Raw genomic sequence first — 230,686 nt, forward strand, 5'->3', positions numbered from 1 at the left:
ATGGGTGGGAATATGGCAAATATTTTTGAAAACATTCAGAATGAAAATGTAATATTTAAGGATAAAAAGCCTTTGGATCATAGGTTTTTACCTGAAAGATTATTACACAGGGAAGAACAGGTAACGCAAATAGCGAGATATTGGGTTGATGCTTTAAATGATGTAACTCCATCAAACATTACGATTTATGGTAAAACCGGTACTGGTAAAACTGCTGCTGCAAAATTCGCTCGGTCTCAACTTTTGGAGTTTTCAGCAGATCAAGATGTTTTTATTAAAATTGAATATATAAGATGTACTGATTATACTACTGAATATCAGGTAATAGCTCAATTGTGTCAAAAGCTTGGACGTGATGTTCCGCACAGGGGATGGACTAAAGCTGAAGTTGTCAATACTTTCAGAGATATATTCAGGACAAATGCGTTTGGAAAAAAACTTATTTTAATTGTTATTTTAGATGAAATTGATATTTTGCTTAATAAAGATGGAGATGGAATATTATATACATTAACAAGGACAGACAATGTTTCAATTTTATCTATCAGTAACTTTTTGGATTTCAAAGGACTAATCAAATCAAGGGTTACCAGTAGTTTAAATGATAAGGAAATTGTATTTCCTCCTTATGGAGCTAACCAATTGACAGATATTTTAAATGAAAGGGCAAATATGGCCTTCAATGAAGGTGTCGTTGAAAGTGATGTGATTCCATTGTGCTCTGCAATGGCTGCCAAGGAAGAAGGTGATGCTAGATTTGCTTTAGATTTATTAAAAACTTCAGGTTTCATAGCTGAAGAGGAAGGATCAAATACTATTAAAAGTGAACATGTCAGAATGGCTAAAGACAGAATAGAACATGATAAATTTGTTGACGTCGTAAAGACTCTTCCAACTCAACAGCAAAGGGTTTTAGAAGCTATTTTAAGATTAACTAATGATAATGAAGAAATCACTTCAGGTAAATTATATGAAGCTTATAGTGAAGTATCTAAAAAAGATGCTGTTACTTACAGAAGAATATTTGATTTTATCAATGAACTAGAAATGTTAGGTATCATTTCCACAAACACCATTTCTCGTGGTCGTGGAAAAGGAAGAACTAACATTATTAAACTTCAATGTGATGAAGATTTGCTTGAATCAAGTTTATATTCATCTATTTAGGGTTGTTTTTAATTAATGTTTTTAAAATTGCCATTCTTACTGGAACGGCATTGGCTGCCTGGGTGAAATACTTATTATATTTGGTATCATCCACATCACCATCTATTTCATCGATTCTAGGTAAAGGATGCATTACAATCAGGTCTTTACCTTCCAGCATTTTTTTGTTAATAATATAAGCACCTTTGATTTCTAAATAATCATCAATATCTGCAAAACGCTCTTTTTGAATTCTTGTAACATATAAAACATTTACTTTATCGATGACATCTGAAATATTGGATGTTTCAGTGTAAGACATTCCTGCTTTGTCTAAGTCATGAAGTATTTCTTGAGGCATTTTCAATTTATCCGGTGATACGAAGTAAAGTTCAACGTTATCATATAATGTCAGAGCATTTGCTAGGGAGTGAACTGTACGTCCATATTTTAAATCACCAATTAATGCAATTTTTATGTTGTCAATATGTCCAATTTCTTTTTTAATTGTGTACAAGTCAAGCAATGTTTGTGTTGGATGTTGACCAGCACCATCACCAGCATTAATTACAGGAACATCTACAATATCTGATATGAATTTTGAAACTCCTTCCATTTCATGTCTTATTACCAATGCATCACAGTATCCTTCAAACATTTTTGCGGTGTCTGCTATACTTTCACCTTTGGATACACTTGAAGAACCTGTGTTTTCAAAACCAATACATTCACCACTCAAACGTTTCATTGATGTTTCAAATGACATTTTTGTTCTTGTTGATGGTTCAAAAAACATTAATCCTAATATTTTTCCTTTTAATTCTTCTGAAATTTCTCTGGATTTAGCAATATCCTCTAATTTTGATGCTTCGTCTATAATATAATCAATATCTGATTTATTTAAATCTTTAATTGATATTATGTTTTTCAATTCAAAAATTTTAATCAACCCTTTTTTCAATTAAATTATTAATGTTATTTGCAAATTCTTCTATTTTATGTTTATTTAAAATAGGTACATTATCATTTTTTTCGATAATTTTTTTTGATTTTCTTCTTTGAATGTAATTTCCTATATCTGTATTTATTTCATATCCGAAGTTTGAATACACAAATGAGGATTCTATGATTTCCTGTGAAAATACTTTGTCCAAATTTGTCATCATATCTAAATTTTCATCACTATTCACATATAATGCATGAGGTTTTTCAATGAGTGTTTTGATATTTCTTGAAACATATCTTTTGAACGATCCTTGAACCTTTCCATTATACGTTGATGCCCCTAATATAATAAAGTTATATTTTAAAAGGCATATATCCTTGACATTTTCAATAGAAATCAACACTACCTCTGATTTAATTAATTCTTTTAATATTTTGGCGGATTTTTTTGTATCATCAATTAATGTTGAATAAATTATTGCAGTTTTCATATTATTCTTTCAATAGGTACAACAAGAATGTCTTTTGCACCAGCATTCCTCAAATCATTTACAAGTTCAAAAACTTGATCTTCATCAATAACAGCTTGTATTGCAACGGTTTTTTCTTTAGATAAAACTTCAGATATAGTAGGACCATCCATAGCTGGCATAAGTTTTCTTACTTCATCTAAATCCTTGCTTTTCACATTCATCATTATAAGTTTTTTACCATAGGCATCAATTACTCCTTTGATGCTTCTATTAACAGCTTCAACTAATGTTTTTTTATTTTCTAATGATTTTTCATTTGTTATTAATACAATTGTACTTTCCAATATTGTATCAATGATTTTCAAATGATTCATTTTTAATGTAGTTCCTGTACTTGTTAAATCAGTAATTAAATCTGCTACGCCAATAAATGGTGCGATTTCTGTAGATCCACTTAATTTAACAATTTTTGGATTTAAATCATGATTTTTCAGATATTTTCTTGTTAATGTAGGAAATTCTGTTGCTATTACCATATCAGATGTTAAATCATCAATTGAGTTAATTTCTGAATCTTCAGGTGAAGCTAAAACAAGTTTTGTTTGTCCAAATTTTAAATCTAACAGCTGAACAACTTCACTTTCACTTTCTTTTATCAGGTCAATACCACTTATTCCCATATCAACAATTCCATCAGATACAAATTCAGGAATATCTGATGCCCTTGCAAACATTATATCAATATTTTTATTATGAGTTTTTGATATTAATTGTCGATTATTGTTATCTTTTAAACCTAATCCTGCTTTTTCTAAAATATCTATAGATGGATTGCTAATTCTTCCTTTTGATGGAACAGCTATTTTTAATTTCATCTCAACACCAATTTTTCTTTATATATATTTTTAACATTATGTGTTTAAAATACTTTTTTTTATTATTTTTTTAGGCATTCCTTAATAATTCCAAAATATTTAAATATATATTGTTTATATAAAGATATTTAGCTTATGATTAATTGAATTTTAATCATAAGAATTGATTGAATTTTAGTGAGGTGAAAAATATGGCAGAAATACCAAAAGCTCCTATTGCTAGAATCATTAAGGATACTGGTGCTGAAAGAGTAAGTGAAGATGCAAAAGTTGAATTAGCTGAAGCATTAGAAGAAATTGCACGTAACATTGCTATTAAAGCAAATGAAGCTGCAAGATTAGCTAAACGTAAAACTATTAAAGCTGAAGATATTAAATTCGCAGTCAATGAATTAGACTTATAATTTTTTTTATAAGTCATACTTTTTTTATTTTTAGGTGTTATTATGGCAGATAATACGATTTTAATTAAAAATGCAGTTATTTTGGATCCTAATACGGATTATGATGAGAAAAAGGATTTATTAATTAATAATGATTTAATTTCAGAAATTTCAGATAATATTTCTGATGAAAATGTTGACAAAGTAATAGATGCAACAGGTAAAATTTTACTTCCGGGTTTTATTAATACACATACACATTTATCCATGACATTGTTTAGAGGATTAGCTGATGACCTGGCTTTAGATGAATGGTTAAATGATAATATATGGCCTATGGAAGCAAATCTTAACGGTAATTATTGTTATATAGGAGCTCTTTTAGGAGCTGTTGAACTAATCAAATCAGGTACTACAACATTCTCTGATATGTATTTTTATATGGAAGATGTTGCAAAAGCAGTTGAAGAATCAGGTATTAGAGCTGTATTGTCATATGGAATGATTGATTTCGGTGATGAGGAAAAAAGAAAAGCTGAAATTGAAAAGAACATGGCTCTATTTAAAAATTGTCATGATGCTGCTGACGGAAGAATTAAAGTATTTTTCGGACCCCATTCTCCATATACCGCTTCAGAAGAATTGTTAAGAGAAGTCCGCAAATTGGCTGATGAGAATGACATGAAAATTCATATTCATGTAAGTGAAACTCAAAAGGAAATTAATGATGTTTCCAGTGAAAAAGGATTAAGGCCATTCGAATACTTGGATTCTATAGGATTTTTAGGTCCTGATGTTTTATGTGCACATTGTGTATGGTTAAATGACAATGAAATTGATATAATTAAGAAAAATGATGTTAAAATTTCACATAATCCTTGCAGTAACATGAAATTGGCATCAGGTATTGCACCTGTATCAAAATTACTAGAAAATGATATATGTGTTTCTATTGGAACTGATGGAGCATCATCCAACAACAATTTGGATTTAATCGAAGAATTAAAAACTGCCAGCTTGCTTCAAAAGGTTTCAACTCTTGACCCTAAGGTTTTAACATCAGATGAGGCTATTGCTATCGGAACAATCAATGGTGCAAAGGCTCTCGGTTTGGAGGATGAAATTGGATCAATCGAAGTCGGCAAAAAAGCAGATTTAATATTAATTGATACAAATAATGCTAATATGATTCCAGACAGTTCTAATTTAAGTTCCAATATTATTTACTCTGCAAACGGATCTAATGTAGATACTACTATTTGTAATGGTCAAATATTGATGGAAAATAAGAAATTAACTACATTGGATGAGCAGGAAATTTATGATAAAGCTAGAAAAGCAATTGAAGAACTCAAGGCTCTTTTATAAAAAAAGATGATTATTGAAGCTATCTAGCTTCAAATTTAATTTTATTTTTGTTTAAAACAATACTTCTTTTCCATGCATCATTACTTTCAGGGAAATCGCTTCTGTAGTGAGCTCCTCTACTTTCACGACGTAATATTGCGGATTTAACAACTAAAATACAGATTTCAACCATATTTATTACTTCTAAAGCTGTTAACAATTCATTATTATACTGACTTTTATCAGATACATCAAGTTTATCCAAATCTTTCTGCATTTCTTGAAGTTGTTTAAGTGCTTCATTCAATTTTTTCTCTTCACGCACAATAGATACTTTTTCCCACATTAGTTTTTTGATGTTTTCTTTAAATTCATTAGCTTTAATGGAACCTGGCTTTATTAACCCTTCAATTCTTTCTTTTTCGGCCAAAACCATTTCATCATTGGTTTTTATTTCTGTTTCTTTCGCGATTTTGGCCGCATTTTCACCAGCTATTTTTCCGAATACTTGGGTGTCTGCAAGTGCGTTCCCGCCTAGACGATTAGCTCCGTGAACTCCACCGCAAACTTCTCCGCAAGCAAACAAATTAGGAAGTGAAGTTGAAGCATCAGTATTTATTTTGATACCGCCCATAAAGTGATGTGCTGTTGGAGCAACTTCAATTGGTTCGTTTTTAATGTCAACACCAACATTTTCAAATTGCAGAACCATGGTTTCCAGTTTTTCATCAATAACATCATCGTCAAGATGTGAAATGTCAAGATAGACTCCTCCGTGTTCGCTTCCTCTTCCTTCAATAATTTCCTGATAGATTGATCTTGCTACAACGTCACGTGTTGACAGTTCCATTTTTTCAGGTGAATATCTTGCCATGAAACGTTCGCCATCTTTATTTAATAGCTTACCCCCTTCAGCCCTTACTGCTTCTGTTACTAATACTCCTTTTTTGGATTCAGGGGTAACCATTCCTGTTGGGTGGAATTGAACCTGTTCCATATCAATTAGGTTTGCACCAGCTCTATATGCTATTGCAAAACCATCTCCATTTTTTTGAAAGGTATTGGAAGTTACAGGGTATAGTTGTCCGGCTCCGCCACTTGCAAAAATTACGGCTTTTGATTGGAAGTATATAATGCTGGAATCCTTTAAGTCAAATCCGGTTGCTCCTATTACTTGAACGCCCTCCTGAATAAGGGAAGTTATCATTACTTCTTCAATGCATTCTATATCTCTACTAATTATCTCTTCTTTTAAAGCATTTAAAAGTTCAGCACCAGTACGGTCTCCCTGAAAGCAAGTTCTTCTGTATGTCTGACCGCCAAATGGCCTTTGATTTATTTCACCGTTTTCCTGTCTGTCAAATAATGCACCGTAGTTTTCCAAATCAATTAATCTTTTAGGGGATTCATTTACTAAAATATCGACTAGCTTTTTATCATTTAGAAAACTTCCACCTTTTAAAGTGTCTTTAATATGTGCTTCTATTGAGTCGTCTTTATCAACAGCTTTGAAAACAGCATTATATCCACCTTCAGCCATTCCGGTACAACCGGATCTAAAGGATAATCCTTTTGACACAATTGTTGCTTTAAGACCAGCATCATCAACTTCAATAGCTGCTCTTGAACCAGCACCACCTGATCCTATTATTAACACATCTGTTTTAATAGTTTTAACTTCCATTTTAATACCTTTCATAATCTTTATTGGTATTACTTTTAATTTTTATAATTAATATAAATATGTTAAAAAATATAATTAGACATAAGAGGTTATTTGATGAAACTTAGGGGAGAAGTTACAACTGGTTTGGGAAAAGCTGCTTTTTTTCTATCTCAGGATTTTTACGTTAATAATTTTATAAAAAATTGTGGTTTTAAGCCTTATCCTGGAACATTGAATATTCTAGTCCCTGAAAATCATTTAGAGCAAATCAACGAAATTAAAGATAATTGTAATGATATCATTAAACCTGATGAAGGGTTTGGTGCTGTAAAATACATTGAAGCTATTTTGAATGATGATGTTAATGGGGCTATCGTTTTTCCGGCAAAAACAGAACATACTGAAAATTATTTGGAATTCATTGCTGAAATAAAATTAAGAGATGCACTTAATTTAAAAGACGGTGATATTGTAAGTATTGAGTTTTGATACCACAAAGTATTTTATATATAATTGATATATTATTTTAATACGTTCTCAGGGGCGGAGTGAAATTCTCCACCGGTGGTGATTTTAATATAATAAGTCCACGAGCACGAGGTTAATGTGTTGATTTGGTGAAATTCCAAAACCGACGGTGACAGTCCGGATGAAAGAGAATAAGTAGATTATTTTTTTTAAAAACCCTGGTTCTAGTACACAAGGAGACATTACTATGAATCAAGAAACTGATTTAGAAAAAGGATTTGAAGCCTTAAGACAAGGTAAATTTATTTTAGTATATGATAATGATGACAGAGAAGGCGAAATCGATATGATTATCGCTTCTGAATTTGTAACTCCAAAATCTATTGCTACAATGAGAAATGATGCTGGAGGATTAATCTGTAATTGTATTAGCTCTAAATTTTGTGATGAAATCAATTTACCGTTTATGGTCGACATTATGGCAGCAGCTACTGAAAAATATCCTAATTTAGCTGAACTTGCTCCTAATGATATTCCATACGATGAAAGATCATCCTTTTCAATTTGGGTAAATCACAGAAAATCATTCACTGGTGTAACAGACCATGACAGAGCAATGACCATTAGCGAAATGGCTAAAATGTTTAAAGATGGAAAATTCGATGAATTCGGTAAAACATTTAGATCTCCAGGACATGTCTGTCTTTTAAGAGGAGCAGTTGACACTGTTAAAAACAGAAGAGGACACACAGAAATTGGTCTTGCAATGTGTGAAATGGCTGGTGTTACTCCTGTTTGTGTCGTTTGTGAAATGATGGATGGTGAAACCGGTCAGGCAACATCATTTGATGATGCTAAAAAATATGCTGAAGAAAATGATTTGGTTCTCCTTAGAGGAAACGACATCATTAAAAAATATTTAGAAGAATACTAACTATACATGTTAGTATTATCCATTCTTTTATTTTGAATGTAGTTGATTATAAATTGGGTAATCTGTTGTATTTTGTATGAGTTATAAATGCTGAATGCAACGTATTTACCATCATGCATACTTATTTTTAAACCGTCGCGTATCTCTTTTGTAGGCTCTATTCCAGATATCTTATCCCATCTAACCCTTAGGGTTTTGCTTTTTAAAGCTTTTTCAAAGTGGATTCCATCATCCAGGATTTTAACTTTTTTTACAACACGGCGATTTTTATCAGACCCAATCTGAATATCTCCGTTTTCGTCAAAAACATAATCCGGAATCAAACAGTTGGCTTTCCATCCTTGACGAATTTTTCTTGCAACCTGATGTCTGTCTTTTTTGGTTAGTTTAACTCCCTGTTCTGGGCTTAAGTTAAGTGCCATTATATCACCTTATTTTTTATTTCTTCAAATGGAATTATACGATTAAATTTAACTTCCTGTGCCATTTTAGCTATTTTATCAATGTCTAGAGATTCCTCTACCAAGTCAAGAGCAGCTTTTGTAAACAAATCATACCTGATTTCTATTTCAGGTGTAAAGCCTCTTGTCTCTAGTTTTAGTTTTCCGACACTCAATACCTCATCGACATTGGAATTATTTTTAATATACGGAACTACATTTTCAAATATGCTTTCATTATATACTTTATTCAATAAGATTCCCTTAACATCCACATTGAATTTGCTTAACATGTTTGCATGCGCTACCAAATCAACAGCGGCAGATTCGATTCCTCCCTTATTAACTCCTGATATTAATAGCATTGGAATATTTGATGACATTGCTATTTCAGCTGCAGAAAATGGGACTTTTTCATTTAATAAACCTGTAAATACACTCATTACTCCTTCAATCAATACAATGTCATAATCAGATGAATTCAATTTAGCTACTGTAGATTCGATGTCACTCCAGCCTAAATGACCAATCTTTATTGAACTGAAATCATTCATATAGTCTTTTGTCAAATACAATCCAGGTATAATGTCGCGAACGTCAGGCCCTACTTTCAGTAGTGCAACTTTATATCCCCTTTTTCTTAACGCACCTGCTAAGCCTGTTAAGATAAACGTTTTCCCGGAATCTGATCCGTTACTTCCAATCATTAGGAATTTAGGTTTTTCGTTAGCTTTTCTTTGAGGTATTTTTATGCCTGTGCCGATTCCGATTTCAGATTGAATATGTTCTTTAACTTTTTTATTTCTATTGTAAATGTCTTCTATATCATCTGCATCTATTTGATTGAGCAAATTTTTGACCAAAACTGGATTTTCGTCAAGTATGTTATGAATCATAGTTCCAATGACATTTCCATCATCATTGCATGCTCCGGAAAATATGTTGTAATCTCCTGATTTGTTTGTATCGCCATAATTCATTCTTTGGACTTTAGAATAGAACAGCGGTTTAGCATCTCCAACAACCTTTCCATAGGTGTGTGTATGAAAACCGTTAACGTCTTCATTTTGATTTTTTGTTAAAAATGAATTGTCATAAACCTTTGCCACTACCCTATCGCTTGTAATTAACGGTGAAAATTCAACATCAATTAATCCAAGACCTTCTTTAACAATAGGGACTTCTGACTTTCTTCCGATATCTATCTGGTTTGAAAGCAGTTGAAATCCTGCACATATTCCAATAATAGGTTTTCCCATTTTTGCCATTCTTAGGATTTCCTTGTTTAAATCCATATTGATGTCATTTGATTCGATTAATGTTCCTCCAGGTATAATTAATGCATCAAGTTCTTCACTTACTTTATTTCCATTAACTAAACCATTTTCCTTAACAATATCTGTTGGTAAATTTCCAAATTGCTCAAAACCAGGAACAGCACCTTTTACATAAGCAAGTCCAATTTTTGTCATAAAATAACCTCAAATAGTGATATGATTTTTATAATTTTTAAAGTTTATTTAGACATGCATTTCAAGTGTAAAATTCATTGATGAAATAAAATTGTTTTCTTTTAATTTACTGGTTAATAAAAAAATAAAGTGGTTAGGGATTTAAAACCCTTAATTTTGAGTATTTTCAAATACAGCCATAGCTTTAACGATTTTTTCATCATCTAATGGTTTAGCTTGTATTTGGAGACCTACTGGAATGTCGTTAACAGTACCTGCCGGTATACTTGCTGCAGGAATTCCTGCAAGGTTAGCAATAACAGTCAATACATCATATGCATACATTTCCATTGGGTCTAATTTTTCACCGATTTCGTGTGGAAGTTTTGGCACGGTAGGACCTACAATCAAGTCAACATTTTCAAGCATTGCATTGATTTCATCACGAATAAGAGACCTTGCTTTAAGTGCTTTTTTGTAGTATTTTCCACTGAATTCAGCTTGTGCAATGTGGGAACCGATTTTAATTCTTCTTAAAACTTCATCTCCACAAACTTCCTCTATTCTGTAACCGTAATCTCTTCCGTCATATTTTCTTGTAGCTGAGAAGAACTCAACATAGTTAATTAAGTAATATGTAGGTAAACATAAGTCTAAGTGATCAAAAGATACTTCTACAAGTTCAGCACCTGCATCAACCAATTTGTTAATAGCCTTATTAACGGTTTTATTGATTTCTTCATCGGTCACTTCAATGAAATCTTTACAAATAGCTATTTTCATGCCTTCAAGGGATTTGTCTTCTAAACATTCTGTGAAGTCAGGTTTATCCCAGTCTATGGTTGTACATTCGGTTTCATCATAATCAACGATAGTATTTAATGCAAGAGCTATACCGCTGACATCACGTGCAAATGGACCGATTTGGTCTAAACTCATGGATAAGTCAAGTAAACCTTGTCTTGAAACGGCACCATATGTTGGTTTAAATCCGATTACACCACAATGGGAAGCCGGGTTTCTTATGGATCCACCAGTATCTGAACCTAATGCAATATCACACATTTCAGCCGCAACAACTGCTGCACTACCACCTGATGAACCACCAGGAATTCTGCCTAATGCATTAGGGTTTTGAGTTGGTCCATAATAAGAAGTTTCAGTTGAACTACCAGCTGCAAATTCATCCATGTTTGCAATTCCAATAATTATTCCATCTTCTGCTAATATATAATCGACTACAGTTGCATTGTAACTTCCTAAATAATTTTCCAATGTTTTTGAAGCTGCAGAAATAATCAAGTCTTCTACATTAATATTTGCCTTAATACCAAATACCAAACCTGCTAAGCTTCCAACTTCTTCTCCATTAGCTATTTTAGCATCAATTTCTTCTGCTTGTTTTAATGCATTTTCTTCGTTTAATTCAATAAAAGCATTAATGGAGTCATTTTTTTCTTTAATAACTTTAAGGAAGTTTTCAACATTTTCCTTAGCGGTTAATTCTCCACTTTTGATGGAATTTAATTTTTCAATAACATTCATTAAAACACCTTAGATAAATATAATAAATATAAATATATTTTTCAATATTTATATAACTTGTTTTTTTAAATATGTTATTTTTATTTTCATTGTTATCACTTATAACTTATAACTGATAATTTAATTCAATTTTTAATTATAACTTATAACTTATAACTACAAACTTTTATATATTAACAAAAATTTATTATTAAATATGAAAAAGGCTGTTGTATTTGATAATTCAGGAACATTGATTGAGCGGTATCGAGTTATTAAGGATGTTATTTCAGGGAATTTATTTACAGATATTAATTCTCTTGATTTAATTGATCAAACGGATTCTCTTGCATTGGTAGTCCTTCAGTATAATACTAATAAATTGATGGATTTAGATTCTAATACATTACTTTCAGATGTAATAAAGGAATATGATATAGATTTTGATGTAAGCTTCACCAATTTTGAAACCACAAAAGAGGATGTCAAGGAAATATTATACAATGAAAACTCAGCAATAATATCAGACATCACAGACGGATTTCCAATATTGAGAGAGAAGGTTCCACACATGCAACTGTGCAACGGATCTGCTGTAATTTTGGATATGGATGTTGGAATAATTGCATATACTATTACCTCTGCAGGCAAATTATTTGACGGAGTAATTGACACGGTAAGTGAATTAAAGTCTCAAGGCTGTGAAATCGTATTGGCATCAGGCGACAGAAAAGGAGCAATTAACAGATTGGCTGATATGATAGGTGTAAAAAAGGAAAATGCTCATGGCAGTATATCCACTCGAGGAAAATGTGAAATCGTTAAATCACTTCAAGATGATGGATATAAGGTAATGATGGTTGGTGATGGTTTAAATGATGTTTTAGCATTCAAACAAGCTGATGTTAGTGTTTTAACAATTGAACAGCAAGAGGAAGTATCTCCTAAACTTATGGATAAGACTGATTATATCGTTGAAAGCATAAAAGAAGTTAAGGAAATTGATTTTTAAATATACTTTTCAATAACCTTTTTGCTTTTTAAAACATTATTAAAGTCATTCAGCTCAATGATTCCTCTTTTGACTTTTTTAAGTAATTCCAAATCAAGTGTTCCATCACCTAAAGGAACATGCTGGTCTTTGATACCATCATTGTCATTCAAATGACAGTAGGTAATGTCTTTTAATTCCAATAATTCTTCGTTGTTTTTAGTTGTATTCCCATGACCTAAGTCAATTGTTATTCCACAACCGCATTCACTTTTAAACATTTCCAGTTCTTCTATTGTATTTCCGAGAAACACTGGTCTTATTGGCATATTTTCAACAGAGATAATTACGTTTTCAGCATAATCGACTAATTCTGATATGCTTTGGCATGCATATTCTAAAGCCTGTTTTCTAAGTGGAGGGTCGTTTCGCCCAATTTTTCCTGCATGGACAGTAATTGCATGTGCATTGATGCTTTCAGCATAATCTATACATTCCTTCATTTGCTTTACACTTTCAGCTTTAATGCCTTCGTTCAAGCTAGCTATGTTTATGTCCACTGTTGGAGCATGAATTGATACTTCAAGTCCACTGTCTTTATAAGCTATTGTATTGTCTTTTAAAAAGAATGGTGATTCCCCAAGAATTTCTATCATTTCAAAGTCATGGTCATGGGCTGCCTTGATTATTTTGTAGTTATCGTCCATAAACATGCACAATGTTGTAAATCCGACTTTCATATTTATATATTATGTTATGATATATAATAAATGTTGATATATGTCAAAATTTTACATATGTGATACAATGAAAGAACTAAATGAAAGTCATATTAAAATTTTAAAACATTTTTCCAATGGTTTGACTCATAATCTAATTCTATGGATTATTTCAAAGGAATCAATTCATGGATATGGAATCATGAAAAGATTAGATGAGTTTTTTGATTTTTCAAATGAAAATTGTGAGCTTAAAGCTACATCTAGTAAAGTATACCCTATTTTAAGAAAAATGGAGGATAAGGGTCTTATCAGAGGAGAATGGCAAATTGTCAATAATAAGCGGGTAAAGTTTTACTCTATAACTGAAGACGGTGAAATTGTTCTAAACCACATTAAAAATAATATGAAACGTGTTTTGGAAAATCCGTCATGGTTAGATTACCTTGAAGATATGACTGGAAGAGAAATTTCGAGGGAGAATTAAAATGACAAACGCAATTGAAACTAAAAATCTCACGAAAGTTTATAAAAATTTCACTGCGGTCAATTCCTTAAATCTAGAAATTCCTGAAAAAAGTATCTTTGGGATGCTGGGTCCTAATGGTGCTGGAAAAACAACAACAATTAAAATGTTAACTTGTTTAATCCAACCGACATCCGGTAAGGCTACAGTTGGTGGCTATGATGTCCAAAAGAATCCTGATGAAGTTAGAAGGCTTTTGGGAATGGTTCCTCAGCAAGTCAGTTTATACAAGGATTTAACGGTTATGGAAAACTCTCAACTATGCGCCGATTACTATGGAATAAACCCTAATGAACGTGATTCTCGTATTGAGGATTTGATGGAACTTGTTGATATTAAATATGCAAGGGACAAACGAATATCTCAGTTATCTGGAGGCCAAAAGCAAAAAGCTTCTCTTGTAGCCAGCTTAGTTCACAGGCCTGAAATTTTATTTTTGGACGAGCCTACAATAGGACTTGATCCAACAACTAAAAGAACTTTGTGGGATTTGATTCGTGAATTGAATGATAACGGCCATACAATTATCCTGTGTTCTCATGACATGCATGAGGTAGACATGCTGTGTGATAATGTGGGAATAATTAACACAGGAAATCTTGTTGCTTATGATACGCCACAAGGTCTTAAAGATTCACTTTTAGAGTCAAATAAAAAAGAGATATCTGATACATTATCTCAAATTTCATCTGAAAGCAATGTTACAACATCAACAAAAGAGGATGTTGAAAACTTATCTTTAAGAAAGATGTCTTTTTTACTTGAAAGCAATGATCAAGCTATTATCAACGCTTTGAAATCTAACGAATCTGTTAAAAGTATTGAGATAGCACATAATGGTCGTGTAAATCTAAGGGTTGACTATTTTGATGATAATGCGATAAATAGTGTATTGAATAGTGTAATGTCTTCTAATGGTGTAATCAAATCTATTTCTACTGAGGAACCGTCTCTAGAAGATGTTTTCATTAAATCTACTTCCGAGGTGAATGAAGATGATCGAGCTTAAGAAATTCGGATGGATGATTAGAAAAGAATTAATCTCTCTTAAAAGACATCCTGCTCGTCTGGTTTCTATTTTAGCATTTCCAATAATCATGATTTTACTTTTTGGATATGGTATGGGTGGAGATTTAACGGATTTGCCAATAGTTGTTGTTAGTCAATCCAGCGGAGACTTGACAGATTTAACTTTGGACACTATTAAATCAACTGATACATATAAGGTTGTTAAAGTTATGGATGACCAGGATAAAGCGGAAAAAATGGTTGATAATGGAGAGGTCAAGGCTGCCATTATAATGCCTAAGGATTATGATGACGATAACTCGTCGAACCAAAAATCAGTAACGCTTTATTTGGATTCATCAGACCAGATGGCATCACAGATTCTGGATTCATCAACCCAGGCAATATTTTCCAAATTATCTAACATGGTTGCTGCAGGCTCTGTAACATCAGTTAGTCAAAATTCTACATCAAGCCCTTCAGTTTCACATCAGTTAAATAATTTTAAAGATGATATAGGTCTTCATATTAACAGAATTTATGGAAATATTAAATATATCGACTTTTTGGTCCCAGCTATTTTGGGAATGACCATAATGTTTAGTTGTATGATGGGTATGGGTGCCACTATTGCTGGTGAAAGGGAAACAGGTGAACTTGCACGTTTATTCATGACACCGACTTCTGTTTCAACGGTTATTGGTGGAAAAATTGCATCAAAGTTACTCATTGAACTTGTTCGGGCACTGATTTTGATATTTATGGCTATACTGCTTTTCAATGTCAGCATTAAGGGAGGAGTTCTGGCCACATTCATTGTTTTGGTCTTTGGAGCATTATGCTTTGTTGGCTTTGGTATAATGCTTTCTTCCAGAACCCAAACTCAAGAGGATTATGCTCAAATAGTTATGCCGTTTTCAATGCCGATGATGTTTGTTTCTGGGGTATTTTATCCAATTGAAACCATGCCGTGGATTTTACAGAAATTAGCTTATATTTTTCCATTAACATATTTGAATGATGCTATGCGTGGTGTCATGCTTAAAGGACAAACTTTAGGTGATGTCTGGTTAGATTTAGCTATTCTTGTAGGATACACAATCGTATTCTTTATAATTGGTGTTAAAAGATTTAATAGGGATGTTTAGGAGGTTTTATATGTATAAAAAATTATGTTTAGCTATTGTTGTTCTATTGATGTGTTTAACTCCAATTGCAGCAAACGATTGGATTTCTTTTGGCTATGATTATACGCATCATGCATTTGTAACAGATGAGTCTGATTTCGTCACAAATTTATGGACCTTTAACTTCGGTTCACCAATTTTTTCATCTCCTGCAATATCAAATGAATACCTATACTTATCTTCAAGTAATGGTCAATTAAAATCAATAGATATGGAAGAAGGTAGAGAAAATTGGAGCTTTGATTTAAAATCTGATACTAATGCATCACCAATTGTTAGTAATGGTACTTTGTATATAGGTAGTGAGGATTCTTTTAGTGCAATTGATGTAGATAGCCATAAGCTAATATGGGAACATTCAACCTCCGCACCTATTTCCTCATCAGCATATCTTTATGAGAATATAGTCTATGTCGGATGTGATGATGGTCATTTATATGGATTTGATAATGATACCGGTGATGTAAAATTTGATGTTGACTTGGATGGAAAACTGCAATCTTCACCTATTGTTGTTAATGATACAGTTTATATAGGTTCAAGCAATGGAAAGTTATACGCTGTTGGCGTTGATTCTAAAAACGTGGATTGGGAATATACAACTGGTGATTCAGTATATTCATCTCCGGCATATGGTGATGAAAAAATATTTATTGGTTCTACTGACGGCAATTTATATGCAATAAATGAAAGCAATGGATCTTTAGTTTGGAAGGCAGACTTAAACAATAAAGTCTTTAGCTCTCCAACTATTGATGAACATGACAATAATGTTTTTATAGGATCTGATGAAGGAAATTTAACATGTCTTGATATTCGTGACGGAACTGTTAAATGGAGTCATTCCGTAGGTTCTCCTGTTCAATCAACTCCGGCACTGAAAGAAAATTTGGTTGCATTTACAAGCAATGGCGGTAGTGCTTATGTTTTAAATAAATATACGGGACTTGAAGAATTCAGTTATAATCCAGGAACTATTTTATTTAACTCTCCAATCACATCTTCACCTGTAATTAATGGAAATAGTTTATTCATATCAGGAAATGATGGATATGTATATTCTTTAAATATAGATAAGCATGAAGTTCCAGCTTCAGTATTTCTGTATTATTCAATAGCTGTTTTATGTATAATACTTGTTGTTGCAATTGTGGTAATAAAAAAATTTAGAAAATAATTAGGCATTAGTCTAATTATATTTTATTTTTTTAAAATCTTTTTAAAAAATGCTTATCTGTGATATATACTATCTTTTTTGATTAAATTAATTATACGATAAGTATTTAATTAAATAAAATTAATTATATAAATATACCTAATGGAGATTTTTTAGATGTATGATATCGATACCTTAAATAAGAAATATATGAATCTTTCTGATGAGATTTATATTTTTGATACAACTTTAAGGGATGGAGAGCAGACACCTGGTGTTGCTCTTACAGTAGATGAAAAGATTCAAATCGCTCAAAAACTCAATAACTTGGGTGTAGATAAAATTGAAGCCGGTTTTCCAGCTGCTTCTTTGGGTGAATTCGAAGCTACCAAAGAGATTAAATCTTTGGATTTTGATTCAACTGTTGTAGGATTGGCACGTTCTGTCAAAAGTGACATTGATTCAGTATTGGATGCTGATTTAGATTATATTCATACTTTTATTGGAACATCTCCGTTGCATAGAGACTATAAATTAAAAATGTCTAAAGAAACTATTATTTCAACTGCGGTAGGTGCTGTTGAATATGCTAAGGATCATGGTTTGACTGTAGAATTTTCTGCTGAAGATGCTACTAGAACAGAAAAGGACTTTTTATTTGAATTTTTCAATGAAGTTATTGATGCCGGTGCAGATTTTATTGATATTCCTGATACTGTGGGTATTTTAACACCAATTTTCACCAAGGAATTAATAACTTATGCAAAAAGTAATTTCAGTTGTCCTATAAGTGTTCATTTTCACAATGATTTTGGTTTAGCTACCGCAAATACTCTAACAGCAATTGAATGTGGCGCTAATCAGGCTCATGTAACAGTAAATGGTATTGGTGAGCGTACTGGAAACACATCACTAGAAGAACTTGTTATTATTCTTTATTCTGCTTATGGAATAGATTTAAAAATCAATAACTCACAATTATATAGTCTATCTGATTTTGTCGGTAGATTGACTGGTATTAAAATGCCAGTAAATAAACCAATTGTTGGGGATAATGCATTTGCCCACGAATCAGGTATTCATGTTCATGGTATTTTAAATAATTCATCTACTTATGAACCCATTTCACCAGAATTAGTGGGTCATTCAAGAAAAATTATTTTAGGAAAGCATACGGGTGCAAATGCTTTAAAATCTAAATTACATGATTATCACATAGAATTAAATGATGAACAATTTGAAAAGGTTTTTTCTCAAATTAAATCTTTAGGTGATAAAGGTAAGTGTGTTACTGATGACGATTTGAAAGCTATTGCTTTAACTGAATTAAGTTCCGCTCGTGAAACTCCTATTAAATTAAAAGGATTGGGATTATTATCTGGTGCAATTGTTTCTCCAACTGCCACCGTTAAATTAGAAATTAATGGTGTAGAAAAAGAAACTTCCAATACGGGAGTTGGGCCTGTTGATGCAGCTTTAAATGCAATTCGTGAACTGATTCAAGATACAATGCATATTGAACTTGAAGAATATAATCTTGAAGCTATTAACGGTGGTACTGATGCTTTGGCTGATGTATTTGTAATATCTTCAGATAATGAAGGAAATAAATCAACTGGCAGGGCTATTGACGATGATATTGTAATGGCCAGTATATTGGCTGTTTTAGACTCAATCAACAAATTATTATTAATGAAAAAAACTGAGGAAGAATTAAATTTATAAATTTATTAACATTAGGAGCATAAAAACATGGAAGAAAATACAATTTTCATTGGAAATAAACCAGTAATGAATTACGTTTTGGCTGTTGTAACACAATTCAACGAATATGACTCTGTAACTCTAAGGGCTAGAGGAAAAGCTATTAGCCGTGCAGTCGACACTGCTGAAATTGTAAGAAACAGTTTTGTTCAGGAAGCTGATGTTGCTGATATTCAAATTTCAACAGAAGAAGTTGAAAACTACAATAATGAAAAAACTAATGTTTCCATTATTGAAATCAGATTAGTAAAATAGTTAATCAAACTTTTTCAATACTTTATATTCAAATAGGTATTTTGATAGTTTGATGTTGGAAGTGCCTTTTCCAAAGGCTTCTACTTTTCCCTTTTTTATTGATTTTAAAACGCTGTCTATGTCCTTTTCACAATCTATTTTTGAATAGCAGTCACCTACGAACTTAAAGTAATGTGCATCGCTTGCACCAAGTGAAGGTAAATTTTCATTTTTTGATAGATTTTTTGCTTTATTATTGCAATATCCTACTATAAATCTCGCATTTTTTGTTTCTATTGCATCAATTTTTAAATCTTTATAATCCGCTTTGCACAATAGGCCATGCCTGTAAAAACAGTATGGATGAGGTATTATTGCAAGCGCACTCTGGTCATGAATCAGGTCTATAGTTTCTGCTGCAGGAAGGTCCCTATCGATTTTTTCTTCACATCCAAATCCTAAAATATGTCCTTCAATGGAAGATATCTCAATTGATGGAATTACAAGCAAATCATCTTTTTTTGTTAATCTTCTTGCTTCTTTAGATCCATCGACAGTATTATGATCGCTTATTGCAATTATATCAATATTTCTGCTTTTAGCTACTTTAAAAATATCTTTCAATTTGGATTTAGAGTCCGGTGAATATTCGCTGTGAATATGTGAATCCATCTTATACATTGTATGCCTCAAGAGTTTTTATTAAACCTACAGTTCCTGTCATCATCACATCCCCTCCTGGGCATGCATGATGCCAGTCTAGATTTGTCTTTTCGATTAGTTCACGTTTTGGGCCACTTACTATGATTTTTTCTATTTTTGAAATTGGATTTATTACATGTGCACCGTGGCCGTGATCGTTATAGACTTCTTCGTTTGTTATCACTCCATCCGCTAGGCGTTTTAGATAATTTTCCAGGCTTTCATGTGTTAGGGATGATGTGTGATGTTCAAATATTCCTTGAATTTTACCGTTTTCTATTGATGCTGCTGTAGTGTGGCCATTACCTATATCAATAGCAATAAAACTGTTTAATGTGGATGCTATTTCATCGTAGCACATTCCAGCTATTGATGCAAATTTTGTGTCCATTAATAAAGGCTGAATGTCTATTCCTTCGCTTGCTATTGATCTTTCCACTGCTTTCATTCTTGTGTAGTAATCTGGAACATTTCCTTTAAATGCAAATTCTTCTGGTTTTATAGGTTTTTCTAGTTTTTGACGGAATTTTTCAAATCTAAAATCTCTGTCTCCCATGTTTTCATTGTATCCATGGTCTTGTACGGCTATTGCAATTTCATCAAAATCGAATTCCAAATCATATCCAAGAAGGAATTTTGATAATTTTGTAATGTTGATATCTCCAAGTGTAATTTTACTGTAATCCTTATATTCTTTTTCAGGAGAAGCTATTTCTATTCCTAATGCTTCAACTTGTGATATTTTATCTCTTATTGTTTTTGCGGGAGTTTCTTCCATTACAACATTATATCCTTTTTCCATATGTTCCTGTAATGTTTTTTTGATTTTTCCTCCACCCATTATTTCACCGTCAAAGTAAATATTGTTTTCAATTTCCCTTATTTTTTGAGAAATCAATAAATGTGGGGACGGTAGAACTAGTTTAATGGAGTTTTCAAGTTCTTTTTCATCATCATATATCATGATATCTTGGGTTCCGGTACCTACATCAATAGCTAAAATTCTCATGATGACTTTTTTATTTTTCATTTTATTAATATATTAATAGTACAATTATGTACAACAAAGTTTTAAATAGTACATTATAATAATATATTATCATGAATTATAAGATTACTTTAGATTCTGATGAAGTGCCAAAGCAATGGTATAATATTCTTGCTGATTTACCTACTCCACTTCCGGAACCAAAAAACAGTGAGGGAAAAAATCAAATTGCAGATTTGCAAAAAGCTTTTACCAAAGCAGGATTAGAACAAGAATTTGCAACTGACAGATATATTAAAATTCCTCAGGAAGTACGTGAACTTTATATGCAAATGGGAAGGCCTTCTCCTTTATATAGGGCCACTAGGCTTGAAAAATTCTTAAATACTCCCGCTAAAATTTATTACAAAAGAGAGGATACTTCTCCTACTGGATCACATAAATTGAATTCAGCCATTCCACAAGCATATTTTGCTAAAAAAGAAGGTGTTGAAAGATTAACTACTGAAACTGGTGCAGGTCAATGGGGAACTGCTTTATCATTAGCTTGTAATATGCTTGATATTGAATGTACTGTTTATATGGTTAAAGTCTCATTTAACCAAAAGCCTGACAGGAAAAACATTATGAACATCTATAATGGTAATGTCTTTGCTTCACCAAGTGAAAATACTGAAATTGGTCGACAAATCTTAAAAGAAAATCCAGATCATCCTGGATCTTTAGGTGTAGCTATTTCTGAAGCTATGGAAGAAGCACTTCTTAATGAAAATGTTAAATATTCCTTGGGCAGTGTTTTAAATCATGTAATGTTACACCAAACTATCATTGGTCAGGAATTAAAAGCACAGCTTGAAAAAGCTGAAGAAGAGCCTGATGTAATGATTGCTTGTGCTGGTGGTGGAAGTAATTTAGCTGGATCTTTGTTCCCATTCATTAAAGATAAAATAGATGGTAACTCTGATACAGAGTTTATTGCTGTTGAACCTAGTGCTTGTCCTACTTTAACTGAAGGTAGCTATGACTATGACTTTGGCGATGTTAATGGCTTTACTCCAATGCTTAAGATGTTTACTCTTGGTCATGACTTTGTAGCTCCATCTGTTCATGCTGGAGGATTAAGATATCATGGTATGTCTCCTATAGTTTCACTTTTAACTAAAGAAGGCTACATTTCCCCTAGGGCAGTCCATCAAAAAGATGTATTTGATGCAGGAATTACCTTTGCTCGCTGTGAAGGAATTGTTCCAGCACCTGAAACTACTCATGCTATTAGGGCTACAATTGATGAAGCACTTAAATGTAAACAGACTGGTGAAGAAAAAACTATTGTCATGAACTTTTCAGGTCATGGAATGTTAGACTTAAAAGGATATGCTTCATACTTTGAAGGTACAATGCAAAATGCAAAATAGAGTGATTTTCACTCTTTTATTTTTTTACTTTTTTTGTTATAAGTAATAACTTATAACTTATAACTATTATTTTTTCTCTAACTTATCACTTATAACTAATAACTTATTTGTGAAAACAAATACTTTATAAGGTTGAAGTTATAAAATATAACTTAATAGTTAAAACTTAAAAATTTTAACTTATTTGTAATAACTTAAATGTTAAAAGTTATTTCATATAACTTATTCATGTTAACTTAAAATTTATCACTTTTAAGTTTGAAGGTTTAACTTATACAATATAAGTTATTTCTTCTTCCTTAGAAGTTAAAACTTAAAAATTCGAAGTTATTCATGTTAACTTATAATTTATCTCATTTAAGTTATCAGGTGTAAGTTTTTTCTTATGCCTTTTAACTTAAAAGTCAAATTAACTTATAATTTATCTCAGTTAAAGGGTGTAACTTTTCAGTTATACCTTTTAACGAAAACTTATGTTAACTTATAATTTATCTCATTTAAGTTAGAAGGTGTGATGTTTTAGTTATACCTTTTAACTTAAAATCGTTAATTAGGAGAATTATTGATGAGTGAAGTAATAGCAGTAATGAATCAAAAGGGTGGATGTGGAAAAACAACTACTGTAGTTAATACCGCAACATCTTTAGCTGTGATGGGAAAATCAGTTTTAGTAGTGGATATGGATCCTCAAGCAAATGCAACAACCAGTTTTGGTATTGATAAAAATGAGTTAGAAAATACAATTTATGATGCAATCATAGGGGATATTAATGTTAAAAAAGCTACAATTCCTACATTTATAAAAAACTTATTCATTATACCTAGCAACATCTCATTAAGTGGTGCTGGTGTTGAGCTATCTCAAAAAGAAAATTATCATATTATCTTAAAAGAAACACTTAATGATGTAATGCCGTTATTTGACTACATATTCATTGATTTACCTCCTTCATTAGGTGTTTTAACTGTTAATGCATTAGTCGCCTCAGATAGTGTATTGATTCCTATTCAAGCCGAATATTATGCACTTGAAGGGGTTGCTGATTTAATTAATACTATTAAACTTGTAGAACAAAGACTTAAAAGTCCTACTCCAATTAAAGGTATTTTACTTACTTTATATGATAAAAGAACAAGATTGAGTAGGGATGTTCACAAAGAACTTAAAAATTACTTTGGTAAAAGCAATCTGTTGTTTAAAACTATTATACCAAGAAATATCAGATTGGCTGAAGCACCAAGTTTTGGAAAACCATGTTTAATATATGATCCAGAAAGTACTGGAACTAAAGCTTATTTAAAATTAGCAAAAGAAATTTTAGAAAGAGACGGAAGTGATTAAAATGGCTCGTGGGCTTGGTAAAGGATTAAATTCTTTAATACCTGAGATTTATGATGAGGATTTTGACAGTAATTCTGCTCAATCATTAGAGGATATTTTGAATGAACAATCTAGTGAAGAATCTACTGTTGAAGAAAAAAATGAAGAAATCTTGGATGAAAATTCTGAAGAAAAAATAAGTGAAGATTCAGATGATTTAGAAGAAATAAGTGAAGATACTGTTGATGAAGAAGAATCTGATGTAGAGGATGTTGTTGATGATGATAGACAGGAAGACGAAGAAGAACATAAATCAGAAGAAACGACAAATGAAGAAATCCAAGAAGAAAGCCCTTTGGATATTAGAGAATCCGAAGATGTATCTGGCGATGAAAGCGATAAAGACAGTTTACCAAATCCACAAGAAATCAAAAGACAGGAAAATATAGCTGAAGTATTGGGCATTGTTGATAAAAATCCAAGGATTACTTTATGGTCATCAAGATCTGCTGCAGTATTCAGGTATTTAAGAAAAACAGAGCCAGAATTTAGTATTAGTCGTGAAGCATCAATATTGATTGATGAAGCCGTATCTAAAAAATATCCTGAAATTTGGGATTTGTTTGAAGATTTAAAATAGTTATTGAAAATTCTCTAATAAACTTTGATAAGCCCCGTCTATTTTAATATACTTTTCAGCCCTATCTACAACCACACCTAATTTTTTTAATTCATTTTTGTTTTTGAAAGGTATTTTTTTTCTAATAGAAATTATTTTTCTAGCAGATTTTATACCGATACCAGGTACTCGTATCAATTCAACAAATGGTGCTGAGTTAATTTCTACAGGAAATATATTCATATTTTCTGCAGCTAAAATCTTAGGATCTTGAGTTAATGACAATTGATTATTTTCATTAAATACAAGTTCATTAAGTTTAAAATGATAATCATTCAATAAACTATCGGCGTTATATAATTTTGCAGTTCTATTTGTACTGCAAGCTTCTTTATTTTCGAAATCTGTCTCTTGTATTGGTGAGAATGCGGAGAAATATGTACGTTTTAATTTGGTTTTATTGTATATCTTTTCCATTCTATGTAAAATTTCCCTATCACTTTCATCATTCGCACCGACAATCAATTGTGTTGTATGGGTAGAGTTTGGATATGTTGTACTTTTACCATGTAAACTGTCAATCCAGTGCAATCTTTTTAATATATCCTTATTATAATCTTTTGTAGATGACAGTTCGGCAAGACCTGATGGTGTAGCAGCTTCAATATTAATACTGACTCTATTAGCAAGTGCCATAGCTCTTTTAATAGAATCTTTGGAAGCTCCCGGAACAATTTTTAAATGTATATAATCATCATATCCATAAACTTTTCTTAAGATTCTAATAGTTTCTATTGTTTTTTCCATTGTGATATCTTCATCTCTATCAACACCTGAACTTAAAAACAAACCGTTTACAATTCCTCTATTATAATAATTAAGAAATGCCTTTGCTAGTTCTTCAGGTGCAAGTTCAAGTCTTGTAAAATTTCTTTTGGACTGGTTAATGCAGTACTTGCAGTCATTTTTACACTTATTAGTTAAAAGTGTTTTGAAAAGTGGAATTTTACAACCATTATGTCCTGTTGCTTCATAAATTCCAGGTAAATTAACTTGAGAGCTCTTGTTATGATTTACATAATCACATAAATCATACTGCGCAGAATCAGTTAATATTTTCATCTTCTCTAAAGTACTCATAGTATAATATTTATATTTTATAGTATATTTAATTTATATATGATTTTTTTATATGTTTCAATTTAAAATATTATTTCTAATGGCTTTAATTTTAATTCCATCCTTACTTTTGATGTTTTTTACATATATTATAGATTTTTTTTTCTAAGATTTTTTCTGTTTGTTCGTTTTCTGTCAAACAATTTTTTTTATTCTTGAATCCTATTTTATATAACTTTGTTATAATTTTATCATGTTTATTTTTTTAAATTTTCTAAACAGTCCTATAAAAACTATCAAATAGATATACAATGATTAATTTCTTTGAAATTCATGCTTTGACTGTATACCTTTATATATGATGAAAAATAACATAACTGTGGCTATTGAAAATATGATAGCTAAGTTTAGGAAAAAAATTATTATACTAATATATTTACTTTGGTGATTTTGATGATAAAAAAATTCATGATTATTATATTATTTGCATTTTTCATGATCTCAGCAGTTTCTGCTAGTGAGATTGATGAAGCAGTATTTAGTGATCATGCTGAAGTTAAAATTCAAGAGTTCGCTAAAGTTAACCAAATTGATGTTGGAGAAGAAATTACAGTTGATGACATTGTTGAAGATGATGTTGTCATTGGGGAGGATAATCATGCTCCAACCAAATATAATCAAGAGTATAATGATTGTATAATTAATAATCCTGAAAGTTATAACGAAATTGAAAATAATCAATATAATTATACTAATATTAAGGCTTTGATAGTTGAAACTTGGGATAATGATACGAATTTAGATTTACATGATTCAATTGTTTCTGTTCATATTTTTAATGATTTCTTAGATAATTTTGAAGTTATTTGTTGTATGAAACTTGATTCAAGTTTTAAAATTATTCATTTTAGTCATGATTTATCTAACTTTAAAAATGAAATCAATAAGTTTAAGGTATTGACTCATGAAGATCTCATATTTTATAATAATTATTATAATGTATTGACTTCTGATGTTGAAAAATGTATTATTTCATCAAGTGATAAATTACATACTAAATTTGCATTTTCAATTGATAATTCTGTCGTTGGTGGTGCAGATAGTTTTATTTATAATATTTTAAATTCTAATTTTTCAAACTTTAACTCATTTTCATTGTCTTTTTTTCAAACATTTTCTAATTTTGCGATAATTTTTAATACTAATTATTATGAATACTTTTTTTCCGAGTAAAGCATGGTGTAATTATGAACAAAAAGATTTTATATGGATTAATATTATTAATAACTTTATCATTAAGCTTAGGAGTTGTTTCTGCAAGTGATAACTTTGCAAATGAAACTATTGGCGTAAGTTTAGAAACTCCCGCTAATGATATTCAATTAGAGGCAAGTGGATTTAATCATGCTTCTGAAATTCAGGGAATTGAAAATACAAATTCAAATTCTTCAAATTCTAATCTATTGGGAGTTTCCAATGAGGATGTTTTAGGTAAAACTATAACTCCGAGTGGAACTACTTTCAAAGATATTCGTGATGCAATAGGTAATTCAACTGACGGAGACATTATTGATTTGGGCGGTCTTACTTACACTGGACTTTCAAATAAAAACCTTGATTCTCAGGGTAAAAATATCACAATACAAAATGGAATCATCGATGGATCAATGCTTAATAATACCGATCAGGTTGATTATTCGAAAATTACCCTTAAAAATATGCATTTTAAAAATTTTAATTATTATATGCCTGGTCAAACACCAAGAATATTTGCATTTTCAAATTCTATTTTAGAAAATGTGAAGTTTTCTAATTGTACTCAATATAATTTTAAAGGATTTTTTGCAAGTTTCAACTTGGTAAATGCTACAAACATGTCATTTGATGGCATTACTTCCGGAACTTGTGTTGCAGATATAAAAAGGTCTACTTTTATTAATGTTAACTTTACTAATTCAAGGGTTACAAATGATACAAAAGAACATGATATTGGACAGTTCACTGTAATGGGTGACAGTACTCTTATTGATTGTAATTTTATTAACACCACTTCCCAGCAGCATGCCGGTGCAATTTGTATGGGAAAAGGAATGAATATTGTAAAAAACACTAACTTTATTAACTGTACTGCATGGGTTGGTGGAGCAATTTATGCACATGGTGACTTTAGCGAAAATAAAAAATTTTTAATTGAAAATTGTACCTTTATTAACTGTTCAGCAGAAGAAGAGGGTGGTGCATTAGGTCTTTCTCACAATAACATGGAGGTTAAAGATTGTAAATTCATAAACAACACCGCTACCAAAGGTGCAGGTATTATGATTGGTGGTATTTACTATCCTGATGCCATTGATGGTGATAATACTCATGGACATAACATAACTATTGATAACTGTTATTTTGAAAACAATATTGCAAGTCTAGAAGGTGGGGCTGTGCACATCAGTGGAGATAACAACACTGTTACCAATTCACAATTCTATTACAATGAAGCTCCTGAAGGCGGTGCTGTACATATCACCGGTGACAATGCAACCGTTATTGATTCTGTCTTTGATGATAACTTAGCACTTGATGGAAAAGGTGCTGCTGTTTATGTAGAAGGAAATTATTCTTCTATAGATAACTCTACTTTCACCAATCACGAATCTGAAAGAGGAACTGTTTATATTATAGGAAACTACTTTAACTGTACTGACTCTGAGTTCATTAACAACACTGCAACCCGTGGTGGTGCTGGATTGTATATGGATGGAGACTATTCTTATGTAAATAATAACTTATTTAATAACAATAATGCTACTGTTCATGGTGGTGCAATTCATACTCACGGCAGCTATATTCAAATCTTGAATTCAGACTTTATTTCAAACCATGCGATTCCTAATCCTGCAGATATTGATCAAGGTTTAGGTGGAGCAATTTATATTAGGGGAGATAATAATAGGATTGCTTTTTCTCATTTCAATTTAAACACTGCTCGTAATGGTTCTGCTGTTTACAATAGGGGAAATAACTTGTCTTTTGAAGATGATGATTTTGAAGAAAATCAGGCATGGAGTTATTTATTACCTACTACCGCAAACCCTGAATTAAGCTATTACAGTGAAACTAACACTGTTAAAGTTGAAATTATTTACATTGGTGGAGATAACATTATCAATGCGATTCACAATGATGGTTCTCCGAAAAATGTGTTTTTTTATAATGTAACCTATGACCATTCCACAGGTAAAAAAACAACCACTGCTGATGAAATTCATCCTAGGGATGGAGTAGAAAACAGTGAAGACGGTAAATGGTTATATCAAGATTCTCGTGAAGATTTACAAACTGTAAATGTTGACATTGTTAACAAAGAGACTGGTGAAGTTGTATACAAAAATCATGACTCCAATTTGTTAGGCTATTCAGTCTATGGTGATACTGGTTCTAAAACTGGTCTTTATGGTAATATTACTGTCTATTTGACTGGTTTAAATCCGGGTAATTACACTGTAAATGCTCTACACCCAGAAGATTTATTATATAAAGAAATTTCTAATTCAACTAAATTCGAAATTATTCCTCTTGCTGATTTAGCAATTGTTAAAGAGGTTTCAAATAAGACTCCTAACTTTGGCGATATAATTACATGGACCCTTAAAGTTACAAACAATGGTCCTAACGATGCAACTGGTGTTTATGTAACTGATTCATTACCTGCTGGATTGATATATCTTGACAGTGACGGTAATTATGACGTGAATACTCATACTTGGACTATAGGTGATTTGGCTGTTGGCAGCACTGTTGTCTTAAATATCAGAACAATTGTAAATATTTCGAATACTACTATTTTGAATGTTGCTGTTGTTGATTCATCTACTTATGACCCTAATAAAACTAATAATGAGGCTAACAATACTACTAAAGCAAATCCTTCTGCTGATTTGAGTGTCGTTAAATTAGTTTCAGATAAAATTATTATTAATGGTGATACTATAACCTGGACTATTATAGTTACTAATAATGGTCCTGATACTGCAGTCAATGCAAAAGCATATGATGTATTGCCTAAAGACTTAATATTTGTAGAATCTGATGGTAATTATGATGCTAATACTCATATTTGGACTATAGGTGATTTAACAAAAGGAGCTTCTGCAACTTTAAAAATCAAAACAATAGTTAACACTACCAATACAAAGATTGTCAACAATGTTCATGTAAACAGTTCTACTCCAGAATCAAATGAATCAAACAACAATGCTTCTAATGATACTGAAGTACTTGTGCCTGGTTTAAATGTGAAAAAAATTACTTTGGATAAGTTAGTTACAGTCGGTAATCAGGTTAAATTTGAAATTGTTGTCACAAATACTGGTAAAACAACTTTAAATAATGTGTTTGTTGAAGAGTCTTCCTATGATGGTTTAACCTTTGATCATGCTCAACATCAAGATCATTGGGTTCAAAGTATTGTAAATGGTAAGAACAGATGGACTTTAAACACATCTTTAGTACCTGAAGAAGTTGCTGGTTTAATAGTTGTATTTAACACTACAAATGTCGGTAACTTTACTAATGTTGTTGTTTCTGGTTCTGATGAGACTGAAAACAAGACTACTAATAATACTACTAAAGTCGTAGAAGGTAAATTGGATGTTAAAAAGATTACTATTAACCCTGTTGTTTTAGTCGGTGACCAAGTCACTTTTGAAATCATTGTTAAAAATATTGGGGAAGTTACATTAAGCAATGTGTTTGTTGAAGAGTCATCCTATGATGGTTTAACATATGATTCATTTGTTAAAAATGGATATTGGACTAATTCTGTTGTAAATGGTAAAAACAGATGGACCTTAAATACTAACTTAGCTCCAAATGAAGCTATTGGATTATTTGTAGTATTTAACACTACTAAAACTGGTAACTTTACTAATGTTGTTGTTGCTGGTTCTGATGAGACTGAAAACAAGACTACTAATAATACTACTAAAGTTGTAGGCGGTAAATTTGATGTTCAAAAAATCACTTTAACTCCTATTGTGCATGTCGGAAACCAAACTTCATTTGAAATCATTGTTAGAAACACTGGTGAAGTTGTTTTGCATGATGTGGTTTTAGAAGAAACTTCATATGACGGTTTAATTTATGATTCATTTGTCAATACTCCTTTATGGACTCATTCAGTTGCAAACGGTAAACATATTTGGACTTTAAACAAAGCATTAAATGTTGATGAAGTCGCTACCTTAATTGTTAACTTTAATACTATTGAAGTTGGTAACTTTACCAATATCGTAACTGTAAATTCCAATGAAACTGGAAATAAAATTGCAAACAATACTACAACTGTTTACAATCAAACTACTCCGGATCCTCAATCCAATAGGACTAAAGAACCTAACATATCTATTCAAAAAATTGCTTTAGATAAAGTTGTAATTATTGGAAATCAGGCAATATTTGAAATTATTGTTACTAATACTGGAAATGTAGTATTGCATGATGTAACTGTTACTGAAGACTCATTCACTGGTTTAATTTATGATTCTTGGTATGATAGCACTGGGTTATGGCAAGAAGACGGAAGATTAAAATGGATTATGAAGTCTCCATTATACACTGGTGAAATTGTTTCATTCTACGTAGTATTCAACACTACCACTACTGGAAGATTCACTAATGTTGTCTCTGTTGATTCCAATGAAACCAACAAAAAATCTGCTAATGATACTGTTGAAGTAATTAAACCTGATTTCGCGGTTGAAAAAATTTCTATTAACAGATCAGTTTTAGTAGGCGAACAAGTAATGTTTGAAATCGTTGTTCATAATTTAGGACAAGTTGACTTAACTAATGTTGTTGTTCGTGAAGATATATTTACTGGTTTAGTCTATGATTCATTCATTGATCATTCAGGTTTATGGGCTAAAAACGGTGATTTGTCATGGAATTTAACTACTCCTTTACGTGCTGGTGAATATGAAGAATTCTTCGTAGTATTCAATACAACCAATGCAGGTAATTTTGTTAATGTTGTTGTTGCAGATTCAAATGAAATTCCAAACAAAACAGACAACGATACCGTTGAAGTATTGAATCCTTCTTTAGATGTTCAAAAAATTACTATTAACAGAACTGTTAATGTCGGCGAACAGGTAATGTTTGAAATCGTTGTCCACAATACTGGAAAGGTTATCTTAAATGATGTGACTGTCAGTGAAAATTCATTTTACGGCTTAACATATGACTCTTTCATTGACTATTATGATGTATGGACTAAAAACAGTGACTTGTCATGGACATTAAACGCTCCATTGTATGCTGGTGAGTATTTAAGCTTATTTGTAGTATTCAACACTACCAAAGCAGGTACATTCACTAATGTTGTTTCAGCTTCAAGTGACAAGACAAAAGATAAACCTGCCGAAAACACTACAACTGTAACAGAAAATCCTAAAACTCCAATGGCTGATTTAGCTATTGCTAAAGTAATCTATTCTCAAGAGGGCAATAAAATAATCTGGGGAATTTATGTCGTAAACCAAGGTCCGGATAAAGCAGTAAATACAAGAGTTACCGATGTATTGCCGAAAACATTAAAATATGTTAATTCAGTAGTATCAAAAGGAACTTATGACTTAAACACAGGAGTATGGTTTATTGGTGATATGGAAAACGGTGAAGAAGCAACAATGATAATTGAAACAATCGCTTTAACAACTGGTTTAATTACCAACGAAGCAAATGTAACCAGTGACACTTTCGATCCAGACATGAGCAACAACTATGACAATGAATCTGTAACAGTTAACGATGTACCTGAAACTCCTCAACAGCCTAAAGAAAATGTTGGGCCAGTTCATGTAACTCCAGCTACAGGTAATCCATTAGTTATGGTATTACTTGCATTGATTGCTTTGGGAACTGGTGCTTTGAGAAGAAGAAAATAAACATTTATGGGGAATGTATTTTCCCTACTTTTTTTTATTTTAAATTTTCGATTAGATTATATAAATTTATATAATTTAAAAATCTATTTTATACTATCTATTGAATAGTTTGTAATTATCTTTCTATTAAATAGTATATGTTTTCGCTTTATATTACAATGACTTAAATCGAATTAAAATAACAAAAATTATAGTTTTGTCTATAATTATATTGGATATTATGTTAATTGTATTATCCACGAAACGCATAGTATCATTAGAATAAGGGTAAATAAATCATTTATAATCTTTTATGATCGTATTAACGGTTAAATTTGGTTTTATGTTGGTTATAATTTATAATCTTATAATTAATGATTATTTATTCTTTTTATTAATGGTATTGAATAACTAATTTTATTTTACAATAGATTTTTCTAATTGATATTTTTTATACTCTTATTTTCTTATCAAATAGATTTAAAAGTGTTATTTTCTATTAGGAACGCTAATTTAATATAATGTTTATATATGAGGAAAAATTAAGTAATAATTGTTATTTTAATTTCGATTTGACTAATGTTTATTGTATTATAACAGCCGATAATAATTAGTTTACTATTTTTTTAAAAGGTAATATGGACTGTCAAGCACATAACTTTAAAATTAAATTTTATTGTTATTGAGTGGATTGAGACAAGATTGTATTAGTAATTTTATGCAGTTTTTTATTCATAAATTTAAACTGCAATTCAATATTTCTATTATCATATTGTCCATATCAAAAAATATCTTTGGTGAGATTTAATGAATAAAATAATGAAAATCATTATTGCATGTTTGATGTTAATAATTATTTTCTCTATAGGATCGGTTTCTGCAGAAGAAATCGTTGACAGCGATTTCACTGATGTTTCGCAGATATCAGGTGAAGTTGCTACTGTGGAGGATAATCAGATTATAAATGATGTCAATCAGGAAATTGTTTATTCCAATTACAGTAATAATGAAAAAAGTCAGGTTCCTATTTCAAGTGGTGAAGTAGGTGAAAATCTAAGAGAAAATCTATTGGGATTAAGTTTGGATGAAGAGAATGCTCTTCAATATGGAGATATAATAACTTTCAGCGGAGATCATTTCAGAGACCTTCGTGATGCTATAGAGAAAGCTGAAGACGGAGACACTATCGATTTAGAGGGAAAAACTATTATTGCAGATTCTATGGGTGGTAATTCAAGATTAACTACTCATAAGCATTTGACCTTTATTAATGGTGTTATAAATTCAGCTAATGTAACCACTATTTCTGCCGGAATGCGTAGTGAATTTTATAACTGTATTTTTGAAAATGTGACTTTTATCAATTATAGGGAAGCTTATACATATGGAATGATTATATCCGATTGTGAATTAAGGCATGTTACTTTTCAAAATTTCACCGTCGATGTAGCCGGATTTGTAGTAAGAAGATGTAATTTAACTGATGTTAATTTTACTGAATGTCATTCTTTGCTGGAAGAAGATGAAGATGATTATGAAACTGGTGCTATGATAGTAGCATATAATTCTAACTTTGATAACTGTAACTTTGTAAACTGTACTACTAACAGACACTCCGGTGCGATTTGTATTGCTGGAGAAAATGGTAATGCTGTAAATATTACGAATTCTAATTTTATTAATTGTAGAGCAGGTATTGGTGGAGCAATCTATGTTCATGGTAATGAAGCTATTAATGAAAATTTCCACAGTAACATTATAAACTGTACATTCATCAATAATACTGCAACTGAAAGAGGGGGAGCTATAGGTTCCAGTCAAAATTATTTGGTTGTTGAAAATTGTCTATTTGAGAATAACACTGCAAAGCGGGGATCAGCTTATATGCTTGCAGGTATTGATCATGGTCTGGATGGAATTCCCGAAGGTCATTATAATTCAATAATCAATAGTACCTTTAAAAACAATGTCGGTACCGAAGAGGGTGGAGCAGTCCACATCACAGGTAATAATAACAAAGCAATAAACTGTACTTTTTTGGATAATTATGCAACCGAAGGAAATGGTTCAGCTATTTATGTTCATGGTAATAATTCATCAGTCATTGATTCAGAATTCTATCATCATGAATGTTCAAGAGGTACTGTTTATATTATAGGTGACAATACAATAATAGATAATTCAATATTTGAAAATAATACTGCATCAAGAGGTGGAGCAGGTGTTTATGTTGATGGAAATAATACTTTAATCAGTAATTCTATTTTTAACAACAATAGTGCTGTTTACCATGGGGGTGCTCTTCATTCTCATGGGGATAATCTTACAATAACAAATTCTAACTTTACTTCAAATACAGCTATTGCCTCTACAGATGACATTGAGCAGGGTTTAGGTGGTGCTATTTTTATTAAAGGAGATAATTCAGATATTTCATTTTCATTTTTTGAAAACAATGTTGCACGTAACGGGTCAGCGATATATAACAGGGGACAAAACTTAACAATTGAAGATGACACATTCATTGAAAATCAGGCATGGAGTTATCTTATCACTGGAATAACAAATGATAAACGTTTCTATTATGACCCTGAAGCTAATGTAACTATTGATGTTACTCATATGGGTGGAGACAATATTATCAATGCTATCTATAATGACGGAAGTCCGAATAATATTTTCTTTAAAAATGTGACCTATGAACTTTCTCTTAATAACAGAACTAATTCAGGGCCTGATTTAGTTAATCCGGTTGATGGTGTTGAAAAAAGTGAAGGCGGTACTCTTGTTTATCAGGATTCTCGTGAAGACAATCAAAACATTACAATTGTCGTTACTCATATGGAAAGCGGAAAGGTTGTAATCAATGTTACTTCCAAAACAGGTATTTTAGGTAATTTAACTGTCTCTAAAAAAGGTCTTCTTCCGGGAAATTACTCTGTAAATGTCACTCACATTGAAGACGGATTGTATAAATTTATTACAAATATGACTTACTTTGAAATTTTGCCGGTGGCTGATTTGGCTGTTGAAAAATTGGTTTCAAATAAAACATGTAATCTGGGTGATGAAATTATCTGGACTATTAAGGTTACAAATAATGGTCCAAATAATGTAACTGATGCTTATGTGATTGATAAGCTGCCTGATGGATTAATATTCAATGGTGCTGATGGTAAATATGATGAAACTACTGGAAGATGGGACATTGGTACATTAAATGTTGATGATGTTAAAATTTTAGCAATTAAAACTATAGTAAATATTACTAATACCACTTTTGTGAATGTTGCAACCATAAACAGCAGCACTTATGATCCAAATCAAACAAATAATGTCGCTAACAACACTACAAAATCTAATTCCATTGCTGATTTAAGTGTAGTCAAATTAGTTTCCCAAAAGATATCTGTTATTGGAGATACAATTACCTGGACTATTAAGGTTACTAACAATGGCCCAGATACTGCTGTAAATGCATATGCAATTGATGTTCTTCCTTCAGATATAGCATATGTAAGTGATGATTCAAACGGTAAATATAATTCAAATAATGGAAGATGGGATATTGGTAATTTAAAAAAAGGAGATTCAGCCACTTTAAACATTGTAACAAAAATCACTAATGACATGACCACTGTTGTCAATAATGTTTTTGTAAACTCCAGCACTCCCGATTCCAACATGACCAATAATAATGCTTCAAACGATACAAGAGTTCTTGAATCCAATTTCATTGTTGAAAAAAATACAATTACTCCTATAGTATCTGTAGGCGAACAGGTAAAATTCCAAATTGTGGTTAGAAACACAGGTTTAACTAATTTAACAAATGTATTCGTGGAAGAATATTCTTATGATGGTTTAGAATTTGATCATGCCTTAAATCAGTCTCTTTGGACTCATTCAATTGTGGATGGAAAGAATAGATGGACTTTAAAAGACATATTGTGCATTAACCAGGTTACATTATTGACTGTAGTCTTTAATACTACAAAAGTTGGTAATTTCACTAATGTTGTTGTTGCTGGTTCTGATGAGACTGAAAACAAGACTACTAATAATACTACTAAAGTCGTAGAAGGTAAATTGGATGTTAAAAAGATTACTATTAACCCTGTTGTTTTAGTCGGTGACCAAGTTACCTTTGAAATTCTTGTTAAAAACATTGGAGAAGTTACTTTAAGTAATGTATTTGTTGAAGAGTCATCTTACACTGGTTTAACATATGATTCATTTGTTAAAAATGGATATTGGACTAATTCTGTTGTAAATGGTAAAAACAGATGGACCTTAAATACTAACTTAGCTCCAAATGAAGCTATTGGATTATTTGTAGTATTTAACACTACTAAAACTGGTAACTTTACTAATGTTGTTGTTGCTGGTTCTGATGAGACTGAAAACAAGACTACTAATAATACTACTAAAGTTGTAGGCGGTAAATTTGATGTTCAAAAAATCACTTTAACTCCTATGGTGCATGTCGGAAACCAAACTTCATTTGAAATCATTGTTAGAAACACTGGTGAAGTTGTTTTGCATGATGTGGTTTTAGAAGAAACTTCATACAATGGGTTAATTTATGATTCATTTGTAAATACTCCTTTATGGACTCATTCTGTTGTTAATAATAAACATATATGGACTTTAAACAAAGCATTGAATCTTAATGAAGTAGCTACTTTAATTGTTAACTTCAATACTACTGGAGTTGGTAACTTTACTAATGTAGTAACTGTAAATTCCAATGAAACCGGCAATAAAGTTGCAAACAATACTACAACTGTTTACAATCAAACTACTCCGGATCCTGAATCCAATAAGACTAAAAACCCAAACATCGAAATTGTAAAGGTTGCTTTGGATAAAGTTGTAATCATTGGTAATCAGGCTGTATTTGAAATCGTTGTTACCAATACTGGAAATGTAGTATTGCACGATGTAACTGTAAGTGAAGATTCGTTTACTGGTTTAGTATATGACAGATGGTATGATTACAGCGGATTATGGAATGAAAATGGACAATTAAAATGGATAATGAACTCTCCATTATACACTGGTGAAATTGTTTCATTCTACGTAGTATTCAACACTACCACTACTGGAAGATTCACTAATGTTGTCTCTGTTGATTCCAATGAAACCAACAAAAAATCTGCTAATGATACTGTTGAAGTAATTAAACCTGATTTCGCGGTTGAAAAAATTTCTATTAACAGATCAGTTTTAGTTGGCGAACAGGTGATGTTTGAAATCGTTGTTCACAACTTAGGACAAGTAGATTTAACTAATGTTGTTGTTCGTGAAGATATATTTACTGGTTTAGTCTATGATTCATTCATTGATCATTCAGGTTTATGGGCTAAAAACGGTGATTTGTCATGGAATTTAACTACTCCTTTACGTGCTGGTGAATATGAAGGATTCTTTGTAGTATTTAATACTACTGCTGCAGGTAATTTTGTTAATGTTGTTGTTGCTGATTCAAATGAAATTCCAAACAAAACAGACAACGATACCGTTGAAGTATTGAATCCTTCTTTGGATGTTCAAAAAATTACTATTAACAGAACTGTTAATGTCGGCGAACAGGTAATGTTTGAAATCGTTGTCCACAATACTGGAAAGGTTATCTTAAATGATGTGACTGTCAGTGAAAATTCATTTGATGGATTAACTTATGATTCATTTATTGATTACTATGGTGTATGGACTAAAAACGGTGATTTGTCATGGACTTTAAATGCTCCATTATATGCTGGTGAGTATTTAAGCTTATTTGTAGTATTCAACACTACCAAAGCAGGTACATTCACTAATGTTGTTTCAGCTTCAAGTGATAAAACAAAAGATAAACCTGCTCAAAACACTACTACAGTAATAGAAAATCCTAAAACTCCAATGGCTGACTTGGCTATCGCTAAAGTAGTTTATGCAACCGATGGAAATAAAGTAACCTGGGGTCTTTATGTTGTAAATAATGGTCCAGATAAAGCAGTAAATGCAAGAGTTATTGATGTATTACCAAAAACTTTACAATACATTAGCTCAGTTGTATCAAAAGGATATTATGATGTAAACACTGGCTTATGGTTTATTGGTGATATGGAAAACGGTGAAGAAGCAACAATGATAATTGAAACAATCGCTTTAACAACTGGTAAAATCACAAACGAAGCTAATGTAACCAGTGACACATTAGATCCTGACATGAGCAACAACTACGACAATGAAACCGTTGTTATTAATGAGGTACCTGAAACTCCTAAACAACCTAAAGTTGAGCCAGTTAATGCAACTCCAGCCACAGGTAATCCATTAATCATGATTTTACTAGCATTAATTGCTTTAGGAATTGGAACTATAAGAAGAAAATGATAATTTACTGGGAAAAATTAATTTCCCAGCATTTTTTATTTTTACATGTAGATAATCTATTTCAATATAACTAAGTTTTTAATTCTACTTTTATTATATGGTAGTTACTTTTAATAATTTTAAAGATTTTCTTTATACTATTAAAATAATTCATCGTTTATTCAATTAGGGTGATGGTAATTTTTTTGAAAAAATATAATGTAAAAGAAATTTAATTTAAAATTTCTTTCATGTGCTCAACACGCTTGTCTACTAAAGCTTTTGTTCCTACATCGCTTCTGTGGTATACATTACCTTTAACATGTTCACATGCTTTTTCAGCTATTTTTTCGGCTTCAGTAATGCTTTCACCACTAGCGACTATACCGAGAGCTCTGGAACCTGATAGGCGAATTCCATCTTCTTCAAGACTGACTGCAGCATAAAATACTTTTGCGCCCATACCTTCAATAGCTTCTTCGTCAACTTCAATGACTTCACCTGCATGTTCTGTTTCTGGGTATCCGTCAGGTACGATGTATTTGCACACGCTTGCCTTATCTTCAAATTCCACTTCACCTAAGGTGCCGTCAACAATGTCTTTACAAACATCAACCAATGGAGTTTTAAGTAAAGGTAATACATTCATAGCTTCCGGATCTCCAAATCTTGCATTGTATTCAATCAAACGTGGACCGTCAGCAGTTAACATAAATTGGCCATATAAGATACCTTTGTATGGTTCAGCTTCTTCAGCTATAGCCTTAATAGTATCTTTCATTATTTTTACTGCACTATCATAATCATCCTGGGTTAAAAATGGTAGGAGTCCGTTTGAATCTGAGTATGAACCCATTCCTCCGGTAATTGCACCTTTGTCTCCTTCAAATGCATGAGGATGGTCTTGTGCTGCAGGCATTGGGGCCAAGTGTTGGCCATCACAGAATGCCTGTATGGTAAACTCTTCACCGATTACTCTTTCTTCAATAATTACCTGTGCAAATCCACCCATTGCATTGTCAATAACTTCTTTTGAATATTCTTTTGCTTCATTGTTATCTTTGAGGTGGTCTCCAACGATTTTAACTCCTTTTCCACCGGTCAATCCTACAGGCTTGACTACAACATCACGGTCAAAATCGTCTAAAAATGCACTTAAATCATCGTAATTATCGAATACTCTGTAGATTAAAGATCCGTCAATTTCATAGTCTTCAAATAATTTTCTCATGAATGACTTATCGGTTTCGATTCTTGCCGCACTTTTGCAAGGTCCTACACATTTGATTCCATTCTTTTCAAGTTCATCAACGATTCCTTTTTCAAGAGGAGCTTCCGGACCGATAAATGCAATTTCAATATCGTTTTCTTTAGCGAATTGAGCTACTTTTTCAACTTCTCCCTCATCGCCTTGCTTAAACTCTGCAATTTTACTCATTCCAGGGTTTACTTTACTCATATAACAGTATAACTCAACATCATCCTTTAAAGCATCTGCTATGGCATGCTCACGAGCACCTGTTCCAACAACTAAGACTTTCATAATAAAATTCTCCTTATTTATAGACTATATTTTTAAAAATATTTAAATACTAACACTTGCATATACAAGAGTATAATTGCATATGCAAGAGAGGTAGATTATGGAAAAAAATTCTAATATTGAAATGATTACAGGTGATCCTAAAAAGGCAATTAACAAACTATCACTTCCAATTATTGCCAGCATGTTTTTGATTTTTGCAAACAACATTATTGACAGTATTTGGGTTGCAGGTCTTGGGCCTGAACCTTTGGCCGCACTGGGTTACATTACACCCCTATTCATGATTCTTGTCGGGTTTGGAAATGGTATCGGTGCCGGTGGTAATTCATTGATTTCACGTTACATTGGTGCTGAAGACAGGCATTCAGCAAATAACGCGGCAATACATAACCTGATTTTGAGTGTCATAATATCTATCATAATTTCTATTGTATTCATTTTTTCAATGAAACCGCTGCTCATGATGATGGGTGCTGAGAGCGTAATCGGTTATGCTACAGAGTATGGTTTCATTATATTCGTATGGACATTTGCACTGTTGATGCCACCTATTGTCGGTGGAGCATTCAGGGCAGAAGGAGATATTAAAAGGGCTACAATACCAATAGCTTTAGCAGCTATTATCAACATGGTTTTAGACCCTATTTTCATTTATACATTTAATATGGGGATTGCTGGAGCCGCTTGGGCAACTGCTCTTGGACCGTTCATAAGTCTTCTTTTGATGTTCTACTGGATATTTGTCAAAAGGGATACCTATCTATCGTATAATTTAAAAGACTTTACAAATGACTTTTCAATGTATAAGGATATTTTGGTTGTAGGTATTCCTGCCAGTTTGGAACAGTTGGTGCTTTCCATCTTGACGATATTTGTAAATTATATGCTTACTATCGTATCAGGGTCTGTTGCTGTGGCGGTATATACTGCAGGATGGAGAATAATCAACATCGGTATGCTTCCTGCAATCGGTGTTGGAACAGCAGCAATTTCTGTTGCGGGCGTTGCATTCGGTGCTAAAAAATATGAAAACCTGAGGGTAACTGCAAGATATGCCGTAAAGGTTGCTTTGATTGCATCAATTATTGTGTGTATAATCCTTAATGTGTTCGCAAATCAGATTGCTTTCATATTTTCTTACTCTGAAAACAGTGCACAGCTGGCTCCAGCTATTGCCGGGTTCCTGCAGATTATGTGTCTATTTATATTATATGTACCCTTTGGGGCAAGTGCAGGTAATGTATTTCAGGGTGTCGGTAAAGGAACAATATCATTTCTTTTAACTACATTTCGGGAATTTATCTTGGTTTTAATATTTGCATATCTTTTAGGCTTTGTCTTTAATATGGGAGAGTTTGGAATATACTGTGGAATGCTTTTAGGTGGTGGAATAGGTTCTTTGATATGTTATGCATGCATTGAACTGTACATTAATAGATTGATTAGGAGGAGTGATGCTAATGGAATTTAGTAGAGATTTGCCGACGACTCCATATATTTCTTTGATATACAGATTTCATGCTAAATTTTTAAACAATAAGGTTAAGGATGTTAATATAACTTATGGACTTTATCCTTTTTTAATTGAAATTTATAAGCATGATGGTATAAGTCAGGAAGATTTGGCTAATCTGTTTTATTTAAATGAAAGCACTGTTACTAGAAATCTAAATAAACTTGAAAAAAGAGGATTCATTAAAAGAACACGTGAAAAAGAAAAAATCATATCTCTAACTGATGATGGTGTAGCAATTGCCAAAAAAGTTATGGATTATGATGAAAAATGGGATGATTTGATTAAAAAAGACTTATCTGAAGATGAATATATAAATTTTAAAAAGACTTTAATTAAGGTTTGTGAGGCAATAATATGAATCAAACTATTGAGGATTTAATATCAAGAAGAAGCATACGAAAATTCAAGGATGAACAGATATCTGATGAAGATTTAAATACAATTTTGGAAGCAGGTACTTATGCTCCTACTGGACGCGGTGCACAAAGTCCAAAAATTGTTGTTATTCAAAATCCCGAAACCATTAAAGAATTTTCAGCATGGAACAGAAGTTTCTTTCCAATGGAAGTTCCTGATGATGTAGATCCGTTTTACGGTGGAAAAACTTTGCTGATTGTATTGGCAGACAGTAAACTTCCAACATATGTTGAGGATGGAGCCAGCGTATTGGCTGTATTGGTCAATGCAGCTCATGCAGTTGGTGTTGGGTCATGCTGGATTCATCGTGCAAGGGATGAATTCGCATCTGCCAAAGGAAAATCTTTGTTAAAAGAATGGGGAATTCCAGAAAGCTATGAAGGAATAGGGCATGTTGTATTAGGTTATCCTGATATGGAAATGCCCAAACCGGCTCCAAGAAAGCCTGATTATATTGTTTTTGTAGATTAATTTTTAATCTACAATATATTTTTTTTCAATTATTCCACTATTTTTATTTGGTATTTTCCAGATTTTGTTTGTATTTATTAGAACAAAATTATTATAACTTTGTTATATTTTGAAGATGTCTATTTTTTTAAATTTTTCTAAACAGTTCGACAATAAAATTATCAAATAGATACTTTTTGGTTAATTTATAAGAAATTTATAGTAAAAATGTATACATTTATATATGATGAAAATTAACTATATCTTAAGCTATAAAAATAATATTTCTAATAGCTTGATGGAAAAAATTTCTATAATATATATTGACTTTGGTGATTTCGATGATAAAAAAATTCATGATTATTATATTATTTGCATTTTTCATGATTTCTGCAGTTTCTGCTAGTGAAATTAATGAAACGGCAATTAATGATCTTGCTGAATCTCAAATTCATGAATTCATTGAAGTTAATCAGATTGATATTGGGGAGGAAATAACAATTGATGATATCGTTGAAAAAGATGTTGTCATTGGGGAGGAAAATATTGCTCCAATGAAATCTAATTATGAATATAATGATTCTTATATAATTAACAGTCATGAAAATTATAACGAAATTGAAAATAATCAATATAATAATTCCTATATTGATGCTTTGATTAACGAAAATTTGGATAATGTTACTGTTTTGGAATTAAATAATTCAATAGTTGTTCCTGTCTATATAAGTGATAATATGTTTATGAATCACTTTATTAGTTGTATGGAACTTAACTCAATTTTTGAGACCATTGATTTTGGTGAAGGTTTATCAAAATTCAAAGATGAAATTGATAAGTTTAAAGTATTGACTCATGACGATCTTATATTTTATAATGAATATTATCATATATTGACTCATGATGTTGAAAAAAACATAGTATTATCAGATGATAAACTCCACACTAAATTCATGTTTTCTATAGATAATTCAATCGTGGGTAGTGCAGATTGTTTTATTTATGGTATTTCAAATTCTATTTTTTCAAACTTTAACTCATTTTCATTGTCTTCGTTTCAAACATTTTCTAATTTTGTGCAAATTTTTATAAATATTAATTATTATGAACATGCCTTTTTTCCAAGTAAAACAATCGAATGAATAAAAAAGAGATAATTTTTTAAATATTTTATTAATAAGAAGTTTTAACGTATTAAAATTATTAATTTGACATATCAGGTGATATTTAGTTAAAAGGAAAATTTTATATTTAATCAAATGGTGTAATTATGAACAAGAATATATTTATTTATTTATTATTTGTGCTAGTAATTTTGTCTGCTGCAGTAGGTGCAGTCAGCGCTAGCGAAAACATAACCGAACCTGCACTTTTAAGTGTTGGAGAAGGTTATATTGCTCAAGATGATACTTTAAGCTCATCGATCGAAAGTGTAGACAACAATGAGGAAGTTTTATCCTTATCAAATGAAGAAATTATAGAAGATGATAATGGAACCTTGGCACTATCCAATGAAAAAAGTGTCGAAGATGATAATGAGGCTTTGAGCTTATCTGATGAAGATAATGCTGAAGTTTTACAGTATGGAGAACGTGTGTATACAAAAGAGAAGGGAGCAGATCATGTTCAGTTATCTAATGGATATACAGGATATTGTATAGAAAGGGAAATGACTTTTCCACAAAAAGATACTGAGTATTATACAGCTCCAATAAATACTATAACTCATATTAAAAGACAGGGCGAACGTATTGATAATAAGCTAAGATTGGCTGTTGTCTATTATGGAGACAAGCCAGGATTTGATGAAAAAATCCGTACTAATTATGCATTAAGCTTTTCTCGTACTCAACACTTAATTTGGTATTTAAGTCAATTTGACGATTATAAACCATATGCTTTCAACAATTTGGATCCGCAATTAAAGGATGCCTATGACGATGTTATCAATAAGCATAATAGTGGACAATACTGGATAAATGAGGATTCACATACCTTTAATAATGGTACACATGAAATAACTTATGATTTCTTATATCTCAAATCCACTAGTACCTATCAGTCATTATTTGCCTATAAGAAAACCATAAAAGAAATTCCTCAAACTCCTGAAATCCCTAAACATCCGGGCATGATAGTTGATAAGAAGTCTTTAACACCTAACGTTAAAGTTGGTGAGCAGACTAAGTTCTTGATTACTGTCACAAACACTGGTGATGTTGATTTGAGTAATGTCTTTGTTGAGGAGCAAATTCCTAACGGTTTGACCTATGCTGATTATGAAGATAAATCATCTTGGAGAAAGGACGGTAATACTTTCTATTATAATAATGTTTTAGGTGTTGGTAAATCTGCTAGCTTTACTATTGCATTCAATACTCATATTAATGGTACTTTTGTCAACTGTGTAGTTGCAGGTTCTGATGAAACTGATAATAAGACTACCGAAAACAAGACTACTGTTAAAAAGCCAGGTATGGATGTAAATAAAAAGTCTTTAACTCCTAATGTTAAAGCTGGTGAGCAGACCAAGTTCTTGATTACTGTCTGGAATACTGGTGAGTTGGATTTAGGTAATGTTTTTGTTAAAGAGAACATGCCTGCTGATTTGGAGTATGCTGATTATACTAACAAGAATCTTTGGAGAAAAGAAGGTGACATTTTCTATTATAATAATGTCTTGAGAGTTGGTGAGTCTGCTGATTTCACAATTATTTTCAATACTAACAAGACTGGTAGCTTTACCAATGTTGTTGTTGCAGGATCCAATGAAACTGAAAACAAAACAACTGAAAACAAGACTACTGTTAAAAAGCCAGATATGAAAGTTGAAAAGATTACCCTTGATTCTCTTGTTGTTGTGGGTGAACAGGTAACCTTTGAAATTGTAGTCAGCAATACCGGTCAAACAGATTTATCCAATGTATTCGTTGAAGAATCACAGTATGACGGATTAACATTTGACCATGCAGTGCCAAACAGACACTGGAGTGAATCCGTTGTTAACGGTAAGCACAGATGGACTTTAAATTCCAATTTGCTTGTTGGGGAAAGAATTGCTCTTAACGTAGTCTTCAATACAACCAGAACTGGTACATTTACCAATGTTGTTGTTGCAGGTTCTGATGATACAGAAAATAAGACTACTGAAAACAAAACCAAGGTTATTGAGCCTAAATTGGACGTCGAGAAAATTACTTTAACTCCAATGGTACATGTCGGTGATAATACCTCATTTGAAATTGTTGTTAGAAACAGTGGTGACGTAATATTAACTAATGTATATGTGGAAGAAACTTCATATGAAGGTTTAACCTATGATTCATTTGTAAGAAACAGTGAATGGACTTATTCAACCGTAAACGGCAAACACAGATGGACCTTAAACAAAGAATTACATCCACATGAAGTTTCACAGTTCATTGTCATATTCAAAACAACTGAAGTTGGTACTTTCACTAATGTAGTAACTGCAGGATCAGACAACACTACTGAAAAACCTGCTAGAAACACTACTATTGTTTACAATGAAACTCCTGAAGACCCAATGTCTAACTCAACTAGAAATCCTGATTTGAGCATTGAAAAAATCGCTATAGAAAAACTTTTAACTGTTGGGCAAAAAGCACAATTCGAAATCGTTGTTCATAATACTGGTAATGTTGCATTATCTAAAGTAACTGTATATGAAGAATCATATACTGGTTTAACTTATGATTCATGGAATGATAACTCTGGAATGTGGTCTAAAAACAGTGATTTGAGCTGGACTTATAATGGTGTATTCTATCCTGGAGAATATGCAACATTCTTTGTAACATTCAATACAGCTAATCCTGGAGACTTTACCAATGTTGTATCTGTTGACTCAAATGAAACTCCTAAAAAACGTGCAAACGATAATGTTGTTGTCATTGAACCTTCATTAAGTGTTGAAAAAATCACACTTAATAATACTGTCAATTTAGGCGAGCAAGTAACATTTGAGATTATTGTTCATAATACTGGAAGCACTGTTTTGACTAATGTTGTTGTAAGAGAAGATCAGTTTGAAGGTTTAAAATATAATTCATATGTTGATTATACAGGAAATTGGAAATACAATGGAGATTTAACCTGGACTTTAAACACTCCGTTGAAACCTGATGAATATTCCGGATTCTTTGTAGTATTTGACACTACCAGAGCCGGTGACTTTGTAAATATTGTTGTTGCAAAATCTAATGAAGTTCCAAAAACTCCTGCTCGCAATACTACTAAAGTTATAACTCCAGAAAATCCTGTTCCTGAGACTCCAGAAAATCCTATTCCTGAGACTCCTAGTGAACCTAGTGTTCCTGTGACTCCGGAGAATCCTGTTCCTGAGACTCCTAGTGAACCTAGTGTTCCTGTGACTCCGGAGAATCCTGTTCCTGAGACTCCTAGTGAGCCAAGTGTTCCTGTGACTCCGGAGAATCCTGTCTCTGAAACTCCTAGTGAGCCAGATAAACCTGCAACTCCGAAAACTAAAGCACAAAGCAAAGAATTGCCTGCAACAGGTAATCCATTAGTCATGGTATTGCTTGCATTAATCGCTTTAGGAGCTGCAGGATTGAGAAGAAAAGACTAAACATTAATGGGAATATTTATTTTCCCATTCTTTTTTTTCATGAATTAATCATTAATTATTCATGAATAGACTATTTTTAATATATTGTATATTTTTTGTCAAGAATTTTATTTGCTATATTTTATTTTATCAAGTTTTTGTTTGTATTTATTCGAACAAAAATATTATAACAGAGTTATAATTTAATAATGTCTATTTTTTTAAAAATTCATTTAAAAATTGATAATATTTTATATCAAATAGACATATAAAGCATATTTTTTCATGATTTTTTTATTATTTTGTATATATTTATATATGATGAAATTTATTATAATAATTAAGCTATAAAAAATAGCTTGATTTGAAAAAAGTATTATACTAATATATAACAAAATGGTGATTTTGATGGTTAACTATAAAATAAAATATATGATTATGATTGTGTTAGCAATTTTCATGATCCAGGCGGTTTCTGCTAGTGGGATTAATGAAACAGTTAATACAGATATGCATGAAATCATAATAGATGAAGTTACCATTGAAGAAACCACTCAAATTACTACGATAAATGAAAGATCTATGGATGATATTGATGAATGCGAAAATACTTTTAATAAAGTAACTTCGGAATATATTCGTCCAGAATCTAATAATTCAAGTATAAATTCTTTTGAAAAATCTTTTGAAGTTGAAATTTCAAGTAATCATTATGATGAAACTTATTTTGATTATGTATTGAATGATTCATTGAGTATTGATTTGGATTCAGATTTAAATGTCACAACACCTACATCTATTTATATGGATTTTGATTTCAATAATGAATTTGAAGTTTTAATTTGTATAAAACTTGGTTATATTTTTGAATCTTACGATTTTGGCCGTTGTGTGTTTAAAGTTTATGAATTTAAGAAATCTGATATTTTAATTCATGATATTCTAGCATTTTATAATAATTATTGTCATGTTTTGACTCATGCTGTTAATAAAGACGTTGTCTTAAGCAAGGATAAATTAAATAGTAAATTTGCATATTGTATTGATAATTCAATTGTAGGTATTTCTAATGATTTATCTAACACTGTTCTTAATTCTAATTTTTCAATCTTAAGCTTTACTTATTGTATTTTTCTTATAAATTCACATTCGAATACTTTTTCACAATATTTAACAAATGATATGTATATGTCTTTTTTCACAATTTAACAATCGAATGAATGAGGTATGTTAATTTATATTTAATTTAATTATGCAAAATATTCACAAATTAGTTAATAACAATCGAATGAGAGATATGTTCTTTTATAATTTAATTATTTTTGTATCGAAAAAAAAATAATCAATTTACATATCAGGTGATATTTAGTTAAAAAAGTATATTTTTAAAATAGGGGATATTATGAACAAAAAATCGATTTTTTATGGATTAATTTTATTACTCACTTTATCATTAACGTTGGGTGTAGTTTCTGCAAGTGATAATTTTGCAAATGAAACTGTTGGTGTAAGTTTAGAAACTCATGTTAATGATGTTCAATTAGAAGTGAACAATGAAGAAGTATCGAAAATGGATTCTGATACTTTATCGGACACAAAAAAAGAAAATGTATCAGAAATGGATTCTGATACTTTGTTGGAATCAAAAAATGAAGATGTTGTTTTAGAAAATGATGAATCAATTTTAGGATTAAAAAATTCATTATCTTTAAATGATGAACTTTTAAAGTATGGTGAAATTGTAACCACTCAGACTCCAGGTCCGGATAATGTCCTTATGAGTAATGGATATACCGCTTATTGTGTTAATACAATACGTGACCCTCCGGGTGTTGGTGCTAGATATTCTGTTCAGCCAACTAGTATTGTATATCATAGTTGGAATAATAAACCTGTTTCCAATTTAGTTAAATTGGCTATAGTTTACTATGCTGATAATCCGGCTTTTCATGATAAGATTTCTATTGGATCTGGACAAAATAGATATTCTTCACGATTGCAACATTTAATTTGGTATTTTGCGGGTTATATTGATAGTGGTAATTATGATAATTCTGTGTATTTGAATGAGTTATATAATAAAGATAGGAATTATTTGTATTCTGCATATTTTGATATTTTCAATAGAAACAAAAATGGTGAAATGATTCCTGATCATTATACTTTCAGGTATAATAGTACTCATAATGTAACATATGATTTTGTTGCTTTTCAATCGTCATCTGATTATCAAAATCTTTTAGGTTATAAGAAGTTTTACACTACATTGCCAACTTCTTATGAAATTCAAAAAGTCACTCTCACACCAAAAGTCCTATTAAATGATAAGGTTATTTTTGAATTAATATATAAAAATACTGGCGACATTGATTTGGACAATGTATTCATCGTTGAAGAAAATTGGGATGACGGTTTGGAATATGATTCATTTATTGACTATGGAAATATTTGGATACATTCAATCAATAATGAAGGAAAACATGTGTGGACTTTAAAAGAAAAATTACCTGCATATACTTCTAAAAGTTTGCATGTTATTTTTAATACTTTAAAAGTTGGTAATTTTACTAATTACATCTCTTCCGGAGATAAAACAACCAATAATACTACTACTGTTTACAATCCGGGAATGAAAGTAACCAAGAAATCTTTGACTCCTAGCGTTAAGGTGGGTGAGCAGACTTTATTCCTGATTACAGTAGAAAACACTGGCCGTATTGATTTGGGTAATGTGTTTGTTGAGGAGCAAATCCCTGATGGTTTAACTTATGCTGATTACCATGATAAGTCATTATGGAGAAAAGACGGCAATACTTTCTATTATAATAATGTTTTGAAAGTTGGCGAGTCTGCTAATTTCACAATCATTTTCAATACTCATATTAATGGTACTTTTGTTAACTGTGTTGTTGCCGGTTCTAATGAAACTGAAAATAAGACTACTAACAACACTACTACTGTTAAAAAGCCGGGTATGGACGTTAATAAGAAGTCATTAACTCCTCGTGTGAAATCTGGTGAACAGACTAAGTTCCTGATTACTGTTTGGAATACTGGTGAAATAGATTTAGGCAATGTTTTCGTTAAAGAAACTATGCCTGCTGATTTGGAATATGCTGATTATACCAATAAGAATCTTTGGAGAAAAGATGGAGATATCTTCTATTACAATAATATTTTAAAAGTGGGAGAATCTGCTAATTTTACAATCATTTTTAATACTAATAAGACTGGTAGCTTTACTAATTGTGTAGTTGCTGGATCTAATGAAACTGAAAATAAAACTACTGAAAATAATACTACTGTCTACAAACCAGGTATGGAAGTTACTAAAATTAGTTTAACTCCTAACGTTAAAGTAGGCGAACAAACATTGTTCATGATTATCGTTAAAAACACTGGCGATGTTGATTTAGGCAATGTGTTTGTTGAAGAGCAAATCCCTGATGGTTTAACATTCGCAGATTATAATGATAAAACAAAATGGGGAAGAAATGGAAACATATACACTTATTTAAGTGATTTAAAAGTTGGTGAATCTGCTAACTTTACTATTGCGTTTAATACTCATGTTAATGGTACTTTTGTTAACTGTGTAGTTGCTGGTTCTAATGAAACAGACAATAAGACCACTAATAATACTACTACTGTTAAAAAGCCAAACATGGAAGTAACTAAAAAGTCTTTAACTCCTAGCGTAAATGTCGGAGAGCAGACTTTGTTCTTGATTACTGTAAGAAATACTGGTGAAATCGATTTGGGTAATGTGTTTGTTGAAGAGCAAATTCCTGACGGTTTGACTTACGCTGATTACACTGATAAGACTCAATGGAGAAAAGTTGGTAATATATTCTATTACAATAATATTTTGAAAGTTGGTGAATCTGCTAACTTTACTATTGCGTTTAATACTCATGTTAATGGTACTTTTGTTAACTGTGTAGTTGCTGGTTCTAATGAAACTGAAAATAAGACTACTAACAACACCACTACTGTTAAAAAGCCAAATATGGATGTTAAAAAGATTAGTGAAACTCAGCATGTTTATGTTGGAGATAAAGCAATATTCACTATTGTTGTTACAAACACCGGTGAATTGGATTTAACTAATGTATTTGTTAAAGAACAAATCCCTGATGGATTAACCTACCTTTCATTTAATGGTAGAAACTGGAATAAGGTTGGTGATGTTTTTAACTATAATGGTATATTAGCTCCAGGTGCAGACGCTTCATTTAACATTGCATTCAATACAACCAGAACTGGTACTTTTACTAATGTTGTTGTTGCAGGTTCTGATAAAACTGAAAATAAGACTACTAACAATACTACTACTGTATATAAGCCTGATTTGAAGGTTGAAAAAATCACTATCGACCCTATTGTTGTTGTAGGCGATCAGGTAAGATTTGAAATTGTAGTTAGCAATATTGGTCAAAAAGCTTTATCTAATGTGTTCATAGAAGAATCACAGTATGATGGCTTAACATTTGACCATGCAATAATTAATGGTCACTGGAGTGAATCTGTTGTTAACGGTAAGCACATATGGACTTTAAATTCCAATTTGCTTGTTGGTGAAAAAATCGCTCTTAATGTGGTCTTCAACACTACCAGAACAGGTACATTTACCAATGTTGTTGTGGCTGGTTCTAATGAGACTGAAAACAAGACCACAGAAAACAAGACTAAAGTTGTAGAGCCAAAATTGGACGTTCAAAAGATTACTTTAACTCCGATGGTTCATGTCGGTGATAAAACTTCATTTGAAATTGTTGTAAGAAATACTGGCGATGTAAAGTTAACTAATGTATATGTGGAAGAAACCTCATATGCTGGTTTAACCTATGATTCTTTTGTCAAAAACTCTGAATGGACTTATTCAACTGTAAACGGTAAGCACAGATGGACATTAAATAAAGTGTTGTATCCTCATGAAGTTTCACAGTTCATTGTCGTATTCAACACTACTGAAGTTGGTACATTTACAAATGTTGTAACTGCAGGATCAGATAACACTCCTGAAAAACCTGCTGAGAATACAACAATCGTATATAACGAAACTCCAGAAGATCCAATGTCCAATTCAACTAGAAATCCGGATTTGTCTATTGAAAAAGTAGCTTTAGATAAACTTTTAGTTGTTGGCCAAAAAGCTCAATTTGAAATCATCGTTCAAAATACTGGAAACGTTGCTTTATCAAAAGTTACTGTTTATGAAGAATCATTTGATGGTTTAACTTATGATTCATGGGAAGACTTCTCTGGCATGTGGAGTAAAAACAGTGATTTAAGCTGGACTTACAATGATATTTTATATCCGGGAGAATATGCATCATTCTTTGTAACATTCAATACAAATAGAATAGGTGATTTCAATAATATTGTATCTGTTGACTCAAATGAAACTTCTAAAAAACGTGCAAACGATAATGTTATTGTTATTGCCTCTTCATTGAGTGTTGAAAAAATTACTCTTAATAAAACAGTTAATTTGGGCGAACAAGTAACATTTGAGATTATTGTTCATAATACAGGCAGCACGGATTTAACTAATGTTGTTGTAAGAGAAGACCAATTTGAAGGTTTAAAATATAGTTCATTTGTAGATTATACTGGAAATTGGAAGTACAACGGTGATTTAACCTGGACTTTAACAAATCCATTGAAAGCGGGTGAATACTCCGGATTCTTTGTAGTATTTGATACTACTCGTGCCGGTGACTTTGTAAACGTTGTTGTTGCAAAATCTAATGAGGTTCCAGAAACTCCTGCTCACAACAACACAAAAGTTATAACTCCTGAAAACCCGTCTTACAACCCTTCAATGACTGTTGACAAATACACTATCAACAGAACTGTTTATTTGGGTGAACAGACCATGTTTGAAATTGTTGTAAGAAACACTGGTGACGTTGACTTGAAAGATGTATTTGTAATTGAAGCATACTTCGACCAAGGTTTAACTTACAGTTCATTCTATCCAACAAAAGGCATATGGACTCATATAATTAATAATCAAAATTTCGATCAATTTAATTTAAGAGGAACATTGAGAGTTGGAGAATCTGCAAGTTTTATTGTAGTATTTGATACTTCAAGTGAAGGCTTAAAAACTAACATCGTTACGGCTGGATATGACAACACTGTTTATGTGAATTCATATAATGAAACTGAAGTAATTTATAAGCATGTTCCTGAAATTCCACTCATTGAAATTCCTGAGGAACCTGGTAAACCAGTAAACAATGAAACTCCTGATGAGCCAGCTAAACCGGTTACTCCAGAACCACAAAACAACGAATTGCCTGCAACCGGTAATCCATTAGTCATGGTATTGCTTGCATTAATCGCTTTAGGGGCTGCAGGATTGAGAAGAAAAGACTAAGCATTAATTGGGAAAATTTAATTTCCCATTCTTTTTTATTTTAATATGTGTATGTAATCATACATTTTAATCAAAAATCATAAGGATGTTATTATTTTTAAAAGTATCTTTGATTTAAAATGATGTTGGTTTGCTTAATGCATATTTAATTAATCATATAATTAACTAAATTGTATTTTTAGAAAAAAGGAAAATTTAAGATGAGCATAAACTCATCTACATTTTTTCGGGAGCAGGTACTCCTAGGATATTTAAAGCGTTTTTGATTGTTGTTTTTGATTTGTCAACTAGAATCAATCTTGTATCTTCAACATCAGATCCGATTACCTGTTCTGATTTGTAGAATTTATTGAATGATCCTGCTAAATCCTGACAGTATTGTGTGATGTTGTGAACTCTTTTCTTGTTAGCACAGTCTTCAACAACCTGTGGGAATTTAGCTATTAGTCTTACTAAATCCTGTTCAGTTTCATTAGGAACCCAATTTTCATCAATTTCAAGTGAAGAAATGTCTTTTCCTGATTTGTTTAATAATTTGCAAGCTCTTGCATGTGCATATTGTATTGAAGCGCAGCCTCTCTCAAAGCTTAATGCCTCATCCCATTTGAATGTCAGGTGTTTTTCCGGGGATAGCTTTGCAATGAAGAATCTGATAGCTCCAATTCCGATTTTTTCAGCCATTGGTGCAATTTCTGCATCTGTCAAATCAGGATTTCTGGATTTGATTTCTTTTGTTGCTCTTAAAATTGCTTCATCAACTAAATCGTCAACTGATACGAATTTTCCTTTTCTGGTTGACATGGATCCTTCAGGTAGTGTAATGAATTCATAAAATATTACTTCAGGAGCCTTTTCCTTTAATATTTCTTCAAAAATCACTTTCATCTGTTTTGAAGATAGTTTGTGGTCTGAACCTAATATGTCTAATACCACATCACCTAATGTTGCCTTATATCTGTGATATGCCAAATCTCTTGTTGAGTAAAGTGAAGTACCGTTTGATCTTCTTAAAACGAATTCCTTTTCAATATTGTAGAATTTCAAATCGATGTAGTCAACATCTTCATGGGATACGAATCCCTCTTTTTCAAAGTAGTTGACAAGGTCACTTACTTCTCCGTTTCTGATGAAAGTTCCTTCCCATACAAAGTCGTCATGATGTATGTTCATTCTGTGAAGTGTGTCCTTTATTCCTGAAACGCAGCTTTCCACAACATGTTCAAAGGTTTTATTCAATTCCTCATCTTCACCCTTTTCGTATTTTTGAATGAGTTCGCTTACTTTTGTATTGGCCGCTTCGTTTTCATCAACTTCCTTATTTGCTAAGAAGTATAGTTTACCGATTTTTTCATCTATCTTTTCTCCTTCCTGGTCTTCGATTTTCAGACCCATTTCAGTTATACCATAAACGATTATTGCAATTTGGCGCCCCATGTCATTTACATAGTATTGGGTTTCAACTTCACGTCCTGCCAGTTTCAATAGTCTTGCAAGTGAATCTCCAAAGATTGAGTTACGAACATGTCCGATATGCAATGGTCCGTTAGGATTTGCGGAGGTATGTTCCAATATAATCTTTTCATCAACTTTATCCAATTTACCGTAACTGTCATCTACCTTTTCAAGTAACAATTTTGAGAATTTTGAATAGTCAATAAAGAAGTTAACATAAGGGCCGAAGTTTTGAACTTTTTCAAATATGTCCGGAACTTCAATTTTAGAGACCAGATCTTCAGCAACAAGATTAGGAGCAGTTTTTAATTTTTTTGTAAGTGCAAAAGCTATTGTACTAGCTAAATCTCCTAATTTTGGGTCTGGTGGAAATTCCAAACGGAAATTTCTATCTATATCTTCATCATATTGATCTAATGCCTTGTTTAAAGCATCAATTGCTTGTTTTTCAATTTCAAAATACATTTATTCACCTTTAAATAATTATAATCCTCTTAACCACAATGAAATGTTACCAATCCATGGAATTACGATAGGCTTATCTCCCCATTTAAGCACTCTTGACTCGATTTGGTCTGAAGTTACATAGTATGGGTCTGACCGGTTGTTATTGTCTCCTTTTATCTCATACATCGTCGTTCCATTTATCTCTTTTATATCAATGATTCTGTGAATGACCGGCTGGTTAAACCATTTTGCATCATAAACAACAATATCTCCTTTTTCAACACTTTTTCGGTCGAATTCATGCAATCCAAGGAAATCTGCCTTTTCTATTACTACTATATCTCCTCTATAGAATACAGGCTCCATACTTCCTGAAACAACGACATTCAAGTGTTGGGCGGCGATTAAAACAATTGCAAGAATTATGATGTATGATGCAATCTCTTTGTAATCTACCATTTTAACACCTTAATATTTATTTTTCTTGTTGAATGCCACAGCCAGTGCAATTTCAATTGCATCGGAGGTGTCCTGCAAATCTGCCATGCTGTGTGCACTTGAAATAAAGTTACATTCAAATTGGCTAGGTGGTATGAACACGCCTTCTTTTAATAAAGCTCTAAAGTATCTTAAAAAGCTTTCAGTATCAGACTTTTGAGCGTCAGCATAATTATAAACTTCAGCAGGATTCAAATAAATCTGAAACATTGATGCAAGTCCTACACATTGAATATTGTATTGCTCATCATCGATTATTGATTCAATGTTTCCTCTCAGGAAATTTCCTTTCCTTTCTAAGTCTTTATAGAATTTATCATCCAATTGTGATAGTGTAGATAATCCTGCTTGGACAGAAATTGGGTTACCACTAAACGTTCCTGCTTGATAAACCGGTCCTTGCGGAGCTATCAATTCCATAATTTCTCTTTTACCACAGAAAGCGCCCATTGGAAGACCTCCACCGACAATTTTTCCCAATGTTGTCAAATCTGGAGTGACTCCATAATATTGCTGAGCACCACCTCTGGAAGCTCTAAAACCGGTAATAACTTCATCAAATATTAATATTATATCATTTTCTTCAGTTATTTTACGTACAAACTCTAAAAATCCAGGTTTTGGTTCAATACATCCAACATTACCCATAACCACTTCCATTATCAGGCATGCAATGTTTTCACCTTCCTTTTCAATCATTTCACTTAAGGCTTCCTCATCATTAAATGGAACTGATAATGTATTTTTTGTTGTGTCTGTTGGAATACCGGCGGAATCAGGCAAGCATGCTGCACCGGATCCTCCTTTAACCAAAACATAATCGTGAGCTCCGTGATATGCTCCTTCAAACTTGATGATTTTGTCGCGACCTGTAAAGCCACGGGCTAATCTTATTGCACTCATGGTAGCTTCGGTTCCGCTGTTACAGAATCTGACCATTTCAGCACAAGGTATCCTGTCAACAACTTCGCGGGCAAGTTTAATTTCATTTTCAGTCGGAGCACCGTATGCCGTACCGATAGTTAACTGATTGGAAACTTCACGTACAACTTTAGGGTTTGCATGTCCAAGTATTAACGGACCGTAAGCCAGACAGTGGTCAATATACGTATTTTCTTCACTATCTGTTATCTTACAACCACCAGCACTCTTAACAAAAAATGGATAAGGCTTGAATGCACGTACCGGTGAATTAACTCCTCCTGGGAAGTATTTTTTAGATTCATTAAATAATTCTTCAGTCATTTTATCACTTATAAATGTTGGATTAATGAGTTTACACAAGCAACTGCTATAGGTGTTCCACCTTTAGGGCCTTCGGTAATGACATTAGGGATATTTGAATTTCTTAAAGCTTCTTTAGAATCAGCAGCTCCAACAAATCCGACAGGAACTCCAACTATTGCTTTAAGATTAATTTCACCTTTTTCATATAAATCCATTGCTTCAAAAACAGCTGTTGGAGCATTTCCGGAAACGACAATACCTTCAAAGTCATTTTCGCTGGCATATCTGATTGCTGCAGCAGCCCTGGTTATTTGATGCTCTTTAGCTATTTTCTTAACTTCTTCATTTTTGATATAACATTCAACTTCACCATCATAACGGGTTATTCCATATTTAACCATGTTAATGTCAGTTAAAATTGTTTCGTTATTTCTCAATGACTTCATCGCAACATCAACAAAATCATCGCTTATATGAACAAGCTTTGCATATTCTGGGTCTGCAGTTGAGTGAACGATACGCTCAACGATGTCTTTTTCAGCAGGTTTCAAATCTTTAATTTCATCACCAATAAGGCCTCGGATAATCTCTCTACTTTTAGTAGCGATATCATAACCTTGTTTAGTTGATGCACCCATAAACATTTGGTCTGTCATATTATAATTATATGTAAAAAAATAGTTAAAATATTTTAGTATTTTACTTATTTAATGAAAAATTCTAACCCAATCATAAAAGAAGTAAAATTCTTTTTAGTTAAATCTGAGTATTTTATATACTTTTTTACTAATTACCAATCATGTTAACTATTAAAAATGATTTAAAAATATATTTGAACTCAATGATGAATACTTTTAGAATTGATGAGAGAGGTGCTTTTCTGCTGTCCTTTGAATTGAAGCTGAAAGACCAGGAATTTTTGAACTATTGTCATCTCGATATGGATTTATGATTTTTAAATGCCTTGAGAGAATATCTTTTAATGATATTTGTTTTATTTTTAAATATTATTTTTCACTCACAGATTTTCCAGCTAAAAAACCTGTTGAAAATGCTATTTTTAGATTGTATCCCCCTGTAGGTCCATCCAAGTCAAGCACTTCTCCTGCAAAATAAAGATTAGGTGTCGTTTTTGATTCCATGCTTTTTGGATTGATGTTTTTCAGGTCAATTCCACCAACAGTAACCTTAGCCAAATCCTTGTTGAAGTCAACAATTTCAAATGTAAACCTTTTGAGACTCTCAACTAATCTGTTTTTACTTTTCTTATTTATTCTGCTTAATTGGGTATCAGAAGCTATATTTGTCTTTTTTAAAAAGTATTCAATGAATGCGTTTGTCAAATAATCTTTTAGATAATTTTTGATTTGAGTTTTTCCCCTGTTTTGAAAATCCTTATTGAATGTATCTTTCAAATAATCTCTTGAATAGTCAGGAACTAAATCAATAGCTATTTCACATGACAAATCATACTCATCATCTAAAATATCATAATCAAGATCTTTTGATATTTTGCTGCTTAAATCAATGATTCCGGGGCCTGTCAATCCAACATGGCTAATAAGCACATTACCTTTAACTTTTGATTTTTTATATGAACATTCAACATTTTCAAGGGTAATGCCAGCTATTGAGCTTAAGTCCTCTTTTGTTATTAATGGTGAAAGACCATATTTTATTTTAGTTACTGGCATATCGGTTAAAGAATAGTTATTGGAATTACATCCGGTTTGAGGGTATGTTACTCCACCCGTGGCTATTATTATTTTTTTAGCTTTGATTTCATCGTTTATAATAAAATTATCTGAAATTTTTTTAACTTCATAATTATATAGGATTTCAACATCGTTTAAATGCCTTTCGAGTCCGTTTAAAACGTCAATTGATTTTTCACTTTCGGGAAACATTCTATTGTTATCCTCTTCAATAAAGTCAAAATCAAAAAGATTAAACAAATCCTCATTAGTGAAGGTATAAAAAGAGTGTTTTAAGAAATTTCTTTCATCAAAAAAAGTTAATAGCTTTTTAAGTGGCTTATTGTTTGTAATATTGCATCTTCCCCCACCGGTCAAAAGCAATTTAACACCAAGTGAGGAGTTTTTTTCAAGCAATATTACTTTTAAGTCCTTTGAACAAGCAATTGCTGCAGTTATTCCAGCAGGACCGCCACCTATAATAGCTATATCATATTCCATTTTTATCTATGGAGTTAATCTGTGTCTGTCTCTTGGGAAGAGTACACATTCACGAATGTTTTCAGATCCTGTAAGTACCATAGTCAATCTGTCAGCACCTACACCCCATCCTGCATGAGGAGGCATTCCGTATTCGAATGCTTTTAGGTAGCTTCCAAATCCGTCAGGGTTCAAATCTCTTTCCTCAATTTGTTTTACAAGTAAATCGTACTGGTGTACACGAGTAGCTCCAGAGGATAATTCCAGGTTATTATACATTAAGTCGAATGCATGTGCATATTTTTCGTCATCTTCAAATGGCATTACATAAAATGGCTTTATTGCGGAAGGCCATTTGGTCAAAAAGTAGAATCCTCCCATGGTATCACCTAATGCTTTTTCAGCGTCACGGGACAAGTCTTCTCCCCAATCCATTTCAACACCTTTTGAGTTGATGATGTCAACCGCTTCATCGTAAGTTACTTTAGGGAATTCTCCATCAGCTTCAGGCAATTCATGACCTAAGATTTCCAATTCTTCTGAACAGTTTTCATTAATATCGCTTATGACTTTAACAAGCATGTCGTTTAATACTTTCATCATGTCCTCATCATCCATAAATGAAGCTTCTGCATCAATGGAAACAGCTTCATTCAAGTGTCTTAAGGTATCATGCTCTTCTGCTCTGAAAATCTGGCCGATTTCAAATACTTTATCCATTCCACTACCCATCATCATTTGTTTGTATAACTGTGGTGATTGACCGAGGAATGCTTCTTTTTCAAAGTAGGTAATAGGGAATAATTCTGTTCCACCTTCAGTAGCTGATGCTACAAGTTTTGGAGTATTAATTTCATAAAATCCGTTTTCATAAAAGAAATCTCTGATGGTGTGGAACATTTGTCCTTTAATTTTAAATATTGCGGACACGTTTTCTTTTCTTAAATCCAAGAATCTTGAATTGAGTCTGGTATCAATTTCAGCTTTTACCTTTTCTGTTGGATCCATTGGTAAAGGCTGGTTAGATAAGTTTAGCATTTTAATTTCTTTAGGAATTATTTCAACACCGTTAGGTGCTTTTCCAGCTTCCTGAACAGTACCTTTAACTGCCACAACAGATTCTTTTCTGAAAGCTCTTAACTCTTCTAATATTTCAGCATCCACTTTTTTGGAAGGTGCTGTGATTTGTACTCTACCGGTTACATCACGGATTATTACAAAGATGATTCCACCTAAGTCACGGATTTCATGAACCCATCCCATGATTGTAACATCTTCTCCAGCGATTTCTGGAGTTGTATCTTTAGCGTAATTAGTTCTTCTCCAATCATTTAATAAACCTTGCAATTAATTCACCTCAGGTTATAAAAATAAATTTTCAATATGTATTTAAATATATAATTAATCTTTAATAAAACTATGTTAAAAATATGATTTTTTCAATATGTAATGTTAAAGAATTAAAAAAATAAAAAGAGGAAATATTATTTAAAAGTATTTATCCACATCAATATATTTCAAAACAATATTTCTTAAGAATTTATTTGCCAATAAAGCAAATATCAAGCCTAAAACTGTGAATATTATAATTTCATATCCGGAAAATAATTGGTAGCTGAACTGGAGTCCTGATGAAATTTCCACACATGTATTTGACAGCAATCCAAATACAAATCCTATTATTATTCCAGTAAGGCCTGAGTTGAGGATGTCTTCGAAAAATGATGCGAAAAATCCGACACCAATAAATAAAGCTATTATCAATGCGATAGGATATCCAATTGTTCCCTGACCGGTTAAGCCAATAATTAATGAAAGTATTATTCCTAAAACAAATGAAACTATAAATCCTAAGATTGATACAATTATTAGCTTTTTGAAATTGATACTTTCAATTATTCCATTTGATGAATTTATATCAGCGTTTATTGCTTTTCCACAGTTGGAACAGAATACTGCATCATCTTCGTCCAATATATCATTACAATGTGGGCAACGTTTAATCTCTTCAGATGTTTCTTTTTCAGTTATTTCATCTTTATCATATTCTTTAGTTTCTTCAGTTTTTTCTTCTTCATCTGATGCTTTTTCATCTTCGTTTTTTGCTTCTATCTTATATCCGCATTCTGAACAAAAAACAGACTCTGGATCAAGCTGAGCTGCACAGTTTGGGCAAATAACTTTTTTTTCTAATTTTTCACCACAGTTTGGGCAAAAATTTGAAGATGATTCTTCACCACAGTTTGGACATTTAACCATATTTAAAAACACCTGTCTGTATTAATTTTCGTATTACTATAAAATTTTATATAATATTAAATATAAATTTTTATGTGTATAAATTATATATATTTTAGGTGATTTTTCTTATGAAAATAAATTCTCAAATAATATTTCTCATAGCTATCGTTGGAATTATCGCCGCAGGAGTTGTAGGTGCTACTTTATTAAACAACGGTTCTATGAAACAGGTAGACTTCGATGGTATAAAGGTTAATGTACCGTCTGATTCAAATTTTGTAAAAACGGCTGATGGTTATGCTGATTCTAAATACGGTATTACTATCCACACATTTAAGAATAATGATTCAATGGTTAACTTTTTAAAAGGCGTTACTGGAGCATCCGTAATATCTCTTAAAAATCAACCGCCACAATCTGTTGCATTTGTACAGGGAGATAATACTAATATTCTACTTACAAATGGTGCAGAAGGTATTTCCATTGGAGCAAAAGACCAGAGTTTAGTCACTGACATGTCAAACAGTGTTGTTTTCTCAAACCACCAAAAAAGTGTAAAACCTAAAGTTGCTGTTCCGGGTATTGCTCCGCCGCCTCATTTAGAGTTTAATTTTGATTTTGATAAGATTAATGCTTTAGTGCTTCAAGTTAATAATGAGATATTTAATATGGCGATACTTCAACAGAACATTAATACTACTATCAATGATTATAATGCTGCTGCAAATAACAATACTTTAGACCAATATACTGCTAATGAATTTGTGCAGAATCCAACCACTGGTAGTGCTGTTGTTAATAATAATGCTCAGCAACAGAACACTTCACTTATGGATAATCCTCAAGCTAGTACTTTACTACAATCCGCAGGTTCCGATTCTCAAGTATCAAGCGATTCTTCTAGTGCTTCTTCTAGTGCTTCTCAAGATTCATCAGTTCAATCCAGTTCCAATGGCGCTGTTTCTGCTCCTAGTTCCACCCCTACATCTGCCGGTGATAGTTCTTCATCATCCGATAATCAACAACTAGAAAAATTATCTGTAGATGATATTTATGCTTTTGCTATGCAAAAATATCCTGGAAAAACAATTGATAAAAAGGATATTAAAGATAAAGGTGATTATTATACTGTAGTAGTTAAGGATCCTTCTGGTGGAAGTCAAAAAGTTAAATTTAATGCATTCACTGGAGAATATGAAGGAAAAGTATCATCTTAAAGAGGTATTTTGATGTTTTGTCCTAAATGTGGTGAAGAAATAAAAGACGGTTCAAAGTTCTGTAAACATTGTGGAAGTGAAATTAAAAAAAATAATAATGCAAATTCAACTACAACCACTGTTACTAAACAACCTAACAATGATGATAGAAATAAAAAGATTATCATTGGTGTTTTAGTTGCAGCTATCGTAATTTTAGCGGTAGTATTTGTTGGATTTGGAACTGGCCTGTTCAATGGTGATTCAGGCAATGCTAATGCTAATGCTCAACCGCAGCAGTCAAATGTTCAAAATTCAAAATCTGTTTCCATGAATAGCTTTCCTGTAAGCGAAGCTCCGGCTTTAGCTCAGGCTATTAAAAATTCTGGCGGTAACTTCCCGGTTAGCTTCCAGTCACTTTCCCTATCAAAAGCGCAATGTTTGTATGTTTTATCCAAATCAATTACTTCCATTGCGAATGGACATCCTGATGCTACAATATCTATAGGTCAGTATTCATATGCTCCACATCCTAGCGGAAATGATAATTCACAGACGATTGCCCGTGAAAATTATGTGGACATGTGTAAAAGATTCTCATCATGGATGGAAAGCAATAATGCCGCTCCGAATTATGTCGGTGTTTTCACAGGTGGAGTACCTGACATTTCTCCTACAAAAATGTTGGACATCTGTGTGAGTATTCTAATAGATTATGGAAACACTCATAATTTGCCGGCTTCCGTAAAACTTTAAGTGATTTTATATCACTTTTTTTTCTATTTTTTAAATTTTAAGAGGTTAATCCTCTTTGAATTTATTTTTGTCTAAAGTCTTTACAACACGTGCTGGTGTTCCAACTGCAACTGCATAATCAGGTACATCTTTTGTAACAATTGCTCCTGCACCTACAATTGCATATTTTCCTACTGTAATTCCAGGTAATATGCTCACACCAGCTCCAATCCAAGCTCCTTTTTTGATTAAAATCGGTTTGCAGATTAGGATTTGTCTGTCATATTCATCATGGTTGTTTGAAAGCAGTTGAACATTTCCCGCAATCATTACATCGTCTTCTATTGTTATTCCACCTCTGGCCATTAAAAGACTGTTTGAATTAATGAAAACATTGTTTCCGATTTTTATATGATCAAATGCAGCTCCAGCTATTGGTGCTATAATGGAGCTGTTTTCACCTAAATTGTCTCCCAACAATTCTTTTAAAAGAGAATTATATTCTTCACTGTTTGGTAATGTGTGGTTTAGTTTGAATACTATTTCTGCCATTTTTTCTGCTTCTATTAATTCCTGTTCTGTCATTTCGCGCATATCTACTAGTTCTTCCATTTTGTTAACTCCTTCATTACATTTTCATGTTTTCATGTTACATTTAATACTATATTTCAGGTGTGAATTATATTTACTTATTTATTTATATGAAATGTTTTCTAAAATTATTTATATTAGGTTTTTAAAATATTAGGTATGGAGGAATTTTAGTGAGTCATTTGTCTAATGAAAAAATAACATCAAAAATATATAAAGGGTTTCAAACAGTAATTCCAAGTAAAATTCGTAAAGAATTGGATATTACTATCGAAGATACTTTAAATTGGAAAATTGATGGTGATTTAATGATAATTGAAATTGTAAGGCAAAAACCTTTAAGGGATTTAGAAAAATTTTCAATATATGCTAATGAAGAAATAGATTCTGTAGAATTAAAAAAGAAATCAGGACGTGGAGAATTCTAATGATATTTGTTGATACAAGTTTTTTACTTTCTCTTTTGCTAAAATCTGATGTCAATCATTATAAGGCATTAAAATTAAGCGACACTATTAATGAAAATAAAATGATAAACTCCACTGTTTTGACTGAAACATTAAATGCTTTTAATGGTGTTGGAGGAAAAACTGGAGTTTCATTGTATGATAATTTTAAGGAAATGTTTGATATAGATTTTTTGACTTTACAAGATTATGATGATGCAATGGACATATATTTGGCTTATGATTCGTCAATCAATTTTTCTGATTGTACAATTTTAAAAACTATGCAGAAATTTAATCTTAGTAAAATAGCAACTTTTGATTCAGATTTTAAAAAAATAAAGGGATTAGATATTATTTGTTAAAAAGATAAGAAGATAGAAATTATTTTTCTAATCTTCTTTTGAATGAATCTGAATGTGCGAAAAATCCTTCGTATTCAGCTATTGGAACTGAAGTTTTGGATAATTGCTCTAAACCTTCTTTTGTAATTCTTTGAACTGTAGGCTTTTTGATGAATGCCTCGGTTGAAAGGCCAGAATACATCTTTGCCCCACCTCCGGTTGGCAATACGTGATTTGTTCCGGATCCATAATCTCCTGCTGCTACCGGAGAGTATTTTCCTAAAAATATTGAACCGGCATTTTTGATTTGTGATAATGTTTTATCATCGTCTTTTGTGGATATGATTAAATGTTCGGGAGCATATTCATTTGTAACATGAATCGCATCTTCAAATGTAGCAGTGATAATAATTTTTCCACTTTTAGACAATGACTCTTCAATGATTTCACGTCTTGGAGCAATTTCTGTTAATTTCAAAACATATTCGTAAGTTTCGTTAGCCAAATCTTCATCATCTGTTACCAAAAAGCATGATGCATTAGGATCATGCTCTGCCTGAGCTAAAATGTCTGTTGCCAAAAATTCTGCCTCAGCACTTTCATCTGCTAGAATCAATACTTCAGATGGGCCTGCCGGAAACTCAATATCGACTTGTCCATAAACCAGTTTTTTTGCCGCAGTAACGAAAATGTTTCCCGGTCCAACTATTTTTTCAACTTTAGGAATGGATTCAGTTCCATAAGCTAGTGCTCCAATTGCCTGTGCTCCGCCTACCTTATAGATTTCATCAGCACCTGCAATATCTGCTGCAACAAGAATTGCATCAAGGATTTTGCCGTCCTTTTGTGGTGGTGTTACACAGACTACCTTCTCGACACCAGCGATTTTTGCCGGAATAACAGTCATCAATATTGAAGAAGGATAAGCAGCTCTTCCTCCGGGGATATAACATCCTGCAGAATTTATGGGCCTTACGATTTGGCCTGCAACAATTCCAGGGTTTACTTCAATTTCCCATTCTTGAGGAATTTGTTTTTTGTGGAATTTTTCAATGTTTTGTGCGGCCTGCTTTAATGCAGTTAATAAAAAGTCATCCAAAGTGTCGTATGCCTCTTTGATTTCATCTTCGCTTACTTTCAATTCATCTACTAAAACGCCATCAAACTTTTCAGTATATGATTTTACTGCATCGTCCCCATTATCCTTAACATTGTTTAGAATGTCAGATACAGTATCCAAGACATTATTGACATCCTGCTCGGATCTTTTTATTGTTTCTGCCAAGTCAATTTCTTCATATTTTAATATATCCATCATTACACTACCTTAAAATAGCACCGCTGTCTGCAGATTGAACTAATTTCTGATATAATTTTAACCAGCCGTCAACATCGCTTTCAGGATGCTTTACAGATTTTAATCTTTCAGCTATTTCTTCATCTGTCAGTTCTACATTAATGGACCTGTTGTTGATGTCAATTTCAATTATATCTCCGTTTTGAACAGCTGCAATAGGTCCTGATGCCATAGCTTCAGGTGAAACATGTCCTATACATGGTCCACGTGTTCCTCCTGAGAATCTTCCGTCGGTAATAAGGCCGACATCTTTTATTCCCATTCCTGCAAGAGCTGAAGTTGAATTTAACATTTCTCTCATTCCCGGACCACCTTTCGGTCCTTCGTAGATGATAACAACAATATCTCTTTCTTCGATTTCATGGTTGAATATTGCTTCGGTTACTTCATCTTCTGATTTGTATACTTTTGCAGGCCCTCTGAGGTGCATTAATTCTTCTGCAACAGCTCCTTTTTTAACAACACTACCGTTTGGAGCAATATTTCCTTTAAGAATTGCTATTCCACCATCTTCATGAACAGGATTGTCTAGTGTGTGAATAACATCAGTATTTTTGTTTTCTACATTTTCAAGGTTTTCTTCAATAGTTTTTCCGGTAACTGTCATTGGTGAAGTATTGATTTTATCACCTAAAGTTTTTAAAACAGCAGGAATTCCACCAGCCAAATGCAAATCCATCATTGTATCTTCACCAGCGGGAGAAATCAATGCAATGTGTGGGACTTCACGGCTGATTTTATCGAATAATTCCAAATCAACATCAACGCCATCAACTTCATATGCAATAGCTGGGATGTGTAAAGCGGTATTTGATGAACCTCCTAATGCCATATCTATTGCAATTGCATTGTTGAATGCATCTTGTGTTAAAATATCTGATGGTTTTATGTCCTTTTCAACAAGTTCAATAATTTGTTTTCCTGATTCGAAGGCCATTTGATTATTTTCTTCTGTATCTGCATGTGTTGTAGCACATAATGGAAGAGATAGACCTAATGTTTCTGTAATACATGCCATTGTATTTGCGGTGAATAATCCTGAACAGCTTCCAGGTCCTGGACAGGCACATTTTTCCATTTCATAAACTTCCTCTTCAGAGATTTTTCCTGCAGAATGCTCACCGACAGCTTCAAATACTGTAATCAAATCGGCATTTTTTCCTTTATAGTTACCTGCAGCCATAGGTCCACCAGTAACTACTATGCTTGGAATATCTACGCGACATGCTCCCATAATCATTCCTGGCACGACTTTATCACAGCTTGGAATCAATACTAATCCATCAAAGGCATGTCCTTTTGTCATACTTTCAACGGTAGCAGCTATAATCTCTCTTGAAGGGAGTGAGTATTTCATTCCTTCATGGTTCATACTGATTCCATCACAAATAGCCATTGTATCAAATTCAAAGGGAATACCTCCAGCAGCTATAATTCCTTCTTTAACAAATTCAACTAAATCTCTAAGGTGAACATGACCCGGAACGATATCTGTAAAACTGTTAGCTATTCCAATGAATGGTTTTTTAAAGTCATCATCATCTAGTCCACAAGCCCTTAAAAGAGACCTGTGTGGTGCTCTTTTAATTCCTTTTTTAATATTATCACTTTTCATTTAATCGCCTACTGAACTATTATTATGTTTTTTTATATAATTAAATCATTAGTTTTTTTAATTATATTTTATATAAATTTATGTAAAAGGTGATTTTATTACAGATAATGATTATGATTTTTCTAAGGATTTAATTGATGATGGTGAATATGAGGAACTCTTAAGGTTGAGGGCGGAAATCCATGAAAAAATTGAAAGCTACAATCATAATGCTACTCCAGAAGAGCTTGAAAGAATCAAAAAAATAAAGCAAAAAGTCATTAATAACCATCATTTTTCTGAAAAATTCAATAAAAGTCCAGAAAATATGAATAAAAAACAGTTAAATAAACATAATAAATATTATAACTATTTAAATAATATTCTATCTATTTTTCAAAAAAATGTGGATATTGATCCTGGGCGTCTGATTGGATTGACAGATGGTATATTTGGTATGGTAATGACATTACTTATTTTTGGTATGGCATTGCCTGAAATGGAATTATTGTCCTCTGGAGATTTTTATAATTTTATTGTTTCTTCAATTCCTACAATAGGTGTAACTCTGGTCAGTTTTGTTTTATTAGCTTCATTTTGGATTTATCATCATGAATTCATAAAAATTAATAATCTTAATGTACCATATTTATGGCTAAATATGTTCTTCCTAGCATCCATATCATTTGTTCCATTCACCACGTCAGTTGTCGGTAATTATTCCCAATTTTTCCTGGCAAATGTAGTATTTGGATTAAATATTTTCTTGACAAATTTATTCTTTGTATTAATGTTTTTATATGCTGATAAGATGCATTTTCTTGAGGATAAATTATCACGTGAAGAAAAAAAGTATACTTATAATACTTTTTTAATAATTATGGGTTTGACTGTTGTCATTAATCTTTTGGATTTCAATTTTTCCAGAAATTTCATTTATCTGTTCTTTTTGGTTCCTGTAATATCAACTATTAGAGATATCATGTTTAGAATGAAAACATAACATTTAATATATATAAATAATAAATATTTTATTTTATTAGGGGGATTATAATGGATAGTTTATTATCTATTTGTGATATTAAAGAGGATGTATCTTATATTATTGATTTAGCTATTAAAATAAAATCTGGAGAAACTGAAGAAAAGCCATTGGCAGGCAAGACTTTAGCAATGATTTTTCAAAAGTCTTCCACAAGAACCAGAGTTTCATTTGATGTTGGAATGTATCAATTAGGAGGAAGAGGAATTTTTCTATCTTCCAGTGATCTGCAAATGGGCAGGGGAGAGCCTATTTCAGATACTGCACGTGTCTTAAGCCGTTTTGTTGACGGAATAATGATTAGGGCTATTGAACATGATGATGTGATTGAACTCGCTAAATACTCTGATGTACCAGTAATAAGTGGATTGACTAATTTAGAACATCCTTGTCAGGTTTTAGCAGATGCATTGACAATTAAAGAACATTTTGGTTCATTTGAAAATAAAAAAATATGTTTTGTCGGTGATGGAAACAATGTATGTAATTCCCTTTTATTAATTGCTCCTCTTTTAGGTATGGATATTTCTGTTGCCTGTCCTGAAGGTTATGAACCAAATGAAAAAATTTTAAAGATAGCCAATGAATTTGCAAAAGAAAATAGCACTGAAATAACTGTTTCTGATGATATAAATGTCGCCCTAGATAATGTTGATGTAGTTTATACTGATGTTTGGGTAAGTATGGGTGATGAAGATGAAAAAGCTCAAAGAGAAAAAGATTTAGCTCCTTACCAAGTTAATCAGAAACTAATGGATATAGCTAATGATGATGCTATATTCATGCATTGTTTGCCTGCAATCAGGGGTCAGGAAGTTTCAGCAGAAGTAATTGACGGACCACAGTCAGTTATTTATGATGAAGCTGAAAATAGGCTCCATGCACAAAAAGCTGTTTTATATTATTATCTAAAAGACTAATGGCCAAAAATTGCAAATATTATAAATATAAATATTAAACAGATACAACAGCCCCATAATTTACTGTTATCATTATTATTGTTTGCGGTGGTTGATGAATTCGTATTGACTGTTGTTCTATGAACTGGACCTTGGTCGGTTTCAACTGTGACTTTTTTAGCTGTTGTCTGTTCTTTTTTAGGTTCTTCATAAACTAGATTAATACCACATTTTCTACAGAATTTGCTTCCATCAGGATTTTCTTCACCACATTCCGGACAAAATTTCATAAGTACACACCTATTATATAATAAAAAGTTTTCACGACTATTTTCATAAATATTATTAAACCAATTCCACCAACCAATCCGGTTAAAAATCTTAGATTATTATTGCTTTGTCTTAGTTCCATTAGCTGAGTAAGTCCGTCGATTGCAGCAGGAATCATTAATATTATTGATATTATTAATAGATTAATTGTATAATTTATGGGATAAAATAAATTATAAATTAAAAATACTGCTAAACCGGTATAAAATCCTGTACATCTCGCACAAACTGGAAACTGATGATTTTTATAAAAAAATGATCTTTCCGGTATTCTATGACATAGAAGTTTAGAGTATTTCATAATAATCTAAGTTAGTTAATTGTGTTTATGTTATTGACTTTTAAACTATATTAACTTTTTTAAATATATCATAGTATAGGTGATTATTATTTCAAAGCAAGATTCTTTACCTGTGTATGGTGTCGGTCCATATTTAATCGCACCAATGTTTGTTGTTTCAATTATGGGAGTAATACTGTCTTATTACAATATGATTCCTGTCTATAAGATAGATTCAATGTATTGGCTATTTGTTGGACTTGCGGTTGTTTTAATTTTAGATGCTGCTTTCTTATGGTTAGCTGCTGTTCGAATGTCTGATATTAGTAAAAGAATTGAAAATGGAGAATTGGTTAGTGATGGTGTTTACGCACTTGTTCGCCATCCGATATACTCCGCATGGCTACAGATATCTATTGCAATAATATTATTTTCACAAAATATTTACTTATTTATCCTGCCGATTATATTTTGGATTATATTGTCAATTGCATTGGCCAAAACTGAAGAAAAATGGTTAATAGAAAAATTTGGGGATGATTATGTTTCATATGCTAAAACTACAAATAGATTTATTCCTTTTTCTAGACTAAGATAACTTATATATATTCAACTATACAAAAATTAAACCATAATAAAAGATTTGAAAAAAGGTTTTAAAATGAGAGGCGGAGAAGCGATAATTGAATCCCTTAAAAAGATGGGAGTAGAAACAATATTTGGTTATCCTGGTGGACAGACCATACCTTTCTATGATATGTTATATGATGCAGATATAAACCATATCCTAGTTAGACATGAACAAGCAGCAGCTCACGCAGCCGATGGATTTGCAAGAGCTTCAGGTAAAGTTGGTGTGTGTTTGGCTACTTCCGGACCGGGTGCAACTAACTTAGTTACTGGAATTGCTACTTCTTTTATGGATTCTTCTCCTATTGTAGCTATAACAGGACAAGTTCCAACTCATTTAATAGGAAATGATGCATTTCAGGAAGCAGATATTATGGGTATTACTATGCCTATTGTTAAACATAGTTATCAACCTAAAAATCCTAATTTAATCCCTTCAATAATTAAAACTAGTTTTGATATAGCTACCAGTGGAAGACCAGGACCAGTTTTAATTGATGTTCCAAAAGAAGTGCAGGAAGGAGAACTCACAGAATTTAATGATGATTTGATTCAAACGCCAGGATATAATCCTACATTAAAAGGAAATCCCAGACAAATTAAGAAAGCCTGTGAATTGATTAAGCAAGCTAAAAGACCATTGATTCTTGTTGGTGCTGGTGTTATTTTGGCTAATGCCACTGAAGAGTTAAACGAATTTGCACATTTAATCAATGCACCAGTCATGACTTCACTTTTAGGTAAAGGAGCTATTGATGAATATGATGAATTGGCATTAGGTATGCTTGGTATGCATGGAAGGAAAGTTTCAAACGATTCCATTAACGAATGTGATTTGCTGATAGCTATTGGTGTTAGATTTTCTGATAGGACTACTGGAAGACTGGACAGTTTTGTTCCGGACAGTAAAGTTATTCATATAGATATAGACCCTGCAGAAATCGGTAAAAATGTTGATGTGGATTTACCTATTGTAGGGGATGCTAAAAATATTTTAAGTTCATTGAATGATTTATTTAAAGGTTATAAAGTAACCAATGATGTTAATTCATGGACAGATAAAATTAAGCAAAGAAAAATTGATTTATTGCCAAGAGTTACTTATGATGATGTACCACTTAAGCCTCAAACTGTTATTAAGGAAATCAGTGAAGTTTTAACTGCTGATTCTATTTTAACAACTGATGTCGGTCAAAATCAAATGTGGGCAGCTCATTTTTACAACACTCAAAAACCACGCAAGTTCATCTCTTCAGGGGGTCTTGGAACTATGGGATTCGGTTTCCCATCAGCTATTGGTGCTAAGGTAGCATGCCCTGAAGATCCTGTTGTCAGTATTAATGGTGACGGTGGATTTTTAATGGTTTGTCAGGAATTAGCTACTGTTTATGATTATGATTTGCCTGTTATTGCAATGGTTTTAGAAAACAGAACTTTAGGAATGGTATATCAATGGCAAAGTTTATTGTATGATGGAAGACATTCACAGACTGAATTTAAGGATAGTCCTGACTTTGTTAAATTGGCGGAAAGTTTTGGAATAAATGCAGTCAAAGTTGAAAAGCCAGGTGAAACCAAAGAAGCTTTAAAGACTGCAATTAAAGATAATGAAGCTATTTTGATCGATGTTATTATAGATTCTGAGGAAGCTCTTCCAATGTTGCCTCCAGGAGCAGGCATTAATGAAATGATTGGTGAATATAAACTTGAAAAAGATGTGATTTAGATGGATGTAAAATATCATGTTATAAGCACGCTTGTAGAAAATAAACCTGGAGTCTTACAGAAAGTGGCTGGATTATTCACAAGAAGGGACTTTAATATTGACAGTATTACAGTAGGTGAGTCTGAAGTGAACGGACTTGCAAGAATGGTTATTACTGTAAAAGCTGATGAAAAAATATTGGAGCAAGTTACAAAGCAATTAAATAAGTTAGTTGATGTCGTCAAGATTAAAGATATTTCTAAAAATGCAGTTAAAAGGGAATTGTGTCTTATAAAAGTCAATATTCCTAATGAAAAATCTAGAGCAGAAATTATGCAATATGCTAATATTTTCAGAGCAAAAATTGTTGATGTGACAGAGGAAACATTAATAATTGAAATTACTGGAGATATGGAGAAAATAAATGCATTTATATCTTTATTAAAAGGTTATGGAATCAAAAAGATTTCAAGAACTGGTCTTACCGCTATGGCAAGGGGAGTTTAAAATGACTATATTAGAAAATGTTTTAAAGGACAATAAGGAATTTGTGGAAAACTTTGAAGGCGAAGAAATGTCTCACCATGCAGCTAAAAAATTAGCTATTTTAACTTGTATGGATTGTAGATTAATCGACTTTTTTGAACCTGCTTTAGGTTTAAAAAGGGGTGATGCTAAAATCGTTAGAAATGCAGGTAACTCCATTGTTGGAGAAGATGCAATCAGATCAATAGGTGCAGCTTTATACAATCTTGGAGCTGAAGAAGTGATGGTCGTTGGTCACACTGAATGTGGTATGGCTGGTGCTGATGCTGAAGCTTTAAAAGAAAAAATGCTTCAAAGAGGCATTAAAGAGGAAGACATTGCTCAATATGATTTGGCTGAATGGATTGGTGGATTTGAATCAGAAGAACAAAACGTTATAGATGTTGTTGAAAAAATCAAAAATCATCCATTAATTCCAGATGTACCTGTACACGGTCTTATAATTGATATTGTAACTGGTGAGTTAAAAGTCTTAGTAGATGGTTACTAAATCATCTATTTTTCTATTTTTTTTAAAATGATTAATTCAACGTACTATTCATCACCAATTGGAGAAATTCTGCTTGTTTCTAAAGATAATAATTTAATTGGAGCCTGGTTTGAAGGACAAAAGCATTTTTTATCCACCATTAATGAAGAGTTAATGGAAAATGAAGATGAAATCCTATTTAAAGCTAAAAGTTGGCTTTCCAGATATTTCAGTGGTGAAAAACCTAATATCAATGAACTTGATTTGAAACCTGAAGGCACTGACTTTAGATGTGATGTATGGCATATTCTCTGTGAGATTCCTTATGGTGAAACTGTTACATATAAAGAAATTGCAGATAAAATTGCTCAAAAAAGAGGAATCGATAAAATGTCTGCCCAAGCAGTTGGTGGAGCAGTTGGACATAATCCAATTTCAATTATAATTCCCTGCCATAGGGTTGTTGGAAGTGATGGAAGCTTAACTGGTTATGCTGGGGGATTGGATAAGAAAATATTTCTTCTAAAGCATGAAAATCCGGAATTTTAGTGTTTATTTTCTAATTTTTTATCTGATCTGTATAATATGTAATTTAAAATTAGTATAATTATTGAAAATAGAATGATATAAAATATTCCATTTAACATTAAATTATATTTTACACCATTAAAAGTTAAAGAAATCACATCATTTGATGAAAATAAGTCATATTTGAATATGAACGGTACCAGAGCGATAAAGACAATATCAAATATGAGAATATATGCTGCTACAAGAAGAAATCTTTTATAATTATTTTGAACCACCTTTTCTTCAACAAGCACATTTACTCCATATATTACTGAAAAATAAAGTCCAAACAAACAGCTGACATATATTATCTCTTTAAGTCCATGTATCTGTAAAAAATAACATATTACATATGTAATTATTAAAGATGATATGAAAGTTATTACTAGGTATCGTGTAATTCCCCTGTTCATTTAAATCCCAGTTTAGTTGTTATCATTAAATTTATTATTCAAGTTATATAAAATTTAAAAAAATAAAATATTTCACAATTTTGTGAAATATTATAAATTGTGCTTTGAATAGGTAGCACAAAAAATAGCTAATAAAATGATTATTGCAATTGCAGTATAAACAATATTAAAAGGATTACCACTGAAAGTTATTGAATTAGGGATATTCTCCTTTAAATTACTAACGACAGTTGTATTATTATTGCTGTCTGTTTTATTTGTTGTTGTATTTGTTGAATTAATAAATTCACTTATAAATCTATTAATAATGTTTTTACCAACAATCTTGTGGTAATTATTTTGTGGAGGGAAATACTTTTCATATAATCCCATTTTATATGCTATATGGTCTCCCTGTTTTTTAATATCATTGGATACATGCAATTCAGAGTCATATGCCAGTGCATATGAGCAGATATCAGTATTGTCCGTGCTGCTTACCCATAAATAATAAAATATCAAATCCTTCCATAATGGAGTATGTATAGGAAATATATTTTTGTTCAGTTCCAATCCAAGCACCTCAGAAATTCCATCGATTGCACTTTCGGTACTTGTGTTATTTATTTTAACTTCACCTGCTGAAGTTAATACATAAAGATATGGATAACCTTTTTGAATATAAATACCCTGCGATTTGAAATAATTTAAAGCTTTTATGGAAGCGTTAACACCAATTTCTTTAATCACATTTTCATTAAGGCTTAAATCTAGAACTTCATCCGTAGATTTGTTTACCATATCAACAGTGACATACGCTTTTTTACCTGGATTTTTTGACCAAATAAAAGCATTATCATCAAAGTCTCTTGAAGCGCCCAATAATGTATTTGAAGCATATTCAAGAGGTAAATCAATTTGTGGATAAAAATTATAATTATTTTGATTACTTATAAATCCAGTGTCATGCGGTTTTTTATTTAAAGTATCATTACTTGAAATTCCAGTAATTAAGGAAGCATTGTTCCAAGAATTAGCGGAAAAACCATCATTACTAGAAAATAGTATTTTTTCAGTTCTATTTTCATTAATTTTATTAATTAAAGATTCATCACTCATGTTTCTTTCAATTAAAGGTAACATCAAAAGATTACAATCATTATAAGTTACATATCCATTAGGAGAATAAGTATTTTCATTTAAAACATTTTTTTCGGTTCTCTCATCAATTTTAGTTAATTTAAAAATTTCCACATCAATATTGTCAGTATTAATTTCCAAATTTTCAATATTCACATTAATCATGCTATCAATTGAGCATGTCATTTCTGATGTATTATATTCATTTTCCGCATCTGGTGAATAAATGATTTCATCTTCACTAATAGCAGAATCATGACTGTTTTCTTGCATGTCAATTGAATCGATCTGAATATTTTCCTCATAAATTTGTGTATCTTCACAAACGTCTGTTACATTTTCGTTTGCTGAGACAACACCCATTAAACACAGTGCTAAAATCAATGAAAAAACCATGATTACACCATGTTTCATCAATAATCTCCTATTTTTGATATATAATCAATTTCTTAATTATATCCACCATAGATCTATAGCAATACTAAATGTATTACAATAAATTATTTTCTTTTTTGTTTTAAAAAAATTTAACTATTTATTTACTAGTTACTTATTTAAATATTGAAAAAGATATATAGTATTTAATAATTTTTATTTAATATTTTTTTAATAGGAGACGTTAAAAATGAAAATGTATTATGATGCAGATGTAAATACAGATGTACTTGAAGGTAAAACTATTGCTGTAATCGGTTATGGTTCTCAAGGAAGAGCACAATCCAGAAACATGGCTGATAGTGGTGCTAATGTTATTGTCGGTGTACGTGAAAATGGAAGTTCTTGGAATTTAGTTAAAGAAGATGGCATGACTGTAAAAACTATTGAAGATGCTGCAAAAGAAGCTGATATTATTCATATTTTACTTCCTGATGAAATCCAAGAAAAAGTATACAAAGAACAAATCGCTCCTTATGTTGAAAGCGGAAATACTATTTCATTCTCTCATGGATATAACATTCACTTTGGATTAATTGACCCTGCTGAAGATGTAAATATTGTAATGTTTGCACCAAAAGGACCTGGATCCATGGTAAGAAGAACTTACGAAGAAGGATTTGGTATTCCTGGTTTAGTTGCGGTTGAAAGAGATGCAACCGGTGATGCTTTTCAATTAGCTTTAGGTATGGCAAAAGCTTGTGGATTAACCAAAGCTGGAGTATTAGAAACTACTTTCAAAGAAGAAACTGAAACTGACTTGTTCGGTGAACAAACTGTTTTATGCGGTGGTATTACTGAGTTAATCAATGCAGGATTCACTACATTAGTTGAAGCTGGATACCAACCTGAAATCGCTTACTTTGAAACCTGTCACGAAGTAAAACTTATTGTAGACTTAATCTACGAAAAAGGTTTCCAAGGAATGTGGCATGATGTAAGTAACACTGCTGAATATGGTGGTTTAACAAGAGGAAACAGAATCATTACTCAAGAAGCAAAAGACGGTATGAAACAAGTTTTAAGTGAAATCCAAGATGGAACTTTCAAAAAACAATGGGCTGATGAAAACGCTACCAACGGAGCTAACTTAAAAGAAATGAGAGCAGCTCAAGAGCAAGAAGACATAGAAATTGTTGGTGCAAGATTAAGAAAAGCTTGTGGATTACAAAAAGATGATTAAATTCATCTTTAACTTTTTTTATTTTTACTATTTATTTATTAAAGCATAACTTTTTTTAACTATTGATTTTAAAGTATATTTAATTGGGGGAGTTTTTTTATGGCTTTTATTGGAATGGATCATGGTACTACAGGAATCTCTTTTTGTATCATGGATGATGATGCGGAAATTATTGATATTTTTAAAATTGATAGAGAAGATTCTAAAAGTGGTAAGGTTTCGGCTATTGAAGAATTATCAAAAAGATGTGATTTGGAATCTGTAAAGTTAATGGCAATCACTTATGCAATGGGTGATGGTATAAGCGACATTTTACCGACTGAAAAGGTTGAAGACAGGGGAATATTATCAATCAACGGTGCAGGTAAGGTCACTGGGGGCGGAACCTCCGTATTTTCAGAACTTGAAAATTCAAATATTCCAAGCATCATGATACCGGGTCTTCACAAGAATTCTACTTCATTAGATGAATTATTTAATGCAGCTTATTCACACCAGGCCAGTCCTGAGAAGGTAAGTATTTCATATAATGCAATCAAGGAAACGGGTTGGCAAAATTTTATCGTAGCGGACATATCATCAAACAGCGTTAACATACTGATTGAGGATTCCAAAATCAAAGGTGCAATTGATGCATGTCTTGGTGCAATGGGTATAGTTCACGGACCAATTGATTTGGAAATGATACGTGACATTGACGAAGGCAGAAGAACTGCAAATGAATGCTTTTCACATGCAGGTGCAGTAAAAATTGCCGGAATCGATGGTAAAGTAGCCAACATGAAAAATCAGCTATTGGAAAACTACAGAAATGGTGATGAAAAAGCAAAGTTGGCTATTGACACATTAATCATGACTGTGGCAATGGAAATTGCAGGTCTTGTTGTAGTTTGCGAAAATGAAATAGAGGGTATTGTCCTGACGGGTTCCATTGGAAGTGCAACTGAACCGTTCAACTTTGAGGATGAAATCAACAAGTATTTCAAAAACAAATATGAATTGAAAGTAATATCTAAAGAATCCGGAGCTATTGGTGCGGCTCAAATTGCATATGATGTTTATAATGGTGAAGATAATATTTTAGGCATTAATGTTGATTTATCTTAATGATAATATTAAATGGTGCTGGCTTTTTAGTATTATTCATTTAAACTAACAAAAACAATATTTCCGCCTTTTAAGGTTTCTATACCATTTTCATTTTCTATAACAATATTTAAATAATTATCAATAGCTATGATTTTTCCTTCAGCCTGATTGTTGTCTCTTAACTCAACAGTTACATTTTTATTTTTAAACTGGTTAAATAATCTGTTTACTTGGTCTTTATCTGTCATATATTTTCATCCCTTTTTAATGTATATACTATTATTTTTAAAATTTATATACTTTAATGTTTTAATATAGTACTATGTCAATTAATCAATTAGAAAGCAATTTGGAAGCTATTACTAGAACAATAGCAAAACTTAAAAAAGACGGCTGCACTGATGAAAAAATTTTAAATGAACTTTATGAAGAACGTGATAAGATTCTTAAAGATTTAAATCTCTAAGTAATCTTTTAATAAATTCAAATCTCCAGTTAAATCTATTTTTAATGGAGTTATTGTAGTTTTTTGAGCTACTTTTAATTCATAACCGTCGCTGCCTTTTTTATCTGATGTGTAAGGTTCACCGCCAATCCAGTAATATGGTTGCCCTCTTGGATCCAGTCTTTTTTCCATTATTGGATTATACATTCTATTTCCTAATTTAACTACTTCAAATTCATCATTAATCGGGTTTGCCGGAATATTCACATTCAATAAGTCAATGCCTTCGGGCAATCCTTTTTTCAATACTATTTTGGCTAACTTGTTAAGCATTTTTTCAGCAAAACTAAAATCAATGTCCACTTCCCCATTTTCAAATTTAATGTCGTCTCTTGTCACTTCCTGGGAAATGGCTATTGTGGGAATTCCAAAGCTTGCTGCTTCAAGTGCAGCCCCCACTGTTCCGGATGTAGTTAACTCTGCTTTTCCTAAATTAAAACCAGTATTTATTCCGGATATCATTAAATCCGGCTTTTCATCAAGTAATTCAAATAGGCCTATTGTCACGGCATCTGTTGGTGTTCCTGTAACTCCATAAGCTATGCTTCCATCTTTTAAAATTCTTTCTTTTACTCTTAATGGCTCATATAATGTTAATGCGTGTCCAATTCCACTTTGTTGTAATTCTGGTGCAATGACTAATGTATCACCCAAATCCTCGACTGCTTTTTTGGATGCAAATATTCCTGATGCGGTTACTCCATCATCATTTGATATTAAGATTTTCATAGTATTACATATTTTATTTTAAATTATTAAAATTTTAGATAATCATTCCTAGAAACTTAAGGATTTAACTTATTTTTAACTATGTTTTCAATATTGAAAACATCTAATTTTTATTTATTTTAATTGAATCAAACGTTATTTATTTTAATACTTGTTTAATTACTTTTAATTTATTTATATCTTATTTTAATAATTATTAATAGTTTATTTTAAATATTATGAGTTATATATAATTATATATGTAATTGAAGTTTTTTGATTACGAATTTAGTTAATTGGAGGAGTATTTTATGTATTCTTTTGATAGGTTTATCAAAAATTTTTTTCGATTATTTGAGTGTTTTATATCAAAAAGATATATTACTGAAGATAATCGATTTATTAGGGATAGAAAAATGACTCAAAAAGAATATACTGCATTTATTCTTTCCCAAAGGAGCTGTACTAGTTATATTGAAACGATTAGATTTTTTACTATGTGGATGAAGAAAGATTTTGAAACGATTTCGAGTCAGGGAATTGGAAAACAGAGAATGTTTATTGACCCTAAAGTGTTTATTGACATGTATGAATGTTTTATTGATGAATTATATAACAAATTTCCAGGATTTTCAAAATTTAAAGGATATATTGTCAGTGCGTGTGATGGGAGTATTGTTGATCTTCCAAATGTTACTTTAACACGTGAAGAATTTCCTGTTGGTGATGAAAACTTGTTAAAAGAAAAAAGAATTCGTGCAAGAGTTTCATGCGTATTGGATGTGCATTCCAAACATATTTTAACTGTAAAAATTGTTGAAACAGTAGTAAATGAAATTGATTTAGCAATAGAACATCTAAATAACTTAAAACAACGATTAGACATCACAAAATTAATTACAATTTATGACAGGGGTTATCCATCAATCGAATTAATGGCAAAAACTATTGATTTGAACTCAAAATTTTTAATAAGACTACCAAAAAACGTATTTGCACATCAAATTAAACAAATGAAAACCAATGATGAAATAATACAAATCAACATGACAAACAACAGATTAAAGAAATTTGATGATGAAAATTTAAAAGAAAAAGCAAGAAAAATGGGACGATTAGAAATAAGAATAGCATTAATAGATATTGGAAATGAAGAACCAGAAATACTAGCAACAAATTTAACACCAGAAGAATTCTCAACAGAAGATTTAAAAGAATTATATGCAAAAAGATGGACAGTAGAAACAGGATTCGATAGATTAAAAAATCTCATCGAAATCGAAGATTTCAGCGGAATACGAAGACAAATAATCGAACAAGATTTTTACGCACATATATTCGTTTATAACCTAGCAATAACCATAAAAAACCACGCAGAAAACAATATAACAAGAACACCCAGAAATAAAGATAAAAAAATAATTTATCAGTCGAATTTCGCAAAAATAATAGGAAATATCTATTTATTCTTCTTTGACATACTATTTGGATCGAGAACAAAAAGAGAAGAAATAATCGATTTTTATAATAAAAGAAGCATCCAAAGAACTAACACAATACGAAGAACATCAATATGATGAAAAAGAGCGAAAAACCCCAGATGTTAATAACAAACATCCGGGAAACAAGAAAAAAACACACTAATCAACAATTCAACACACAAAAATTAGTGAGTTTTTAAATCTTGTTTAATTTTTTGTTCACAAATAATATAAAAAACTTACGAAAAATCAATTATCCATACCAAAATAATATAACAATGTTATTAAAAACCAATTATGATGAAAAATTTCATCCAAAAATATATTAAGTTTCTAGGAATGTTAGATAATAATAAACTTTAATAATAATTTCATTTATAAATTAATTATAACTGAAACACATGCGGGTGGAATTTTGGAAAAACCACAGTTGATTAATTTTATAGCTAAAGTATTGGAGGATTCTGGTTTTAAAGTATACAAGAACTTTAAGACATCACAACGAGTTATTGATATATATGCTGTATTGCCAACAACAATAGGGGATTTTGGTGTTGTCATGGCATGTAACAATTATGATAAAGAGTTTGAAGTTGGAATTGATGTATTAAAAGAGATGGAAGATGCAGCTCAAAGTCTTAAGGCTTCAAAGGTTGCCGTTGTTACATCTGCTTATTTTGATAATCAGGCTACTAATTATGCCCTAAGAAGAAATATCAAATTGGTTGATAGGGATAATTTAACAGAATTGGCCAAAAAATATCAGGACAATTCCCAACAAACCACTTTAGATAGTGATTATTCAACTGGTGATGTTTCATATGTTGAGGATGAATATCCTGAGTATACTTATGATGCTTCTGATATGGATTATATAATGCGCAGACGTGACAGTAATCCTACTATTTATAAAAATACATTATATCCTCAAGTTGAAGAGTATAATTCTCACAATTCACCTTTTTCATTTTTAAATAAGCGTAGAAATAAGAAGACCAATAGTCTTTATCCTACAAATTTATATGATTATGGTTATTCTTCAGGCCCATCATTATTTGATCGCCTGCAGCCAATTTTAAGCAATCCTATTGCTGTTATTATAGTTGTTGTGCTCATTTCATTTTTATTATCTTTCTTATTTGGAAGGGTATTGAAAGTTAATTCTGGTATAAGTGGCTTAATTGAGATGGTTGTGGCATTAGCTCTATCTTACGGTTTAACATTTCTTTATGTTGACAGATCAAGATTCTTTATCACCCGTGGTACTGTAATCTTCTTTATTTCACTTATAATATTGATTATTTTAACATTATTATTCTAATTTTTTTCTTTTTTTTGATTTATTAATCCTTTTTTAATTCTAATATAATCAGTATTGCTCCTAAAAGATATAAAAACCAAATCATTATGTCTGTCGGACCGGTTTCAATCCATATTAATGTGTGGGTTAATATAATTGAGTATATTCCGATTCCAACTCCTTTTTTAGCAATTGAATGGATTATTTTTAAAAATGCTCCCATAAACAACATCTGGATTGTAAGGCCGATATAACCAAAATCAAGCATTACCGGACCGAACATTGTTGAGGTTAGGCATACGTCATAGTGAAGGACATAGTTTCCTATAAATGATCTTGGGCTTCCTGATGAAAATATCATTGATAATATATGTCCATGGGTTGTTCCTGCAAGAGGAATGATTTTTTCAAACACTTCCTGTGTAAATGCCGCCCTGTAAAATATTAACTCAACGGGGTTTAACGTCCAGGTTTGTGTGGCAATGGACTGTGATGCAATATATCCTACAGCAAGTCCTCCAGCAGCAATAACTGCAACGAATAGAATTCCAATCTTTTTAGAAATTTTTCCAAGATAATACATTGTAATGAATACGCTGACAAGTATTCCTATAACGGAGGTTCTATAACCGTTAAGGCCGAAAATCAATGCTCCAAGCAAAACTAAAAGTAAATATTTTCTATCATAGTATTTTGCAAGTAATATGTTAATTAAAATTAAAAATAATGGGTAAGCTATTCTCCAAAGATTAGTTGTTGCATTTGCTTTTAATACACTATTAAATAATGGTATTCCACCTAATAATACCATATTTAGGCTTTGCAATATCAATGCGAATATAACTAATATCAGTATAATCTTTTCTGATAGAAAATTGATTTCTTTAGTTTTTTCTATTGTAAACTTTTTGGAAACAATAAAACTAGCAATTGCGAATAATATGGCCGCAAAAATTATTGTTATTATGGTTTGTGTGTTCAAAGGGTCTTTAAACCTATAATTAAAAGATCCAATGTAACCCATTATCAAGAAAATTATTATTGCAATCGGTACAATATATGGATGGAAAAAATCTATTTTTCTAGGGCTGAAAGACATAAGTTTCCTCCAAAGTTAGGCATAGCGGCTACATGTGTATGCACGTAGCTGGCCAATGTATTTTTTTCCATAAATCCGTCTTGTAAATTGTATGAACCTTTTCCTCGAGTTATTTTGAATGCAAATTCATTTTTTGGTGTGTCTACAATAACTTTTGAGTAGTGGAATTCATGTCCATGGAATACTTCTCCTTTTTTAGATATTATGTTGTCTTTTTGAACTTCTGCAATAGTATATTTCAATGCCTGTACACGTTCTGTTAATATTGACTTGTAAGGATATACATTTACTACTGCATCTTCATGTATTGATTTCATAAGATACATTAAACCACCACATTCGGCAAAGATAGGGCGGTTGTCTAGGTGGAAGTTCTTGATATCTTTAAGCATACTTTGATTATTTGATAGCTCTTTTGAAAACAGTTCGGGATATCCTCCTCCAATGTATAGTCCATCAATATCCGGTAGGTTTTCATCACTTAATGGCGAGAAATATTCAATTTTAGCCCCATTTACTTCCAATGATTCAATATTTTCCTTATAATAAAAATTGAAAACTTCATCGTATGCAACTCCAATTTTTACTTTTTGCTTGTTTAGATTATTCCAAATAGGTTCCAAATCAGAGTTAATCTTAGGAGCAGTTTTGGCAATTTCAACCAATCTATCTAAATCAATCGAATTTTTAATTGTTTCACACCATATATCAATGAATTTCAATGAGTTTTCTCTCTCACGTGCAGGAACTAGGCCTAAATGTCTTTGTTCTATTGAAATATTGTCATCGCGTATGATTCCTCCGATAACTTCGGTATTCGTAATCTCTTCAATTGATTTTTTGGTTTTTTCGTAGTGTGCCTTGTTTTTAACTTTATTTAAAATAACTCCTGCAATGTTAATTTCAGGATCTAATGCCTTAAAGCCCAATACCAATGCAGCAGCACTTTTAACTAAACTTCTGGAATTAATTATTAAAATAACTGGAGCTTTTAGGGATTTGGCTATTGAAGCGGTGCTTCCAATATCATTTATTGAGTCAATTCCTTCATAAAGGCCTCTGACTCCTTCAATAACTGCAATGTCCTTATCTTTCATCGCCTTATTGAATGAGTCCCTGACCTGTCCGTCATGCATAAAGAATGAATCTAAGTTCCTGGAAGTATTTCCAGTTGCTAAAGTGTGGTATGATGGGTCGATATAGTCCGGACCTACTTTGAACGGCTGCACATTATATTTTTCAGATAATGCTTTCATGATTCCTGTTGCAATTGTAGTCTTTCCAACTGCACTACCTGTTCCTGCTAAAATAACTCTCATGAATAATAATTTATTTTGATTATATATTATCTTTTTGAAATCATTTGATTTTAGGTATGGTTCTAAAAATCTTGATTCTAAAACTAAATTTTCAAAAATAGGATTTTTGGTAATTATAGAAAATTTTAAAAAAACAGATTAAGAGGGCATTGCCCCCCTTAATCTACAATAGTAATTTTGTTTGATATGTTAGTTCCATTGAAACTTGAAGTAATGATATATGAATCATTAGGTGATCCTAATCTAATATTCAATGCAGCATAACCTTCATCATTTGTGGTTCTTTGATAGAATACTCCGTTAATGTTGAAAGTAATATTTTGATTAGGGAAAGGATTTCCTTGACCATCAACTAATAATGCTTTGAATTGATCGGAAATACCATATTTTTTAACTAAGTCTTCAGCAAACAGGACAGGCAATACTTCAATGTTATTAGATACTCTACAGTCATTGTACATTGCTGTTATCGTGTAGTTTCCAGGACCTAAATTAATGTTTAATTTAGCCTGACCTGATTCATTGGTTTGGCGAGTGTACATTACACCATTGATGTTGAATGTGACGTTTTCACCAGCACCTACCACTTTACCGTCAGCACCTAAAATAGTAACAACATATTGGGAACCGTTTCTGTAGTATTTTACTAAATCATCATTATCGATTACCCTAGATAATACAGTAATGTTGTTTGAATGTGTCTGATTATTAAATGGATGATAAGCAGTAATGACATATTTTCCAGCTTCTAAATTAATGTTTAATTTAGCTTTTCCTTCACTGCCATTTACTTGGCGAGTGTAGAATACGCCATTGATGTTGAATGTGACATTTGTTCCTTCAGCTAAAGGATTGCCTTGGCCATCAAGGAAAGTGGCATAGTATTGAGATTCATTTCTGAATATTTTTACCAAGTCATTACCACGAATAGTAGATAAAACAGTTATTGTGTTTTCAACAGTGGAATTAGTATAATTTTCTCTGCCAATATAAGATACAGAACATGTATAATTGCCAGGGTTTAAATTAATGGCAATTGAAGCACTACCGTTTTCATCGGTTGTTCTATTATAAGAAACACCGTTAATAGAAAGAGTTATATTTTCATTTGCAAATGGATTGCCTTGGCTATCGAATAATTTTACTTCAAATCTTGTGCCGTTTTTATAATACATCACAATGTCTTCAGCTTGAATAATGACACTTTCCATGGGAATGGTGTACACTTTCAATATTGCTGTTACATTATCTTTAGCAAGGTCCTCCCAATTGACACCATCCACACTTCCAAATGAAACGTTTTCCTTATGATGATGTCTTGAATTAGATTCGAAAGGTAGAGAACTATTTTTGAATACAACTTTAAAAGTATCATTTGCTGAAATTGGAATGTATTGTGTTAATTTGATGGTATGATAACCTGCAAATGGGCTTACGCCATTTTGTGTGTGTTTTAACACTCCATTAACATAAATATCAAATTCATAATCAACTCCCTCACTATCAAAGTAAGTACCCACGGCTGCAATTAAATCATCTTCAAGAGCAGTGTAGGTATTTGAGAAGTACTTGTATTGATCTACAAAGTTATTTAACTGTCCCGCATCTGCTTGATAATTCTTATTGTATGGAACAGTGTTGTTAAATAAGTAAGCCGCATAGTATGGATACTGCTGAGGGTTTTGAGTATTGAATGAGGTATCATAATATGATAGGTAGAAATAGCCTTCATCTCCCCACTCTGTACCCCAGCTGTTTTTAATAATCCATGCACCATCACCAGAAGGCGGATTTAGGAAATTACTTGCAGGATAATTATCATCCCAACCAACAAGGGTTACCGCATGATTTATACCTTTAGTTCCATTGTAATAACGTGCAGCAGATGTTTCGTTATAATATTTTGAATTCTCACCTGCATAAATTGCCACTAGAAATGCTCCGTAGTCCATTAATGCTTTTTTAAAGATATAATTGTCTGTTGCATTTTGACGAGCCGGGAAGAACACTACGTCCTGAACATGTATACTTTCATTTGCCATGTTGATATGGGTGGATACTTTTCCAAGCTCATCATATCTATCCAGATCGGTTGGATATGGACCGTACCAGTTTACAAGATATCCGACACCTGTGGATTGTTGTGCACCTTCTAAAATTCCATCAACTCCATAAATTGAATATTGAAGCATTGTATTTTGAATATTGTCCTGTGAAAAATTATATAATTTTCCGGTTGCTTTAAGCAATGCTGATTCTAAAGCACCGGATGTTGCAAATGTCCAGCATGCACCCATATTACCCTGGTCTCTGACAGGACCCACTAATCCATAATCCTTTAAATTGAATTTATCAGGTAAGGTGTCAAATTTATAAGGAGTGTTATTAATCAGTGTTAATTCTATTCCGTCGTTTACCACAATTGTTGCATAAAATGTGTTGTTAACAGAAACTAAATCATTATTGAATTTATTGTCTTCGGCAATGTCTTGTGTTGAGAATACTGAGTATAGGGCATTTCCGTTATCCTTAAAGGTGTTGTTTTGTAATGTGAGTTTGGAATCATAGGTGAATACCGCATCCCCTTTGTTTGATCCGTGATTGTCAATGAAAGTTGAACCCTTGATTAATATGTCTCCTTTATCAAAGTACAATACTCCCCCAATTTCCAAATCTTCTTTAACAACATTATTTCTCTTGAATGTGGAATTTTCAATGGATACATCAGCATATGATGTCCATAATACTCCACCATCATACATTGCAATATTATCTTCGAAAGTTGAGTTGATGATATTTAACTCAGCTCTAAGCTGCATTACGGCACTTCCAAATGCCGCAAAACAACCATGGAATTTTGAGTTGGTGATTGTCACATAACCCTGATCAATATCAGCAAAAATCACCCCACCATCCTTACCTGAAGTGATATTTGTAAATTCACAATCCTCAACAGTTAAATTAACCGCATATTTAACGCCAATTGCACCAGCACTATTCAAAACAGTAAGATTCCTGAATTTAGTGTTACGTACAGTCACCCTACCATCTTCACCATAAATTGCATTGGCATAGCTTGAACGTGAATTTGCAAAAGTAGAACTGTCAACAATCAATGCTCCGCCAGAAAAATAAATATGTGACCATTTTGACTCGATTCCACCTTCAAAAGTGGAATTTAGAACAATTACATTACATTTTTCGTTGAAAAAAATGTCTGAACTCTTAGTACCAGTATTTGAAATAAATTTTGAATTGTTTACAACCAAATTAGTAGCATTTAGTTCAATTCCACCAGAAGCATATTTGGAGGATGAGTTTTGAATGGTGACATTGTCCAGATAATACTCTGCATTTGGCTGAACGAAAGACACAGCACCATTTAATGCATTTTTGATTATCAAATTTTTTAGAGTGACATTGTTCCCAATTATATTAAATATTCTTGCTTTTCCGTTTCCGTCAATACTATATCCGTTACCGTCCAAAAGGAAGTTGCTTTTGGAGACATTAATTCCATCTGTGAAATTGATGTCATTGCCTTCATCGTAGACATAGTCATGAGTAAGTTTTAATTCATTTAGACTTCCATTTATCTCATTATTTAAATCATTGAAGTTATCATTTGATGAATCTACTTTTAACAGATTTCCCTCAGTTGTAAAATCTGTTATATTTTCTTCAGCCGAAACCGCTGACACTGTTAATAATATCAGCAATATCAAACTGAAAACAATTGATTTATTTATGTTAATCATAATATAATTTAAGAAAACAGTAACATATATAATTTACATAAAAATAACATTTCCTTTTCATTTCTTTGATTAAATCAAAAATTCAATGAATATTTTTTTGTTTGAATCAAAATACTAAATAATTCACTCGATTTTACATTCTTTTTATATTAATTAAATCATTTTATATAATATTAAAAATAAAAATTAAATCATAATATATGGTGGTCAAATGAGAATACTATTAATTCATTCTGATTATTTAAATTATAATGTAAAAAAGAAAACACCTGTGGCTGAAGAAATCGAAGAAGCCAAACATAACGGTTCTTTTGATGATTCTTTAGTAGTATTCACAGCTGTTGAAAAAGAAGACGAAGATAATCCTCAAGGAATTGTTAAAAACTTAGTCAAAGAAGTTTTAAAAACTAATGAACAAGTTAAAGCAGAAAATATTGTTTTATATCCATATGCTCATTTATCTTCTTCATTAAGCTCACCAAAAGTGGCAGTTGAGATTTTAAAAGATGCTGAAGAAGCACTTCTGGCTGAAGATTTAAATGTTCAAAGAGTACCGTTCGGATGGTATAAGGCATTTGAAATATCCTGTAAAGGTCACCCATTAAGTGAACTTTCAAGAACTATCACTGCAGATTCAGAAGAAGAAAAAATAGAAAGAAAACCTTCTAAATGGCAAATTCTTGAAGGAAATGAAATAACTGAAATTGAAGATTTTAAATTTGACAATAAGGCCTTCAAACAGCTTGTCGATTATGAATTAGGTCAAGGTGCATCTGATGAAGGAGAACCTCCTCATGTCAAATTAATGAGAGAAAAAGAAATCTGTGATTATGAACCTGCATCCGATGTAGGTAACCTCCGCTGGTATCCAAAAGGAAAATTAATCAGAGATTTATTAGATGATTATGTTTATGATTTGGTAGTTGATCGTGGCGCAATGCCTGTTGAAACTCCAATCTTTTATGATTTGGACAACCAGGCAATTTACGAACATGCCTACAAATTCGGTGAAAGACAATACAGAACTGACACCAAAAAGAATTTAATGTTAAGATTTGCAGCATGTTTCGGTGCATTCAGATTAATGAGCGATTCATTCTTAACCTGGAAAAATTTACCAGCTAAAATCTTTGAATTAACACATTACAGTTTCAGATATGAGAAAAAAGGTGAAGTTGTAGGTCTTAAAAGATTAAGAGCATTCACCATGCCTGATTTCCACTCTTTCTGTGCTGATGTACCATCATCCTTGGAAGAGTTTGCAGCCCAAACTGACATGTGTCTACAGACTGGTAAAGACTTGAACCTAGACTTTGAAGTAATCTTCAGAGCAACCCAGGACTTCTTTGATGAAAATAAGGAATGGATGTATGAAATCGCATCTAAATTCAACAAACCAATTCTTTTAGAAGTATTGCCTGAAAGACATCATTACTGGGTTTGTAAAATCGATTTAGCAAATATTGACTACTTAGGTCGTCCGATTGAAAACCCTACAGTTCAAATCGATGTTGAAAGTGGAAAAAGATTTGATGTTGAATACTTAGGTGAAGACGGCAAACAGCACAACCCAACAATCTTGCACTGTTCACCTACAGGAAGTATTGAAAGAGTCTTATGTGCAATGCTTGAAAAGACAGCTATTGAGTTAAATGAAAAATCTCCAATGTTGCCAACCTGGTTAAGCCCGATTCAAGCAAGAATAATAACTGTTGGAGAAGCACATGAAGAGTTTGCAGAAGAAATTTACGAAAAAATCAATGCTTCAAACATCCGTGTAGATATTGATGACCGTGACGAAAGTGTCGGTAAAAAAATCAGAAACGCATCCAAAGAATGGATACCTTATATATTTGTTATCGGTGATAAGGAAGTTGAATCCGGTAAATTCCAGGTTACTGTTCGTGAAACCGGAGAAAAAGTGGACATGGATGTTGATGAATTAATATCTGAAATTTCAGACAAAAATAAAGGAATGCCTTTCAGAAGATTACCTTTACCAAAGGATATCTCAAAACGCATTAACTTCCAATAATTATATTTACAAATAAAAATAAATTATAAAGTGTTATTATATAACGGAGGAAATTTAATGGACCCAATGTATAGAATAGGAGAAGCTCTTATTGGAGACGGCCCTGAATTAGCACACATTGATTTATTAATTGGTGACAAATTCGGCCCTGTTGGTCAAGCTTTCGCTAATGGATTATCCAATCTCTCAGTTGGACACACTCCATTAACCAGTGTAATCAGACCAAACTTAATGACAAAACCAGCAACTTTAATTATTCCTAAAGTAACTGTTGGTGATTTAGACGCTGCTAGTAAAATATTTGGACCTGCACAAACTGCTGTTGCAAGAGCAGTAGCTGATGCGGTAGAAGACGGTTACATACCAAAAGATATTGTTGAAGATATTGTAATTAACGTTAGTGTTTTCATTGACCCTTCAGCAGAAGATTACAGAAAAATCTATCAATATAACTATGGAGCTACCAAATTGGCTATTAGAAGAGCTATGGAAGGATACCCTTCAATTGATAAAGTTCTCGCAGAAAAAGACCGTGGAACTCACCCAATTATGGGATTCAGAGTACAAAAACTTTGGTCTCCACCTTACTTGCAAGTTGCTCTTGACTTAGACAGTAAAGAAGCAATGGCTAAAATCCTCAATGATTTACCTGATAAAGAAAGAGTACTTATTGAAGCAGGTACACCACTCGTTAAAAAATTCGGTGTCGGTGTAGTTGAAGATATCAGAGCACTTCGTCCTTCTGCATTCATCATTGCTGATTTAAAAACTTTAGATGTTGGACGTGTAGAAATTAAAATGGCAGCTGATGCAACCGCTGATGCAGTAGCTATTTCCGGTTTAGGTACTATTGAATCAATCAAGAAAGCTATTCATGAAACCCAAAAACAAGGTATCTATGCTATCTTGGACATGATGAATGTAGCTGACTTTGAAGAAAAATTATCACAATTGCCTGATGATTTAAAACCTGATATAGTATTATTACACAGAAACGTCGATCTTGAAACTTACAAAGCTGAAAAAGGTGAAGATGTAAGTGAAATGACCGAATGGGGTAACATCAAAAAGATTAAAGAAATCCTTGGCGGTGGCTTAATTGCAGTAGCTGGAGGAATCACTCCTGACAATGTAGAAGAAGCTATCGATAAAGGTGCTGATGTAATTATTGCAGGTAGATACATTATCGGTTCAAGAGATGTCAGAAGATCTGCTCAAGACTTCTTAGCACACTTCCCACCTGATCCTGATAATATGAGACTTGCAATGGATGAAGACGAACAAGTAAATTAGATTTATTTCTAATTTATTTTCTATTTTTTTTAAAAAAGAGGTATTTTTATGGGTTTTTGTAATTCTTGCGGCAGACCAATCGTAAAAGAAGATTATGGTACTAATGAGGATGGAAGTTTAAATCCTGAATTTTGTAAAGACTGCTTTCAGGATGGAAAATACACCGAGCCGGATATAACATTGACTGAAATGATTGTTCGCAAATCAAAAGAGATGATGGAAAAAAATCCAAGATTGCCAGAAACTACAGCAACAGGTATCACCACAACATTCATACCTGGACTTAAAAGATGGAATCCTGAATTTAAGGATGATTATCAATTTTAGATTTCTTTATTTAACATAAATTCTTTAACTTTACTTGCAATGTATTCATCGCGAGTTCTTGTTGTTTTTAATTTATATAATTCTTCTTCTAAATCGTTGTATTTATCAACTAAATCGTTATAATCAAGACGTAAGTCGTCATAATCTTTTTCTAGGCTTTCGTTGACCTCATACATTTCTGCATATGAAGTCTTTGTATTGAGATTTTCCTGTTTGAGCTGATCATATTTGGAAGTAACATTATCATAGCTGCTTTTTATATCGGCATGCTCTTCTCTTAAAGTGGAACATTTGGTTTTCAGGTTTTTATTTTCTTCTTTAATACTTGAATATTTGGTTTTCAGGTTTTCATTTTCTATTTTCATATTCACGTATTTATTTTTAAGATTTTCATTTTCTTCAATTAATCTAGAGTGTTTTGTTTTGATTTTATCGTTTTCTTCTTTTAGAATAGTCATTGTGTTTTGTTTTGATTCTTGGTTAATAGCTTCTAAATTGTTGATTTCATCTTCTTTAGCGTGAAGCTCTTCTTTTAGCTCTTCAATTATTTTTTCATATTCTGAGGAATTATCATTATTATTAATTAACTGTTCCAACTTTTCCACTTCCATCATATACAAGTAATTAGCTACTCTGTTTGCATGCAACTCTTCTTCCAGATTATTGAATTCTTCAATTTCAGACTGAGGAATTATTAAAACATTTTCTTTATTAGAATAGATGTCTTCATTTTTCGGCACTGTAATTTGAATTTGTTCAGTAGTATATTTCTTTTTTTCACCAGTTTTTAAAGTTCTGTGATACTCCCTTGAATATTTTTTTACAACACCATGTCCTATTTTCATAAATATTTCCTCAAATAATTACTATTATATTAACTTATGGAGTTTAGATATTATAAATATTGTGTATAATCCAGTGTTCAAATCATATTATTAGAAATTTTTAATTGCTTTGAAAAGCAATATATTATCATTTGGTCGTGGTTGATATGAAGATTTTTGGAATTTGTGGAAGTCCTAGGGTTAATACGACAGATTATGTGATTCGAAATGCTTTAGATAAATTAAAAAGTCATGGTTTAGAAACGGTGTTGTTTTCATGTGCTGGAAAAACGATAAAACCGTGTATGCACTGTGATTATTGTCTAAAAAATAAAAAATGCATAATTGAAGATGATATGCTTGATGTTTATGAAAATTTGCAGAATGCGGACGGCATTATTTTAGCTACTCCAGTTCAAAGCGGAGGCATTTCAAGCAATCTCTCAACAATCATGGACAGAACACGAGCTCTTGAAGCAATTGATTATAATTTGCTTAGAGGAAAAATAGGCATGAGCATTGCTGTTGGAGGTGACAGAACCGGCGGACAGGATTTCGCTCACTTAAAAAACATTACTTATTTCATGATTCATGGTATTATTCCGGTAAGTGGTGGTCCTTTCGGATCCAATCTGGGTGCTTCATTCTGGTCAAATGACAGTTTGGAAGATGTTAAAAAGGATGAATATGGGATGGAATCTCTCAATAGGGCATTGGTCGAATTTTCAAAGTTCTTAAAAAAGTATATTTAGGTAAAAACCTAAATCACTTTTTTTTCATTATTAAAACACCACATCCTACACCAATGATTATTCCGATAACTGCTCCAATAACTAGTGGCAGTCCAAAACTATTTCCGTTTTGGGGATTTTCTGTCGGTGTATTCATAACCTGGTTTAATCCTTGCAATATCGTGTCATTATTAACGTCTTTGATAACAATGATCCTATTTGATAAATCCTGATGATTTTTTAAGAATTCATCTCCGGTATCCTGATATGCTACAAGCAGTATTCTTTTATTTGTATTGTTAATGCTGTGTTCCAGGATGTGTGCTACTTCATCCTGTGATGTGAATTTATAAACACTGATATTTTTTCCATTTGCATCAGCTATATCCTTTACGAGTTGTCCATTCGTGTCATTTGCAATAACCATTGTATCTGCAGTAACATCAACTCCATGAGCAGATACTGCAGTTATTGCTAGAATGGATACTAATAATAAAATTAATATTTTTTTCATTTAATCACCTATATTTTATTTATCTCCATTATTTCGGGTTTTATTTTTTTAATTGCAGTAATAATTATTATATTTGCAAATCCTTCTATTATTGATATGAATAAGTAGAATGGAACTAAAGTTGCAAGCAAAACATCAAAATTCATTGCACCGGATATTATTAAAATTGCCACTTGTCCAAAAGTCGCCGCCATGATTCCTATTATTGTTGAGGCGAAAATTGCAACTTTTTTGTTTATGTCTTCGAATAATTTATAGAATCCATAAGTTACAAAAGACAGTATAAATCCCATTACTAGGAAGTTTGCTCCAAGAATGGTTATTCCCCCCATATTAAGCATCAATGACTGCATTATCAGACTTAAAAACGAAACTATGTTTGATGAATTCGGTCCAAGCATGATTGCTATAAGAGGTATTAAGAAAAAGTGTATAGGAACTCCTAATGGTGATGGGATGGATAAGGATGTTACTGTAATTGTAAATACGCTAAAAATAGCAATAGATATAATCCTTTTTTCTTTATTTTCATCTTTAGAAAATTTATAAAGGAATATTGATATTATTATTAGGGTTAATATCCAGTATATTATCGCTTGATTCAGTGGAACTATTCCATCAGGTAAATGCATAAAATCACCTATATTACTATTATTTATTATTTTATTTATTGTATATTAATTTTTATAAAAAAAGTATTATTTAAATTTTTTTCTTTATTTTCTTTTTTTTCCAATAAAATTATTTAATTTTATTTAATTTTTTAAAATTCTTTTTTTTCAATATTTGTATGTCTTATAATTTTATCATTGTCATTGTAGTTTAAATATAACATTGTTAATAGTATTACTTATTTTTTTTATCTCATTTTTATCTTTATTTTTTATTATTTTAATTATTTTTATTTAATTTTTCATTTTATTGTTATTATATATTTAATTATTGAAATTAATTATTTAATATTTTTATTTTTTTATTTATTTGGATTTTATTCATTTTACTGTTTGTCGATTTTGAAAAAAGTAATACTTTTTTTAATTTTTTATTAAGTTATGTAATAATTAGATTTATATTAGTATTACTATAAATCTTACTTTGTATTATGTTTAATAATTTTTAGACAGAATACGACTTTAAAAAAAATTTATAAATTTATTGGGGAGGCTAAATTATTAGAAAACAATTTATTGTGCTGATGATTTTGTGTGTAATCTTCACATTATTTGTTGGTGGAGTTTCTGCAGAGGATGTAACATCTGATGTGGATAATGCAGTATTGGCTGATTCAATTAGTTCTGATTTATCTCAAGTTAATGTTGCGGTAGATTTTGAATTTTCAGATGATAACAGCAAAATTACTCCAACTTTTGGTGTTGTGAATAATACAGTCATATCTCAGAATTATGATAACTCATCAAAATATTATAATGTTAAAATTAATTCCACCGGAATTGCAGATAAGATAAATGTTTCAATCTCTGCTCCGGGTTATTTAACTCAATATAAGCTGGTAGATTCAAAAAGTGTATCTCCGGTTAATGTTAAAATGTTGGCAAGTGATAGTTATAAATTAGGTCATGATGTAACTGCAAAAGCAGATTCATTGCTTGATTTTAAAAATGCTGATGCAGTATTGGCTATTACTACTGCAGGTGTACCAAAATTAAATGGTAAAACCAGTGAAGCAGCTATTGATGGAATTCTTAACTATGCTACTGGCTATGTTTCTTATGGTAGGGGTAATATATTAATGTTACGTCAAACTGCAGTTGATCCTATTGATTTTTGTTTTGTTACAAAAAAGGGCAATAATCTCAATGCAGCTATATTCTTGAATGGACAAACAAAAGAGGCATATCTTGGTACAATTTCCGAATATATGACTACATCCCAATGGAATACTTTATTTAAGGCTGTTGGTGGTGAAAATGCATTTTCATTCGCTAGTTTGGCTAATGGATGGAATGATGGAGTAACCTTCGATGTTTTACAAGAAGCAGCTTTCCATGGACACATCTGTGAAGGAACCCTAGGTGGTTATACAATAACAAAAGCATTACTTCAATATTATCCTCCAATTAAAGAAACTGGAAACGGAAAACAATCTCCTGGTGATATAACTTCCTATAAAGTATTAGGTATTCCTGGAGATTCAGCTAACGATGCTGTTATTTTCTTTTTAGATGCCACCTCTGGTAAAACATCATATGTTGGTTTTAATACTACTTCCACAGGTGCAACTGAAAAGATGATTGGTTTTATTCGTTGGAATAGTCAAACTAACAAAGGTACCATTGTTGTAATGGAATATGATTCTGATACAAATAAACAATTGTTTGAAAAAGAAACTGGAATTACTGGTGACGGTAGTTTGGAACAATTAAAATACAATACCTGGTGGATTAACAGAATCTATAAAAATCCTGCAAGTCTTGTTAAAATTTTAATTGAAAAAGAAGGTTTAACAAAAGAACAATATTTATATTTGGTTGGAGTTGAAGATGACGATGAAGATGAAGAAGGTCATGTTATTAACGCTACTAATTCCCATGGATTGGATTATGCTTATATTCAAGGATTAGATTTACCTAATGCTACTCGTGACAATGTTATCGCAAATAAAGGTTCATTAACTTATAACGATTTTAAAGATATTGGAAGTAAAGCTGCAAAAACGGCTAAAGACATTTATGAAAAAGAATTGGGTGTTAAAATACATAAAGACATGCCTAATTTGATGGTTTTAACTTCTGCCGGTTATGTAATGATTAATGAACAATCAACCGAAGCATGTTGGGATGGTTTATTTGAGGAATTAGGCTCTAGATTATCTAGAAAAACATTATTACCTAATCATAAGGCTATTTGGACACCATTATGGTTTAATTTCTTATTAAAACAAGATGATGGTTCTTTAATGAGTATATATATGAGATACAATGAGGATGGAACATTCTTTATTGGTGAGTATAATGGAACTCAAGTATATAACATTAATATGACTACTCTCAACAATTCAGCATTATCTGGCGGAATCAGTGCCAGTGCATACCCTGATGGAAACTACTTCAGTATTCAAAGTATTTCCAATGCATGGTCTGCAGGTCCTGCATTTGATCAAATAATGTCTTTCTTATTCCATAATCATGCATGCCCTGGTGTACAGCCAGGATTTTTCATAGTTGACTATATCCAAGAAAATTTCCCACTCAATGAAAATCAATCTTACATCTATATTGCAAACGAGCAATATTGTAAGGATGACAGTCTTGAATATATATTGGACGTATCTCCTGGTCTCGGTAATTATCTTGTTCAAAAATTAACAAGCGATGAATATAAAGGGGCTGATGATTTAGATGAAGAAGGTATATTGATTATTTGGGATTCTGCCAATAATATTGGTCAGGCTGTATCTATTAGTTATAAATGGCCAAGTCCTGATTTAAGTGCATATGCAACTTCAGAATCTAAAAGAGCTGCTCAAATTCAAGCATTCATTGATTTATACAATGGCAATGAAAATCCTATCTTAACTGAAAATTATCATACTGTTGCTCATGGTGACAGCAGATGGATTACTCAAGAGCAATATCAAACCATCATTTCTGGCGGTGAAGGTAGTAGCCTTAAGTATTTAAGAAGCTTAGATGATGTAAGTAAAGAGGATTTATTAAAAGCTATTGAAGAAAGTAAAGCTAATGCTGAATCAAATAATACAAATACAAACACTAACAGTAATACTAATACTAATACTAATTCTAATAGTAATTCAAATGTTCCTTCATCCAGTTCTAATATTGGTTCAAATACTGCTCAAAGAAGTTATTCAAGTGTCGGAACTTCATCTAACAATAGGGTAAATGATGTTTCTGATGCGTCTGATGAGTCAGATAATTCTGATGGATCTCCATCTGATTCAGGTAAATCTTATGAGGTTACTAAACAACCGGTTACTAAATCAGCTTCTAATAATAACTTAATTTATGCAGTTGTTGGAGTTTTAATCATTGGTGTTTTATTCGGTGTTGGATATATGAGACGTAAAAACTAATTTAATAAGATTATTATTCAATAATCTTTTTTATTTTTTTCGTGATTAATATGAATTATAAATTTTTAGCAATATTTGTTTCTGTTTTATTTGTTTTGTCTTGTTTGGGAATGGCTTTTGCACATCCAGGCCATGGCAGCGAATATGTTGAAGAGGTATCTTCATCTTCAGATAGTTCCCATAGTAGTTCTGTTGCTCAAAGTTCTAATTCTGGAAGCGGGTCTTCTTCTAGTTCTGCAGGTTCTTCTGGTGGTTCTTCTTCTAGTTCTGCAGGTTCTTCTGGTGGTTCTTCTTCTCAATCTTCTAGTTCTGCAAGCGGCGACAAATCAGTTAATTCAGATAATGATGTTAAAAATACAAATGAAAGTCTAAATAATACAACTTCTAATGTAAATTCCTCAATCAATGAAACAAATGATGGTAATGAGTTATTCAGTTTGAATAATATTATTATTCTTATATTTGTGTTTATTATTGGGTTTTTAGCAACAATATTAATATTTAAATTATTTAAGTAGAAATATTCTACATTTATTTTTTTTCACTAAATTTATATATCATATCCCAGTATAATAATATTAACTAATTTTATATAAGGTCATATTCATGGGAAATAAACTGATAAGAGGTAGTTTAATAATTTTTGCAGGTAATATCATATTCCGTATCGGAGGATATATTTACCGTTTATTAATGGCTATGCTTTTGGGACCAACCATGTATGGTGTTTTAGGTCTTACTTTACCATTTCAGGGCATTTTTCAGACATTGGGTGCGGGAGGTTTGCCTCCGGCCATAGCTAAATATGTGGCTGAATACAATGCCGTTGAAGAATATGACATGGCCAGACAAACCATTTACACAGCTTTAAAAATCATGGTATTTTTAGGGCTTTTATGTGGAGTCTTGATGATTTTTGTTGTAGCTCCTTGGCTGACTTATTCTTATTTGGGTAAACCTGAAGCATTAGTTCCTTTACAGATTGTTGGACTTATCACACCATTCAGTGTGGTTTTGGGTGCATTCAGAGGAGCATTTCAGGGTGTTTACAAAATGGAGTATATATTATATACCCGTGCTATTGAACAGCTTTTCATGATTTTATTTGCAACTGCATTTGTATTAATCGGATTATCTACTGTAGGTGCTTTATGGGGTACTGTCATAGGCTATTCCCTTGCCGCATTTTCTGCAGTCTATATTTTCAAAGTATACATGCCTAAATATATTCCTGAAGCCAGTCCAGATTTTGTTTTCACCAAAAGACAGGAGTTAGGTCTTGCTGTTACATTAGTTAAATTTTCCATTCCAGTTATCATAACGGCTATTGCCGAAATGCTTATTTATAATGTCTGTACAATTGTCATGGGTAAATTTTTAACGTTGGATGCTGTCGGATTTTTTGCAGCGGCAGATCCTATAGCACGTTTGCCTTTGATGATTTCAATTTCAGTTGCAACTACAATTTTGCCTGCTTCTTCTGAAGCGTTTAAGGTTAAGGATATTCCAACTTTGCAGAAATATGTCAATGAATCATATAAGTATTCATTATTGTTTGTCGTTCCGATGTGTGTGGGACTTGCTTTATTTGCGGTTCCTACTTTGAGGGTATTGTATTTTGCCAAACCGGAATATGTTGCTGGTGCATCAGCATTGGCTATTTTAGCTCTTGGTATGACATTTTATTCAATTTTTGCCATTTCCACAAGTATCGTTCAGGGTATCGGCAATCCGCGCATTCCAATGTATATTTTAGTATTTGGTGTGTTTGTAACTGCTATTTTAAATTGGATTATGGTTCCTATAATGGGTATTGCAGGAGGTGCACTTGCTACTACACTTGCATGCCTGGCAATGATGATTCCTATAATCTATTTTGTATTTAAATTAACTAAGGCAAAGGCTCAAAAATTGCCTGTTATTAAAATCATTGCTGCTTCAGCTATTATGGGTATTTTTGCATTATTAATTCCTAAAAATGCTATTTGGCTATTTCCAGGAATTTTTGCCTGTATTATTGTATACTTTTTTGCATTGATTTTGGTTAAATTTTTCACAAAAGAGGATATTACATCTTTAAGAGAACTTTCCTCAAAATTCGGCCCTATTTCCACAATTGCCAATAAACTTCTTAATTTTGTTGAAAGACTGGAATTTAGAAATGATTAATATATAGTAAATCTTATTTTATATAACAAACAAAATAAATAATGTTATATATCTTTGGAGGATTATAATATGACTGATGTAAAAGCTGGTGTCGAATATAAGATTAATGTAGATGGTAATTCTTTTCTTCTTGACAGCAAAAAATACCAACTACTTGAATCTATTTTGGATACTGGTTCCTTAACGGAATCTGCCAAAATGGTCAAAATTTCTTATGGGACCGCACTCAACTATATTGACAAAATTGAATCCACTCTTCAAGTAAAAATTGTGAGTACTTCTAAAGGAGGTAAAGGTGGTGGTGGGGGCACCACTTTGACTGAAGAAGGTTATTCTATTTTGAAAGAGTGTAAAAAAATCAATGCAATCATGGAGCTTCACAAGGATGTAAATGAAATCGAAGCTGAAGTTTTGGCAATTGATCAATCAAAAGGGGTCATGACTGTTAAAATGAATAGTTTTGAGGTTAACATTCCTTTGAATAAGAACTATGCTGTAGGTGATAAGGTTTTGGCATTGATAAGCTATGACAATATCTTTTTGATGCTGGAACCGCAAAAATCAAGTATCCGTAATATAATAAAGGGTACTATTGTTGAAATGAGACTCAATAATGAGATTATTCGCGTTAATGTGGATGTTGGGGGAGTCAATATCTATTCAGATATTACTGTATCCGCTGAAAAGGAATTAAATCTTACTATTGGTAAAGAAATCTATATTGGATTTAAAGCAATGTCTGTGGCTACATTAAAATTGTAGTTCATTATATGGGTGAGTTCATGTTACAAATTGAGGTTGATGAGTCTAAATGTATTGGTTGTGGCAAGTGTTATGAGATTTGCCCTAAAGCAGCTAAAATTTGGAAAGTTACACGCGTTGCACGTATATTAGATTTGCGATATTGTCATGTCTGTACATTATGTGCAATGGAATGTCCTACAGACTGTATTAAAATCATACGTGATGGTCCAAAGGATTAAATGCTTTAATGTAAAACTAATTATTTTGTAGGTAATAATTATGAGTCGAATAGCTGATGTTGAAAGGAAAACATCTGAAACGGATATAAGAATTAAGATGAATCTTGACGGTGTGGGAAAGTATAACATTTCCACTGGAGTAAATTTCTTCAATCATATGCTGGAATCATTTTCAAAACACAGCATGATTGATTTGGACATTACTGCTGATGGTGATATTGAAATTGATGATCATCATACTATTGAAGATGTTGGAATTGTACTTGGCGAAGCTTTCCTGAAAGCTATTGGAGATAAAATAGGCATTAAACGTATGGCTCATGCAATTGTGCCTATGGACGAGTCTGTTGCAACGGTTGCCATTGACATTAGTGGCAGAAGCTACTGTAACATGAACTTGAACTTTAAAAATGAAAAAATTGGCGACATGACATCAGACATTGTCGTTCATTTCTTTGAATCATTCGCATCTTCGGCTAAACTTAATATATATGGTGAAGTTCAGGGTGTAAATGACCATCATAAATGTGAAGCTATTTTTAAAGCATTTGCAAAAGCCTTAAAAGATGCTATAAATATAGAACATGACCAGATGCCATCAACAAAAGGAGTTATCTAGTTAATGGATTCATTTCCATTATCTTATTTTTTAGGTTAATTTTTAAAAAAGTTAAAAAAATAAGTAGATGTTAGTCTACTTATTCTGGTTTTGAGATTAAATCAGTTTTACGACCAGGGTTTCCTTCTTTCATGTGAGGAGTTCTTAAGACTGTGTCGTTGGATTTTTCTAATTCTCTTGCTTCTTGTGCTAATTTAGCAGCAGCAGCAGCGATTTCGTGTGCAGCAGCAACTAAAGGAATGAAGTTTTCGAATCCTTTGGTCATGAAACAACCTTTCATGTCTAAGTTTGCGACAGATCCAGCCATTTCGTATGCAGCGATAGCTTTTGCTTTTGCGTATGGGTTAGCAAATTCAGCAGCTTCTACAGCTTTTTCAGCAGTAATAATGAGTTTTGGTAATTCGATTTCTTCTCCAGCATCAGCAGCAGCAATTACGCCGTCAATGGTTTTTTGTACTAATCTTAATGCACCAGTTTCTGCTAATACTTTTAAGATATCTGCGTTGAAAATAGCCATTTCAGTTGGGTCTAACCATTCTCTTTTTGCACCAATCATTGGGTCAGACATTACAATAATGTAACCTAAACCTTGTTCGTCCATTTCATCTTTCTTACCTTTACCTGGTGCGTCACCAATGATGATTGCAGGTAAGTCTTTTTCAGATAAGAGTTCTCTTGCTTTAGCAGGACCAGGTGCTCCTGGGTTTGGTGAAATGAATATTGCGAAATCAGGTTCAAATGCGTCTATTTTAGGGACAACATCTTCTACTTGTTCTGGGTTCATTTTTGCTCCAGATCCAAATACTCTTACATCAATATTTGGTCTGTCTGCTCTTTCGTCTAACAACAAATCGATAACTGGTGAAGTACCAATGTTACCACTTTTGATAATAGCAATTTTAACTACCATATTAAATATCTCCTATATTTGTAATATTAAATATGGTGGGAAAATTATTTAAATCTTATTATTTAATTATTGTATTCAAATAAATATTATGAAAATTAAATATTGTTTAATTGTATAATTATACATCTAAAAAATTAATCAAATTATTATTATATTAAAAAAAATATATACTAACATTTAATTAGATTTTTTTGTAATAAGTAATAAATCATAGTTAAAAATAAGAAAAAACAGTGGTTCCGACGAGACTCGAACTCGTGATCCCCTCCTTGTAAGGGAGGTATCATACCACTAGACCACGGAACCAACAAATTATATTATGGATTTAATATTATATAAGTCTTTCGTTGAAAAATTATATATAAAAATAAAATAATATAATTATTTAGAAAATTTAGATGTGATATATATGGCTTGGGATGATAGTGCAAGTAAAGTATGGATGGATGGAGAACTCGTAGATTGGAAAGATGCAACAATCCACTCTCTTTCTCACGTAGTCCATTATGGAACAAGTGTTTTTGAAGGTATACGTGCATATAGTAATGAAAATGGTGTAGCAGTATTTCGTTTAAAAGAACATGTAAGAAGACTTTTTGATTCTGCTAAAATTTACAGCATACCAATTCCATACACTGAAGAGGAAATCGCTGATGCAATCAAATTGACTATTAAAGAGAATGGTTTAAAATCATGTTACATACGTCCTATTGTATTTAGGGGATATGGCGAGTTAGGTGTAAATCCTTTAAACTGTCCGGTCAATGTGGTTATCGCTGCATGGGACTGGGGATCATATCTCGGTGAAGAAGGAATGGAAAATGGTGTAGATATTGGAGTTTCATCCTGGAGAAAACCTGCTCCAGACACTTTTCCTGCTTTGGCAAAATGTGGAGCTAACTACATGAACTCCCAATTGGCTAAAATTGAAGCTATTGAACATGGCTATGATGAGGCAATAATGCTTGATTATATGGGTTATGTTTCAGAAGGCAGTGGAGAAAACATATTTTTAGTAGAAGATGGTGTTTTACACACTCCATCACTAGGTTCTTCAAACTTAAGGGGAATCACAAGGGATTCCATCATGAAAGTTGCTCGTGACTTAGGATATGAAGTTATTGAAGAGAGAATTGTTCGTGAAAGATTATACTTGGCCGACGAAGTATTTTTCACTGGAACCGCTGCTGAAGTAACTCCAATAAGATCAATTGATCATAAAACTATAGGTTCAGGTAAAAGAGGACCTGTTGCTAAGGAGATACAGTCAACATTCTTTGACATTGTTGAAGGCAAAATCGAAGACAAACATGGATGGTTGGATTACATTTAAGGTGAATAAATGGATATTATTCAAGGTATTATTATAGGTATTGTTCAGGGATTGACAGAGTTTTTACCGGTCAGTAGTTCAGCACACTTAATATTTGCCCATAATCTTTTGGGTGTTGAAAGCTCTCTTGCTTTCAGCACGTTTCTTCATTTGGGATCATTACTTGCGGTTTTGATATTTTTCCGTGCAGACATTTATAAAATGTTGCGTGCATGGCTTTTAAGTGTAGGCGACATTCTGCAGCACAGATTTAAGGAAGGTTTTTATTCAGATCCATATAAGAGACTTGCATGGTATGTAATTTTAGCCACTATTCCTGTAGGGATAGTTGGTGTCTTATTTGAAAGTCAGGTTGATGCTTTATTTTCTGGAGCATTATATGTTCCGGGATTTTTCCTGTTTGTAACAGGTACGATATTGTACTTGTCTCAAAGGATGGCATCAGGCCAGATTGACATGTCACATATGGGATGGTTCCAATCATTGTTCATGGGGTTAGCTCAAGCTTGTGCAATTATGCCGGGGTTATCTCGTTCAGGAACTACTATTGCATCAGGTCTTGTAATAGGTCTTGATAAGGAATTTGCTGCAAAATTCAGTTTTATATTGTCAATACCTGCTATTTTTGGAGCATTCATTGTTCAACTAAAAGATATAGGTTCATCTATGGGGACTGATGCTGCAGCAGTGATTTTAGGTTTTATTGCTGCATTCATTTCCGGGTATATGGCTATCAAATGGTTGATTGATTTGATTCAAAATAAAAGTTTGGATATTTTTGCTTACTACTGTTGGATTGTAGGAATTATTGTATTTGTTGGTTCAATTGCCCATATCTTCTAATGGGTATGTAACTCATAATTTTCAATTTTTTCATGGCATTATCTTTCATAATTGTGAACGGTTGGTGTATTTGAAAAAAATTTTAATTTTTTTTCAAAATTATTCTCTTTTTCTATATTTTTTTTATTGCGAATAGATTTTTCAATTATATATTGTAGATTGAATAAGGTTTTATTTATTTTTAATCTTTTTTATTTTTTTACATATATTAATATATTTTTTATACTTTTGTTTAATAATAATATATTTATTTAAAATTTTTTTAATCATTTTTTAATATACAATAAACAAAGGCATATATATTTTGAAAATCTTAATTAATACCATATAAACGTTCGAAAATATTTAATTTATTGGAGATTGTTAATATGGATAAATTTAAAATTGTATTGATTTGTTTAATATTATGTTTATTTTTATCACTTTCATCCGTGGCGGCGGCAGATAGTGATTTAAATACAACTGACAAAAATTTACTATCGCTAAATGATGTCTCTGCAAACCCACTTTCATCAACTAATGATGATATGGTGTCTGTTAATGAGAATTCGGAATCATTTACAGCGTTGAAAAATTTAGTAACTAACGGGGGAGATATAACTCTTGATAAAAATTATACCTATAGTAGTTCTGATTCATTGTCAAACGGGATTATTATAACAAAGGATGTAACTATCACTGGAAATGGGAATGTAATTATTGATGCTAACTCTAAAGCAAGGATATTTAATATTCAGGGTGCAACCGTTACCCTGAGGGGAATTAATTTTACAAATGGTGTCAGTAATTATGGGGGAGCTATTTTAACTGATAGTAGTTCAACATTAATCGTTGATGGATGTAGTTTTGAAGATAACTCCGCAACTCAGGGTGGTGCTATACGAATAGGAAGTACTAACTCAATAATTAAAAATTCTACTTTTTATAGAAATTATGCTTCATTTACTGGAAATGGTTATGGTGGTGGTGCTATAGAAGTATATACTACAGCTACAAATACTCTTATAACTAATTGTTCTTTTGAAGAAAATCATGCTGCGGCTCATGGTGGTGCAATTGAAATTAAGGACAATCAAAAGAATGTTATTATTAGGGATTCCTATTTCGGAAAAAATTATGCATATGGTAGCGGAGGATCAATTTTTGTTGAGCAATCAAGATATGTCGATATAATCAACAATACCTTCGAAGAAAATTATGTGACAACTAACAACCCTACTAATGCTTATGGCGGTGCCATACACTTTAATAATTGGGTTAAAAATATAAATATTATTAATTCTTCATTTTTATCCAATAATGCTGGTCGTGGTGGAGCAATTCGTATGGATGGGTCAGAAAATGGATTTGAATATTTCTATTTATACAATTTAACTTTTGAGAATAATTATGCGGTTTATGAGGGTGGAGGATTTTCTTCAAACCAGGCTTCAAGATATTTTTATTTTGAAAACTGTAGTTTTATAAATTGTACTACAGGCAAATCTAATGCTAATGGTGGAGGAATGTATTTAAATTCCAGATACTCTCAATTTAAAAACATTACTTTTATCAATTGTTCCTCTCAAAATGGAGGCTCATTGGATATTAAATATGATGTTGGAAGCACACTTTCTCAAATAACTATTATTAATTCTTCAGCTCAAAATGGTGGGGCTGTAAGGGTGTTTGATACTAGTTCAATATTATCAAATGTAGAAATAATTAATTCTACTGCTACAGGTTTAGGTGGTGCTATATATTGGACAGGTAGTTATGGTACTATGTATAATATTAATATTACTAATTCAACTTCTAATAATAATGGTGGTGCTATATACTGGTCAAGTAATAATGCATATACTATAGAAAATATTTCTGTTATAAACTCTAGGGCCACTAATGGTGGTGGATTATACTTAAACTCTCAAGGAAATACTATTATTAATATAAATTTAATTAATTGTACAGCTACTAATAATGGTGGTGCTTTATATATTAATTCCGATACTCAACATATAACTAATGGTATACTTAATGACAATAAAGCTACTAAATATGGTGGTGCAATTTATGTTGGTAATAATAATTACATATACTTTAATGATTTAACAATTAATGCATCAAATGCTTATAATGGTGGGGGATTATACTACGCCGGATGTATAGGTTCAGCATTATGGGTTACAAACTGTACTTTTACCAATAATAATGCATCACATAATGGTGGTGGAATATACTATGTAGTCGTTGATGGATTAGGGGATAATCCTGTTGTTTGTCGTGATTATAATGACTTTGACGGTAAAGGTGTATTAAAAAATGGCAGAACTTCTGTTTCACCTCAAGGTTCAGATGGTTCTACATATGCAAATCACATTAATAGTTCTTATTTCAAAAATAATAATGATTATTCATTAAATGTGTCCTCTTTAGCTGATTCAAATGCTATTATGGGTGTAGTAAATATTTCCAGTCCAAAAGATCCTAATAGAAATTCATATATGGTTGTTATCAATGTTACTCATGAAGGTGTTCCTGTTTCTCAAATGATTTTGAACACAACTGCAGGTTATGATACTTATTTCAATAGGATTTATGAAAAATTTATTATTAATATTAGGGAAAATTTAACCCGCAATACAAAATATGATGTTTCTGTCGGATTTGAAGATAGTAATTATTTATATAAAGAGGCAACTACTACTTTCACAACACTTGACATATGGAATATGGGTGATTTCAAGTATCTTCAAAGTTTAATCGATGATGTTCCTGATGGAGGAGTTCTTGATTTATCCAGATCTTTTGAATTTATTTCTAAGGAAGATTATGGAAATAAAGTCACATATCCTGATGATTATTGTATGAATATCACTAAATCCATTATAATTAATGGTAATGGATATTCAATTAATGCATTAGGTTATTCCAGAATATTCAATATTACAGCAAATAATGTGATTTTAAATGATATTGTATTTATTAATGGTAATTCTAGCGGTAAATATCGTGATTCTCTAGATAAAGGTGGAGCTATTTTCTGGGCTGGTCAAAACGGAATCATAAATAATTCGGCTATTGTATATAACTATGCGGGAAGTTATGGTGGTGGTATATACTACAATTCATCTGCTTCAGATTGTACTATTGATGAGTGTCTGTTCTCAAACAATAAAGCTATCAAAAATGGTGGTGCAATTGATTGTAATGCTACCAAAATGCGTCTTTACAACACTACTTTCGAATCAAATGTTGCTGAAAACGGAGCTGCTCTATGTAGGGAAGCAAGTGCTACCGGTGGATCAGGTAGAAATAACACATTTAGGTTAAACCATGCAGATATTGCTGGTGCAGCTCTTGCATGGATAAAAGCAGAAAAAATCTACATTGATACATATACATTCATTGATAACACAGCGGATTTCAGTGGTGGTGCAATATATGTTGGTGTTGGCAGTGCTAACTGTACTATTTTCAATTCCACATTCATTGGAAACAACGTAACTAATTTCACTGGTGGTCATGGTGGAGCTATTGAATGGTATGCTGTTGATGGTAATATTTTAAATTCAACTTTCATTAATAACAATGCATACACTGGTGGTGCACTCTATGTTGGAAGTGATTCAGGAAACATTAACATTACTAATTCAGGATTTTTAAGAAACAATGCGATTACTATTGGTGGTGCAATTGATTTAACAGCATCTTCTGTTGCAGTAAATAACACTTATTTCAGAGAAAACACAGCATCTGAAGGTGGGGCGATATTTGTGGGAGGAACCGGTGAAAACAATTTCATTAACTCCTCATATTTCACAAATAATATTGCTACATATGGTAAAGGTGGAGCAATTAACTGGAATGCTTCTGCAGGACAAATATTCAACACTAACTTCACACAAAACTCTGCAGAATATGGTGGTGCTGTTTACATTGGAGGAAATTCTGACAACAGTCAAATCACAAACGTAACATTCACCGGAAATAATGCTACTTATAATGGTGGGGCTATTGACTGGAATGCTACTGGAGGTAAACTTTACAACACAACCTTCATATCAAATTATGCAGGTGAGTATGGTGCTGCTTTATGTAGGGAATCTGGAGCTACTGGTGGATCAGGTAGAAATAACACATTTAGGTTAAACCATGCAGATATTGCTGGTGCAGCTCTTGCCTGGATGAATGTAACTGGAATCCATATTAATTATTATTATTTCTATGACAATACTGCTAATTCAAGTGGTGGAGCAATATATATTGGTAATGGAAGTGACAACTGTATAATTGATAATTCCATATTTGAAGGAAACAATGTTACTAATCTGACTGGCGGTCATGGTGGGGCTGTTGATGTAGTTGCAGATAATGCTTCAGTTATTAACTCTAACTTCACAAATAACAATGCGTTCTATGGTGGTGCTTTATTCGTAGGAAGTGGTTCTGGTAATACCAATATTACTAATTCAATATTCACCAAAAACAATGCTATTTTTGATGGTGGTGCTATTAATCTGCAGGCATCTGCTGTGACCTTAAACAACACTCACTTCTACACAAACACTGCTTTAAGAAATGGTGGTGCTCTTTATGTAGGTGGTGAAGGTACTACCAATAAGATTTACGATTCAAAATTCGAAGAAAACAATGCTGGAAACAATGGTGGAGCAATATTTTGGAGAGCATATGCAGGTCACATTGCATACTCTAACTTTACCAGTAACTTTGCTAATTATGGAGGTGCAATATATCTTAATGGTGTTTCAAGCAACACTAACATTACTCATGTGATTTTCAAATCAAATAATGCTACAAAAAATGGTGGTGCTATTGATTGTAATTCTACTCGTATGAACCTTACCTACACATTATTCGAATCTAATTATGCTGGTGAGTATGGTGCTGCTTTATGTAGAGAATCTGGAGCTACAAATGGTTTTGGATTTTATAATAACTTCACTTCAAATCATGCGGGAATTGCTGGTGCAGCTCTTGCCTGGATGGATGTGAAAAATATCAACATCAATCATTACATATTCACAAATAACATCGCTGATCAAATGGGTGGTGCTATCTATGCAACAAAAGGCAGTGATAATTTCATTATAAATAACTGTGATTTCAAGGGCAATAATGTAACTAACAGTGTTTATGGTCAGGGTGGAGCTATTGATTCAGATTCAACTGGTAACACTATCATAAATTCAAATTTCACTAACAATAATGCATTTGATGGTGGGGCTATCCACATAGGTAGTGATTCAGGTCATACAAACATTACTAATGTTACATTTAATCGTAACGGTGCTTATCATGATGGAGGAGCTATTAATTTAGTTGCATCTGGTGTTCGTTTAAATGACACTCGTTTCTATAGCAACACAGCTTTGAGAAATGGTGGAGCTGTATATGTTGGCGGTCAAGGTTCAACTAATGTTATTTTAGATTCTCTTTTCGATAAAAATGATGCTGGAAACCGTGGTGGTGCTATTGACTGGCTTGCGCAAAAAGGTAACATTACATATTCCAACTTTACCAGAAACTCAGCTCATGATGGAGGAGCATTATACTTGAATGGGGAATCAAGTGAAAGTGTATTGTCTCATTTAATATTTTCAAATAACACTGCAACAGGAAATGGTGGTGCTATTGACTGTAATGCTACTTTGGTAAACCTTACTCATACCCAATTCACTTCAAATCGTGCAGATTATGGTGCTGCTTTAGCTAGAGAATCTGGTGCAACTGGCGGATTTGGTATAAACAATACATTTATCAGAAACCATGCATATGTATCAGGTGCGGCTCTTGCTTGGTTAGGTGTGTCAAATATCCATATTAACAATTACACATTCATTAATAACACTGCTGACTATAGTGGGGCTGCAATATATGTTGGTTCTCAAAGTGACAATTGTATAGTTGATAATTCAACATTTATCGACAACTATGTATCAAATGCTATTTCCGGTCGTGGTGGAGCTATAGATTGGATAGGAAACAACGGTACAATCATAAACACTAACTTTACAAGATGCATATCCGTCAATGCAGGTGCGGTATATGTGGCTGAAGGCTCCGATAACATGACCATCAACAATACTGCATTCACTTCATGTAATTCATTAACCAATGGTGGTGCACTTGTCTTGTGTGGAGATAATGTGACTATCAGTTATTCCAATTTCATATCTTCTGTTGCTATGGTTGATGGTGGTGCTATAGCTGGATTTAACTCAGACAATGCAAATATTAGTTATTGCTTCTTCAAATATAATGTTGCTGCAGGCTATATTGACGTTGATGGTACTGTTTATGGTGAGGGTGGAGCAATCTATTGGGAAAACTCAACCAATTTAAGATTATCCAATTCAAAATTCAGACATAATGAGGCCCACTTGTCTGGAGGATCTATTTCCGCTGATAACTGTAATGATTCTGTTGTATTTAACATTACTACTTATGATGAAACTGCATTTAGAAATGGTGGTTCTATTGCATGGATTAACTCTAACAATGTAAATATTACAGATAGCTACTTCTATGATTCTGGAGCTAACTATTGTGGAGGAACAGTCTATTTAAGCAATGTATATGATATCAATGTAAAAGATTCCAAAATTAATTCCACTTACTCCTCTTGGGATTATGGTGGAGGGATGTATGTTGATGGTAATGTAACGATTGAAAATGTAACATTTAATAACACTCACTCTGATAAAACTTATGGTACTGCATTGTATTTCCATTCTGGTAACTCAACAGTAATTAACTGTACATTTGAAAATGCTAAAAATACAATTTTAATCAATAAAACTGCTGAAGTGCATTTAACTAAAAATAAAATCACTTCCAATAAGCCAACTAAAAACATAATGTATTTAACAGATATAGATGATGAAATTGTATCTGATGTTGTTAATTATGCAATTTGGAATGATGGTAATTTATATCTTGATAAAAACAATTTTGATTATGTAATATATAATAATGGAACGATTTGGACAAAAACTACTACTAAGATGCTGAATAATGAATCTTATAATGTGACATGGAACGATTACTTTATATTCTTTGCTAATATTACAGATGATAATTTGAACACAATTATCTCCGTACATTCCCTAAACACTACTAATAATGTTTATCAGGATGTTGGAAATCATTACATCCTTCCATATAATGCAGATACAATTCAATGTATTTATCAAGGTAATTTCCATCTCATACCTATTGATAAAGGTTTAAAGATGAACACTGTTTATAACGGTACATTAAATGTTAAGATGCCAGTAACTGTGTCAATTGATCAAATTGATATTACTCTTGATGGAATTTTAGTAAATGCTACATTAAAACCTGTTGCGGGTAGTAATTATACTATTAAAGGTCAAAATGTAACCTTTTTGGTATATGATGGTGATGGTAATCTTGTTAAAAACATCACTGTTGATATTACTGATATTGATGAACATAATATTGTGAATACTGAGTTTACAGCTTGGTCCGTCGCTAATGCAACATTACCAATGATGAATTTGGGAGCTGGAGTCTATACGATTGGAGCAAGCTATTCTGGAGATACATATCACATGGGTTCAATTGCAATAAACACGACCACTATCCATCTGCGTCAGTCCTGGATTATAGTTAATATTGAGAATATAACTTATGGTGAAAATATTATTGCATTAATCACTACAAACTCCAATGGAACCGTTCACTTTAATTTGCATGGAAGAAAAGAAGTTCGGGATGTGGAAATGACTAAAGGTCCTGATGGAAACTACACTGGTAGACTTGAAATCACTGTTGATGAGTATTTAACCACGGGCGACCATGATGTTGGTGTGGTTCTTGAGGAAAATGCATACTATGCATATGCAACCAATTTAACTTCATTTACTATATATAAATTAAATACAACTGTCAATGCAACTCCAATTAAACTAATAATTGATGTTGGTGAAAAACAAACAATTATTGTAATTGTAAATGACACTTATGCCAAAAAGAATGCAACAGGATTTGTAAACATTACTGTTGGTGGTAAAACATACTATGATAAATTGAATCCAAAAGGAGAAGCACAATTCGATGTTTTCGATCTTCATAAAGGACAGTACCAGGATATTGAGGTTAATTATGATGGTGATGCATACTTTAACTCAAATTCTGCTAAAGTTTCATTTGCAGTTGGCCAAATCAGTGATTATAATATAACTGTAAAAGTCAATGATGTAAAACTTGGTGAAAATGCTACTATTTATATAAGTCTGCCAACAGAAGTCACTAAAAACTTGACTGTATATGTCAATAATACAAAATATGAAAATGTGATTGTTAATAATGGATTGGCAATTCTAACTGTAAATACTGCGATTTTAAATAATCCTGGTCAATATATTGTTAATGTAACTTATCCTGGTGATGATGTTTATGCATTGAAATACAATAATGGAACTAAATTCAATGTGACTGCAACTGATGACTGGAATTTATATCTATCTGTTGAAGCGCATACATATGGTCAAAATACTATATTTACACTAACAGTTCCAAGCAATGTCGAAACTAAAAAAGTTAACTTGACAATAGATGGATTATACTATCAAGTTACAATTGATGCTAATGGTGAGGGTAGTTTAACATTAAATAATTTGTCTGGCGGATTGCACACAGTTATTGCAAATTACACTGGTGACAGCAGATATCTAACCAAAACAAATTCAACTAAATTCCTGATTAATCAAGCGGCATCTACCGTAACATTATCACAAAATGCAAATGGTGATGTAATAGCTACAGTACTTCCTACAAATGTGACTGGAACAGTAACATTTTATGTTAATGAAAGAAATTATACTGTTGTTTTAACTGGAAATACTGCACTATTGAATAAAGATTTGACTGTTAGAAATAACTCAATTGTTGTTATTTACAATGGGGATATTAACTTTACTTCATCCAAAAACTCCACTAAATTCTCTACTGCTAAAAACACTGCTTCAGTTAATGTTACTGCAATTGATGTTGTTTATGGAAATGTATCTGAAATAACTGTTAAAGTTCCAAATGTTCAAAAGGGATATGTAACCATAACCGTAAACGATACTCTAGTGAACGTTACTGTTAAAATCGTAAATGGTGAAGCTAAATTAAATGTCACTGGCTTAGATGTTGGAAGATATATTGTAAATGTGACTTACTTGGGTGATTCAAATTATGATATTGCTCAAAACCACACTTACTTCAACATTACAAAAGCTAACTTGATTGCTTTAGTAATAGCTCAAAATGTAACTTCTTACATGAATTCAACATTCATTATCATAGTTCCGGATGATTATGCTGGACAGGTAACAATCACTGTTGATGGAAAAACATACTCCGGAGATGTTGCTTCAATAATTCAAATGACTAAACTCACTGTTGGTAATAAAACAGCTCATGTAGAATTTACTGATGATAAAAATTATAAAGGAACAGAATTGGATGTAACATTCAATGTAAATGATGCAGGTGGTTATTCACCTGTAACAACTGTAATAAACAGCACCACTGTTGTTGTAAATGTACCTGAAAATGTAAATGGAAATGTAACTGTCGTTCTTCCAAACGGAACTAATAAAACAGTAATTGTTGAAAACGGCAGTGCAATAGTAACTCTTGAAAATATGACTCCGGGTACAAACAACATTACAGTAATATACACTGATGGAAATAATACGATTACAACAAACGCTACAATAACTGTTCCAAAACATGAAACAAAGATGAATGTAACAGTAAATGAAGCTACAGCTGGTGGAAATACTACCGTAACAGTTGAAGTTCCAGTAGATGCAACAGGTAATATTACAGTAACTGTTGATGGTAAAACATATACTACAGACAATATTACCAACGGTAAAGCTATCATAACAATCGAAAACCTCACTGCAGGTGATAAAACATTGATAGTTGAATATAGTGGAAATGCAAACTACACTGCAAACTACACATTAGAAAACTTCACGGTTGCACCAGGTAAAGTCGATTCCAATATTATTGTAGTCGACCATGGCAATGGTACTGTGGTTGTTGTCGTTGGTGATAATGCTACTGGTAATGTGACTATTAAAGTTGGTGATAAAGAGTTCAATGCTACTGTTGTCGATGGTACAGCTATCGTTAATATTACTAATGTAACTCCAGGCATTCATGAAGTTGAAGTAATTTATTCCGGTGATGATATACATAGTAATGCAACTGCCACTGCTAATATCACCGCTCCTAAATATGATGCGGGCATGAATGTAACTGTTGGTGAGGTTAAAGAAGGTGAAGCGATTGTAATTGCTGTTGAAGTCCCTGTCGATGCTACAGGTAATGTTACTATATATGTTGGTGGAAAAGAATATAATACAACAATTGAAAAGGGTAAAGCTATTGTTAGTGTTAATAATGTTTCTGCAGGTAATCATACCATTGCGGTTGAATATGCAGGTGATTCTAATTATTCAGCTAACTACACTATTGTTAATATGACTGTTGATAAAGCTAAATCCGAGTCTGATTTGACTGTTGTTGATTATGGCAATGGTACTGTGGTTGTTGTCGTTGGTGATAATGCTACTGGTAATGTGACTATTAAAGTTGGTGATAAAGAGTTTAATGCTACTGTTATCGATGGTAAGGCTATTGTTAATTTAGAAAATATTACTCCTGGAATTCATGATGTGGAAGTGATTTATTCCGGTGATGATAATCATAACAATGCAACTTTAAACACTACTGTAAACATCTCAAAAGGTGTTTCTCCAATGGATGTTGAAGTTAATAATATCAATGTGGGTGATAATGCAAGGGTTAAAGTAACTCTTGCAAAAGATGCTAATGGTTATGTAACGATTGAAATTGATGGAAAAACATATACTAAAGAAATTATTGATGGTGTTGCAATATTTGAGATTGAAAACCTAATTGCTGGTCAAAAATCAGTATTTGCAACATATGTTGGTGGAGATAATTACGCTTCCAGCTATTCATCTAAACAATTCAATGTATCTAAAGTTGATTCTAGTTTAGTTGCTGAAATAGTTGATGTAAAAGTTGGTGAAAAACTAAATATAACTGTTCATGTACCTAATGATGCAACTGGACAAGTATTAATTGATATTGATGGTATAGGGTATTATGTAAATGTATCTGGTGGTGTTGGAAATATTCAAATCCCACGCTTAGGAAACGGAACATATGATGTCACATTAACGTATGTAGGTGATGACAAATACTTGCTTAGTTCAAATTTAACTGAATTCAAAGTCGAAAAAATATCATCATTTGTAATTCCAACAGCTAATAATATTATTGTTGGTGAAAATGAAGAGATGAAATTCATTGTTCCAGCTGATGCTACTGGAAATGTAACAGTTATCATAAACAATGAAGAGTATAACCTCAATTTAAATAATGGTTTACTTGGTGCTGTTTATAAGGAGGGTGAAAAATATTCTGTTGCAATAAGTGGTGGAAATGGAGAACTTGTAATAAGCGGTCTTCCTAAAGGGGAATATTTGGTAAGTGTAAGATATAATGGTGATTATAAATACTTGCCTTCTGAAAATACCACAATGTTTACAGTATCTATGCATAATACTCCAATGGATGTCATTGATCAGGGTAATGGAACTATTAAGGTTATTCTTCCAAGTAATGCTACAGGTATTGTGACTATAACTGATGGAGATAACGTTTATACAGGTGAAGTAATCAACGGTACTGCAATAATTTATTTGGAAAATACAACTCCTGGAAAACATGATCTTATTGTGAAATATGGTGGGGATGGTGATTATTCACCTAATACAACAAATATTGCTGTTGAGTTTCCAAAATATGATACTCCAATAAGTGTTGAAACATCAAACATTTATGTTGGTGAAACTGAAACCGTTGTGGTAACACTTCCTAAAGATGTAACAGGTACAGTAACTATTGAAATTGATAGTAAAGAATACACAACTTCTGAAATCATTGATGGAAAAGCAATATTTAAAGTTGTGGGTCTTGCATTTGGAAATAAAACTGTTGCTGTTAAATATTCTGGAGATAAGAATTACCGAGACAATTACACGACAGGCCAGTTTGTAGTTTCCAAACTTCAATCTGATATCAGTGCTGTTGGAAAAGACATAACTGTTGGAAGCGATGAAATAATCGTTGCATTTGTGCCAAGTGATGCATCAGGTCAGGTGCTTGTAGACATTAATGGTGTTGGATACTATGGAGAAATCATAAACGGTAAAGCAAATGTTATCATTCCAGATCTTCCTAGCGGAAAATACAGCGCAAATGTAATATTTGATGGGGATGACAAATACTTGCCAAGCACAAATCAAATTGGATTCACAGTATCAAAATTTAAGACTCCACTATTGGCTATGGGTGATGTAATCCCGCAAGGTGAAGAAGCAACAGTTGTTGTTAAAGTTCCAAATGATGCAACAGGAACTGTAACAATTACAATTGACAATAAAAAATACACTGCAGAAGTTAAGGATGGTAAAGCAGTATTTAAAGTTCCGGGATTAATAAAAGGTAGCTATGATGTAAATGCATCATACTCTGGTGATAAAAAATATGAGGCTAATGACACCATAACTGATGTTGAAGTGTATTTCAATGAAACCCCAGCACATCCTGAAAATGGAAATCATAATATAATGAATGGTGGCGAAAGTGTTTCATTGGCTAATTATGCAACAGGTAATCCAATAATGGTATTGTTGTTAGTTCTATTTACAATCGGATTAACACAAATAAGAAAATTCAAAAAATAATTTCGGGAGTGTTACACTCTCAAATTTATCTTTTTTTCTTTAATCTACTTTTTTTTTAAATGATGATGGTTAATTCAATTTAACTGCATGTTTTTTCTATTTTTTTTCTTAATTTTTCAACAGGCACACCTCGTGCAAGAGCAGTAAACATTGCACCTCCGGCACCTGCACCTTCCTTAACAAAGCCGTCAAGATAATTTTTCAATCCATCATGGTCTGATTCCTCAAATTTAGGGTCGACGGAATGAAGAGTAATATCTTCATCAATCTGTTTTAATAGTCCTAAGAGGTCTGCAGTTTCATCTCCTACAACATAAACTGTGGTTGCAAGATTGATTTTTGAAAAATCAAAAGCAGGCTTAATTGATTTTATAACAGCACATGCTGCCGCCATTTGAGTTCCGCCAGCTAAAATGAGTGGAATTTGTTCATCAACTCCTAAGACAAATCCAGTTACTGCTGCTAGGGTAGGGTCTCCTACGGCACCGATTGCCTGAAGGCCGTCTATGTTATCTGTTTCAGGGTTTAGGCCCGCATTTTCGAGTCCTTCATCAACGATTTTTGTCTTCATATCATGGGGATTGTGAGGCATGCTTCCGCTTACCTTCTCGTTGGCGTCATATCCCAGTGCCCTTAAGACTCCAAGTGCTGTGGTTGTACCTGCAGCAATGCTTTCTCCAATAATTAACATTGGGTGGCGTCTTGCAAGCTCAGCACCTAATTCGTGTGCATTTTCATAAATTTCCAATGGATTTAAGACGCCTTTTCCGGTTCTTATGTCTCTTCCATATTCATTTCCAAGTCTCATGCACTCTATATTCGGTTTGATTTTACAACCTGCATCAGCAATGATGAATGGGATATCTGCGATTTCTAGTGATGCTTTTGTTAGCATTGCTGGTGTCGGTGCAGCAGCTTTTCCAACTACTGTCTGTGGGATTTCTTCCATGCATTTAACAGTGCCAAATACCATTAGTTCAGAATCTGCAGCCGGAGTATATTCAGTTAATTCCGGTGTTGCACCAGCGCCTGATAGTCCGGGTATTAAAGATGTTTCTGTAGTTCCAATTGTACAAATAAATACTGGATCAATTACTTCTCCCAGGTATTCCATCAGTTCAGTTGATCCGTAGGTTGTAATTCCATCTATCATAATTTTTCCTCAATTTTAGTCAATAATTCAATAACCTTCTTGTTCTGATTGATAATTTTTTGATTTTGCAGGAATATTCTGTTCAAATAGTCTGCAGTTGTCTTATCTGGCTTTTTGCCAAATGTCTTACCGTCTCTTCCTCTTGGAGGAATGCTGTCCAATAATTCGTTTCTGGTAGGTGCCTGCTTGGGTCTTGCAGGAATCATTCCTTTGCTTTTTGGGGCGTCATCTGCCATTTCTTCAATATAGTTGTGAGATACTTTCTTTTTACCTTTTTCCTCTAAAAGTTCCATCAATCGAGCATCAACGGCAGCCTCACCTATAAGCATTTCTTGTTCAACTTCATGATACAATCTCTTTTGTATATTGTATGCATCATAAATGGGAATACCACGTTTTTGGGTTTCTTCCTTAAAAGCATCATTGATGTGAATATCCCCAGTTAACTTATTAACTCTTTTTTCCTCAACAGTGTTTGTGTTATAAAATCCCATATTAATCACTTTGTTTTCATTAATTAAATATTATATGTAATGAGTTATAATAGAATATATATTAAATTAATATTTTGGTTGATATTGTGATATGTTTAGGAATTGAAGGAACTGCAGAAAAAACTGGTGTGGGAATTGTTGACAGTGATGGTAATATTCTAGCTATGCAGGGCTGCCAGTTATATCCTGAAAAAGGTGGAATTCATCCAAGAATTGCTGCTGAACACCATGCGGAATGGATTCCTAAATTAATCCCTAAAGCTATTGAAGAAGCAGCTATAAATTATTCTGATTTGGATTTAATCTCTTTTTCACAGGGTCCTGGACTCGGTCCAGCTTTAAGAATCGTTGCAACTTCTGCAAGGTCTTTGGCTTTGTCACTTAACAAACCAATCATTGGAGTAAATCACTGTATTGGGCATGTTGAAGTTGGAAAACTTGATACTGGTGCAGTAAATCCAGTTTCATTATATGTCAGTGGTGGAAACAGCCAGGTAATTGCTTATGAAAGCGGACGATATAGGATTTTCGGTGAAACATTAGACATTGCTATTGGAAATTGTCTTGACCAGTTCGGTCGTGAAACAGGTTTGGGTCATCCTGGAGGTCCGGTAATAGAAAAACTGGCTAAAAAAGGAAATTATATTGACTTACCTTATGTCGTTAAAGGTATGGACTTTTCATTTTCCGGATTGCTGTCTGCCGCCTTAAGACAGCATCAGAAAGGGGCTGATATTGAAGATGTTTGTTTTTCACTTCAGGAAACTGCTTTTGCAATGCTTGTTGAGGTAACTGAACGTGCACTGTCTCATACTCAAAAGGACGAAGTAATGTTGTGTGGTGGAGTTTCTGCCAATTCAAGACTGCGTGAAATGCTTAAGACAATGTCTGAAGAGCATGGAGCCAAATTTTATATGCCTGAGATGAAATTATGTGGTGACAATGGAGTCATGATTGCATGGCTTGGATTGCTCATGTGCAAGGAATTCGGACCGATGGATTTGGCGGATACTGGAATAATCCAAAGATTCAGGACTGATGAAGTTGATATTCCATGGATTGACAATACTAAAAACTATTTGAAGTTATCAGATGATTTGATAGCTAAAGGTGCTGAGTCAAATATTTTAAAAAGCTCATATATGGGTGAAAATGCTGTTATAAAAGCAAGAATTCCTAAAAATTACAGAATTCCTGAAATTGACAATAAAATCAGAAAATCACGCTGTAAACTTGAAGCCAAATTATTGTCTGATGCTAAAAGGGCAGGTGTTAGAACCCCTATCTTGTATGATGTCGATTTGGCTGAAAAATCAATATTGATGGAAGCTATTGACGGAGTTATGCTTAAGGAAGTAATAGATGAAGATTTATCATTTAAAGTTGGTCGTGAAATTGCTAAACTTCATTCTGTAGATATTATTCATGGTGATATTACCTCATCCAACATAATGCTTCGTGATGATGAATTGATTTTTATAGACTTTGGTCTTGGCCGATACTCTGATTTGGATGAAGATAAGGCAGTTGATTTGCTTGTTTTGAAAAAATCCTTACAAAGTGTTGATTATGAAAAAGCAGTCAGTTATTTTAGAAGTGTTTTGGAGGGTTATGGCAATTCTAAAATCATTGATAAAATTTCAGACATTGAACATAGGGGCCGTTACACTCACTAATTATATTGCATTTTAAATAGAACATGCGGGTGTAAGTATCAAAAATACTGAATATTGATGTTATAGGTGATTTTACATTTTTAATGCTTAGTTTAAGTTCAGTATATGAATCTATGGATAACTAATTGTCTCTTCTTCTTAAACTTTATAAATTATAAAAAATATACTCTTATTATAGTTAAAATAATTTTTTAAGATAGCATTGAGATTTATATAATATCTGGGTTAAATTACTAATTTATTACATATTTCAATAAATGCTGGGTTGAGTTAATGAAAATCCAGTTTTGATGTAATTTTAAAAAATTTTTAAACTTTAAAAAAGGTGTTAATATGAAATTAAAAAATTATCTGATTATTTTTACCTTATTTCTGGTGTTAATGTGTTGTGTCAATGCAATCAATGCATCACCTAATGATAAATTGGATATGAATGTACTCGAACTGGATTCTAGTGTGGATTACATTTCAATCAGTAATGAAGAACAAGCAAGCAGTGAGAATAATGAAGTTATAGGCATTGCTGTAGACTCAGAAGATACTGAATTAGCAGCTTCTAATAGTAATACTTCACAAAAAAGTGTAAATGGAGCAGATGTTGGAACATTCACGGATTTAAAAAAACTTATTGAAAGTTCAAAAGATGAGGTGTCATTATCTAAAAACTATACTTTCAATCGTGGTGTTGATAAGGATTTGACATTCGGTATAGTAATATCTAAACCGATTAAAATCTATGGTAATGGTGTAACAATTAACGGAGATAGTAATGCAAGAATCTTTCAAATTGATGCAGATGACGTAACGATAACTGAAATAAATTTGATTAATGGTAGGGAAGATATGTTTGGTGGAGCCATATACTGGAGTGGTAAAGGTGGTGTAATAGAAAAATCTAACCTTACACATAATATTGCAAGATCTGGTGGAGCTATTTTTGTAAAAAATGGTGGTGTCCTCATAAACAACAATCGATTTGAAAGCAATTATGCAAATAATCGGGGTGGAGCCATAATGGTAGTTGGATATCATACATCCATAACTAATAATCTCTTTAAGGACAATCATGCTTTGAGATATGATCCTGCAGTTCACTACCAATCTTTTGCTATGATAGATAAATATGACGGCAATGACTTCATAAACAACACGAAAATTGTTTTGGGTGGAGGTTCTGATTCAGATTCCACAAATCATGCTATAAGTAATGAACAAAAATCTGTTTCTTCCAATAAATATTCAAAAATCGTTGTAAGCAGTAACAATAAAGAAATGCCAATCAATAACAATCAACTTACCTTGGACATTCTGAATAAAATTTTTAATCAAGATTTTACTAATGGTTTTCTTTTAGTATATATCGATGGAAAACTTGTCTTCAATGGTACAACCACTAGTGATTTAACACTAATAATATGTAACTTATTGGCACTACTCGCTGGTCAACATGAAATATCTGTTGAATTTACTGGAAATGATGGAAAAACAAACTCATATAAGGAAAATATAATTCTTGAGGAATAAGTTTTAAAACTTTTCCATTTCTTTTTTTTCAGATAACTATATAAAAAATTTTCATCAAAACTATTTTTATGATAACATTTATAACTGGTAACGAACATAAAGTTATAGAAGCAGAGAATATTTTCAAAGATTATGACATTGAACTTGAGCATATTGACTTGGGCTACATGGAACCTCAGGGAACTCTTGAGGAAGTGGCCGAGTTTGGTGCAAAATATGCTAGTCATAAGCTAAATAGGCCTGTGATTGTTGAAGATGCTGGTTTATTTATTAGAGCTTTAAAATGGTTTCCTGGAACATATTCACATTATGTACAAGATACATTAGGAAATCAGGGAATATTAAAGCTATTAAATAATGTTCCTGACCGTTATGCCGAATTCAGGTCAGTTATTGGGTACTGCGCCCCCAATTCTGAGCCCAAGACTTTTTTAGGCAAGGTCGAAGGAGAAATATCAGTTGAAGAAAAAGGAGATTTAGGTTTCGCTTTTGATCCTATATTTTATGTTCCTAGTGAGGGTAAGACCTTTGGAGAACTAACAACTGAAGAAAAAAACCAATTTTCACATAGAAAAAATTCATTAAAAAAATTTATCGAGTGGTATGCCGCTCAAGATTAATATTATATAATTAGGTGTTATTTATGGCAAGACCAGAATGGGTAACTTATAGTAACGAAGAAATTGAAGAAATGATTTTAAAATTTAACAGAGAAGGTAAAAGTACTTCCGAAATCGGTATTATCTTAAGAGACCAATACGGAATCCCTAAAGTTAAAGATGTAACTGGTGAAAGAATCACTGAAATCTTAAAAAGAAACAATCAAGCTGGAGATTATCCTGAAGATTTAATGAACTTAATTAAAAGAGCAGTTAACATCAGAGACCACTTAGAAGAAAACCCTAAAGATTTACACTCCAAAAGAGGTTTAACAATTATCGAATCAAGAATCAGAAAATTAGCAGCTTACTATGTAAATGAAGGCGAATTACCAGAAGGTTGGAGATATAATCCACAACAAGCAGCACTCCTTGTTAAATAGGGCTAGTGAAGCTAGTAATATGCTCAAAGAGCATATTGAAAATGATGAAATTATTCGCATAATTTCACATAATGATGCTGATGGAATATCAGCAGCGGCTGTAATAGCGAATGCTTTAAAAGAGGAAAATGCTCAATTTCACACTACTATAGTGCCTAGATTAAAAGAAGATGTAATAAATCAGCTCAGACATGAGCAACATGATTTATTTATCTTTTCTGATATGGGCAGTTCCTTTGTTAAGGAATTGAATACTTTTAAAAGTGATGTTATTATAGCTGATCACCATCAGGTGGATGGAACCGAAGCAGACAGCAATCTGGTTCATGTCAATCCACACTTATTTGAAATTGATGGTAGTAAAGATTTATCCGGGGCAGGTTCAGCATATTTGTGTGTTCGTGACTTGGATAAAAAACATTTTGCTTATTTTGCACTTGTAGGTGCTTTTGGTGACATGCAAGGCCAAGACGGATTTAATGGTGTCAATAAACTAATTTTAGAAGATGCAAAAGAAACCAATCTAGAAATTAATGAGGATTTAAAAATTGTTTCAAAAGCATCAGAACCATTATTCAAATCTCTTGCTTACACTTTCACCCCACCATTGCCTGGTATCAGTGGTGATTTGGAAGGTTCTACCGCATTTTTAGAAAAAATTGGTTTATCTTACGGTATTAAATTTACTGATTTGGCTGATGAAGAAAAAGATGTATTGACAGCTGAATTAATAAAGATTAATCCGGATATTTATGGAGATTGCTATTTGATTCCAAAAGAAATTCCAATGCTTAAGGATTTGGAGGAATATGCATATATTTTAGATGCTTGCGGTAAAAACAAAAAATTTGGGTTGGCATTGAGCATTGCTTTAGGTGAAAGAGAAAAAGCACTATCTACAGCAACAGAATTGCAACGTAAATATCGTGACCAAATAGTGAAAGGTCTCGAATGGGTAAAAAGAGAAGGTGCTGTTCAATTAAATTCATCACAATATTTATACAGTGAAGATAAAGTTTTAAAATCTGTGATGGGTACTATTGCCAGTATTGGATTATCTGTTGAATTGATTGATTCATCAAAACCAGTATTGGGATTGTCAAGACTTCACAATGATATTAAAATATCCGGTAGAACAACCAGAGATATGGTTGAACGTGGAGTGGATTTAGGAAAGGCTTTACGTGATAGTTCAAACAATTTCGGTGGACAAGGAGGGGGCCACGATATTGCAGCAGGAGCTATGATACCTTATGAAAGCAAAGATAATTTTCTCCATTTATTTGATGAAATGATTGAATACCAATTAAATAATGATTAATATGTTTTTAACTAAAAAAGAAGAACAAATGTGTGATGGTGAATTTGGTGAAACCATCCGTAAAAGTATGGATATTCTGGTTGCTTTGGGAGACATTTACGGAGCTTCTAAGTTAGTTGACATTACGTCCGCTCAGGTATCTGGAGTTTCATATAAAACCATAGGTCAGGCAGGTTTGGAATACCTTGAAGACTTGGCCAGTGAAGAGTTTGAATATTCAGGAATTAATGCTTCACTCAATCCTCCGGGAACTGATTTGGATAACTGGGAAGCTTTAGGATTTCCGAAAGAATTTTCCATTAAGCAAAATCAAATTGTGGATGCATATGGAAAGCTTGGAATTTCTAAGACTTGTACCTGCACACCGTATCTTGTAGGTAATGTTCCTAGATTTAGAGATCATGTATCATGGTCTGAATCATCTGCGGTTGCTTATGTTAATTCAGTAATTGGTGCACGTACTAATCGCGAAGGGGGCCCTGCGGCTCTTGCAGCAGCTATTGTTGGCAAAACTCCTCTTTATGGATTCCACTTGGATGAAAATAGAAAAGCTAACTTGATTGTTAATGTCAACACTGAATTGTCTGGTGCTGATTGGGGTGCATTAGGCTATATTGTTGGAAAAACTGTTGGTGGCGGGGTGCCTTATTTTAAAGTTCAAAATTCACCAAACAATAATGATTTGAAAACTTTGGGTGCTGCTCTTGCTTCATCAGGATCAGTAGCATTATATCATATGGAGAATGTAACTCCTGAATGGTCCGCTGCAGGAAAAGATGATGTTGAAGATTATATGTTCGTTGGTGATAAGGAGATTTTAGAAACTCGCCAAAAATTAACTACAACAGACCGTGAAGCGGATTTAATCTGTTTGGGATGTCCGCATGCTTCACTTGAAGAGATAAAAAATGTTGCAAATATCGTTGAAGGCAAAACCATTAAAAATAAATTATGGATTTGTACTTCAGTATCAGTTAAGGCAACAGCAGATAGGATGGGATATACAAAAATAATTGAGGCTTCTGGCGGAAACGTTGTATGTGACACATGTATGGTTGTAGCTCCAATTGAGGATATGGGCTTTGAGGTCATTGGTGTCAATTCAGCTAAGGCTGCTAATTATGTTCCTTCTATGTGTGGACTTGATGTTGTTTATGATGATGTGGAAAATCTTATTCATTTCGAATAGGATTTAATTTTTACTTTTTTTATATTTGATTTTAGAGAATTCCATTGATTGCTATTATTGTGGGATTTTTCAAATATTTTTTGGAAATCATAATATTTCATATTGTTTTAAAAAATTTTAATATCTATAATCTACAAATTATTCAATGTATAATTTAGTTTATAGGTAGTTTTTATGAATGAATTAATGTGTGAAATGTGTGGAAGTAATATGCTTACAAGGGAGGGTGGATTTTATGTCTGCCAAGCTTGTGGTACTAAATTTCCTGCAAATGACTCTCCATCTGGTGGAAATCAACAAAATAATGATGATGGATCTTCTTCTGAGTTAGATAATTTATATGAACTTGCAAGAAGGGCAAATGAAAATGGGGATAGTGACTTTGCATATAAATATTACAGTGAAATATTAATTAAAAATCCTAATGACTGGGAAGCTCAATTTTATGCAGGTTTTTTCAGGGCTTATTCGTATGATTTTTTAGATGAACGTGGAATAGATGAATTTTATAGTTCAATAGCATCTGCTGTTTCAATTGTTGAAAGTCTTGATGATGTTGAAGAGAAAAAAGAAGCAATAGGAATATTCACTGATGAGACACTAGGGCTTGTTGAAAATTATTATACATCATATTCTGAAGAACTTGAATATGAAGGTCCTGATGGAGAATATTATGCTTGGTATATTAATGTTCTTTTGGAATTAAGCTATTTGTTGAATAATTATGGTGATTTGGTTGAAAATGTAACTGATGATTCATATAATGATTCTGTAGATGCTTGGATTTATTCAATTGATATTCATACGCCTTTATATAAACATATTGGCTTTTTTGACATGGGGGAGCATGATAAATATATTGATACTTATGTTGAAAAAATACATCAATATAATCCGGATTATGTAAAACCTAGACCTAAAAAAATATTTGGAATAATATAATATTATGGAGGAATTATATTGGTTGAACTTTTAAAAGTAATCAAATTTGAAGGAGATAAAGACACTTTAGTTTGGAAACATCCTGCAGAGGATTTTAACACTCATTCTAAATTAATAGTTCATGAATCACAAGTGGCTATATTTTATAAAGATGGAAAGGCTTTGGATGAATTCGGGCCTGGAAAATACACTTTGGAAACAGGTAACATTCCTATTTTGAGAGGACTCATTAATCTTCCAACTGAAGGGGTTAGTCAATTCCATTGTGAAGTATACTTTATAAATAAGGCGACTTCTTTAAATGTAATTTGGGGAACCAACAGTCGTTTTCCAGTAATAGAGCCAACATTTCAAATTCCTATTAATGTTGGAGCATCTGGAGTAATGGATATTGTTATTGAAGATGCAAGGAAATTTATGGTAAATGTAATGGGAACACAAACTTTTAACACTGTAGATCAGTTGACTGATTATTTCAAAGGTAAAATCACTACTAAAGTTAAAAACTACTTGTCTAAAATAATGTCTGAAGTAAGTTATTATAATATCACCCAGCATCTGGAAGAAATCTCCCAGGCACTCCATGAAAAGTTAAAAGTGGATTTTGAGGAATATGGTGTAAATCTTGTCACTTTTTATATTTCAAATATTATTGTTCCTAAAGAAGAAACAAAAAAGCTTGAAGAAGTATTAAACAAAAAAATGGAATATGGTACACTCGGATTCAATTGGGCAGATGAACAAATGGCTGATGTCGCTAAAAAATATGCAGAAAATCCTGGAAATAAAGGGGGAGTTGATGGGATGGTAGCAGGTTTTCCAATGGCAATGGCATTTGGTCAGATGTTAGGAAACAATGTCGGAGGAAATATGGCTGGAGGGCTGTTTGGAGGTGCTCAAAACTTTGGAGCAAATCAACAGCAAGCAAATCAAAATCCTTCCCAGCAACAACCGGTTAATAATGAACCACAGGGGGATGTTTTATTCTGTACAAAATGTGGAAATAAATTAGCTCCAGATGCAGTATTCTGTTCAAAATGTGGAAATAAAGTACAACAAGAACTAAAATGTAGTAACTGTGGTAGATCACTTGAACCTGGTGACATGTTCTGTTCTGGCTGTGGGCATCCAGTAAACGAATAGATGAAAATTATTTTTCATCTTATTATTTTTTACTTTGGTTTTTGTCAAAATTAATATTTTTCGAGAAAGTTTTCTTATATTAAATTTAAAAAAATAAAAAGAACAGTTTTTAATAATTTTAATTATTTAAGAACTGCTGCGATTAAATCTTCTGAAGGTGCTTCAATATTCACAATCACACGTTTATTATCTTGGTCTTGGAAAATAAAAACACTTTTACCATCTTTTTGCTCAAAGAATCCTTGTTTTCCTGAAATAGTTTTTTCAACAATGCTTTCTTTCATTCCGTCACGAGTTAAGTTAGCATCTTTAGATAATTCGTATGTTGATACATTAATTTGTTGGTCATTTTTTTGCATAATAGTAACATTTTGCTTAGCGTCAACACCCATTAATGATACTTCTTTATTTTCAGAACCTAAGTCCTTTTTCACTTCAAATCCATCAGGTGTATTGAAGTTTACAGCAGAAACAGCAACGACTGATACTGCCAGTACTAGTAATATACCTATTAAAAATATTTTTTTATTCATAAAATCACCTAATAGTGATTAAATCACTATTATTAAACATTATGTCTGTGGTAGAATATATAACTTTTCAATGAGAAAAATCAGTTAAGAATAGATATATTTCATTCTCTAATTGTTCTTGGATAATCTATAAATAATTTAAATTTTAAATTCTTAAATATTATCATATAATAATTATGTAAAATGGTGATATATTGAAAAAGTTTTTTATACTACTTTTAATAGTACTCTTTTTTTCAGTTTCTGCTGTTGCGGCTGAGGGAAATTTTACCTCACTTCAAAGTGAAATTGAACAGAGTAGTGAAATGATTGAGATATCTCAGGACTACGTCTATGATGTTGATGTGGATTCAAATATCTCTGATGGAATATACGTTAACAAAAAGAATTTTGTAATAGAAGGTAACGGACACACAATTGATGCAAAAAACTACTCAAGAATTTTTCAATTTGCTGGAGACAATATTACATTAAGCAATTTAATTCTTACTAATGGTTTTGCTGAAAATGGTGGGGCTATTACTACAATCGCTCCGCTAACCTTGAACAATGTAACATTCATATCTAATAGGGCAACTGATTGTGGGGGTGCTATTTCAACGTTCCCTCAACTTGTCGTTAATAACTGTCTTTTTGATTCAAATTATGCTAAGAATGGTGCTGCAATTTCATCATTACTACAGTCTGTAATAATAATAGGCAGTACATTTCAAAATTTCAATGCTAATTATGCAATAGTGAATGTAAAGTCAGCAATTGTTGTCAATTCAACCTTTATGGATTCAAGTTCACAATATGCGACTGCAATTTATACTACTGGTGCTACTGTCTTGAATAATACTAATTTCATTAACTTGCATGCAAATAAAACGGCAGGTGCTGTAGGTTTAAAAAATTTCCAGCTATGTGTCATTGATAACTGTACATTTATAAACACTACAGCGGTTAAAAATGGTGGTGCTGTTTATTTGGACACTGAAAACTTTTTTGCGGATGATACTGCAGTGTTAGTAAACAATTCAAAATTCATCAACTCTTCAGGTGATTTTGGAGGAGCTTTTGTTCACTTGTCAGGTAACTTGTCTATTGAAAATTCCTTATTCTGGAATAATGTTGCAAAATATGCTGGAGGGGCAGTTTATGTTTCTGAGGCTCCTGTTGGAATTTCCAACACCACTTTTCTTAATAATAGGGTAAGCGAAAACTATACTCAAACAGGTGCTTTCCACTTGTATATGGGCGGGGCAGCTGTCAGTGATTTAAACTTTATTAATAATACTGGTGCAATATATGTAAAAGAGGCTATACTATATTTAAATGATTCATATTTCGATAATAATGGTTATGGAGTATATAGTGTCTATGACAATGACATCAAAATGAATAATAACATTTTTAAAAATTCTAATTATTCATTGAATAACACAGACTATATATATCATTTCGATAATGAAGACATGAATGTGGATTTGATAAATAATACCATAACTGTTGATAAACTTCCCAAATATTTCAACCTGAACGATTGGGGTTGGGTAAGTTCTATTAAGGACCAAGGTAGTATGGGTGCTTGCTGGGCATTTGGTATCACAGGATCTCTTGAATCAGCATTGCTTAAGGCAACTGGTGTTGAATATACTTTTTCAGTTAACAATATGAAAGATTTAATGCTTAAATATTCTTCTTTTGGATCATTGAGTGATGAGGGCGGTCTTGGATTTTTCGGTGTAGCTTATCTGCTTTCATGGTTGGGAGCATTTTCCGAGGAGTATGATACCTATGACGAATTGGGAAAATTATCTCCTATCATTTTTGATGTTGCTAAGTATCATGTTCATGATGTGGTAATTATTCCGCCAAGAAAAAACGTGACAGATAACAATTTACTTAAGAGAGCTATAATTGATTATGGTTCTTTAATTGTTGGTTACATGGCTCATGACTCATATCCTTATTATAATGGAACAAATGGTGCTCAATATTACAATGAAACTGGTGATGGAAACCATATGGTTTCTCTTGTTGGATGGGATGACAACTATTCTAAAAATAATTTCATAATAACTCCTCCAGGTGATGGGGCATGGATTATCAAAAACAGTTATGGTGAAAATCATGGTGTTAATGGTTATGATTATGTTTCTTATTATGATTTAACATTTTCATTCGGCAACCCTGCATACGCGTTTATCATATCAGAATCCAAAAACTACACTGGAATTTATCAAACAGATTATGGAGCATTTTTTTATATAAATACTACAAATCAAACGGTATCTTATAAAAATAATTATGATAATTCATCCAATGAGTTAATCAGTGCCATTGGTACATTTTTCAGAAATGCTAACCAAAATTATACATTTGAAATCTATGTCAATGACAATTTGAAGTTAACTCAAAATGGAACAAGTTATTATGCAGGATATCATACTATTGATTTGCAAAAAGAAATCCCATTAAAGAATGGAGATAACTTTACTGTTGTAATGACAACTGATTCCCTACCGTTACTTAATCAATCTAGGATAAAATTCCAACATGGTCGTTCATATGTTAAATATGGTGATGAATGGGAAGATTTATCTTTAAAAAATGCAACTGTTTCCCTTAAGGTCTATACAAAAGGATTTGATCTTTATACTGAAGATTTGGTTAAAATCTATAAGAACGATTCTAAATTTGAAGCAAATATTGGTGTAGCTAATGAAACCGTAACATTTAAAGTTAATGGAGTTAATTATAATAGGACATCTGATGAAAAGGGTGTTGCTAGAATATCTATTAACTTAAACCCTGGAAATTACACCATTAAAACAATTTTCAATGGAACAACTGTGGAAAACACAATCACAGTTTTACCTACATTAATCGCAAATAATTTAGTAAAATACTTTAGAAACGATTCACAGTTCTATGTTTCATTGATTGACGGTGAAGGAAAACCTGTTTCAAATGTAAATATTACAATGAATATTAATGGAGTATTATATAATAGAACAACTAACGAAAATGGGACTGCTAGATTAAACATAAACTTAAATCCTGGTGTTTACATATTGACTGCAATCGATTATTTAACTGGTCTTCAAATGTCTTATAACATCACTGTTTTGCCAGTTTTAACTGCTGAGGATTTAAACATGGTCTATAAGGATGGTTCCACATTCAACGCTACTCTTGTTGATGGTCAGGGCAATCCATTATTTGGTGTTGATTTAACGTTCAATATCAACGGTGTGTTCTATAATCGTACAACTGATGAAAATGGGGTTGCTAAATTAAATATCAATTTAATGGCGGGTGAATATATAATAACTTCACAATATGGCCAAGCAATGCTATCAAACAAAATTACTATTGCTGCAAAAGAGGAATAAACTCCTCTTCTCTTTCATTTTTTTTAAACTTAAATATAACTAAATATTATAACCTTTAAATTTAAGAAATCATATATACTATATTGAGATAAATTTTAAGGATTGTTTTTTCATGAATTATTTAGTTGTTGGTGCAGGAAATGCAAGTAGGCCTGTTGCAAGATTGCTTAATCATTTGGGACATAATGTAATTATAACTGATTTAAAAGAAATCACTGCTTTTAAAAGTGATGTTCAACGTATTTTACTTCAAATGGAAGGTGAAGGTATTACTTTGGATTTGGGAAATCAAAATCCGTCTTTGGATGGTATTGAAGCTGTTTATGCTCCACCCACACTTCCTGATTCCGCCCCAATCGCTAAATTAATAAAAGAATATGATGTTGATGTATTGACTAATGAAAAATTCTCAAAAATTGTCAATGACTTAATACCTGTCAATATAATTGGTATAACTGGTACTATGGGTAAGAAAACAACTACTTTTATCACAACCAGTCTTTTCAAACAGGCAGGATATAATGTATGGTCATGTTCTTCACTTGTCAATAATCTTGTTTCTGAAGCCATTATTGATGGAATAGTTAAAGGAAAAGCTGATGATTGTGATATAGCTATTTTTGAACTTCCTCACGGTACTATTGGCCTTTTAAATAGTTTGAATATTAAAATTGGTCTTTTAACTAATATTGCGGAAGACCATCAAAATTAACTTATGACCAGCTAATTGAATTGGATAAAATTATAGAAGAAACACCAAATATGTCAATGAAGGACGTACATTTAATTGTTAATAAAAAATTCGATGTAGATTATAGTTTAAAGCAAATAGGAAAAATTGTAAAGAAATTAGGATACAATTATAGCAAAGCATATCCCAAATTTTCAAAATCACCAGAAGATGCAGAAGAACAGTTAAAAAAAACTTAAAAGAACACAACGTAACAACTAACGATATTATAGTCTTATTTGATGAAGCATCTTTCCAAAATGAACCATATACACAAAAATCACTATATAAACGAGGAACAAAACATACACAAATAGTGAATCCTTACAAATTCAAAATCAACGCCACAGGATCATTAACAATTAATGGAAACTCGACCATCACAATAACAAATTCCTCAACTGCTCCAGAAATTACAATAGCACTATTAGAATTAAGATGTGCAAATACAAATAATAAAAATACAATAAAAATATTAAATAAAATAATACAAGAAGTTAATTTAACAGATGAAGAAATAGACGAACATTTAATGAAAAACAATGAAAATAATGAAGTTTTTGCAGAAAAAATTTTTAAAACACTTGAAAAATATAAAGATAATATGACCTCAACAATTGTTAGAATTATTGGAAAACACTGCAATCGTGAATCATTAAACAATGTTAAAAAAAGAAGAGAAATAAGAAGAAAAATTACACTAAACCTCTTAAATAAAGAAAATATAATAAGTAAAATGCAAACCGAACAAAGGTTATGCTTGATTCTTGATAATTATAGCGTTCGCAAATCTGCTTTTATCAAAAAAATAGCATTACACATAAATATTACATTAATCTATCTCCCACCATACTCTCCACACTTAAACCCAATCGAACAAATTTGGAGACAAATGAAAAGAGAAATAAAACATTATTATCTAAAATCAAAAGAATTTTTGGAAGATCTAACCATAAAGACTTATACCAAATCGATTTTAGATACAAAAGTTTATGATAAATGGTTCGAAACATATATACCAAAAGTTTGGTAATTAACTATATTTTTTGTTTTTTTAAAAAGATTAATTGTATACAATAGATTTTTTTCAATTCTACTAATAAAATTTTAATTATTTAAATTTTTATTTTCAAGCGAATTATTTTTTTATTTTATGAACATGTCTTTTAAACATTTTTTTAGAATTAATTTTCTATTTTTAGATTTCATTTTAGTATTTATCAATTGTTTTCAAATTTTTTTATTTTAAAATTTCTTTCGTTTATTTAATTTTATTGTATAATGTTTTTTTATTATGTTCTTTTTTTCTATATATAAATTTATACATTTTTTATTTTAATTGTATGTTTATTGTTTAGAAATGTATTGTTATTTGGACTTTTGTTTAGTCTAATTTTTATTTTCTGAAATGATTTTAATTTAGCTTTAATCATTAAAAAGTAAAACATTTATATGTTTTTTAACAAATTTAACTTCGGAACATTCGTTCTTTTATTTTTAATAAAGTTATACAATAGAAAAAATGGGGGATAAAAAATGAACATAAAGCAGATATTATTTTTCTTTTGCTTGTTCATGGTGTTTATTTCTGCAATGTCCTTAGCATGTGCTACAGATGAGGTTGCAGACTCAACAGTTTCCATATCTGGTGATGACACACTAATTGCTCAAGCAACAGATACACATGAGAGTGTCCTGACAGATGATTCAGGATCATTTACGCAACTGGATGATAAAATCCAGAATATGCCGGTGAACGGATCTATAAAATTAGATAAAAATTACACATACTCTACTGGAGAACGTGTGGGTATCGATGGTATAGTAATAAATAAAGACATTACCATTGACGGAGATGGCCACACAATTGACGGTGCTAATCTAGCATCAATATTCCAGATTACGGATAATGCAAATGTTGTTTTAAAAAATATTGTATTTGCAAATGCTCGCGGTACTAACGGTTCCGCAGTTATCGTATCTTCCAGTGAGAATGTTGAAATTATTAACTCTCAATTTATTAACAATTCTGCTTTAAATGGTGGTGCAATTTATTTTGCATCTGCCGATACTTCTTCCATAACCTCAAATTTAAAAATTGTAGGCTCAACTTTTGTTAATAATAGGGCTGTAAATGGTGGTGCATTTTACGTAAGCGGTGATTTATTCAATGTCACCTCATCTACTTTTAACCACAACATTGCCACAAATGATGGGGGATCGATATACTCGGATGCCGGTGGACACATCGAAGGCAACGTATTCGAATATGAAACCGCAGGCCGTGATGGTGGTACAATGTATCTAAATAGTAAACTTGATTCATCATCGGTTGACCCAAGCGTACTTAATAACTTAGGTCTATTTAATAATATAATGTCTTACTGTAGTGCAGGCCGTGATGGTGGTGCTGGTTTCTTTAATGCTACTCATGGTACTATTAGGAATACAACATTCAGTAGTAGTACTGCTAAATGTAATGGTGGTGGAGCAGTATGGTTATGTACAAATAGTAGTATAGTTAGTACTACTGTATTCAACAATACTGCATGTAATGATGGTGGAGGTATATATCTGTATCCTCCTCAACTATCATCTATGTATGATTCTGCAGTTGTAATTATGTATTCTAATTTTGCTAATAATACTGCAAATCATGATGGTGGTGCTTTATATTGTGGTGGTCTATTCAGTGTTATACTTAACTCCACTTTCGCTCATGATAAGGCATATGATGGTGCTGGTATATACTTAGATGTTGGTGCAGCTATTAATCATTGTATATTTGATGGTGAAAATGCTATTAATGATGGTGGTGCTATTTATCTCAATGCAAGTAATACTATTATTTCCGGTTTTAGTCCATATATGCAGTTGATTATTGATAATGTGGGTGTAAGGCATTCTGTGATTTCTAATTGTATTGCTGGTCATGATGGTGGTGCCGGTTATGTATTTGGTAACCGCGGTGTAGTGGAAAATCTTACCATGATTAACAATACTGCTGGTCATGATGGTGGTGCAGGTTATGTTGTTGGAAACTACGGACAGCTATTCGACAGTCTCTTCATTAATAACACTGCTGCCAATGATGGGGGAGCATTGTTATGGGAAGGAGTAAACGGTACCATTAAGAATATTACTGTTGTTAATAATAAAGCAACCAACAATGGTGGAGGAATAGCTTTAGATGCTGCTTCTTCACAGGGAACCACTTCTATTTCTAACTCTTCATTTAAAGCAAACACTGCGGATTATGGTGGTGCAATTTATTGTGCTAACATGTTTACAAATATATTGGATTCAAACTTTGCCCATGATGAAGCTTATTATGGTGGAGGTATCTACCTGGATTATGGGGCTTATATTCATAATTCCACACTCTTTAATGAAAGTGCTGTATATGACGGTGGAGGTATATATCTTAACTCTTCAAACACTAAATTAGACTCAAGTATTTTACAACAGTTATTGCTTGACAATAAAGTTGGGGTAATTGACTCATTTATTCTCAACTGTACTGCTGGCCGTGATGGTGGTGCTGGTTATGTATATGGTGACTATGGTATTGTAAATAATTTAACCATGATTAATAATTTTGCCGGTCGTGGTGGCGGTGCTGGTTATGTATATGGTGACTATGGCCGTTTGTACAATTCAACCATGATTAATAACCGGGCAGGTGATGATGGTGGTGCACTGTTCTGGCAAGGTAACGGTGGTACTGTTTTTAATTTAACCTGTAAGGTTAACTATGCAGGTGATGCTGGTGGTTCAATATTTATTTTCGGGTCTGACTTATCTTTCACAGACTCCAGTTTCACTTTGTCAAATGCTTCAGACTATGGTGGAGCAATTTATATTTATGGTGATAATGTTTTAATTAATAATTCTTTATTTGAGAAATGTGCTGTTAATGCTTATGATGGTGGTGCTGTTTATGCTTCAGGTTCAAATACAACTATTTCTAAATGTAATTTTATAATGAATAGGGTTAACATCATGAATGGAGGTCGCGGCGGTTCTATTAATCTGCAGGGCAATGGTGCTAAGATTTTAGATTGTATTTTTGAGAGATGTACTGCTTATGAGGGTGGTGTTGTTTACATTAACGGTACTAATGCCGTTCTAGATAATTTATCATGCATTTACAGTTTCGCTACTAATGGTGGAGCATTTTATCTGAATGGTAATAATGCTACTATTTTCAATACTAAAGTTTCATTCAATAATGCTACTGATTATGGTGGTGCTATTTATGTTGCCGGTGACTTTGCTTTAATTGATAATTCTAACTTTACAAAATGTATTGTTTATCAGTATGATGGCGGTGCTATTTATGCTGAAGGTTTAAATGCTACGATTTTAAATTCATACTTCGGGGAAAATAGGGTCATTGGTAATAAAGCTCGTGGTGGATCTATGTTTATTCAAGGTGATTATTTGAGCCTTGAAGGATGTACTTTTAACAGGTGTACTTCTTATGAAGGTGGAGTTATATATATTAACGGTTCTAATGCAAGAATTGAAGATTCTTCAAATACTTTCAGTTTAGCGCAGTCTGGTAGTGCAATTTATGTTGCAGGTAATAATGTAACTATTTGCCACTTCAACTCTTCTTATGCTAACTCTACATTAAAAGGAGGATCTATTTACATTGAGGGTAATGATTCCAATATATTTAATTCTAACTTTTTACGTGTTCATTCACTTTTAGGTGGAGCCATTTATATTTCCGGCGATAATGCGATTGTTAATGAATCAACATTTAATTATTGTATGGGTAATGGTACATATGAAGGTGGAGTTGGTGGAGCCGGTGGTTCTATTTATGTTGAAGGTGAAGATGCAACAATTTCAGGCTCTCAATTTAAATTTTCATCAGCTGCAAACTATGGTGGAGCAATTTATGTAGATGGAGCTAATGTAAATATTTATGGAACTTCATATGATACTTGTAGTGCAAATGCATATAATGGTGGCGCTATCTATGTTAAAGGTTTAAATGCTACAATTTCTGATTCAAACTTCACAAGAAACAGAGTTAATGTTTCTAACTTTGCCCGTGGTGGATCTATCGATGTATTCGGTGATGATGCTAAAATTTTAGGATGTATGTTCGATTACTGTATAGCTTACGATGGTGGTATTATTTATGTAAACGGTAATAATGCTATTATTGATAATTCTACACTTACTTACAGTTCTGCGGTTAATGACGGTGGTGCTATTTATATTGCAGGTAGTGATGCTACTATTTCTAATTCTACTTTGAATTTCAATAATGCTACCAGTTATGGTGGTGCAATCTTTGTCGATGGTGCTAATGCCTGTCTTGATGGTGATGTTTTCGAATATTGTTCTTCTGATAGGTTAAATGGTGGTGCTGTTTATGTTAAAGGTGTAAATACCACCATTTCCAATTCTAACTTTAGTAAAAACAGAGTCAATGTTTCTAACTTTGCCCGTGGTGGATCTGTTTATGTTGCGGGTAGTGATGCTGAAATACTTAACTCCACTTTCGATTACTGTATAGCTTATGACGGTGCTGTTCTTTATATTGATGGTGCTAATGCCCATATTGACGGTTCTGAATTTACTCACAGTTCTGCTGTTAATGATGGTGGTGCGATTTACGTTGCGGGTAGTGATGCTACTATTTCCAATTCTGTCTTGAATTTCAATAATGCTACGAATTTTGGTGGTGCAATCTTTGTCGATGGTGCTAATGCCCATCTTGACGGTGATGTTTTCGCAAACTGTTCCTCTGATAGGTTAAATGGTGGTGCTGTTTATGTTAAAGGTGTAAATACCACCATTTCCAATTCTAACTTTACTAGAAACAGAGTTAATATAGCCAATTTCGCTCTCGGTGGTGCTGTTTATGTTGCAGGTAGTGATGCAAAACTATTCAATACTTCATTTGAAATGTGTATCGCGTATAATGGTGCAGTACTCTATCTTGATGGAGATGATGCTGTCATTGATGGATCTACTTTTATGTATTCTTCCGCTTTTGATGATGGTGGTGCAATTTATGTTGCAGGTAACAACGCTGTAATTTCAAACTCTACATTCACTCTTAACAATGCAACGCAAAATGGTGGTGCTGTTTATGTTGCAGGTAACAACGCTAATATTGATGGAACCACATTCTTTAAATGTTCCACAATTAACATGAACGGTGGTGCTGTTTATGTTGCTGGTTTAAATACCACCATTTCTAATTCAAACTTTACTAAAAACTCCGCTAACGGTACTAATGCCCGTGGAGGTTCCCTTGAAATTCAAGGTAGCGGTACTAAAGTTTTAGGCACAACATTTGATCAGTGTATTGCATATGAAGGTGGTGCAATTTATGTAAATGGTACTGATGCGATTATTGACGATTCTTCATTCACTCGCTGTGCTGCCAGAATTAATGGTGGTGCCATTTATGTTGCAGGTAATAATGCAATTATTTCAGGTTCTGAATTTGAATATAATAACGGTACTGATTACGGCGGATCAATTTACATTGAAGGAGACAATACTTTAATAATAGGCGACCATTTCGAAAGATGTTCAGTTATCAACCGCTATGGTGGTGCTCTTTATGTTGCCGGTTTAAACACTACTATTGCCCATTCCAACTTTACTTTGAACTCCGCTAACGGTACTGAAGCCCGTGGTGGATCCATTGATATTCAAGGGGATGACACTACTATTTCATGCTGTAACTTCATGAAATGTGTTGCATATGAGGGCGGTGCAATTTATGTTAACGGTACTAATGCGGTAATTGATAATTCTACAGTAACATTCAGTTTAGCTTATGCCAATGGTGGTGCTGTTTATGTTGCTGGTGAAAATGCAACCATTTCAAACTCACAAATGACTTTAAATAATGCTACTGACTATGGTGGAGCAGTTTATGTTTCAGGAAGCAGTGCACTCATTAATAATACTGCATTCACTATGTGTGCTGCCCAAAATAAACACGGTGGTGCAATCTTTGTTGCCGGTTTAAACACTACCATTTCATATTCCAACTTCACTCAAAACTCAGCAAACGGTACAGGTGCTCATGGAGGAGCAATCGATGTAAGTGGTAATGACACTACAATTTATAAATGTATTTTCGATAGATGTAGTGCTTATGATGGAGGAACACTTTACATTTATGGTGAATGTACTGTAATTGATGGCATGGACTTTAAACGCAGTATTGCACTCCATGATGGTGGTACAATCTATATTTTAGGTCATGATGTAACCATATCAAATACCAGTTTCGCATATACTAACGCTTCCCATAATGGTGGAGCAGTTTATGTGGCAGGAAACAATTCCAATATTGTTAATTCATCATTCACTATCTGTATTGCTAAGAATGGCGGTGATGGTGGAGCTATCTATATTGCCGGTACTAATGCTACTGTTGAAGCTTCCAGATTCAATACCACTCAATCTGCTCAAGGTAAAGGTGGTGCTATATTTATTGCTGGTGACAATGCTACTGTTGTTGATTCTACTTTGGTTTTAGCTAATTCCACTTCCGGTGGATTTATGTATATTGAGGGTGATAATGTCAAGGTTCTTAATTCCAGCATGATGTTTTCATATTCCAACATTGTTCCTAACGCTACCGGTTTAGGTCGGGGTGGTGCTATATTTATTGCAGGTGATAATGCGGTTATTTCTGCAGACTTTAAATTTACTAATGCTACTGGATCTAATGGTAAACCTGGTAATGGTGGAGCTCTATTTATTGCCGGTACTAATGCTACTGTCATCAATTCCACTTTCTTCACAACTATCGCTAAGAATTGTGGTGACGGTGGTGCTATTTACATTGAAGGTATTGATGCTACTGTAAAAGAATCCTATTTCGATACTACCCAGTCCGCCCTTGGCCGTGGTGGTGCTATTTATGTTAATGGTTATAATGCAAATGTTTTAAATTCCACATTCATCAGAGCCAATTCCACTGCCGGTGGTTTCATTTATATTGAAGGTGCTCGTGCTGATGTTTTAGACTCTAGTTTCATGTTCTCATCTTCCAATATTATCGAAAACGGTACTGGTGATGGTAATGGTGGTGCGATTTATATTGCAGGTGACGATGCGGTAGTTTCAGGTGACTTTAGATTTATCAATGCTACAGGTGGAAAAGGAATTCCTGGTCACGGTGGTTCAATCTATGTAGCAGGTAATAATGCAAACATCACAGATTCAACTTTCTTCGGTACACATGCAAGAAATTACGGTTTCGGTGGTGCAATCTATGTTACCGGTAACAATACTTACATGAACAACGATACATTTGACAATGGATTTGCATACAAGGCAGGAGCAGTTTACATTACAGGTAGTGATGCTACAATCAACATGTCCAACTTTGTTTCAAATAATTGTATGGATGACGGTGGAGCACTATATATTACTGGAGAATATGTTAAAGTAATCAATTCCAATTTCACCCGTAACACTGCTGGTGATGACGGAGGTGCAATCTACTGGGAGGGTAATGACGGATTAATGGAAAACATCACCTGTGATGATAACAAGGCAATCAGTTCTACAGGTTCCTCAAACGGTGGTACAATCTGTCTTACAGGTAATAATACCAATGTTACCAAATCCACTTTCACAAAAACTTACGCTTTCATTTCTGGAGGAGCAATATTTGCTACAGGTAATAACATTACTATTTCCGATTCAGCATTTTCAGACTGTAACGTTTCACTGGATGTGGAAGAAACCAACAAGACCTACGCTAATGGTGGAGGAGCACTTTACGTTTTAGGTAGTGACACAAATGTTTTAAACTGTACCTTTGAAAATTCCAATGGAAGACAGGGTGGAGCAGTTTATGTTCAAGGAAATGATGCCATACTCGACATGTTAATCTTCGATTCAAATTATGCTAGTGATGACGGTGCTGCTTTATATGTGGCAGGTCAAAACGGTAAACTGTACAATTCCAACTTCACAAACAACATTGCCGGAGACGATGGTGGTGCAATCTACTGGACAGGTAACGGCGGTGACATATATAACATTACCTGTTTCGATAACCATGCAATAAGTACTACAGGTTCATCCAATGGTGGTACGCTCTGTATTATAGGTAGTAACTTAAACCTTAACGCATCCAGTTTCGAACAAACTCATGCATTAATTGCAGGTGGAGCTATATTCATTACAGGTAATTACGTAAACATTACAGACTCTTCATTTAAAAACTGTAATGTGGCCATGGATATTGAAGATACAGGTAAAAACTATGCAAATGGTGGAGGTTCCATTTATGTATTTGGTAACTACACCAATCTCTTGAACTGTAAATTTGAAGACACACATGGCCGTGAAGGTGGAGCTATTTATGTTCAAGGAAATGACGCTGTAATAGATGAATTGAATTCAACAGACACTTATGCGAAAGAGGGTGGATCAATTTATGTTGCAGGCGTAAATGCAAAATTATTAAACTCCAATTTAACATACAGCCATGCAAATGATGGTGGAGCAGTATATGTAAGGGGAGATAACACACTCATTGATTCCAGTTTATTTACCCACAACAATGTCAGTTTAGCTCCTGATTCATTAGGTAGTGGTGGTGCAATCTATGTAAGAGGTGCAAGCACAAACATTACACATTCCACTTTCTTGGATTCAACCGCTTACGGTGGAGACGGTGGTTCAGTATATATAGGTGGTTATAACACCAATATTGAATATTCTGAATTCCAACACTCCAGAGCCAATGAAGGTGAAGGTGGAGCTATTTTCGTTGCAGGTAACCTGGCACATGTCCATGATTCATTGTTCAATGACACCCAAGCTGGTGACGGTGGTGCTATCTATATCGGAGGATTCAGAACAGGAGAAGACGCAAAAATCCTCAACTGTATCATTACAAACAGTCAAAGTAAAGATGATGGTGGTGCAATTTACGTTGCAGGTGCAAATGCATTGATTTCCGTTGATGTTTCAGACAGTAAATCTTTAGGTTTAAAAGATACCACAGGTTATGGTGGTGCAATTTACGTTGGAGGAGGCGATGCTAACATTACCCAATCCACATTCAACAACTGTAGTGCAGGAGCTGATGCATCCGGAGGTGCAATTTATGTTGAAGGAGACTATGCAAACATCGAGAAATCCAAATTCCACAATACCTATGCAAATGATGGTGAACTGGCTTCAGGTGGAGCAATTGCTATTGAAGGAAACATGGCAATTGTAAGTGAGTCCGAATTCACAGAATGTTTCGCATCCAATGGTGGAGTGCTGTTTGTTGAAGGACGTAGAGCTGAACTTCGTGATTCCAATGTCACTGACTGTTATGCATACGGCTATGGTGGAGCAATTTATATCTTATATGGTGAAAAAACAGTTGTTGACGGTTCTGTTTTCGATAACTGTACTTCCATCAATAAAGAAGGTGGATCAATAGTAATCAACGGTGACTACACGATTATTTCAAATTCCAATTTCACAGACTGTAACGCTTCTTCCGCAGAAGGACTCGGAGGAGCTATTTATATTGAAGGTGAAGAAACTACAATTCAAAATGCAATATTCAATGAATGTATAAGTGTAGACGGCGGTGCAGTCTTTATCCAAGGTAACGATGTGCACATTTCCGATTCTGCATTTGTAGCAAATAAATTAAAAGATTACACTGATGATGATAATTATGGTGGAGCTATTTACATAAATGGTGAAAGAACAATCATTTCAACTTCAACATTTGAAGACCACTCCGCATATACAGGAGGATCCATTTACATCAATGGTACTGATACGACCATATTGGATTCCAATATCACAAAATCCACTGCAGATTACGGTGGTGCAGTCTTTATCCAAGGTATTAACGCTAAAATTGAAGGCGGTAACATATCCTACTGTACCTGTACCTATGACGGTGGAGCAATCTATGTGAACGGTACAAATGCCCACATTTCAGCTGACTTCGCATACTGTAACGCAAGTTCTGCTGACACTCCTGACATTATAGGTAACGGTGGAGCTATTTATGTAAACGGTACTGATACAAACGTTTATGATTCCACTTTCCTAAATTGTATCGCAATGAATGACGGTAATGGTGGAGCTATTTATATTGAAGGTGTAAACACATTAGTCCAAACCTCTAAATTCCAAAATACCTGGACCAGCGACAATGCTGAGGGCGGTGCGATTTATATTTATGGTGCTAATGCTACTGTGGCTGTTTCAGAGTTCATTACCACTCATTCCAAAGAGGGTGGTGCGATTTATATTTACGGTCCTAATGCTACTGTGGATAAATCCAAATTTGTTGATTCTCATGCGGCATTTGGTGGTGCAATTTATATTGAAGGTATAAATACAACGGTTACTGATTCCGGCTTTATCAATACCAATGTCGGTCAGGTCTGTGAATGGGGCGATGCTCACTATGGTGATCCAACTGGATATGTAGCTCCTGTTGAAGGTGATGGTGGAGCTATTTATATTTACGGTCCTAATGCTTATATTGAAAATGCTACAATTGATGTAAGTCATGCTACTCGAAATGGTGGTGCTATTTATGTAGAAGGATCTGATGCAACAATATCTGCAACCATTCGTGGTTCTTATGCTGGTGTGCTAGAAACGTCATCTAATTTCAATGTAAATGAACTAACATCTGACGTGGCCATAATAAATAATTATTATAATGAAATGTTGTCATTCTATAATTGGGGTGTTGGATTATATAGTGCTGATCTTTCTACTATCAAAAATAGTGCAAACAATGCGAAATCTAATAATAGGGTAGATAATATATTCACAAATAGGGCATTTAATCAGAATAATTATAATGTTGTTTTAGGTTATGTGCTAGAAATCAATTCAACATTGTCTAGTTTAAATGAATCAGCTCCATTAATATACGATTCATTGATTGGTTATTATGATAATATAAATAGAAGTTTAGATGAGATTAATGCTAATAAAGATTACAATGCATTCAATAGCCATATAAAAAATGATATTAAGAATAACTTGACTGCTATTGTTAACTTTGTAGACTATTGCACTAACTTTAATAATGATTTGAAGAATTGTTATAATAATGCTTTAAAAGATTTACTTAGGTATAATAATTATAATACTGTAAATAATAAACTTAATAGTCTTAAAGACTATTCCAGTAAATTTAACACTTACATAGTTTATTTAAATAGTTATAATTCTGCATTTGATGAACTTTTACCACTAAATGAAGGATTTGGTGCACAGGTAAATCTCGTGCAGACTAAGGCCAGTATGGTATATGACCCTGGAATGAAAGGTGAAGGCGGTGCAATTTATGTTGCAGGAGTCAATACGTTTATTCACGATTCTGACATATCCGATACTCATGCATACACTGACGGTGACGGTGGTGCAATTTATGTAACTGGTACTAATACATCTGTTATTAATTCCAATTTCACAAATACGATTGCAGATCATGTCGGTGGTGCAGCTTACATTGCAGGACACAATACTTACATCACTGGTGATTCATTCTATAACTCCAAGTCAAAAGGAACTGGAAATACTGACGGTGGTGGAGCAATGTATATTGTAGGAGATGGAACCTATGTTTCAGATTCCAACTTCACGTTATCAGATTCCAGCAGATATGGTGGAGCAATATATATTGCAGGTAAAAACACTGATATTCTCACATCAAACTTCATACAGAACCATGCTGCATCTCCTGGTGGTGCAGTATATATCCAACAAGGTTTAGGTTTAAACACTACTGTAGATAAGTGTTACTTCTTTGACAATAGTGCTGGAACTTCCGCTGGTGCATTACACGTTTCAGGTACAAACACTACCGTAAACAACACGGTTTTCCTAAAAAATCATGGTGTATCTCAGGGTGGAGCTATTTATATTGATGGTATAAATGCGACTGTGCAATACTCCAATTTAACTGAAAATACTGCATCTACTCACGGTGGAGCTATCTACTGGAAAGGTGGACATGGTGGAGATTCAATTGTCGGATGTATCATCTTCAATAACAGTGCTACTTCCTATGATAGTGCTTTAGGTGGTGGTGTCTACTGGGATATTGGTACTCAGGTTACTCCTGGTGGTTTGGTAAAAGACACAATTTTCGACAGTAACTATGCTGGAAAACACGGTGGAGGTATGGACTGGCACCGTACTGTTAACAGTACAATGGATAACTGTACTTTCATTAATAATATCGCTGGTAAAGACGGCGGTGGTTTCTACTGCGGTGATACTGGTCAATTTGATGTAAGTACAAATCTTACTATAATCAATACTAAATTCAGTAATAACACAGCTAATTATGCTGGTGGAGGATTATCTCTTCAAATGAGAGATTCACAGTTAATAAACTGTACCTTTGAAAATAATATAGCATATTTCGGCGGATCCCTTGTTATTAAAGATACAAAAACTACAAATAACCAAATCATTAACTGTACTTTCATCAATTCCACTGCAAGTACTGTTTTAATTAATTCTACCGTTCAAGCGATTATAGACAATTTCAATAATGTTGAAGAATTCTGTAAAGGTAAAGGTGGTGCAATATTTACTAGGGATAATCTTGTTTCAGTTATAGGTTGTACTTTCATCAACTGTACCGGTAAAGAAGGAGGAGCAGTCTTCTGGGACGGCGGTGACAATTATCAAAGAGATAATCCTTCTAGACATACTGGTGTCATGGGTGATGATGGAATAATTAGAGATTCAACATTCATTGGAAACAATGCTACTCTTGGTGGTGCTATCTGCTGGACAAGTCCTAATGGTGTCGTAACTGACTCCACATTCATTGGAAACAATGCTACTTTAGGTGGTGCTGTCTACTGGAAAGGTGGAGTTGAATATATCGAATATAAATGGAATTATGTGAATACATTTGCAGTCCACGGTAATAACGGTAAAGTTACTAATTCTGAATTCATCGAAAACACTGCAACAAACGGTGGAGCTATCTATTGGGCTGGTGAAAACGGTAATGTATCCAATTCAAAATTCACAGATAATTACGCTGAAAAAGGTGGTGCTATCTATTGGACAAATATTACTCAAAATGCAACTTATCCTCCTACCAGAGCTACAACATACACTAAAATCGCAACTACAGGTAATAACGGTATTGTAGAGAATTCCACATTCTTCGCCAACAAGGCCAATTATGAAACCGGTTTGGGTGGAGCTATTTACTGGAACACCTCTTCAAGCAATATTACTGATACCACATTCTTGAACAACACTGCAAGTAAAGGTGGAGCTATCTACTGGGTAAATGGTACTAAAATTGACAATTCAACTTTCAGATTCAACAAGGCACATACAGGTTCTGCAATATATGAGGATGCATCCATGAAAGAAATGGATATCATCGATTCATCATTCCTCGAAAACAGGGCAGATTCCAATACGTTTGAACAGTTTAAAATCACTGATGTAAATGGCGGTGTCCGTGTAAGCGCATATTACAGAGGTAATGATAACATTATCAATGGAATGTGGAATGACGGCGGTGAAGTATACTTCACTAATGTAACCTACCTCGGTATTAATGCTAATGAAGTTAATACCGGCTCTCAACGTGTAACTCCTGAAAAAATCAATGATATACCTACTGATTCTAATAAGTTCTATCAGTCAGATTATGAGGTAGGTCAAATTATTAGAATAAGCGTCTATGACCAAAACGGTCTGGTTGCTGAAGACATTAAATTAACAGGATTTGACAGTTATGTTGAAGGATTCTATTCTGGACTTACTGCAGAACATACTAAAGTCAAAATAGAACACCCTGCCGATGATTATTACACATATCTCGGTGACCGTGATGGTGCTCAGTTAGTATACATATTAATTGATACTGAAGACATTTACTGTCTTGATGATGAAATAATCAATATTACTGTAGTTCCTCAAAACAAATCAGAAACAAGAGCTCCTACAGGAAACATTACAATTAAAGTCATTGGAAACAACGGAAAAACATATGAAGCTAATATAACATTAACTGTTGTGGATGGTACAAATTCATCTGTTGCACAGTTCAACGCTACTTTATGTCCAACCGGCATATATTCAGTTGAAGTATTCTATCACGGAGATGATGTTTTCTTCCCTCAAGACAATTCATCTTCATTTAGAGTATTTGAAATTGATCCGACAATCATTATTGAGACTGAAAACATTAGAGTCGGCGAAATGGAAATAATCAATATTACGGTAGACCCAACCAAGAAGGTAACGGGCACTGTATCAGTATATATCGACAGTGTCTATATAGGTGACTTGCCTCTTGTAAACGGAACCATACAAATCAGAGACAGCACATTCCCTGTTGGAGTCCATAATGTAATCGGAATCTATAACGGTGATGAGCACTTCAAGCTCGTACGTAATACATCCAGTTTCGTTGTTTCAAAATATGACCCTTACTTTGTAATTGAAGGAAGAACAATATTTGTCGACGATCAGGAATATCTTGAAATATTCATTTCAAATAAAACAGAAAGCGGATTGGTACATATTCCTACCGGATTTGTCTATCTTGTAGTTGAAGGCGAACAATATTATATTAACCTGACTACTCAAAAAGGCATTCTTCTTCCGATTTCAACCGAAGCAGGTGTATATCACGTATGGGGTAATTACTCCGGTGACGGTTTCTGGAACAGCGCAGTAAATACAACTGATTTCCTTGTCCTAAAACATAATATAACATTGAATGTCACAGATGTTGTCAAAGTTTACGGTGGAGAAGAAAAAATCAATGTGACATTTGAATATGATGACGTAACCGGAAATGTAACAATCAGAATTATGGACAAAACACAAGTCATAAAAGAATTTAAAGATGTTCCAATCGTTAAAGGTAATGCAACTGTTGAAATATCCGGTTTAAATCCTGGAAATTACACCATTGATGTGGTATATCTTGGTGACAGAAAATATTATGGAAATACCACTTCCGGAAACCTCACGGTTAAAAAAGGAAAAATCCCAATGATTATTGTACCTCACAATATTATCTTCGGTGAAAAAGAAAATATTATGGTATATGCGAATACTACCGGAGGGGTAGATATTTATATTAATGGTACTAAGATTGGAGACGATTATTTCACACGTGGAGAAGCGGAATCATCCAAATCCGGATTGGCACCTGGCATCTATAATGCTAGTGCATACTTCCGCGGAAATGACTATTATGAACCTGGATGGGTAAGCGCTCCTTTCATAGTATATAAATTAAACAGAACTGTTGATTTATCTGTTGAAGATATTATTTATGGAATGGATGAGAATTTAAGAGTATTTGTAAATGCAAGCGGTAATGTAACCATTTGGGTAAACGGAACTAATAAAACAATCGTTCTTGAAGTTGAACAATTCGGACTTATCGATAAGGGTTCAGCTAAATGGGTTCTTGAAGGATTGGATGTAGGCACATATCCTGTTGAAGTATGGTATAACGGTAATGAATTCTATAATCCGGCATACACTTGGGGCGTATTCCAGGTCATTCCGGTAAATACTACTTTAACTGTTGATGTCCATGACATCTATATATGGGATAATGAAAGCATAAGCGTCACGGTTAAAGACGCAGCCGGCAGTGTCATTACAGACGCTCCTGGAAACATCACTATAACTATCGAGGGCGCAACCTACAGTCAAAAACTCAATAATGGTGTTGCCAGATTTGTCATTCCTAATTTAACCATTGGTACTAAGAATGTTTGGGCATTCTATGACGGTGATAAAAACCATAACGGAAACAGATCTCTTGCATCATTTAAAGTAATGCCAAGAGTTCCTGTCGTAAACGTCACTGCTCAAAACATTACTGTCGGTGAAGTGGAACCGCTCCATGTTGAAATCCCTGCAAACGCAACAGGATTTGTAATCATAACCGGCAACTTCACAGAAAACGGAATTTACGTATCCAAATTTATAGGCGGCAAGGCTGACATTCCAGTCTATGATTTAGCTAGCGGAACTTACAGCGTACATATTAAATATTATGGTGGAGGCAATGACAACTACACCGTAGCTGAAGCAGATACTGTATTTAAAGTATCTGGAGAAGACACTCCTATCCGCATTGATGTTAAAGATATCTACTACAGACAAACGGCCAACATTACTGTAAGTGTCAATGACGGCGTAGACGGATTAATCACTATTAAAGTCGTCAACGGAAGCGGAATCATTAGAGAAATTACCTTGCCAATATCAAACGGCAAAGTTAACCTGCTGGTTGACAACTTGGCTGTTGACAATTACACAGTTTATGCAGATTACTTAGGAAATAATAAATATCATGCAAACAGCACCAGTAAAGTATTCAAAGTCATGAAGATTGCTCCTGTAATCACTATCGATTCTGTAGAGACAAATTCAATTAGAAATGCTACTGTTGTTGTTCACATCACTCCGGGAACTACCGGAAATGTAACGATTACTGTTAATAATAAGAAATACAACGGCACTATTGAAAATGGTGTTGTAAGAATTGTCATTGATCAATTGAATTCAGGCAATTACACAGTTGATGCATATTATGCAGGTGACAGAAACTTCACTGAAGCATCAGCTAATAAAGACAATGCAGTAAATATCTTCAGATACTCATGCTATGTCATGAATGTCACCGCTGAAGACACTAAAGTTGATTTAAATACTACAATCATTGTAAATGTTCCTTGTGATGCTGTTGGAAAAGTGGCAATCTATATTAATAATTCATTCGCAGGTTATGCTACTATTGAAAACGGTGTTGCTAAGTTAAATGTAACCAAATCAATATACGGCAAATATGTTGTCAATGCAACATTTATGGATGACAAATATGCCAACAAGACCGTAACTACCAATTATCATGTATTCAAATGGGAAACTCCAATGATTATCAATGTCACTGACATTTACGTTGGAGATGTTGCAACCATCGTTGTAAGCGTTCCTGCAAACATTACTGATAACGTGACAATTGAAATAGCAGGTAAGAAATATTCCGCTAAAGTAATCAATGGAAACGCTACATTTAAGGTAGCTAACCTGACTTGCGGCAATAAGACTGTCACTGCAATATATGCGGGCAACTACAAATACCTGTTCAATGCAACTACAAATAACTTCACAGTTTACAAACGTCCATCTACCGTAGTTGTAAACACTACTGACATTAATGTGGGTGACGTTGCAATAATTAACGTGACAGTTCCTCAAAATGCAACCGGTTATGTTGTAATCAGCGTAAATGGAACCAACTACACAGTAAATGTAACTGACGGTAAAGGATCAATTCCGGTCAGCGGATTGCCTTATGGTACTTATGATATTAATGTGACCTACATTGGCGATGAGCAATACTTGCCAAACACCAATTCAACTACATTGAAAGTATCCAAAGTTCCTTCAAACATTACTGTTGCAGTAAATAACATTACTGTCGGTGATGTAGCTATTATTAACATGACTGTTCCTAAGGATGCTACCGGAAACATAACAGTTAAAGTAAACAGCACTGTTGTAGTCGTTGGAATCGTTAACGGAACTGCTCAAGCTATTGTTCCATACCTTAAAGTTGGAAACTACACTGTTGATGTAACTTACAATGGTGACGGCAAATATCTCTCAAGCGTAAACGCTACTAAATTAACTGTAAACAAAGCTTCCAGTGATATTACTGTTGTTGATCAAGGTAACGGTACTGTTGTTGTTATTGTTCCTGGTAATGCTACCGGTAACGTGACTATTATTGTTGAAAATCAAACATTTAACGGTACTGTGATTAACGGTACTGCTATTATTAACTTAACTAATGTAACTCTTGGTGAGCACAACATTACTGTGATTTACTCAGGTGATGAAAACCATACCAGTGAAATTATCAACGCTACAGTTACTATTCCTAAACTTATTACTCCGATTAAAGTTGATGTAACTAATATTTATGTCGGTGATGTTGCTAAGATTAATGTAACCGTTCCTGTCAATGCTACAGATAAGATTAGAATTGAAATTGACGGTAAAGAGTACTTTGCAACTATTGTTGATGGTGTTGCAAGATTTGTGATTGAAAACTTGACTGCGGGTGTTAAAACTGTTGCTGTAAGTTATGATGGTGATGATAATTACACTGCTAACTTCACAACCGCTAACTTCACAGTCTTTAAACATACTCCTGTGGTTACTGTTAACACTACTGACATTATTGTCGGTGAGACTGTTGTAATTAATGTTATTGCTCCTGTTGATGTAACTAGACAGGTTATTGTTAATGTTAATGGTGTTGATTATGCTGTTAATATGACTAATGGTGTCGGTCAGTTAAATGTCACTGGTCTTGACAATGGTTCATATGATGTGACTGTCAGATATCTCGGTGATGACAAGTATCTTGGTGCTGATAATGCGACTGGCTTTAAAGTATCTAAATTGCCTTCAACTGTTTCAACCAAAGCTGATAACATTACTGTTGGTGAAAAGGCAATCATTGAAATAACTGTTATTGATGATGCTACTGGTATCGTTACAGTTACTGTTGGCGGTAAGGATTACAATGTTTCTGTTGCTGACGGTAAAGGTATTCTTGTTGTTCCTGGTCTTAAAGTCGGCAATTACACTGTTGATGTCAAGTATCTCGGTGACAGAAAATACGAATCAAGCACAAACGCTACTAAATTCACTGTCAATAAGATTAAATCTGATGATATCACTGTTGTTGATCAAGGTAATGGTACTGTTGTTGTCGTTGTTCCTGGTAATGCTACTGGAAACGTTACAATCGTTGTTGAAAATCAAACATTCACAGGTCCTGTAGTTAACGGCACTGTAATTATCAATTTAACAAATGTAACTCCTGGTGAGCACAACATTACCGTAATTTACTCTGGTGATGAAAACCATACAAGCGAAATAATCAATACTACAGTTACAATTCCTGTACGCGTCACTCCGATTAAAGTAGATGTAGCTGACATTTATGTTGGAGATGTTGCTAAGATTAATGTAACCGTTCCTGGCGATGCAACAGGTAAGATAAGAATCGAGATTGATGGTAAAGAATACTATGCAGAAATTGAAAACGGTGTTGCAAGATTTGAAGTTGAAAACCTAACTGCCGGTCCAAAAACGGTCGCAGTATCATACGTGGGTGATGAAAACTATGAAGCCAAATTCGCAACCGCAAACTTCACAGTATTCAAACGCAATTCATTCGTAAGCGCTGAAATTGAAAGCATCATCGTTGGTGAAAACGTGATCGTCAAAGTCAAAGTTCCAACCGATGCAACCGGTCAAGTCTTGGTTGACGTCGACGGCGTATCACAATACTATGTGAATGTAACCAACGGCGAAGGATTTGTTACAATACCTTACATCCCAAGCGGCAAATACAATGTCAACTTAACCTACATCGGTGACGATAAATACTTGCCAAGCGCAAATGTCTCTTTATTCGATGTAAACAAGGTCAAACCATTTGTAATTCCAATCGCACATGACATCATCGTCGGCGAAAACGAAGTCATCAAATTGATTGTCCCTGTTGACGCCACCGGAAATGTGACAGTCATAATTGACGGTGAAGAATTTGTCTTTGACTTGAATGAAGGTACAATAGGCGCATACTATAGCGAAGGTGAAAAATACATTGTGGCAATAAGCGGCGGTAATGGTGAATTGGTAATTCAAGGATTGCCTGTCGGCGAATATGTCGTAAGCGTAAGATATAATGGTGATTACAAGTACACATATGCTGACAATACAACCACTTTCAAAGTGACCAGCAAGGACACTGACATAAAAGTATATGATCTGGGCAACGGAACAGTTTTAGTAATCGTTCCTGAAAATGCTACTGGTAACGTTACAATTGAAGTTGAAAATCAGACATTTACCGCACCTGTGGTTAACGGTACTGCTATTGTTGACTTGACCAATGTAACTCCTGGAAAACATAATATTACTGTAATCTATTCCGGTGATGAAAATAATAATCCGACCACCGAAAACGCAACCGTAAATATTCCTGGAAACTATATTCCAATAGACGTCAGCGTACATGACATTTATGTTGGAGATACCGAAGTTGTAGTTGTAACTCTTCCTGAGGACGCTACCGGTACAGTCACTATCGAAATCAACGCCAAAGAGTATACTGCTCCTGTTGTAGATGGAAAAGCAATATTCTATGTTGACGGATTGGCATTCGGTAATAAGACAGTTGCCGTAAAATACAGCGGTGATGATAAGTGCAGGGATAATTTCACAACCGGTCAGTTCAGAGTCATTAAACGTCCTACTACCATAACTGCAACTGCTCAAGACATCTATGTTGGATTTGATGAAGTAATCAACGCCCATGTTCTTCCTGATGATGCAACCGGAAAAGTATTGGTTGACATCGGCGGCGTGGGATACTACGCAACCATTGAAAACGGTGTTGTATACGTTATAATTCCGGAACTTCCAAGCGGAGAATGCACTGCAAGGGTAACTTATGAAGGTGATGACAAATACTTGCCAAGCGTAACTACCGTTAAATTCACCGTATCAAAACTCAAGACCCCTATCAATGCTGCAGGGGATGAAATTGAAGAAGGTGAAGAGGCAACCGTTGTTGTAAGGGTTCCTGAAGATGCAACAGGTACTATAACAATTACTGTCAATGGTGAAAAATACACAAAAGAGGTAGAAAACGGTAAGGTAGTATTCGTAATTCCTGGATTGGTTAAAGGGGACTGGGACGTACAGGCTGAATATTCCGGTGACAAGAAATACGAAGCAAATGATACAATTACAGATATCCTTGTATACCGCAATGATCCTTCAGGCAATGAAACCCATAACGATACAGAAGGCGGAGAAAGTGCACGTGCAGTAAGTGAAGGAATTGCATTGTCCAAATATCCTACAGGAAATCCAATTTTAATGATATTATTAATATTAATTGCACTTGGTGCAGGCCAAGCAAGAAGATTTAAAAGATAATCTTTCCAATTAATATTTTTTCTAATTTTTTATTTTTTTAAACTATTTTTTCTTTTAATCACGTATTAACCAATCATTTCCATCAATTAATTAAACTTATTAATTAAGGAAAATCATATATTAATAATAGATAAATTTTAAGGATTGTTTTTTCATGAATTATTTAGTTGTTGGTGCGGGAAATGCAAGTAGGCCTGTTGCAAGATTGCTTAATCATTTGGGACATAATGTAATTATAACTGATTTAAAAGAAATCACTGCTTTTAAAAGTGATGTTCAACGTATTTTACTTCAAATGGAAGGTGAAGGTATTACTTTGGATTTGGGAAATCAAAATCCGTCTTTGGAGGGTATTGAAGCTGTTTATGCTCCACCCACACTTCCTGATTCCGCCCCAATCGCTAAATTAATAAAAGAATATGATGTTGATGTATTGACTAATGAAAAATTCTCAAAAATTGTCAATGACTTAATACCTGTCAATATAATTGGCATAACTGGTACTATGGGTAAGACAACAACTACTTTTATCACAACCAGTCTTTTCAAACAGGCAGGATATAAAGTATGGTCATGTTCTTCACTTGTCAATAATCTTGTTTCTGAAGCCATTATTGATGGAATAGTTAAAGGAAAGGCTAATGACTGTGATATAGCTATTTTTGAACTTCCTCATGGAACCATTGGTCTATTGGATAATTTGGATATTAAAATAGGTCTTTTAACAAACATTGCAGAAGATCATCTGTCTGAGTTTGGTGGCTCTTTGGAAAAGTACCAGCAAAGAAAATTGATTCTTGAGAGGATGTCTGAAACATTCATCGCAAACTACTCATGTTTTGATATAATAAATCCTCAAAGAAACGATGCATTATATTATGCTTTAGATGAAAATGTTGATTTTAAAGGTACTGTCGGCGATGAATCATTGACTATTGAATATGATGGTGACAAGTTTACTACGCCCTTCCATATGATGAGCTACTTTTTTGAAAATTCCGTTGCAGCAAGTGCTGTGGCATTAACATATGGTGTTAAAAAAGAAGATATTATTGATGCATTATCTGTATTTAAAGGCTTGCCTGCACATATGGAGGATGTGGGAAACTACAATGGAAGAAAGGTGATTCTTGACTCAGCATTCTTATACGATGGGATGAAAATTACATTGGATTACTTTAAGGATGAAAGTGTAGTTTTATTCCTTGATCACTTTGATACATTGTCCGTTCGTGACAAGGCTGAAGTTGGTGAACTTGTAAGCAATTATGATATTAAGACAGTAATCGCCAGTGGATTCAATGAAGTTACTCAAGAGATAGAAATGGAAGCTGCCAATGAATTATTGGATGCAATTACCAATCCTAAGATTCAAAAAGTTGCAGTAGAAAACATAGAAATTGCAGCTGCTGAAACGTTTAAATATTCCAAACCTGGAGACATAATTCTTCATATGGGACCTCTTATAGCATATGACAGATTAACCACTGTAGAAAAGATTATGAAAGGGCTTGATGAAGGAAGTAAAAAGTATGACTAAAAAAACATTTGGAGTTATCGGCGTTTGCGGCGCAAATGGTAATTTGATTGCAAGAATACTTGAAGAGAGAGGATATGATGTAATTGGAACAGATTTGTCCTCTGCTGAAAAATGCAGATTTTCAAAATCTCTTGAAGGTTATGATATGGAATTGTATTATGGAGAAACTCCTGATGAATTTTTTGAAAAATCAGATTATATCGTACCTCCAGCAAGTCTATCTAAAAAATCAGCTATTTTCAAAAAGATAGACAAGTCATTGTTTGAATTGGAGGATGTAATAGATAATTTTCACACAGAAAAGCCAGTATTTGGAATAACGGGCACTAACGGAAAGACAACCACTACAACTCTTCTTAAAAAAATAGCCTATGACAATGGAATTGAACCTGCAGAACATAATCTGGAAAAGATGCAGGGAAATGCAGAATACATTCCAATTTTACAGTCAAGACTTCATGGGGATGTGGCCATTTTGGAAGTTGGAACCTTTGGGGTCCCTGGAACTGTTAAAAGAATTGTAGAATGTGCTGAAATACAGGCAGGATTGATAACCAATATCACTCCTGATCATTTGGATAGTCTTGGAAGCTTTATGGATTACGCTCATGTTAAGGGTGAATTCATTGGGGAATTGAACAGTAAACAGCTAATTGTCAACGGTCAGGATCCGACAATAATGGGTCTTTTAAGGGAATATGATTTCAACGGTGATTTGATAACATTTGGTATTGATTGGATGCCGGAAAGTGTCAATTCTAAAGAATGTGTATGTGGTCGTGAAATTAAAGTAAAGGAAATAATTTCCGGATGCGGATATTACTTCTGCCCATGCGGCATTACAACTCCTCAGGTGGATTATATTGCAACAAATATAGATTTGAAAAATCGTAGATTTGATTTGCACACTCCTGATGAGAAGTTGGAAGTTCAAATGTCAATTGACGGACTTCATAATGTCTATAATGTCACTGGTGTTATCATTGCAGCTCATGAATTTTTAAAATTGCCTTATGATAAAATTTTAGAGTCAGTTGCTACATTCACGGGCGTTGAGGGAAGAATGGAGAAAGTGGCTGAAATCAATTCCACGGAAATTTATGTTGACTATGCACACAATCCTGCTGGTGTTCAAACTGTTTTAGACCAATTTGAAAAATTATTCGGTGATTTTACTTGTGTAATTACTGTATCATCAGAATCAGGTCATGATGGGGATTTGGCAATATTCAACAATGCATTGGAATATGCAAAATATGTTGTTCCTGCATCAGCAGCATCACAAAAGATTGCTTGTGAACTTATTAGGGATGATTCTTCTTTAACTGAAAAAATATTATTTGATCATGTTGATGATTTCGTTAAGAAAGGAACCCTTGGAGCTAGCTATGATGAAGTTAGAGAGGGAATTGAAAAAGCATTAACTATGGATTGTGGTTTGATTGTAGCTATTGGTGAGGCTGCAACTAAATTCAAGTCATGTGTTGATGATTTATAGGGTTTTAGTGTTAAAAAATAAAGGATAGGTTTAAAATTAAACCTATTTGAGAATTTCATTTATTGTTGCTTCATCAGATGCATCGATTTGAATCATTTTACCGTCTTCAAGGTATGTGAAAGTTACGGTACCATCAGTATTTTTTTCTAAGAAACCTGCATGGTTTTCTATTGTTTGATTTTGTGAATTAGTTGAAGCTGGGGTGTATTTGTTAAGGTCTGCATCTTTCATATAGATATATTTGACAGAAATTGCTTTATCACCGTTTGTGAAATAAGCAGCAGACATTTTAGCGCCATCAGCACCACTTACGTTTGCAAGTACGCCAGTCAATGTTTTATTATCATTTTGATTGTATCCGTTAGGTATTTTAAATTGTTTGTCGTTTATTTTCAATACTCCGTCTTTGTAATCTACAGTAGCAACATCTCCGTCACTACTTACACTGGAACTACTACTGCTTTGGCTTCCAAAGGAGAATTCCCATGCACTAACTGCGCCTACAGCAATACAGAGAGTAACCAATGCAATTAGTATTAACATTATTTTTCTTTTCATTGTTATCACCTATAATTAATGTAGTATGTAAAAAAGACACTACAAAGTATATTTTATTACTTTTTATTTAAATATGTGTATGCTTTATTTCTTGTCAAATGCTCTCACTATCTTTATAAATAGTCATTTACTAAAATTACATTATGGCTACTTATATTAAACATCCTTTAATAAAAAAAGATTCTATTGAATCAAGATTATATCAGCAGGTTTTAGCGGGGGATGTTTTAAAAAAGGGAAACACCATGGTTGTTGCGCCAACCGCTTTGGGAAAGACTATTGTTGCGATATTGGTTGCAGCAGATAGGTTGCAAAAAGTTAAGAATTCTAAAGTTCTTATTTTATCTCCATCAAAGCCATTGGCCATTCAGCATGAAGCCAGCTTTAAGGAGTTTTTAACGCTTCCATGTTCATCAATTACTGGGGCTGTCAAAACCGATGAACGTGTTAAACGATGGGAAGAGTCAAGGATAATATCTGCAACACCTCAAACGGTAGAGTCAGATTTGTTGAATGGCAGGTATGATTTAAGCAGTGTTTCATTAATTGTTTTTGATGAATGTCACCATGGTGTCGGTGCATATTCTTATGTCTATTTGGCATCAAGATATGTTAAAGAATCCAATTTTAATCTAATATTGGGATTGACTGCTTCTCCGGGTTCTGATAAAACTAAAATCAAGGAAGTATGTGAAAACCTATACATTCAAAATATTGTGGTCAAGACTGAAAATGATCGTGATGTCAAGCCATATTTCAATCCTGTCACTATTGATTGGGTTAGAATCAAAATGAGTGAGGAACTGGATAAGATTAACAAATCTTTGGAAAAGGCTCTTAAAATCAGATTGAAGACTCTTAAGAATATGGGAATATTAAAAACGATTTCTGTTACTAAAGTTGATATATTAAAAACTCGTGGCCGCATTCAAGGAGAAATTGCAAGATCCACTTCTCCTCCAAAGGAATTGTTTCAGGTAATTTCCATTTTAAGTGCAGTTATCAATATTCAACATGCACAGGAGCTTGTTGAAACTCAAGGGGTCCATCCATTCAATAAGTATATTATGCGATTGCGCAAAAAGAAAACCAAGGCCGCCAAATCATTGATGAATGATCCAAACTTTTCACGTGCCGTAAGGTTGGCTCATAATGCTGAGAAAAATGGTTGGGAACATCCAAAACTCAGAACTTTGGCCGAAATCCTTAAAAAGGAATTGGGTACAGGTGATGGTCAGACTACTCTTCAAACCACAAGATATGGTGATAAGAAAGATAAAAAAGCTTCAAAAGTCATTGTGTTTACTCAATTTAGGGATACATTGGAAATGATTCACGAAAAACTTGAAAGTGAAGGAATCAAATCTGCAAAATTCTTCGGTCAGGGAACTAAGGATGGCGAAAAGGGGTTGACTCAAAAGGAACAAAAGGAAATCATAAAGGCATTCCGAATGGGTGAATATGATGTTTTGATTTCAACCAGTGTTGCTGAAGAGGGTATTGATATTCCTGCTGTTGACCTGGTTGTATTGTATGAGCCTGTTCCATCTGAGGTGCGAATGATTCAGCGTCGTGGAAGAACCGGTCGTAAAAGAACCGGCCGTGTTAAAGTTTTAATTACAAACGGCACTCGTGATGAAGGTTATTACTGGTCTTCTGTAAGAAAAGAGAACAACATGAAAAACCAGTTGATAGATCCTAATGTTTTAAAGGAATTGAATGAATCTGCCGTTGCAAGAATGGATAATGAAAAAAGAGTTAAGGTAATTGATAAGCCTAAAGAAGAGAAATTGCCTTTGGTTTATGCAGATTCTCGTGAAGGAAACTCTAAAGTAATCAGATATTTGTCACAAATGGAAATGGATGTTAAAGTGCAATCAATGGCAGTTGCAGATTATCAGGTAAGTGATGAAGTGGCAATTGAGCGAAAAACCGCTAAAGATTTTGTAAGTTCAATGATTGACAAGCGCTTATTCAAACAGGCACGAGAACTTTCCGAAGAGTTCAAAAGACCTTTGATGATTCTTGAGGGGGATGACTTATACTCAGGCATGGTAAATCCAAATGCAATAAGGGGAACCATTGCATCAATTGCACTGGACTTTGGAATTAGCATTATACCAACTAGGGATGCTCAGGATACTGCAGCTATGATTAAACGTATTGCTATTCGAGAACAGTCTGGTGAAAAGGCTAATATTCAAATCCGTACTGATAAAAAACCGGTTAGCTTATGGGAACAGCAGCTATTTATTGTTGAATCCTTGCCTAGTATTGGTCCGGTCAATGCTAAAAATTTATTGGAGCATTTTGGTAGTGTTTCTGATGTATTTAATGCATCTGAAAGTGAATTAATGGAAGTTGAAGGTATTGGAAAAATCACTGCTCAAAGCATTCGTAAGGTTATTGATTCAAAATATTTGTATTTCAAAAAAGAAATTAAAGAGAAAAAACTTTTGTAATCTATTTTAACATTTTTTTGTTAATAAGTAGATATTTGTTTAAAATAATTAAATTTTATTTTTTATTTTATATTATTCATTCATTAGGTATAATTTATATTAATTTTTTTGAACAGTTATTAATAATTAATTGTTATATATTATACATAATAACTGTTTAATATAAATTAGTTGGCATCCTTTTTTGTTTAATTTAACCCATTATTTTTTCTTATTTTGGGCTGTTAAAAAGTTAGTTGATTGAATTTTGTTTTATTTTTTTATATTTTTTTCTGTTTTATCTTTAGAAATATTTATATACTGCATGTATTTCTGTAGTTTGGTTAATATTTACACTTGAAATAATGCTTCAGTATTTTTTAAAAATAAGAATAAATAATGTAAAACTTGTGGTAAATTAACTCAAACTGAATTTTTAGAGGATTATGGTGCTTATTCATATTTTAACAAAAATATTATTGTTAAATCAAATAAATCAAAAGAATTGGATAATATTTCTCTTAGAAATCTTGCCAAATATCATGGAATTTTCAATAACATTCATATATCTCATGAAACTATTCGCAAATCATTAATTTTAACTAATAACTTATTTTATGTTAATTTTGATTTGAATTTATCTGGTTGTTATGGTTATGATGTTCAATGGATTAGAGTAGAACGTGTGTGGTATTGTCTTAGAGTACAAAATAGAAATATGTGTGGAAAAAGAAATTAAAGAAGAAAAAGCTCAAATAACTGGATATAAAAACTTATTTTTTGAATTATTCAAATAAAAATCATATGATGAATCAATGAATTATACTGAATTCTTAAAAAAAGAAATAAAATATTTTTTTAAAATTCTGAAAAAAATATTTGAAAAGAAACTTTTTTCTAAACTATAAAAAAATACTTAAATTACTTAAATAAAGAATATTACAATAAATTAGAAAAAACAAACAATCTATTGGGGAATTACAAGGAAAATAACATTACCAAAATCAGAAAAGAAAAAATTCACAACATTAAAGGTGTATTTAATCAAATACTTCACAGAATAAAAAAACTGGAATGAAAATCAAAAAAATCAACTAACTTTTTGACAGTGCCTATTTTTGACTATAAATATTTATATAATTAAAAAAACATAAAAAAACTATTGTTATCGTTATTTTTCATTAACGCAAAAAAATAATCTTGAATAAGATAGCAATATGTGATTTATTGGGAAATTAATGATTGTTTTAGTTTATACGAATAATTATGTTAGTATAATTGATAATAGAACAATTTAGTAATATTACTTGGTGAATTACAACATTTAAATAAACTTTATATTACTATGGGGGTTTTGTGTATTAACTCGAAGGGAAAGCTAATAATATTTGCATTAATCCTGTGTGTATTTATTAGTCTATCTGCCGTATCTGCAGCAGACAATAGCACTGATGATGTAATATCTATTAGTAATTCAAATCAAAATGTCGAGATTCAACAAACAGCTGTTGAATCAACAAGTGTTGAGAATACTACCTCTAATGATGAAGCTGTAACGGTTTCAGCAAATGGTGAAAATACAAGTAATGAAAGTAATGATGAAAATGTAATTTTGACTGACGAAGATTTAAAAGAAATGGGGATTGTTTTAAAAGAACCATTGCTTGGTGTAAGTATTGGTGATGAAGATCTTTTAGGAGATTCCTGGACATATTCATGGGGTACTGATACTCTTTCATGGAATTATGTTTCCGTTCATTTAACAAGTAATTTACATACATCTACGCATGGTAGTCTAAGGTCAATTTCCGAATCTCCGGGTTACTTTAAGATTGGTTCTAAAAAATCAACTACATCATATGCGGGTGTAGAAATTAAAAATGGTCAAGGTTATTGGACTTGGAATCTTTATATGAATGATGCAGGATTAACTCCAGGTCAAGAATATACCATAACTTATTTCTGTCATATGAATTATAAAAATGATAAATCTCAAAGTTGGGATGTTCACAATGGTCAAGACGCTCCTACTTCAACTGTTACTATACCATTAATTTCTACTACTTCCACATGCTCTGCTTCAGGTACTTCTTATGAGTATGGATCTAACTCTCCAGTTACTTTGTCTGGTACTGTGGGAGGTATTGTATCTAAGTTTGCTTCTTCCAAAACTGTTAAAATATATAGGGATAATTCATATTATACTTCCGTATCAACAGATAATTCTGGTTCATGGAGTTTTAAAATTCCAACAACTAGTGCAAATGCTGGTTCCCATTCATATTATGCGTATTATGAACAAAGTACTTATTATTATGCTAGTGCCTCAAGTACTATTACTGTAACAACAAATGCCGGAACTCCAGCAATTACTCTTGAAAGAACTAATGTTAGTAGTGAATATCCTGGAAAACAAAAAGTAAAAGTTACAGTTAAAAATCAAAAAGGGGATGCTTTAAGTAATGTTCAGGTTAAAGGTGTGGGTTCTTCATTAAATGTTAATGGAGTCACTGCCGCTGATGGAACTGTAACATTCACGGTTGATAATTTAACTGTCGGTACTTATAATGATTGGGTTTTTTCAACTAGCCCTATAAAATCCGGCAATATCGTTAATTATATTGCTACTTCAAAACAATTACCTTCTTTTACAATATCTAAAGCTACTCCAAACTTCGCACCATATTTCGATAAAAATTATATTGAATATTGGGATGATGTAACTATTATTGGTGATATAGCTAAAGCTGGAGATCATTATGCTACTGGTACGGTAACTGTTAGTGATGGAGAAAGAACTGGTTCTTATTATTTAAAAGAATCTGATGAAGGTCATTTTGAAGTAACTTTAAGAAATTTAAATGTTGGAAATAATAAAGAATTCACAGTTCAATATGATGGTGATGATTATTATAAGGATTCAATTAAAAAAATATATCAAACTGTTAATCCACGTCCTGTAAATGTTACATTATATAGAGCTACTCCATATAATAGTATGTATGGTGATAAGATTACTGTTACTGGTAAAGTGATTTATCCTACTACTGCTTCAAAACCTGTTGGTACTGTTAGTGTTACAGTTGGTGGTGTTAAAGGAACTGGTACTTTAGATGAAAATTCAGAATTCACACTTGATATAATTGGCGCTCAACCAGGTTCATATACTCAAGGTGTTGAAGTATATTATTCACCTGTTGGTGATAATAACTATAAATCTGGTGAACCTCAAACATTATCTTTTGATAAAATTAATATTATTAAGTATAGGCCTACTATTACAGCTAGTCTAACTAATGGTGCATATTATTTCAATGGTCATGTTACTGTTAATGGTTCAGTACAGGGTCTTGTTGGTGATCAATATTATAAACCAAAAGGTTTCGTATATCTTTACATGGATGGCGATGATACAAATATCGTAGGTAAATATGAGTTAAATGGTGTTGAAGATACATATACTATAAATGTTAATGCGTTAACTGTCGGTGAACATTACTTTGATGTTTATTATGAAGGTGATGATTATTATCTTAATAATATCATATCTACTGATAAATTTACTGTAGCATCCGTTCCTGTTGACTTTAAAATAGAACCAGCTAATGGATATTATAATGGTTCAGGCCCTAGTGCTTCTGTATTGGTTAATGTAACTCCTCGTTATGGTGGTGTTCCACCTATTGGTTATATTGAAGTAAGTCTTCCTGATGGTTCAAGAAAATGGACTCAGGAATTGGTAAATGGTAGTGCACGTGTTGGAATTACCAAACTTGGTGTTGGAACCTATGAAGGACTCATTGTTTCATATGTTTCTCAAAATCCTAATTATGATGATACAGTAAGTGATCAGACAACAGGATTTATAATATATCAAGGTAATCCTAATTTCTTAATTGATGCTCCAAGTATTGGTTATGGACAGGATGGATATATTTATATCCGTATTCAAAATGATGCAACTGGTATAGTTACAGTTTCAGGTTTAGGTGCTGAAACTTTAGAATTTAATATTACTGAAGGCAATAAAACATTTAAAGTTGTTGCTCCTCAAGCAGGTTCATATAATTTAACTGGTGAATATTCCGGTGATCAAAATTATACTTCTGCATCAGCGGATACAATGTTTTATATTGAACGTCCAGGTGCTCATATTGGAATTGATGTTTCTGATATAATGTACGGTAAAGATGCTGAAATTGAGTTCTCAATTTATTCTAGCTCTGCAATGACTGATATTGCTACAAAAGCTAGAGGTTCAATACAAGTATTCGGATTAAACAATGATTCTGGATATGAGGTTGAAATTATTAACGGTAAAGGATATTTATCTGTATCAAATTTAACTATTGGTGCTTATAACATTGTTGCTGTTTATAGTGGTGACAATGACTTGCAAGGTTCAGTTGCAGTTAAAAAATTCTATGTAAATGGTCTTAAAAGTGATGTTATAATTACATTAAATGCATCTTCAATTAATGTTGGGGATGATTTATTAGTTACTGTAAATGTGGATGAAACATTAAATGATCCAATTTATTTATATATTGATGGAAATAAATACGGAGTTATTGTTGCTGAAGATGGTAAAGCAGTATTCACAGTTTCCGGATTAAAATCAGGCAATCATGTTTTAAATGCTTCATACTTACAAAATGATGCATTCCAGGGTAATAGTAATTCTACTAATGTTTCTGTATCTAAAATGGATGTTGATTATGATATTGAATTAGTAGCTGATAATCAAAGAAACATTATGTTTACTATAAATGTTCAAGATGATGTTTCCGGAACAATAAAAATCATAGGCGAATCTAGAAAATATACTTTGGCTATTGAAGATGGATTAGCTGAACTTATTATTCCATCATCTGGTGGTGTATTTGAATTTAATATTACTTATGCGGGTGATGATAAATATAATCCATTTAACACTACAAGAACTATCGATACAACCAAAGTAAGTAATTATGATATGGGAATTGTAAATACTCCTGCTTCATATAACTTGCCGATTGATATAAATGTAACATTACCAACTATTTTTGATGGTAAAACTATTAAATTAACTTTTGAAGGTAAAACTTATACCCAAACTTTAAATAATGGTGTTGCTTCATTTAAAGATATTACAGTTAAATCAACTGGTAGTGCTCTCGCTGTTGCTGAATTTGAAGGTACTACTGAGTATTTTGGCAGGATTGTCAATAAAACAATTGAAATTAACCCTGCAGAATTTGATTTAGAAATTGTTACTCCTGAAATTATTTATGTTGGAGACAATATTGTTATAAATGTAACTGTTCCATCAGGTGTCAAAAAAGTAAATATTTCTGTAAATGGTAAAACAGAAGAAGTTGATGTAAGTAAAGGATATGTTATAAATGATATTGATGAAGGAGAGTATTATGTTACTGCTTCTTTCGCTGGAGATATATCCTATGCATATGAAGTTAATTCTACTTCATTTAATGTAATCAAAAAAGATACTATTGTTGATATTAATATTGATGCTAAAAAACACGGTGAGAAAACAATAATCGAAATTACTTTGGATGAAAATATTTCTGGTTTACTTTTAGTTGATGTAGATGGTAATCAATATCTTTATGCAAATTTAACAACTAACGTCGTTCGTATTGAAGATGCTGGTTTTGAATCTGGCTCACATGTTCTTCATGCAAAATATATTGGTGATAGGAAATTTAATGCAAACTCCTCACAAGCTGAGTTCTTCATTGATAAAAACTACGATTATGATATAAATGTATCATTGAACGAACAAAGAATCATTAACGGATCTACTGTTCCTGTTATCGCAGGTTCTGATTTAGTATTTTCAGTTGATGTGCCTGGTGATGCTACTGGAAAATTAACAATTAAAATATCAAATGATACCGATACGGTATTTATAAAAGAATTAACTCTTCCAACTAATTTGGCTATTACTACTATTCCTAATCCGGGCCTATATAAACTTGAAGTGATTTATTCTGGAAATGATGATTATAATAAATCATCAAGAGTATTTAATTTAAATGTAACTCCTTCCAACATCATATCTAAAGTTGATTTCAATACTACCCGTCCGATTTATTTAGTTAATGACTCATCTGTTTTAGGTGTAACTGGTAATATTGTAAATACTCCAATTAAAGTTTATATTGATGGTACTTATGTAAATGATGTTACTTTAGATTCTACTGGAAATGGTACTATAATTTTACCTGGACTTAGTGCAGGAAAACACACTGTTTCTTTAACTTTTGAGGGTAATGATGAATACACAGTTTTAAATGCTTTAACTACAATTGATGTTGAAAAACATGATTCAAGTGTAAAAGTAGATATTGAAAATGTGGATAAGATTCGTGTTGGAGATAATGTTTTAATTAACGTCGAAGCGTCAGGTAATGGAACTGTCACTTTAGTTGTTCTTGGTACTAATTATGCAAGGAATTATACTGTAAATCTTAAAAATGGAAAAGCACAAGTATTAACCTATAATGATATGTTGAATGGCAGATACTCTGTTGATGTGATTTATAGTGGTGATGATTATTATTCAGGCTCAACTAATGATACCTTTTTCTTTGTAAGAGCTAAGATGGCTTCTGAATTAGAATTTGATATTCCAACAATATTGGCTAATGAAAGTTCTGTTATTGGAATGGAAGCTAATTTCAATGAAGGTGAATTAAAAGTTTATATTGATGGTAAACTTCAAGATCAAAAAGCTTTAATTGAAAATCATGTAGGAAATATTTATTTACCTGCTTTAAATGAAGGTATTCATACTTTGATGGTTGTTTATGATGGTGATGATGAATTTAATAATGTAACTAAAGTATTTGATATCAATGTAAAATATCATGATTCTAATATTAAAGTTAGTGTCGATAAATCAAAAATATTTGTTGATGATGTTGCTATTATTAAAATTGAATTGCCTGAAGGTGCAACAGGTGTTGTTTTAATTACTGCAGGTAATGATAAATATCATTTAGAAGTCACTGATGTAATTTCTTATTATTCTATTCCTAATTTAGCTAATGGTACTTATGAAGTAAATGCTAAATATTTAGGTAATGGGGTATATGCATCAAGTAATGATACAGTGATTATTGAAGTTTATAAAGTTAGTGATTATTTAATTGATGTTGTCAGTTCTCCTATTGTCAATGACTCATCTGATGTAACTGTTACTTTACCTGAAGATGCAAAAGGTACTGTATCTATTCGTGTTAATAATAAAACATTCACAGGTAAATTGTTAGGCGGTCAGACTGTTATTAAAGTCACTGGTTTGTTAGATGGAGATAACAATTTCACTGTATATTATCCTGGTGATGATAAATACACTGATTCTGAATACAGTGGTGTTATTTCAGTTGATGGTACTCATATTGAAACTAGTTTAGTTGTTAGTGCTTCTGAAATTTATGTTGGTGATGATGGAGTTATTACTGTAACTTTACCTCGTGATGCTACTGGTGTTGTTTCAATTAATATTGGTGGTAAAAATTATGCTATTATTTTAAATAATGGTGTAGGTACTTTGTCTATTCCTAATTTGGCTTATGGTACTTATAATGTAACTGCAACTTATAATGGTGATAGTAAGTATAGTGCTGTTTCAAACAAAACTGTATTTAAAGTTATCAAGAAGTTGCCTGTAATGGATATTGTTGCTGGTGATGTTGATGCTGGTGCGAATAATAAGGTAACTGTTAGTGTGCCTGTTGATGCTACTGGTGCTATTATTATTAATGTAAATGGTACTGAGTATGTTGCTGAAATTAAAAATGGTGTTGCAGAGTTTAATGTTGTTACTACTATTTCTGGTGTTTATAATGTTGTTGCAACTTATAATGGTGATGCTAAATACTTGAATAATACATTTACTACTACTTTTGCTGCTGCAAAAGTCAACTCAACTATTGATGTTGTAATTCCTAATGCTGAAATCGGTAAAAATGTTACTATTACTGTAAACACTCCTAGTGATGCTACTGGTACTGTAACTATTACAGTTAATGGTAAAGAGTTCACAACTTCAGTTAATAATGGTAAAGCTGTATTTAGTGTTCTTGTTGGATTATTTGACGATTACACTGTTGATGTAAAATATTCTGGTGATGCTAAATATAATGAAGCTTCAACTGCTGGTGTTATTTCAACATTTAAGGCAAATACTACTATTAGTGTAGTTGCTAATGATGTTTATGTTGGTGATAATGCTGTTGTTGATGTTACTTTGGCTAACGATGCTAGTGGATCTGTAACTATTTTCATTAATGGTAAAAAGTATGTTGTTCCTGTTAATGATGGTGTTGTAAGTTTACCTGTATCTAAATTGAGTGAAGGCGATTATGAAGTTAATGTAATCTATTCTGGTGATGCTAAATATAATGGAATTGAAGGAGATACTACATTTAAAGTATCTAAACACGAAACTCCTATTGATGTTAATGTTTCTGATATTAGTGTGAATGATGCTGCTGTTATTGTTGTAAGTGTTCCTGATGATATTGCTGGTAGTTTAACAATTAATGTTGATGGTACTGACTATTCTAAAGAAATCAACAATGGTCAGGCTACTTTAACTATTAATGATTTGCCTGCTGGCGAACACACTGTGACAGTAACTTATGGTGGTAATGATAAGTATGTAATGAACACTACTAGTGCTGTATTTAATGTAGATAAGTTAGCATCTGAATTAAGTGTCATTGTTAATGATATTAATGTTGGCGCTAAGGCTGCTGTTACTGTAACTGTTCCTGCTGGCGCTACCGGTACTGTGACTGTTACTGTAAATGGTAAAAATTACACTGAAACTATTGATAATGATAAGGCTGAATTTACTATAGATGCTATTGATGTTTCAGGTAATTATCCTGTTGTTGCTAGTTATTCTGGTGATGATAAATATGTGGGTAATTCTACAACTGTTGAATTTGCTGTAAGCAAATATGTATTGGCTCCTACTGTTTCATCTACTGTGATTGGTGATGATAATAAAGCTAATATTACTGTCGGCAATCTTAGTGATGCTAGCGGTAATGTAATTATTAGTGTTGGTAGTGCTAATTACTCTGCTCCTATTGATGGCGCTAAGGCTGTTGTTGAAGTTTCAGGATTGGTTAATGAAGCTAATGATATTGTTATAAGTTATGCTGGTGATTCTAAATACGAATCATTTGTTAATAATGCTCAAGTCACTCGTGATGGTAAAGTTAAATTAGCTCCAAGTATTATTGTTCTTGCTGATGAGGGTGTTGCTGATAAACCAATTAAAGTATTGGTAATTTTACCTGCTGATGCAACCGGTAAAGTAACTATTACTGTAAACGGTAAAGATTATGAAACCACTGACATTGCACATGGTATTGCTACATTCAGTGATGTAATAATTCCTGTTTCCGGTGAATTTAGTGTGAATGCATCATACTCTGGTAATGATAAATACTTAACTGCTGCTAATTCAACTACTACAAATATCGATAAAGTCAACTCCACTATACGTGTTGATGATATTGCTATTAAAGTAGGTGAAAATGCTGTTATTAAAGTTGTTTTACCTGCTGATGCAAATGGTACTGTTACTATTACTGTTAACGGTAAAACTGAAACCATTGATGTTGTTGCTGGTGAACCTGTTGAATTAAGTGTTTCTGATTTAGAATCAGGTAATTATGATGTTGATGTAACTTACTCAGGTAACGGAAAATATAATGCTAATTCTACAACTGCGACTATTACTGTTGATAAGAATGCATTAGACATTAAAGTTGATGTTAGTAATATTGATGCTGGTGAAAAAGCAAGTATTAGTGTAACTGTTCCTTCTGATGTTACTGGTACTGTTGTTGTTAGTGTAAATGGTAAGAATTATAAACTAACTCCATCTAATGGTGTTGCTAGTGTTAAAGTTGCTAATTTAGGTGCTGGTGAATATACCGTTGTTGCTAGTTATGCTGGTGATGATAAATATGCTGCTGGATCTGATAATGCTTCATTTAAAGTAAATGGATTGAATACAGAATTGGATATTTCTGTTGATGGTGATGTTGTTGCTCGTGGTGATGTTGTAATTACTGTTGGTGTCGATAAAACTGATGCTACTGGTACTATTACTATTAAATTTAATGGTGCTGAATTAACTTCTGATATTGTTGATGGTAAAGCTGTATTTAACACTACTTTAGGAATTGCAGGTCAGCATGATTTAACTGCTATTTATAGTGGTGATGCTAAGTATAATTCTGTTGAAAAAACTCAAGTCATTGATGTTGCTAAATTAACTCCAACAATTACTGTTGATGCGGAAGATATCAAATATGGAGAAATGGCTGTTGTTGTAAATTTACCTGGTGATGTAACAGGTAGTGTAAAATTAACTATTGGTAGTGAATTTGAAGACACTGCTAATGTTGTAGGTGGTAAAGCAACATTTGAAATTTTTGATTTACCAATCGGTTCAAAAGTACTTAATATTGCTTATAGTGGTGATGATTACTATGGTGAGTTAAATGATGATACTAATTCATTTGAAGTTACTCATGCTATGTTCACACCTACTATCAATGCTCATTTAAATGTTGATGGAACTAAATCTGATATGAAAATTTATGTTCCACATGATTTAACTGGTACCCTGGATGTTATCGTAGGTAATAAAGAATTTAATGGTTTAACTATTGATGAAGACGAGGGTACTGCTGTCATTCTTGCTAGTCAATTAGCTGGTGTGGAAGGTAATGAATTTACTATTAAGCATGCTGGTGATGCTAAATATGAACCTGTTGAATATTCAGGTGTTATTACTGGTGAAGGCTCTAAATTGAATGCAACTATTAATATTGTTGCTGAAAATACTGTAATTGGTGAAAATGCTACTATTAGTGTAACTGTTCCATATGAGGCTACTGGTAGTGTAACAATTAAAGTAAACGGCAAAGAATACACTAAAGAAATCGTTAAAGGTAAAGTTGTATTTAGTGTGCTTGCTGATGTTGCTGGTGAGGTTAATGTGGATGCTTCATATGATGGAGATTCATTCTTCTTAGAATCCAGTAACTCAACTACATTCAATGTTGCTAAGTTAACTACTGCTGTTGATATTGATGCTAAAGACATTAAGGTCGGTGAAGATGCAGTTATTACTGTAACTGTAAATGATCAGGCTACCGGTAGTGTTACTATTACTGTTGGTGGTAAAGATTACACTGAAAATGTTGATAATGGTGTTGCTAAGTTCACTGTCTCCAATTTAACTGGTGGTGTTAAAGAAATCACTGCTAAATATAATGGTGATAGTAAATATGGTGAAAACACAACCTCTATTTCAATTAATGTGACTCGTGAAACTGTTACTCCTGTTGTTGATGCTAATTTAACTGATGATGGTAACAAATCTGAAATTGTTATTGACATGCCTGAAGATGCAACCGGAAATGTGACTGTTAATGTTGGAAACAAAACCTTTGAGGTTCCTATTGTTGATGGTAAAGTAATTATTCCTAAGGATAACTTGACTGATGCTGATGGTAATAATATTACTGTTATGTATCCTGGTGATGATAAGTATGGTCCTATGAATATTACTGGAAACATTACTGAAGATGGAACTAAATTAAACCCTACTATCAGTGTTGAAGCTGGCGATGTTGTTGCTGGTGAAAATGCTGTTATTATCGTTAATGTTATGGATAACGCACAAGGTAGTGTAACTATTACTGTTGATAGTAAAAATTACACTAAGGATGTTGTGGATGGTAAAGCGGTATTTGATGATATTGTTATTAATAAGTTTGGTGATTATGAAGTGATTGCTACATTTAATGGCGATTCCAGATATTATGCTGCTACTAATAAGACTACTTTCCATGTAAACAAAACAAATGCGGATATTAAAATTGATGTTAAAATTAAAGTCAATGTTAATACTGGTTCTGGTGTATTAGGTGATAATAACCTCAATACACCTTTATCTTTTTCAGCAGTTCCTAAATTAAATGCTGTTAGACCGTTATCTGTTCCGGTATTAAATGCGGTTGCTGAAGATGGTGATGTTGATGTTGCTGGAAATGATGGTGTTGTTGCTGCTCCTGTAAATGCGGCTCCGGCGGATGAAGTTTTAAAAGCTCCGGTTAATATTGATGATATCGTTGATAATCATGAGATTACTCTTGGCGATAATGTTACTGTTAGTGTGACTTTGCCTGATGATGCTACTGGTAGTTTAACCATTAGTGTTGACGGTAATAATGTATATGAAAATACTAGTGTTGCTGGCGGTGAAATCGCTTATACTATTGATGATTTAACATTAGGTGAACATACTATTGTTGTATACTACTCTGGTGATGATAAATATAATGAAAACACCACTAGTGTTATTGTAACTGTCAAAAAGAAAACTGTTGAGATTGGTGTTAGTGTTGAAAAATCTGTTGTCAATTCAAATGAAACACAAAAAATTACTGTAACTTTACCTGAAAATACTAAAGGTACTTTGACTGTAACTGTTGGTGATGATATATTTATAAGAAATATTGATGGCGAACGCTTTGTTACCTTTGAGGAAGGCGGTTTGGATGCAGGTAATTATAATGTTACTGTTGAGTATGAATTAGATGATGATACTTATGAAATTGCAACCGCTAATGCTTCTTATGAGGTAATTTGTGTTGATCCTAAATTGGATGTTTCAATTACTGAGAATTTAAAAGTTGATGATACTATTGTTATTACTGTTACTTTGCCTAAGGATGCTTCTGGTGAAGTTCATCTTTGGTTAACATATCCTAATGGAACTGTTGAAAAAGATGGTAAAGATGTTGTCAATGGTAAGGTCACTTTTGAGTATCCTGCTAGTCAGGCTGGTGATTATAAAATTGAAATTCAATATGATGGTGATGCTAAGTATAATAAGGCTACATTTGAAGACTCTGTTAATGTTGCTAAATTGAATACTACCATTGGTGTCAGCGTTGATGAAGACAATGTTATTACTGTCAGTGTTTTAGATGATGTTACCGGTACAATTACTATTAATGTTGGTGGTAAAGATTATACTGAAACTATTGATGGTGGTAAGGCAGTATTTGATATTGGTGAGTTAGCTGCTAAAACTTATACTGTTGATGTGTCATATTCCGGTGATGATAGATATAATGTTAATTCAACTAGTGCTGAAATCACTATTCTTAAGTTAAATACAACTATTGAGGCTAGTGATGCTTCAGGTAAAGTTGATGAAAAAATCATTGTAAAAGTAACCTTGAATAAGGATACTGTTGGTGTTGTCACTATTACTGTTGATGGAACTTCATATGTTGGTACTATTTCTAATGGTGTGGCTGATGTTGAGATAACTGGTCTTGCTAACGGTACTTATGATGCTGATGTTGTATATGATGGCAGTGATAGATTTAATGGAAATTCAACTAAAATCACTGTTGAAGTATTTAAAGTTGAGTCTTCTTTAACTATAACTGCATCAGACAATATTGTTGCTGGAAATAATGTTACTATTACAGTAACTGCACCTAAAGACGCTACTGGAGATATTACTATTACTGTTGACGGTAAAGATTATACTAACGCTACTAATAATGGTGTTGCAGTATTCAGTGTTCCTGTTACTAAATCAGGTCCGTTAACAGTTAAGGCTTCTTATAGTGGTGATGATAAGTATATCAAATCTGATAAAACAGAAACTTTCACTGCAAGCAAAATGAATTCTACTATTGAAGCAACTGACGCTAAAATCAATGTTGGTGAAGATGTTGTAATTACTGTAACTTTACCAGAGGATGCTACCGGTACTGTGACTGTTAATGTTAATGGTCAGGATTATTCAACTACAACTATTGAAAAGGGTGTTGCTAAAGTAACTATTCCTAATTTGGATGCAGATGAATATGTTGCTGCTGTAAGTTATTCCGGTGATGATAAATATAATGGTAATTCTACTGCTGTTAGTATTGTTGTTGAAAAACTTAATGCGACTTTAAATATCTTGCCTAAAGATATTACTGTTGGTCAAAAAGAATCAATTACTGTTAGTGTTCCTGTTGATGCTACCGGTAAGATTACTGTAACTGTTGATGGTAAAAATTATATTCTTACCCCTGTTAATGGTAAGGCTACTGTCAATATTCGTGATTTGGCTGCTGGTGAATATGATGTAAGTGCTGTTTTCGCTGGTGATGATAACTATGCTTCAGTATCTAATGTCTCTTCATTTAAAGTATCCAAATTGGATAATCCAATAAGCATTGATGTTGGTGATATTAAGGCTGGTGAAGATGCTGTTATTACTGTAAGTGTTGACAGTGGTGCTACCGGCAATATTACTATTTCCGTAGATGGTAAGGAATATACTAATGTCACTGAATATGGTGTTGCAACATTTACTGTTTCCGGTTTAGGCAATGGATCATATGTTGTTGATGCAAAATATCTTGAGGATGACAAATACTTAGGAAATTCAACTCAAAAGTCATTTGCTTGTGAAAAACAGAATATTGTTCCTAATGTCACTGCTAAGTTGGATGATGAGGGTAATAAGTCTGAGATTGAGATTCAGATGCCTGAGGGTGCTACTGGTAATGTGACTGTTACTGTGGGTAATAAGACTTTTGATGTTCCTATTGGTCCTGATGGTAAGGTTGTTATTCCTAAGGATAATTTGACTGATGCTGATGGTAATAACTTTACTGTTTCATATCCTGGTGATGACAATTATGCTCCGTTCAATATTACAGGTGATATAACTAAAGATGGTGCTAAAATTAACGCTACTTTAGTTGTAAGTGCTGAAGACAGTGTTGTTGGTGAAACTACTAATATTACTGTAACTTTACCTGAAGATGCAACCGGTGAGGTTGAAGTATTTGTCAATGATGATAGTATTGGTAAAAAGGATTTAGTTGGTGGTAAAGCAGTATTTACTACAGATAAATTGGATAAAGCTGGTGATGCTAGTGTTAAAGCAGTTTATACTGGTAGTGATAAGTATGCTGTAGTTGAAAATACTACAAAATTCAATGTTGCTAAAGCAGCTTCAACTATTGATATGGATGCTGGTGATATTAAAGTTGGTAAAACCGCTACTATTACTGTAACTGTTCCTAAAGAAATTGGAGAAGTTACTCTTAATGTTAATGGAACTGACTATACTAACACTACTGAAAATGGTGTTGCTGTATTTAATGTTGATGGATTAAAAGCAGGTAATTATACTGTTGTTGTTTCACATGTTGAAAGTGCCAATTATCTTGCTAACAGTAATTCCACAGTATTCAATGTTTTAAAACTGGATGTTCCTGCAAATGTCACTGCTGAGTTGGATAATGATGGTAATAAGTCTGAGATTGAGATTCAGATGCCTGAGGGTGCTACTGGTAATGTGACTGTTACTGTGGGTAATAAGACTTTTGAGGTTCCTATTGGTCCTGATGGTAAGGTTGTTATTCCTAAGGATAATTTGACTGATGCTGATGGTAATAACTTTACTGTTTCATATCCTGGTGATGACAATTATGCTCCGTTCAATATTACAGGTGATATAACTAAAGATGGTGCTAAAATTAACGCTACTTTAATTGTCAGTGCTGAAGACGGTGTTGCTGGTGATAAGACTACTGTTACTGTTAAATTGCCTAGTGATGTTAAAGGAACTGTTAAAATAGTTGTTAATAATAAGGAATATGCTCCTACTAGTATTAATGATGGTATTGCTGTATTTGATGATGTTTCAATTGATACTATTGGCGATGTTGAAGTTAAGGCTAGTTTCACAGGTGATGATAAATATTATGGTGTTGAAAATTCAACCACTTTCTTGGCTGTTGGAAAAGATACTCCAATTACTGCAGAATCCACTTCTCCTGTTTATTTGGGTCAAGAAATAACTATTATTGCTGAATTGCCTGATAGTGCTGTGGGTAGTGTTGTTCTTAAGGATGAGGACGGAAATGTAATTGCTACAAATGATAGTGTTGGTGGTGAAGCTACTTTCAAATTTGAAGCTACTGTTGGTGGTGAACATACTTACACTGTTGAATATGCTGGAAGCAGTATTCATCTTGCTAATTCAACCACTGTTGTTGTAACTGTTAATAAAAAACAATTAGATCCTATTAGTGCTGAAGCTTCACAAAATCCTATTAACTCAAATGAAAGTCAGATAATTACTGTTACTTTCCCTGAAGAAGTTAACGGTACTGTTACTGTTACTGTTGGAAATGATAGTTATATTGTAAATGTTGACAATGCAAATTCTGTTGATGTTACTTTAAATCCTTTAGATGCTGGAGACTACACTGCTAATGTTTTATTCGAAAGCGATAATTATGATGATGTAACTACTACGGTCGGTTTTACTGTTGAGGCTATTGATCCTGAAATTTCAATCACTGCTCCTGACAGTGTTTCTGCTGGTGAAAATGCAACTATTGTTGTAAACTTACCTGAAGATGCTACTGGAAACGTTACTCTCAATGTAAATGGTACTGAATACAATGCTACTGTTGAAAATGGTAAAGCGGTATTCAGCGTTCCTGTTGGTGAAGCAGGTTTATATTATGTAAATGCAACTTATCTTGGTGATGGTAAATATAATGCTGTTAAATCTCAAAGTGGCTTTGAGGCTGTAAGCAGTTATGTTGATGTCGTTGCTGAGAATGTAACCATTAAAGTAGGCGAAGATGCCCTTGTTACTGTAACATTGCCTAAAGATGCTACAGGTGATGTCATTTTTGTCGTTAATGGTCAAAATTATATTAACAATACCATTGTTGATGGTGTTGCAACCTACAGCATTCCTAATTTGGCTTATGGAAACTACACTGTTGATATTACCTACTCCGGTGATAAAAAATATGCTTTGAACACTACTTCATGTGATATTGAAGTTGTTAAAAATGATGTTGCTTTTGATCCTACAACCAGTCCGATATTTGTAGGTGATGATGCAGTAATCAGTGTTGTTTTACCTGATGATGCTACTGGTACTGTTACTGTAACCATTGGTGATGACAATTACATCGGTCGTGTGACTGGCGGTATTACTAATGTTACTGTTCCTGGTTTAGCAAATAGAACTTATAATGCTGTTGTAGTATACTCTGGTGATGGTAAATACAATGCAAACACTTCTAGTGTTGATATTGCCGTTTCAAAAATCAGTGACTATAATATGGTCATTGAAAATGAGGATTCAATTGTTGCTGGTGAAAGTACTGAACTTACAATTACTTTGCCTGAAGATGTTAATGGTGAAATCACTGTTCGTGTAAACGGTAAAGAACAAAAAGTTAATGTTAAAGATGGTAAGGCTACTGTTGTTGTTGACAATGTTGTTAAAGGAGAAAATACTGTTGAGGTATCTTATCCTGGTGATGATAAATATAATCCATTAACTAACAGCAGCAAATTCAATGCTGATGCTGTTCCTGCTGACATTAGCTTGGCTAAAGATGTTATTCCTGCTGGAGAAAACTTAGTTATTGAACTGCCTGATGATGCTACTGGTACTGTTACTGTATCTAGTGGTGGTCAGTCTATGACTGTTCCTGTTAAAGATGGTAAGGCTGTTATTCCTACTAAAAATCTTCCTGCTGGTAAGTATCCTGTTGAAATCACTTATAATGGTGATGATAAGTATGCTGCTGTAAGCATTGAAGATACAGTTTACTTGCAAAGTGATAACTACTCCTTAAACGTTGTTGCTAATGATATTTTCATTGGTGAGGATGGAATTATTACTGTAAACTTGCCTAATGATGCTTCTGGTATTGTATTTGTCACTGTTGACGGTGTTGAATATAATGCAAGTATCAACTATGGTGTTGCAAATGTTGTTGTTCCTGGTTTGGCATTAGGTGAACACTCTGTTAGTGTAAAATATCCTGGTGATAAAACTTACACTTCCAAATCTAATTCAACTACATTCAATGTTGTTAAATATGATCCTGAAATAAGTTTAGATAAAAATACAGTTAAAAAAGGTGAAAACTTAGTAATAACTTTACCTGATGATGCTACTGGTACTGTTACTGCTACTATTGGCGGTAAAACTATTAGTGCTCCTGTTAAAGATGGTAAGGCTATTATTTCAACTAAAGATGTTCCTGCTGGTGCTTATCCTGCTAAATTCACATACAGTGGAGATGGCAAATACAATGCTCGTGATTTAAGTCAAAATGTTAAAGTTCAAACTGACGACTATTCAATTGTTGTTTCAGCTAAGGATATTAATGTTGGTGATAAGGCTACTGTTACTGTAACTTTGCCTGGTGATGCTACTGGTAGTGTTTCCATTGTTGTTGGTGGTAAAACTTACACTGCTCCAATTAATAATGGTAAGGCTACTTTGGATGTTTCAGGTTTAACTAAAGGAACTTACACTGTTAGTGTTACTTATGCAGGTAATGATAAATACTTGTCTAAATCCAACAGTACTAGTTTCAATGTTAAAGCATTAGATCCAAGTATTGCTGTTGCTGATGATAGTGTTAAACAGGGTGAAGATTTAGTTGTTGAGTTGCCTAAGGATGCTACTGGTACTGTGACTGCTACTATTGGTGGTAAGACTATTAGTGTTCCTGTGAAAGATGGTAAGGCTCTTATTCCTACTAAGGATATTGCTCCTGGTAAGTATCCTGCTAAGTTGTCTTACAGTGGTGATTCTAAGTATAATGCTAAGGATGTAACTGCTAATGTTAATGTTGAAGCTAAAACCATTGATGACTATTCAATTGTTGTTTCAGCTAAGGATATTAATGCTGGTGAGAAAGCTACTATTACTGTAACTTTACCTGGTGATGCTACTGGTAGTGTTTCCATTGTTGTTGGTGGTAAAACTTACACTGCTCCAATTAATAATGGTAAGGCTACTTTGGATGTTTCAGGATTAGCTAAGGGAACTTACACTGTTACAGCATCCTATCCTGGTAATGACAAATACTCTGCTAAATCAAACACTACTAGCTTTAATGTTAAAGCATTAGACCCTAGTGTTAAAATTGCTGATGATACTGTTAAACAAGGTGGAAATTTAGTTGTTGAGTTGCCTAAGGATGCTACTGGTACTGTTACTGCTACTATTGGTGGTAAAACTTTCACTGCTCCTGTTAAAGATGGTAAGGCTGTAATTCCTATTAAAGGTGTTCCTGTCGGTACTTATGATGCTAAAGTCACCTACAGTGGTGATGACAAGTATGGTCCTAAAGAAGTTTCTGATAAGGTTACTGTTATGGATTTAAATATTGAAGTTCCTGATGTAACTAAATATTATCATGGATCTGAAAGGTTGGTTGTTACTATTAAAGACTTTGATGGTAATCCTGTTGTTAACAAGTCTGTATCTTTCTCTATTAATGGAAGGGACTATACAAGAAATACTGATGCTAATGGTAGTGCCAGTATTGCTCTTGGATTGAATAGTGGTGTATACAATGCTACTGTGGTTGTTGATAAGATGACTTTCAATCCTGTTGTAACTATTTTACCATCTGTTAATGGTACTGATGTTTTCAAGGTTTATAAGAATGGTACTCAGTACTTTGCTACTTTCCGTGACAGTCAAGGAAACTACCTTCCTGATGGTACTGTTGTTACTTTCAACATTAATGGTGTAATGTATGAACGTAAAATATCTGGTAATTTTGGTCTTGCAAGATTGAACATCAACTTGATAGAGGGTAAATATATTATTACTGCTATTAATCCGGTTACTGGTGAAAAAGCGGCGAATAATGTTACTGTATTTTCTAGAATTATTGAGAATAGGGATATTACTAAGTACTATAGAAATGCGACTCAATATACTGCTAAGATTATTGGTGATGATGGTAAAGCTGTTGGTGCTGGTGTTGAAGTAACATTTAATATTAATGGTGTTTTCTACACTCGTACTACTGATGCTTCTGGTGTTGTTAAACTTAATTTGAACTTGGGACCTGGTGATTATATAATCACTGCAGAGTATGCTGGTTGTAAGGTTTCAAATAAAGTTAAGGTTTTACCTACCCTTTCTGCTAGGGATATTTCAATGAGATATCGTGATGGAACTAAATTTGTTGCTTCAGTCCTTGATGGTCAGGGTAAACCGTATGCCGGTCAGACTGTTCAGTTTAATGTGAATGGTGTGTTCTATAATAGGGTATCTGATGCTAATGGTCAGGCTATCTTAAATATTAACTTGCCGGTTGGTAAATATATCATTACTTCTAGTTATAATGGTATTAATGTTGCAAACACAATAACTATTTCTGGTTGAGATTAATATTCTCAACCCTTTTTTATTTTTTAATATCTAATTATTGATTTGTTGTTTTATTATTTTGGTACTTGTTTTATTATTTTTAATTATTTTTAGGTTTGTTTTTTAAATTTTTGTTTTGTCATGTTTTTGTTATTACCTTTTCTTGTGACATAGAGATTACTTTTCAAAAAGATGCACTGGTAGAAAAAACCCATTTAAGTTTCAATGATATAAACTTATTTTTACTGATTTCTAAAATAAAATTGAATATTTTTCATTTATCGTAATGTTTAATTAAGATAAATTATATAAGTTATTGTCATATAATGACTTTTAGTTAAAGTTTTTATATTTATTATTTAATACAAATGAATTTAAGGAGAATACTAATTTATGAAATATAGATATTTATCCATATTTTTATTGGTATTGGTATTATCTATCGGTGCTGTTTGTGCACAAGATAACGTTACAGATGTAGATTTAATATCTCAAAGTAGTAATGATGTTATCTCTGTAGATAGTAATATCGATATTAAACAAGCTAATGAGTCTAGTACTCAAGAGGAAATCCACATCAATGATGCAAATTATGCTGATTATTTTGATGAGGATGGTAAGATGAACAGTAATATTTCTGATGGTTCAATTTTATACATTGGAGATGTTACAAATAAAACTTTTATTGTGGATAAGGTTGTAACCATATCTCCAGACAATACTTCAAACATTATCGATTCTAAATTCTCTTTCGTTGATGGAAGTGATATGTCTTTAATTAATGGTTTAACTTTTAATAATGCTGACATTGGAGCCATTACTGTTAATAATGCTTCAGATATTTTAATTTCTAATAACATTATTAATATTAATGCAGCGGGAAATGTAACTGAATTTGCTATTTTGGCACAAGTTGCTAAAAATTTAATCGTTTCAAGCAATGAAATTTACTTTACTGGAAAGACTGATGGTTATGCTCCAGCAAATGCTGTTCGTGTCACTGAATCTGATAATGCGGTAATTGATGACAATATTTTAGAGATTAATATTCCTTCCTGTCCAGTAGGCTGGACTGAAATTCCTGCTGGATCAGGTAATTGGGTAAGCAGTCCTATTAGTGAAGGTGTTGTAATTTCAAATTCCAATAATATTTCATTTAGAAAAAACACTGTCAAATTAAATGCTACTGATGTTATTGGCGATTATGATACAATTTATGTTGTAGACATTAATGACTGTAGTGATGCAATTGTTGCAGACAGTGAAATTACTGCTAACGGCCATTCATACATTTACGGATTAATCATATCTGGTGATAACTTTAATGTCACTAACAATACCATAAGCACTATTTCCGATACTTATTATGCTGATGGTATTGATGTTGAAGGTCCTGCAACTGGTATCGTTGAATCTAATGTTGTAACTGTTTCAGCTCCTGCCTCTGCTTATGGTATTTATGCTGCAATGTCCAACGGTAATGTTAGTGTGGATTATAAAGATAACATTATTAATGCTGATGCTTATGCCGCTTTCGGTATGGAAATGTCCGGAATTATATCTGATGTTTTAAATAATGTTATTACTGTACAAGGTAATTATACCACAGGTATTGCTACCCGTATTACTGACGTTAATATTGCTGAGAATAATATTACCGCTAAAGGATCAGGTAAAGGTAATGAATCTATTTGGGATGGTTTTGGTGTTCAAAATGTTGGAATCAAGACAATTGATAATAATGCAATCATTGTGAACAATACCATTAATTCTAATGATAATGGTGTCAGTGCTTCCCGTGCTAATTTAACTGTAGGTTCTAATACTCTGGATGTTGTTGATACTGGTTCTGATGACTCTTATGGTATTTATGTTGTTGAGTCTAGTAATGTAGAAATTGACGAAAACGACATTACTTATGAAGGTCATACCAATGGTACTTTTGTTAACAATGCTATGTATATTGGAGATTCTGCTATTTATGAAGTCTCTGGAAACAACTTCAATATAACTATTCCTTCTGCACCTGTTAATTGGGTAGAAATCCCTGCAGGCTCATGGAATTATGTAAGAATTGCAAGTTCTGAAGGTATTGTCTTTAATAATGATACAGGATTAAAGTTCAACGATAATAAAATTGATCTTACTGCTAGTGAGGCTATTGGAGATTATGATACTATCTATGTAATTGACTCTAACTGTGATGATGCAGTAATAAGTGGTAATGATGTCTTTGCTAATGGTAAAAGTTATATTTACGGATTAATCATTTCCGGAGAAAATTTAAATGTTTCAAACAATGATATCACGTCAATATCTGATACTTATTATGCTAACGCTATTGATGTTGAAGGTCCTGCTTCAGGTTCATTCGATAACAATAATTTCACTGCTATATCTCCTGTTGTAGCTTATGGTATTTATTCATCCATGTCTGGTAGTGATGTAAACGCTACATATCATAACAATATCATTCGTGGTGAAGCTGATATTATCTACGGTATGGAATTGGCTGGAACCAATGAAACTGTAACTGAAAACACTATTGAATTGGACGGTAATAAAACCATGGGTATTGCAGGTAAATCCAGTACTTTAAATATTGCAAACAACGAAATTAAAGCTTTAGGTAAAAACTTAGGAAACACTACCTTATGGGAATCATTTGAACCTGAAACCGTTGGTGTTAAAATCATTGGTGGAAATGCTACTGTTTATGGTAACAACATTAAATCTAACGGTACATCTGCTGTAAATGTAACTACTACTAATGCTAGCGTTACTTACAATTATTTGGTAAGTAATGAATCATTCGGTGATGCATCTGTTTATTTCGATGGAAATGCAACAGTTCATGATAACCTTCCGGATTATGACGCATTTTTAGAAACTGAAGATGTAATAATGTATTATAAAAACGGAACCCGTTTCATTGCTAATTTAGTTAACTTCTATGGTGAACCTCTCGCAAATATGACTATTACATTTACTATAAATGGTGTTGATTATAATAGAACAACCGATGAAAACGGTACTGCAAGCATGGCTATTAATCTCCCATCTGGAGAGTATGAAGTAATCACCACATTTGATCCGGGCTATAATAAAACTCCAACTGTAAATTCAAACAGTTTAACAGTTTTAACAACAGTATTCGGTGACGATTTGGTTAAAGTTTACAGAAACGAATCACAATACTATGCTACATTCGTGGATGGTCAAGGAAACCCATTGGCTAGTGGTACTGAAGTTAAATTCAATATTAATGGTGTATGGTATAACCGTAAAATCACTGAAAACGGTACTGCTAAATTAAACATCAACTTACCTCAAGGTGAATATATAATTACTGCGGTCAATCCTGAAAATGGTGAAATGCATACCAATAACATTACTGTTTTATCTTCAATTACAGACAACGCGGATTTAGTAAAATACTACAAAAATGATTCTCAATATGTTGTCACTGTTTTAGGTTCTGACGGTAATCCTGTTGGTGCTGGTGAAAATGTTACATTCAATATTAATGGTGTAATGTACACTCGCCAAACTAATGCATCAGGTCAAGCTAAATTAAATATTAACTTGCAACCGGGTAACTATACCATTACTGCAGAGTATAACGGATGTAAAGTATCAAACAATATTGAAGTATTGCCTGTTTTAAGGGCAAATGACCTCGTTAAAAAATATGGTGTTTCCGATCAGTTCATAGCTTATTTGGTTGATGGTCAGGGTAAACCATTTGAAGGTCAAAATGTAACTTTCAATATTAACGGTGTGTTCTATAATAGATTAACTGATAGTGATGGTCGTGCTATTCTTAATATTAAATTAGGAGCAGCAATGGATACTTATATCATTACTTCCAGTTATAATGGATCCAGTATTTCAAATAAAATATCAGTTATTCCTTAAGGGGTTAAATTAACCTCTTAAACTTTTTATTTTTTTTAAAATTAGAAATTTTTTTTCAGATATTCTAAACTTTTTTTAATGGAATCTTTATCATTTACTTCAATCATGTAGATGCCATCATAATTTTTACTTTCAAAAGTATTGATGATGTCTTTTAATTGAATATTGCCTTCACCAAGTGGTAGGTGTGAGTCATCATCACCCATATTATCATGCGCATGTATGTGTTTAATTGAATCAAAATACATTTCATCCGGAGATATTCCTGAGTGATGGGCATGTCCAATGTCAAAAGTCATTCCCATGTCAAGCTCAACAAGCGTTTCATTCAGACGGCTCATGTCCTGGTATATCATGCTTTCAAATGCAGGCATATTTTCAATGGTGGCATTGACACCTAAATTTCTGCTGTATTCAGCGATTTCTCTAATGGAATTGTCGGCGACTTTGTAAATCTCTTCAGGCATTTCCTTTGCAAGAAACGGAATCAATCCGGGATGAACTACAACGACTTTTGCATCAATCTTATTTGCTAAATCGATTGAATCCCTAATCTGTTCCATTGAAGCAGCCCTGCTTTTAGAGCCTAAAGCCGCAATATTCACGTCCATAAACGGGGCATGAATAGTGTATTCCAAATTAAAACTGTTCAATAAATCTAAATCAAAGTTTTCCGTAGGATACTGATGTAATAATTCAGCGTATTTAATCCCTAAACCTTCTATAAATTCCAAGCTGCTGTCTAAACTATTATTGAATGTTGCTAATGTTGATGCACCAATTTTCATTTTAATCACTTTTTAACTGCTGTAATTTCTAATCCCAATTCAATGGCTTCAATTATTAAATCAGATAATTCGATGCCGTTTTTAATTTTTATCTCACCTTTTTTTGATGTCGTTGCGGTAAGCAAATATTCTCCGCCAATTAATATGTCAAAATTTGACCTTCCGTTTTCACGTCCCAAATCTAAAATCAGCTGTTTTTTTGTATGGATAATGTCAATTTCAAAGGGATTTTTGTTATAGGTTTCTTCTATAACTTCAACTCCAAGTGATATTCCGATTTTTTCTTCAATTTCTGCAATTCTTTTACCGTTTTTACCAATTATTTTTGGGACTAAATCGTCGGGAATGTAAATATTGGCCCTGTCTGGTGAAATAACTTCCACATCAACTTTTGATTTTTTAGGTAAAAACCGTTTAATCTGTCTTAAAATTTCTTTTTCAGCAATAATGTCTACTGATGATTTTCTATTGTCGTCTTGTGTCGGATTATTAACCAAATCTAAATCCATGACTATGGTTTGTTCACCGTATGTGTAAATTTCATTTTTAAGCTCGCCGGTTTCAAAATCACGAACTTCAATAACTGGTCTTGCAAGGTCAGCCTCTTTCATTCCGCTTGGAACCTTAACAGTCATTTTGGTTTCATATACACTTTTAACTTCACCATTTTCAATATAAATGCTTGTATCAACGATTGATGGAATAACACCAAGTTCCACTCTTGAAGCGATTCTTTGTATTGCATCGATAGGTCTTGTTGCATGCACAACACCGATCATTCCAACACCTGCCAAACGCATATCCGCAAAAATGTTGAAGTCATGATTTTTTCTAAGCTCATCATAAATGGTATAATCCGGTCTGACTAAAAGCAAAACATCAGCGGTATTTTCCATGCTGCCCTCCAGAGGTGCATATTGTGTTATTTCGTCCGGAAGCTGCAGGTCTCTAGGTGATTCCATGGTTTTAACAATCTTATTCAGTTTTCCCGAGTAATATTTTGCTATGGCTTGGACGAAAGTGGATTTACCCGCACCAGGCGAACCTGAAATCAAAATGCCCTCAGCATTATTATCAATTCTCTCCATTAATTTTGAACTTAGATGGTATTCATCCAAATCAATATCTGCAACAGGCCGCACTACCGTAATTTCTATTGCTTCGGAAAATGGAGGTTTTGCTATTGATATCCTATACTCTCTTGACTGAACAACAAATGAACCTTCTTTAACGGATTCCAAATAAGTTTTTGAATCGCTTTTGGCTTTAGCAATGATTTCATCAATCAGCTCTTCAAGCATTTTATAATTATATTTTTCATCAGAGAGTTTAACAAAATCAATATGTCCCGGTGTTCCCTTTTTAGCCATAGGCGCAACATTTTCTTTTAGGTGAACTGACATTGTATCGTCATCAAAGAATTTCGCTATTGACAATTCCTTTTCAACATATTTCTGTTCATAATAGTAAACTGGAATTCCTTGTGCCTTGGCAGTTTCTGCTTGAACCTTGTCGTTGGTTAAAAGTGTTCCAAATTCTGATCTTGCCAAATCCCTAATTATCGCATCAATCTCTCCGCTTTTTGCATATCTTATGTCATAATTAGTTGGTCTTTTTCCTTTAAATGAAATTGCAAGCTCTCCTTCATATTGTAATTTCTGCAAATGCTGCAATTCATTTAAACCAGCAATACCTTCGCTTCTGTTGGTATTTGCCTGATGTTCAAGCTCACAAACGACAGCTTCAGGAACGATAATTTCAGGATAATCCAAATCTTCTTTTTTTAAAATTTTAGATATTGCTCCAATAATTACTGCACTTGTATCAGGGATTATTGTTTTCATTTTAATACACATCATCTGGGTTAACAAGTCTTTTTTGATTTGTTTTTAAATCTTCATCCTTTAAATCATCAATATCCGGTGAATTTTTAAAATCCAGGTTTCTAAAAAAGCAAGAGTAATATCCTTCATGGCAAGCAGCACCATTCTGTTTAATTTTAAGTACTATGGCATCCATATCACAATCAACAAGTATTTCTTCGACTTCCTGAATATGGCCTGAACTTTCTCCTTTCAACCATTGTTTGTTTCTGGAAGTACTCCAATAATGAGCTTTTCCTGTTTCAATAGTTTTCTGCAATGCTTCTTTATTCATATTGGCAATCATTAAAATTTCACCGCTCACAGCATCCTGAGCTACTGCTGTGATTACTTTCATACCATTAATTTCATGTCTAAAATTAATTTCCATATTATTCCTCTTTCAAGTAACTTACAATATTTTCAATTTCAACTAAATCCTGCGCACCGCTTTCCATGTCCTTAATTGTTACTTTGCCTTCTTCCAAATCGTTTTTACCAATTATGATTATTTTTGGAACTTTAATTTTGTCCGCATAGTTCATTAACTTCTTGAATTTCTTGTTGTTCAGGTCAACGTCACATTTCATGCCTGACCTTCTTAAGTTTTGTGTTATTTCATAAGCTTTAAGTCTTACATCGCCGGATATTGGTGCAACATATACATCCAAATGTGATTTTGCTTCTTTTTTGTCTGTCAACTCTTCAATTGCATTCATTAATCTATCAAAACCTAATGCAAAACCTGTTGATTCAACTTCCTGACCGCCAAATACCTTAATTAGACTGTATGTTCCGCCACCGCAAACCTGTTTTTGAGCCCCAAGTCCTTCAACATAAATCTCAAACACTATTCCTGTGTAGTAGTCAAGCCCTCTTGCAACTCCTAGGTTCAGAGTATAGTTGGTCATGTTAAAGCAGTCGAGAAGTTCAACCAACTCTTTTAACTGATTAAATGCTTCTTGAGGTTCCTCATAATCTTTAATTAACTCTTCAACATCATTAAGAATTGACTTGTCTCCAACCAAATCTATCAATTTTAATAAAATCTGATTCAGTTCATCATTTGAAATAATTGGGTTTTCTCCACTCAATGATTCAATCAATAAGTCTTTGTCTCCTTTGTCAATAACAACCATCAATTCCCTTTGGGTTTTTGTATCAACTTCAAAATGCTTGAACAGTCCACGGATAATACCTAAATGGTTTATATTAACATCAGCACCTGTAATTCCAAGTGCTTCAATTGAGTCGCTGCACATTGCAATAACTTCAGCTTCTCCCTGAGGGGATTTGGCACCAATCAATTCACATCCGAATTGCCAGAATTGTCTGAATCTTCCTTTTTGTGGTCTTTCATATCTAAAGCAGCTGCCGTAGTAATAAAGCTTGATAGGTTTAGTAGCAGTTTTTTCAAGTTCATTAAGGTATAATCTTGCAACTGGAGCAGTTATTTCAGGCCTTAATGTTAATTCTCTATTAGATTTATCTTTAAAATTATATAACTGATCTACAATTTCTTCTCCTGATTTGGTTGTAAAAAGTTTTAATTCTTCAAATAAAGGAGTTTTAATTTCTCTATAACCATAATTCTCAAAAATATGTCTTAAGGTACTTTCAGCTTCTTTTCTCTCTTTCATTTCTTCAAATAAAAAATCTCTTGTACCTCTTGGTCTTGTAAATTCCATGTTTATTCACCTTTTATAATATATTAAATTTTGATAATTAAAGTTTAAATAATTTTGTAGCTAATTTAAATATATGGAAATAAAAGGAAGTACAAATATTGTAGGTCTAATAGGCCATCCTGTTGAACACAGTTTTTCACCGCCCATGCATAATGCCGCATTCGAAAAGCTTAATATGGATTATGCTTATGTTGCATTTAATGTCAAACCGAATGATTTGGAAAGTGCAATAAATGGTGCTGAAGCATTAAATATAAAGGGATTGAATGTTACGATTCCTCATAAAATAGAAGTAATGAACTATTTGGATGAAATTGATGAGGTCGCTCAATTAATTGGTGCGGTAAATACTATAGACTTTAAAAACTTGAAAGGTTATAATACTGATGGAATTGGTGCTGTAAGAGCAATTGAAGAAGTAGCATCTATTAAAAATAAGAATGTTTTAATTGCCGGAGCAGGAGGTGCTTCAAGAGCAATATCATTTTACATTGCCAAGTATGGTGCGGATAATTTAAAAATATTGAATAGAAATGTCGAAAAGGCTCAAAAATTAGCCAATGATGTTTCAAATTCCGGACTGATTGATAATGTTGGTTTTGACTCAATTAATAATATGGATTTAAGTGATGTTGATATCTTGATTAATACAACACCTGTGGGGATGCATCCAAACGTTGATGATACTCCAATAGCCCAGGCCTGTGATATGCATGAGGATTTAATAGTATTTGATGCGGTATACAATCCTAATGAAACCGGGTTATTGAGACAAGCTATTGAAGCTGATGTAAAACCTGTTTATGGAATTAAAATGTTATTGTATCAGGGTGCTGAAAGCTTTGAAATTTGGACCGGCAAAAAAGCGCCAATTGATGTTATGCAGGAAGCATTGACAAAATATTTGGGGTTATAAAATGGATTTTATTTTTGATGTATCTGCATTATCTTCGGATGATGAGGAATTTTCAATTTCTAAAAAGGATGTATTGAAATATTTAAAGATAATTGGTGTGGATACTAGATATGTGTCTTATACTCCGGAAAAACTTTATATCAACAATTTGCGTTTTTCCAAATTTTCAAGAAAACGCCAGGAAACATTCAATAGGCAATATGGCGATATTGAAGTCGTTAGAAACACACTTTTTCAAAAAATTTGTGCTAAAGCTGCAAAATCATTAGTTGACATTGAACCGAACTCAACAATTCTACTTCCTAATGATAATTTCATGGTTAATGTTCTTTTGGAGCCATATACACGTAAATATGGTGTTAAATTAGTTAATGAAGGTAAATATGATTTGGTTGTAAATCCAATAATTCTAGATGATAAGGTTAATCAAATATTTTCCACTATTTTTAAAGGTAATGGTATTGAATTTGACAAAAAAGACAATGAAATTTATCCATTAATTAATGTTCCTTTGGATTGGATTAATTCCTTTTTGGAAATGGATGACAAATCAAAAATAATAAATGAAAATAATGATGAGTTGGCATCATCATTTATGGAATTTTTAGAGGGTGTTGCACCACAATACAGAGAAAATGTCCTTAAAGCTTCCGAGTATATTGAAAAGAAATTATGAATATAAAAATATATTTAATAGTAAAAATAATATTATTTTAAGGAGGTATGATATTTTGGCAAAACCAATTGCTCCTACTCCAACATTATTTGGGGCTGAAACCAAAGAATTTTTAAAAGAAATGAAAAGGCCAGATACACCAAATGAAAAAAAAATTAAAGAAAGAATTGAAAATAGTCGGCATGTTGACTTTTTCTAATTAAATTCTTTTCAAATCTTTATACATTCCTATGGTAGTTTTTTCATTTCTTTTGGCAGTTCTAATTAATTTTTTTTATTTCTCACTTTAAAGTGTTTAAATTCATTTTTGTAGTAAAATCCTCGAACATTGCAGTATGCATCAACTGTAATAAAACGTATACCATGTATCTCAGATATTTTTTTGATTTGATAACAGATATTGTCTAATAACAAATTACCTAATCCTAAAGAACGATATTTGTTGTTAACTGCAAATCTTCCAATTTTCATTGCTGGACAAACTGAATATGGTAAATCATATTCATCTTCAATATCTTTGAGTTCAATTTTATCAGAAAGTAATGAAAAAAATCCAATTATTTCATTATTATATTTTACAAGATAAGTTACACTTAATTTTTCATTTTGCTGATTTAATGCATCATGCTTTAAAAATTCATCCATATCATCTAATCCACATGAAAAATCGTCTAAATTACTTTTTTCATCTAATTTGTCTATTGTATATTCATTTTTAATTTTTTCAATTGGCATGGTTAATTCACCTTTTAAGGTTAATTATATTAAAAATAAAAAATTAGAAGTCGAATAAAGATGTTTGTTTATTTTTCTTATCTTTAGGTTTTTCTTCAACTTCTTCTTCAACAATTTCTTCAATCATTAGTTCTTCAGTTTCTTCTATTTGTGAAACTTCTTCTGCAGTTTCCTCTTCAATTTCTTCAATCTCAGGTTCTGGAGTGATTAATTCGATTTCATCCCTAACTGGTTCTTCTTCAATGATTTCTTCTTGAGGAATTCCTGCAAACATTTGATTTTGAAGTTCTTCAGCACGCCTGTCACGTTCTTCAATACGCATTTCCTCTTTTCGTTTTTCCATTTTTTTAATGACTGACTTAGGAATGACTTTTTTTCTAAAACGTTTGATTTCATCTTTTTCTAAATCTAGAAAGTCTGAAATTTCCCAAGCGAGTTCATCATTTTGAAACATGATTTCCAAATATGGAAACATTGAAATGGCAACAGTATTTGAAATATGCATTTTTTGTGACATCTTGTCTGCTATACCATCACGTAAGTTTCTTTTTCCTCGATTACGTCCCATCAATGTAAAAACTGTTGGGGATTTGATTGGAGTGAATTTTTTATAAGTTTCTTTTTTGGATGAACTGACACCAATGCCCATGAAATCGGTTGCATATTTCCAATAGCCGTAATTTCTTGTTCTTTGGGCTCTTCCGAAGTATAAGTCTGCTTTGGATAGGTTTTCATATGCCTTTTTAAGTTCATTCTTATTGGTATACTCACGAGGAACATTTTCAGCAATGTATGCCATTACAAGCGTTGGGTCTTCATCAACCCTTAATGCATCTTTGACATGCTTCGGATTTTTGCTTTTCAGGGTTGCCATTACCCCATCAATAATAGTTGATCTGTCATCTTTTGTTGTGACAGTTTCAACATCTTCCATTGTTAATTCGTGTGATGTATCGGCAATTGCCTGGAATGTATTGATTGCAGAACGGATATCCCCATTGGCTTTTTTGGATAATAATTTCAAAGCTTCCTTATCATATTCGATACCTTCTTCTTTGGCAATATTTTTAAGCATCTTATTGATTGTAGGGCCTCTGATTTTAGCCATTTTAATGACTTGACATTTTGGCTTAATTGATTGCAATCTTTTGGAGTAAAAATCATTAGCTATTAATATTAAAGGATGTTTGGATGTTTTAATTATTTCTCCAATGGCCCGGACTCCTCCGCGGTCATTGGTTCCGTGAATACCATCCACTTCATCCATAATGATTAGTTTGTATTCGTCACCGAAAAGTGACCTTGAAGATGAGGATTCGCCAATGGTGCTTTTAATAACATCCTGTGAACGTTTATCACTGGCATTTAACTCAATGTATTCGGAAAACTCTTTAGCTATTGCCTGCGCAAATGTGGTTTTTCCAATTCCTGGCGGTCCAACTAAAAGTATGGGCTGCTGCGGATTGCCGTTTTTCCAGTTTTCAACCCAAGATTCAATTATCTTTTTTTCTTTGTTATTACCTAATATCTCTTTTAGGGTTTTTGGTCGGTATTTATCTGTCCATAACATTCGAATACCTTACTATAAGAATTTTGTTAAAAGAGCTTCAAGTTGTATTCTAGGGTTTGATCCTTCTCTTATTCTAAAGTCACAATTAGCTATTGCTTCGATAATATCAATATAAAACTCAGGATCCATTTTGCCGTCAAGAACTCTTCTGGATACTTCCTGGTATATTTGGGAAACCATATCCTCTCCGCTTGTACCCTGCAAGACCATTGTTTCATGCAGGAGTTTTCTTGAGCCCATAAAGTCTCCGGTCAATGCTTTTGTAATCATATCTGAAATGTCTTGAGGTTTTGATTTTGATACAACATCATATACACTTTCTTCTGTAATGTGTTCTCCTTCTGATGCGGTTGCCTGTAGGATGTTGACTGCTTTACGCATATCTCCTTCTGCATGGTATACGATTGTTTCGAGTCCTTCGTCAGTATAATCAAAGTTTTCCTCATCACATATGTATTTTAACCTATTGACGATTTGTTCTCCTTTGATTGGTGCAAATCTGAATATTGCACATCTTGATTGAATCGGATCAATAATCTTGGATGAATAATTACATGATAAGATAAATGACGCAGTCTTTGTATACATTTCCATTTCACGTCTTAAAGCATGCTGAGCATCTTTTGTCATGTTGTCCACTTCATCCAGAAATATTATTCTGAATGGAGCTCCGACAGGTTTCAATCTACAGAAATTTTTTATATCGTTTCTAACTGTGTCAATTCCTCTTGCATCTGAAGCATTCAATTCCAAGAAATTTTGTCTCCAGTATTCTCCGAGAATTGATTTAACTAATGCCAGTGCAGTTGTTGTTTTTCCAACACCAGCAGGTCCTGTAAACATTAAATTTGGCATACTTTCTTCGCCAACATACTTTTTAAGTCTATTTATAATATGTTCTTGGCCTACAATGTCATCTAGGCTTTGTGGTCTATATTTTTCTACCCAAGGTCCACTCATTAAATCACCATGATTTTGTAATGTTAAAATATATGTCTGTTAGTTAATAATTAGTTTGTGGTAGTGTTTGAAAAGTAATATTTTTTGAGATGTGAAATGTTCCATTAACTTTTTAAGTTAAAATATATAATATCATTACATAAAAAAAGTTGAGGTATTAAAATGAAAGGCACATGGAAGCTTAAATTAAGAATGATACTGACTTCTGTATTTATGTTCTCAATTGTTTATTTTTTAGTTTTGCTTGTAGCAAGATATATGGGAATTAGCAGTTGGAGATTATATATGGGTGTGAGTTTAGTAATTGTATTTGCACAATACTGGTTTGGCCCAACATTAGTTAAACATTCAATGAATGTAAGGCCGTTATCTGAAGCGGAAGCCCCTCATATTCATAAAATGGTGGCCGAACTTGCACAGGAAGCAGGTGTTCCCAAACCGGAAGTAGGATTATCAGAAATTAATATTCCAAATGCGTTTGCATATGGTAGAACCAGCAGAAGTGGTCATATTGCAATTACTCGTCCAATTCTTGGTTTGTTGGATTATGATGAGTTGAGAGCAGTATTGGGTCATGAAATGGGTCATATTAAACATAATGACATGGCTGTAACTGCAGCCGTTAGTGTAATTCCTATGGTTTGTTATTATATTGCTATAGCTTTCATGTTTTCCAGAGATAATGAAAATGGTGCTGGAATCATAATTGGGTTATTGGGTTATGTTTTCTATTTAATTGGACAATTATTAGTATTGTTTATCTCAAGAACCCGTGAATATTATGCAGATGAAGCTTCAGTAGAATTTGGTAATCGCCCTGCTGCTTTAGTCTCTGCTTTATATAAATTGTCTTATGGTGCTTCTAGATGCAGTCAGGAAACTATTAAAGAATTAAATACTAATAGAGCATTTTTTGCAACAGATATTAATAATGCACAACATGATATTGATGATTTCAGTCAGGTGGACTTTGATGGTGATGGAAAAATATCTGATGAGGAATTGAAAAGATTAGCCAATTCCGATATCAAAATTTCGAAAACTAAAGGAATCATGGAATTATTGTCCACTCATCCGGATTCCCTAAAAAGGGTAAAAAGATTAGCAGAATTAGAAAATTAGGTGTAATATATGAAAATGATTTTGGATGAACGTGGTAAAAAGTATATTTTAAAGGAAGGCCAGGATTTTCAAAGTGATTTGGGAATTGTCTCTGCAGAAGTATTGTCGGATGCTGAAATAGGCGATGAAGTTAAAAGCCATCTTGACCACTCATTTAAAATTGTCAAACCAAATGTAAATGATTTCATTGAAATAATGGATAGACGTTGTTCAATATTAATTAAAAAAGATATTGGAACTGTTTTAGCATACACTGGCTTGGGAGCGGGTTCTAGGGTTGTTGATGCCGGAACCGGTGCTGGAGCTATTGCATTGAACTTCGGTAATGTTGTCGGCGATACAGGTCATGTTTATACATATGAAATCCGTGAAGATTTTTCAGAAGTTGCTAAAAAGAACATCGAAACTTTTGGAATCAAAAATATTGAAGTAAAAAATCAGAATATAAAAGATGGAATTAATGAAGATAATATTGATCTAGTATTTTTAGACCTTCCAAAGCCTTATGAAATTTTTGAAGAGGTTCATGACTCCTTAAATCTTGGAGGATGGCTTGTTGTATATGCTCCCTACATCGATCAAGCTGAAGTTTCATACAGAGTTGCAAAAAAACTTAATTTCTATGATATTGAAATTCTAGAGACTTTAGAACGAGGCCTTGAAGTAAGACAGCAAGGAACTAGACCTAAAACAAGAATGGTTGGGCATAGTGGTTATTTGCTTTTTGCAAGAAAACTCTAAATCACCCATTTTTTTCTATTTGTTTTAATTAATTTCAGCTATTGTTATGTTAATACTTAACCAAATTTCATTATTTTAATTATTTAAATTTTCAATATAAATTATTAGAAACAAAAAATTAGTATTTTTAAATAGTGTTATATGTACTGTCTGCTAATTTTTCTTTATATGGGGATTCGTTTTGAAATGTATATATATCAATTGAAATAAAGTATAATATATTAAATTTTCTGAATTTAATGATATTTTATTCAACAATATGTTCAATATTATTTGCAATATCATTTTAAATGTCGTAAAGTTGTCTTTAGCTGAAACTGTAATTATATGATATGAATACATAATATTACTAAAAATATTTTAGGTTTATTCAAGTTTTTTATCATTCATATTTGATACAAATATATTTGTTTGTGTATTAAATTATTTTTTTTCATTATTTTAAATGATAAAAATTAAATATCCCAATATAAATAATTAATTGTATAAGAAGGTTAATTTCTTTTTATATTCTTAGTATTTTCACTTTAAATAGTGGATTTAAAAAATTTTGGAGGAAAAATATGGAAACAAATAAGATATTCGGAATAGTCTCTATAATTTTGGGATTAATTTTTATAATTTGCCCTATTTTTAGTTCAGCTTTCACATCTATTGTAATTGGACTAAGTTTATTATTCTTTGGTTTCGCATCATTATTTAATGGACTTACAACATTAAATGTGATTATTGGTATTATAGCCATCATATTTGGTTTACTGTTCATGTTTGCAATGAATGCATTGCCGTTCCTTGTAGGATTGCAATTTTACCTTGTCGGTATCATAATGATTTTATTCGGTATCGCAGGTCTTATTACAGACTCAAAAATATCAAAAATATCCTCGTTATTGATTTTGATTATGGGTATTTTAGCATTTATTCTAGCATTCAATTCCTTAGTAAATCCAATTTATGCTGCAATTTTATTAGGTGTATGTTTAATAATTCAAGGAATAAGAACATTTATTGCTGAATAAAAATTTAATATGCAATCTTTTGATTGCATTTACTTATTTTTTTAAAATAGTATCTAAACTTATTTTTTTGAACTACCTCGACTTTGTAGAAGTCGAGGATTCCTAGATTTGTTTTTTTGTGCCACTTGTTTATTTGGCGTTTTCTAGGCTATCCCCGTAGTCCCACCGGTTCAAAATATTAATGGCGGCGTTAATGTCACGGTCTAGTATTTTACCGCAGTTTGGACATTTCCATTTTCGAGTTTTCACATCTAATTCATGGTTGATGTTTCCGCAAAAATGACATTTTTTACTGGTATATTTTGCATCTACAAATACTACGCCTTCTGCTTGAGGTTTGTGCCTAGCAAATTTGTCTTGTAGTTTAGTTATGAATTTTGTGAGTGGAAACACCATGTTTTGCTCGCCACCAATCAATATTTTAATTTTTGAGTAATTTTTCTCAAATACTATGGCATCATATTTTTTGACCATTTCTGTTGAAAGTTTCTCTATATAGTCGTCAAGTTTATTGGATCGTTGATGATACCATTTTAATAGTCTGATTTTCTGTTTTTTCCATTTTTTGCTTCCATTTGTGCATTTGGCCATTATCCGGTTGATGAATTTGACCATTTGGTTTTCATGGTCAATGTCAAAGTATTCCTTTTCCTCATCGCTTGTGACCAGCCAGCCGTTTACATTTGAATTAATATCACAACCTACATTTTTACCTGTTAGTTCCCATTCTTCTTCAGTGAAATCAATGTTGAATGTTGCAAAGTAGTCTATTCCATCAAAGGAGATTGTTACATTGTTGAATTTTGTATTTTTGTCGTTTAGTATTTGGAAGTATTCTTGGCTTGTGTGGAATTTTACTTTGCCATATTTTCTCAGAATCATTTTATTTTTTTGGATGATTCTAATGTCTTGTCTTATTGTTTGTCTGAATGATAGTTTAACTGTTTTCTTTTTATGAAAATGGGGTTTATTGAAGTGTGATGGATTTTTAAAGAAATTATCGAATGATGTGGCCAAGTCTCTTATTTCCTGTTGGAGACTTGTTGATTCTACATCCTCCAAATAAGGAAATTCCCTCTTGGCTTCATTTAGTAGTTTATTTAAGAACGTAAATGTGGGTCTTAGGTTGGAATCGTTACTGTGCATTTTATTGTATTTGTCAAGAACGACATTATGGGCCTTGCGACAGCAACCAAAATTCCTATGAAAACAATCCTTCTGCTCCCGAGTAGGATAAATCTTAACCTTCATTCCCTTTTTAACATCCACCATAACATAAAACACCACACTATTAACCCATCTTCACATAATAGTACAATTTATGCTCCATTAATATATAAAGATACCCAGAGAGCATTTGAAAAGTAATATCGCCCACAAAAATCAACTACGTTTAAAAAACAACAAGAAACATTAAATAAACACCCGTGAAATACAAATGAAACTACAAATTTTCCATTGTAAAAGTGATACATATCAAAAAAAATACAAAAATAAATGCCCCAAAAAAAACTGAAAGTACACTGAATTATAAATGCCCATACAAAAAAATATTAAAATCAATTATCATGGCAAATGAAACCCAATAAATAACAATTCACAAAGGTATAACCCAACTTGCAATTGATCCACGACCTTGAAGATGTCGTGGTATTCTTGCATCATTTAGATAAAAAATTTTAAAAAAGAAAAAATAAATAGCTATTCAATTAGAATAGCTGGTTTATAAGGCATTGCATTTTTAGCCTTGTTTTGAGGGTCATATGAATCATCTGTGTGAACGATGATTTGTGATGAAACTTCATTGGAGATATATTCTATTGCATCATCAATTATTTGTGCTTCATCGATTTTGCCCACATATTTTGTTTTGGTCATTTCACGGCCAATCTTTTTGGCTACGGCTGCTATTTCTTTTTTATTATCATAAATATTAGCTCCAATAGCACGGCCCATGATTTGGCCAATGTCAGGTTTTCCAACTTCATCTGCTATTTTGTATAAGTCCCATTTCCAGTTAGGAGCAAGATAAATGTGAACTTTTTCAGCTTTATCTCCAACCATCTTTTTAATCTGATTAATGTCTTTAATAAGATTTTGAACTAATTCTTCTGATTTTTCAATTTCAAGACTTATTAAGCTTTCATCAGCTTCAGGCCATTCAGCAGTACTTACGAAACCTTTTCCGCCATATGTTGACCATAATTCTTCACATGTGTGTGGTGTAAATGGCGCAAGCAATCTAATCCATGATTCCAGTACTGTAGATAACACATAAACTACTGCAGGGTCCTGTTTATCAAGCAAATGATTTACTCTGTAGAGGTAGTGATCAATATCCTTTTTAAGTAAGAACAATGATTCCTGTAATGCTTTTCTTGTTTGGAAAACTTCTAAAGCTTCAGTTGATGCTTTGATATGTTGGTTGAGTTGGCTTAACATCCATAAATCAATTGTTCTAGTTAATTCAACTTCTTCAATGTTGCTTAGGTCTAATGGGGAACCTTTGATTTCTTCAACTTTTCCTGCAAATTCCCTAAACCACTCGAGTCTTCTTTTAGTTCCAAGAACTTCTTTTTCTCTCCAGTCAAAGTCCTGCCATGGTTCTGCTGATGCCATTAAGAATAATCTTACAACATCTGCGGTATAATCTTCAATTGCATCTTTTAAAAGGATAACATTACCTTTTGATGATGACATCTTATTTCCTTCCAAAAGACCCATTCCAAACACAACAGTTCCTTTAGGCCATTTGTCTTCAGGGAATATTGCGCTGTGGTGGAACATTAAAAAGCTTAAATGATTTCCTACAAGATCTTTTGCTGATAATCTCCAATCAAGAGGGTACCAGTAGTTGAATTCGTCCTGAATTTCTTTAACTACTTCTGGTGCAACTTTGATGTCATCAGAATCCTTGTTTAAATATATTTTATCAAAGAATGCACGATTCAAGTCTTCAGGATCCATATCTTTCAAGAATCTTGCAACAGAATAATATGACATGTAGATTGTAGAGTCGGTTAATGGTTCAATCAGCCATTTGTTATCCCATGGAAGTCTTGTTCCAAGTCCAACTTTTCTAGAACATGCCCAATCATCTAACCAGTCAATATAATAGTTGAAATTATTTTTTACTTCTGGAGGGATAATGGTTTCCCTTTCAAGCACCTTATGGGTTTTTTCTGTCCATTCCGGATTGGAATATTTCATAAACCATTGATCATCCATTATTTTTACAACACAGTTGTTTCCACATCTGCAGACGACAGGCCTTTCAGCGAAGTCATACATTACTGTAGCCATATTTTTGGAAATTAACTCATCTTTTAATTCTTCACGGGCAAATCTGACTTTTTTACCACCAAAACCAGGTATGCTGTCGAGAATTATTCCCTTACTGTGCTGAATTTTATAAAGTTCATTAGTGGCTTCATGTAATTTTTCATCGTTTTGGTCTGTAATTCCTAATCTTTCAATTATGCCTGCTGCAGGAATTTCTCCATAACCTTTAACGCTACAGACTGGGATTGGAACTACATTTTCTATTATTCCCTCTAGATTATATTTAGCTATTAATTCATCGTTTTTCTTCAAATCTTGAAGAGCAATATAATCTGCAGGTGCATCAGCAGGTTCTGAAAATACTACACCGCTTCCGTAGGATGCGCTTACAAAGCTTGCTGGGAAAATTGGTAATTCATCACCAGTAAATGGATTGATTGCCATTTTTCCAATCAAATCATTTGGATTGATTTCGGATATGATTTCCAAATCTTTGATTTGGTGCTGTAAATTGTAATGGGCTTCTTTGGTTATTACCCAGTTTTCATTTTCTGCTTTAACTAAAACATATTCAACATCAGGATTTAACCAGATGTTTGTTGCTCCAACAATGGTTTCCGGCCTTAATGTAGCGGTAACCAAAATTTTATCGTCAATTTTGAATTTGAGTAAAGTTAATTCATTAACTCCAACCCCTTCTCCTTCAAGCAAATCGTGGTCTCCAACAGGATTGTCACAATTCGGACAGTATTTTACGGGATGTTCTCCTCTTTGGATTAATCCTTTTTCGTATAATGTTGTAATTTGCCATTCTATGAATTTTTTGTAGGTTGGATCAATTGTCCTAAATTCACGTCTCCAGTCAATTGAATATCCCATATCATGCATTACTTCATTATATTCGCTACTGAAGTATCTCACGATATATTCCGGGTCTTCTAATTTAGGTAATTCGTCTTTTGGGACTCTGTGAACATTTTCGTACAGGTCTAAAGTCCATGGATCTTTTCTTTTAATCCTGTCTGCTATTCCAATAACTGGAGCACCGGTTACGTGCCATGCCATTGGGAATAAAACGTTATAACCTTCCATTCTTTTAAATCTTGCATAAACATCAGGTACAGTATATGTACGGCCGTGACCAATATGCATTGCACCACTAGGGTATGGGAAAGCTACTGTAATGAATAATTTTTCTTTATTATTAGGGTTTGATTCAAATAATTTTTCATCAGCCCATTTCTTTTGCCATTTTTTTTCTATCACTAAATCACCATTGTAGTCTTTTTAGGGCTTTCAGGAACTGTACTCTTATGTTTGTTCCTATAAACTCTATTTATAATATTATTAACTTCATCAACTTCAATATCTAATTCATCAGCTATTGATTTTGCATCAATATCTTTTTCTAAATTTCTGTATAATATTTTATCAAGCAATTCATAAGTCATTCCAATTTCATCTTCATCGGTTTGATTATTCCATAATCCTGCTCTAGGCGGTTTATCGATGATTTCTTGAGGAATTTCTAAATATTTGGCTAACTGATAAACATCAGTTTTATACAAGTCCCCAATTGGTTCAATGTCACATGCACCATCTCCATGCTTTGTAAAGTAACCAATCAAGATTTCGCTTTTATTACCTGTACCGCTAACCAGGTAGTTTTTGGAATTAGCATAAAAATAAATAATTGACATTCTTATTCTTGCTTTAAGATTGCCTATTGATAATTTGTCTTCTTCTAATTGTGTAACTGATAAGAATTCGTTTAAGATACTGTCAATAGCAATTTCCTTATAATTTATTCCTAATAGTTGTGCTATTGCAGTACCATGAAGTTTATCTTCTGTTGGTGTTGTTGTTGAAGGCATAACTATTCCAAAAACATTTTTCTTTCCAACAGCTTCACAAGCTAAAAATGCAGCTAATGTGGAGTCGATTCCACCACTTAATCCTACTACAAGTCCATCTGCATTAGCTTCTGATACTTTATTTTGAACGAATTCAACAATATCGTCTTTTGTTTTTTTCACATCTAATTTTGGAATTTCGTTCATATCAAACACTCACTTAATTTTTCATTAGTAATTAATATAGTTGTTTTATTATATAATATATTATTATGTCAGATGTAGAAATTTTATCCAAAAGAACTTTTGGCGGTGCTGAGAAGGAAGTTTTAGACAGCTTTGTTGAATATCAGCAGGCATTAATAGATAAAAATGAAGATAAGTTAAATGAATTGATGGCTGATGATTATATATTAACTCATATGTCCGGTAAAAAACAGACAAAAGCACAATTCATTGAAGAAGTGATGAACGGCACTCTAAATTATTTCAAATCAGAGATTCATGATCCCAACATTTTGTTTGATGATGATGAAAATGCAACATTCATTTCTGATGTCACTTTAACGGCTCGGGTATATGGTGCAAGCGGTGCATGGACGATAGATACGGTAATGGATTTTAAAAAAATAAATGGTAAATGGATAATTGGAAAATGGGACACCTAAACAAGATATTATGTGCATATAATCTGTTCTATTATTTCATATTCGCTGTATTTTATTAATCTATTTTTTTTAAAATTATTCAAATAATAAGAGTCATGATTTGAATTTTTTAATGAATATTATTCCTATGATGACTGTTGCAATAACTGAAATTATATTCGCGGTCATTGAAGGCAATCTCAATCCTTCAGGGGCTTGCAGGATATATGCAAATGCAATCAGGGTACATATGATTGCCGGAAGCAATGCGATAATGTAGGGTTTTTCTTTTTGAATTAAGTATGCACTTGCAGCATATAATACAATCGTGGCCACTATCAATTGAGCCCAAGCAAAATATCTCCAAATCAAACCGAAATCTATAAATGACAATCCAAAAGCTGCTAAAAATAAAGGCACTGCTATTTTCAGCCTTGGAATCAATTTTTCATGATTGAGATTAAGTTCATCAGCAATTGTAATTCTTGAACTTCTAAGTGATGTATCTCCAGTTGTGATTGGACAAACAACAACTCCTATTATGGTTAAAACCAAACCAATTGGTCCGACTAATGTCATTGCCATTTCGCTTACTGCTACAGAAGGTGCGGCACCATATATTGCTGCAAGTTGTGGCTGACCGTGGAAGAATGCCATTGCGATAGCAGCCCAGCAAAGTGCAACTAAACCTTCTATTACCATTGCACCAAAAAATACTGGCCTAGCGTCCTTTTCATTTTCAATACATCTTGCAACAATTGGAGATTGTGATGCGTGAAATCCTGAGATGGCTCCACAGGCAATGGTAACAAAGAGATATGGGAAAATGCTTTTGTTAGTTAAATATACTCCTTGTGTTGTAAACTCAGGAATTGTGTATGCTGGATTTAATATTAATGCTCCGGTCATTAACACAATCATAATCAGTAATAATGCTCCAAAAATAGGATATATTTTTCCAATGATTTTATCAATAGGAAATACTGTAGCAATTAAAAAATAAATAAATATTATTGTCATCCAGATAATTATAGAAATGTTCGTTAAGTTGCTAAGTAATTCAGCAGCTCCTTTTGCAAAAGTAGCTGCAACAAGAATTCCTGTCATTATAATAAGAACTGCCATAATCTTTTGAATTTTAGTTCCCAAATACTTTGAAATGATGCTGGGCATTGTCATTCCGTCATTGCGCAGGGACATGTAGCCTGAAAAGAAATCATGAATGCTTCCGATAAAAATTGTACCTAATGTAATCCATAAGAATGCTGCAGGTCCAAACAATGCACCTTGAATTGCTCCAAATATAGGCCCTAGCCCTGCAATATTTAAAAAATGAACTAAAAAGTTCTTGATTTTTGGCATAGGCATATAATCAACACCATCTTGCAGTCTATATGCGGGTGTTTCGCGACTTTCGTCTACACCAGTTATCCTTTCAATAAATTTTCCATACACGAAGTAAGATGCAATCAATGCCAAAGAACAAATAACAAAACTATACATTAATTATTATTTTACTATTTGCTCTTTAAAAAAATTACTATTTGACAAATAATTCTGAAATTATTTTTAAATTAAAAAAATAAGTATTGAGGAATTGATTTCCCCATTATTTTAAAACAAATTTTCTCATGCCTATAACACTTAATATTATAGCTATTATATAACCAATCAAAGAAATTACTGGCATGTCGAATAATCTTGGTCCAAAAGAAACCACTGAAGAACCGATTATGAGTGCTGAAATCAATGCAATAATTGAAACCTTGTCAGTAATGTCAACTTCAAACCTGAATTGCAATTCTTCATTATCAATCTTATGGATTGTTCTTGTAAGAAGACCAGGCAATGCCTGAATCATATGTCCATACAGGATTGCATTACTTTTTTTGCCTTTAAAATATCTTTTAGGATCAAGTTTCTGTTTGGCAATACGTTTAGCAACAGGTTTTAATTCTGCGAAAACATCTATTTCAGGATCAAGATTGTGTGCAATAGCTTCAATCATAGATAATCCTCTTGCCATAGTGACGACTTCATTTGGAAGAATAACTCCATATTCCTGCATAAGGCTAAGAAGTGCTTCTAATACTCCATCAAAACGATTTAACTGTACACCAAAGTATCTTCCGAATAAATCATTCAAGTCTCTTCTTAAAGTGGTTGTATCAATGTCATAGTCCAGTATGTCCATATACATCAGCTGATTAATCAACCCGTCGACATCTTGGTCCATAAACAGCAGCACCACTTCTGAAAGATCGCGTTTGAATTTCTCATCAAAGGATCCCATCATACCCAAATCAAGATAACATATCACATTATTTTCTAAAATCTTGATGTTACCCGGATGTGGATCGCCATGGAAGAATCCGTCAATGAAAAGTTGCTGGAGATAAGAATCTATAACATTTTTCGCCAAGAGTTTTTTGTCAAATTCATCACCAGTACTTGCATATACATCATTTAAATCTGTGCCTTCAATGAATTCCATAGTTAAAACTTTTGAGGAACAGTAATTGGCGTAGGTACTCGGAATATGGATATTAGGATTGTCTTCAAAATTCATTTCAATGCGTTGCATATTCATGAATTCATTATTGTAATCGATTTCCTTGTGGATGGAACGGTCAAACTCATCCATGATTCCAGGCAAGTTTAGTTTTCTAAGATCTGAATTAAATTTATCCGCACGATTAGCAATATATTTTAATATCCTCACATCAAGGTCAATTTTATCTGTGATTCCTTCTTTTTGGATTTTTACAGCAACATGTTCACCAGTAATCAACTTAGCTTCATGAACCTGACCAATGGAAGCTGTAGCCAAATGCTGATGATTAAAATCTTCGAATAAATCCTCAATTTTACCATCAAGTTCTTCTTCAACAATTGATTTAACTTGTTCATATGTTATTGGTGGATTGTCATCCTGTAAGTTTGCAAGTTCATCTGCAATTTTTTCGCCAACAACATCAGGCCTTGTACTTAACAGTTGCCCTAGCTTGATGAAAGTGGTTCCCAAATCCTGAAACATTAATCTTAACTTTACAGGAATTTCATCATCCCATAAAAGTTCATTTGCTTCATCATCACCTTTTGAACGAATTTTGTTTTTTGCAGTTTGACCTAAAATCTTATCGAAACCATATTTTTTTATGGCTTCCCTAATTTCATGCAAACGTTCTTTGGTTGCCTTATCCACAAACATCACCCAATTGATTAACCTTCAATAGCTCTAGCTTCATCAAAAGATGGGACAAACACCAAGATTACACCATCTACAATTAATCCTACTCCAACGAGAACTGCAACAAATAAAGGTTGTGCAGCTGAAAAAGCAGCCAAGAAAACAGTTAGTATACCTAAAATCAAAATCACTGCTGAACCAAGTTTTGCCATTGCCCCAGGTCTTGAAAATATACCCATTACACCAATGAATATCAGTACAAAAGCAATCAAATAAAATTGCAATCCAACAATAAAAGATAATGCATCAATACTATAAATAAATAATATTCCGAGAAGTATTGAAAGTATTCCCAATAATACTTCAATTATTGTAATATGAGTCATCATGCTAAATACAGAAAATCCATCAATAATAGCAGCAAATCCAAATGCAATTAAAGAAATTCCTGCAATAAAGGATACTGCACTTGCACTAAAAAGTGGGAAAATTATAAAAATTAAACCCAATATGATAAATAAAATTCCTAGTATTCTTTTGAAATCCATTTAAATCACCATTTTTTTTATATTAAAAACTTTTTATCAAAATTATTTTTTTTGAGAAATTAGTTTTATTTTAAATTAATTATTTTTAATTAATTTAATATTTCCTTTATTTTTTTTATTTATTAATATTTTTATTATTTTTTTTAAAATTTGATTTTTTTCTTAGAAAAATTATCATTAATTTATAGATGACAGCATAATTTTTATATTTTTTAATGAAAAATATTGATTAAATCAAAAGTTTCATTATTCATTTTATATAAAAAAAGTATTTGTTCATTAATAAATGATGGTGTTATTATGAATTTGAATGAGAAAAAAGAAAAACTTTCTGTAAAACTTGATGAAAAAAAAGTAAAATTACAAGAGAAAAAAGAACAAGCTAAAATCAATCATGAAGAAAGAAAATTAAACTTAAAAGAGTCATACACTGATAAAAAAATAAGTAAACACATTGAAATAGCTATTAAAAAAATCTATAAAGCTGAAGATGATGTTGAAAAGGATATTGCTAAATTATTAGATGCAGTTGATAAAGAAATTTTAGAAAATGAAGAAAAACCTATCGAATTCATTTTGTTCAAAGCAGAAAATAATCTAGAAGAAATCTTAATTAACGCTCAGTTAAAAATGCAAAAAGCTAAAAACGAGCTAATCAAAAATCTAGAAAAAGACATGGAAAAAGTAGCTGAATTAATATCTATTGAAGAAGATCTTTCAGTTGTTAAAGATGAAATGGATGAAGTTTCAACTATCTTAGATGAAAGAATTGAGATTGAAAAAGAAACTTTAAACATTAAAGCTAAAGAATAATCTTATCATTGAAATTTTTTTTAATGATTTCTTTTTTTATTTTTCATGGGATTTGTTACTAAAAAAAAACTAAATGGCATACTTTTAATTAATACCAATACCAATTATTAAATAAGGATTAATAATTTCATTTATTGAGCTGATTTTTTTTGAATATCAATAGTCAACACCAGATAAAGTATATGTGTTGGCATAGGAAATGGCAATATGAGTTTAAAAGAGCAAAACGAGACAATGAAAGAAAAGGTCAGAAAGGCATTTTCATTATCTGAAGATTCGGCATCACATGAGGAAATTCGTGAACGTCTCTTGGATGGTGGAAAAATAACTGGAACTAATATGTGTGTAATGGTATGTGCAATGATAATTGCATCAGTTGGTCTTAATATGAATTCAACTGCAGTAATTATTGGTGCAATGCTGATTTCACCGATAATGGGAAGTATTCTTGCTTCTGCTTATGGAAACGTGTCTGCGGACTATTCATTACTTAGAAATCATTTGATTGGTTTAGGTATGCAGGTTGGAATAAGTGTTGCTGCTGCAACGATTTACTTTTTCCTATCTCCGGTTAAAGAACCAACTGTTGAATTGCTTGCAAGAACATCTCCATCATTTTATGATGTGCTCATCGCATTCTTTGGGGGACTTGCAGGAATCATCGGGCAAACCAGAATTGATAAAACAAACACTGTTATTCCGGGTGTAGCTATTGCAACAGCTTTGATGCCCCCATTATGTACCTGTGGATATGCGATTGCAAACGGAAGATTGGACATGCTTCTTGGAGCAGGATATTTATTTATATTGAATGCGTATTTCATTTTCCTCTCAGCTAGTATGATTTTAACTATTTTAAAAATCCCAAAAACTAAGGAATTAACTGAAAAAGAATGGAGAAGACATCGTTTCCGTATGGTTCGTAATACAATTCTAATTGCGATACCTAGTATAGTGGCAGTTTATTTCATGGTACATTAAATGTTAACATAATCAACCATCACCAATTTAACTTTTCAATGTATATCTTAATTTAAAATAATATTTGATTTTCAAATAAGCCGTAGTTAATGCAAATACCTATTCATTAAATTAAAATAAAAAAGTTAACTATTGATTATATTAACTGTTAAGTTAAGGAAATCATAACTAGCAGTAAATCAATAGTTATTCAATGGTCATTCCCTTTCTTTTTTAAGGGCTTCGACCATATCAATATTTTTGAGTTTGTTTGCAAGCAACATATTAACGATTGCAGATACAATTATTGTTATTACAAAGCTTATTATTATAGTAGTTGGGGAATAATCTACTGGATAATACAGGGTATCTGAATTGGATCTGATGGACTCCAAAACATAATATCCTGTCGGAATTCCAATTAAAAAACCGACAAGAGATATGCCTAAATATTGTGTTATGAACAGTTTTCTCAGATCTTTTAATTGGAATCCTAAAACTTTCAATGTTGCCATGTCTCTTTCCACTTCAGTAAATCCTAAAAGACCTAAACTGTACAGAACAACAACTGCTAATATCACTGCAAATATTACAAGTATCATAATCAGCAGATTTGCCGTTTGTGTAAACTTATCCCAACTTTTTATTAGGTCTTCATGATCGTTGACACTTCCAACACCATCAAATTTATCTGCAGTATTTTCTTTTGTAACTATTTCTGTAGGTTTAAATGTCATATTGAGTTTTTCGGCATAATCTGGTGTGATTGTTATTCCTTGAACTGAAGGATCACCATAAATGGCTTCAACTGTAGAGTTTATCCATGTCTCATTACCATACAGATGCCATTTTATTTTATCACCAACTTTTAAACCAAATTGGTCTGCAGTCTTTTGTGAAATGGATACTCCGTTTTCTGGTAATGTTATTTCATGCCTATTCTTGTCAGTCGGAGTTATTAATTCCGTTTTATCATAAACACTCAGTACTCGTGTTTTTTTAACACCATTAACTTCAATTTGAATAGATTTTGTCATTAATGGAGTACCGTTAACTTTATCAATTATTGAATCTATTTGTGTCTGGGAAATGTTATCCTGTAGAACAAGTTGTGTTCCGTAGTGGTTTATATCATCATATTTCCAGGTTTTTAAGTCATTGACTCCATCATGCATACCAAATGCTGAAATTAGGAGTACAGTACAACCAATTACTCCAAATAGTGTAATGACGGCCCTTAATTTATTCCGGTTTATGTCTCTGATATTCCATCTGAGGTTAAATCCTAATTTGTTCCATATTCTTGTATTTTCAATAAATCCAAGTTTATTTATTTTAGGAGGCTTTGCTTTTAGAGTTGCTGACGGAGGTTCCTTGATAATACTTGAAACTGCAAAGTATGAACATAACAGTGAACCTAAAACAATTAAAACGGCCACATATATGAAACTCATATTGAATCCAGGATCCCAGTTAGGCAATGTGTAAAATGACTTCATTGTGTCAACAAAGATGTATGGTATTGTATTGTGTCCGACTATTATTCCCAGCACGCTACCAATTAATGTTAAATAAAAACCGTAAGATAAATAATGAATTATTAACGGCCTGTTTTCAAAACCGATCGCTTTTAAAGTTCCAATTTGTGTTCTTTGACGATTGACAATACGGGTCATTGTTGTTAATAGAATCAGAAGTGCAACAACAACAAAAATGATTGGAAACATCACTGCTAAAATGACATGCTGATTGATTTCATCTTGTATTTGCTTGTCGCTGCTACTGTCTTCTCTTGGCATAAAAGATGAACTATTTAGAATGTCATTATATCCTTTGTCCTCAAGCATTTTATGTATCTGATTATAATAGTTTGTGTTGTTGGTATTGGTGGTCAGTAACAGCTTGTTGTGTGGCATGTTTGTACCGGGGTATGCCTTATCTGACAAATATCCGAATCCCTGGTATTTGAAGTCTGAAATTAAACCGTTTTCTGGTTCTTCGTAGACATAATCTGGAGAATATCCGAGTCCTCGGATAGTTTTGTTTAGTGTTATTCCATTAAAGTCTAATGAGATATTGTCTCCAATGGTTAAATTCTTTACTTCAGCAAATCTTGCATCTAACCAAATGCCGTCTTTATCGTTGAAGTCAATATTTCCTCCTTCAACTGGATAATATTTTGATATGTCGTTTTTGGCTAAAAAATGCAGCGTCACTCGCGGTTCATCTTCCAAATCAGCTATTGACTTTACAACGAACTGACTTTCAATGCCTGTTGTTGAATTCATATCTTGAATGTCTTTAATAACTGTTTCATTGAAATTGCTTCCGAGTATATATGAATCTGCCATATTTGTTTCTTCATAATAATTGTTGAGGTTGGTCTGTAGACCCTGAACTTCTGATCCTATTCCCGCAAATGCAAGTAATGTTATAAATGACATTAAAAAAATGGCTATGAACTGCATTTTATTTTCTTTCATATCACGAAGCATCTTTTTAAATAACATCAAATCACCAATTTATAGCATCTACTGACTGAGGATTTTCATTTGTTTCAATGTATTCAACTTCACCATTTTTGATGTGAATAACTCTGTTTGCAACCTTTCCGAATTCACTATTGTGTGTTACTATAATAACTGTTGTATTTTCACTTTCACATAGATTAATCAGTAATTCAATAATAATTTTTCCGGTATGGGAATCCAGTGCACCAGTAGGTTCATCACACAAAAGCATTTTTGGTTTTTTAGCTATTGCTCTTGCAATTGATACTCTTTGTTGTTCACCCCCTGATAGTTCAGATGGAAATTTATTAAAATGTTGTGACAATCCTACTTGGGTTAAAATCTCTTTTCCATCTATATTTTTATCAACCACATCATTCATAATCTCAATATTTTCACATGCCGTTAAATTTGGGATTAAGTTATAGAATTGAAAAATGAAACCTATTTCTTTTGCACGATAACGTGTAAGTTCTTTATCTGAAAAATTGGTTATGTTTTCGTTATCAATTATTATTTCCCCACTTGTGGGCTTGTCAAGACCTCCTAAAAGATTAAGGAGTGTTGATTTACCACTTCCTGATGGTCCAAGAATCACTATTAGTTCGCCTTGATCAATTGTAAAATTAAGATTGTTTGCAGCTTTAACAATTTGATTTCCAGTTTTATATTCTTTTGAAACATTACTTAGTTTTATTAAACTGTTCATTTTAATACCTTTTTTTGTTATTGAAATAATATATTTTTATTAAGTATATAATCTATTTTGTCAATTCATATAATATATTTTTTTAGAATTTAATCAAATGCTTCTTGTAAAATAAAATAAAATAAAAATTGGGGTGATGCATTAATAACTAAATTTATATACTATAAGAAATTAAAATTACATTTAGTTACTAAAACTAATTTTTATACTCGAGGTGATTTTTTGGCATTTAGAGATTATTTTAAATTTAATAAAGATAAAACAACTTTCATTTTTGTTGGTGGTAAAGGTGGTGTTGGAAAAACATCCATTTCTTCAGCAACTGCTTTATGGTTAGCTGAACAAGGTAAAAAAACATTGGTTGTTTCTACTGACCCTGCTCATTCACTTTCAGATTCACTAGAAGTTCCTATTGGACATTATCCAAGAGAAATTAAAACAAATTTGTATGCTGTTGAAATTGACCCGGATGAAGCGATGGCAGAAAAGCAAACTGCATTAGAGGCTCAAAAGAATAATGCTTCTGATGACATGCTTGGGGGACTTGACTTTTTAACTGACCAAATGGATTTGGCTTCTTCTTCACCGGGTGCTGATGAAGTTGCAGCTTTTGAAGTATTTTTATCTGTAATGACTTCAAATGAATATGATGTTGTTGTATTTGATACTGCACCTACAGGACACACTTTAAGATTGTTGTCATTTCCTGAAGTAATGGATTCATGGGTAGGTAAGGCTATGATGGCTAAAGCTAAATTAGGGTCTGTTGCTAATTCATTAAAGAATATCATGCCATTTATGGACGCAGTTGACAATCCACAGACTGCTGAAGATTTAAAAAGAACCAAAGAACAAATAGATGAAGCTAAAAAAGTATTGTCTGATCCGGATAGGACTTCATTTAAAATGGTTGTAATTCCAGAAGAAATGTCTATTTATGAATCTGAAAGAGCACTTGAAGCATTGGAGAAAAATGAAATGAATGTAGATAGTGTTATTGTAAATCAGGTCATGCCGGATATTTGTGATTGTGATTTTTGTCATTCAAGACATAAATTGCAGCAAAAACGTTTAGCTTTAATCGACCAAAAATTTGCTAATCAGCATGTCGCTGAGGTTCCTTTATTTAAAGATGAAGTTAAAGGTCAGGAAAAATTATTGAACTTGGCACATATTCTTTATGATGATAAGGATAATGATGAAGTGACTCAAGAAGCTATTCAGCTTTAAAAAATTAAATAAGTTAAAATTTTTCAATTTTAACTTTAAAAATTTCATTCTTCTTTTTTATTAGTAAACCAATAATAAAATTCCGCAATTATTAATAGAAGCAGGCATATGCTGAAGAATATACTAAATGCATGACCTGTAATTAAATCATAGATAAATGCAATGATTAGCAGGATAAATAGGATTCTAATAATTATTGGCAGTTTGGACCAATTTTCTTTTACTTTGTCTAATTTCATGTTTTATCTCCAGTATTTTTGTGGAACATTGAATGGATCCCATGTTTCCTCATTGAAATAGTTGTAAGTTTCTTGTTTAGATAATGTTTTAACATTTCCATTACTTATATATTTCACGTTATCCCTATCTAAAGAATTATCCTTTTTTATCGGAATTTCAAGGTAATCGACACTTCCATCCTCTTTTGGGATATTGTATATTTTTGTATTCTGCAAATATCCTGGGCGTGTGAAAGTAACGTGGTCATAGGCTGCATGTTTATCTTTTTCATCTAAATAATTATCTACAATATAGACTCCAATTGATTGTAAACTGGTTGCTGTTCCAATAAGACTCAATCCCACTGTTAAACTTCCTCCAATCAAAGCTCCAACAATACCTTTTGCTAATAATGTTCCTTTGAATGCTATACTTGTCAATGGTTGAATATTGTCCCCAATATAATTTAAAATATTGTTTAATTCTCCAATTCCATTATTAATTTTATGCATCATTGAATTCATCATGCTGTTAATGCTGCATAATCCACAGTCTCTCGTCACACTAATGCCCTTATATGCAAAATCATCTTTTATGAATAATGGTGTTACTAAACCGGTGTTTAAATCAATTACAAAACTTGAATTTCCACCTTCATCACTTATTATTGCAGTATTGTTGTAAAAAACAATACTTGCTTTAAATGATTTAAGTGAATTAAAAATATCATCAAATACGGATGTGATGTTGTCTTCAGCATCCTGTGCTATTGGAAGAAGGGAGTTTTGTTCAATTTTTGATAATAAAATTGAGTTAACAAAGCGGAAGTTAATAATGTCACTTTCATCGTCCCCCTGTATTGATCTTCCCATATCCGGGGTCAAAATATGCATGAATGTTTCTTTCCAGTTCATTGATCCAAGAATGACTGTATTATTTGTTCTGGACCATTTCATGTTTGTGTTCATTGTCATATTGTCTGATAGTTTATCGCTTAGGTATGCTGTGTTTAATGATGTTAAAAACATTGTATATATGCTTTGCATTCCAACATTGGATTTATATTCAACTTCCTTATTGATCCATTCATCAATATCATTATCGCTTATCTTTTTGTTAATTATTGTAAAAGATTGTAAAACATCAAAGTCTCCTTTGTATTTATCACTTAATCCGTAAGTAATCAGTTCTGATTTTTCAAATTCAATACAATTTTCGGAATTGAATTTTGTCATGATATCTTCTTCTTTTAAAATGCCGACAATTTTTTTGCCAAAGTAATCGAATATTACTGATTCATTAGTTTTTGCAAATTTGATTTTATCTATTTCTCCATTAGTTATTGAACTATAACTTTTATATTCAAAATCATATATCATTTTTCCATAATATTTGGATAAAGTGTATTTTAAACCAATTTCATCGAAGCCCATTGTCTGGAATTTGATTTTAGCAATATTTTCTCCATTTTGTATATAATTAATGATTTCACTATTATCAATGAATTTATCAATATACGCACCAAATTGTTCAATATTGCTGCTGCAATTATTTCTATAAATAAAATGGGTAAAATTCGTGCTTCTATATAATATGATTCCATTTCCGGTTAAATTTTCCAATTTATAGTTGTGTTGGGCCGGACTGTTGTCAAATGGTAATAACCAGTACTTTGACCCTAAATATTTGGCAGAATATTCTGGCATAAATGATGTTGAAAATATATGTGTTTTATTTCCAATTTCTATTTCAAATAATTGGTTTTTTTCTATTCTAATAATTCCATTAATACCGCTTTTTATGGAATAAAAACTATTTTCAAAAACATATGGAAATGTGATATTCACATAATTTGGTAGTTTTATTTCATATGTGAAATTAGTATTCTTTATAATTTCCTGTGTTTTTTGTGCGGAAATCTTTATATTATTTGATACTTTTAAATCATTATTTTCAGAAGTTATTATGTAATCTCCTTCTTGGAGATTTATGCTTAATTTAGCAATTCCACTTTCATTTGTTGTTCTTTTGTATAAAATTCCATTAATATTAAAAGTTACTACATCATATGCTTTTGGCTGTCCTGACCCATCAATTAAATAAGCATTAAATGTTGTCCCATCTTTATATGACATTATCAGGTCATTTGTTATTAATGTAGGTAAAATTTTAATGTTATTTGAAACTTTGCATTCTTCATATTCTGCAGTTATGATATATTCTCCAGGATTTAAATTTAAATTAAGACTTGCAATGCCTGAATCGTTGGTTTGGCGTTTGTAGAATATGCCGTTTATATTGAACACCACTTCTTTTCCTGCTTTGCTTGTTTCTCCATTTTTTTCAAGAAGGGTGACGGAATATTTTGTGTCATTCCTATAATATTTCACAATGTCCCTGTTATTTATTATATTGGGCAGTATCGTGACGATATTACTAGCCATTTCATTATTTTTCGGGTTTATTGCAGTTAATATGTATTCACCCTGTCCCAAATTTAAATTTAATTTGGCTATGCCACTTTCATTTGTTGTTCTTTTATAAAATACACCGTTTATATTAAAATTAACCTCAGTATTTTTCAATGTTTCACCATTGATATCTAAAAATTTAGCATAATACTGCGTTGAGTTTCTATAAATCTTAAATACATCACTTCCGTAAACTGTACTTTTAATATTGATTGAATTGTTCACTGAAATCTCGTTTACTTTTGTAGTCACATTATATTTTCCACTATTTAAGTTGATAGCAATAGATGCTTGTCCATTTTCATTACTTTTCCTTGAATATGTCATATTGTTTAAATTAAATGACACTTCAGTATTGTTTAGGGGAGCCATGTTTTCATCATGAATTTCGGCCGCAAATCGAGTCCCATCTTTATAATACATTTCAATATCATTTGTTTCAATATGAATGTATTCGGATTGTGTGATTTCTGTTGTTAAGGTTTTATTTTCCAGTTCTGTAGCTGAAACAGTGCTTATTAAAAAAATAGTTAGGAAAATTAAAACTATCATGTTAATTTTTTTAATCATAGTATCAACCAAGCCTGTTAATTTTTTTCATAAATTAACACTCAAACTATGATTAAATTAATATTAATGTTTTAATTTAAAATTTAAAAAGTAAATGTTTATTAAAATGAATTTTTGACATTAATCTTTACTACTTATGACCATAATGCACATATAAGTAAATTCGCTTGTTGCAATATTTTTTAATGATGTTGAGACAATTTTTTCATCAGGGTATGAAAGTCTCTCACAGACAGTAACCTGTCGGTTTTCGCTTACACCGTTGTCAAGTAAAAACTGTGCCATGTCTTTCACTTTTCTTGAAGGAAGTGCAATAGTTATTTTTCCATTATCAATAACTTCTAAAATATCTTCAATATTTTCTCGTCCGTGAAATGTCATTACGTTAGCGTTATCCCATTGAATGTGATTTCTGGCAGCTGCAAGCTGAAGGGAACTAATTCCAGGTATCACTTCAATTTTGTCTTTTGAAAAATTTTTTTCTTTAGAAATTCTTAGAACTGTATTTAAAACGCCAGAAAATCCAGGATCTCCAGTTGATAGAATAGCAACACTATTGCCTGAAACTGCTAATTCAACACCTTCCTCAAGTTTATCAACTAAATCTTTCACATTGAATGCAATTGTATTTTTAACGTCACGGAACAAATCAATTGCACGGGCACTTCCTACTGTATAATCGCAATTTTTAACACAGTTTACAGCTTTTAAAGTTAAATATTCTTCTGCACCAGGCCCAATTCCTATAATAAATATTTTTCCAGACATATTAATCATCAATTTCTAAAGTTTGTTTAAAATTTTCCTTTAATTGTTCTTTTGTTTTTTCGCTGTAGACTTTGTCCTTTTCATCAGCTAATGTGAACATTGCTAATTCATAGATAATTCTATTCATGGATTTTCCATAGTCTGTCAATGAGTATTCTGTACTTATGGGCTTAGTATCTAAAACTTTTTTTTCAATCAATCCGTTTTTTTCCAAATCTGCTAAGCAACTTGATAAAACTTTATTGCTAATGTCTTTTCCTTCTTTAAATTCTTTAAAATGTTTTTTTCCAAAAAATAAATCTCTTATTATTTGAATACTCCATTTTTTATTAATTAAACTTAAAGTTCTATCTACTGGACAAACTATTTCATCAGGCATGAAAAATCACCTACTTATCATAATTTTAATTTTTCTAAATATTAAATATGTTGTTTATAATCTGTTACTTTAAGGTAACTTAGTTCCTTTTCAGTTACAAAAATCATTTAAATATGTTTAATAATATAATTGAGTAAAGGAGGAATTAAAATAGATACAAATCAGCAATTGGAATATCTTTTAAATTATTTGATTGATGAAAGACAGGAAAATATTGAAATCCCAGAAGATATTATTCAAAAAAAGAATTTGCTCCGTTCACTAATGAATGTAAGGCCACCAATTCCTATTAGTGAAGAATTTTTAGATGTTCAGGATGAATATTTGACAAATGAAATATTGTCGAAAGATTTGGTTGGTGTTGAAGACATTGGTGAATTTAAAGGAAAGTTAATGCTTTGGAAAGGAGATATCACAGATTTAAAAGTGGATGCTATAGTAAATGCAGCTAATTCCAAGCTATTGGGATGTTTTATTCCGATGCATAATTGTATTGATAATGTAATTCATTCAGCCAGCGGCATTCAATTGAGGCTGGAATGCGACAAGATTATGAAATTGCAGAATAAGGATGAGGATATTGGTAAAGCTAAAATAACAAATGCTTACAATTTGGCTTCTAATTATGTAATTCATACTGTTGGCCCGGCAATTCCTCAAAATTCCAAACCAAGTGAATTGGATTTTAAAAGACTTGAAAACTGTTATATTTCTTGTTTGGATATTGCAAGCCAGTATAATTTAAAATCTATTGCTTTTTGCTGTATTTCAACAGGAGTTTTTAATTTTCCAAAAGAAGAAGCTGCAAATATTGCGGTTAATGCCATGAAAGATTATTTAAAGAATAATGAAACTTCTCTGGAACACATAATTTTTAATGTTTTTAGTGATGATGACTATTTGATTTATAGAAATATTTTATTTGGTGATTAATATGAATCGTTTTGTATTTAGGTTAGATAAAGCTAAAAAAGCTATTGATGAAGCGGATTATATTGTGATTGGTGCAGGGGCGGGTTTATCTGCAGCTGCAGGTATCGAGTATGGGGGGAAACGTTTTACTGATAATTTTAAGGATTTCATCGCCAAATATTCGATGACTGATATGTATTCCTCAGGTTTTTATCCATTCAAAACATCTGAAGAAAAATGGGCTTATTGGGCTCGTCATATTAATGTTAACAGGTTTCAGGTAGGAGAAACTGAATTATACAAAAAATTATTAAAATTGGTGGAAAATAAGGATTATTTTGTAATCACTACTAATGTCGAACATCAATTTTGGATTAATGGTTTTGAAGATGAAAGAATTTTTGCAACACAGGGGGATTATGGACTTTTGCAGTGTGGTGATGCTTGTCATGATAAATTATATTATAATGAGGAAATAATTAAAGAAATGGTTGAAAAAACCGAAGATTGCAGAATTCCTACGAATTTAGTTCCTAAATGTCCTGTTTGTGGTGAAGAGATGGAAACGAATCTTAGAAAGGATAATCTATTTGTCCAGGATAAAAATTGGTATGATGCAAATAAAAGATACAGTGACTTTTTAGGTAAGATAAAGGAAAATAATATCGTATTTTTAGAGTTGGGCGTAGGTTTCAACACTCCTTCAATTATCAAATATCCTTTTGAACAATGGACTTATGATAATGAAAATGCAACATTAATTAGGATAAACAGAGATTATCCTGAAGCAATTAAGGAAAATGCATCCAAAACTATAAGTTTTGATGAAGATATGGATGAAATATTTGATTATTGGCTTTCAAGAATTCTTTAATTCATCAATTTCTTTTTTTAAGAAATCATAAATTGATTTTGCTCCAATTAATTCTTCTGGATCTTCCCAGTTTGATGGATATAAAATAAATGGTCTTGTCTGACTTCCTCCAAGTCCACCATGGCTTCCAATTAATTCTTCAAATGCACATATTTCTTCAGTTTTAGGGTCATAAAAACTATTTACTAAAATATCTGGCATATTTTTGAATTTATTGTGTCTTTTTAAATGCATTGCAGCATTTTTACCAAAGTTTTCCAATGGATTTTTTCCTTCTATTCTATCAGTATTCAAATAATAAATACCTTCTGCTCCAATAGCCATCGGACCATTGGTGAACGAATCAACCAATATGAATCCAATGCCTTTATGTTTTACAAGGCCAGGAATCAGATTTGGGAATAGCATTACTATTTCCTCATAATTTAACCTCTTTGTCCACTGTGTCAGATAAATCAATCCCAGATTTCCAGAACCTAACACTATCAATTCGGAATTTTTTGCTTTTTTGGTTGTTTGCTCTTTACTCTTATGAGTTTTAATATAGTCTAGGTCGTTTTGATATTTGGATTTGAGCTCTTCTATCTTTATGAAATCAGGTGTCTTTTCCTTTATGTTTTCCAATTTATCTGAAAAGAAATCTCTTTCCTTAATATCATCAACCTTGTTGATTATTGTTCCAATTTGTTTATTTTCTGGAATAAATGCGTCTCTAAAGTGGTCTGTAATAAACTGATTTTTATCGTAGGTTTTCATATCATCTGGAAGTAATCTTCTTACATAATTTGCTAATGTTATTCCATATCTTTGTTTAAATGTTGCACCATTTCCCTGGCCGTGATCGGATAACACTACAAATTCATAATTTCTTTCACAGCTTTTTTCAGCCTTTTCAAGTCTTTTAAATTGAAGATCAATTTGTTTTAATACATTCCAAATGTCATTATCATTAATTCCTGAATGGTGTGCCACTTCATCATAGCCCACATAACTTGCATAGGCACTGTTAACTTCACCCTTCAACATATCTGCAATCAATGTTTCAGTTGCAACTTCACGTAAAAGTACATTTGCTCCTGCTCGAATTGTAGCATAAATTATGTTTCTTCTTAATCTTGGTTGTATATTCTTTATTTTATGGATTATTTGGGATTTTATCTCAACTAATATTTCCCATAGGAATAAAATAATGATTCTTTGAAATGAGTATGATTCCAAAAAGACCACATTCAATGATTTATTATAACTGAAAGTCAATAATTTAAATCTTGATGAGGTTAATATAGGATTATCACTGTCTCCAGTAAACATATTTGTTATGCTCGTTCCTTTATCGCATAATAATCCATTTCCATCACTTATTCTCTCTTCAATTATTGGAGCGTGAGCCAATTTTCCAGAAACCATAATTTGGTTATCATTTTCCTTTTCAACCCATCTGTATGCAACAATATTTTCATTGTTTCCGTGCAATATTCCTGCCTGGCTTGCTCCAGTTTGAGAAGATAAGTCCGTTTCCCATTCTTTCAATGTATGTGAATTATCTATCCATTTTTTAACCGTAGGCATCATATCTTTATCGATGGCTTCTTTCAGAATCTCAATTGAAAGCCCATCTATTTCAAGCATTATTAAACCGGGAAATTTCTGTTCGTATGATTTTTTTTCTTTGGATACGTAGTTTGATACTCTGGAAGTATATGAATCATAATAATCAATGTCTGCTATATTGGAGATAAGCGTGTTTACTATGGCCATTAACAATGGAATTAAAAAAGCATCTGTAGCTTCAAGTGAAACTCCAGGAATTAGACAACAAACTCCATAAAATATTAATGAATTCACTATTAATGCGCCAATTCCAAAAGTCAAAACAATGAATTTCATTAATAGTCTTCTTAAAATTGGCCATAATATTGTATTGGCTATTATAACTCCAATTGTTATAATAAAAGAATTATACCAATTTCCTAATTTAAACGTATCAAATATTAAAGAAAATGCGATAATTGTCGCCATGCTCGCAATTATCATTAAAATAATTATTATGGTGGATTTGATTAAATTATGTATATTCATTTATTCTCCATTAATTTCAATATTTTTTCTTTTTGTTGTTTTGAGATAGAACTGTGTAATTTCGGGTTTACAGTTTATTCTAAGCCAAAAAGAGTTTGTTCCAAGTCCTTTACTTGTATATTGAATCATGTTTTTAACTTTATATGCTCCCACAGGATATTTGATGGAATATGAGCATCTGAATGGAGTTGTTTTAACTCCAGGAATTACAAGTTGGCCTCCGTGTGAATGGCCGGACATCTGCAAATCAAATCTATTGGTTTTTGATGAAATTTCAGCGAAATCAGGTTCATGAACAAGCAATATGCTTGCACCATCATTTGGAAGTTTTTCAAGAACCTTGTCAAAATCATCCGCTCCAACAGTGAGGCTGTCAACACCTGAAATGTTTAGTTTTTCTCCTTTTTTTTCAAGAGTATAAACATCATTGCTTAAATCAACAATGTCTGATTGTTTAAGTATTTCTCTAATTTCATCTGCACCTGCCCAATGGTCATGATTTCCTAAAACGGCAAATTTTCCGTCTTTTGCTTTTAATTTTTTAAAGGAATCTAATAAATCGTCTTCATAACCTTCTAAAATATAGGAAACGTAATCTCCCGTTAGTGTAATCATGTCTGGGTTTAAGCTATTAACGTAATCTGTCACCCCATTCAAATATTCTGGGCTGATCCACTGGCCTAAATGAATATCTGTCAGGTTAATTATCCTATAATTATGGAATGTAAATGGCAAATCATTAATTTTAACATTTACATTAACTAAATCAAAGAGTTCTGGTTTAAATTTTGTAGATCCTCTTGTTTGTGTCATAAATGTTTGAAATCCTTGTCTAATCATCATTGCTGGAGGTCTTTCATTTACCAATATTTTCACCTTATTTTTTAGATAAGTTCGTGAAACTATTTATATTTTAAAAATTATATTATAAATGTGATTATTATGCTTCAAATTGCAGTTACAGGAAAACCAAATGTAGGAAAATCATCTTTTTTTAATTCAGCAACTTCATCTGCTGTTGAAATGGCTAATTATCCTTTTACAACAATTGATGCTAATAAAGCAGTTGCACATGTTATTAAAGACTGTCCATGTAAAGAATTGGGTGTTACGTGCAATCCTAGAAATTCAATATGTATTGATGGAAAAAGATTACTTCCTATTGAATTAATTGATGTTGCAGGATTAGTTCCTGGAGCACATGAGGGAAAAGGATTAGGTAATAAGTTTTTAGACGATTTAATGCAGGCTAAAGTATTTATTCATGTTATAGATGCATCAGGATCAACTGATATTGAAGGCCAACCTGTGGAGATGGGAAGCCATGACCCATTGGAGGACATTGAATTTTTGGAAGAAGAAATTGTAATGTGGATGTATGGAATATTGTCTAGAAATTGGGTTAGATTAGTGCGTAAGGTTGGTGCTGAACATTTAGATATTGCAAAAGTATTGTTTGACCAATTATCAGGTACTGGAATAGCTATTGAAGACATTATTGAAGCTAAAAGAAATATTAATCCTGATTTCAATAAATGGGAAGAAAAAGATTTAATTGAATTAACAAGAAACATCTTAAAAATAGCAAAGCCTATGATGATTGTGGCTAATAAGGCTGATTTGCCGACTTCTGAAGAAAATATTAAAAGAATCAAAGAAAAATATCCTAATGTAATTCCGGCATCTGCCGAATCAGAAATTGCATTGGTAAGGGCTAACGAAGCTGGGTTGATAAGTTATCTTCCTGGTGATGACCACTTTGAAATATTAAAACCTGAAGAATTGTCAGATAATCAGTTAAAAGCTTTGGAATATATTAAAACTAATATATTGGATAAATATGGCAGCACTGGTATTCAGGACGCTTTGAATTATGGTATTTTTACCTTGCTTGAAAATATTGTTGTTTATCCTGTCCAAGATGAGCACAAATACACTGACCAAAAAGGCAATGTATTGCCTGATGGAATTTTACTTAAACAGGGTTCAAATCCACGTCAATTGGCTTATTTGGTTCATTCTGACATTGGGGATAAATTTATGCATGCTGTTGATGCAAGGTCAAACATGCGTGTAGCCAGTGATTATGAACTTAAAGATGGGGATATTATAAGTATTATTACACGCCAATAATACTTCATTTCTTTTTTTATCATGTCCAATAAAGATTTATTAACTAAAGAATTAACTCCTGAAGAATTTACACAATACTATTTTTTGAAAGAGGAGTTGAAAGACTTTTGCCGTAGGGAAGGATTAAAACGAAGTGGAAATAAGCAGGATTTAGAAAAAAGAATCATTCATTATTTATCTACAGGTAAACAATTGGAAGAATCAATTATCAAAGAAAAAATCACTAACAATATATCTGATATTAACTTGGATTCTAAATTGGGCGAAAATTTTAAATGCAGTGAAGACAAAAGAGTGTTTTTTGAAAAATATATTGGAAAAGGTTTTAAATTTAAAGTTAAATTCCAAAAATGGCTAAGGGCAAATCCTGAAAAAACATATCGTGATGCAATCAGTGCTTACGATATGATAATTAATTCAAAAGAAAAAACAAAGATTGATAAGCAATTTCAATATAATCAATATATAAGAGATTTTTTTGCAGATAATAATGATAAATCGTTGAGTGAAGCAATTAAATGTTGGAATTATAAAAAATCCATTAAAGGCCATAATAAATATGAAAGAACTGATTTGGAGGCATTGTTGTGAAAAAGGTTAAAATTACCGTTATGAGAAAAGTCAGGCATGATGATTTGATTGATAAATATGAAAATCCTCTGGAGCATGAATGTGATGTTGAAGAGGGGGATGTTTTCATAGCTAATGGCTGGCAAAGGCCAGATAACTTCTGTGATAGTGCATGGGAAAGTCTTTCTCCTTTTGTGATGGCTTTGGCAAATGGTGCCAGTGATTTTTATGAGGGGTGGATGAAAAATAAAAAATCTGCAATGATTTCCTGTAATGATGGATTCAGACCTGTCAGTTTCCTTTTAGAAACGATGGAAGAAGATGCAGACTAATCTTTTTGATACGATGACGGGTTTTGTAGATAAAGCTATTAATTTTTTTAAAGATGAAACTGTTTTTTCAATATCTTTAATTTTAGCAATTATTTCCTGTTTTTTTGTAAAGCCAAATGCTAATTATTTCAATTATATTAATTGGGATACAATCATATTGCTTTTAATTATAATGATTATTGTTGAAGTTTTAAAGAACTTAGCTATTTTTGAGATATTGGTTCGTAAATTACTGAACATGACTAAAAACACTCGAGGTTTGGTTTTTGTTTTGGTTTTCACATGTTTTTTTAGTTCCATATTTATCACTAATGATGTAAGCTTAATAATATTCGTTCCATTTTCTATTCTGGCTTTAAAAAGAATCGATAGGTGGGATTTGATGGTATTTTCTGTTAGTTTACAGACTATTGCCGCTAACGTTGGATGTATGATTCTTCCTATTGGTGCTCCCCATAATATTGTGATGTATACATTATCAAATATTTCCTTTACATCATTTTTTTCAGTATTGTTGCCGTATATTATTTTATCAGTAATTTTTCTATTAATATTGATGTTTTTTGTTCCAAAAGATAATATAAAGTTACCTGATTTTGTTAATGTTTCTTTTAATCGAAATAATTTTTTCAAACGTGTTTTTCTTGGTGTTGATTATTATTTGCTGTTGACATTCATTGCTTTGTTTGTATTAATAGGTAATTTGGAAAACATTTCATTTTTAAATTCATTATTCAGACATTGGATTGTCGGAAATGAGGTTATCTGTGGAGTTGTCTCATCACAAATCATTTCTAATGTTCCCTCAGCAATGCTTTTAAGTGGCTTCAGTGCTAATTATGAAGCAATCGTTGTGGGAATTAATATTGGTGGTTTTGGAACTTTGATTGCATCAATGGCTAATCTCATTTCCTTTAAAATACTTGTTCGTGAATATGGAGAATTTAAAATAAGATATTTTATTATTTTCACTGTTTTAAATCTTGTTTTGTTGATTATTTTGTTGGGATATTATTTTTTAACAATTTAAATTCAAAAGTCTATTCATTATATATAATAAAAATCAAAATATTATTAATTTTGTATAATTTGAGGGTTATCATGGCTAATGAAAATGTTGAATTGATGAGGGGTGAGCCGGAAATTGCTATTAGGAAGTTAGCTATTCCTATAATGATTTCTATGCTTTTAACCGCATCATATAATATTGTTGACGGAATTTGGGTTGCAGGATTGGGCCAGGCAGCTATTGCGGGGATAGGTTTTGTAACTCCAATATTCATGATTTTGAACGGATTCAGTGTTGGTCTTGGAAATGGTGCAACAAGCAGCATCAGTCGTGCTGTCGGTGCAAGAAATCATGAAGGTGCCAGCAAATCTGCAACACACTCTCTTTTAATATTTTTGGTGGCATCTATTTTGCTGACTTTAATTTTCCTTATAATTCAGGAGCCTTTACTTATAGCTTATGGGGCATCAGGCCAATCTTTGGCTGAAGGAATTAAATATGGTACACCATTATTTATGGGGCTATTCGCTTTCATGTTTGCCAATGGTGGAAGCGGAATCCTGCGTGGTGAAGGGGACATGAAAAGAGCAATGTATGCAATCATTGTATCTGTTATATTGAATTTCATTTTAGACCCGATTTTCATTTATGTTTTAAATTTAGGATCAGCCGGTGCTTCTCTTGCAACAATAATGAGCTCAATAGGATCAGCAATCGTTATAATGTATTGGATTTTAATAAAAAAGGACACTTATGTTGATGTCACATTCAAAGGATTTAAATTTGAATCTCATATTGCCCGTGATATTTTGAAAGTCGGAATTCCATCCTCTCTGGATATGCTGATGATGTCAATTGCAATGAGTTTTTATTTGATATTTATTTCATCAGTTGGTGGTGAATATGGTATAGCAGCATTCACTTCGGGTCAAAGATTATATTTATTTGGTATAATGCCATTAACTGCTGTTGGAAGTGCTGTTGCTGCTGTCAGCGGAAGTTCTTATGGTGCCAATAACTGGGAATACCTGTCAAGAACCCACACTTACGGTACAAAATTTGCAATGATTATTGCAATTGCAATCCTGCTTATTTTAGTAATATTTGCTCCTCAATTATCAATGATTTTTGCATATACTCCTGAAACTGCTCCGCTTATTCCTGAAATCACAAACTTTTTAAGAATTGCATCATTCGGTTTGCTTTTGGTTGGTATAGGTATGCCTTCAAGCTTTATGTATCAGGGTATTGGTCGTGGTACAACCAGTTTGATTTGGACTATTATTCGTGAGCTGATTTTCACTGTAAGTTTTACTTATATATTTGGAATTATATTAAATTGGGGTTTAACTGGAATATGGGTAGGTCTTGCTATTGGTAGGATATTAGCATCTATTTTAAACTTTATTTATGCTAAATATACTCTTAAAAAGTTAAAAACAATAATGAATTAATTTTCAATCCGTTTCATTCGTCAAGTAAATCTGCCACTTTGTTTGCGATAAACACACAGCAGTCAACACAAGGTGATTTATCTTCACCATTTTTACTTATTTTATCGCATCTGACAGTACCATATTCTTCCTTAAATGTATTAAAAATCTCTTTAGCATTGGATTTAATATTTGAAGGATCATCGTTTAATATTCCATTTGCAATTAATGCACCTGTAACTGCACCGCAAGTTCCTTCATCAAAAGTTCCACCCATTCCACCTGCAAATCCACATGCTAATTTTACCATTTTCTTTTGGCTGATGTCTGCTCCTGCAATTTCACAAAGCCCCATTAAAGTTGATTCAGAGCAACTTTTAAATGCCCTATATTCTCTAATTTTTTCCTCTAAAATTTTTTTGTCAAGTTTCATAATGCAATCTCCTTAATTAATTATATTAACTAATAATTTTAAATAATTATTCATAAAAAATTAGGTGATAAAAATTATACATCCAAGACCGAGTCCAATTGCTGCTACTCTTTATACATTGAGAGATATGAATGTTGATGTTATTGTTATGCACGGACCTACAGGGTGTTGCTTTAGAACGGCAAGACTTTTGGAAAGTGATGGTGTGCGTGTTGTAACTACTGGAATGTCAGAAAATGATTTTATATTGGGTGCTGGTGAAAAGCTAGTCGAAACATTAACTGAAGCCTATAATGCATTCGAGCCGAAGTTAATGGGGATTGCAGGTACCTGTGCCAGCATGATAATCGGTGAGGATTTAAAAGAGGCAATTGCAACTGCCGATTTGCCATGCACTGTGATTCCGGTCGAATCTCATGGAGGTTCCGGTGAAGGCGACAATACTGTTGGAGCCATAATGGTTTTAGATGCTGCGGTTGAGTGTGGTGTGATTCCTCAGGAGGAAGCAGATAGGCAAATTGAAATGCTTGAAAAGGCAACTGAAGTTGAAAAAACTCGTGGAATGGCTCAGGGGAAATATATCAAACCTAACTTTGGAGACTCAAAAGAAATAGTAGCAAAAACTGTTGTCAATGCTTTAAAAGATGGAAAAAATGTTGCTTTTGTTTTAAATGTTAAAAAGGAAACATCTTATTTGTTTGCAGATATTGTTAATTTTGATTATAAACAAATCAATCCTGACAATAAACCTATTTTTGTTGCTAATTTAAATGAAAATATTGGTTTGCCTAGAATCAGGCAGCATGCTGTCAATATTAAAAATCAATTGGATATTGTGCCTGATTTCATCACAGGAGGACTTGATGAATACCCAGTAACTGCCAATGTGGCAGCAGATTATTTGAAGGATAAAGATTTGGATTTAATTGTTGTATTTGGTGTTCCTCATGCATTTCCAATTGAAGAATTTGATGTTGAATCCGTTGCAGTAACGGATGGTCCACGTTTAGTGGAGCCATTGAAAGAATTGGGTTATACTCATGTAGTTGCAGAGCTTGATGCACATTCAAAAACATTAGGAACTGATGAAATTGTATTTTCAGACTTTGGTGGAATGATTAGATCAGCTATTGGGTGGATGGAATAATATGATAACGATTATTGATTATAAAAGTGGTAATTTAAAAAGCATTTCAAATGGATTTAAAAAAATTGGTGAAGAATTTCAAATAACTGATGATATAGATTTAATTTCTAATGCAAAACATTTGGTATTGCCTGGTGTTGGTGCTTTTGGCTCAGCTATGGAGAATTTAGAACCATTCAGGAAAGTCATCGAAGAGCATGTCCGTGATGATAAGCCATTTTTAGGAGTATGTTTGGGCCAACAGGTACTTATGGGTGAAAGCGAAGAAAGTTCTAATGTGCATGGTCTGGATTTATTCAAAGGTCATTGCGAATACTTGCCTGAAGGAGTAAAAATTCCACATATGGGCTGGAATAGATTAGATGTAGTTAAAAAATCTCCTATTTTGGAGGGAGTAGATAAAGAATATTTTTATTTTGTCCATTCATATCATGTAATTCCCGACGATGATGATATTATTGCAGGCACATGCGATTATGGAATAGATGTGGTAGCATCATTAAGTCAAAACAACTTATTTTCAACACAATTCCACCCAGAAAAAAGTGGAAAAGCTGGACTAAAAATATTAAAAAACTTTGTTAATATTAAGGAGTAGTTAGTATGGATATTGAAGGTTTTGTCCGTGCAAGAATTGATGATTATTCATATGAAGATTTATCAGTTCTTTTGGCTGAAAGAATAAGAGAATATAAGGAAATTTCTGATGAAAATTCAATAAAGATGGCAGAAGCGGTCATTGATGAGGTTTCAACTACCTTAAAATTAAAAGAAAGTGATGATGAATTTTTAAAGGAAATCACTGAAATCACCAAATCCGGTGTTGGAATGGGTGAAATGGGTGTTGGTTCCCGTGGAGCAGGAGATTTCTTTGTTCACAGGAGAATTGCAGATATTGTTGCTTCAACAAACACTGCATCACTTGTCAATCCAACTGAACAGGATGATGGTGGAGTAGTGCGTTCAAAGGCAAAAAATGATGAGGTTTATATTACAACTGCTGTGGATGGAATTCATTCAAGATTAAGCGAATATCCATTTTTAGGCGGTTTTCATGTTACTCGAGCAACTTTAAGAGATGTTTGTGTAATGGGAGCAGATCCAGTAGCTATTTTAAGTGATGTTCACTTGGCCGATGACGGTGATGTTGGTAAAATCTTCGACTTTACTGCTGGTGTGGCTGCTGTATCTGAACTTGTTAATGTCCCAATTGTTGCTGGAAGTACATTGAGGGTTGGTGGAGACATGGTTTTAGGTGATAGGTTTGTTTCTGCTGTAGGAAGTGTCGGAGTTTCAGATTATCCTCCAACAGCACGTAAGGGTGCAACAAAAGGGGATGTGATTCTTTTAACTGAAGGTTCAGGCGGAGGAACAATCACCACAACAGCAATTTATAATGGATTTTTTGATGTTGTATGGGATACAATGAATGTTAATTTTGTTCAAGCTTCACAATCTCTGTTTGAAGCGGATTTGGTTAAGGATATTCATGCAATGACTGATGTTACTAATGGAGGACTTAGAGGGGATGCTCATGAAATTTCAAATACTACTGGTGTTGGTTTGGAATTCTATGAAAAGGATATAAGAAATATGGTAGCTCCAAATGTGTTGAACATGCTTGAAACATTAAATATTGATCCATTGGGAGTATCTACAGATTCATTGATGCTTGTTGTTCCTGAAGATATTGCAGAAGATGTCATAAAAACCGTTTCATCAGCAGGTGTTGACATTGCAGAAATCGGTCAGGTCACTGATAGCGGCGAACCGATATTGATTAAGGAAGACTTTTCAACTGAAAAACTTGTTCCTCTATTTAGAGAAGCTGCATACACAAAAATTAAAAAGCTAGTCGGTGATACAACACCTGAAGACTTTGAAATAATGCAGGAAAAAGTTCAAAAAGCTTGCGAAGATGCAATTGCTAAAAAGGA

Annotated in this window: 155 protein-coding genes, 1 tRNA gene and 1 riboswitch (1 of these 157 cut by a window edge); of the genes, 94 read left to right on the plus strand and 62 right to left on the minus strand. The window is 32.6% G+C overall.

The annotated features are described in order from the left end of the window. The first annotated feature begins 12 nt into the window (after nucleotides 1-12). A complete protein-coding gene (locus SM9_RS00005; RefSeq protein WP_058740275.1) occupies nucleotides 13-1,167 on the plus strand; it encodes a Cdc6/Cdc18 family protein in 1,155 nt (384 codons plus the stop codon). Here the strand turns inward: SM9_RS00005 and pyrB are convergent. The 3 genes from pyrB to hisG are packed head-to-tail and all read right to left on the minus strand — an operon-like array spanning nucleotide 1,160 to nucleotide 3,439. After that, complete coding sequence (gene pyrB, locus SM9_RS00010; RefSeq protein ID WP_058738184.1) at nucleotides 1,160-2,095, minus strand: aspartate carbamoyltransferase; 936 nt, start codon at nucleotides 2,093-2,095, stop codon at nucleotides 1,160-1,162. The genes SM9_RS00005 and pyrB overlap by 8 nt on opposite strands. Further along, entirely contained in the window at nucleotides 2,088-2,582 is a 495-nt protein-coding gene (locus SM9_RS00015) for a flavodoxin domain-containing protein (protein WP_058738185.1), read from the minus strand. Before SM9_RS00015 ends, pyrB begins: the two co-directional genes overlap by 8 nt. After that, complete coding sequence (hisG, locus tag SM9_RS00020) at nucleotides 2,579-3,439, minus strand: ATP phosphoribosyltransferase (protein ID WP_058738186.1); 861 nt, start codon at nucleotides 3,437-3,439, stop codon at nucleotides 2,579-2,581. Before hisG ends, SM9_RS00015 begins: the two co-directional genes overlap by 4 nt. A 191-nt stretch (nucleotides 3,440-3,630) precedes the next feature. Between hisG and SM9_RS00025 the strand changes: the two genes are divergently transcribed. After that, the gene (locus tag SM9_RS00025) at nucleotides 3,631-3,843 is read left to right on the plus strand and encodes a histone family protein (protein WP_058738187.1); all 213 of its coding nucleotides are present in this window, start codon (nucleotides 3,631-3,633) and stop codon (nucleotides 3,841-3,843) included. Nucleotides 3,844-3,885: 42 nt separating this feature from the next. After that, nucleotides 3,886-5,190, plus strand: coding sequence for an amidohydrolase family protein (locus SM9_RS00030; protein ID WP_058738188.1), 1,305 nt, complete (start codon nucleotides 3,886-3,888; stop codon nucleotides 5,188-5,190). Nucleotides 5,191-5,209: 19 nt separating this feature from the next. Here the strand turns inward: SM9_RS00030 and tfrA are convergent, their stop codons facing one another. After that, nucleotides 5,210-6,853, minus strand: a complete 1,644-nt coding sequence (gene tfrA / locus SM9_RS00035; protein ID WP_058738189.1) for a fumarate reductase (CoM/CoB) subunit TfrA — start codon at nucleotides 6,851-6,853, stop codon at nucleotides 5,210-5,212. A gap of 96 nt (nucleotides 6,854-6,949) precedes the next feature. Between tfrA and SM9_RS00040 the strand changes: the two genes are divergently transcribed. Continuing rightward, nucleotides 6,950-7,324 carry a DUF120 domain-containing protein gene (locus tag SM9_RS00040; RefSeq protein WP_058738190.1) on the plus strand — a complete coding sequence of 125 codons (375 nt, stop codon included), beginning with the start codon at nucleotides 6,950-6,952 and terminating at the stop codon, nucleotides 7,322-7,324. A gap of 40 nt (nucleotides 7,325-7,364) precedes the next feature. Continuing rightward, nucleotides 7,365-7,500, plus strand: a riboswitch (FMN riboswitch). Between the two features lie 50 nt (nucleotides 7,501-7,550). After that, nucleotides 7,551-8,237: a 3,4-dihydroxy-2-butanone-4-phosphate synthase gene (gene ribB / locus SM9_RS00045; protein WP_058738191.1), complete on the plus strand. Its 687-nt coding sequence runs from the start codon at nucleotides 7,551-7,553 to the stop codon at nucleotides 8,235-8,237. Here the strand turns inward: ribB and SM9_RS00050 are convergent. From SM9_RS00050 to gatA, 3 genes are all read right to left on the minus strand, one after another. Continuing rightward, nucleotides 8,234-8,659, minus strand: coding sequence for a hypothetical protein (locus SM9_RS00050; RefSeq protein WP_058738192.1), 426 nt, complete (start codon nucleotides 8,657-8,659; stop codon nucleotides 8,234-8,236). The two genes, ribB and SM9_RS00050, sit on opposite strands and share 4 nt — an antisense overlap. After that, nucleotides 8,659-10,149, minus strand: coding sequence for a nucleotide-binding protein (locus SM9_RS00055; RefSeq protein WP_058738193.1), 1,491 nt, complete (start codon nucleotides 10,147-10,149; stop codon nucleotides 8,659-8,661). Before SM9_RS00055 ends, SM9_RS00050 begins: the two co-directional genes overlap by 1 nt. 150 nt (nucleotides 10,150-10,299) lie before the next feature. After that, a complete protein-coding gene (gatA, locus tag SM9_RS00060) occupies nucleotides 10,300-11,673 on the minus strand; it encodes an Asp-tRNA(Asn)/Glu-tRNA(Gln) amidotransferase subunit GatA (RefSeq protein WP_058738194.1) in 1,374 nt (457 codons plus the stop codon). A 196-nt stretch (nucleotides 11,674-11,869) separates the two neighbouring features. Here gatA and SM9_RS00065 point away from each other — a divergent pair, with 196 nt between their 5' ends. Then, a complete protein-coding gene (locus SM9_RS00065; RefSeq protein ID WP_058738195.1) occupies nucleotides 11,870-12,664 on the plus strand; it encodes an HAD family hydrolase in 795 nt (264 codons plus the stop codon). Here the strand turns inward: SM9_RS00065 and SM9_RS00070 are convergent. After that, nucleotides 12,661-13,383 (minus strand): sugar phosphate isomerase/epimerase family protein, encoded by a 723-nt coding sequence (locus SM9_RS00070; protein ID WP_058738196.1) that lies wholly within the window; start codon nucleotides 13,381-13,383, stop codon nucleotides 12,661-12,663. The genes SM9_RS00065 and SM9_RS00070 overlap by 4 nt on opposite strands. A gap of 67 nt (nucleotides 13,384-13,450) precedes the next feature. Between SM9_RS00070 and SM9_RS00075 the strand changes: the two genes are divergently transcribed. The 6 genes from SM9_RS00075 (at nucleotide 13,451) to albA (ending at nucleotide 19,258) form a co-directional block, all read left to right on the plus strand. Continuing rightward, a complete protein-coding gene (locus SM9_RS00075) occupies nucleotides 13,451-13,849 on the plus strand; it encodes a PadR family transcriptional regulator (RefSeq protein WP_157064610.1) in 399 nt (132 codons plus the stop codon). 1 nt (nucleotide 13,850) lies between these two features. After that, entirely contained in the window at nucleotides 13,851-14,897 is a 1,047-nt protein-coding gene (locus SM9_RS00080) for an ATP-binding cassette domain-containing protein (RefSeq protein WP_058738198.1), read from the plus strand. Then, nucleotides 14,884-16,044, plus strand: coding sequence for an ABC transporter permease (locus SM9_RS00085; RefSeq protein ID WP_058738199.1), 1,161 nt, complete (start codon nucleotides 14,884-14,886; stop codon nucleotides 16,042-16,044). The genes SM9_RS00080 and SM9_RS00085 overlap by 14 nt, the downstream gene beginning before the upstream one ends. A gap of 10 nt (nucleotides 16,045-16,054) precedes the next feature. Next, entirely contained in the window at nucleotides 16,055-17,260 is a 1,206-nt protein-coding gene (locus SM9_RS00090; protein WP_058738200.1) for a beta-alanine-activating enzyme beta-propeller domain-containing protein, read from the plus strand. A gap of 156 nt (nucleotides 17,261-17,416) precedes the next feature. Then, entirely contained in the window at nucleotides 17,417-18,964 is a 1,548-nt protein-coding gene (locus SM9_RS00095) for a 2-isopropylmalate synthase (RefSeq protein WP_058738201.1), read from the plus strand. 27 nt (nucleotides 18,965-18,991) lie between these two features. Next, nucleotides 18,992-19,258 (plus strand): DNA-binding protein Alba, encoded by a 267-nt coding sequence (gene albA / locus SM9_RS00100; protein ID WP_058738202.1) that lies wholly within the window; start codon nucleotides 18,992-18,994, stop codon nucleotides 19,256-19,258. Here albA and SM9_RS00105 read toward each other — a convergent pair whose 3' ends face one another. Then, nucleotides 19,259-19,918, minus strand: coding sequence for a PHP-associated domain-containing protein (locus tag SM9_RS00105; RefSeq protein WP_058738203.1), 660 nt, complete (start codon nucleotides 19,916-19,918; stop codon nucleotides 19,259-19,261). After that, nucleotides 19,911-20,948 carry a DUF1786 domain-containing protein gene (locus tag SM9_RS00110; protein WP_058740276.1) on the minus strand — a complete coding sequence of 346 codons (1,038 nt, stop codon included), beginning with the start codon at nucleotides 20,946-20,948 and terminating at the stop codon, nucleotides 19,911-19,913. The genes SM9_RS00105 and SM9_RS00110 overlap by 8 nt, the downstream gene beginning before the upstream one ends. 92 nt (nucleotides 20,949-21,040) lie before the next feature. On the opposite strand from SM9_RS00110, the gene SM9_RS00115 reads away from it, so the two are divergent. The 3 genes from SM9_RS00115 to SM9_RS00125 all read left to right on the plus strand — a co-directional run bounded on the left by SM9_RS00115 (nucleotide 21,041) and on the right by SM9_RS00125 (nucleotide 24,303). Beyond that, nucleotides 21,041-22,342, plus strand: coding sequence for a TrpB-like pyridoxal phosphate-dependent enzyme (locus SM9_RS00115; protein ID WP_058738204.1), 1,302 nt, complete (start codon nucleotides 21,041-21,043; stop codon nucleotides 22,340-22,342). A gap of 565 nt (nucleotides 22,343-22,907) precedes the next feature. Further along, a complete protein-coding gene (locus SM9_RS00120) occupies nucleotides 22,908-23,684 on the plus strand; it encodes a ParA family protein (RefSeq protein WP_058738205.1) in 777 nt (258 codons plus the stop codon). Beyond that, entirely contained in the window at nucleotides 23,677-24,303 is a 627-nt protein-coding gene (locus SM9_RS00125) for a hypothetical protein (protein ID WP_058738206.1), read from the plus strand. The genes SM9_RS00120 and SM9_RS00125 overlap by 8 nt, the downstream gene beginning before the upstream one ends. Here SM9_RS00125 and SM9_RS00130 read toward each other — a convergent pair whose 3' ends face one another. Further along, nucleotides 24,304-25,422 carry a radical SAM protein gene (locus SM9_RS00130; protein WP_058738207.1) on the minus strand — a complete coding sequence of 373 codons (1,119 nt, stop codon included), beginning with the start codon at nucleotides 25,420-25,422 and terminating at the stop codon, nucleotides 24,304-24,306. It lies immediately after the preceding gene. 432 nt (nucleotides 25,423-25,854) lie between these two features. On the opposite strand from SM9_RS00130, the gene SM9_RS00135 reads away from it, so the two are divergent. The 3 genes from SM9_RS00135 to SM9_RS00145 all read left to right on the plus strand — a co-directional run bounded on the left by SM9_RS00135 (nucleotide 25,855) and on the right by SM9_RS00145 (nucleotide 38,702). Further along, the gene (locus SM9_RS00135) at nucleotides 25,855-26,634 is read left to right on the plus strand and encodes a hypothetical protein (protein ID WP_058738208.1); all 780 of its coding nucleotides are present in this window, start codon (nucleotides 25,855-25,857) and stop codon (nucleotides 26,632-26,634) included. Between the two features lie 14 nt (nucleotides 26,635-26,648). Continuing rightward, a complete protein-coding gene (locus tag SM9_RS00140) occupies nucleotides 26,649-32,342 on the plus strand; it encodes a DUF11 domain-containing protein (protein ID WP_058738209.1) in 5,694 nt (1,897 codons plus the stop codon). A gap of 786 nt (nucleotides 32,343-33,128) precedes the next feature. After that, nucleotides 33,129-38,702, plus strand: a complete 5,574-nt coding sequence (locus tag SM9_RS00145; RefSeq protein WP_058738210.1) for a DUF7507 domain-containing protein — start codon at nucleotides 33,129-33,131, stop codon at nucleotides 38,700-38,702. 211 nt (nucleotides 38,703-38,913) lie between these two features. Here the strand turns inward: SM9_RS00145 and purD are convergent, their stop codons facing one another. Further along, nucleotides 38,914-40,224, minus strand: a complete 1,311-nt coding sequence (purD, locus tag SM9_RS00150; RefSeq protein WP_058738211.1) for a phosphoribosylamine--glycine ligase — start codon at nucleotides 40,222-40,224, stop codon at nucleotides 38,914-38,916. Nucleotides 40,225-40,324: 100 nt separating this feature from the next. Here purD and SM9_RS00155 point away from each other — a divergent pair, with 100 nt between their 5' ends. The 7 genes from SM9_RS00155 to SM9_RS00185 all read left to right on the plus strand — a co-directional run bounded on the left by SM9_RS00155 (nucleotide 40,325) and on the right by SM9_RS00185 (nucleotide 53,586). Next, on the plus strand, nucleotides 40,325-41,698 hold the full coding sequence (locus SM9_RS00155) for an MATE family efflux transporter (protein WP_058738212.1): 1,374 nt from the start codon (nucleotides 40,325-40,327) through the stop codon (nucleotides 41,696-41,698). Continuing rightward, nucleotides 41,688-42,101 (plus strand): MarR family winged helix-turn-helix transcriptional regulator, encoded by a 414-nt coding sequence (locus tag SM9_RS00160; RefSeq protein WP_058738213.1) that lies wholly within the window; start codon nucleotides 41,688-41,690, stop codon nucleotides 42,099-42,101. Before SM9_RS00155 ends, SM9_RS00160 begins: the two co-directional genes overlap by 11 nt. Next, nucleotides 42,098-42,631, plus strand: coding sequence for a nitroreductase (locus SM9_RS00165; protein WP_058738214.1), 534 nt, complete (start codon nucleotides 42,098-42,100; stop codon nucleotides 42,629-42,631). The genes SM9_RS00160 and SM9_RS00165 overlap by 4 nt, the downstream gene beginning before the upstream one ends. Nucleotides 42,632-42,951: 320 nt before the next feature. Beyond that, entirely contained in the window at nucleotides 42,952-43,752 is an 801-nt protein-coding gene (locus tag SM9_RS00170; protein WP_058738215.1) for a P-loop NTPase family protein, read from the plus strand. A 128-nt stretch (nucleotides 43,753-43,880) separates the two neighbouring features. Then, nucleotides 43,881-47,219: a DUF7507 domain-containing protein gene (locus SM9_RS00175; protein WP_058738216.1), complete on the plus strand. Its 3,339-nt coding sequence runs from the start codon at nucleotides 43,881-43,883 to the stop codon at nucleotides 47,217-47,219. 387 nt (nucleotides 47,220-47,606) lie between these two features. Continuing rightward, nucleotides 47,607-48,407 carry a hypothetical protein gene (locus SM9_RS00180; protein ID WP_058738217.1) on the plus strand — a complete coding sequence of 267 codons (801 nt, stop codon included), beginning with the start codon at nucleotides 47,607-47,609 and terminating at the stop codon, nucleotides 48,405-48,407. A 193-nt stretch (nucleotides 48,408-48,600) separates the two neighbouring features. After that, nucleotides 48,601-53,586, plus strand: a complete 4,986-nt coding sequence (locus SM9_RS00185) for a DUF11 domain-containing protein (RefSeq protein WP_058738218.1) — start codon at nucleotides 48,601-48,603, stop codon at nucleotides 53,584-53,586. A gap of 216 nt (nucleotides 53,587-53,802) precedes the next feature. On the opposite strand, the gene argS is transcribed toward SM9_RS00185, so the two are convergent. From argS to SM9_RS00205, 4 genes are read right to left on the minus strand one after another with little or no spacing between them, the layout of a single operon-like run. Then, a complete protein-coding gene (gene argS, locus SM9_RS00190) occupies nucleotides 53,803-55,503 on the minus strand; it encodes an arginine--tRNA ligase (protein WP_058738219.1) in 1,701 nt (566 codons plus the stop codon). Between the two features lie 18 nt (nucleotides 55,504-55,521). Beyond that, nucleotides 55,522-55,944 (minus strand): signal peptidase I, encoded by a 423-nt coding sequence (locus SM9_RS00195; protein ID WP_058738220.1) that lies wholly within the window; start codon nucleotides 55,942-55,944, stop codon nucleotides 55,522-55,524. Nucleotides 55,945-55,953: 9 nt separating this feature from the next. Then, the gene (gene hemL / locus SM9_RS00200; RefSeq protein ID WP_058740277.1) at nucleotides 55,954-57,228 is read right to left on the minus strand and encodes a glutamate-1-semialdehyde 2,1-aminomutase; all 1,275 of its coding nucleotides are present in this window, start codon (nucleotides 57,226-57,228) and stop codon (nucleotides 55,954-55,956) included. Nucleotides 57,229-57,236: 8 nt separating this feature from the next. Beyond that, a complete protein-coding gene (locus SM9_RS00205; protein WP_058738221.1) occupies nucleotides 57,237-57,866 on the minus strand; it encodes a cobalt-precorrin-8 methylmutase in 630 nt (209 codons plus the stop codon). Between the two features lie 143 nt (nucleotides 57,867-58,009). Between SM9_RS00205 and SM9_RS11795 the strand changes: the two genes are divergently transcribed. Continuing rightward, on the plus strand, nucleotides 58,010-58,162 hold the full coding sequence (locus SM9_RS11795; RefSeq protein ID WP_157064612.1) for a hypothetical protein: 153 nt from the start codon (nucleotides 58,010-58,012) through the stop codon (nucleotides 58,160-58,162). 55 nt (nucleotides 58,163-58,217) lie between these two features. On the opposite strand, the gene SM9_RS00210 is transcribed toward SM9_RS11795, so the two are convergent. From SM9_RS00210 to SM9_RS00220, 3 genes are all read right to left on the minus strand, one after another. Continuing rightward, nucleotides 58,218-59,405 (minus strand): BaiN/RdsA family NAD(P)/FAD-dependent oxidoreductase, encoded by a 1,188-nt coding sequence (locus tag SM9_RS00210; protein WP_058738222.1) that lies wholly within the window; start codon nucleotides 59,403-59,405, stop codon nucleotides 58,218-58,220. 6 nt (nucleotides 59,406-59,411) lie between these two features. Beyond that, nucleotides 59,412-60,731: an aspartate--tRNA(Asn) ligase gene (gene aspS, locus SM9_RS00215; RefSeq protein WP_058738223.1), complete on the minus strand. Its 1,320-nt coding sequence runs from the start codon at nucleotides 60,729-60,731 to the stop codon at nucleotides 59,412-59,414. A 141-nt stretch (nucleotides 60,732-60,872) separates the two neighbouring features. Then, nucleotides 60,873-61,643, minus strand: coding sequence for a zinc ribbon domain-containing protein (locus SM9_RS00220; protein WP_058738224.1), 771 nt, complete (start codon nucleotides 61,641-61,643; stop codon nucleotides 60,873-60,875). A 110-nt stretch (nucleotides 61,644-61,753) separates the two neighbouring features. Between SM9_RS00220 and SM9_RS00225 the strand changes: the two genes are divergently transcribed. Further along, nucleotides 61,754-62,842: a hypothetical protein gene (locus SM9_RS00225; protein WP_058738225.1), complete on the plus strand. Its 1,089-nt coding sequence runs from the start codon at nucleotides 61,754-61,756 to the stop codon at nucleotides 62,840-62,842. Nucleotides 62,843-62,854: 12 nt separating this feature from the next. Beyond that, the gene (locus SM9_RS00230) at nucleotides 62,855-63,577 is read left to right on the plus strand and encodes a zinc-ribbon domain-containing protein (RefSeq protein ID WP_058738226.1); all 723 of its coding nucleotides are present in this window, start codon (nucleotides 62,855-62,857) and stop codon (nucleotides 63,575-63,577) included. Nucleotides 63,578-63,622: 45 nt separating this feature from the next. Here SM9_RS00230 and SM9_RS00235 read toward each other — a convergent pair whose 3' ends face one another. Beyond that, a complete protein-coding gene (locus SM9_RS00235) occupies nucleotides 63,623-64,168 on the minus strand; it encodes a DapH/DapD/GlmU-related protein (RefSeq protein ID WP_058738227.1) in 546 nt (181 codons plus the stop codon). 152 nt (nucleotides 64,169-64,320) lie between these two features. Between SM9_RS00235 and SM9_RS00240 the strand changes: the two genes are divergently transcribed. After that, entirely contained in the window at nucleotides 64,321-64,575 is a 255-nt protein-coding gene (locus tag SM9_RS00240; RefSeq protein ID WP_058738228.1) for an AbrB/MazE/SpoVT family DNA-binding domain-containing protein, read from the plus strand. After that, nucleotides 64,575-64,958, plus strand: coding sequence for a type II toxin-antitoxin system VapC family toxin (locus SM9_RS00245; RefSeq protein ID WP_058738229.1), 384 nt, complete (start codon nucleotides 64,575-64,577; stop codon nucleotides 64,956-64,958). The genes SM9_RS00240 and SM9_RS00245 overlap by 1 nt, the downstream gene beginning before the upstream one ends. A 19-nt stretch (nucleotides 64,959-64,977) precedes the next feature. Here the strand turns inward: SM9_RS00245 and hisD are convergent, their stop codons facing one another. Then, nucleotides 64,978-66,252 carry a histidinol dehydrogenase gene (gene hisD / locus SM9_RS00250; protein WP_058740278.1) on the minus strand — a complete coding sequence of 425 codons (1,275 nt, stop codon included), beginning with the start codon at nucleotides 66,250-66,252 and terminating at the stop codon, nucleotides 64,978-64,980. A 7-nt stretch (nucleotides 66,253-66,259) separates the two neighbouring features. Beyond that, complete coding sequence (gene ilvD / locus SM9_RS00255; protein WP_058738230.1) at nucleotides 66,260-67,909, minus strand: dihydroxy-acid dehydratase; 1,650 nt, start codon at nucleotides 67,907-67,909, stop codon at nucleotides 66,260-66,262. Nucleotides 67,910-68,075: 166 nt separating this feature from the next. On the opposite strand from ilvD, the gene SM9_RS00260 reads away from it, so the two are divergent. Next, nucleotides 68,076-68,891: a TMEM175 family protein gene (locus tag SM9_RS00260; RefSeq protein WP_058738231.1), complete on the plus strand. Its 816-nt coding sequence runs from the start codon at nucleotides 68,076-68,078 to the stop codon at nucleotides 68,889-68,891. Nucleotides 68,892-68,941: 50 nt separating this feature from the next. Next, the gene (gene argF / locus SM9_RS00265; RefSeq protein ID WP_058738232.1) at nucleotides 68,942-69,850 is read left to right on the plus strand and encodes an ornithine carbamoyltransferase; all 909 of its coding nucleotides are present in this window, start codon (nucleotides 68,942-68,944) and stop codon (nucleotides 69,848-69,850) included. On the opposite strand, the gene SM9_RS00270 is transcribed toward argF, so the two are convergent. Together SM9_RS00270 and SM9_RS00275 are read right to left on the minus strand one after the other, a co-directional pair. Then, nucleotides 69,847-70,119 carry a zinc-ribbon domain-containing protein gene (locus SM9_RS00270; RefSeq protein ID WP_058738233.1) on the minus strand — a complete coding sequence of 91 codons (273 nt, stop codon included), beginning with the start codon at nucleotides 70,117-70,119 and terminating at the stop codon, nucleotides 69,847-69,849. The two genes, argF and SM9_RS00270, sit on opposite strands and share 4 nt — an antisense overlap. Next, nucleotides 70,116-70,460: a DUF2085 domain-containing protein gene (locus SM9_RS00275; protein ID WP_058738234.1), complete on the minus strand. Its 345-nt coding sequence runs from the start codon at nucleotides 70,458-70,460 to the stop codon at nucleotides 70,116-70,118. Before SM9_RS00275 ends, SM9_RS00270 begins: the two co-directional genes overlap by 4 nt. 79 nt (nucleotides 70,461-70,539) lie before the next feature. Between SM9_RS00275 and SM9_RS00280 the strand changes: the two genes are divergently transcribed. The 5 genes from SM9_RS00280 to SM9_RS00300 all read left to right on the plus strand — a co-directional run bounded on the left by SM9_RS00280 (nucleotide 70,540) and on the right by SM9_RS00300 (nucleotide 74,338). Beyond that, the gene (locus tag SM9_RS00280; RefSeq protein WP_157064613.1) at nucleotides 70,540-71,037 is read left to right on the plus strand and encodes a methyltransferase family protein; all 498 of its coding nucleotides are present in this window, start codon (nucleotides 70,540-70,542) and stop codon (nucleotides 71,035-71,037) included. A 63-nt stretch (nucleotides 71,038-71,100) separates the two neighbouring features. After that, nucleotides 71,101-72,795: an acetolactate synthase large subunit gene (locus tag SM9_RS00285; RefSeq protein WP_058738236.1), complete on the plus strand. Its 1,695-nt coding sequence runs from the start codon at nucleotides 71,101-71,103 to the stop codon at nucleotides 72,793-72,795. Continuing rightward, complete coding sequence (ilvN, locus tag SM9_RS00290) at nucleotides 72,796-73,281, plus strand: acetolactate synthase small subunit (protein WP_058738237.1); 486 nt, start codon at nucleotides 72,796-72,798, stop codon at nucleotides 73,279-73,281. A 1-nt stretch (nucleotide 73,282) separates the two neighbouring features. Then, on the plus strand, nucleotides 73,283-73,810 hold the full coding sequence (locus SM9_RS00295) for a beta-class carbonic anhydrase (protein WP_058738238.1): 528 nt from the start codon (nucleotides 73,283-73,285) through the stop codon (nucleotides 73,808-73,810). 27 nt (nucleotides 73,811-73,837) lie between these two features. Further along, complete coding sequence (locus tag SM9_RS00300; protein ID WP_058738239.1) at nucleotides 73,838-74,338, plus strand: methylated-DNA--[protein]-cysteine S-methyltransferase; 501 nt, start codon at nucleotides 73,838-73,840, stop codon at nucleotides 74,336-74,338. On the opposite strand, the gene SM9_RS00305 is transcribed toward SM9_RS00300, so the two are convergent. Beyond that, a complete protein-coding gene (locus SM9_RS00305; protein WP_058738240.1) occupies nucleotides 74,335-74,772 on the minus strand; it encodes a hypothetical protein in 438 nt (145 codons plus the stop codon). The genes SM9_RS00300 and SM9_RS00305 overlap by 4 nt on opposite strands. A 90-nt stretch (nucleotides 74,773-74,862) precedes the next feature. Then, nucleotides 74,863-76,305, minus strand: a complete 1,443-nt coding sequence (locus SM9_RS00310; protein WP_058738241.1) for a hypothetical protein — start codon at nucleotides 76,303-76,305, stop codon at nucleotides 74,863-74,865. Nucleotides 76,306-76,516: 211 nt separating this feature from the next. On the opposite strand from SM9_RS00310, the gene ilvC reads away from it, so the two are divergent. After that, a complete protein-coding gene (gene ilvC, locus SM9_RS00315) occupies nucleotides 76,517-77,509 on the plus strand; it encodes a ketol-acid reductoisomerase (protein ID WP_058738242.1) in 993 nt (330 codons plus the stop codon). A gap of 99 nt (nucleotides 77,510-77,608) precedes the next feature. Then, the gene (locus SM9_RS00320) at nucleotides 77,609-78,616 is read left to right on the plus strand and encodes a methanogenesis marker 12 protein (RefSeq protein ID WP_058738243.1); all 1,008 of its coding nucleotides are present in this window, start codon (nucleotides 77,609-77,611) and stop codon (nucleotides 78,614-78,616) included. 32 nt (nucleotides 78,617-78,648) lie between these two features. Here SM9_RS00320 and SM9_RS00325 read toward each other — a convergent pair whose 3' ends face one another. Further along, nucleotides 78,649-78,846, minus strand: coding sequence for an LSM domain-containing protein (locus SM9_RS00325; protein WP_058738244.1), 198 nt, complete (start codon nucleotides 78,844-78,846; stop codon nucleotides 78,649-78,651). Between the two features lie 74 nt (nucleotides 78,847-78,920). On the opposite strand from SM9_RS00325, the gene SM9_RS12115 reads away from it, so the two are divergent. Continuing rightward, nucleotides 78,921-79,064, plus strand: a complete 144-nt coding sequence (locus tag SM9_RS12115) for a hypothetical protein (RefSeq protein WP_198144386.1) — start codon at nucleotides 78,921-78,923, stop codon at nucleotides 79,062-79,064. On the opposite strand, the gene surE is transcribed toward SM9_RS12115, so the two are convergent. Further along, complete coding sequence (surE, locus tag SM9_RS00330) at nucleotides 79,053-79,832, minus strand: 5'/3'-nucleotidase SurE (protein ID WP_058738245.1); 780 nt, start codon at nucleotides 79,830-79,832, stop codon at nucleotides 79,053-79,055. The two genes, SM9_RS12115 and surE, sit on opposite strands and share 12 nt — an antisense overlap. A 290-nt stretch (nucleotides 79,833-80,122) precedes the next feature. On the opposite strand from surE, the gene SM9_RS00335 reads away from it, so the two are divergent. Together SM9_RS00335 and SM9_RS00340 are read left to right on the plus strand one after the other, a co-directional pair. Next, entirely contained in the window at nucleotides 80,123-81,388 is a 1,266-nt protein-coding gene (locus SM9_RS00335; RefSeq protein WP_083495786.1) for an IS4 family transposase, read from the plus strand. 319 nt (nucleotides 81,389-81,707) lie between these two features. After that, nucleotides 81,708-82,613: a restriction endonuclease gene (locus SM9_RS00340; protein ID WP_058738247.1), complete on the plus strand. Its 906-nt coding sequence runs from the start codon at nucleotides 81,708-81,710 to the stop codon at nucleotides 82,611-82,613. 22 nt (nucleotides 82,614-82,635) lie between these two features. Here the strand turns inward: SM9_RS00340 and SM9_RS00345 are convergent, their stop codons facing one another. From SM9_RS00345 to SM9_RS00355, 3 genes are all read right to left on the minus strand, one after another. After that, nucleotides 82,636-83,691, minus strand: a complete 1,056-nt coding sequence (locus SM9_RS00345; protein WP_058738248.1) for an oligosaccharide repeat unit polymerase family protein — start codon at nucleotides 83,689-83,691, stop codon at nucleotides 82,636-82,638. Next, a complete protein-coding gene (cfbB, locus tag SM9_RS00350; RefSeq protein ID WP_058738249.1) occupies nucleotides 83,667-85,010 on the minus strand; it encodes a Ni-sirohydrochlorin a,c-diamide synthase in 1,344 nt (447 codons plus the stop codon). Before cfbB ends, SM9_RS00345 begins: the two co-directional genes overlap by 25 nt. A gap of 158 nt (nucleotides 85,011-85,168) precedes the next feature. After that, a complete protein-coding gene (locus SM9_RS00355; protein WP_058738250.1) occupies nucleotides 85,169-88,768 on the minus strand; it encodes a C1 family peptidase in 3,600 nt (1,199 codons plus the stop codon). Between the two features lie 211 nt (nucleotides 88,769-88,979). Here SM9_RS00355 and SM9_RS00360 point away from each other — a divergent pair, with 211 nt between their 5' ends. The 3 genes from SM9_RS00360 (at nucleotide 88,980) to SM9_RS00370 (ending at nucleotide 92,423) form a co-directional block, all read left to right on the plus strand. Continuing rightward, the gene (locus SM9_RS00360; protein WP_058738251.1) at nucleotides 88,980-90,803 is read left to right on the plus strand and encodes a threonine--tRNA ligase; all 1,824 of its coding nucleotides are present in this window, start codon (nucleotides 88,980-88,982) and stop codon (nucleotides 90,801-90,803) included. 66 nt (nucleotides 90,804-90,869) lie between these two features. Continuing rightward, on the plus strand, nucleotides 90,870-92,096 hold the full coding sequence (locus SM9_RS00365; RefSeq protein WP_058740279.1) for a bifunctional 5,6,7,8-tetrahydromethanopterin hydro-lyase/3-hexulose-6-phosphate synthase: 1,227 nt from the start codon (nucleotides 90,870-90,872) through the stop codon (nucleotides 92,094-92,096). A 48-nt stretch (nucleotides 92,097-92,144) separates the two neighbouring features. Beyond that, entirely contained in the window at nucleotides 92,145-92,423 is a 279-nt protein-coding gene (locus SM9_RS00370; RefSeq protein WP_058738252.1) for a zinc ribbon domain-containing protein, read from the plus strand. Here SM9_RS00370 and SM9_RS00375 read toward each other — a convergent pair. Continuing rightward, the gene (locus SM9_RS00375) at nucleotides 92,420-93,268 is read right to left on the minus strand and encodes a hypothetical protein (protein ID WP_058738253.1); all 849 of its coding nucleotides are present in this window, start codon (nucleotides 93,266-93,268) and stop codon (nucleotides 92,420-92,422) included. The two genes, SM9_RS00370 and SM9_RS00375, sit on opposite strands and share 4 nt — an antisense overlap. A gap of 146 nt (nucleotides 93,269-93,414) precedes the next feature. Here SM9_RS00375 and SM9_RS00380 point away from each other — a divergent pair, with 146 nt between their 5' ends. Beyond that, entirely contained in the window at nucleotides 93,415-93,999 is a 585-nt protein-coding gene (locus SM9_RS00380; protein WP_058738254.1) for a flavodoxin family protein, read from the plus strand. A 13-nt stretch (nucleotides 94,000-94,012) separates the two neighbouring features. Here the strand turns inward: SM9_RS00380 and SM9_RS00385 are convergent, their stop codons facing one another. Together SM9_RS00385 and SM9_RS00390 are read right to left on the minus strand one after the other, a co-directional pair. Next, nucleotides 94,013-94,492: a hypothetical protein gene (locus SM9_RS00385; RefSeq protein ID WP_058738255.1), complete on the minus strand. Its 480-nt coding sequence runs from the start codon at nucleotides 94,490-94,492 to the stop codon at nucleotides 94,013-94,015. An 8-nt stretch (nucleotides 94,493-94,500) separates the two neighbouring features. Continuing rightward, on the minus strand, nucleotides 94,501-95,124 hold the full coding sequence (locus SM9_RS00390) for an energy-coupling factor ABC transporter permease (protein WP_058738256.1): 624 nt from the start codon (nucleotides 95,122-95,124) through the stop codon (nucleotides 94,501-94,503). A 563-nt stretch (nucleotides 95,125-95,687) separates the two neighbouring features. Here SM9_RS00390 and SM9_RS00395 point away from each other — a divergent pair. The 6 genes from SM9_RS00395 (at nucleotide 95,688) to hisB (ending at nucleotide 102,317) form a co-directional block, all read left to right on the plus strand. After that, nucleotides 95,688-98,546, plus strand: coding sequence for an FmdE family protein (locus SM9_RS00395; protein WP_058738257.1), 2,859 nt, complete (start codon nucleotides 95,688-95,690; stop codon nucleotides 98,544-98,546). A 50-nt stretch (nucleotides 98,547-98,596) separates the two neighbouring features. Further along, nucleotides 98,597-99,064 (plus strand): hypothetical protein, encoded by a 468-nt coding sequence (locus SM9_RS00400; RefSeq protein WP_058738258.1) that lies wholly within the window; start codon nucleotides 98,597-98,599, stop codon nucleotides 99,062-99,064. An 88-nt stretch (nucleotides 99,065-99,152) separates the two neighbouring features. After that, nucleotides 99,153-100,715 (plus strand): flippase, encoded by a 1,563-nt coding sequence (locus SM9_RS00405; protein WP_058738259.1) that lies wholly within the window; start codon nucleotides 99,153-99,155, stop codon nucleotides 100,713-100,715. Nucleotides 100,716-100,784: 69 nt separating this feature from the next. Further along, entirely contained in the window at nucleotides 100,785-101,477 is a 693-nt protein-coding gene (locus SM9_RS00410) for a TOBE domain-containing protein (RefSeq protein ID WP_058738260.1), read from the plus strand. Between the two features lie 20 nt (nucleotides 101,478-101,497). After that, nucleotides 101,498-101,698, plus strand: a complete 201-nt coding sequence (locus tag SM9_RS00415; RefSeq protein WP_058738261.1) for a 4Fe-4S binding protein — start codon at nucleotides 101,498-101,500, stop codon at nucleotides 101,696-101,698. Nucleotides 101,699-101,738: 40 nt separating this feature from the next. Continuing rightward, nucleotides 101,739-102,317, plus strand: a complete 579-nt coding sequence (gene hisB, locus SM9_RS00420; RefSeq protein ID WP_058738262.1) for an imidazoleglycerol-phosphate dehydratase HisB — start codon at nucleotides 101,739-101,741, stop codon at nucleotides 102,315-102,317. A gap of 79 nt (nucleotides 102,318-102,396) precedes the next feature. Here hisB and SM9_RS00425 read toward each other — a convergent pair whose 3' ends face one another. Next, nucleotides 102,397-103,227: a F420-dependent methylenetetrahydromethanopterin dehydrogenase gene (locus SM9_RS00425; protein WP_058738263.1), complete on the minus strand. Its 831-nt coding sequence runs from the start codon at nucleotides 103,225-103,227 to the stop codon at nucleotides 102,397-102,399. 234 nt (nucleotides 103,228-103,461) lie between these two features. After that, nucleotides 103,462-103,533, minus strand: a tRNA-Val gene (locus SM9_RS00430). Nucleotides 103,534-103,636: 103 nt separating this feature from the next. Here SM9_RS00430 and ilvE point away from each other — a divergent pair. From ilvE to SM9_RS00445, 3 genes are all read left to right on the plus strand, one after another. Then, nucleotides 103,637-104,560, plus strand: a complete 924-nt coding sequence (ilvE, locus tag SM9_RS00435) for a branched-chain-amino-acid transaminase (RefSeq protein ID WP_058738264.1) — start codon at nucleotides 103,637-103,639, stop codon at nucleotides 104,558-104,560. A 9-nt stretch (nucleotides 104,561-104,569) separates the two neighbouring features. Next, nucleotides 104,570-105,403: an undecaprenyl-diphosphate phosphatase gene (locus tag SM9_RS00440; RefSeq protein WP_058738265.1), complete on the plus strand. Its 834-nt coding sequence runs from the start codon at nucleotides 104,570-104,572 to the stop codon at nucleotides 105,401-105,403. Between the two features lie 368 nt (nucleotides 105,404-105,771). Continuing rightward, nucleotides 105,772-118,212 carry an Ig-like domain-containing protein gene (locus SM9_RS00445; RefSeq protein ID WP_058738266.1) on the plus strand — a complete coding sequence of 4,147 codons (12,441 nt, stop codon included), beginning with the start codon at nucleotides 105,772-105,774 and terminating at the stop codon, nucleotides 118,210-118,212. Nucleotides 118,213-118,291: 79 nt separating this feature from the next. On the opposite strand, the gene cobT is transcribed toward SM9_RS00445, so the two are convergent. Both cobT and SM9_RS00455 read right to left on the minus strand, forming a co-directional pair. Beyond that, a complete protein-coding gene (cobT, locus tag SM9_RS00450; protein WP_058738267.1) occupies nucleotides 118,292-119,365 on the minus strand; it encodes a nicotinate mononucleotide-dependent phosphoribosyltransferase CobT in 1,074 nt (357 codons plus the stop codon). Next, entirely contained in the window at nucleotides 119,362-119,859 is a 498-nt protein-coding gene (locus tag SM9_RS00455) for a hypothetical protein (protein WP_058738268.1), read from the minus strand. The genes cobT and SM9_RS00455 overlap by 4 nt, the downstream gene beginning before the upstream one ends. 86 nt (nucleotides 119,860-119,945) lie before the next feature. Between SM9_RS00455 and SM9_RS00460 the strand changes: the two genes are divergently transcribed. The 8 genes from SM9_RS00460 (at nucleotide 119,946) to SM9_RS00495 (ending at nucleotide 128,696) form a co-directional block, all read left to right on the plus strand. Beyond that, entirely contained in the window at nucleotides 119,946-121,535 is a 1,590-nt protein-coding gene (locus tag SM9_RS00460; protein ID WP_058740280.1) for a bifunctional N(6)-L-threonylcarbamoyladenine synthase/serine/threonine protein kinase, read from the plus strand. A 333-nt stretch (nucleotides 121,536-121,868) separates the two neighbouring features. Further along, nucleotides 121,869-123,059 (plus strand): right-handed parallel beta-helix repeat-containing protein, encoded by a 1,191-nt coding sequence (locus tag SM9_RS00465; RefSeq protein WP_058738269.1) that lies wholly within the window; start codon nucleotides 121,869-121,871, stop codon nucleotides 123,057-123,059. A 68-nt stretch (nucleotides 123,060-123,127) separates the two neighbouring features. After that, complete coding sequence (locus SM9_RS00470) at nucleotides 123,128-123,679, plus strand: XTP/dITP diphosphatase (protein WP_058738270.1); 552 nt, start codon at nucleotides 123,128-123,130, stop codon at nucleotides 123,677-123,679. Nucleotides 123,680-123,702: 23 nt separating this feature from the next. After that, entirely contained in the window at nucleotides 123,703-124,101 is a 399-nt protein-coding gene (locus tag SM9_RS00475; RefSeq protein WP_058738271.1) for a 30S ribosomal protein S15, read from the plus strand. Further along, nucleotides 124,091-125,422, plus strand: coding sequence for a single-stranded-DNA-specific exonuclease RecJ (locus tag SM9_RS00480; RefSeq protein ID WP_083495787.1), 1,332 nt, complete (start codon nucleotides 124,091-124,093; stop codon nucleotides 125,420-125,422). Before SM9_RS00475 ends, SM9_RS00480 begins: the two co-directional genes overlap by 11 nt. Nucleotide 125,423: 1 nt before the next feature. Then, complete coding sequence (locus tag SM9_RS00485) at nucleotides 125,424-126,611, plus strand: aconitase X catalytic domain-containing protein (protein ID WP_332308768.1); 1,188 nt, start codon at nucleotides 125,424-125,426, stop codon at nucleotides 126,609-126,611. Nucleotides 126,612-126,785: 174 nt separating this feature from the next. After that, a complete protein-coding gene (locus SM9_RS00490; RefSeq protein WP_058738274.1) occupies nucleotides 126,786-127,553 on the plus strand; it encodes a TFIIB-type zinc finger domain-containing protein in 768 nt (255 codons plus the stop codon). 18 nt (nucleotides 127,554-127,571) lie between these two features. After that, the gene (locus SM9_RS00495; protein ID WP_058738275.1) at nucleotides 127,572-128,696 is read left to right on the plus strand and encodes an SPFH domain-containing protein; all 1,125 of its coding nucleotides are present in this window, start codon (nucleotides 127,572-127,574) and stop codon (nucleotides 128,694-128,696) included. A gap of 122 nt (nucleotides 128,697-128,818) precedes the next feature. On the opposite strand, the gene SM9_RS00500 is transcribed toward SM9_RS00495, so the two are convergent. Continuing rightward, on the minus strand, nucleotides 128,819-129,229 hold the full coding sequence (locus tag SM9_RS00500) for a hypothetical protein (RefSeq protein WP_058738276.1): 411 nt from the start codon (nucleotides 129,227-129,229) through the stop codon (nucleotides 128,819-128,821). Nucleotides 129,230-129,423: 194 nt separating this feature from the next. Between SM9_RS00500 and SM9_RS00505 the strand changes: the two genes are divergently transcribed. The 7 genes from SM9_RS00505 (at nucleotide 129,424) to SM9_RS00535 (ending at nucleotide 158,403) form a co-directional block, all read left to right on the plus strand. Further along, on the plus strand, nucleotides 129,424-132,609 hold the full coding sequence (locus SM9_RS00505; protein WP_058738277.1) for a C1 family peptidase: 3,186 nt from the start codon (nucleotides 129,424-129,426) through the stop codon (nucleotides 132,607-132,609). Nucleotides 132,610-132,721: 112 nt separating this feature from the next. Beyond that, nucleotides 132,722-133,321 carry a Mur ligase family protein gene (locus SM9_RS00510; RefSeq protein WP_083495788.1) on the plus strand — a complete coding sequence of 200 codons (600 nt, stop codon included), beginning with the start codon at nucleotides 132,722-132,724 and terminating at the stop codon, nucleotides 133,319-133,321. A 56-nt stretch (nucleotides 133,322-133,377) separates the two neighbouring features. Then, nucleotides 133,378-133,539 (plus strand): winged helix-turn-helix domain-containing protein, encoded by a 162-nt coding sequence (locus SM9_RS00515; RefSeq protein ID WP_232299139.1) that lies wholly within the window; start codon nucleotides 133,378-133,380, stop codon nucleotides 133,537-133,539. A 116-nt stretch (nucleotides 133,540-133,655) separates the two neighbouring features. After that, nucleotides 133,656-134,372 carry a transposase gene (locus SM9_RS11510; RefSeq protein WP_198144388.1) on the plus strand — a complete coding sequence of 239 codons (717 nt, stop codon included), beginning with the start codon at nucleotides 133,656-133,658 and terminating at the stop codon, nucleotides 134,370-134,372. A 503-nt stretch (nucleotides 134,373-134,875) separates the two neighbouring features. Then, on the plus strand, nucleotides 134,876-155,365 hold the full coding sequence (locus SM9_RS00525; RefSeq protein WP_058738279.1) for an Ig-like domain repeat protein: 20,490 nt from the start codon (nucleotides 134,876-134,878) through the stop codon (nucleotides 155,363-155,365). Nucleotides 155,366-155,519: 154 nt separating this feature from the next. Further along, entirely contained in the window at nucleotides 155,520-156,905 is a 1,386-nt protein-coding gene (locus SM9_RS00530) for a Mur ligase family protein (RefSeq protein WP_058738280.1), read from the plus strand. Further along, nucleotides 156,898-158,403: a Mur ligase family protein gene (locus SM9_RS00535; protein WP_232299140.1), complete on the plus strand. Its 1,506-nt coding sequence runs from the start codon at nucleotides 156,898-156,900 to the stop codon at nucleotides 158,401-158,403. The genes SM9_RS00530 and SM9_RS00535 overlap by 8 nt, the downstream gene beginning before the upstream one ends. Before the next feature lie 42 nt (nucleotides 158,404-158,445). On the opposite strand, the gene SM9_RS00540 is transcribed toward SM9_RS00535, so the two are convergent. Next, nucleotides 158,446-158,961, minus strand: a complete 516-nt coding sequence (locus SM9_RS00540) for a hypothetical protein (protein WP_058738282.1) — start codon at nucleotides 158,959-158,961, stop codon at nucleotides 158,446-158,448. Nucleotides 158,962-159,104: 143 nt separating this feature from the next. On the opposite strand from SM9_RS00540, the gene SM9_RS00545 reads away from it, so the two are divergent. The 4 genes from SM9_RS00545 (at nucleotide 159,105) to SM9_RS00555 (ending at nucleotide 185,601) form a co-directional block, all read left to right on the plus strand. Further along, nucleotides 159,105-161,423, plus strand: coding sequence for a DEAD/DEAH box helicase (locus tag SM9_RS00545; protein ID WP_058738283.1), 2,319 nt, complete (start codon nucleotides 159,105-159,107; stop codon nucleotides 161,421-161,423). 484 nt (nucleotides 161,424-161,907) lie between these two features. Then, on the plus strand, nucleotides 161,908-162,141 hold the full coding sequence (locus tag SM9_RS11800) for a hypothetical protein (RefSeq protein WP_157064614.1): 234 nt from the start codon (nucleotides 161,908-161,910) through the stop codon (nucleotides 162,139-162,141). A gap of 615 nt (nucleotides 162,142-162,756) precedes the next feature. Then, entirely contained in the window at nucleotides 162,757-181,698 is an 18,942-nt protein-coding gene (locus tag SM9_RS11805; protein WP_198144390.1) for an Ig-like domain-containing protein, read from the plus strand. A gap of 378 nt (nucleotides 181,699-182,076) precedes the next feature. Beyond that, the gene (locus tag SM9_RS00555) at nucleotides 182,077-185,601 is read left to right on the plus strand and encodes a carboxypeptidase-like regulatory domain-containing protein (RefSeq protein ID WP_058738285.1); all 3,525 of its coding nucleotides are present in this window, start codon (nucleotides 182,077-182,079) and stop codon (nucleotides 185,599-185,601) included. A 41-nt stretch (nucleotides 185,602-185,642) separates the two neighbouring features. Here SM9_RS00555 and SM9_RS00560 read toward each other — a convergent pair whose 3' ends face one another. Genes SM9_RS00560 through hisS form a run of 4 tightly spaced genes read right to left on the minus strand, consistent with a single transcriptional unit; the run spans nucleotide 185,643 to nucleotide 189,939 of the window. Next, nucleotides 185,643-186,389, minus strand: a complete 747-nt coding sequence (locus SM9_RS00560) for a sugar phosphate isomerase/epimerase family protein (RefSeq protein WP_058738286.1) — start codon at nucleotides 186,387-186,389, stop codon at nucleotides 185,643-185,645. A gap of 5 nt (nucleotides 186,390-186,394) precedes the next feature. Further along, nucleotides 186,395-188,233, minus strand: a complete 1,839-nt coding sequence (locus tag SM9_RS00565) for a PINc/VapC family ATPase (protein ID WP_058738287.1) — start codon at nucleotides 188,231-188,233, stop codon at nucleotides 186,395-186,397. A gap of 1 nt (nucleotide 188,234) precedes the next feature. Further along, a complete protein-coding gene (gene hisI / locus SM9_RS00570; protein ID WP_058738288.1) occupies nucleotides 188,235-188,642 on the minus strand; it encodes a phosphoribosyl-AMP cyclohydrolase in 408 nt (135 codons plus the stop codon). 1 nt (nucleotide 188,643) lies between these two features. Further along, entirely contained in the window at nucleotides 188,644-189,939 is a 1,296-nt protein-coding gene (gene hisS, locus SM9_RS00575; RefSeq protein ID WP_058738289.1) for a histidine--tRNA ligase, read from the minus strand. A 73-nt stretch (nucleotides 189,940-190,012) separates the two neighbouring features. On the opposite strand from hisS, the gene aroE reads away from it, so the two are divergent. From aroE to SM9_RS12120, 3 genes are read left to right on the plus strand one after another with little or no spacing between them, the layout of a single operon-like run. Continuing rightward, a complete protein-coding gene (aroE, locus tag SM9_RS00580) occupies nucleotides 190,013-190,855 on the plus strand; it encodes a shikimate dehydrogenase (RefSeq protein WP_058738290.1) in 843 nt (280 codons plus the stop codon). Nucleotide 190,856: 1 nt separating this feature from the next. Continuing rightward, nucleotides 190,857-191,531, plus strand: a complete 675-nt coding sequence (locus SM9_RS00585) for a hypothetical protein (RefSeq protein ID WP_058738291.1) — start codon at nucleotides 190,857-190,859, stop codon at nucleotides 191,529-191,531. A 55-nt stretch (nucleotides 191,532-191,586) separates the two neighbouring features. After that, complete coding sequence (locus tag SM9_RS12120) at nucleotides 191,587-191,730, plus strand: hypothetical protein (RefSeq protein ID WP_198144391.1); 144 nt, start codon at nucleotides 191,587-191,589, stop codon at nucleotides 191,728-191,730. A 65-nt stretch (nucleotides 191,731-191,795) separates the two neighbouring features. Here SM9_RS12120 and SM9_RS00595 read toward each other — a convergent pair whose 3' ends face one another. From SM9_RS00595 to SM9_RS00605, 3 genes are read right to left on the minus strand one after another with little or no spacing between them, the layout of a single operon-like run. Further along, nucleotides 191,796-192,266 carry a GNAT family N-acetyltransferase gene (locus tag SM9_RS00595; RefSeq protein WP_058738293.1) on the minus strand — a complete coding sequence of 157 codons (471 nt, stop codon included), beginning with the start codon at nucleotides 192,264-192,266 and terminating at the stop codon, nucleotides 191,796-191,798. Between the two features lie 43 nt (nucleotides 192,267-192,309). Further along, nucleotides 192,310-193,836: a replication factor C large subunit gene (locus SM9_RS00600; RefSeq protein ID WP_058738294.1), complete on the minus strand. Its 1,527-nt coding sequence runs from the start codon at nucleotides 193,834-193,836 to the stop codon at nucleotides 192,310-192,312. A gap of 12 nt (nucleotides 193,837-193,848) precedes the next feature. After that, nucleotides 193,849-194,796: a replication factor C small subunit gene (locus SM9_RS00605; protein ID WP_058738295.1), complete on the minus strand. Its 948-nt coding sequence runs from the start codon at nucleotides 194,794-194,796 to the stop codon at nucleotides 193,849-193,851. Between the two features lie 162 nt (nucleotides 194,797-194,958). On the opposite strand from SM9_RS00605, the gene SM9_RS00610 reads away from it, so the two are divergent. The 3 genes from SM9_RS00610 to SM9_RS00620 all read left to right on the plus strand — a co-directional run bounded on the left by SM9_RS00610 (nucleotide 194,959) and on the right by SM9_RS00620 (nucleotide 197,678). Then, a complete protein-coding gene (locus SM9_RS00610; protein WP_058738296.1) occupies nucleotides 194,959-195,918 on the plus strand; it encodes a zinc metalloprotease HtpX in 960 nt (319 codons plus the stop codon). Nucleotides 195,919-195,927: 9 nt separating this feature from the next. Then, the gene (locus SM9_RS00615) at nucleotides 195,928-196,659 is read left to right on the plus strand and encodes a tRNA (adenine-N1)-methyltransferase (RefSeq protein ID WP_058738297.1); all 732 of its coding nucleotides are present in this window, start codon (nucleotides 195,928-195,930) and stop codon (nucleotides 196,657-196,659) included. A 563-nt stretch (nucleotides 196,660-197,222) separates the two neighbouring features. Beyond that, on the plus strand, nucleotides 197,223-197,678 hold the full coding sequence (locus tag SM9_RS00620; RefSeq protein WP_058738298.1) for a DUF308 domain-containing protein: 456 nt from the start codon (nucleotides 197,223-197,225) through the stop codon (nucleotides 197,676-197,678). Nucleotides 197,679-197,807: 129 nt separating this feature from the next. Here the strand turns inward: SM9_RS00620 and SM9_RS00625 are convergent, their stop codons facing one another. From SM9_RS00625 to SM9_RS00635, 3 genes are all read right to left on the minus strand, one after another. After that, entirely contained in the window at nucleotides 197,808-198,950 is a 1,143-nt protein-coding gene (locus SM9_RS00625) for an RNA-guided endonuclease InsQ/TnpB family protein (RefSeq protein WP_058738299.1), read from the minus strand. Nucleotides 198,951-199,379: 429 nt separating this feature from the next. After that, a complete protein-coding gene (gene leuS, locus SM9_RS00630) occupies nucleotides 199,380-202,226 on the minus strand; it encodes a leucine--tRNA ligase (RefSeq protein ID WP_058738300.1) in 2,847 nt (948 codons plus the stop codon). Further along, complete coding sequence (locus SM9_RS00635; protein ID WP_058738301.1) at nucleotides 202,226-203,020, minus strand: NAD+ synthase; 795 nt, start codon at nucleotides 203,018-203,020, stop codon at nucleotides 202,226-202,228. Before SM9_RS00635 ends, leuS begins: the two co-directional genes overlap by 1 nt. Before the next feature lie 65 nt (nucleotides 203,021-203,085). Between SM9_RS00635 and SM9_RS00640 the strand changes: the two genes are divergently transcribed. Beyond that, a complete protein-coding gene (locus SM9_RS00640) occupies nucleotides 203,086-203,481 on the plus strand; it encodes a nuclear transport factor 2 family protein (protein ID WP_058738302.1) in 396 nt (131 codons plus the stop codon). A gap of 93 nt (nucleotides 203,482-203,574) precedes the next feature. On the opposite strand, the gene SM9_RS00645 is transcribed toward SM9_RS00640, so the two are convergent. The 3 genes from SM9_RS00645 to SM9_RS00655 all read right to left on the minus strand — a co-directional run bounded on the left by SM9_RS00645 (nucleotide 203,575) and on the right by SM9_RS00655 (nucleotide 207,198). Beyond that, on the minus strand, nucleotides 203,575-204,963 hold the full coding sequence (locus SM9_RS00645; RefSeq protein WP_058738303.1) for a carbon starvation CstA family protein: 1,389 nt from the start codon (nucleotides 204,961-204,963) through the stop codon (nucleotides 203,575-203,577). A gap of 106 nt (nucleotides 204,964-205,069) precedes the next feature. Then, the gene (locus tag SM9_RS00650) at nucleotides 205,070-206,665 is read right to left on the minus strand and encodes an ABC1 kinase family protein (RefSeq protein ID WP_058738304.1); all 1,596 of its coding nucleotides are present in this window, start codon (nucleotides 206,663-206,665) and stop codon (nucleotides 205,070-205,072) included. A 17-nt stretch (nucleotides 206,666-206,682) separates the two neighbouring features. Next, nucleotides 206,683-207,198 carry a DUF308 domain-containing protein gene (locus tag SM9_RS00655; RefSeq protein WP_058738305.1) on the minus strand — a complete coding sequence of 172 codons (516 nt, stop codon included), beginning with the start codon at nucleotides 207,196-207,198 and terminating at the stop codon, nucleotides 206,683-206,685. Between the two features lie 300 nt (nucleotides 207,199-207,498). Between SM9_RS00655 and SM9_RS00660 the strand changes: the two genes are divergently transcribed. Together SM9_RS00660 and SM9_RS00665 are read left to right on the plus strand one after the other, a co-directional pair. Continuing rightward, nucleotides 207,499-208,011: a hypothetical protein gene (locus SM9_RS00660; RefSeq protein WP_058738306.1), complete on the plus strand. Its 513-nt coding sequence runs from the start codon at nucleotides 207,499-207,501 to the stop codon at nucleotides 208,009-208,011. A gap of 207 nt (nucleotides 208,012-208,218) precedes the next feature. After that, nucleotides 208,219-208,992: a DUF389 domain-containing protein gene (locus SM9_RS00665; protein WP_058738307.1), complete on the plus strand. Its 774-nt coding sequence runs from the start codon at nucleotides 208,219-208,221 to the stop codon at nucleotides 208,990-208,992. Between the two features lie 197 nt (nucleotides 208,993-209,189). Here the strand turns inward: SM9_RS00665 and SM9_RS00670 are convergent, their stop codons facing one another. Both SM9_RS00670 and SM9_RS00675 read right to left on the minus strand, forming a co-directional pair. After that, nucleotides 209,190-211,481, minus strand: coding sequence for an ABC transporter permease (locus SM9_RS00670; protein WP_058738308.1), 2,292 nt, complete (start codon nucleotides 211,479-211,481; stop codon nucleotides 209,190-209,192). 4 nt (nucleotides 211,482-211,485) lie between these two features. Then, entirely contained in the window at nucleotides 211,486-212,190 is a 705-nt protein-coding gene (locus tag SM9_RS00675; protein ID WP_058738309.1) for an ABC transporter ATP-binding protein, read from the minus strand. Nucleotides 212,191-212,412: 222 nt separating this feature from the next. On the opposite strand from SM9_RS00675, the gene SM9_RS00680 reads away from it, so the two are divergent. Continuing rightward, nucleotides 212,413-213,420 carry an ArsA family ATPase gene (locus SM9_RS00680; protein WP_058738310.1) on the plus strand — a complete coding sequence of 336 codons (1,008 nt, stop codon included), beginning with the start codon at nucleotides 212,413-212,415 and terminating at the stop codon, nucleotides 213,418-213,420. A gap of 44 nt (nucleotides 213,421-213,464) precedes the next feature. On the opposite strand, the gene SM9_RS00685 is transcribed toward SM9_RS00680, so the two are convergent. From SM9_RS00685 to SM9_RS00700, 4 genes are all read right to left on the minus strand, one after another. Further along, nucleotides 213,465-213,659 carry a hypothetical protein gene (locus SM9_RS00685; RefSeq protein WP_058738311.1) on the minus strand — a complete coding sequence of 65 codons (195 nt, stop codon included), beginning with the start codon at nucleotides 213,657-213,659 and terminating at the stop codon, nucleotides 213,465-213,467. A gap of 3 nt (nucleotides 213,660-213,662) precedes the next feature. Then, the gene (locus SM9_RS00690; RefSeq protein ID WP_058738312.1) at nucleotides 213,663-216,680 is read right to left on the minus strand and encodes a hypothetical protein; all 3,018 of its coding nucleotides are present in this window, start codon (nucleotides 216,678-216,680) and stop codon (nucleotides 213,663-213,665) included. 120 nt (nucleotides 216,681-216,800) lie between these two features. Continuing rightward, on the minus strand, nucleotides 216,801-217,448 hold the full coding sequence (locus tag SM9_RS00695; protein WP_058738313.1) for a cobalt-precorrin-7 (C(5))-methyltransferase: 648 nt from the start codon (nucleotides 217,446-217,448) through the stop codon (nucleotides 216,801-216,803). Nucleotide 217,449: 1 nt separating this feature from the next. Next, on the minus strand, nucleotides 217,450-217,827 hold the full coding sequence (locus SM9_RS00700) for a winged helix-turn-helix transcriptional regulator (protein ID WP_058738314.1): 378 nt from the start codon (nucleotides 217,825-217,827) through the stop codon (nucleotides 217,450-217,452). Nucleotides 217,828-217,956: 129 nt separating this feature from the next. Between SM9_RS00700 and SM9_RS00705 the strand changes: the two genes are divergently transcribed. Both SM9_RS00705 and SM9_RS00710 read left to right on the plus strand, forming a co-directional pair. Further along, the gene (locus SM9_RS00705; RefSeq protein WP_198144395.1) at nucleotides 217,957-218,760 is read left to right on the plus strand and encodes a protein-ADP-ribose hydrolase; all 804 of its coding nucleotides are present in this window, start codon (nucleotides 217,957-217,959) and stop codon (nucleotides 218,758-218,760) included. A gap of 1 nt (nucleotide 218,761) precedes the next feature. Next, nucleotides 218,762-219,613, plus strand: coding sequence for an SIR2 family NAD-dependent protein deacylase (locus tag SM9_RS00710; protein WP_058738315.1), 852 nt, complete (start codon nucleotides 218,762-218,764; stop codon nucleotides 219,611-219,613). On the opposite strand, the gene SM9_RS00715 is transcribed toward SM9_RS00710, so the two are convergent. Both SM9_RS00715 and SM9_RS00720 read right to left on the minus strand, forming a co-directional pair. Further along, nucleotides 219,599-221,692, minus strand: coding sequence for a phage holin family protein (locus SM9_RS00715; protein WP_058738316.1), 2,094 nt, complete (start codon nucleotides 221,690-221,692; stop codon nucleotides 219,599-219,601). The two genes, SM9_RS00710 and SM9_RS00715, sit on opposite strands and share 15 nt — an antisense overlap. Further along, nucleotides 221,693-222,559, minus strand: a complete 867-nt coding sequence (locus tag SM9_RS00720) for a metallophosphoesterase (protein WP_157064615.1) — start codon at nucleotides 222,557-222,559, stop codon at nucleotides 221,693-221,695. It lies immediately after the preceding gene. Between the two features lie 75 nt (nucleotides 222,560-222,634). Here SM9_RS00720 and SM9_RS00725 point away from each other — a divergent pair, with 75 nt between their 5' ends. From SM9_RS00725 to SM9_RS00745, 5 genes are all read left to right on the plus strand, one after another. Then, entirely contained in the window at nucleotides 222,635-223,825 is a 1,191-nt protein-coding gene (locus SM9_RS00725) for a redox-regulated ATPase YchF (protein WP_058738317.1), read from the plus strand. A 21-nt stretch (nucleotides 223,826-223,846) separates the two neighbouring features. Further along, complete coding sequence (locus tag SM9_RS00730; RefSeq protein ID WP_058738318.1) at nucleotides 223,847-224,416, plus strand: DUF6434 domain-containing protein; 570 nt, start codon at nucleotides 223,847-223,849, stop codon at nucleotides 224,414-224,416. Continuing rightward, complete coding sequence (locus SM9_RS00735) at nucleotides 224,413-224,727, plus strand: TIGR04076 family protein (RefSeq protein WP_058738319.1); 315 nt, start codon at nucleotides 224,413-224,415, stop codon at nucleotides 224,725-224,727. The genes SM9_RS00730 and SM9_RS00735 overlap by 4 nt, the downstream gene beginning before the upstream one ends. Beyond that, a complete protein-coding gene (locus SM9_RS00740; protein ID WP_058738320.1) occupies nucleotides 224,717-225,757 on the plus strand; it encodes an SLC13 family permease in 1,041 nt (346 codons plus the stop codon). The genes SM9_RS00735 and SM9_RS00740 overlap by 11 nt, the downstream gene beginning before the upstream one ends. Nucleotides 225,758-225,828: 71 nt before the next feature. Then, nucleotides 225,829-227,190 (plus strand): MATE family efflux transporter, encoded by a 1,362-nt coding sequence (locus tag SM9_RS00745; protein WP_058738321.1) that lies wholly within the window; start codon nucleotides 225,829-225,831, stop codon nucleotides 227,188-227,190. Between the two features lie 13 nt (nucleotides 227,191-227,203). On the opposite strand, the gene SM9_RS00750 is transcribed toward SM9_RS00745, so the two are convergent. After that, a complete protein-coding gene (locus tag SM9_RS00750; RefSeq protein ID WP_058738322.1) occupies nucleotides 227,204-227,602 on the minus strand; it encodes a C-GCAxxG-C-C family protein in 399 nt (132 codons plus the stop codon). Between the two features lie 76 nt (nucleotides 227,603-227,678). Here SM9_RS00750 and cfbD point away from each other — a divergent pair, with 76 nt between their 5' ends. The 3 genes in view from cfbD to SM9_RS00765 are tightly spaced (at most 5 nt apart) and all read left to right on the plus strand, a layout consistent with a single transcriptional unit that may run on beyond the window. Next, nucleotides 227,679-228,749, plus strand: a complete 1,071-nt coding sequence (gene cfbD / locus SM9_RS00755) for a Ni-sirohydrochlorin a,c-diamide reductive cyclase catalytic subunit (protein WP_058740283.1) — start codon at nucleotides 227,679-227,681, stop codon at nucleotides 228,747-228,749. A gap of 1 nt (nucleotide 228,750) precedes the next feature. Then, nucleotides 228,751-229,347, plus strand: coding sequence for an imidazole glycerol phosphate synthase subunit HisH (hisH, locus tag SM9_RS00760; protein ID WP_058738323.1), 597 nt, complete (start codon nucleotides 228,751-228,753; stop codon nucleotides 229,345-229,347). Nucleotides 229,348-229,352: 5 nt separating this feature from the next. Further along, on the plus strand, nucleotides 229,353-230,686 hold the 5' portion of the coding sequence (locus SM9_RS00765) for an AIR synthase-related protein (RefSeq protein ID WP_058738324.1). The gene runs 31 nt beyond the window's last position; the window shows 1,334 of its 1,365 coding nt (coding positions 1-1,334); the start codon lies at nucleotides 229,353-229,355; the stop codon falls past the right edge of the window.

The sequence above is a fragment of the Methanobrevibacter millerae genome, assembly GCF_001477655.1.
GTDB lineage: Archaea > Methanobacteriota > Methanobacteria > Methanobacteriales > Methanobacteriaceae > Methanocatella > Methanocatella millerae_A.

What these genes read in the sequence shown, in the direction of transcription:
- SM9_RS00005 (WP_058740275.1), top strand. Translation starts at nt 13, where the DNA reads ATGGCAAATATTTTTGAAAACATTCAGAATGAAAATGTAATATTTAAG.
- SM9_RS00015 (WP_058738185.1), bottom strand. Translation starts at nt 2,582, where the DNA reads ATGAAAACTGCAATAATTTATTCAACATTAATTGATGATACAAAAAAA.
- hisG (WP_058738186.1), bottom strand. Translation starts at nt 3,439, where the DNA reads ATGAAATTAAAAATAGCTGTTCCATCAAAAGGAAGAATTAGCAATCCA.
- SM9_RS00025 (WP_058738187.1), top strand. Translation starts at nt 3,631, where the DNA reads ATGGCAGAAATACCAAAAGCTCCTATTGCTAGAATCATTAAGGATACT.
- SM9_RS00030 (WP_058738188.1), top strand. Translation starts at nt 3,886, where the DNA reads ATGGCAGATAATACGATTTTAATTAAAAATGCAGTTATTTTGGATCCT.
- tfrA (WP_058738189.1), bottom strand. Translation starts at nt 6,853, where the DNA reads ATGGAAGTTAAAACTATTAAAACAGATGTGTTAATAATAGGATCAGGT.
- SM9_RS00040 (WP_058738190.1), top strand. Translation starts at nt 6,950, where the DNA reads ATGAAACTTAGGGGAGAAGTTACAACTGGTTTGGGAAAAGCTGCTTTT.
- ribB (WP_058738191.1), top strand. Translation starts at nt 7,551, where the DNA reads ATGAATCAAGAAACTGATTTAGAAAAAGGATTTGAAGCCTTAAGACAA.
- SM9_RS00050 (WP_058738192.1), bottom strand. Translation starts at nt 8,659, where the DNA reads ATGGCACTTAACTTAAGCCCAGAACAGGGAGTTAAACTAACCAAAAAA.
- SM9_RS00055 (WP_058738193.1), bottom strand. Translation starts at nt 10,149, where the DNA reads ATGACAAAAATTGGACTTGCTTATGTAAAAGGTGCTGTTCCTGGTTTT.
- gatA (WP_058738194.1), bottom strand. Translation starts at nt 11,673, where the DNA reads ATGAATGTTATTGAAAAATTAAATTCCATCAAAAGTGGAGAATTAACC.
- SM9_RS00065 (WP_058738195.1), top strand. Translation starts at nt 11,870, where the DNA reads ATGAAAAAGGCTGTTGTATTTGATAATTCAGGAACATTGATTGAGCGG.
- SM9_RS00070 (WP_058738196.1), bottom strand. Translation starts at nt 13,383, where the DNA reads ATGAAAGTCGGATTTACAACATTGTGCATGTTTATGGACGATAACTAC.
- SM9_RS00075 (WP_157064610.1), top strand. Translation starts at nt 13,451, where the DNA reads ATGAAAGAACTAAATGAAAGTCATATTAAAATTTTAAAACATTTTTCC.
- SM9_RS00080 (WP_058738198.1), top strand. Translation starts at nt 13,851, where the DNA reads ATGACAAACGCAATTGAAACTAAAAATCTCACGAAAGTTTATAAAAAT.
- SM9_RS00085 (WP_058738199.1), top strand. Translation starts at nt 14,884, where the DNA reads ATGATCGAGCTTAAGAAATTCGGATGGATGATTAGAAAAGAATTAATC.
- SM9_RS00090 (WP_058738200.1), top strand. Translation starts at nt 16,055, where the DNA reads ATGTATAAAAAATTATGTTTAGCTATTGTTGTTCTATTGATGTGTTTA.
- SM9_RS00095 (WP_058738201.1), top strand. Translation starts at nt 17,417, where the DNA reads ATGTATGATATCGATACCTTAAATAAGAAATATATGAATCTTTCTGAT.
- albA (WP_058738202.1), top strand. Translation starts at nt 18,992, where the DNA reads ATGGAAGAAAATACAATTTTCATTGGAAATAAACCAGTAATGAATTAC.
- SM9_RS00105 (WP_058738203.1), bottom strand. Translation starts at nt 19,918, where the DNA reads ATGTATAAGATGGATTCACATATTCACAGCGAATATTCACCGGACTCT.
- SM9_RS00110 (WP_058740276.1), bottom strand. Translation starts at nt 20,948, where the DNA reads ATGAGAATTTTAGCTATTGATGTAGGTACCGGAACCCAAGATATCATG.
- SM9_RS00115 (WP_058738204.1), top strand. Translation starts at nt 21,041, where the DNA reads ATGAATTATAAGATTACTTTAGATTCTGATGAAGTGCCAAAGCAATGG.
- SM9_RS00120 (WP_058738205.1), top strand. Translation starts at nt 22,908, where the DNA reads ATGAGTGAAGTAATAGCAGTAATGAATCAAAAGGGTGGATGTGGAAAA.
- SM9_RS00130 (WP_058738207.1), bottom strand. Translation starts at nt 25,422, where the DNA reads ATGAGTACTTTAGAGAAGATGAAAATATTAACTGATTCTGCGCAGTAT.
- SM9_RS00135 (WP_058738208.1), top strand. Translation starts at nt 25,855, where the DNA reads ATGATAAAAAAATTCATGATTATTATATTATTTGCATTTTTCATGATC.
- SM9_RS00140 (WP_058738209.1), top strand. Translation starts at nt 26,649, where the DNA reads ATGAACAAAAAGATTTTATATGGATTAATATTATTAATAACTTTATCA.
- SM9_RS00145 (WP_058738210.1), top strand. Translation starts at nt 33,129, where the DNA reads ATGAATAAAATAATGAAAATCATTATTGCATGTTTGATGTTAATAATT.
- purD (WP_058738211.1), bottom strand. Translation starts at nt 40,224, where the DNA reads ATGAAAGTCTTAGTTGTTGGAACAGGTGCTCGTGAGCATGCCATAGCA.
- SM9_RS00155 (WP_058738212.1), top strand. Translation starts at nt 40,325, where the DNA reads ATGGAAAAAAATTCTAATATTGAAATGATTACAGGTGATCCTAAAAAG.
- SM9_RS00160 (WP_058738213.1), top strand. Translation starts at nt 41,688, where the DNA reads ATGGAATTTAGTAGAGATTTGCCGACGACTCCATATATTTCTTTGATA.
- SM9_RS00165 (WP_058738214.1), top strand. Translation starts at nt 42,098, where the DNA reads ATGAATCAAACTATTGAGGATTTAATATCAAGAAGAAGCATACGAAAA.
- SM9_RS00170 (WP_058738215.1), top strand. Translation starts at nt 42,952, where the DNA reads ATGATAAAAAAATTCATGATTATTATATTATTTGCATTTTTCATGATT.
- SM9_RS00175 (WP_058738216.1), top strand. Translation starts at nt 43,881, where the DNA reads ATGAACAAGAATATATTTATTTATTTATTATTTGTGCTAGTAATTTTG.
- SM9_RS00180 (WP_058738217.1), top strand. Translation starts at nt 47,607, where the DNA reads ATGGTTAACTATAAAATAAAATATATGATTATGATTGTGTTAGCAATT.
- SM9_RS00185 (WP_058738218.1), top strand. Translation starts at nt 48,601, where the DNA reads ATGAACAAAAAATCGATTTTTTATGGATTAATTTTATTACTCACTTTA.
- argS (WP_058738219.1), bottom strand. Translation starts at nt 55,503, where the DNA reads ATGTATTTTGAAATTGAAAAACAAGCAATTGATGCTTTAAACAAGGCA.
- SM9_RS00195 (WP_058738220.1), bottom strand. Translation starts at nt 55,944, where the DNA reads ATGGTAGATTACAAAGAGATTGCATCATACATCATAATTCTTGCAATT.
- hemL (WP_058740277.1), bottom strand. Translation starts at nt 57,228, where the DNA reads ATGACTGAAGAATTATTTAATGAATCTAAAAAATACTTCCCAGGAGGA.
- SM9_RS00205 (WP_058738221.1), bottom strand. Translation starts at nt 57,866, where the DNA reads ATGACAGACCAAATGTTTATGGGTGCATCAACTAAACAAGGTTATGAT.
- SM9_RS11795 (WP_157064612.1), top strand. Translation starts at nt 58,010, where the DNA reads ATGTTAACTATTAAAAATGATTTAAAAATATATTTGAACTCAATGATG.
- SM9_RS00210 (WP_058738222.1), bottom strand. Translation starts at nt 59,405, where the DNA reads ATGGAATATGATATAGCTATTATAGGTGGCGGTCCTGCTGGAATAACT.
- SM9_RS00220 (WP_058738224.1), bottom strand. Translation starts at nt 61,643, where the DNA reads ATGGTTAAATGTCCAAACTGTGGTGAAGAATCATCTTCAAATTTTTGC.
- SM9_RS00225 (WP_058738225.1), top strand. Translation starts at nt 61,754, where the DNA reads ATGAAAATAAATTCTCAAATAATATTTCTCATAGCTATCGTTGGAATT.
- SM9_RS00230 (WP_058738226.1), top strand. Translation starts at nt 62,855, where the DNA reads ATGTTTTGTCCTAAATGTGGTGAAGAAATAAAAGACGGTTCAAAGTTC.
- SM9_RS00235 (WP_058738227.1), bottom strand. Translation starts at nt 64,168, where the DNA reads ATGGAAGAACTAGTAGATATGCGCGAAATGACAGAACAGGAATTAATA.
- SM9_RS00245 (WP_058738229.1), top strand. Translation starts at nt 64,575, where the DNA reads ATGATATTTGTTGATACAAGTTTTTTACTTTCTCTTTTGCTAAAATCT.
- hisD (WP_058740278.1), bottom strand. Translation starts at nt 66,252, where the DNA reads ATGGATATATTAAAATATGAAGAAATTGACTTGGCAGAAACAATAAAA.
- ilvD (WP_058738230.1), bottom strand. Translation starts at nt 67,909, where the DNA reads ATGAAAAGTGATAATATTAAAAAAGGAATTAAAAGAGCACCACACAGG.
- argF (WP_058738232.1), top strand. Translation starts at nt 68,942, where the DNA reads ATGGATAGTTTATTATCTATTTGTGATATTAAAGAGGATGTATCTTAT.
- SM9_RS00270 (WP_058738233.1), bottom strand. Translation starts at nt 70,119, where the DNA reads ATGAAATTTTGTCCGGAATGTGGTGAAGAAAATCCTGATGGAAGCAAA.
- SM9_RS00275 (WP_058738234.1), bottom strand. Translation starts at nt 70,460, where the DNA reads ATGAAATACTCTAAACTTCTATGTCATAGAATACCGGAAAGATCATTT.
- SM9_RS00285 (WP_058738236.1), top strand. Translation starts at nt 71,101, where the DNA reads ATGAGAGGCGGAGAAGCGATAATTGAATCCCTTAAAAAGATGGGAGTA.
- ilvN (WP_058738237.1), top strand. Translation starts at nt 72,796, where the DNA reads ATGGATGTAAAATATCATGTTATAAGCACGCTTGTAGAAAATAAACCT.
- SM9_RS00295 (WP_058738238.1), top strand. Translation starts at nt 73,283, where the DNA reads ATGACTATATTAGAAAATGTTTTAAAGGACAATAAGGAATTTGTGGAA.
- SM9_RS00300 (WP_058738239.1), top strand. Translation starts at nt 73,838, where the DNA reads ATGATTAATTCAACGTACTATTCATCACCAATTGGAGAAATTCTGCTT.
- SM9_RS00305 (WP_058738240.1), bottom strand. Translation starts at nt 74,772, where the DNA reads ATGAACAGGGGAATTACACGATACCTAGTAATAACTTTCATATCATCT.
- SM9_RS00310 (WP_058738241.1), bottom strand. Translation starts at nt 76,305, where the DNA reads ATGAAACATGGTGTAATCATGGTTTTTTCATTGATTTTAGCACTGTGT.
- ilvC (WP_058738242.1), top strand. Translation starts at nt 76,517, where the DNA reads ATGAAAATGTATTATGATGCAGATGTAAATACAGATGTACTTGAAGGT.
- SM9_RS00320 (WP_058738243.1), top strand. Translation starts at nt 77,609, where the DNA reads ATGGCTTTTATTGGAATGGATCATGGTACTACAGGAATCTCTTTTTGT.
- SM9_RS00325 (WP_058738244.1), bottom strand. Translation starts at nt 78,846, where the DNA reads ATGACAGATAAAGACCAAGTAAACAGATTATTTAACCAGTTTAAAAAT.
- SM9_RS12115 (WP_198144386.1), top strand. Translation starts at nt 78,921, where the DNA reads ATGTCAATTAATCAATTAGAAAGCAATTTGGAAGCTATTACTAGAACA.
- surE (WP_058738245.1), bottom strand. Translation starts at nt 79,832, where the DNA reads ATGAAAATCTTAATATCAAATGATGATGGAGTAACCGCATCAGGAATA.
- SM9_RS00335 (WP_083495786.1), top strand. Translation starts at nt 80,123, where the DNA reads ATGTATTCTTTTGATAGGTTTATCAAAAATTTTTTTCGATTATTTGAG.
- SM9_RS00345 (WP_058738248.1), bottom strand. Translation starts at nt 83,691, where the DNA reads ATGTCTTTCAGCCCTAGAAAAATAGATTTTTTCCATCCATATATTGTA.
- cfbB (WP_058738249.1), bottom strand. Translation starts at nt 85,010, where the DNA reads ATGAGAGTTATTTTAGCAGGAACAGGTAGTGCAGTTGGAAAGACTACA.
- SM9_RS00355 (WP_058738250.1), bottom strand. Translation starts at nt 88,768, where the DNA reads ATGATTAACATAAATAAATCAATTGTTTTCAGTTTGATATTGCTGATA.
- SM9_RS00360 (WP_058738251.1), top strand. Translation starts at nt 88,980, where the DNA reads ATGAGAATACTATTAATTCATTCTGATTATTTAAATTATAATGTAAAA.
- SM9_RS00365 (WP_058740279.1), top strand. Translation starts at nt 90,870, where the DNA reads ATGTATAGAATAGGAGAAGCTCTTATTGGAGACGGCCCTGAATTAGCA.
- SM9_RS00370 (WP_058738252.1), top strand. Translation starts at nt 92,145, where the DNA reads ATGGGTTTTTGTAATTCTTGCGGCAGACCAATCGTAAAAGAAGATTAT.
- SM9_RS00375 (WP_058738253.1), bottom strand. Translation starts at nt 93,268, where the DNA reads ATGAAAATAGGACATGGTGTTGTAAAAAAATATTCAAGGGAGTATCAC.
- SM9_RS00380 (WP_058738254.1), top strand. Translation starts at nt 93,415, where the DNA reads ATGAAGATTTTTGGAATTTGTGGAAGTCCTAGGGTTAATACGACAGAT.
- SM9_RS00385 (WP_058738255.1), bottom strand. Translation starts at nt 94,492, where the DNA reads ATGAAAAAAATATTAATTTTATTATTAGTATCCATTCTAGCAATAACT.
- SM9_RS00390 (WP_058738256.1), bottom strand. Translation starts at nt 95,124, where the DNA reads ATGCATTTACCTGATGGAATAGTTCCACTGAATCAAGCGATAATATAC.
- SM9_RS00395 (WP_058738257.1), top strand. Translation starts at nt 95,688, where the DNA reads ATGATTTTGTGTGTAATCTTCACATTATTTGTTGGTGGAGTTTCTGCA.
- SM9_RS00400 (WP_058738258.1), top strand. Translation starts at nt 98,597, where the DNA reads ATGAATTATAAATTTTTAGCAATATTTGTTTCTGTTTTATTTGTTTTG.
- SM9_RS00405 (WP_058738259.1), top strand. Translation starts at nt 99,153, where the DNA reads ATGGGAAATAAACTGATAAGAGGTAGTTTAATAATTTTTGCAGGTAAT.
- SM9_RS00410 (WP_058738260.1), top strand. Translation starts at nt 100,785, where the DNA reads ATGACTGATGTAAAAGCTGGTGTCGAATATAAGATTAATGTAGATGGT.
- SM9_RS00415 (WP_058738261.1), top strand. Translation starts at nt 101,498, where the DNA reads ATGTTACAAATTGAGGTTGATGAGTCTAAATGTATTGGTTGTGGCAAG.
- hisB (WP_058738262.1), top strand. Translation starts at nt 101,739, where the DNA reads ATGAGTCGAATAGCTGATGTTGAAAGGAAAACATCTGAAACGGATATA.
- SM9_RS00425 (WP_058738263.1), bottom strand. Translation starts at nt 103,227, where the DNA reads ATGGTAGTTAAAATTGCTATTATCAAAAGTGGTAACATTGGTACTTCA.
- ilvE (WP_058738264.1), top strand. Translation starts at nt 103,637, where the DNA reads ATGGCTTGGGATGATAGTGCAAGTAAAGTATGGATGGATGGAGAACTC.
- SM9_RS00440 (WP_058738265.1), top strand. Translation starts at nt 104,570, where the DNA reads ATGGATATTATTCAAGGTATTATTATAGGTATTGTTCAGGGATTGACA.
- SM9_RS00445 (WP_058738266.1), top strand. Translation starts at nt 105,772, where the DNA reads ATGGATAAATTTAAAATTGTATTGATTTGTTTAATATTATGTTTATTT.
- cobT (WP_058738267.1), bottom strand. Translation starts at nt 119,365, where the DNA reads ATGATAGATGGAATTACAACCTACGGATCAACTGAACTGATGGAATAC.
- SM9_RS00455 (WP_058738268.1), bottom strand. Translation starts at nt 119,859, where the DNA reads ATGGGATTTTATAACACAAACACTGTTGAGGAAAAAAGAGTTAATAAG.
- SM9_RS00465 (WP_058738269.1), top strand. Translation starts at nt 121,869, where the DNA reads ATGAAATTAAAAAATTATCTGATTATTTTTACCTTATTTCTGGTGTTA.
- SM9_RS00470 (WP_058738270.1), top strand. Translation starts at nt 123,128, where the DNA reads ATGATAACATTTATAACTGGTAACGAACATAAAGTTATAGAAGCAGAG.
- SM9_RS00475 (WP_058738271.1), top strand. Translation starts at nt 123,703, where the DNA reads ATGGCAAGACCAGAATGGGTAACTTATAGTAACGAAGAAATTGAAGAA.
- SM9_RS00485 (WP_332308768.1), top strand. Translation starts at nt 125,424, where the DNA reads ATGTTTTTAACTAAAAAAGAAGAACAAATGTGTGATGGTGAATTTGGT.
- SM9_RS00490 (WP_058738274.1), top strand. Translation starts at nt 126,786, where the DNA reads ATGAATGAATTAATGTGTGAAATGTGTGGAAGTAATATGCTTACAAGG.
- SM9_RS00500 (WP_058738276.1), bottom strand. Translation starts at nt 129,229, where the DNA reads ATGAATAAAAAAATATTTTTAATAGGTATATTACTAGTACTGGCAGTA.
- SM9_RS00510 (WP_083495788.1), top strand. Translation starts at nt 132,722, where the DNA reads ATGAATTATTTAGTTGTTGGTGCAGGAAATGCAAGTAGGCCTGTTGCA.
- SM9_RS00515 (WP_232299139.1), top strand. Translation starts at nt 133,378, where the DNA reads ATGAAGGACGTACATTTAATTGTTAATAAAAAATTCGATGTAGATTAT.
- SM9_RS00525 (WP_058738279.1), top strand. Translation starts at nt 134,876, where the DNA reads ATGAACATAAAGCAGATATTATTTTTCTTTTGCTTGTTCATGGTGTTT.
- SM9_RS00530 (WP_058738280.1), top strand. Translation starts at nt 155,520, where the DNA reads ATGAATTATTTAGTTGTTGGTGCGGGAAATGCAAGTAGGCCTGTTGCA.
- SM9_RS00535 (WP_232299140.1), top strand. Translation starts at nt 156,898, where the DNA reads ATGACTAAAAAAACATTTGGAGTTATCGGCGTTTGCGGCGCAAATGGT.
- SM9_RS00540 (WP_058738282.1), bottom strand. Translation starts at nt 158,961, where the DNA reads ATGAAAAGAAAAATAATGTTAATACTAATTGCATTGGTTACTCTCTGT.
- SM9_RS00545 (WP_058738283.1), top strand. Translation starts at nt 159,105, where the DNA reads ATGGCTACTTATATTAAACATCCTTTAATAAAAAAAGATTCTATTGAA.
- SM9_RS00555 (WP_058738285.1), top strand. Translation starts at nt 182,077, where the DNA reads ATGAAATATAGATATTTATCCATATTTTTATTGGTATTGGTATTATCT.
- SM9_RS00560 (WP_058738286.1), bottom strand. Translation starts at nt 186,389, where the DNA reads ATGAAAATTGGTGCATCAACATTAGCAACATTCAATAATAGTTTAGAC.
- SM9_RS00565 (WP_058738287.1), bottom strand. Translation starts at nt 188,233, where the DNA reads ATGAAAACAATAATCCCTGATACAAGTGCAGTAATTATTGGAGCAATA.
- hisI (WP_058738288.1), bottom strand. Translation starts at nt 188,642, where the DNA reads ATGGAAATTAATTTTAGACATGAAATTAATGGTATGAAAGTAATCACA.
- hisS (WP_058738289.1), bottom strand. Translation starts at nt 189,939, where the DNA reads ATGGAATTTACAAGACCAAGAGGTACAAGAGATTTTTTATTTGAAGAA.
- aroE (WP_058738290.1), top strand. Translation starts at nt 190,013, where the DNA reads ATGGAAATAAAAGGAAGTACAAATATTGTAGGTCTAATAGGCCATCCT.
- SM9_RS00585 (WP_058738291.1), top strand. Translation starts at nt 190,857, where the DNA reads ATGGATTTTATTTTTGATGTATCTGCATTATCTTCGGATGATGAGGAA.
- SM9_RS00595 (WP_058738293.1), bottom strand. Translation starts at nt 192,266, where the DNA reads ATGCCAATTGAAAAAATTAAAAATGAATATACAATAGACAAATTAGAT.
- SM9_RS00600 (WP_058738294.1), bottom strand. Translation starts at nt 193,836, where the DNA reads ATGTTATGGACAGATAAATACCGACCAAAAACCCTAAAAGAGATATTA.
- SM9_RS00605 (WP_058738295.1), bottom strand. Translation starts at nt 194,796, where the DNA reads ATGAGTGGACCTTGGGTAGAAAAATATAGACCACAAAGCCTAGATGAC.
- SM9_RS00610 (WP_058738296.1), top strand. Translation starts at nt 194,959, where the DNA reads ATGAAAGGCACATGGAAGCTTAAATTAAGAATGATACTGACTTCTGTA.
- SM9_RS00615 (WP_058738297.1), top strand. Translation starts at nt 195,928, where the DNA reads ATGAAAATGATTTTGGATGAACGTGGTAAAAAGTATATTTTAAAGGAA.
- SM9_RS00620 (WP_058738298.1), top strand. Translation starts at nt 197,223, where the DNA reads ATGGAAACAAATAAGATATTCGGAATAGTCTCTATAATTTTGGGATTA.
- SM9_RS00625 (WP_058738299.1), bottom strand. Translation starts at nt 198,950, where the DNA reads ATGGTGGATGTTAAAAAGGGAATGAAGGTTAAGATTTATCCTACTCGG.
- SM9_RS00635 (WP_058738301.1), bottom strand. Translation starts at nt 203,020, where the DNA reads ATGAACGAAATTCCAAAATTAGATGTGAAAAAAACAAAAGACGATATT.
- SM9_RS00640 (WP_058738302.1), top strand. Translation starts at nt 203,086, where the DNA reads ATGTCAGATGTAGAAATTTTATCCAAAAGAACTTTTGGCGGTGCTGAG.
- SM9_RS00645 (WP_058738303.1), bottom strand. Translation starts at nt 204,963, where the DNA reads ATGTATAGTTTTGTTATTTGTTCTTTGGCATTGATTGCATCTTACTTC.
- SM9_RS00655 (WP_058738305.1), bottom strand. Translation starts at nt 207,198, where the DNA reads ATGGATTTCAAAAGAATACTAGGAATTTTATTTATCATATTGGGTTTA.
- SM9_RS00660 (WP_058738306.1), top strand. Translation starts at nt 207,499, where the DNA reads ATGAATTTGAATGAGAAAAAAGAAAAACTTTCTGTAAAACTTGATGAA.
- SM9_RS00665 (WP_058738307.1), top strand. Translation starts at nt 208,219, where the DNA reads ATGAGTTTAAAAGAGCAAAACGAGACAATGAAAGAAAAGGTCAGAAAG.
- SM9_RS00670 (WP_058738308.1), bottom strand. Translation starts at nt 211,481, where the DNA reads ATGTTATTTAAAAAGATGCTTCGTGATATGAAAGAAAATAAAATGCAG.
- SM9_RS00675 (WP_058738309.1), bottom strand. Translation starts at nt 212,190, where the DNA reads ATGAACAGTTTAATAAAACTAAGTAATGTTTCAAAAGAATATAAAACT.
- SM9_RS00685 (WP_058738311.1), bottom strand. Translation starts at nt 213,659, where the DNA reads ATGAAATTAGACAAAGTAAAAGAAAATTGGTCCAAACTGCCAATAATT.
- SM9_RS00690 (WP_058738312.1), bottom strand. Translation starts at nt 216,680, where the DNA reads ATGATTAAAAAAATTAACATGATAGTTTTAATTTTCCTAACTATTTTT.
- SM9_RS00695 (WP_058738313.1), bottom strand. Translation starts at nt 217,448, where the DNA reads ATGTCTGGAAAAATATTTATTATAGGAATTGGGCCTGGTGCAGAAGAA.
- SM9_RS00700 (WP_058738314.1), bottom strand. Translation starts at nt 217,827, where the DNA reads ATGCCTGATGAAATAGTTTGTCCAGTAGATAGAACTTTAAGTTTAATT.
- SM9_RS00710 (WP_058738315.1), top strand. Translation starts at nt 218,762, where the DNA reads ATGAATCGTTTTGTATTTAGGTTAGATAAAGCTAAAAAAGCTATTGAT.
- SM9_RS00715 (WP_058738316.1), bottom strand. Translation starts at nt 221,692, where the DNA reads ATGAATATACATAATTTAATCAAATCCACCATAATAATTATTTTAATG.
- SM9_RS00725 (WP_058738317.1), top strand. Translation starts at nt 222,635, where the DNA reads ATGCTTCAAATTGCAGTTACAGGAAAACCAAATGTAGGAAAATCATCT.
- SM9_RS00730 (WP_058738318.1), top strand. Translation starts at nt 223,847, where the DNA reads ATGTCCAATAAAGATTTATTAACTAAAGAATTAACTCCTGAAGAATTT.
- SM9_RS00740 (WP_058738320.1), top strand. Translation starts at nt 224,717, where the DNA reads ATGCAGACTAATCTTTTTGATACGATGACGGGTTTTGTAGATAAAGCT.
- SM9_RS00745 (WP_058738321.1), top strand. Translation starts at nt 225,829, where the DNA reads ATGGCTAATGAAAATGTTGAATTGATGAGGGGTGAGCCGGAAATTGCT.
- SM9_RS00750 (WP_058738322.1), bottom strand. Translation starts at nt 227,602, where the DNA reads ATGAAACTTGACAAAAAAATTTTAGAGGAAAAAATTAGAGAATATAGG.
- hisH (WP_058738323.1), top strand. Translation starts at nt 228,751, where the DNA reads ATGATAACGATTATTGATTATAAAAGTGGTAATTTAAAAAGCATTTCA.